Source organism: Paenibacillus sp. J22R56 (assembly GCF_056269375.1).
Genome location: NZ_JBWDNV010000004.1, coordinates 1 through 230,686 on the forward strand (window position 1 = coordinate 1; position 230,686 = coordinate 230,686).

Annotated in this window: 191 protein-coding genes, 13 tRNA genes, 4 pseudogenes and 2 riboswitches (1 of these 210 cut by a window edge); of the genes and pseudogenes, 145 read left to right on the forward strand and 63 right to left on the reverse strand. The window is 48.3% G+C overall.

Annotated elements, in window-relative coordinates; all coding sequences use genetic code 11:
• Window positions 1-19: 19 nt before the first annotated feature.
• From AC0YNT_RS10730 to AC0YNT_RS10825, 20 genes are all read left to right on the forward strand, one after another.
• Window positions 20-110, forward strand: a tRNA-Ser gene (locus AC0YNT_RS10730).
• 42 nt (window positions 111-152) lie between these two features.
• Window positions 153-227, forward strand: a tRNA-Glu gene (locus tag AC0YNT_RS10735).
• A gap of 75 nt (window positions 228-302) precedes the next feature.
• Window positions 303-378, forward strand: a tRNA-Val gene (locus tag AC0YNT_RS10740).
• Window positions 379-398: 20 nt separating this feature from the next.
• Window positions 399-475, forward strand: a tRNA-Met gene (locus AC0YNT_RS10745).
• A 36-nt stretch (window positions 476-511) separates the two neighbouring features.
• Window positions 512-588, forward strand: a tRNA-Asp gene (locus AC0YNT_RS10750).
• A 15-nt stretch (window positions 589-603) separates the two neighbouring features.
• Window positions 604-679: transfer RNA gene (locus tag AC0YNT_RS10755), tRNA-Phe, on the forward strand.
• A 26-nt stretch (window positions 680-705) separates the two neighbouring features.
• Window positions 706-781: transfer RNA gene (locus AC0YNT_RS10760), tRNA-Thr, on the forward strand.
• 8 nt (window positions 782-789) lie between these two features.
• Window positions 790-873: transfer RNA gene (locus AC0YNT_RS10765), tRNA-Tyr, on the forward strand.
• A gap of 11 nt (window positions 874-884) precedes the next feature.
• Window positions 885-957: transfer RNA gene (locus tag AC0YNT_RS10770), tRNA-Lys, on the forward strand.
• A 19-nt stretch (window positions 958-976) separates the two neighbouring features.
• Window positions 977-1,059: transfer RNA gene (locus tag AC0YNT_RS10775), tRNA-Leu, on the forward strand.
• A gap of 9 nt (window positions 1,060-1,068) precedes the next feature.
• Window positions 1,069-1,155, forward strand: a tRNA-Leu gene (locus tag AC0YNT_RS10780).
• A 3-nt stretch (window positions 1,156-1,158) separates the two neighbouring features.
• Window positions 1,159-1,233: transfer RNA gene (locus tag AC0YNT_RS10785), tRNA-Gly, on the forward strand.
• A 5-nt stretch (window positions 1,234-1,238) separates the two neighbouring features.
• A tRNA-Pro gene (locus AC0YNT_RS10790) sits at window positions 1,239-1,315 on the forward strand.
• Between the two features lie 190 nt (window positions 1,316-1,505).
• Complete coding sequence (locus AC0YNT_RS10795; RefSeq protein ID WP_475804939.1) at window positions 1,506-3,272, forward strand: sensor histidine kinase; 1,767 nt, start codon at window positions 1,506-1,508, stop codon at window positions 3,270-3,272.
• Window positions 3,269-4,342, forward strand: a complete 1,074-nt coding sequence (locus tag AC0YNT_RS10800; RefSeq protein WP_475804563.1) for a helix-turn-helix domain-containing protein — start codon at window positions 3,269-3,271, stop codon at window positions 4,340-4,342. The genes AC0YNT_RS10795 and AC0YNT_RS10800 overlap by 4 nt, the downstream gene beginning before the upstream one ends.
• 205 nt (window positions 4,343-4,547) lie before the next feature.
• Window positions 4,548-6,269 (forward strand): extracellular solute-binding protein, encoded by a 1,722-nt coding sequence (locus AC0YNT_RS10805; protein WP_475804564.1) that lies wholly within the window; start codon window positions 4,548-4,550, stop codon window positions 6,267-6,269.
• 88 nt (window positions 6,270-6,357) lie between these two features.
• A complete protein-coding gene (locus AC0YNT_RS10810) occupies window positions 6,358-7,248 on the forward strand; it encodes an ABC transporter permease (RefSeq protein ID WP_475804565.1) in 891 nt (296 codons plus the stop codon).
• A gap of 15 nt (window positions 7,249-7,263) precedes the next feature.
• Window positions 7,264-8,151, forward strand: coding sequence for a carbohydrate ABC transporter permease (locus AC0YNT_RS10815; protein WP_475804566.1), 888 nt, complete (start codon window positions 7,264-7,266; stop codon window positions 8,149-8,151).
• Window positions 8,152-8,524: 373 nt separating this feature from the next.
• Window positions 8,525-10,609, forward strand: coding sequence for a pectate lyase family protein (locus AC0YNT_RS10820; protein ID WP_475804940.1), 2,085 nt, complete (start codon window positions 8,525-8,527; stop codon window positions 10,607-10,609).
• Between the two features lie 132 nt (window positions 10,610-10,741).
• Window positions 10,742-11,011 (forward strand): hypothetical protein, encoded by a 270-nt coding sequence (locus AC0YNT_RS10825; RefSeq protein WP_475804567.1) that lies wholly within the window; start codon window positions 10,742-10,744, stop codon window positions 11,009-11,011.
• Between the two features lie 36 nt (window positions 11,012-11,047).
• Here AC0YNT_RS10825 and AC0YNT_RS10830 read toward each other — a convergent pair whose 3' ends face one another.
• From AC0YNT_RS10830 to AC0YNT_RS10840, 3 genes are all read right to left on the reverse strand, one after another.
• Window positions 11,048-11,365: a hypothetical protein gene (locus AC0YNT_RS10830; protein ID WP_475804568.1), complete on the reverse strand. Its 318-nt coding sequence runs from the start codon at window positions 11,363-11,365 to the stop codon at window positions 11,048-11,050.
• A 91-nt stretch (window positions 11,366-11,456) separates the two neighbouring features.
• A complete protein-coding gene (aguB, locus tag AC0YNT_RS10835; RefSeq protein WP_475804569.1) occupies window positions 11,457-12,335 on the reverse strand; it encodes an N-carbamoylputrescine amidase in 879 nt (292 codons plus the stop codon).
• Window positions 12,336-12,392: 57 nt separating this feature from the next.
• Window positions 12,393-13,427, reverse strand: coding sequence for an agmatine deiminase family protein (locus AC0YNT_RS10840; RefSeq protein ID WP_475804570.1), 1,035 nt, complete (start codon window positions 13,425-13,427; stop codon window positions 12,393-12,395).
• 266 nt (window positions 13,428-13,693) lie between these two features.
• Between AC0YNT_RS10840 and AC0YNT_RS10845 the strand changes: the two genes are divergently transcribed.
• Together AC0YNT_RS10845 and AC0YNT_RS10850 are read left to right on the forward strand one after the other, a co-directional pair.
• Window positions 13,694-13,927: a DNA-binding protein gene (locus AC0YNT_RS10845; protein WP_441892590.1), complete on the forward strand. Its 234-nt coding sequence runs from the start codon at window positions 13,694-13,696 to the stop codon at window positions 13,925-13,927.
• 158 nt (window positions 13,928-14,085) lie between these two features.
• Window positions 14,086-14,400: a hypothetical protein gene (locus tag AC0YNT_RS10850; protein WP_475804571.1), complete on the forward strand. Its 315-nt coding sequence runs from the start codon at window positions 14,086-14,088 to the stop codon at window positions 14,398-14,400.
• 113 nt (window positions 14,401-14,513) lie between these two features.
• Here AC0YNT_RS10850 and AC0YNT_RS10855 read toward each other — a convergent pair whose 3' ends face one another.
• A complete protein-coding gene (locus AC0YNT_RS10855) occupies window positions 14,514-14,909 on the reverse strand; it encodes a VOC family protein (protein WP_475804572.1) in 396 nt (131 codons plus the stop codon).
• Between the two features lie 128 nt (window positions 14,910-15,037).
• On the opposite strand from AC0YNT_RS10855, the gene AC0YNT_RS10860 reads away from it, so the two are divergent.
• The 3 genes from AC0YNT_RS10860 to AC0YNT_RS10870 all read left to right on the forward strand — a co-directional run bounded on the left by AC0YNT_RS10860 (window position 15,038) and on the right by AC0YNT_RS10870 (window position 23,864).
• A complete protein-coding gene (locus tag AC0YNT_RS10860; protein WP_475804573.1) occupies window positions 15,038-15,682 on the forward strand; it encodes a peptide-methionine (S)-S-oxide reductase MsrA in 645 nt (214 codons plus the stop codon).
• Between the two features lie 186 nt (window positions 15,683-15,868).
• The gene (locus tag AC0YNT_RS10865) at window positions 15,869-19,126 is read left to right on the forward strand and encodes a carbohydrate-binding protein (protein WP_475804574.1); all 3,258 of its coding nucleotides are present in this window, start codon (window positions 15,869-15,871) and stop codon (window positions 19,124-19,126) included.
• Between the two features lie 751 nt (window positions 19,127-19,877).
• Window positions 19,878-23,864 (forward strand): endo-1,4-beta-xylanase, encoded by a 3,987-nt coding sequence (locus AC0YNT_RS10870; protein WP_475804575.1) that lies wholly within the window; start codon window positions 19,878-19,880, stop codon window positions 23,862-23,864.
• Window positions 23,865-23,946: 82 nt separating this feature from the next.
• Here the strand turns inward: AC0YNT_RS10870 and AC0YNT_RS10875 are convergent, their stop codons facing one another.
• The gene (locus AC0YNT_RS10875; protein WP_475804576.1) at window positions 23,947-25,188 is read right to left on the reverse strand and encodes an MFS transporter; all 1,242 of its coding nucleotides are present in this window, start codon (window positions 25,186-25,188) and stop codon (window positions 23,947-23,949) included.
• A gap of 189 nt (window positions 25,189-25,377) precedes the next feature.
• On the opposite strand from AC0YNT_RS10875, the gene AC0YNT_RS10880 reads away from it, so the two are divergent.
• Entirely contained in the window at window positions 25,378-25,740 is a 363-nt protein-coding gene (locus AC0YNT_RS10880) for a DUF423 domain-containing protein (protein ID WP_475804577.1), read from the forward strand.
• A gap of 93 nt (window positions 25,741-25,833) precedes the next feature.
• On the opposite strand, the gene AC0YNT_RS10885 is transcribed toward AC0YNT_RS10880, so the two are convergent.
• The 3 genes from AC0YNT_RS10885 to AC0YNT_RS10895 are packed head-to-tail and all read right to left on the reverse strand — an operon-like array spanning window position 25,834 to window position 29,560.
• Complete coding sequence (locus tag AC0YNT_RS10885; protein WP_475804578.1) at window positions 25,834-26,952, reverse strand: Ger(x)C family spore germination protein; 1,119 nt, start codon at window positions 26,950-26,952, stop codon at window positions 25,834-25,836.
• 3 nt (window positions 26,953-26,955) lie between these two features.
• Window positions 26,956-28,056 (reverse strand): GerAB/ArcD/ProY family transporter, encoded by a 1,101-nt coding sequence (locus tag AC0YNT_RS10890; RefSeq protein WP_475804579.1) that lies wholly within the window; start codon window positions 28,054-28,056, stop codon window positions 26,956-26,958.
• A complete protein-coding gene (locus AC0YNT_RS10895; RefSeq protein WP_475804580.1) occupies window positions 28,049-29,560 on the reverse strand; it encodes a spore germination protein in 1,512 nt (503 codons plus the stop codon). Before AC0YNT_RS10895 ends, AC0YNT_RS10890 begins: the two co-directional genes overlap by 8 nt.
• Window positions 29,561-29,767: 207 nt before the next feature.
• On the opposite strand from AC0YNT_RS10895, the gene AC0YNT_RS10900 reads away from it, so the two are divergent.
• The 3 genes from AC0YNT_RS10900 (at window position 29,768) to AC0YNT_RS10910 (ending at window position 33,317) form a co-directional block, all read left to right on the forward strand.
• Window positions 29,768-31,993: a hypothetical protein gene (locus tag AC0YNT_RS10900; RefSeq protein ID WP_475804581.1), complete on the forward strand. Its 2,226-nt coding sequence runs from the start codon at window positions 29,768-29,770 to the stop codon at window positions 31,991-31,993.
• A gap of 145 nt (window positions 31,994-32,138) precedes the next feature.
• Window positions 32,139-32,687: a TetR/AcrR family transcriptional regulator gene (locus AC0YNT_RS10905; RefSeq protein WP_475804582.1), complete on the forward strand. Its 549-nt coding sequence runs from the start codon at window positions 32,139-32,141 to the stop codon at window positions 32,685-32,687.
• Between the two features lie 141 nt (window positions 32,688-32,828).
• A complete protein-coding gene (locus AC0YNT_RS10910; protein ID WP_475804583.1) occupies window positions 32,829-33,317 on the forward strand; it encodes a nucleoside deaminase in 489 nt (162 codons plus the stop codon).
• 91 nt (window positions 33,318-33,408) lie between these two features.
• Here AC0YNT_RS10910 and AC0YNT_RS10915 read toward each other — a convergent pair whose 3' ends face one another.
• Window positions 33,409-34,038 (reverse strand): HD domain-containing protein, encoded by a 630-nt coding sequence (locus AC0YNT_RS10915; RefSeq protein ID WP_475804584.1) that lies wholly within the window; start codon window positions 34,036-34,038, stop codon window positions 33,409-33,411.
• A 187-nt stretch (window positions 34,039-34,225) separates the two neighbouring features.
• Here AC0YNT_RS10915 and AC0YNT_RS10920 point away from each other — a divergent pair, with 187 nt between their 5' ends.
• The 7 genes from AC0YNT_RS10920 (at window position 34,226) to AC0YNT_RS10950 (ending at window position 45,502) form a co-directional block, all read left to right on the forward strand.
• On the forward strand, window positions 34,226-35,473 hold the full coding sequence (locus tag AC0YNT_RS10920) for a saccharopine dehydrogenase NADP-binding domain-containing protein (protein WP_475804585.1): 1,248 nt from the start codon (window positions 34,226-34,228) through the stop codon (window positions 35,471-35,473).
• Window positions 35,474-35,492: 19 nt separating this feature from the next.
• A complete protein-coding gene (gene speE, locus AC0YNT_RS10925; protein ID WP_475804586.1) occupies window positions 35,493-36,365 on the forward strand; it encodes a polyamine aminopropyltransferase in 873 nt (290 codons plus the stop codon).
• A gap of 204 nt (window positions 36,366-36,569) precedes the next feature.
• Window positions 36,570-39,356, forward strand: a complete 2,787-nt coding sequence (locus AC0YNT_RS10930; protein ID WP_475804587.1) for a glycoside hydrolase family 3 C-terminal domain-containing protein — start codon at window positions 36,570-36,572, stop codon at window positions 39,354-39,356.
• Between the two features lie 155 nt (window positions 39,357-39,511).
• Window positions 39,512-40,636: a YecA family protein gene (locus tag AC0YNT_RS10935; RefSeq protein ID WP_475804588.1), complete on the forward strand. Its 1,125-nt coding sequence runs from the start codon at window positions 39,512-39,514 to the stop codon at window positions 40,634-40,636.
• 251 nt (window positions 40,637-40,887) lie between these two features.
• On the forward strand, window positions 40,888-41,646 hold the full coding sequence (locus AC0YNT_RS10940; RefSeq protein ID WP_475804589.1) for a hypothetical protein: 759 nt from the start codon (window positions 40,888-40,890) through the stop codon (window positions 41,644-41,646).
• A gap of 141 nt (window positions 41,647-41,787) precedes the next feature.
• The gene (locus AC0YNT_RS10945) at window positions 41,788-43,254 is read left to right on the forward strand and encodes a hypothetical protein (protein ID WP_475804590.1); all 1,467 of its coding nucleotides are present in this window, start codon (window positions 41,788-41,790) and stop codon (window positions 43,252-43,254) included.
• A gap of 493 nt (window positions 43,255-43,747) precedes the next feature.
• Window positions 43,748-45,502 carry a methyl-accepting chemotaxis protein gene (locus AC0YNT_RS10950; protein WP_475804591.1) on the forward strand — a complete coding sequence of 585 codons (1,755 nt, stop codon included), beginning with the start codon at window positions 43,748-43,750 and terminating at the stop codon, window positions 45,500-45,502.
• 42 nt (window positions 45,503-45,544) lie between these two features.
• Here the strand turns inward: AC0YNT_RS10950 and AC0YNT_RS10955 are convergent, their stop codons facing one another.
• The gene (locus tag AC0YNT_RS10955) at window positions 45,545-46,399 is read right to left on the reverse strand and encodes a chemotaxis protein (protein WP_475804592.1); all 855 of its coding nucleotides are present in this window, start codon (window positions 46,397-46,399) and stop codon (window positions 45,545-45,547) included.
• A 485-nt stretch (window positions 46,400-46,884) separates the two neighbouring features.
• Here AC0YNT_RS10955 and AC0YNT_RS10960 point away from each other — a divergent pair, with 485 nt between their 5' ends.
• Both AC0YNT_RS10960 and AC0YNT_RS10965 read left to right on the forward strand, forming a co-directional pair.
• A complete protein-coding gene (locus AC0YNT_RS10960) occupies window positions 46,885-47,214 on the forward strand; it encodes an ArsR/SmtB family transcription factor (RefSeq protein ID WP_475804593.1) in 330 nt (109 codons plus the stop codon).
• Entirely contained in the window at window positions 47,198-47,653 is a 456-nt protein-coding gene (locus tag AC0YNT_RS10965; RefSeq protein WP_475804594.1) for an SRPBCC family protein, read from the forward strand. Before AC0YNT_RS10960 ends, AC0YNT_RS10965 begins: the two co-directional genes overlap by 17 nt.
• Before the next feature lie 49 nt (window positions 47,654-47,702).
• On the opposite strand, the gene AC0YNT_RS10970 is transcribed toward AC0YNT_RS10965, so the two are convergent.
• The gene (locus AC0YNT_RS10970) at window positions 47,703-48,587 is read right to left on the reverse strand and encodes a LysR family transcriptional regulator (protein WP_475804595.1); all 885 of its coding nucleotides are present in this window, start codon (window positions 48,585-48,587) and stop codon (window positions 47,703-47,705) included.
• A 132-nt stretch (window positions 48,588-48,719) separates the two neighbouring features.
• Here AC0YNT_RS10970 and AC0YNT_RS10975 point away from each other — a divergent pair, with 132 nt between their 5' ends.
• Window positions 48,720-49,970, forward strand: a complete 1,251-nt coding sequence (locus AC0YNT_RS10975; RefSeq protein WP_475804596.1) for an MFS transporter — start codon at window positions 48,720-48,722, stop codon at window positions 49,968-49,970.
• Window positions 49,971-50,018: 48 nt separating this feature from the next.
• On the opposite strand, the gene AC0YNT_RS10980 is transcribed toward AC0YNT_RS10975, so the two are convergent.
• The gene (locus tag AC0YNT_RS10980) at window positions 50,019-50,384 is read right to left on the reverse strand and encodes a winged helix-turn-helix transcriptional regulator (RefSeq protein WP_475804597.1); all 366 of its coding nucleotides are present in this window, start codon (window positions 50,382-50,384) and stop codon (window positions 50,019-50,021) included.
• Between the two features lie 137 nt (window positions 50,385-50,521).
• On the opposite strand from AC0YNT_RS10980, the gene AC0YNT_RS10985 reads away from it, so the two are divergent.
• A complete protein-coding gene (locus AC0YNT_RS10985) occupies window positions 50,522-50,875 on the forward strand; it encodes a DoxX family protein (protein ID WP_475804598.1) in 354 nt (117 codons plus the stop codon).
• Window positions 50,876-51,166: 291 nt separating this feature from the next.
• Here AC0YNT_RS10985 and mraY read toward each other — a convergent pair whose 3' ends face one another.
• Window positions 51,167-52,117 (reverse strand): phospho-N-acetylmuramoyl-pentapeptide-transferase, encoded by a 951-nt coding sequence (mraY, locus tag AC0YNT_RS10990; RefSeq protein ID WP_475804599.1) that lies wholly within the window; start codon window positions 52,115-52,117, stop codon window positions 51,167-51,169.
• A 156-nt stretch (window positions 52,118-52,273) separates the two neighbouring features.
• Window positions 52,274-53,749 carry a sulfatase family protein gene (locus AC0YNT_RS10995; protein ID WP_475804600.1) on the reverse strand — a complete coding sequence of 492 codons (1,476 nt, stop codon included), beginning with the start codon at window positions 53,747-53,749 and terminating at the stop codon, window positions 52,274-52,276.
• A gap of 157 nt (window positions 53,750-53,906) precedes the next feature.
• On the opposite strand from AC0YNT_RS10995, the gene AC0YNT_RS11000 reads away from it, so the two are divergent.
• Window positions 53,907-54,707 carry a helix-turn-helix domain-containing protein gene (locus AC0YNT_RS11000; protein ID WP_475804601.1) on the forward strand — a complete coding sequence of 267 codons (801 nt, stop codon included), beginning with the start codon at window positions 53,907-53,909 and terminating at the stop codon, window positions 54,705-54,707.
• A 198-nt stretch (window positions 54,708-54,905) separates the two neighbouring features.
• On the opposite strand, the gene AC0YNT_RS11005 is transcribed toward AC0YNT_RS11000, so the two are convergent.
• Together AC0YNT_RS11005 and AC0YNT_RS11010 are read right to left on the reverse strand one after the other, a co-directional pair.
• Complete coding sequence (locus AC0YNT_RS11005; RefSeq protein WP_475804602.1) at window positions 54,906-55,409, reverse strand: DUF302 domain-containing protein; 504 nt, start codon at window positions 55,407-55,409, stop codon at window positions 54,906-54,908.
• Between the two features lie 82 nt (window positions 55,410-55,491).
• The gene (locus tag AC0YNT_RS11010) at window positions 55,492-56,346 is read right to left on the reverse strand and encodes a LysR family transcriptional regulator (protein WP_475804603.1); all 855 of its coding nucleotides are present in this window, start codon (window positions 56,344-56,346) and stop codon (window positions 55,492-55,494) included.
• A 130-nt stretch (window positions 56,347-56,476) separates the two neighbouring features.
• On the opposite strand from AC0YNT_RS11010, the gene AC0YNT_RS11015 reads away from it, so the two are divergent.
• Window positions 56,477-56,989 carry an N-acetyltransferase family protein gene (locus AC0YNT_RS11015; RefSeq protein WP_475804604.1) on the forward strand — a complete coding sequence of 171 codons (513 nt, stop codon included), beginning with the start codon at window positions 56,477-56,479 and terminating at the stop codon, window positions 56,987-56,989.
• 19 nt (window positions 56,990-57,008) lie between these two features.
• Here the strand turns inward: AC0YNT_RS11015 and AC0YNT_RS11020 are convergent, their stop codons facing one another.
• From AC0YNT_RS11020 to AC0YNT_RS11030, 3 genes are read right to left on the reverse strand one after another with little or no spacing between them, the layout of a single operon-like run.
• Window positions 57,009-57,488 (reverse strand): hypothetical protein, encoded by a 480-nt coding sequence (locus tag AC0YNT_RS11020; RefSeq protein WP_475804605.1) that lies wholly within the window; start codon window positions 57,486-57,488, stop codon window positions 57,009-57,011.
• A gap of 32 nt (window positions 57,489-57,520) precedes the next feature.
• On the reverse strand, window positions 57,521-58,213 hold the full coding sequence (locus tag AC0YNT_RS11025) for a response regulator transcription factor (RefSeq protein WP_475804941.1): 693 nt from the start codon (window positions 58,211-58,213) through the stop codon (window positions 57,521-57,523).
• On the reverse strand, window positions 58,213-59,709 hold the full coding sequence (locus AC0YNT_RS11030) for a sensor histidine kinase (RefSeq protein WP_475804606.1): 1,497 nt from the start codon (window positions 59,707-59,709) through the stop codon (window positions 58,213-58,215). The genes AC0YNT_RS11025 and AC0YNT_RS11030 overlap by 1 nt, the downstream gene beginning before the upstream one ends.
• 264 nt (window positions 59,710-59,973) lie before the next feature.
• Between AC0YNT_RS11030 and AC0YNT_RS11035 the strand changes: the two genes are divergently transcribed.
• Entirely contained in the window at window positions 59,974-62,508 is a 2,535-nt protein-coding gene (locus AC0YNT_RS11035; RefSeq protein WP_475804607.1) for a beta-mannosidase, read from the forward strand.
• A gap of 904 nt (window positions 62,509-63,412) precedes the next feature.
• Here AC0YNT_RS11035 and AC0YNT_RS11040 read toward each other — a convergent pair.
• On the reverse strand, window positions 63,413-64,666 hold the full coding sequence (locus tag AC0YNT_RS11040) for an amidohydrolase family protein (protein ID WP_475804608.1): 1,254 nt from the start codon (window positions 64,664-64,666) through the stop codon (window positions 63,413-63,415).
• Window positions 64,667-64,936: 270 nt separating this feature from the next.
• On the opposite strand from AC0YNT_RS11040, the gene AC0YNT_RS11045 reads away from it, so the two are divergent.
• From AC0YNT_RS11045 to AC0YNT_RS11115, 15 genes are all read left to right on the forward strand, one after another.
• Window positions 64,937-66,166, forward strand: a complete 1,230-nt coding sequence (locus AC0YNT_RS11045) for an amidohydrolase family protein (RefSeq protein ID WP_475804609.1) — start codon at window positions 64,937-64,939, stop codon at window positions 66,164-66,166.
• Entirely contained in the window at window positions 66,150-66,926 is a 777-nt protein-coding gene (locus tag AC0YNT_RS11050; protein WP_475804610.1) for an ABC transporter ATP-binding protein, read from the forward strand. The genes AC0YNT_RS11045 and AC0YNT_RS11050 overlap by 17 nt, the downstream gene beginning before the upstream one ends.
• A 24-nt stretch (window positions 66,927-66,950) precedes the next feature.
• Window positions 66,951-67,829, forward strand: coding sequence for an ABC transporter permease (locus AC0YNT_RS11055; RefSeq protein ID WP_475804611.1), 879 nt, complete (start codon window positions 66,951-66,953; stop codon window positions 67,827-67,829).
• A gap of 37 nt (window positions 67,830-67,866) precedes the next feature.
• Complete coding sequence (locus AC0YNT_RS11060) at window positions 67,867-68,862, forward strand: ABC transporter substrate-binding protein (protein WP_475804612.1); 996 nt, start codon at window positions 67,867-67,869, stop codon at window positions 68,860-68,862.
• Window positions 68,863-69,136: 274 nt separating this feature from the next.
• On the forward strand, window positions 69,137-70,699 hold the full coding sequence (locus AC0YNT_RS11065; protein WP_475804613.1) for a PucR family transcriptional regulator: 1,563 nt from the start codon (window positions 69,137-69,139) through the stop codon (window positions 70,697-70,699).
• 82 nt (window positions 70,700-70,781) lie between these two features.
• Window positions 70,782-71,462 carry a response regulator transcription factor gene (locus AC0YNT_RS11070; protein WP_475804614.1) on the forward strand — a complete coding sequence of 227 codons (681 nt, stop codon included), beginning with the start codon at window positions 70,782-70,784 and terminating at the stop codon, window positions 71,460-71,462.
• The gene (locus AC0YNT_RS11075) at window positions 71,459-72,775 is read left to right on the forward strand and encodes a sensor histidine kinase (protein WP_475804615.1); all 1,317 of its coding nucleotides are present in this window, start codon (window positions 71,459-71,461) and stop codon (window positions 72,773-72,775) included. Before AC0YNT_RS11070 ends, AC0YNT_RS11075 begins: the two co-directional genes overlap by 4 nt.
• Window positions 72,776-73,424: 649 nt before the next feature.
• Complete coding sequence (locus tag AC0YNT_RS11080) at window positions 73,425-74,933, forward strand: extracellular solute-binding protein (protein WP_475804616.1); 1,509 nt, start codon at window positions 73,425-73,427, stop codon at window positions 74,931-74,933.
• Entirely contained in the window at window positions 74,933-75,631 is a 699-nt protein-coding gene (locus tag AC0YNT_RS11085; RefSeq protein ID WP_475804617.1) for an ABC transporter ATP-binding protein, read from the forward strand. The genes AC0YNT_RS11080 and AC0YNT_RS11085 overlap by 1 nt, the downstream gene beginning before the upstream one ends.
• Window positions 75,588-76,664, forward strand: coding sequence for an efflux RND transporter periplasmic adaptor subunit (locus AC0YNT_RS11090; protein ID WP_475804618.1), 1,077 nt, complete (start codon window positions 75,588-75,590; stop codon window positions 76,662-76,664). Before AC0YNT_RS11085 ends, AC0YNT_RS11090 begins: the two co-directional genes overlap by 44 nt.
• The gene (locus tag AC0YNT_RS11095; protein WP_475804619.1) at window positions 76,664-79,450 is read left to right on the forward strand and encodes an ABC transporter permease; all 2,787 of its coding nucleotides are present in this window, start codon (window positions 76,664-76,666) and stop codon (window positions 79,448-79,450) included. The genes AC0YNT_RS11090 and AC0YNT_RS11095 overlap by 1 nt, the downstream gene beginning before the upstream one ends.
• 14 nt (window positions 79,451-79,464) lie before the next feature.
• Window positions 79,465-80,367, forward strand: a complete 903-nt coding sequence (locus AC0YNT_RS11100; protein ID WP_475804942.1) for an ABC transporter ATP-binding protein — start codon at window positions 79,465-79,467, stop codon at window positions 80,365-80,367.
• Window positions 80,368-80,455: 88 nt separating this feature from the next.
• On the forward strand, window positions 80,456-81,883 hold the full coding sequence (locus AC0YNT_RS11105) for a hypothetical protein (protein ID WP_475804620.1): 1,428 nt from the start codon (window positions 80,456-80,458) through the stop codon (window positions 81,881-81,883).
• A gap of 388 nt (window positions 81,884-82,271) precedes the next feature.
• Complete coding sequence (locus tag AC0YNT_RS11110; protein WP_475804621.1) at window positions 82,272-83,372, forward strand: glycosyltransferase family 2 protein; 1,101 nt, start codon at window positions 82,272-82,274, stop codon at window positions 83,370-83,372.
• Complete coding sequence (locus AC0YNT_RS11115; RefSeq protein ID WP_475804622.1) at window positions 83,369-83,971, forward strand: glycerol-3-phosphate acyltransferase; 603 nt, start codon at window positions 83,369-83,371, stop codon at window positions 83,969-83,971. Before AC0YNT_RS11110 ends, AC0YNT_RS11115 begins: the two co-directional genes overlap by 4 nt.
• An 84-nt stretch (window positions 83,972-84,055) precedes the next feature.
• Here the strand turns inward: AC0YNT_RS11115 and AC0YNT_RS11120 are convergent, their stop codons facing one another.
• The 3 genes from AC0YNT_RS11120 to AC0YNT_RS11130 all read right to left on the reverse strand — a co-directional run bounded on the left by AC0YNT_RS11120 (window position 84,056) and on the right by AC0YNT_RS11130 (window position 87,562).
• Window positions 84,056-85,348, reverse strand: a complete 1,293-nt coding sequence (locus AC0YNT_RS11120) for a WD40/YVTN/BNR-like repeat-containing protein (RefSeq protein WP_475804623.1) — start codon at window positions 85,346-85,348, stop codon at window positions 84,056-84,058.
• Window positions 85,349-85,588: 240 nt separating this feature from the next.
• Entirely contained in the window at window positions 85,589-86,497 is a 909-nt protein-coding gene (locus AC0YNT_RS11125; RefSeq protein ID WP_475804624.1) for a GyrI-like domain-containing protein, read from the reverse strand.
• 144 nt (window positions 86,498-86,641) lie between these two features.
• Complete coding sequence (locus AC0YNT_RS11130; RefSeq protein ID WP_475804625.1) at window positions 86,642-87,562, reverse strand: aldo/keto reductase; 921 nt, start codon at window positions 87,560-87,562, stop codon at window positions 86,642-86,644.
• Between the two features lie 337 nt (window positions 87,563-87,899).
• On the opposite strand from AC0YNT_RS11130, the gene AC0YNT_RS11135 reads away from it, so the two are divergent.
• The gene (locus AC0YNT_RS11135; protein ID WP_475804626.1) at window positions 87,900-88,760 is read left to right on the forward strand and encodes a patatin-like phospholipase family protein; all 861 of its coding nucleotides are present in this window, start codon (window positions 87,900-87,902) and stop codon (window positions 88,758-88,760) included.
• A gap of 237 nt (window positions 88,761-88,997) precedes the next feature.
• Entirely contained in the window at window positions 88,998-89,651 is a 654-nt protein-coding gene (locus AC0YNT_RS11140) for a FusB/FusC family EF-G-binding protein (RefSeq protein WP_475804627.1), read from the forward strand.
• A gap of 79 nt (window positions 89,652-89,730) precedes the next feature.
• On the opposite strand, the gene AC0YNT_RS11145 is transcribed toward AC0YNT_RS11140, so the two are convergent.
• Entirely contained in the window at window positions 89,731-90,177 is a 447-nt protein-coding gene (locus tag AC0YNT_RS11145) for a DUF4395 domain-containing protein (RefSeq protein ID WP_475804628.1), read from the reverse strand.
• 179 nt (window positions 90,178-90,356) lie between these two features.
• Between AC0YNT_RS11145 and AC0YNT_RS11150 the strand changes: the two genes are divergently transcribed.
• Both AC0YNT_RS11150 and AC0YNT_RS11155 read left to right on the forward strand, forming a co-directional pair.
• Entirely contained in the window at window positions 90,357-90,815 is a 459-nt protein-coding gene (locus AC0YNT_RS11150) for an HPP family protein (RefSeq protein ID WP_475804629.1), read from the forward strand.
• Between the two features lie 103 nt (window positions 90,816-90,918).
• Window positions 90,919-92,316, forward strand: a complete 1,398-nt coding sequence (locus AC0YNT_RS11155) for an MATE family efflux transporter (RefSeq protein ID WP_475804630.1) — start codon at window positions 90,919-90,921, stop codon at window positions 92,314-92,316.
• A gap of 73 nt (window positions 92,317-92,389) precedes the next feature.
• Here AC0YNT_RS11155 and AC0YNT_RS11160 read toward each other — a convergent pair whose 3' ends face one another.
• From AC0YNT_RS11160 to AC0YNT_RS11190, 7 genes are all read right to left on the reverse strand, one after another.
• Complete coding sequence (locus tag AC0YNT_RS11160; RefSeq protein WP_475804631.1) at window positions 92,390-92,629, reverse strand: DUF6953 family protein; 240 nt, start codon at window positions 92,627-92,629, stop codon at window positions 92,390-92,392.
• A 922-nt stretch (window positions 92,630-93,551) separates the two neighbouring features.
• On the reverse strand, window positions 93,552-93,986 hold the full coding sequence (locus AC0YNT_RS11165) for a hypothetical protein (protein ID WP_475804632.1): 435 nt from the start codon (window positions 93,984-93,986) through the stop codon (window positions 93,552-93,554).
• A 34-nt stretch (window positions 93,987-94,020) separates the two neighbouring features.
• Entirely contained in the window at window positions 94,021-94,926 is a 906-nt protein-coding gene (locus tag AC0YNT_RS11170; RefSeq protein WP_475804633.1) for an ABC transporter ATP-binding protein, read from the reverse strand.
• Window positions 94,913-95,944: an ABC transporter ATP-binding protein gene (locus AC0YNT_RS11175; protein ID WP_475804634.1), complete on the reverse strand. Its 1,032-nt coding sequence runs from the start codon at window positions 95,942-95,944 to the stop codon at window positions 94,913-94,915. The genes AC0YNT_RS11170 and AC0YNT_RS11175 overlap by 14 nt, the downstream gene beginning before the upstream one ends.
• Window positions 95,945-95,986: 42 nt before the next feature.
• On the reverse strand, window positions 95,987-96,832 hold the full coding sequence (locus AC0YNT_RS11180) for an ABC transporter permease (protein WP_441892702.1): 846 nt from the start codon (window positions 96,830-96,832) through the stop codon (window positions 95,987-95,989).
• Window positions 96,833-96,836: 4 nt separating this feature from the next.
• Window positions 96,837-97,787, reverse strand: a complete 951-nt coding sequence (locus AC0YNT_RS11185) for an ABC transporter permease (RefSeq protein ID WP_475804635.1) — start codon at window positions 97,785-97,787, stop codon at window positions 96,837-96,839.
• 108 nt (window positions 97,788-97,895) lie between these two features.
• Complete coding sequence (locus AC0YNT_RS11190; RefSeq protein WP_475804636.1) at window positions 97,896-99,509, reverse strand: ABC transporter substrate-binding protein; 1,614 nt, start codon at window positions 99,507-99,509, stop codon at window positions 97,896-97,898.
• Between the two features lie 326 nt (window positions 99,510-99,835).
• Here AC0YNT_RS11190 and AC0YNT_RS11195 point away from each other — a divergent pair, with 326 nt between their 5' ends.
• The 7 genes from AC0YNT_RS11195 to AC0YNT_RS11225 all read left to right on the forward strand — a co-directional run bounded on the left by AC0YNT_RS11195 (window position 99,836) and on the right by AC0YNT_RS11225 (window position 107,620).
• Complete coding sequence (locus AC0YNT_RS11195) at window positions 99,836-100,705, forward strand: hypothetical protein (protein WP_475804637.1); 870 nt, start codon at window positions 99,836-99,838, stop codon at window positions 100,703-100,705.
• 145 nt (window positions 100,706-100,850) lie between these two features.
• Window positions 100,851-101,759, forward strand: coding sequence for an ArsR/SmtB family transcription factor (locus AC0YNT_RS11200; RefSeq protein ID WP_475804638.1), 909 nt, complete (start codon window positions 100,851-100,853; stop codon window positions 101,757-101,759).
• A gap of 204 nt (window positions 101,760-101,963) precedes the next feature.
• Entirely contained in the window at window positions 101,964-103,703 is a 1,740-nt protein-coding gene (locus AC0YNT_RS11205; protein WP_475804639.1) for an ABC transporter substrate-binding protein, read from the forward strand.
• 59 nt (window positions 103,704-103,762) lie between these two features.
• A complete protein-coding gene (locus tag AC0YNT_RS11210; protein ID WP_167278284.1) occupies window positions 103,763-104,716 on the forward strand; it encodes an ABC transporter permease in 954 nt (317 codons plus the stop codon).
• A 37-nt stretch (window positions 104,717-104,753) separates the two neighbouring features.
• Window positions 104,754-105,665, forward strand: a complete 912-nt coding sequence (gene opp4C / locus AC0YNT_RS11215) for an oligopeptide ABC transporter permease (RefSeq protein ID WP_475804943.1) — start codon at window positions 104,754-104,756, stop codon at window positions 105,663-105,665.
• Between the two features lie 13 nt (window positions 105,666-105,678).
• On the forward strand, window positions 105,679-106,662 hold the full coding sequence (locus AC0YNT_RS11220) for an ABC transporter ATP-binding protein (RefSeq protein WP_475804640.1): 984 nt from the start codon (window positions 105,679-105,681) through the stop codon (window positions 106,660-106,662).
• Entirely contained in the window at window positions 106,655-107,620 is a 966-nt protein-coding gene (locus AC0YNT_RS11225; RefSeq protein WP_475804641.1) for an ABC transporter ATP-binding protein, read from the forward strand. Before AC0YNT_RS11220 ends, AC0YNT_RS11225 begins: the two co-directional genes overlap by 8 nt.
• Before the next feature lie 424 nt (window positions 107,621-108,044).
• Here the strand turns inward: AC0YNT_RS11225 and AC0YNT_RS11230 are convergent, their stop codons facing one another.
• Both AC0YNT_RS11230 and AC0YNT_RS11235 read right to left on the reverse strand, forming a co-directional pair.
• The gene (locus AC0YNT_RS11230; RefSeq protein ID WP_475804642.1) at window positions 108,045-109,556 is read right to left on the reverse strand and encodes a response regulator transcription factor; all 1,512 of its coding nucleotides are present in this window, start codon (window positions 109,554-109,556) and stop codon (window positions 108,045-108,047) included.
• Complete coding sequence (locus AC0YNT_RS11235) at window positions 109,553-111,334, reverse strand: cache domain-containing sensor histidine kinase (RefSeq protein ID WP_475804643.1); 1,782 nt, start codon at window positions 111,332-111,334, stop codon at window positions 109,553-109,555. Before AC0YNT_RS11235 ends, AC0YNT_RS11230 begins: the two co-directional genes overlap by 4 nt.
• A 134-nt stretch (window positions 111,335-111,468) precedes the next feature.
• Here AC0YNT_RS11235 and AC0YNT_RS11240 point away from each other — a divergent pair, with 134 nt between their 5' ends.
• The 3 genes from AC0YNT_RS11240 to AC0YNT_RS11250 are packed head-to-tail and all read left to right on the forward strand — an operon-like array spanning window position 111,469 to window position 114,969.
• Entirely contained in the window at window positions 111,469-112,368 is a 900-nt protein-coding gene (locus tag AC0YNT_RS11240; RefSeq protein WP_167278290.1) for an ABC transporter permease, read from the forward strand.
• A gap of 11 nt (window positions 112,369-112,379) precedes the next feature.
• Complete coding sequence (locus tag AC0YNT_RS11245) at window positions 112,380-113,252, forward strand: carbohydrate ABC transporter permease (RefSeq protein ID WP_441892715.1); 873 nt, start codon at window positions 112,380-112,382, stop codon at window positions 113,250-113,252.
• Window positions 113,253-113,283: 31 nt separating this feature from the next.
• Window positions 113,284-114,969: an extracellular solute-binding protein gene (locus tag AC0YNT_RS11250; RefSeq protein ID WP_475804644.1), complete on the forward strand. Its 1,686-nt coding sequence runs from the start codon at window positions 113,284-113,286 to the stop codon at window positions 114,967-114,969.
• 187 nt (window positions 114,970-115,156) lie between these two features.
• On the opposite strand, the gene AC0YNT_RS11255 is transcribed toward AC0YNT_RS11250, so the two are convergent.
• From AC0YNT_RS11255 to AC0YNT_RS11265, 3 genes are all read right to left on the reverse strand, one after another.
• The gene (locus AC0YNT_RS11255) at window positions 115,157-115,579 is read right to left on the reverse strand and encodes a DoxX family protein (protein ID WP_475804645.1); all 423 of its coding nucleotides are present in this window, start codon (window positions 115,577-115,579) and stop codon (window positions 115,157-115,159) included.
• A 407-nt stretch (window positions 115,580-115,986) separates the two neighbouring features.
• Window positions 115,987-117,615, reverse strand: coding sequence for an S-layer homology domain-containing protein (locus tag AC0YNT_RS11260; RefSeq protein ID WP_475804646.1), 1,629 nt, complete (start codon window positions 117,613-117,615; stop codon window positions 115,987-115,989).
• A 122-nt stretch (window positions 117,616-117,737) separates the two neighbouring features.
• Window positions 117,738-119,915 (reverse strand): amidase family protein, encoded by a 2,178-nt coding sequence (locus tag AC0YNT_RS11265; protein ID WP_475804647.1) that lies wholly within the window; start codon window positions 119,913-119,915, stop codon window positions 117,738-117,740.
• Between the two features lie 650 nt (window positions 119,916-120,565).
• On the opposite strand from AC0YNT_RS11265, the pseudogene AC0YNT_RS11270 reads away from it, so the two are divergent.
• The 3 genes and pseudogenes from AC0YNT_RS11270 to AC0YNT_RS11280 form a co-directional block, all read left to right on the forward strand.
• A pseudogene (locus AC0YNT_RS11270) lies at window positions 120,566-120,658 on the forward strand (beta-galactosidase); the annotation flags it as partial.
• Window positions 120,659-120,694: 36 nt separating this feature from the next.
• Entirely contained in the window at window positions 120,695-121,036 is a 342-nt protein-coding gene (locus tag AC0YNT_RS11275) for a hypothetical protein (protein WP_475804944.1), read from the forward strand.
• Window positions 121,033-121,320 (forward strand): hypothetical protein, encoded by a 288-nt coding sequence (locus AC0YNT_RS11280; protein WP_475804945.1) that lies wholly within the window; start codon window positions 121,033-121,035, stop codon window positions 121,318-121,320. The genes AC0YNT_RS11275 and AC0YNT_RS11280 overlap by 4 nt, the downstream gene beginning before the upstream one ends.
• A 136-nt stretch (window positions 121,321-121,456) precedes the next feature.
• On the opposite strand, the gene AC0YNT_RS11285 is transcribed toward AC0YNT_RS11280, so the two are convergent.
• Together AC0YNT_RS11285 and AC0YNT_RS11290 are read right to left on the reverse strand one after the other, a co-directional pair.
• A complete protein-coding gene (locus tag AC0YNT_RS11285; RefSeq protein ID WP_475804648.1) occupies window positions 121,457-122,095 on the reverse strand; it encodes an HD domain-containing protein in 639 nt (212 codons plus the stop codon).
• Window positions 122,096-122,127: 32 nt separating this feature from the next.
• Window positions 122,128-122,775 carry an FMN-dependent NADH-azoreductase gene (locus AC0YNT_RS11290; RefSeq protein ID WP_475804649.1) on the reverse strand — a complete coding sequence of 216 codons (648 nt, stop codon included), beginning with the start codon at window positions 122,773-122,775 and terminating at the stop codon, window positions 122,128-122,130.
• A gap of 190 nt (window positions 122,776-122,965) precedes the next feature.
• On the opposite strand from AC0YNT_RS11290, the gene AC0YNT_RS11295 reads away from it, so the two are divergent.
• On the forward strand, window positions 122,966-123,478 hold the full coding sequence (locus AC0YNT_RS11295) for an Rrf2 family transcriptional regulator (protein ID WP_475804650.1): 513 nt from the start codon (window positions 122,966-122,968) through the stop codon (window positions 123,476-123,478).
• A gap of 80 nt (window positions 123,479-123,558) precedes the next feature.
• Here the strand turns inward: AC0YNT_RS11295 and AC0YNT_RS11300 are convergent, their stop codons facing one another.
• Both AC0YNT_RS11300 and AC0YNT_RS11305 read right to left on the reverse strand, forming a co-directional pair.
• Window positions 123,559-124,098, reverse strand: a complete 540-nt coding sequence (locus tag AC0YNT_RS11300) for a DinB family protein (RefSeq protein WP_475804651.1) — start codon at window positions 124,096-124,098, stop codon at window positions 123,559-123,561.
• A 66-nt stretch (window positions 124,099-124,164) separates the two neighbouring features.
• The gene (locus tag AC0YNT_RS11305) at window positions 124,165-125,112 is read right to left on the reverse strand and encodes a helix-turn-helix transcriptional regulator (protein ID WP_475804652.1); all 948 of its coding nucleotides are present in this window, start codon (window positions 125,110-125,112) and stop codon (window positions 124,165-124,167) included.
• Window positions 125,113-125,377: 265 nt separating this feature from the next.
• Here AC0YNT_RS11305 and AC0YNT_RS11310 point away from each other — a divergent pair, with 265 nt between their 5' ends.
• From AC0YNT_RS11310 to AC0YNT_RS11330, 5 genes are read left to right on the forward strand one after another with little or no spacing between them, the layout of a single operon-like run.
• Window positions 125,378-126,598: an ABC transporter substrate-binding protein gene (locus AC0YNT_RS11310; protein WP_475804653.1), complete on the forward strand. Its 1,221-nt coding sequence runs from the start codon at window positions 125,378-125,380 to the stop codon at window positions 126,596-126,598.
• Between the two features lie 22 nt (window positions 126,599-126,620).
• Entirely contained in the window at window positions 126,621-128,426 is a 1,806-nt protein-coding gene (locus AC0YNT_RS11315) for an ABC transporter permease (RefSeq protein ID WP_475804654.1), read from the forward strand.
• A 2-nt stretch (window positions 128,427-128,428) separates the two neighbouring features.
• The gene (locus AC0YNT_RS11320; protein WP_475804655.1) at window positions 128,429-129,619 is read left to right on the forward strand and encodes an ABC transporter ATP-binding protein; all 1,191 of its coding nucleotides are present in this window, start codon (window positions 128,429-128,431) and stop codon (window positions 129,617-129,619) included.
• Window positions 129,591-130,355 carry a PHP-associated domain-containing protein gene (locus AC0YNT_RS11325; protein WP_475804656.1) on the forward strand — a complete coding sequence of 255 codons (765 nt, stop codon included), beginning with the start codon at window positions 129,591-129,593 and terminating at the stop codon, window positions 130,353-130,355. Before AC0YNT_RS11320 ends, AC0YNT_RS11325 begins: the two co-directional genes overlap by 29 nt.
• 32 nt (window positions 130,356-130,387) lie before the next feature.
• Window positions 130,388-131,221 carry a MurR/RpiR family transcriptional regulator gene (locus tag AC0YNT_RS11330; RefSeq protein ID WP_475804657.1) on the forward strand — a complete coding sequence of 278 codons (834 nt, stop codon included), beginning with the start codon at window positions 130,388-130,390 and terminating at the stop codon, window positions 131,219-131,221.
• 121 nt (window positions 131,222-131,342) lie between these two features.
• On the opposite strand, the gene AC0YNT_RS11335 is transcribed toward AC0YNT_RS11330, so the two are convergent.
• Window positions 131,343-132,926, reverse strand: a complete 1,584-nt coding sequence (locus AC0YNT_RS11335) for a protein kinase domain-containing protein (protein ID WP_475804659.1) — start codon at window positions 132,924-132,926, stop codon at window positions 131,343-131,345.
• Window positions 132,927-133,123: 197 nt separating this feature from the next.
• Here AC0YNT_RS11335 and AC0YNT_RS11340 point away from each other — a divergent pair, with 197 nt between their 5' ends.
• The 9 genes and pseudogenes from AC0YNT_RS11340 (at window position 133,124) to AC0YNT_RS11380 (ending at window position 147,296) form a co-directional block, all read left to right on the forward strand.
• The gene (locus tag AC0YNT_RS11340; protein ID WP_475804660.1) at window positions 133,124-136,285 is read left to right on the forward strand and encodes a DEAD/DEAH box helicase; all 3,162 of its coding nucleotides are present in this window, start codon (window positions 133,124-133,126) and stop codon (window positions 136,283-136,285) included.
• Window positions 136,286-136,297: 12 nt separating this feature from the next.
• Window positions 136,298-136,684, forward strand: a complete 387-nt coding sequence (mutT, locus tag AC0YNT_RS11345; protein ID WP_475804661.1) for an 8-oxo-dGTP diphosphatase MutT — start codon at window positions 136,298-136,300, stop codon at window positions 136,682-136,684.
• 1 nt (window position 136,685) lies between these two features.
• Window positions 136,686-137,552, forward strand: a complete 867-nt coding sequence (locus AC0YNT_RS11350) for a phosphorothioated DNA-binding restriction endonuclease (RefSeq protein ID WP_475804662.1) — start codon at window positions 136,686-136,688, stop codon at window positions 137,550-137,552.
• Window positions 137,553-137,692: 140 nt separating this feature from the next.
• Window positions 137,693-139,603 (forward strand): 3'-5' exonuclease, encoded by a 1,911-nt coding sequence (locus AC0YNT_RS11355; protein ID WP_475804663.1) that lies wholly within the window; start codon window positions 137,693-137,695, stop codon window positions 139,601-139,603.
• Between the two features lie 24 nt (window positions 139,604-139,627).
• Window positions 139,628-141,766 (forward strand): AAA family ATPase, encoded by a 2,139-nt coding sequence (locus AC0YNT_RS11360; protein ID WP_475804664.1) that lies wholly within the window; start codon window positions 139,628-139,630, stop codon window positions 141,764-141,766.
• Window positions 141,759-142,793 carry a 5-methylcytosine-specific restriction endonuclease system specificity protein McrC gene (gene mcrC, locus AC0YNT_RS11365; protein WP_475804665.1) on the forward strand — a complete coding sequence of 345 codons (1,035 nt, stop codon included), beginning with the start codon at window positions 141,759-141,761 and terminating at the stop codon, window positions 142,791-142,793. The genes AC0YNT_RS11360 and mcrC overlap by 8 nt, the downstream gene beginning before the upstream one ends.
• A 272-nt stretch (window positions 142,794-143,065) precedes the next feature.
• Entirely contained in the window at window positions 143,066-145,777 is a 2,712-nt protein-coding gene (locus AC0YNT_RS11370) for an alpha-L-rhamnosidase (protein WP_475804666.1), read from the forward strand.
• A 156-nt stretch (window positions 145,778-145,933) separates the two neighbouring features.
• Window positions 145,934-146,519 (forward strand): annotated as a pseudogene (locus AC0YNT_RS11375) (RNA 2'-phosphotransferase).
• Window positions 146,512-147,296: pseudogene (locus tag AC0YNT_RS11380) on the forward strand (TatD family hydrolase). The pseudogenes AC0YNT_RS11375 and AC0YNT_RS11380 overlap by 8 nt, the downstream one beginning before the upstream one ends.
• 44 nt (window positions 147,297-147,340) lie before the next feature.
• Here AC0YNT_RS11380 and AC0YNT_RS11385 read toward each other — a convergent pair.
• Complete coding sequence (locus AC0YNT_RS11385; protein ID WP_475804667.1) at window positions 147,341-147,628, reverse strand: hypothetical protein; 288 nt, start codon at window positions 147,626-147,628, stop codon at window positions 147,341-147,343.
• A 122-nt stretch (window positions 147,629-147,750) separates the two neighbouring features.
• Here AC0YNT_RS11385 and AC0YNT_RS11390 point away from each other — a divergent pair, with 122 nt between their 5' ends.
• The 12 genes from AC0YNT_RS11390 (at window position 147,751) to AC0YNT_RS11445 (ending at window position 159,373) form a co-directional block, all read left to right on the forward strand.
• Window positions 147,751-148,245 (forward strand): hypothetical protein, encoded by a 495-nt coding sequence (locus tag AC0YNT_RS11390; protein WP_475804668.1) that lies wholly within the window; start codon window positions 147,751-147,753, stop codon window positions 148,243-148,245.
• 54 nt (window positions 148,246-148,299) lie between these two features.
• On the forward strand, window positions 148,300-149,055 hold the full coding sequence (locus tag AC0YNT_RS11395; protein WP_475804669.1) for a helix-turn-helix transcriptional regulator: 756 nt from the start codon (window positions 148,300-148,302) through the stop codon (window positions 149,053-149,055).
• A 90-nt stretch (window positions 149,056-149,145) separates the two neighbouring features.
• Window positions 149,146-150,096 carry a nucleoside hydrolase gene (locus tag AC0YNT_RS11400; RefSeq protein WP_475804670.1) on the forward strand — a complete coding sequence of 317 codons (951 nt, stop codon included), beginning with the start codon at window positions 149,146-149,148 and terminating at the stop codon, window positions 150,094-150,096.
• Window positions 150,097-150,099: 3 nt separating this feature from the next.
• The gene (locus AC0YNT_RS11405; RefSeq protein WP_475804671.1) at window positions 150,100-151,191 is read left to right on the forward strand and encodes a Gfo/Idh/MocA family protein; all 1,092 of its coding nucleotides are present in this window, start codon (window positions 150,100-150,102) and stop codon (window positions 151,189-151,191) included.
• Between the two features lie 92 nt (window positions 151,192-151,283).
• Window positions 151,284-153,053 (forward strand): sensor histidine kinase, encoded by a 1,770-nt coding sequence (locus AC0YNT_RS11410; protein WP_475804672.1) that lies wholly within the window; start codon window positions 151,284-151,286, stop codon window positions 153,051-153,053.
• Window positions 153,028-153,804, forward strand: a complete 777-nt coding sequence (locus tag AC0YNT_RS11415) for a response regulator transcription factor (protein WP_475804673.1) — start codon at window positions 153,028-153,030, stop codon at window positions 153,802-153,804. The genes AC0YNT_RS11410 and AC0YNT_RS11415 overlap by 26 nt, the downstream gene beginning before the upstream one ends.
• Window positions 153,805-153,992: 188 nt before the next feature.
• Window positions 153,993-155,699 (forward strand): type 2 periplasmic-binding domain-containing protein, encoded by a 1,707-nt coding sequence (locus tag AC0YNT_RS11420; protein WP_475804674.1) that lies wholly within the window; start codon window positions 153,993-153,995, stop codon window positions 155,697-155,699.
• 76 nt (window positions 155,700-155,775) lie between these two features.
• Window positions 155,776-156,678: an ABC transporter permease gene (locus tag AC0YNT_RS11425; protein WP_475804675.1), complete on the forward strand. Its 903-nt coding sequence runs from the start codon at window positions 155,776-155,778 to the stop codon at window positions 156,676-156,678.
• A gap of 19 nt (window positions 156,679-156,697) precedes the next feature.
• Window positions 156,698-157,585 carry a carbohydrate ABC transporter permease gene (locus AC0YNT_RS11430; RefSeq protein ID WP_475804676.1) on the forward strand — a complete coding sequence of 296 codons (888 nt, stop codon included), beginning with the start codon at window positions 156,698-156,700 and terminating at the stop codon, window positions 157,583-157,585.
• Window positions 157,586-157,645: 60 nt separating this feature from the next.
• Window positions 157,646-158,575, forward strand: coding sequence for a hypothetical protein (locus AC0YNT_RS11435; RefSeq protein ID WP_475804677.1), 930 nt, complete (start codon window positions 157,646-157,648; stop codon window positions 158,573-158,575).
• A gap of 309 nt (window positions 158,576-158,884) precedes the next feature.
• Window positions 158,885-159,085 carry a cold-shock protein gene (locus AC0YNT_RS11440; RefSeq protein ID WP_012772304.1) on the forward strand — a complete coding sequence of 67 codons (201 nt, stop codon included), beginning with the start codon at window positions 158,885-158,887 and terminating at the stop codon, window positions 159,083-159,085.
• Between the two features lie 81 nt (window positions 159,086-159,166).
• Window positions 159,167-159,373, forward strand: coding sequence for a cold-shock protein (locus AC0YNT_RS11445; RefSeq protein ID WP_208420318.1), 207 nt, complete (start codon window positions 159,167-159,169; stop codon window positions 159,371-159,373).
• 61 nt (window positions 159,374-159,434) lie between these two features.
• On the opposite strand, the gene AC0YNT_RS11450 is transcribed toward AC0YNT_RS11445, so the two are convergent.
• A complete protein-coding gene (locus AC0YNT_RS11450; RefSeq protein ID WP_441892770.1) occupies window positions 159,435-159,731 on the reverse strand; it encodes a hypothetical protein in 297 nt (98 codons plus the stop codon).
• A gap of 168 nt (window positions 159,732-159,899) precedes the next feature.
• On the opposite strand from AC0YNT_RS11450, the gene AC0YNT_RS11455 reads away from it, so the two are divergent.
• Entirely contained in the window at window positions 159,900-160,700 is an 801-nt protein-coding gene (locus AC0YNT_RS11455; RefSeq protein ID WP_475804678.1) for a (2Fe-2S)-binding protein, read from the forward strand.
• A 41-nt stretch (window positions 160,701-160,741) separates the two neighbouring features.
• On the opposite strand, the gene AC0YNT_RS11460 is transcribed toward AC0YNT_RS11455, so the two are convergent.
• Both AC0YNT_RS11460 and AC0YNT_RS11465 read right to left on the reverse strand, forming a co-directional pair.
• Window positions 160,742-161,242: a substrate-binding domain-containing protein gene (locus AC0YNT_RS11460; protein ID WP_475804679.1), complete on the reverse strand. Its 501-nt coding sequence runs from the start codon at window positions 161,240-161,242 to the stop codon at window positions 160,742-160,744.
• The gene (locus AC0YNT_RS11465; RefSeq protein ID WP_475804680.1) at window positions 161,236-161,631 is read right to left on the reverse strand and encodes a LysR family transcriptional regulator; all 396 of its coding nucleotides are present in this window, start codon (window positions 161,629-161,631) and stop codon (window positions 161,236-161,238) included. Before AC0YNT_RS11465 ends, AC0YNT_RS11460 begins: the two co-directional genes overlap by 7 nt.
• Before the next feature lie 23 nt (window positions 161,632-161,654).
• On the opposite strand from AC0YNT_RS11465, the gene AC0YNT_RS11470 reads away from it, so the two are divergent.
• The 3 genes from AC0YNT_RS11470 (at window position 161,655) to AC0YNT_RS11480 (ending at window position 163,185) form a co-directional block, all read left to right on the forward strand.
• Window positions 161,655-162,050 carry an SDR family NAD(P)-dependent oxidoreductase gene (locus AC0YNT_RS11470; protein WP_475804946.1) on the forward strand — a complete coding sequence of 132 codons (396 nt, stop codon included), beginning with the start codon at window positions 161,655-161,657 and terminating at the stop codon, window positions 162,048-162,050.
• A gap of 37 nt (window positions 162,051-162,087) precedes the next feature.
• Window positions 162,088-162,831: an SDR family NAD(P)-dependent oxidoreductase gene (locus tag AC0YNT_RS11475; protein WP_475804681.1), complete on the forward strand. Its 744-nt coding sequence runs from the start codon at window positions 162,088-162,090 to the stop codon at window positions 162,829-162,831.
• 69 nt (window positions 162,832-162,900) lie between these two features.
• A complete protein-coding gene (locus tag AC0YNT_RS11480; protein WP_441892776.1) occupies window positions 162,901-163,185 on the forward strand; it encodes a hypothetical protein in 285 nt (94 codons plus the stop codon).
• 57 nt (window positions 163,186-163,242) lie between these two features.
• Here AC0YNT_RS11480 and AC0YNT_RS11485 read toward each other — a convergent pair whose 3' ends face one another.
• Complete coding sequence (locus AC0YNT_RS11485; RefSeq protein WP_475804682.1) at window positions 163,243-164,481, reverse strand: YibE/F family protein; 1,239 nt, start codon at window positions 164,479-164,481, stop codon at window positions 163,243-163,245.
• 166 nt (window positions 164,482-164,647) lie between these two features.
• Between AC0YNT_RS11485 and AC0YNT_RS11490 the strand changes: the two genes are divergently transcribed.
• From AC0YNT_RS11490 to AC0YNT_RS11500, 3 genes are all read left to right on the forward strand, one after another.
• Window positions 164,648-165,757 (forward strand): HupE/UreJ family protein, encoded by a 1,110-nt coding sequence (locus tag AC0YNT_RS11490; protein ID WP_475804683.1) that lies wholly within the window; start codon window positions 164,648-164,650, stop codon window positions 165,755-165,757.
• Window positions 165,758-165,927: 170 nt separating this feature from the next.
• Complete coding sequence (locus AC0YNT_RS11495) at window positions 165,928-168,120, forward strand: metallophosphoesterase (RefSeq protein WP_475804684.1); 2,193 nt, start codon at window positions 165,928-165,930, stop codon at window positions 168,118-168,120.
• A gap of 76 nt (window positions 168,121-168,196) precedes the next feature.
• Window positions 168,197-169,885, forward strand: a complete 1,689-nt coding sequence (locus AC0YNT_RS11500; protein WP_475804685.1) for an S-layer homology domain-containing protein — start codon at window positions 168,197-168,199, stop codon at window positions 169,883-169,885.
• A 310-nt stretch (window positions 169,886-170,195) separates the two neighbouring features.
• On the opposite strand, the gene AC0YNT_RS11505 is transcribed toward AC0YNT_RS11500, so the two are convergent.
• The 3 genes from AC0YNT_RS11505 to AC0YNT_RS11515 all read right to left on the reverse strand — a co-directional run bounded on the left by AC0YNT_RS11505 (window position 170,196) and on the right by AC0YNT_RS11515 (window position 173,708).
• A complete protein-coding gene (locus tag AC0YNT_RS11505) occupies window positions 170,196-171,311 on the reverse strand; it encodes a PdaC/SigV domain-containing protein (protein WP_475804686.1) in 1,116 nt (371 codons plus the stop codon).
• 84 nt (window positions 171,312-171,395) lie between these two features.
• Window positions 171,396-171,794 carry a VOC family protein gene (locus AC0YNT_RS11510; RefSeq protein WP_475804687.1) on the reverse strand — a complete coding sequence of 133 codons (399 nt, stop codon included), beginning with the start codon at window positions 171,792-171,794 and terminating at the stop codon, window positions 171,396-171,398.
• A gap of 762 nt (window positions 171,795-172,556) precedes the next feature.
• The gene (locus AC0YNT_RS11515; RefSeq protein WP_475804688.1) at window positions 172,557-173,708 is read right to left on the reverse strand and encodes an acyltransferase; all 1,152 of its coding nucleotides are present in this window, start codon (window positions 173,706-173,708) and stop codon (window positions 172,557-172,559) included.
• A gap of 156 nt (window positions 173,709-173,864) precedes the next feature.
• Between AC0YNT_RS11515 and AC0YNT_RS11520 the strand changes: the two genes are divergently transcribed.
• Both AC0YNT_RS11520 and AC0YNT_RS11525 read left to right on the forward strand, forming a co-directional pair.
• Window positions 173,865-176,054 carry a glycoside hydrolase family 3 N-terminal domain-containing protein gene (locus AC0YNT_RS11520; protein WP_475804947.1) on the forward strand — a complete coding sequence of 730 codons (2,190 nt, stop codon included), beginning with the start codon at window positions 173,865-173,867 and terminating at the stop codon, window positions 176,052-176,054.
• A gap of 297 nt (window positions 176,055-176,351) precedes the next feature.
• Window positions 176,352-176,530, forward strand: a riboswitch (cyclic di-AMP (ydaO/yuaA leader).
• A gap of 150 nt (window positions 176,531-176,680) precedes the next feature.
• On the forward strand, window positions 176,681-178,507 hold the full coding sequence (locus AC0YNT_RS11525) for an APC family permease (protein ID WP_475804689.1): 1,827 nt from the start codon (window positions 176,681-176,683) through the stop codon (window positions 178,505-178,507).
• A 71-nt stretch (window positions 178,508-178,578) separates the two neighbouring features.
• Here the strand turns inward: AC0YNT_RS11525 and AC0YNT_RS11530 are convergent, their stop codons facing one another.
• The 4 genes from AC0YNT_RS11530 to AC0YNT_RS11545 all read right to left on the reverse strand — a co-directional run bounded on the left by AC0YNT_RS11530 (window position 178,579) and on the right by AC0YNT_RS11545 (window position 184,343).
• Entirely contained in the window at window positions 178,579-180,783 is a 2,205-nt protein-coding gene (locus AC0YNT_RS11530; RefSeq protein WP_475804690.1) for an MMPL family transporter, read from the reverse strand.
• A gap of 27 nt (window positions 180,784-180,810) precedes the next feature.
• The gene (locus AC0YNT_RS11535; RefSeq protein ID WP_475804691.1) at window positions 180,811-181,458 is read right to left on the reverse strand and encodes a TetR/AcrR family transcriptional regulator; all 648 of its coding nucleotides are present in this window, start codon (window positions 181,456-181,458) and stop codon (window positions 180,811-180,813) included.
• Between the two features lie 659 nt (window positions 181,459-182,117).
• Window positions 182,118-182,966, reverse strand: a complete 849-nt coding sequence (locus AC0YNT_RS11540; RefSeq protein ID WP_475804692.1) for an aldo/keto reductase — start codon at window positions 182,964-182,966, stop codon at window positions 182,118-182,120.
• 162 nt (window positions 182,967-183,128) lie between these two features.
• Window positions 183,129-184,343, reverse strand: coding sequence for an MFS transporter (locus AC0YNT_RS11545; protein WP_475804693.1), 1,215 nt, complete (start codon window positions 184,341-184,343; stop codon window positions 183,129-183,131).
• Window positions 184,344-184,500: 157 nt separating this feature from the next.
• Between AC0YNT_RS11545 and AC0YNT_RS11550 the strand changes: the two genes are divergently transcribed.
• Window positions 184,501-184,872 (forward strand): winged helix-turn-helix transcriptional regulator, encoded by a 372-nt coding sequence (locus AC0YNT_RS11550; protein WP_475804694.1) that lies wholly within the window; start codon window positions 184,501-184,503, stop codon window positions 184,870-184,872.
• A gap of 57 nt (window positions 184,873-184,929) precedes the next feature.
• Here the strand turns inward: AC0YNT_RS11550 and AC0YNT_RS11555 are convergent, their stop codons facing one another.
• The 4 genes from AC0YNT_RS11555 to AC0YNT_RS11570 are packed head-to-tail and all read right to left on the reverse strand — an operon-like array spanning window position 184,930 to window position 188,687.
• Window positions 184,930-185,676: a hypothetical protein gene (locus AC0YNT_RS11555; RefSeq protein ID WP_475804695.1), complete on the reverse strand. Its 747-nt coding sequence runs from the start codon at window positions 185,674-185,676 to the stop codon at window positions 184,930-184,932.
• Window positions 185,624-187,231, reverse strand: a complete 1,608-nt coding sequence (locus AC0YNT_RS11560) for a DUF7507 domain-containing protein (RefSeq protein WP_475804696.1) — start codon at window positions 187,229-187,231, stop codon at window positions 185,624-185,626. Before AC0YNT_RS11560 ends, AC0YNT_RS11555 begins: the two co-directional genes overlap by 53 nt.
• 47 nt (window positions 187,232-187,278) lie before the next feature.
• The gene (locus AC0YNT_RS11565) at window positions 187,279-187,563 is read right to left on the reverse strand and encodes a hypothetical protein (protein ID WP_475804697.1); all 285 of its coding nucleotides are present in this window, start codon (window positions 187,561-187,563) and stop codon (window positions 187,279-187,281) included.
• Window positions 187,564-187,592: 29 nt separating this feature from the next.
• Window positions 187,593-188,687, reverse strand: coding sequence for a hypothetical protein (locus tag AC0YNT_RS11570; protein WP_475804698.1), 1,095 nt, complete (start codon window positions 188,685-188,687; stop codon window positions 187,593-187,595).
• 330 nt (window positions 188,688-189,017) lie between these two features.
• On the opposite strand from AC0YNT_RS11570, the gene AC0YNT_RS11575 reads away from it, so the two are divergent.
• The 3 genes from AC0YNT_RS11575 to AC0YNT_RS11585 all read left to right on the forward strand — a co-directional run bounded on the left by AC0YNT_RS11575 (window position 189,018) and on the right by AC0YNT_RS11585 (window position 192,198).
• Complete coding sequence (locus AC0YNT_RS11575) at window positions 189,018-189,500, forward strand: DUF6530 family protein (protein ID WP_167278335.1); 483 nt, start codon at window positions 189,018-189,020, stop codon at window positions 189,498-189,500.
• Window positions 189,501-189,623: 123 nt separating this feature from the next.
• On the forward strand, window positions 189,624-191,399 hold the full coding sequence (locus AC0YNT_RS11580) for an AAA family ATPase (protein WP_475804699.1): 1,776 nt from the start codon (window positions 189,624-189,626) through the stop codon (window positions 191,397-191,399).
• 88 nt (window positions 191,400-191,487) lie between these two features.
• The gene (locus AC0YNT_RS11585) at window positions 191,488-192,198 is read left to right on the forward strand and encodes an HAD family hydrolase (protein WP_475804700.1); all 711 of its coding nucleotides are present in this window, start codon (window positions 191,488-191,490) and stop codon (window positions 192,196-192,198) included.
• 37 nt (window positions 192,199-192,235) lie between these two features.
• On the opposite strand, the gene AC0YNT_RS11590 is transcribed toward AC0YNT_RS11585, so the two are convergent.
• Window positions 192,236-192,649 (reverse strand): hypothetical protein, encoded by a 414-nt coding sequence (locus tag AC0YNT_RS11590; RefSeq protein WP_475804701.1) that lies wholly within the window; start codon window positions 192,647-192,649, stop codon window positions 192,236-192,238.
• A 264-nt stretch (window positions 192,650-192,913) separates the two neighbouring features.
• Between AC0YNT_RS11590 and rbsK the strand changes: the two genes are divergently transcribed.
• From rbsK to AC0YNT_RS11635, 9 genes are all read left to right on the forward strand, one after another.
• Complete coding sequence (gene rbsK / locus AC0YNT_RS11595) at window positions 192,914-193,843, forward strand: ribokinase (RefSeq protein ID WP_475804702.1); 930 nt, start codon at window positions 192,914-192,916, stop codon at window positions 193,841-193,843.
• A gap of 93 nt (window positions 193,844-193,936) precedes the next feature.
• The gene (locus AC0YNT_RS11600; RefSeq protein ID WP_475804703.1) at window positions 193,937-194,668 is read left to right on the forward strand and encodes a polysaccharide deacetylase family protein; all 732 of its coding nucleotides are present in this window, start codon (window positions 193,937-193,939) and stop codon (window positions 194,666-194,668) included.
• A 138-nt stretch (window positions 194,669-194,806) separates the two neighbouring features.
• The gene (locus AC0YNT_RS11605) at window positions 194,807-195,298 is read left to right on the forward strand and encodes a hypothetical protein (RefSeq protein ID WP_475804704.1); all 492 of its coding nucleotides are present in this window, start codon (window positions 194,807-194,809) and stop codon (window positions 195,296-195,298) included.
• A 159-nt stretch (window positions 195,299-195,457) separates the two neighbouring features.
• The gene (locus AC0YNT_RS11610; protein ID WP_167278342.1) at window positions 195,458-195,718 is read left to right on the forward strand and encodes a hypothetical protein; all 261 of its coding nucleotides are present in this window, start codon (window positions 195,458-195,460) and stop codon (window positions 195,716-195,718) included.
• Between the two features lie 336 nt (window positions 195,719-196,054).
• Window positions 196,055-196,759 carry a GntR family transcriptional regulator gene (locus tag AC0YNT_RS11615; RefSeq protein ID WP_475804705.1) on the forward strand — a complete coding sequence of 235 codons (705 nt, stop codon included), beginning with the start codon at window positions 196,055-196,057 and terminating at the stop codon, window positions 196,757-196,759.
• A gap of 34 nt (window positions 196,760-196,793) precedes the next feature.
• The gene (uxuA, locus tag AC0YNT_RS11620) at window positions 196,794-197,867 is read left to right on the forward strand and encodes a mannonate dehydratase (RefSeq protein ID WP_475804706.1); all 1,074 of its coding nucleotides are present in this window, start codon (window positions 196,794-196,796) and stop codon (window positions 197,865-197,867) included.
• A 1-nt stretch (window position 197,868) separates the two neighbouring features.
• On the forward strand, window positions 197,869-198,717 hold the full coding sequence (locus tag AC0YNT_RS11625) for an SDR family oxidoreductase (protein ID WP_167278345.1): 849 nt from the start codon (window positions 197,869-197,871) through the stop codon (window positions 198,715-198,717).
• Window positions 198,718-198,766: 49 nt separating this feature from the next.
• Window positions 198,767-199,693, forward strand: a complete 927-nt coding sequence (locus tag AC0YNT_RS11630) for an aldo/keto reductase (RefSeq protein ID WP_475804707.1) — start codon at window positions 198,767-198,769, stop codon at window positions 199,691-199,693.
• Between the two features lie 115 nt (window positions 199,694-199,808).
• Window positions 199,809-200,213: a hypothetical protein gene (locus tag AC0YNT_RS11635; RefSeq protein WP_475804708.1), complete on the forward strand. Its 405-nt coding sequence runs from the start codon at window positions 199,809-199,811 to the stop codon at window positions 200,211-200,213.
• Between the two features lie 290 nt (window positions 200,214-200,503).
• Here the strand turns inward: AC0YNT_RS11635 and AC0YNT_RS11640 are convergent, their stop codons facing one another.
• Window positions 200,504-201,373, reverse strand: a complete 870-nt coding sequence (locus AC0YNT_RS11640; RefSeq protein WP_475804709.1) for a hypothetical protein — start codon at window positions 201,371-201,373, stop codon at window positions 200,504-200,506.
• A gap of 297 nt (window positions 201,374-201,670) precedes the next feature.
• Window positions 201,671-201,769: riboswitch (purine riboswitch) on the forward strand.
• Window positions 201,770-201,895: 126 nt separating this feature from the next.
• On the opposite strand from AC0YNT_RS11640, the gene AC0YNT_RS11645 reads away from it, so the two are divergent.
• Together AC0YNT_RS11645 and AC0YNT_RS11650 are read left to right on the forward strand one after the other, a co-directional pair.
• Window positions 201,896-203,194, forward strand: a complete 1,299-nt coding sequence (locus AC0YNT_RS11645; protein ID WP_475804710.1) for an NCS2 family permease — start codon at window positions 201,896-201,898, stop codon at window positions 203,192-203,194.
• An 80-nt stretch (window positions 203,195-203,274) separates the two neighbouring features.
• A complete protein-coding gene (locus AC0YNT_RS11650) occupies window positions 203,275-204,048 on the forward strand; it encodes a protein-glutamine gamma-glutamyltransferase (RefSeq protein ID WP_475804711.1) in 774 nt (257 codons plus the stop codon).
• 5 nt (window positions 204,049-204,053) lie between these two features.
• On the opposite strand, the gene AC0YNT_RS11655 is transcribed toward AC0YNT_RS11650, so the two are convergent.
• Window positions 204,054-204,920, reverse strand: coding sequence for a helix-turn-helix domain-containing protein (locus AC0YNT_RS11655; RefSeq protein WP_475804712.1), 867 nt, complete (start codon window positions 204,918-204,920; stop codon window positions 204,054-204,056).
• Window positions 204,921-205,010: 90 nt separating this feature from the next.
• On the opposite strand from AC0YNT_RS11655, the gene AC0YNT_RS11660 reads away from it, so the two are divergent.
• The gene (locus AC0YNT_RS11660; protein ID WP_475804713.1) at window positions 205,011-206,117 is read left to right on the forward strand and encodes a Gfo/Idh/MocA family protein; all 1,107 of its coding nucleotides are present in this window, start codon (window positions 205,011-205,013) and stop codon (window positions 206,115-206,117) included.
• 3 nt (window positions 206,118-206,120) lie between these two features.
• Entirely contained in the window at window positions 206,121-207,017 is an 897-nt protein-coding gene (locus tag AC0YNT_RS11665) for a sugar phosphate isomerase/epimerase family protein (protein ID WP_475804714.1), read from the forward strand.
• Between the two features lie 893 nt (window positions 207,018-207,910).
• Here AC0YNT_RS11665 and AC0YNT_RS11670 read toward each other — a convergent pair.
• The 3 genes from AC0YNT_RS11670 to AC0YNT_RS11680 form a co-directional block, all read right to left on the reverse strand.
• Complete coding sequence (locus AC0YNT_RS11670; protein ID WP_475804715.1) at window positions 207,911-208,753, reverse strand: 1,4-dihydroxy-6-naphthoate synthase; 843 nt, start codon at window positions 208,751-208,753, stop codon at window positions 207,911-207,913.
• Entirely contained in the window at window positions 208,750-209,412 is a 663-nt protein-coding gene (locus tag AC0YNT_RS11675) for a futalosine hydrolase (RefSeq protein ID WP_475804716.1), read from the reverse strand. Before AC0YNT_RS11675 ends, AC0YNT_RS11670 begins: the two co-directional genes overlap by 4 nt.
• A 180-nt stretch (window positions 209,413-209,592) precedes the next feature.
• Window positions 209,593-209,808, reverse strand: coding sequence for a hypothetical protein (locus AC0YNT_RS11680; protein ID WP_475804717.1), 216 nt, complete (start codon window positions 209,806-209,808; stop codon window positions 209,593-209,595).
• Window positions 209,809-209,961: 153 nt separating this feature from the next.
• Here AC0YNT_RS11680 and AC0YNT_RS11685 point away from each other — a divergent pair, with 153 nt between their 5' ends.
• The 17 genes and pseudogenes from AC0YNT_RS11685 to AC0YNT_RS11765 form a co-directional block, all read left to right on the forward strand.
• Window positions 209,962-211,032, forward strand: coding sequence for a lactonase family protein (locus tag AC0YNT_RS11685; RefSeq protein ID WP_475804718.1), 1,071 nt, complete (start codon window positions 209,962-209,964; stop codon window positions 211,030-211,032).
• A 22-nt stretch (window positions 211,033-211,054) separates the two neighbouring features.
• Window positions 211,055-211,984 (forward strand): aminoglycoside phosphotransferase family protein, encoded by a 930-nt coding sequence (locus tag AC0YNT_RS11690; protein ID WP_475804719.1) that lies wholly within the window; start codon window positions 211,055-211,057, stop codon window positions 211,982-211,984.
• 301 nt (window positions 211,985-212,285) lie between these two features.
• Complete coding sequence (locus tag AC0YNT_RS11695) at window positions 212,286-212,828, forward strand: TetR/AcrR family transcriptional regulator (protein ID WP_475804720.1); 543 nt, start codon at window positions 212,286-212,288, stop codon at window positions 212,826-212,828.
• Window positions 212,829-213,051: 223 nt separating this feature from the next.
• Entirely contained in the window at window positions 213,052-214,479 is a 1,428-nt protein-coding gene (locus tag AC0YNT_RS11700; protein WP_475804721.1) for an MFS transporter, read from the forward strand.
• A 1,517-nt stretch (window positions 214,480-215,996) separates the two neighbouring features.
• A complete protein-coding gene (locus tag AC0YNT_RS11705; protein ID WP_475804722.1) occupies window positions 215,997-216,761 on the forward strand; it encodes a YveK family protein in 765 nt (254 codons plus the stop codon).
• Window positions 216,748-217,434 (forward strand): CpsD/CapB family tyrosine-protein kinase, encoded by a 687-nt coding sequence (locus tag AC0YNT_RS11710; protein ID WP_167278361.1) that lies wholly within the window; start codon window positions 216,748-216,750, stop codon window positions 217,432-217,434. The genes AC0YNT_RS11705 and AC0YNT_RS11710 overlap by 14 nt, the downstream gene beginning before the upstream one ends.
• Window positions 217,435-217,646: 212 nt before the next feature.
• A complete protein-coding gene (locus tag AC0YNT_RS11715) occupies window positions 217,647-219,479 on the forward strand; it encodes a polysaccharide biosynthesis protein (protein WP_475804723.1) in 1,833 nt (610 codons plus the stop codon).
• A gap of 38 nt (window positions 219,480-219,517) precedes the next feature.
• A complete protein-coding gene (locus AC0YNT_RS11720; RefSeq protein WP_475804724.1) occupies window positions 219,518-220,909 on the forward strand; it encodes a flippase in 1,392 nt (463 codons plus the stop codon).
• Window positions 220,906-222,147, forward strand: coding sequence for a polysaccharide pyruvyl transferase family protein (locus tag AC0YNT_RS11725; RefSeq protein WP_475804725.1), 1,242 nt, complete (start codon window positions 220,906-220,908; stop codon window positions 222,145-222,147). Before AC0YNT_RS11720 ends, AC0YNT_RS11725 begins: the two co-directional genes overlap by 4 nt.
• Window positions 222,144-223,283, forward strand: a complete 1,140-nt coding sequence (locus AC0YNT_RS11730) for a glycosyltransferase family 1 protein (protein WP_475804726.1) — start codon at window positions 222,144-222,146, stop codon at window positions 223,281-223,283. Before AC0YNT_RS11725 ends, AC0YNT_RS11730 begins: the two co-directional genes overlap by 4 nt.
• Window positions 223,273-224,634 (forward strand): hypothetical protein, encoded by a 1,362-nt coding sequence (locus tag AC0YNT_RS11735; protein WP_475804727.1) that lies wholly within the window; start codon window positions 223,273-223,275, stop codon window positions 224,632-224,634. Before AC0YNT_RS11730 ends, AC0YNT_RS11735 begins: the two co-directional genes overlap by 11 nt.
• Window positions 224,612-225,301 (forward strand): acyltransferase, encoded by a 690-nt coding sequence (locus AC0YNT_RS11740; RefSeq protein WP_475804728.1) that lies wholly within the window; start codon window positions 224,612-224,614, stop codon window positions 225,299-225,301. The genes AC0YNT_RS11735 and AC0YNT_RS11740 overlap by 23 nt, the downstream gene beginning before the upstream one ends.
• A gap of 1,011 nt (window positions 225,302-226,312) precedes the next feature.
• A complete protein-coding gene (locus AC0YNT_RS11745) occupies window positions 226,313-227,596 on the forward strand; it encodes a glycosyltransferase family 4 protein (RefSeq protein WP_475804729.1) in 1,284 nt (427 codons plus the stop codon).
• The gene (locus tag AC0YNT_RS11750; protein WP_475804730.1) at window positions 227,593-228,642 is read left to right on the forward strand and encodes an NAD-dependent epimerase; all 1,050 of its coding nucleotides are present in this window, start codon (window positions 227,593-227,595) and stop codon (window positions 228,640-228,642) included. The genes AC0YNT_RS11745 and AC0YNT_RS11750 overlap by 4 nt, the downstream gene beginning before the upstream one ends.
• A 47-nt stretch (window positions 228,643-228,689) precedes the next feature.
• Window positions 228,690-229,751 (forward strand): annotated as a pseudogene (locus tag AC0YNT_RS11755) (glycosyltransferase family 4 protein); the annotation flags it as partial.
• A gap of 54 nt (window positions 229,752-229,805) precedes the next feature.
• The gene (locus AC0YNT_RS11760) at window positions 229,806-230,438 is read left to right on the forward strand and encodes a sugar transferase (RefSeq protein ID WP_475804948.1); all 633 of its coding nucleotides are present in this window, start codon (window positions 229,806-229,808) and stop codon (window positions 230,436-230,438) included.
• A 29-nt stretch (window positions 230,439-230,467) separates the two neighbouring features.
• Window positions 230,468-230,686, forward strand: the 5' portion of a protein-coding gene (locus AC0YNT_RS11765) for an acetyltransferase (protein WP_167278901.1). The gene runs 450 nt beyond the window's last position; 219 of the gene's 669 nt are visible here — the first part of the coding sequence; its start codon is at window positions 230,468-230,470; its stop codon lies beyond the right edge, outside the window.

Below are 230,686 nucleotides of genomic sequence, written 5' to 3' on the forward strand. Positions count from 1 at the left end.
CCTGTTCGGGGAGCCATATAGAGAGGTGTCCGAGTGGTCGAAGGAGCACGATTGGAAATCGTGTAGGCTCTAACCGGGTCTCGAGGGTTCGAATCCCTTCCTCTCTGCCATTAACTTTTCTTGCAAAGTAGATCTTGCTAGGCGAATTTTAAGGCCCGTTGGTCAAGTGGTTAAGACACCTCCCTTTCACGGAGGTAACAGGGGTTCGAGTCCCCTACGGGTCACCAAACTTTACCCCAAAAAGTGAAGTTATGCTTCGAAGGTTAATCCGATTACTTTTCGGGGACCCCGGAGTCAAATATGGAGGCTTAGCTCAGCTGGGAGAGCATCTGCCTTACAAGCAGAGGGTCGGGGGTTCGATCCCCTCAGCCTCCACCATATAAGATTTTTACAAATGACGCGGGGTGGAGCAGCCCGGTAGCTCGTCGGGCTCATAACCCGAAGGCCGCAGGTTCAAATCCTGCCCCCGCAACCAAAACTTTATCTTCGGTTTTTACCGAGAACGCGATGTGGAGCTGTGGTGTAGAGGCCTAACATGCCTGCCTGTCACGCAGGAGACCGCGGGTTCGAATCCCGTCAGCTCCGCCATTTCATCAAACATCAGGCTCGGTAGCTCAGTTGGTAGAGCAGAGGACTGAAAATCCTCGTGTCGGCGGTTCGATTCCGTCCCGAGCCACCATGTTAGATGGTTCAACATTTCAATATGCCGGTGTAGCTCAGTTGGTAGAGCAACTGACTTGTAATCAGTAGGTCGTGGGTTCGACTCCTATCGCCGGCACCATAGTTTTTGGAGGGCTAGTGAAGTGGCTAAACACGGCAGACTGTAAATCTGCTCCTTCGGGTTCGGTGGTTCGAATCCATCGCCCTCCACCATTTTTCTTTGTGAGCCATTAGCTCAGTTGGTAGAGCACCTGACTTTTAATCAGGGTGTCGAAGGTTCGAGTCCTTCATGGCTCACTTTTATAAGTTTTATCATGCGCGTATGGCGGAATTGGCAGACGCACCAGACTTAGGATCTGGCGGGCAACCGTGGGGGTTCAAGTCCCTCTACGCGCACCATATTTTTTTGCGGTCATGGCGGAATTGGCAGACGCGCTAGATTCAGGTTCTAGTGTCAGCAATGACGTGGAGGTTCGAGTCCTCTTGACCGCACCATAAGCGGAAGTGGCTCAGCGGTAGAGCATCGCCTTGCCAAGGCGAGGGTCGCGGGTTCGATTCCCGTCTTCCGCTCCATTTTTCGGGATGTAGCTCAGCTTGGTAGAGCACCTGGTTTGGGACCAGGGGGTCGCATGTTCAAATCGTGTCATCCCGACCATTTTTTAATATTGTGGGTGTATTCCCTTTTTCATGTCAGAAGCCTATTATCTATTCAGATAATAGGCTTCTTTTTTGTATGTAATACTTTCCTCCGTAGCTTTAGACCCCGCTAGAAGGATTAGCCTCTTTAACAGCGAATATTGTTCCATACTTGTTCTTTGGCGGTGGAGGTGCTCGGCATTCGCTTGATGAAGTCTACCAGTAGAAAATTTACCTTCTTGTCTATGCTTCGTAATCGATTTGTTTTTTCCTCTCTTCGCAAACGTATTATGGTGTTTTTAACCATTGGCCTTGTGGGGTGTGCCATCTTGATGGCCTCTGTCTCCTACAATGCGATTTACACGATGCAGCGCGATAAAATTAAGACCTCAATGGCTTTTGATCTATACCAGCAAACCTCGAAGTTAAATCAGATGTATAATAACTTGCTTCAAGTTACCCAGCAGATGACGCCGGAAGGCACAGTGGGTCACTTGATGGAGTCATATGTTTATGCTGAAGACACATACAGCCAGCGTCTTCTCTCACGCGATATTTCCTACAATATTGGATTAATTACTTTTTCGAACCCGGCTATGCAGCTGGTTATGTATTTTAATACTTCAAGTGGAGAAGCCTCTTATTCGAACTTGCCGCTGCGTGGTGACTTCAAGCTGCAATCTTTGCCGAATGTCGCCGGTATGGGTGAGCTGAAATACCAGTCCCCACATAAGTCGTTATGCCGGTTCAGCGATGATCAGGTGGTGTCAGTGACTAGGGAGGTTAGATTCTCAGACGGAACACAGCTGGTCGTATATGTTGAGGCTAAGTCCGATATTACGACAGATATGAATTCGCTTACAGAGAGATTGAACATGCCCTACACGCTTGTTTTTACGGATACGGCAGACATGGTGACTTATAGTAGTAACCCAACGGCTTTTACGGCTGGAGAGCATCTTATGCTTAGTGGACAGTCGGGTATGTCGGACGAATATGTATGGAACCGAATGAACGGCGATTACGGCTACGGCATTACGATGCTTCTTCCTGTCTCTTATTACAATCACGAGCTCTATACGTGGAAAAATCATATGTACTGGATTCTCGCCATTGCCCTTCTGATGATGTTTATGCTTACTCTGGTATTGCGGAGGCTCATTAACCGGCCATTCCGATTAATCGAGAAGGAAATGAGGACGTTTGGTAAGGGATATATGGGCACCAGCCAATATCATACGGGGATCGATGAATTTGACCGGATTTTCGATCAGTTTAATATTATGAAGCGCCAGATTCAACAGCTAATTTTGGACGTGGAGCAGAAGGAAAAGCGGCGGCATCAGCTGGAGATCGAAAAGCTGGCCTACCAGATCAACCCGCATTTTTTGATGAATACGCTCAATTCGGTACGCTGGCTAGCCGTCATGCACAAGCAGGAGGAAATTGAGAAATTTGTCTCCTCATTAATTATTTTGTTGAATTATAACTTGGGCAAATCAAAAGAATCAGCTACCTTCAGATCGGAAATAGAAATTATGCGAACATACCTGGAGCTGCAGCAGATGCGGCATGATTTTGAGGTGACATTGGATGTTGAAGAAGGTGCTTATCTGGATAGCGCAGTTGCAAGATTCATCCTTCAGCCAATCGTGGAAAATGCCGTCTGTCATGGTCTTGATGATAACGGCAATCTTGAAATTAGCATATCGTCCGATGAAAAGGCACAGATGGTGCGCATCGTAATCCGCGATGATGGTAAGGGGCTGAGTCAGGAGACACTTTCCTTACTACAGCGCGACACGCCGGATCAGCAGCAGACAGGCTGGGGAATTGGGCTTCGATATGTTCGATCCATGCTGGAATCATTTTATGGCTATACAGCTCGTATGGGTATAGAAAGCACGCCGAATCAAGGCACAACAGTTACGTTAGACCTTCCTTTTCTTCAGCATCGAAAGGAGAGAGCGATTTGATTCGTGTATTAATTGTTGACGATGATAAGCTGGCGCGTAAAGGCTTGATTTCGATCATGCCTTGGTCCAATCACGATATGATCGTGGTTGGAGAGGCAGCGAATGGCGCAAAGGCACTGGAGTTTATGGAAGGGAATGAGGTAGATCTCATGTTCGTGGATCTCTCTATGCCTGTCATGTCTGGAATGGAGCTGCTGCAAGTTACACGGCAAAGATTCCCGGGGCTTCGTTCCGTTATTTTGTCTTTCCATGAAGAGTTCGAGAATGTACAAACGGCTTACCGCATGGGTGTGCTCGATTATATTTCTAAGGTGCGTCTGGAATCGGAGGATGACGAGTTAATATTGAGACGAATCCAGCAGCAAATGACAGGCGAGATGATTCATCGTACAACCACTCCCCCTGAGATAACTACGCTTGCTCCTGTTGTTGAGAAAAATAACTGCTCACAGGAGGAGGAAGAGTGGTGCAGGCTGGAGCAGGAGTGGCGCGCTCATTATTGGCTCTATAATGAATCGGTTTTTCAGCGCCTATGCAAACAGACTATCGAAGCCAAGGTTTCTTTTCGTCGTCTGGAAGGGCTGTTTATGCGCGTGTTGTCCCAATTGGAATCTGTTATTGCATTGGACGCCGAGCTCCGGTCTGATGGGAGTGACCTCCGGTCGGCGATTGAATGGCTGCGCGATTACAGAAAACGTGTCTATGCACAGGTTGCGGCATCCTCTGATTTTACCAATACGACGACTAGCATTCTAAAGGCTGTGTTGTTTATTCGCGAGCAGGCTTCGAATACACTGCATGCCGAGGACGTCGCTGATCATGTGCACATGAGCCGAAGTTATTTTAGCCAATGTTTTAAAAAGCTGACAGGTTTGACGTTCAATGATTACTTAAGACAAGAGCGGATAAGAGCCGCTGAGCGGCTGCTATGCGAGACCAATCAGTCGATTGCGTGGGTTGCTCATGCCGTAGGTTACAACGACTCCAAGTATTTCTCACAGCTCTTCTATGAACAGACTCATCTCTTGCCCTCCGAATTCCGGGCTCAATTCCACAGGGGGGATGAATGATTGCAATCGATCGAACAAATACCTACCTTGGCTCATTTCCCATCACAAAACACGGCACATCCATCTGACTTTTTTTCTCCGCTTTCCATGTACAATGAGAAGGCAAGGAACAAGCAAGCGCTTACAAGGCAAGAATAGCTTCGCAATTCTTAAGCTCACGCTTACGAAGCAAGAATTGTTTTACAATTCTTTTAGGAGGGGTCAGATGAAAAGAAATATGGCAGCAATTCTTTCCGTCGCACTACTTGGAGTAAGTTTGGCAGCATGTTCTTCTAACGATTCATCGAACAATAATGTGAAAGCGTCTTCAACACCAGATTCAAATGCAGAAGCAAGCCCAGCCCTTTCGGGAGACGACCTGGCGTTCTCCAAATTTCCGAAACCTGTTGATGTTCACATCGGCATGGTGGTGGATCCAACAGACAAGACTCTTCCGGAAGGCGATAGTGTCAGCAACAACCAGTACACACGTTACCTTAAGGATAAGTACAACATCAACGTGATTGTGGATTGGACGGCAGCGACAGGCAACGATTTCAAGCAGAAGGTCAGCTTGACAATCGCATCAGGCAAACTGCCAGACGGTATGGTCGTTGATGACCGCTCCTTCATGACCAAAGCGGCAAGCTCGGGACTGCTGTACGATATTGGCGATCTTTTCGATCAGTATGCATCCCAGCAAGTGAAGGACATTATGGCAAGTACCGAAGGACGCGCTTTGGAAAACGCTAGCTACAAAGGCAAGATGGTGTCGCTCCCGAACATTACTGTAGATACCGATGGCGTTCACGTGATGTGGGTCCGCAAGGATTGGCTGGATAAGCTCAGTCTGCCGGTACCTAAGACGGTGGCGGATATCGAGAAGACAGCACAAGCGTTTATCGATAACAAGCTGGGCGGAGACAAAACGATTGGTATTGGCGGTCCATCCAAAAATACATTCCCTTATTCCACATTCCTCGTGTCCTCCAACAATATGGGCGGCTTTGACCCGATCTTTGGCGCAATGAATGCTTATCCGGGTTATTGGCTCGATAATGGCGATGGAACGGTGTCGTACGGAACAACGTCAGAGAATACAAAGAAAACATTGGCTTTGCTGGCTGACTGGTACAAGAAGGGGCTTATTGATCCAGAGGTAGGCACCCGCGATAACGTAGGAGACCCGGTAAATGCTAACCAAACAGGTATTTTCTCCGGACCATGGTGGAACGGCGGATACGGCAACGGTGACTCCTTCAAGAACGATCCAACAGCGAACTGGCAGGCTTATCCGATCTACACCGATGACGGAAAGTGGAATTCGCATATGAAAACAACAGGCAGCACGTATACCGTTATCAGCAAAAACGCTAAACCGGATGTTGTCAAAGCCATCCTCATTATGAACAACGCCCTTGTGCGTGATGAAGCGACCTTTGATCTGTCCGTTGCTGTAGGCTGGTATCCACTCCGTAACGTTATGGCTGCGGCTAATGAAACGGAATACGAGTATACCGAGCTCATGAAAGTTCTGAAGGGCGAAGCAGAGCCAGAGGATTATAACAAGCCAAACAGCTTGTATAAGCTGATGTATGCAGATGCGAAGAAGGTAAGAGATGTTGTTAAGCCTCCGTATGACGAGCTGGGTGTAAGCAACTTCAGTACGGCGAACTTCGGCGACTTCCAGCGTTTATACTCCCTCTTAGTTGGGGATCGTCCGTTTGCAACAACTCCAATCGACAATAAGGTTTACAGCGTCACTTATAACCAAACGCCAACAATGGAGACTAAGTGGGCGAACCTTAAGAAGATGGAAGACGAAACTGTTCTGAAGATCATTCTTGGCCAGGCGTCCATTGATTCCTTCGACAAATTCGTGAAGGACTGGAAATCGCAAGGCGGCGATGAAATTACGAAGGAAGTTGCGGAACTCTTGAGCAAATAAGAATGCTGAAAGCTTGCGGAGGCACTTGCTAGATGAGTGCCTTCTGCAAGCCTTAATAACCGGCCAGGATGATTGGAGGTTAGCTGTAATGAGAAAATTGGGCCATCAGAAGCACTATTATTTTATGCTGCTGCCGGGTATGGTCTGGCTCATAATGTTCAGTATTGTGCCTATGTTCGGAATTCTGATGGCATTTCAGAATTATAATCCGGGAATGGGGCTGTTGAAATCAGAGTGGGTTGGGCTCGAGAACTTCAAGTACATGTTTCAACTGAATGACAGCAAGACGGTTATTACAAACACCCTTATTATCTCCGTTGGTAAAATCTTCTTCAATCTCGTTGTTCCGCTTGTCTTTGCTATTCTGCTGAATGAGCTGCGCAATCTGCGCTACAAAAGGCTGGTTCAGACCGTCGTGTACCTGCCTCACTTTTTGTCGTGGGTTATTATGTCGACGATTGTCATTGGAATTTTCGGCTATTATGGCGTTGTAAATACAATCATTGGTTACTTCGGTGTTGATCCAAAATTGTTTATGGCCGATTCGAGTATATTCCGGCAGCTCATTATCGGCACCGATGTATGGAAAGAATTTGGCTATAACGCAATCATTTATCTTGCAGCGCTGACTGGCGTCAACCAAAGTCTATACGAGGCGGCTGCTATTGACGGTGCTAACCGATGGAAGCTGATCCGGAACGTTACACTGCCTGCTCTGACGACTACGGTTGTATTGCTAGGCGTCTTGAGTCTTGGCAATGTTCTGAACGCAGGCTTTGATCAAGTGTATAACCTGTACAACCCGCTCGTGTATTCAACCGGGGACGTGTTAGATACATGGGTATACAGGCTAGGCTTGCAAAACCTTCAGTTCTCGCTCGCGACCGCGGCTGGATTGTTCAAGTCGGTTATCAGCTTTGTGCTCATCTATGTATCCTATCGCTTGGCATACCGTTATGCCGACTACACGATTTTCTAAAAGGAGGACGCTGCATTGGTCAGAAATACAACGTTAGCCTCACGGACGTTTGATATTGCCAATATCGTCGTCCTCGCTCTTTTGGTCATCAGCTGTTTGTATCCGCTATGGTATACCTTCTGTGTATCGATCTCGGAGAAATCCGCTGCTAACGCAGGTCTCGTTACCATCTATCCGATTGGTTTCTCCTTGTCGCCGTATAAGGAAATCATTAATGATCACTTATTCTTTAACGCGTTCTGGATTTCCATCCAGCGTACTGTACTTGGTACCTCATTCACCTTGTTTATGACGGTATTAATGGCATATCCGTTATCTCGGCCTAACAAAGAATTCAAAACGCGCAATACGTTTATGTGGATTCTGGTCTTCTGTATGCTGTTTAGCGGCGGACTAATTCCGTGGTATCTGACGATTCAGAACTATCATCTGATTGATACGATCTGGGCGTTAGTGCTTGGCGGGGGAGTACCGGTATTTGACGTCATCCTGATCATGAACTTCTTCCGCAATTTACCGAAGGAGCTGAATGAGGCGGCTGTCGTCGATGGCGCAGGTCCTTGGGCGGTATTGTTTAAGGTTTATATTCCATGCTCCATTCCGGTGCTCGCAGCCGTGGCATTATTCATTGGTGTCTATCACTGGAACGAGTTCTTTAATGGCTTGGTGCTCAGTAACACAGCGGCTAGTTATCCGCTCCAAACGTATATTCAGCAGCTTGTCGTCAACATTCCGGTCGGCACTAGCTTGACCCCTGAGCAGTATAAGAAGCTGTCGGAGCTGTCCAACCGGACGCTAAACTCAGCTAAAGTATTTATCGCCATGATTCCGATGCTGATTGTCTATCCTTTCCTGCAAAGGTACTTCGTGTCTGGTATTATGCTGGGTGCGGTGAAGGAGTAAACCTAGGCTTTGGAGGGGGACGGTACCCCTCAACCACCATCAATCACTATCAACCACATCCAAATGAGGATGTGGTTTTTTATTTTGCCTCGATAAGTGTCTTCACCCCGTCCTATAATCATTAGCTCAGATAACGCTGTGGGAAGAGGGCGATATGAGCAAATGATTGTATCGGAACCGACTTCCAGGCTGATATGCTCTAGGTGCCTCAGATCAAGGATTATTTTATAAAGTTAAATAGGGGGAGGTGAAGGGTGACGCTTTACAGCTCTTTGCAAACGGATTCAGGAGATGTCCACTTACGATACAAATCATATTAGGAGGGACTGAATTGAAGAAAAGTATAGCAAGTGTAACAGGTTTAGTTTTGGCGATGGTTCTCACCCTATCCTTATTGGGAGTGTTTAATCCGACTTTGCATGCAGCTGGCCTAGCGGTAACGGGCAGTGGGGGCTGGAATGAAACGGCCTATGTAGAATGGTCTCCTGTAAGCAATGCTCAGGGATATAATGTTTATGTGAAGCCTGCAAGCGCATCAGATGCTGGATATCAACAATTAGACAATGAATTAATTCGGAAATATCCATCCAATTGGAGAGCGGATGCCTTAGGCTTGGCAGCTGGCAGTTATATTTTAAAGGTAGAGGCCCTATTGTCAGGCGGTTCAAAAGAAAGCGTGGTTACGAGTCCTTTAACTGTAACGGCATTCGACCGATCTGGCTTTGCTTTCTCGTCTAACTCGCAATATGGTACTGGATCAGGTGCTTATAACGATAATGGAACACTGAAGAACGGCGCTCAAGTGATCTATGTCACATCGAATACGGCGCAAACCGTCTCTCTTGATGTGAAGGTCAGCAGCTCCGGTACGCTACAAACCGCTGTGGGTCTAGGCGAAATTATGACACTTAGACAAAAAGGCTATGATACAACTCCACTGGCCATCCGATTGATCGGGAAGGTTACTGCGAATGACTTAAGCGGACAGCTTAACGGCAGCGGATATCTTGAAGTCAAAGGGAAAAGCAATTACGCCGAAATGAACATGACATTTGAAGGTATTGGTGAAGATGCTTACGCATATGGCTGGGGAATGCTTCTTCGCTACGTCGGTAACGTAGAGGTCAGAAATCTAGGGGTGATGTTATTCCCTGACGATGGCATTTCGATGGATACAGGCAATGTGAATGTATGGGTGCATAACAATGATATCTTCTATGGAACAGCTGGGGGAGATGCGGATCAGGCAAAAGGCGATGGCTCCACAGACCTCAAGAAGGGTTCAACGTATATTAACATCTCATACAATCACTATTGGGACTCCGGAAAAGCAGCTCTTGTTGGTTTGAGTGAGTCAACCGAGTTTTTTGTAACCTTCCACCACAACTGGTTTGATCATTCGGACTCTCGTCACCCTCGTATAAGAGTGGCATCTACCCATATTTATAATAACTTCTATGATGGTGTTTCCAAATATGGGGTTGGTGTTACAACAGGAGCATCCGCATTTGTTGAATCGAATTATTTTAGACATACGAAAGATCCAATGATGAGCTCTCTGCAAGGTACGGATGCGTTAGGGGAAGGCACGTTCTCTGGCGAGAACGGAGGGATGATTAAAGCATATAACAATATCATTGTTAATGCTGAAAGTCTGATCTATGCCAACTCCAATACCGGAACTGCTGCGGCTAATGCAACCTCGTTTGATGCATACTTAGCTTCGTCTAGAACGGAATCGGTTCCGAGCTCTTACAAAGCATTAGTTGGCGGGACTGCTTATAATAACTTTGATACAAGTGTCAATACGGGAGTTAATGTATCCAATATTGATAGCGCAAGCACGGTTGAGCAAGTGGTTACAGCAGAAGCGGGACGCCTGGGTAACGGAGATTTTACATGGGAGTTTAATGACTCTGTTGATGACACTTTGTATACGATTAATACAGCTCTGATGTCCAAAATAACCAGCTACACTACACAGCTTGTGTCGGTTGGAGGCAACTCCGTCTCGACAGAACCGACACCTACTCCTACTCCAACGCCAAGCCCAACAGCTACACCAACACCGACGCCTACCCCATCAGATACACCAACTCCAACCCCATCGGAAACTCCGACAACGGGAGGACAGGTTCATAACTTTACAACAAACGGAACGGCAAGCGACTTCTTCACTATTCAAGGCAATCTTTCTACCTCGAAGGGGACTGTGACCTATAACGGTCTAACCTTAACACAATGTTTGAAAATCGAGAGTGCAACCAGTATTTCGTTCACGGCGCCTGCAGCTTCAACTTTAACACTGGTGTTTAATACAGCAGACGGCACAAAAGTCAAGATTGATGGAACAAGCTATGCCATGACAAATGGCATTGTCCAGGTATCTCTTGCCGCCGGAGCACACACGATTACAAAAGACGGCGTTACAAATCTTTATTACATGAAGCTGGTGTAGAAGCTAAATCAGATGTAGGACCCCCAGGCAATCAGCCAGGGGGTTTTCTTTATGAAAGTGGAAAATGATTCATACTCGAAAACGCGATAGAATTGTATAATAGATAGGATTTTATCTAAAGGGGAAAATGATTTGATAGCTTCGTTATCGCTTGCCGTATATTTGCTCATTGGGTTACTTTATGCAGATCATGCATACAAAGAGATGATTTCTGATTTTGAAGAAGAAGTTGATGAAACGGATCCAGAACTGCAAGATTACATTAATAGCAAAAATGATTTGTATGACGCCTTACATAATCTCCATAAGCTTGTAGGGGAAAAAGGTTTGAAGATTACACTTTATTTGTTTTATATGATCCTTTGGCTGCCGATTATCCTTTATTCTAAAATTTCTCAATAGAGAAAATAAAAATGATATCAGCAGCTGTATTATTTCCTATGAGTCTGTTAACTGAAGAGCCTGTACTCTTCGTTTATTTATTGCACCGGTATCATTAATTCTTGCCCTGAATTTATCCTTATCTGATAGATATCCGTAAGCAACATTCTGTTCACTTCTGGCTAGTCCGAGAAAGAACATAAAAGTTAATTGCTCAACTGGGTAATAGAATGTTACGAGTTTATTCTCCATAATGCACTTGTCGATCAACCTCTCAAGGGCAGTATGGTCTTCTATAATTTCTAACGGAAGGGTGTAAGTAATAAATTCTTCATTAAAATGGGCAACATACCGGTTAATCGTATTACGCAGCATAGAATCGGCCTTTCCATATAAGTTACAAACCAATATGATAACAGAAAGACCCTCAAGCCATTTGGCTTGAGGGTCCTCTTGTTATTACGGATTATCTAACCCGAATCTCGCCGTCATACGAGGCGATTACGCCGTACAGATCGGGACGACGATCACGGAAGATGCCCCACTCGATACGCTGCGACTCGAGCTGATCCAGATCGAACTCAGCAACAAGCACGCCGTGCTCGTCGCGGCCAGCTTCCGCAATCATGTTGCCTTGCGGGCCAGCAATAAACGATGAACCGTAGAAATTAATCGACGAGTCTTCGTCGATCTCTTCGCCGATACGGTTAGATGCGATAACCGGCATCAGATTGCAGGCCGCATGGCCTCTCATACACATTTGCCAGTGATCCTTGGAATCAATAGAACCGTCCTGCGGTTCCGAGCCGATAGCCGTTGGGTAGAACAGCAGCTCTGCGCCCATAAGCGCCATGCTGCGTGCCGCTTCCGGATACCATTGGTCCCAGCATACGCCAACGCCGATTTTGGCATATTTTGTTTTCCATACTTTAAAGCCGGTATCGCCCGGATTAAAATAAAACTTCTCCTCGTACCCAGGGCCGTCCGGAATATGACTCTTGCGGTACTTGCCGAGTACTTCGCCGTCGGCGTCGATGACTGCAAGGGAGTTATAACGTGCGTAGTTCTTCTTCTCGTAGAAGCTGATCGGAAGTACAACACCAAGCTCTTTAGCGATGCCGCGGAAATGGTTAATTGCTTTGTTCTCCTCAAGCTCCGTTGCATAGACGTAGTAGTCGGCTTTTTCCTTCTGGCAGAAGTAAGGTGTCTCAAACAGCTCCTGCAGCAAAATAATTTGCGCGCCTTTCGCCGCCGCTTCGCGGACCAGCGCTTCCGCCTTGCGAATGTTTTCTTCTATATTAGTTGTACAGCTCATCTGTGTCGCTGCTACTTTAACGGTTCTCATGGGTATGTCCAGCCTCCTTGTTAGCCGAATCTTATTAATTTGTTGTTTAACTTATTGTTATGCGCGTCGAGCCGGCATCTGTTGTGTTGTGCAGTGCACGTTGCCGCCTTCGCGTATAACAGCCATGCCGTCGATTGGACGAATGCGGAGATCCGGGAACGCCGCTTGCAGCTTATCGATCGCTTTGCGATCGGCTTCTTCTGCTGCCCCGCCAAATACAGGCAAGATAATGCCGCCATTAACAAAATAGAAGTTCAGGTAGCTCAGCGTCAGACGAGTGTCCTCGTATTCTGCATAAGGCGGCTGTTCGAGCTCAATAATCTCGAGCTTACGACCTTTTGCATCAACTGCTTCACTTAAGATACGGCGATTTTCCTGCGTGATCGCGTAGTTGTCGTCAGATGGATCATCACATACCTGCAGGATCACCTTGCCAGGTGCTGCGAAGCAGGCGATGTTATCGACATGCCCGTCTGTCTCATCGCCGCTAAGACCACGCTTCAGCCATACGATGGTGTCTACGTTCACGAATTCTTTTACATACGCTTCGATTTGCTCACGGCTGAGCTCCGGATTACGGTTCACGTTCAGCAGGCATTCCTCAGTTGTGAGCAGTGTGCCTTCACCGTCCGTATGGATGGATCCGCCCTCCATGACAAGTGGAGCATCAAACTGTTTGACGTCAACATGCTTCAGAATCTGTGGAGCTACAGCATCGTCCAAATCCCATGGCGAGTATTTGCCGCCCCATGCATTAAACTTCCAGTTCACTCCGGCCAGCTCGCCGTCAGGACCCACGACAAACGTTGGGCCATTGTCGCGCAGCCACGCATCGTTATGCTCGATCGGCAGGCATTCCACCGCAGTATTATTTGCGAACAAGCTGCTCACTTTCTCCATATCTGCGGGATTAACAACAACCGTTACAGGTTCGAATTCTGCTATAGCATTGATCAGCTCGGCATAGCCAGCGCTCACCTGTTCGTAATGTTCCGGATACACCATGGAGTCTTGGATCGGCCAAGAGATAAAGGTACGCTCGTGCGGCGTCCATTCAGCTGGCATTGTATAATTCAATTGTTTTGGATTCATATAGGGTAGTATTCCTCTCTCATCGCATGAACAATGTGTCATAAGCTTATTAAATGGTCTAGCTTATCATATAACAAAAAGTATGTCATCTCAATTACGAAGCGGGGAAATATCCTATGTTTCGCGGTGTAGCGAAATTTGTCATCTATTTATTATCCCTCGTACGGTTGAAATCGATGTAAATACTTGCCTCAATAACTGCAATTGCATGAAGTCATGTTATAATGAGGTATCCGATCGATTAGGAATAAGAGAGGAACCGATACATGAAGGTATTTGAAGACTGGAACCAAAAACTAAAAAGAGATTTTAACGCAACGAGTATCGTAGATGTATTTACGGTCACGGAGGCAGGCAAGTTACTTGGTCTCACTAAAGACCAAATGAAGGTATTCGTGGATAAAAATAATCTCACTAAAGTTCCTATCATGAGAAATGTTCATAGATACTTGTTGCTAAAAAGTGAAATCGACCAGATCTTAGAGAACAGGGTCGTATAGTACGGAACCCCGACCCCCTGAGGTCGGTTTTTTTTTAGTCGTATAAAATAAAAAACAATTAGTTAATCTAATAATGGGATTCCAATGTTCTCGCTATAGTAAAGAGAAGTGTAGTAAAATGATAATAAGGCAAGATTATATTATTATGAGGTGTACGAATGGCACTTAGCTTCACTGCTCCTACGATTACTCGGTTAGAGAAAGAAATTGCTGACATACAGAAGCTTGTTCGCGAGAGTGAGACCAAACGCCAAAAGGCGTTGTCGACGATTAATAAGCTTCAGCGTGACCAGAAATTAAGTCGAAATGCTAATGACTTGAGCAATAAGATAACGCGTGAGAACAAGCTGAAAAAAGAAATTGAGGAGATCAACGGTTTCCTCAAACAATCTTCCAAACAACTTGCAGATAAGAACCAGTTGTTAGCCCAGCTTCGTATGAAGACGGATGCAACGAAAAACCCGACCAAGTGAGGTCGGGTTTTGTTCGAATATAAGAAAGTATATGTTTTCTCTATACTGTGCCTATATTTCAATCGCGAAACGTAGGCTGCTCCTCTTATGGACGGTGCAGCCGTTTACGCTAGTTATTTAGCATTAAGATCAGGTTGATGGATACCAATCACATTGCCTTCTGTGTCTGTGAAATATCCTTGCCACGCCATGCCTGGCAGAGCGTGCTTCGGCAAGGCTACCTCGCCGCCGAGGCTGAGGATTTTGGCAGCCGTCGTATCAAAGTCTTCGACGCCCATTGTACAGGCAAAGCCGTTCATCGCTTGACCTGGCTGTGGAGCAGGCCCCATGCGCTTCATCAAAGCACCATTGATCCCCATGGCATCCGCATCACCCGTTACGGCTCCGAAGTAAGGCATTCCGGCATAGTCGCTCCAATCCTCGAAGGTCCATCCAAATACCTCTCCATAAAACTTCTTTGCACGTTCCACATCATCGACATGAATCTCGAAATGAATTACTCTTCCCATGATACCCTCCCAGGTTTTGGCTTCCTAATCTTTTTCTCTAATTAGGCTTTCCTTCCCTGCTTGATCTAAACGGTTTACAGAAATATAGTTTAGTATGAGATGGTGATCATTCAATTGGAGGGCACTAGATGAACGCTAACCAGCAGGCGAATAACCTTCATATAATTACATTTGGCATGGGGTGCTATTGGAGCCCTGAAGCTTTATTTGGTGCGATGCCTGGTGTAATCAAGACACGTGTCGGCTTTGCCGGGGGGACATCACACGAGCCAACCTATCGTAATATGGGCGACCATACGGAGACGGTTGAGCTTGTTTTCAATCCTGCACTCGTCTCTTACGACACGCTATTAGAGACATTCTGGAACAACCATAATCCTTATAACATTAACGGATATAAGGACCGGCAATACCAATCGCTTCTTCTTTATCGTGACGAGGAGCAAGAGGAGACATTCCGGAAGATCAAGAGCAGGTTGGAGCGGGACAAGGGGAATCTGGATACAGAACTAGCGCCGTTCCAAGCCTTTTATCCGGCTGAAGCCAGGCATCAGAAATATTATTTAAAAAGATTCCCAGATGCAGTTGCGAAGTTGAGCACCCTCTACACATCCGACGAGGAGCTCGAGAACTCGACCTTAGCGGCCCGATTAAATGGAGTGGCGAAGGGTTTTCTCAGCTTGGAGCGTCTGCAGCATGAAATGGATCAATGGCCAATAAGCACAAACGAGAAAGTCGAGATAATCTCCTTGATTCGACAAATTCGTTGGTAAGGGTAGTTCTTTTAACTTATTTAATATAACATGATATATCATTAATCTATAGTCTAAAGGATTTAAATACTTATGATATATTGACATAATATTAACCAAACATTATATTATTGAATGACTGAAGCCGATCGTATACATGCATGCGAATCGGCTTTTATTTTTGCCCAATATAGAGGAGGGATGTTAGTGACTAGTAAAATTAGAAGGTCAAAGCTTATCGTGTTGCCAGTTGTTTTTGCACTCTCGATTAGTCCCTTATTTCCAAACGCAATACCTCAAGCCCATGCTTTTGATGCAGCAGATGCGAAGACAGCGATTGAAGCCTACAACAATACATTCTGGGATGCGAGCGCCAAGTATTTCTGGAAAAACTCCAATCATGACGGATATCAGGATTTTTGGGTGGAGGCTGAGCTGTGGGAGCTCGTAATGGATGCTTATCTCCAAGCTTCAGATCCGGCATTAAAAGCGAAGCTGCGAACCCAGATTGATGAGGTGTTCGATGGAGCTGTAGCAAAGTACGGCCAGGATTGGACCAATAATACGTTCAACGATGACATTATGTGGTGGGCGATGGCGAGTGCAAGAGCCTATACCATTACGAATGATGCGAAATACCTCGAGAGAGCGGAATATTATTTTAACTACGTCTATGATACGCAGTGGGACGATGAGTTTGCGAACGGCGGTATTTGGTGGAAGAGCGATGACCGTACGACGAAAAATGCCTGCATTAACTTCCCTGCTGCCGAAGCCGCGGTTTTCCTATATAACGCAACGCATAACGAACACTACCTGGATGCCGCCAAAACCATCTATCGTTGGAGTAAAACGATGCTGACGGATGGAAATGGCAAGGTATTCGACAGGATTGAAACAAAAAACGGATCTATTCAAGATGCGACTCATTATAATCAAGGCACGTTTATTGGAGCGGCAGTAGGTCTCTATCAGGTTATTGGAGACAAGGTATACTTGGATGATGCGCTCAAAGGGGCAACCTTTACGAAAGAGCGGATGGTTGATGTGAACAAGCTACTGCGCTATGAAGGTCCAAACGGCGACTTAAAGGGCGGCAAAACGATACTCGTTCGTAATCTAGGTTATCTTCAGAAGGCGGTAAATGAAAGAGCGGAGAGTCAGTACAAAACCTTTGCCGACAGCTATAATGAATGGCTTGCATTAAATACTGATATGGCTTGGAGTCATCGAAATGCCGATAATCTGGTTGACAGCAACTGGGCAGGTCAACAGCTGTCCGGGACCTTTGAATCGTGGAGCTCTGCTGCAGCCGTGGAAGCTTTGACTGTTCTTAAGCCGCAGAATGCGGGGGAACTGACCTATGCCGTTAAGAACCCATATAGCAGAATGGAAGCGGAAAACTTCAATATCGTAAATGGTCCTGGCCTGGAAGGCAGCATCGAAGGCTCGCTTCAGCTTGGAGGAATCCAAGACAGTAACTATGCCGCTTATAAAAATGTGGACTTTGGCTCGGGAGATGGTGCAAGCGGTTTCATTGCACGGGCATCAAGTGGAACCGGCGGTGGCAATATTGAGATCCGGCTGGATGCAGTAGACGGGCCAAAAGTGGGTACATTGAATGTCGAAGGTACCGGCAACTGGAATACTTTTATCGATGCGGTTACGCTGCTGAAGGATGATCAAGGACATGCCAGCAACGTAACAGGCGTCCACGATGTGTATCTGGTGTTCAAGAAAACAAATGATTCGTATTTGTTTAATCTGAACTGGTTTACTTTTACGAAGACAGATCCAACTAAGACGGATGCTTATGCCAAATTACAAGCAGAAGACTTTGTAAGCAGTGACGGATTGAGTATTAACTCAAGCGGAAAATATACAGATGGCATTCATCATAACGCTTATGCTTCTTATGAAGATATTGATTTTGGCTCCGGCGCTGCTGGAATTACGGCACATCTCACCAGTGGCAGTCAGGGCGGCTCGATTGAGGTGAAGCTGGACAGTCTGGACGGTCCGACGGCAGGAGTTATCGAGGTTCCTGCATTAGGCAGCTGGAATGATTGGGTCGACATTGCTTCCATCATCGATGATTCAAAGGCTGTTGGTGTTCATGATGTATATCTAATCTTCCACGGCGCAGACGGCAGCGATTACCCTTGTAATCTGGATTGGTTCACCTTCTCTACGATTAAAGGTAAATCAAGGGATGCTTACGGTAAGCTGGAAGCAGAAAATTATACAAACAGCATAAACGCAGGTACGGAAAATGGCGGTAATCAGACGTACCTCGCAGGTATTTACGGTCCGAATAAGCCTTACGCGATGTACAATTATATTGATTTTGGCGATGTGAGCCCTACTCAATTCAACATTCAGGCTGCAAGTGATACGGCAGGAGGAACAATTGAAGCTCGTATTGACGGTATCAATGGACCTGTCATTGCAACGGCCGAAGTTAGCGGCACAGGCGGCTGGCAGAAGTTCCAGGTATTCTCCGGTAATGTAACCGCTCCTGTAACGGGTAAACATCTCGTTTACCTCCTCTTTAAGGGGAATGACTGGTTATACAACTTCGACAAATTCACCTTTGGAGATCCATCTGTCTTTACCGCAGAACCTCCTGCACCTGAACCTGTCGAAGATCATGTTGCGCCGGGAGAGGTAGAGAACGTTCATGTTACCCGAGATAACAGCGAGCTGACGGTACAGTGGGATGGACCATATGCGGTGGATGGGGATGTTGTCCACCTTAAGCTGGTTCGTAATGGTCAACAGGTTGGCGCAGTTAAAGAAGTGAAGCGGGGCGTCCAGACGACCGTATTGACTGGGATTGAAGCCGATCTGAGCTATAGTCTCGTTATAAGCGCTGCAGATAAGTCCGGTAATGAATCTGCAGGAGTGACAGTTCCTGTCCCGGCAGCTCCCGTCTATTCTTTGACGGCTAATGGCTCCAAATTGGTGGAAGGGGCAGTACTTGAGGATGATTCGTATCTGCGCTTCCAAGCAGGTGATGGCAAGACCGCGATTCGATCGGCTAGTCTTACTTTTGACGGTAAGGAATATAGCCTATCTTCTCAGAATTCACGGGATCTAAACGTTGAACTCGCTGGTCATCTGGGAGAGAAGTCGGTTGTCATTGCGGTAGAAGATGAAGCGGGGAACAAGCTTCAGAAGACGATTCATGTCCAAGTGAAGACGAGTATCAGGAGCATGAACAATCTGCTTGATCGGTTCAAAGCTTCGAATGAGGTGAGTAAATCACTGGCATCACAGCTTTCGGCTAGTCTGAAGCAAGCCCAGCAGCACTTGGACAAAGGGAAGCGGGATCAGGCGATCAAGCAGATGGAGAACATTATGAAGCAGTTGAATAAGGCAGGTAAAAAGGACGCTTCGGAACATGCTAAAAGTGTATTAAATATCGATGCGAATACCCTTATTGCCAGCTGGAAAAAGAAATAGAATAAAATGAAGGAAAGACGCTCCCGCCACACGTAACATGTGGCGGGAGCGTCTTTTTTAAAAGATAAGAAAGTATAAATTCACTCGATACTGTGCTTATATTTCACCCGCGAAACGTATGCTACTCCTCCTGAGGACGGCACAAATACCAAGACTCGCTATTGGGGCTTGGCTTAGCCATTCCACGCAGGACCTCCACCTGCTAAACTCCACAACCAAGCTTGGTCGCACCGAAAGTTGAGCTATAAAATATAGTAGTTTCTTCTTTAATTTGTATACTGTAAAGCGCTTTCATGTGCCTTATCATTGAATTGACCTATCACGAAAGGAGGACATGTTCGTGATACTATGTAAAGATTTGAAAGGAGGCCTCCTTTTTTTATCATGTAAGTGTAAGCGCTTTACTGTGAGATGACCCTTATTTAAGGGGACACAACATGTCCAAAAGGATTTTGGCGCTGCTTTGCAGCCTATTACTGGTCGTTCGCGTCGATGCCCTTCGCCGCGTTGACAGTGGCGGCTGCTGACAGTTCCGGCAGAACGGTTATTTGGTAGCTGGACATGAACACCTTGGGCGTTCCGGGCACGACTAGCCAAAAACATTGTGAGTCCCGCTGTCATGAAAAGGAGCTACAGGATGTATGTGCTCTTTCCTCTCATAACAGGTTTGTTGGTAAAAGAAAACCCTTGTTCCGCAAGCCTCGGCGAACGCCGAGAGGCTTTATAATATTTTTGGAGGGGAAGTAACGCGATGAATAAACGGTTAAAGCAGATTTTGATGATAGTGTTTGCGGTTGCATTGTTGTTGCCGCAGTTTGGGATCAACCAGAAGGCGAGTGCGGCGGATAGTTCCGGCAGTACGAATGGAAATTATGCTTTAAAAGTTCAAACCACAGGCGGGCACCAGTGGGATGGCGCGCAAATAGACACAGGGGCAAGCGGCTTAAACCTCGTTGCCGGCACAACCTACACCTTCTCATATGACTTATACACCCCTGACCAAGATGTGGCGGGCATTGTTCTGCAGACCAACGGAAACTACAACTGGATTAAAAATACGGGAGCTTTAAGTGCGGCAAGCCCAGCTTGGACTTCATACACTGCGAATTATACTTACTTAGCCGCAAGCGGTGCACAGATTCAGTTTGTTAAAATCGGTGATAGCGGAGCTACGGATGCAAAGAATATAACTTACTACATCGACAACTTTGTTGTTAAAGACGCAAGCGATACTGTCGTTTACAAGGCTGACTTTGACGACCAAACGGCTGGCGGATTTATAAAAAGTGGCGATGCTACATTAACTACGGTAGTAACCGATTATTTCTTAAAGGTTCAAACCACAGGCGGGCACCAGTGGGATGGCGCGCAAATAGCCACGGGGGCAAGCGGCTTGAACCTAGAGGATGGCAAAACCTACACCTTCTCATATGACTTGTACACACCTGACCAAGATGTGGCAGGCATTCTTCTACAAACTAGCGGCTATAACTGGATTAAAAACTCAGGAGCTTTAAGCGCGGCAAGCCCAGCTTGGAATTCCTATTCAGCGACGTATACTTATACGGCCGCCACAAGTGGGTCCTATATTCAGTTTGTTAAAACCGGTGATAGCGGAGCTACGGATGCAAAGAATATAACTTACTACATCGATAACTTTATTGTTAAAGACGCAAGCGATACTGTCGTGTACAAGGCTGACTTTGACGACAAAGCGGCTGACGGATTTATAAAAAGTGCGGATGCTACATTAACTACTGTTAATAGTATGAGTGCTGTAACAACACCAACGATTAACCCAGATGTACTCTCCTTGACAAGCATTAAGAATACGTACCCAAATTATTTGATGGGCAACATCATCGGCCCATATTACATGCATGACCCAATCATGCCCGTCCTGAAAGCCCAGTTTGGCGTTGTGACGCCTGAAAATGCGATGAAGCCAGCTTCGCTGATCGGTTCCAGCGCCTCTACGCATGATGTTGCGGATCTGAACTTTACCGAAGCGGACACGGAGCTTCAGAGCGCGATCGACAATGGCCTGAAAGTACATGGGCATACGCTCGTCTGGGAAGGGCAGTCGATTCCGTGGCTGAACAACGCTAAGATCTCCGACTCTGATTCGACTCCGTCCAATCCAGGTCTGACCGCGGATGGGGCGTATGCGAACATGAACGCGTATATTAACACGGTTCTCAAGCATTTTGACGGCAAGTTCAACGCGAGCACGCAGAACATCATCTCGTGGGACGTCGTCAACGAAGCGATGGGGGGGAGCGTTCGTGACAGCTCTCTTAGTCCGACAGACTGGCACAGCTACCTGAAATCTACCCCGTGGCTGAAGGCAACGGACGCGAACTACGTCGAACAGGCGTTCAAGTACGCTCGTGCAGCGGAGCCGAATTACAACGTCCTGTTGTATTACAACGACTATAGCATGGACGACCAGAATAAGGCTGCGGCAGTTCACGACATGGTGAAAGACATCAATAGCCGTTGGGCTGCAGAACACCCTGGCAAGCAGCTTATTCAGGGTGTCGGCATGCAAGAACATAACGGCCTCGGCACCAACCCTAACAATACGCGCAAGACGATCCAGATGTTCAAGGATATTGGCGTCAAAATTTCGATCAGCGAGCTGGACATCTCCGCTGGCACGGACGGAACGCAGACTGCCGATCAGAAAACAGCCCAAGCCGCACAGTACGCGCGGTTGATGCAAGTTTATACCGATCCTTCCTTCAAGGACACAGTGCAGCGAATCACACTCTGGGGACTGACAGACACTAACAGCTGGTTGGCTTCCGGCAGCCCGTTGCTGTTCGACGGCAACCTGTACCCGAAAGAGGCGTTTAAAGCCGTGATTGACCCGGCCGGATATCTTGCAAATTACCACGCTCCGACAAAGCCTGCTGGGGGCAAAATCTCAACAGCTGCGAAGGGAACACCAACCATTGACGGCAATATGGACGGCATTTGGAATACGACAACGCCTCTCAATATCGATGTAACCCAGGCGGGCAACACGAAGGCGGATACGCATATGCCTGCCGCTACCGCTCGCATATTGTGGGACAACGCGAACCTGTACGTACTAGCGCAGGTGACCAAAGATCCGTCCGAACCGTTGGACAAGGGGAACGCAAACCCTTGGGAGCAGGATTCAGTTGAAGTGGTTGCTGACCTGACGAACGGCACCAGCGCCATGTACTTGAACGCTTCCGGGCATTACCGCGTACGGTATGACGGCTTTGCGTCGGTAGACGCAGCCATGACGGATAATCAGGGCGTTGCAACGAAGATGACATCCGCGACGACGTACGACGAGACGACGAACTCCTACACCGTCGAGATGAAGATTCCGTTTATCCAGATTACGCCTGAGATTGGCACTCAGATCGGCTTTGACGTTCAGGTGAATGATGCGAAGGCCGGTGCGCGCATTGGCGCGTTCGCTTGGAACGACGCTACCGGAACGGCTTATCAGGATCTATTCAAGATTGGCACGTTGAAATTTGCTGCAGCAGGGTCGGTCACTCCACCACCTAGCGGCGGTACGCCATCGCAGGGATCTAACATCACAGTTGATAAAAATCATATCACTGCAAAGGCTCAACCGGACAGCAACGGTACAGCTTCCGTAACCATCAGTTCGAGTGATCTCCATCAAGGAGTCAGTCAATCAACAGACAAATCCGTGACGATTCAAGTGCAACACGCTGCCGGCGTTAAAGAAGTTCAAGTAAACTTGCCGACAGATCAAGTTCTAGCCCTGTCGGATCAGATCAAATCGATCGCCATCGACACCGGTTTGGCCACTGTTTCAATCGATCCGAATTTGCTGAAGCACAGCGGTGCGAGCGGAACCGGTAACGTTCAATTATCCGTATCCGTCGTAGACCCGGCTTCGCTGCCCGACGCGGCAAGAAGCCAAGTAGGCGGAAATACGGTCTATAATTTCAACTTAAGCGTCAACGGCACAAAAATTACGAAATTTACCGGAAATGACGTTAAAGTCAGCATGGATTACACCTTGAAACCGGGTGAAAATCCAAACAATGTCGTCATCTATTACATCGATGATAACGGCAAGCTGGAAATCGTCAAAAACGGGAAGTACAACACGGCGACGGGCAAAATCGAATTTACTCCGAAGCACTTCAGCAAATACGTCGCTAAGGTCAATGGATCTACATTCAAAGACGTGAACGATATACCTTGGGCGTTGGAAAGCATCCAAGCTCTCGAAGCGCGGGGTATTGTTGCCGGAGTTAAAACAGGAACTTTCGCGCCAAACAATCAGGTGACCAGAGCAGAGTTCATCCAAATGTTGATGAATGCAATTGATCTGAACAGCGACAAGGCAACCAGCACATTTACAGATGTGAAGGAAGGCGCTTGGTATTATCAAGCAATTGCTTCCGCCCAACAGCTCGGTATCGTTAACGGGAAAGCGGATGGATCTTACGGCATCAACGATGCAATCAGCAGGCAGGAAATGGCCGCAATGCTGTATCGTGCCGTAGCGAAGGCAAATGTAAAACTTCCAAATACTATTAATGAACTCAAGTTTGCCGATGATTCAAGCATTTCGGACTATGCAGCACAAGCAATTAAAGCATTGCAGCAAGCAGGAATCGTGAACGGCATGGAGGATGGGAAGTTTGCCCCTGCCAGCAACGCAACGCGCGCTCAAGCAGCAGTTATTATTTACGGATTGTTTAAATTATTGTAAGTTCAGACATTCCAACAAAAAAGCCTTCCTCCGCATTACCGCGGGGGAAGGCTTCTTTTTTTAAAGTGATGTTTTCGACTGCTTATAATCGAACCTTCTTTTTCTCCCGAAACAATAGAAAGAACAGCATCGATGCGGTTACGTATAAGAACCCCGTGATGCTAAACGTAACTGCATATCCCCAGTAGTAGCCATAAGCCGTAATGAGATGGGAGTGGATTGGACCCATGGTGGCCCATCCCAGCATGAAGGCGGTCTGCATGCAGGAATTAGCTAAGCTTTGTTTCTTGGCAGAGACCCGGTCCATAAGAGTGGCGGATAGGAGTGGATTAGCTGCGTTCATAAGAGCCTGCCGGAATAAGAAGCTGATTGAGGCTACGATAAGCATATTGGTGAAGCCAGTTATAAGCAGGAACGGCAGCGACAGGGTCTGGAAAATAACAATCGCTTTCACCTGTCCAACCCGGTTAACCAGCTTGGGACCAATCAGCATGGAGAAGATCGTCATGACTTGTCCAAGCGCCAGCAGGAAGCTCATTCCGCTTAGCGAGGTCGAGAACCGATTCGTGAAGTACAAATTTAAATAAGGAATGACAAGTCCGGAACCAATTCCGATCAGCAGCTCAACAGCCGCAAACGCTGCGATAAAGCTAAATTCCCCTTTTGTCGGAGTAGATTGGTTTGTGGTTTCTGCTGCGATAGGTTTCTCGGGATGCTTCGTTTCCTTCATAGCCTGCAGCGGCAGGAAGGCTGCTATTGCTGCTATACTGCCCGCAAGCAACACAAGCTTGAACGAAAGCCTTTCACTTAATCCCGCAGCTTGCAAGACATCGGAGATAACACCTCCGCCAAGGCTTCCAGCCACTTGGGCAGCAAGGACAAAGGCAGAGTAGATGCTGAATATGCGCAGCCTGTCCGACTTCGCTACATTGGCAGCAAGGAAGGGGATCGCAAGTACTTGAAAGATGGTAGCAAATAAGCCAGTTAGGACGGCGGTGATCAGGAGGCTGCTCTCTGATTCGAAAAAAGAGCGTCCAACGAGTACGACTCCGCTGCATAAGGCGCCGATAACGAGTAGTCGCTTGCGACTGCCGCGATCACCAAATAAGCCAATCGGGATAAAACATAAAGCCGTGGCAAGAGACTGCATGCTGACTACGGTTCCGCTCATGGCATCTGGATAGCCAAGTTCATGGATATATAAGTTGTACAATACCGAGAAAAGCCCCGTTCCGAATTGATATAACATGTTCGCTAGGAAGAATAAACGAATGTTGCGGGACCAGCCGTTCCACTCTGCGGTGGTGGATTGAATGAATTTCATGATGTAAGTGCCTCCTGGTGCTATTCCAACCACCTACATTACTACCACGGCAGCTATAAAGCAATCGGAAATTATTACGGAACATGATATGCTAAAATGAATAATCACCCATAGAGTCCTGTTTGAGCTATATGTGATTATTCATACTTCGTAAGCATGATAGTAGATAATTGAGAAGAGGGAAAAGGGATGCAGACGTTTGTTGTAATGGGCAGTATTCTGATGGCTGTCGCGGTCGCGATTGGGGCGTTTGGCGCACATGCGCTGAAGAGCAGGCTGGAGCCGGACAAGCTCAAGGTATACGAGACAGGTGTGCAGTATCATATTATTCATGCATTAGGACTAATTGGGGTTGGCCTGCTGGCGGATCGTTATCCGGATGCGGGCATCATCGTTACGGGAGGCTGGTTCCTGGCAGGGGGGATCGTGCTGTTCTCCGGAAGCTTGTATGTATTAAGTATGAAAAGAGTGCGGGCTCTTGGTCCGGTTACGCCGCTTGGCGGGCTTTGCTTTATTATCGGCTGGGTGCTTATAGCTGTAGGTGTGCTGTAAGCTTGCAGCCCGTAGGCAAGAACAATTAAGGACCTTAACGATGCGCCACATCGTTAAGGTCCTTAATTATGAGAAAACAACCCCATGCAGAAGTTATTTAAACACGCCATGCTTCGTAATTTCTGCTGTTATGGTTGCCTTGAACGGGATATGAGAATATTCACTCGCCCAATCCATCTTATTCCATATGCCATAATGGTACGCACGGATGTAGCGGCCAATGCCAAGGGCGTCTGAGTTCGCTTTTTGCATCTTTTGAATAATACCGTTTGCTTGCTCGGTCAGAAGCCCTGATATTTTTTTATTCAGGTCGTTAATGGTTTCGTCACTGATTGCCCAGCTTTCCATAAACTCCATAAGCTCAATCTTCATATGGATATTTAGGTTAACAGAGATTGGCTGAGATTCATTGGAGCTTATGTTCAGATCCCTCTTTGTTTTAAGGACGTTAATCGTAACGTAATTTTTCATCCGGGGCTGTTTGTTCTCACTGACCTGAAGCTTAATCCAAGCAATACTTTGCTTTTGGTCAGCCATAAGCAAAAAGAGGGTGGAATCCTGAACGGGCAAATACTGCCCGCTATATCGGTGTCCGTTAAACATAGCCAGTCCGATGACAGCAGCTTCCTTCTCCCTCGGTTCAATTAAAGGCAGAACAAAATCCGCGCCAGGATCGAGCATATCCGAGATCAGCGGCCTGGACTGCAGCGGAATAACGGTTGCATCCTGCTCACTTTGCAACAGGTCGGCAAGATGCTCGCTCATAATTTTATTCTCCTGAATTTTAAGCTTTAGGACATCGCCTGCCCGCCCCTTCACTACCACGACTTCGGAGAGTAGAGAGCCTCTAGGATCTCTGTAGAAGACGTCAAGCCCCGGCAGGATATCCTGCTTCGCGTATTGTTCACCCAGCAGAATGATTTGCAGCTTGGAAGCATCCAGCTGTTCGGCGACTTTATGATTCATCTCGTTCCTTGAATTCCTTGGTGTATCACCTGTAGTCGTTACGACTTGGCTCCGGTTAATTTCCGTTCCGCTCGCACCGCCTCTGAATATCGGAATAGTTATCGTTTGTATGATTTTCCCGTCCTCTGCCAAGTCAAATCCGGTAGCCATTCCGAGCTTAACATCCTTTAATAGATGCTGATCCCAGCAGCCAGTTATGAGAACGATACAGATCGCGTACAGCAGGAAAAAAGTCAGCTTTTTCATACTTTACACCGTCCCTGGTGTTTCTTTCTTGCCTCTTAGGACGGCCAGAATAAGAAGGATAATGGGCAGGCCGCAGATGAAGAGGTAGCTTAAATAAACAATAAAGGTGTTAATCCTATGTATGACCTGATCATCTGTTGGAATGAAGCATACTAACACAAAGATAAACAAAGCTACGCTATACACGATTATGGAGTTGTACGATTTGTTGAGCAGATCGGACATACCGCTTGCAGTCAAATAAAGATAGGCCATTAAAGAAGTTCCGACACAGACAACCCATATGGAGAAGAAGAGCAGATCCGCCCTCTCCAAGATTGGAAAAGAACGATATTTCATGATGTAAAGAATGGGCTCGGGAATGAATTTCATTGCGTAAGGGCCAAGGTAGGCGATGCTGACAAAAGTTAAATAGGCATAAAAGAAAGTAGAAAGACCGTTGGCAAACAAAGCGGCCTTTAATTTAGCAGAACCCGTTCCTAAAGTGTGACGAAAGACAACAAGCAGGACTTCAAAACCCATGAACGCGATAATTGCTGGATTAATGCCCATAAGAATCGCGGAAGGTCTGCTTTTACCGATTGGCAGAACCGAGATAAAGCTGGCGTCTTTAAGAATGGACGTAAGTAAAATGAGCAGGACAACAAGCAAGAAGGATACGACTACAAAAAAACGAGCCATAACTCGCAAATTCTCTTTGACGCATAGAACACTTACGCCTATCAGCATCAAATGAATGATCCAGCCTGGTGTATTAGGAAGAATCCAAATGCTCACCAACCGGCCAAATAATAAAACGATAAAGGAGGCAATGGTGAAAAAATAAACGATATAGGCGATTCGGAGCAGAAAGCCGACATAGGCGCCAGTGATTTCAGTGATCATGCCAAAAATCGTCCGGGAAGGAAAACGCCGATGCAGCAGCCAGATCAGCCATATATTCAATTGAACGAGAAGACCCGCAGCAAGCACCGATATCCAAGCATCGTTATTCGAAAATACAACTTCATCAGAAGGCAATGTAAAGACAGCGATGCCGATCTGGGATAATAAGATAACAAAGAAAAGCTGCAAAGAAGTTATCGAATGCCTTGCGTTATTCATTTCTCTTCCACTTCCTTGATTCGGATTGCTGCTTCATTTTCTCGGGGTGCGGGTCAAGCGGCCTGTTCTTCAGTAACCAAATAGGCGCTCTTATAATCGAATCCTTCAAATCTCTCCACCGGAAGGGAGCAACCGGAGTAAAATAAGGAGTCCCGAACGATTCCAGTGTGCATAAGTGGATTAATAGTGCCATCAGGCAAAATACGATGCCTATGAATCCCATTGTTGCGGCGGCTATCATAATGGGAAACCGCAGCAGTCTTACCGCACCGCTCATTTCGTTCGAGGGAACGACATAGGAGGCAATGGCTGTTGTCGCTACGATTACAATCATTGTATTGGAGACCAAACCCGCTTTGACGATGGCATCTCCGATTACCAGACCGCCGACAATGCCGATGGTTGGGCCAATGGCGGAAGGCAGACGGATTCCTGCTTCACGGATTAATTCAATAGTCAGCTCCATAATTAAAGCTTCAATTAATGGTGGATAAGGTACCTTTTCCACAGCACCTTTCACTGTCAGAAGAAGAGACACCGGCAATACTTCAAAGTGGAAACCAATGACGGCGATATAAAAAGCAGGCAGCAATATAGCAAGAAGGAAGCTGCATAGCCGGATGACGCGGATAAAAGTAGCAATAAACGCGCGGCTGTTGTAATCATCAGGTGACTGGTAAAAGGCAAAAAAGGTCACAGGCACAACAAGAACCGTTGGTGTACCGTTAACAAAGATGGCTACTCTTCCTTCAACTAAATTGGCCTCTACCCGGTCCGGACGTTCAGTATTTAACATTTGCGGAAACGGAGAAAAGGTCGAGTCCTCAATAAATTCCTCGAAGTATCCCGGACTGAACACCATATCGGAGTCAATGCTATTAATCCTCGCTTGAACCTTCTGAACGAGTTCCTCATTAGCGATGCCTTTGATATAAGCAATGGCAATTTTGGTGCGGGTTACATTTCCGAGATTGCTATATTCCACAAGCAGATTAGGATCATTGATTCGTTTGCGAAGCAGGTTCAAGTTAATCGCAATGTTCTCGACAAACCCTTGGTGTGAGCCCCTGACTACCTTCTCATTGCCAGGTTCCTCTGCGCTCCTGTCAAAGCTTGACGCGGTATCGATGAGGAATGCTGTACCCTCACCATCGGCGAAGATCACCGAGAATCCTTCAAGCAGCTTTTGTGTGATATCTCCGATTTGGCTTGTCTTCTGAAAATACTCGAGAGAAAAGGATTTAAGGTCGCCTGAGCTTTCAGCCACCGGAGTAAATAGCTTCAGCTCCAGCTTGTTCCGGTCTATCAGGGTCTCGAAATAGATAGCTGTATAAGCTTTGTTGTTAATCGTAAAGGGATGATTTATTAAATCCTGTGAGTGATGGAATTGACGGAAGACCATGTTCACATTGTCACTCATGTTAGAAGACACCGGTATGGAAGCTGTCACGGAAGCTTGACTCGGATTGGTCTGGCGGGAAGGCCGCTTAGTAAAAATCATCATGCACATCCTTATTGCGGTGTTGTATTAATTAGAAGTATTTACCTTGTTGGGAGGGGATATACGAATACGGGCAGCTGGGAATTTTGTTAGGAGAGCTATATTGTACAGTGATTCGGTTATTTCACAATAGACCGTCTGACAGCAGCATGATAAGTTAACCTTCAATAAAGTGGCGGCAATGCCTATGGAGGAAGGGGAACTAGCGGTATGTTCAAGATGGAACCACGTCTATGTGTGACAAAATATAGAGGCAGTGAAGTACTTAAGTCCGTTGAGATCCCATTGGCTGAACAGGGAATGGATAACATAGCTTTAACCTCAGACTGGTCCGTGACGGTGAGAAGTGAGGGTTCTATCGACCATCCGAATGGACAGATACTGGAAGCCGATTTTCAGTCAGACAGCATCTCAAACGAATCAGCTGTTGCGTTGTCTTTTCATCTAAGTGGATGGTCCGCCGAGAATTACGTACTTGTACCTGGTGCCGTATATGCCGGTAATCGCTTTGAGGTCCGCGAATTACCCTATGCGCCCTGCTGGTCTCGAATCGATGATGCTGGACCTGATGTACCCAATCTGATTACGGATGTTCCTCGTCTATCGAATGAAGCTGGAGTACCTTCAGCGATTCATCTCTTAACGGGGGATGCTGCAACACCTGCGATTGGAATTATCGATCAGAAGTCAGCAATGGGCTGGCTGTTCGTAACCGAGCAAGGTACGGTAATTGGAAACAGCTCGATGCATGTGGTGGAAAATGAAGATCGAAGCTTGGTGCGGATTTCTTTCCAAGCCCCTGGGGTTAGGCCGTCCACGAAATATGAGATGACAACAACCAAGGTACCAAGCACCGATAGAGGATATGACTTCAAGCCTGGAGAGAAGGTCCAGCTGAGCTGCAGGGTCTACCGTTTTCCTTGCTCCAGCTTGCAGGATTTATTCGAACGGTTTGCGGCGGTGCGCAGGCAAGGACTGCCTGCAGTCAGCTTGGTAGCAAGTCTGCCGTTCTCCGCTGCATGGGAGATCCAAGAATCGAAGTATAATGCGATGAACTGGAATCATGAGCTTGGCTATTACGCGGTTGGCACCGTTGATATGAAGCATCAGGATTGGCAGGTTGGCTGGGTAGGAGGCGGCATGTCGAGCCTCGCCTTGCTTCTTGAAGGCAGCGAAGTCTCGGTGAGCCGGGCGCTAGATACGCTTCGATTCCTGTTCAGCAGTCAGACGGAAGCGGGCTTTTTCCATGGGGTCTGTCACAACGGGCAATGGTACGGCGACGAATTTAATGATGATCCTGATCGCAGGTATCCGGAGCAGTGGCATATTTTACGGAAAAGTGCAGATGCCTTGTATTTCATTATGAAGCATCTGCTTGCGCTTGAGCTGGTACGGCCGGATTTTGAAATCCTTGCAGAATGGCTGGACGGCACGAGACGGCTAGCTGACGCTTTCGTAAGACTATGGCACCGCTATGGCCAATTTGGCCAATGGATCCATACCGGAACAGGGGATATCATCATTGGCGGCTCGGCAGCCGGAGGTATTGCACCAGCAGGTCTTGCTCTATGCGGGGAATATTTCAATGAGAACAGCTATACGTTCGTAGCGGAACAATCTGCCAGACAATATTACCAGCAGTTCACCTCTCAAGGGATCACGACCGGCGGGCCAGGGGAAATCCTGCAATGCCCGGATAGTGAGTCTGCTTTTGCTTTACTCGAATCGTATATCGTTCTGTACGAGACAAGTGAGGATCACGAGTGGATTAAGAGAGCGGAAGAAGCGGCGCTTCAAGCCATGACATGGTGCGTTTCCTATGATTTCGATTTTCCGAAGGGCTCGACCTTCGAGCGGCTGGGCATGCGTACAACGGGCTCGGTTATTGCCAATGTTCAGAATAAGCATAGTGCACCGGGGATTTGTACGCTGTCAGGTGACTCGCTCTTTAAGCTGTATAGGGCTACCGGAAATAAACGTTATCTAGAGCTATTGCGGGAAATCGCCGGCAACCTGCCGCAATATTTGTCTAGGGAGGATCGACCGGTTAAAGGTTGGGATGGTTTAGATATGCCGCCGGGCTATATGAGTGAACGGGCCAATATGAGTGATTGGGAAGGCAAATCTTTTGTCGGCGAGGTCCTGCCTCTTTCCTGTTGGTGCGAGGTATCACTTATGCTTTCCTATGCGGAGCTTCCTGGCATTTATGTGAATAGAACCAGCGGAGAAATCACGGTGATCGACCAAGTGCAATGCAGGATGGAAGAGGGAGCAACCTCCACATTGGTAGTGACAAATCCAACAGCTTACCCGGCTGAAGTGAAGCTGCTTGCGGAAACAGAGGAAGAAGCGGCGATACCGCTTGGTTCATGCGGTCATGTAGAGTGGAGGCGGGTTCAAGTTGGACCTGGTGAGACCGTTCGAGTCGTGTTGTAGTTCATAGGAAACTTGGCCATTCATGGTCAGGTTTTCTTTTTTTGCGGTTTGATGAACGATACCATACTAAAGTATTAGTTGGGAATTAATTAACATATACTGGTCTATCTAGACGCTGTCGTACAGCAGAAAGAAGTGATGGACGATGCCACGTATAATTGTGACAGAAGAACAGTGGATTCATCTTGGAGCAGAGCGTTTTGCACAAGGGGGGATCGAAGCTTTAGTGATCGAGAAGATGGCATCAAAACTGAAATGCAGTAAAAGCAGCTTTTACTGGTATTTCTCCAATCGCAGTGAATTCGTTCGGAAGATCGTGGACTACTGGAATACGATTCTCACGCAGCAGGTGATGACGGCTTCATCAAAGGTGATGACAGCAGAAGAGAAGCTATCCGTGTTGATGCATCATATGTTCTCAACGACACAGAAGGGTGATTTTCTATTTTATCTCCGACAGTTGTCCTTGGAAGAGGCAGACTATCAGGAAGTGCTTGAACGGCTAGAGACATTCAGAATGAACTTCGCCAAAGAGTTGTTCGTACAGACCGGTATGCCTGAAGACCTCGCAGAGCATAAATCATGGCTGCTATATCATTATTTCATTGGCTGGTACGAACGGCATAAGTCGCAGCAGCTTGCTGAGGAAGATGTGCATCATCATGTGACAAGGCTTCATAAATCCTTGTTATAGGAGTTACTTGGTATGCAGCCTCCACAAGGAAACGGGAAGAATTTGTTCATTTCACTAATAAGCTGTCAGGCAAATTGACGGGAGTGAGCTGGAAAGCTATAGTGATGACAAATCTTTCAGAACCTGTTAGGAGGGGTCGTTGTGGAGACTAACCGTGCTGATCATGTTGCTTATTTGCAAAGATGTGTAGATCTGTCCTGGATGGCCAGAAGAGCAGGGAATACCCCGTTTGGAGCGCTGCTTGTTGGGCCAGAGGGTGACATTTTATTAGAACAGGGCAATATCGAAGTTACGGAATCGAACTGCACGGGACATGCAGAAACGACGTTAATGGAGGCCGCCTCCAAACGTTACAGCAAGGAGGAGCTCTGGAATTGCACCTTATATACGTCGACTGAGCCTTGTGCGATGTGTGCCGGAGCGATTTTTTGGGGGAATGTTGGACGCGTTGTATATGCCATAACCGAGAAACGTTTAATGGAGCTGACCGGTGATGCCGATCAGAACCCGATGCTGGATTTACCGTGCAGAGAAGTATTTAATAGAGGCGCTAAAGCGATTGAAGTGATGGGACCTTTCCCGGAGGTTGAAGCAGAGGCTGTAGCTGCCCATGAAGGGTATTGGAAATAGTCATTTGATATAAATAAAAGCCAGCCGTATGAGGCTGGCTTTTTGCTATGTGCTTGGATTAGAAAGTAGGGTAGGAAGGAACGAAGAGGATTTACGCAGCTAATGCTTCTTTGGTGATGGTTTCAATATCGATCGGGGATTTGGCCCCTGCGCTAACGAGGTCGGGGAGAATGTGCTCCAGGAAGTAATCGACGCAATGAAGTGGGATTTGTTTGATTTTGATAAGAGCGGACCGGTACATGACGATAAATTCCTTCTCGGTATTCCCGAGTTGCAGCTCAGTGAAAGCCTCGTATATTTGATCCAGCTTATCGGCTACTTCAAGGATTTGGCCTTCCACGGAATTGTCTTTACCTTCACGCAGCTGTCTGCGGAATATCGATTTGAACTCCTCAGGAATATTGTCATCGATAAAATGAGCGACCATTCCTTCCTCGACTTGCTGCAGCATCGAGCGCAGCTCCAAGGAATAATGCTTTACGGGCGTTTTAATATCCCCGATAAAAATTTCTCCGTAATCATGGCTGCTCGTAATTTCGTAAAGCTTCTTCCAATCAACAGTGACGCCATTCTTTTCTTCAATATCCGCTAAGGTCTTCGCATACTGAACGACCTTCCAGGAATGCTCCGAAACACTATGCTCCTGAAATTTAAATTTACCTGGGCAGCGGATAATTCTCTCCAGATCAGTCAGTGACTGAAAGTACGTATGAATTCCCATAAGTTATTGTCCTTTCTTGGATTTAGATTAGTCTGCTGCACAAGTTCAGTATAGATCCGAATTGTTAGGGGACCATTAACGCCCGGCTGGAAGTTTCAGGGCTGCAAAAATTGATAGAGTTCATAGTCGATAGACTAGTTCGGTTTCACTCACCTTGAATATCCTAAATAAAGGAGTTGAGGTAAAAGTGAATCAAAAGTTAGTTCTCACTATTTTGGGAAGTGGAGGAGGTGTAGCAAAATCGGTTCTCGCCATCTTGGACAAAGCGTTCCAGGATACGAATGATCCGATTCATTCGTACATCAGTCAGGTTGATCTTCATTTGGTGGACAAGAAGCAGAAGGACAAGTCTTATTACGAGCAATTTATTCCGCATGTCGGCTTTACGCTGCATCAAATGGATTTGGGTAACATGAACAGGTTCCGGCAGCATCTGAAGGATACTCACACAACCATGGTTATTGATGTGTCCTGGGCCGATACCGTGGAGATGCTGCAATGCTGCGATGAACTTGGGGTCCAGTATATCAATACGGCTCTGGAAAATACGATGGTGGATGAGAAGGAGGAGCTTGAAGGCTTTACGTTACTCGAACGATACCGGATTTTTGAGGAAAACAGAATGCGGTTTCGCGGTACGAAGGCGATCATTGGCTCTGGAATGAACCCGGGTGTCGTGCAATGGATGGCTCTTAAGATGATGCAGCAAGTGCCAGACGAGCTTCCTATCGGTTGTTATATTGTTGAGCATGACGATACTTTTTATGCCGATCTGTCGAAGGTTAAGAAGAAAACGGTGTATACGACATGGTCACCGGAATGTTTTCTTGATGAGGCGATCTTGAATTATCCGATGTTTATGAAGCAGCATATGGCGATGTTTCTGTATAACGATGTATATGAGCTTGAATTCAAAGTGGCGCTTGGGGACAAGCAGTTCTACGGCTGCCTGATGCCGCATGAAGAGGTTGTGACGCTGGGCAAAGCTTTCGATATGGAGTTTGGCTTTATTTATCGGGTCAATGATTATACAACAAATGTGATACTGGACAATCTTAGTAACGCGAATGATCTGTGGAACTGGAATCATCAAGTACTTGATCCGCTGGATGGCGAGTTGAATGGATCCGATTTGGTTGGTGTTCTGCTCGTGTACAAGGATAAGGAACGGTATATGTACAACGTGATGAGCAATAAGGAGATTTTCGCCGAGTATAAGACCAATGCGACATATTTTCAGGTGGCATGCGGTATTTATGGGGCATTATCGACACTTCTGCTTGATGACATTCCGGATGGTATTTATTATGTAGACGAAATGTTGCTTCAGACGGATTCCGGATATGGAAAGTATCTCACTTATTATATGAAGGATTTTGTGACTGGCGAGAATGACAAATCGGACGGGCTTCTGCTCGATCGCTTGCGCAAGTAAGGATTAGAAGGGGATGAATATGAAGAACAAAACAAATTTAACAGGTTACAATAAAGAAGAAAATGAGGAATTATGGCTGTGGGATGATCTTCCGGAGCTTGATATGGAAGTCGGCTATAAAGTGCAGGAGCTGCTTCACTACGAGAAATCTCCGTTTCAGGAGTTAAGTATTGTGGAGACGAAAGGCTTTGGCCGCATGCTTGTACTGGATGGAACTCCACAAGTGACTTCTCAGGATGGCTTCATTTATAACGAGATGATCACGCATATCGCGATGACTACTCATCCTGCGCCAAAGCAGGTTGCGATGATTGGTGGAGGCGATTGCGGGCCGGCCCGCGAAGCGCTGAAATATGAGAGTGTGCAGCACATTGACGTCGTAGAAATTGATGAAAGAGTGATCGAGGTATGCAAGACATGGCTGACGAAAGAAGCCGAATCGGACAAGGTACAAACGATTTATAAGGATGGTTATGCATGGATTCAGGGGCAAAAGAATAAATTCGACGTTCTCCTGGTTGACCGTTCAGACGCTTATGGACCTGCTGTCAGCCTGTACAAACCGCAGTTTTATCAATACGTGCATGACAGCTTATCGAGTAATGGTATCGCGGTGTTCCAGTCCGGTTCCCCCTATTATAATGCGGGCAGCTTAGGCAAAACGATTCGTCACTTGAAAAAGCATTTTCCCATCGTACGGACGTATTTATGCGCGATCCCATCGTTCCCCGGAGGAATATGGAGCTTTACGATTGCCTCGAAAAAGTGGGATCCTCTTACGGCCGATTTGAATAATCTGCAGTGGCAAACAACGAAGTATATAACCCCTGATGTATACCGGGCAAGTTTTGTATTACCGCCTTATATTAAGAACGCTATAGAAGGAAAGTAAAGCTGAAGGTCCCGCCTGCTGCCGCTTAACTGCCGAAAAATGAAGAAACACATAGGTATGTGTTTCTTCTTTTGCATGGAAGGATAAAGGATAATAATAATTGCATATTGAGTAAAAATAATTAAATGTTTATTCTATTTTCGAGATATAGAATTTGTTATGATTATACATAGTGCATATAGAAACTTAGGTAGGAGCAATCATATGAATACACATGGCATTCCATTAGAAGGTTTTGCTGCATTCAGCAGAAAAGTAGCAGCAGAAGGTGCTGTTCTATTAAAGAATGACGGTCAAGTGCTCCCTATTCAGACAGGCGACAATGTTGCGATTTTTGGCCGGACGCAGGTCAACTATTATCGCAGCGGTACAGGATCAGGCGGAAGCGTTAACGTCACTCATACGACGAATCTGCTGGAAGGTCTGCGAAGCAAGACAACGATTACTGTAAATGAAGAGCTGGCAGCTGTATATGAACAGTGGATTGCACAAAATCCATTCGATAACGGCGGAGGCGGCTGGGCGGCTGAACCTTGGCACCAGAAAGAAATGCCTTTAACCGCAGAATTAGTAGCACAGGCAAGAAGCCAATCGAGTAAGGCGATCGTGGTGATTGGGCGTACGGCTGGTGAAGATCAGGATAATGCCGATAAGCCAGGCAGCTATCAATTAACGGACGAAGAGCTCGATATGATTAAGGCAGTATCGGCCTATTTCGAGCAAACGGTTGTTGTACTGAATGTCTCTAACATCATTGATATGAGCTGGTTAAACGAAGCGGAAATGAAATCGATTCCAGCAGTTATTTATGCTTGGCAGGGCGGGATGGAAGGCGGTAATGCGATTGCCGATGTGCTAGCTGGGGAAGTAACGCCAAGCGGTAAACTAACGGACACGATTGCTTATTCGATCGAGGACTATCCGTCGACCCGTAACTATGGCAATGAACTGAACAACCTGTATGAAGAAGATATTTATGTTGGGTATCGTTATTTTGAGACGTTCGCACCGGAGAAGGTTCAATTCGAATTTGGCTATGGTCTATCTTATACCTCATTCACGAATGTGCTGGAACAAGCTACGCTGACGGTTAAAGAAGGACAACCATACATCGAGATCCGCGTAACCGTTACTAATACAGGCTCGGTCTATGCAGGTAAAGAAACGGTACAGGTCTACTATGAAGCTCCGCAGGGCGAGCTGGGCAAACCGGCTAAAGCGCTCGCAGCATTCGCGAAGACGAAAGAGCTTCAGCCTGGTGAATCGCAGCAGCTTATCCTTAGCTTCCCGGTTCACGCCATGGCTTCGTATGATGATACCGGTGTGACAGGACATCCATCTGCCTATGTCCTGGAAGCGGGTACGTACCGTCTCTATGTCGGGAACAGTGTGAAACAGGTATCAGCAGTAAGCGTTGAAGGAAAAGACGGCTACATGGTGGACGAGCTTCAAGTTGTGGAACAGCTGACAGAAGCAATGGCGCCAACGGTTGGTTTTACACGTATGAAGCCGGGGGCACAAAAGGAAGACGGCACGTATGAGCTGATCTCTGTTGAGGTGCCGGTACGCAAGGTTTCGCTGGCTGACCGGATCGAGAGCAATCTGCCTGAGACACTTGCGCAAACGGGCGACCAAGGCTACAAGCTGCAGGATGTTGCGGACGGCAAAGTGAGTATGGAAGCTTTCGTTGCTCAATTTAGCGATGAAGATCTCGCTGCTATTGTACGGGGCGAAGGCATGAGCAGTCCCAAAGTTACGCCTGGTACAGCTTCGGCTTTTGGCGGCGTAAGCGACAATCTTCTCAGCTACGGTATTCCGGTAGCTTGCACAGCAGACGGCCCGTCGGGCATTCGGATGGACAGCGGCCATAAGGCTACGCAGGTGGCGATTGGTACATTGCTTGCTGCAACGTGGAACACGGAGCTCATTGAAGAGCTGTATGTAATGGAAGGCCAAGAATTGCTGAGCAATGATATTGATGCTTTACTTGGACCTGGTCTCAACATTCGACGCAGTCCGCTGAACGGACGAAACTTCGAGTATTTCTCTGAGGATCCGCTTATTTCAGGGGCGTTTGCAGCAGCTTGTACACGTGGCATTATGAAGGGCGGCTCGAATGCGACACTGAAGCATTTTGCCTGCAATAATCAGGAGCAATACCGCCACCGCGTGAATGCAGTTGTATCAGAACGTGCTCTTCGGGAGATTTATTTGAAAGGATTCGAGATCGCCGTTAAAGAGGGTGGGGCGAATTCGATTATGACCTCCTATAACCCAGTCAACGGACATTGGGCAGCATCAAACTATGATCTGAACACGACGATTCTTCGTGGTGAGTGGGGCTTCAAGGGTATCGTGATGACAGACTGGTGGGCTGTGATGAATGATGTAGTTGAAGGAGGGCCGGCTGACCGCAAGTTTACAAACTGGATGGTCCGCTCTCAGAACGACCTGTATATGGTTGTCTCGAACTACGGGGCGGAGTCAAATGTGTGGGGAGATAATACACTGGAGTCATTGGAGAACTGCACGTTGACCCGCGGCGAACTGCAGCGCAGTGCAATGAATATCTGTGATTTCATTATGAAAGCCCCTGTATTCTCGAGAGCGCTGGTGACAGAGGAAAAGGCAGAGCGGTTTAATCCAAATGCTGCACTGTCTTCCGAGCATGTACAGTCGTTAGCAGCAGGTGTGCAGGTGAAATTCACTGCTGCTTCTGAGCCTGTTGTTATGAAAGTCGAGCAAAGTGGTGTTTATCGAATTACTGTTCATCTTATGTCGACAGAATTTGCGTGGGCGCAAAGCGCATGTAATGTATTAATCAACGGTGAGCTGATGACAACGGTTCAAACGAACGGTACCGAAAGCGCTTGGATTCGTCAGAAGCTGGTGAAGGTCGAGCTGCCGGAAGGGCTGTATGAGCTGAAGCTTGATTTTGTGAAGCCGGGCATGCAGATTGATTGGATTGAATTTGTTCAGGAAGAGCGGTAGTAACACGAAAGGGATGCCTTCAGGGCATCCCTTTTTGTCAGGCTGATTTGAAATTAGTCAGCTGTAAGTGTATGGTAGAAACAGCATAGGTATACTGAAATTATACGTAAAAGGAATGGTGTAAAGCTTTGGATTATGTAGCAGAACTGCAACAGATGAACATTCAGAACGCGATAAAAGGCGGGGTTATAACGAAATTAGCCGAGATTCTGCCGCTTCTTACGAAAGAGAAGTTGAATCTTCTGGCTGGCAACTATGAGATTAAGGGGCGCTCCAAGCTGAAAAAGCAGGAGCTGGCCGATACGCTGTATTCGTCCATACTGGACGTTAATGAGATGAGCATGGGTTTGCTCATTGCAACTGCAAAGGAATGGGACCTGGTGAAGGAGCTTCTTGCCGTTCCGGCCCTGCAGGATGATACGTTGTTCCCGGGAACCTACCTATTCTTGATGAATGCGGGACTGTTATACTCGTTCTACGATCAAGACAAGCTGTATTATGTCCTCCCCGAGGAAATCAAGGGAACGTATGCGAAAGTAGTCGTATCATCGTTCCTTAAAGAACGTGAGCGCTGCCAGTTGGTGCATCAATACATTCTTGCCGCGATGAATCTTTATGGGGTATGTCCGGTCGACACGTTCCTAGACATCTTTAATGCTCAGAACGAAGAGCCGTTAACTGAGGATGAGTTTAATCAGATTACGGATCTGCTCAGCAGACGGGAGCAAAGCTGGCATTATGATGGTGGACAACTGATCAGTGATTATTTTGACCCGGATAACGAAGAAGAGTTGGATGCACTGCTTGAGAGAATGAAAGACAAGCCGTATTATATTCCGGCTAAGTTGGAGTTCTTGAAATATGCTGACCCTGGCTACTTTGAACAAACGCCTCAATTGACCGGCCTGGAGCAATATATCCTGCAGTTTGTATGTAAGGATAAGGAGCTTGTTACACATTTGATGGATGACATTCAACTGGCCTGCTCAATGGAAGAGCCCGTTGAAGTCATTATGGCGGAGTTCGAGCGACGTGGAATTGAGTTCGAAACAAGAGATCAGCTGGAGATGACCATACAACTGATCATTAATGTTTATAACCATACAAGAGTGTGGTCGAATGGCGGGTATTCACCTGTCGAATTGCGCCAAATTACTTCAGGAGAGGCTCCTGTCGATAATGTTGTGCCTTTCAACCGGCCAGCTGCTTCGGGGAAAATCGGGCGAAACGAGCCTTGTCCTTGCGGAAGCGGGAAAAAATATAAGAAATGCTGCGGCTAATATCGCATGATATAGGCTCTGCTATTTAAAGACACCTCTTGGGGTGTCTTTTTTTTACTCAAAATCAGGATTCGTTTTACAGTTTTACCTTCGTTTCCTAGTCATTGGAATTCACTATAGATAATAATAAAAAATATTTCCAAATATTTCATTGTGTGTTGGTAATACATGGTCTACTATATTCGTAGCATAGTTCGAAGGCACTAATTATGTTTTTGAATTTATTATGATTTTATTAGAGGAGTGTTGGAATGAGTAAGGTAGGCAGAATAAGGAAGATTATGGTTCTGGCTAGTGTAATTTCACTTGCTGTACCGGCAATGGCAATGGCTAGCAGCAGTGGAGTGAATGTATCCGTGAATGGCAGAGCCGTTCAATCGGTAAGCAATTACACGACTTCTGACGGATACACTTATGTCGATGTCGCAGCTTTCAGTACAGTGGCTGGTGTGTCTTATGTCCCTAGTACGGATGGGAAGACAGCTACTGTAAATGGTACTAAAGTAAACGTGAAGAGCAAGAACGGGACTTCGGTTGCACTTGTCCGTGAATTAGCACAAGCTGCTGGTGCAAGTGTGAAGTGGAATGCAAAAACGAACAGCGTAGAAATAAATTACAAAGCCAAGCTTGTTGTATATGGTGACACGATCTCTCAAATTGGCGGTTGTATTATTCAGAACCGATTTGTAGTGGGGGATACGATTGTCTTCCGTATGAAGGCGCTTAACTCCGAGACTGGTCAGCTGGCAGAAAGTGCAAAGCTGCAAGTCCATCTGTCGACTGGTGATGTGCTGGATATGACTTTGGCTGAGCATCCACCGGGAACACCTGGTGCTGAAAAGTTCTGGACAGCTACATACAAAATTACAGACGCGACACCTAAAGGAACTCTGAACTATTTCGTCACGGCTGAGACGGCTACCCTTAAAGGGGAATATAAGCCTTTTAATGTAATGCCTTCGCTTATTACAATTGTAGCCGCAGATCAGACTACAGCAGCAGCGCAATAATAGTAAATTTTTTTGTATTCAGCTTCAGAATTCCTTGTTCCCCTCGGGTAACGTTTTGTCCGTTTGGAGGGGGTCATACAGGGCAGTTCTGAAGCTGTATTTATGTTGAACGATAGAATCAGAATGGAGAATGATTGAATCATGAGGAACTTTATTGTTTCTATTAAGTTACTATTTATAGCTAGTATTATGACAAGCGGTTTTCTATTTGTTTCTTCTTCACCAACATCAGCAGCAAGCACGGAAACCTCTTTTCCTGTCCAAGCCGGCAAGCTGACCTTGGAAGAAAGTCATGGTGAGGTTCGTTCGGAGATACACTTTACCGCTTCAGGACTTACACCTAACAAAGCGGTTAAAGTCATGTGGATGACGGTTGATGGCAGCTACAAGCTGGATGGTATTTATACGTTTGTTCAGCCGGAATATACAGAGAAGGAAGTAATCGCTTTGCAGGGCTGGGCAGATGCTAACGGGGAATGGAAAGGATCGTTCCAGGTTCCTGAAGGCTTTGGCGGTGACCATACGGTGTATATTAGGCAAAATTATAAGCATGTAGCGCAAAATAACTTCTTTGTCGATACGACGTTTAAGATGTCGCCTGAATCCGGCCCAATCGGAACGGAAATTACGATTCAAGCTGAAGGCATCGGATGGGTGCCAATGGAAAGCAATTGGCAGGTTACATACGACAACAAGCTGACGGGACTGATCTCGGCGGTTGCTACAAATGGTACTGCGACAGCCAAGTTCCGTGCTGCAGGTCCGGTTGGCAGCCATACTCTCACGGTTTGGCATGGCTATTTAGGAATTCCCTATCTCAATCATCAGCAAGCACCAAACTCCTATTTGCCAGTTCCGACTTTTTCGTTCGAAGTAACGAATGAAAAAGCCAGCCTGTCCAATGTAGTTGAAGAGGCACCGGCATCTGCTGCCAATGGCGGAGTTGTAATGCCGGAGCTGAAATTCAAGCCTGGAGTGACGGCTGTGCTCGATAAAGAGGCGGGTATTGTAGGCGAGGATGTAGCTCTTCATGCTGAAGGCTTGCCTGCTGGCAAAGAAGTAAAGCTGGTATGGAATACAATGGAAGGCAGCCGTGTATCGGGTTCAGGATTCGCTGAGAAGCAGGTACCGTTGGGTAATGCTTTAAGCGATGATCATGGGAAGCTGGACTATCCATTCCAAGTGCCTGATGATCTGGGAGGAATTCCACATCGCATAGATTTGATCGTTGATGGTGAAATTTATGGACAAGCTTATCTTCGAATTGACCCTTCCATCGTTAGTATGACACCGGCTTCTGGTCCTGCTGGAACGGAAGTGACACTGGAAATTAAAGGTGTAGGCTGGACGGAGTTTGATAACGCCTACTACATGACTTACGATAATCAATATGTAGGTTATATGTGCGGCTTTAACAGTCAGGGGACGGTCAAGTTCACCTTCATCGCCTCAGGGGAAAAGGGCCAGCATATAATCGATCTGTATCCAGGGATTTATAGAGGTGTAAAAAAAACACCGGATATTTATCTTGCACCTCAATTAACGTATGAGAAGGATCATCCGGGCTCTCGTATTCCAGCTATTCATCTCGCATTTGAGATTAAGTAAATTTTCAAGTGAAACACCTTGTTCTCTGCCGGAAGTAGCTGGCAAGGGCAAGGTGTTTTGTAATATAAACTATTTTGTTGCCGCTTTCATATGTCTCAGGTATGCTAGGGTTGGATTTTCACACTTTGGCGTGAAGGTGGAGTGAGATGCTGTTCTGGCAGTCTGTTCGGTTCAAGATCGTATTCGGCTTTCTCCTGATGACCGCACCGATGGTATAACATTTAATAAAATACATAATGACCTTTTAATTACAGTGTTTTCGTGGTAATTAATTCCTATGTAATTAAAATAATTAGAGTTTAAAATATCAGTAATTATTACTTGGTAACCAAAGATAATGTTGGATATTTAGTTGAAAACCCATTGCCTAATGGCTAAGGGTTTTGTTTTTGTTCGGATGGAGGAGATTGGAAGGGGGATGTCGAAATTTAAGGAAAATTAGGGAAATTTGTAGGAAGACATTTCAAAAAATAGTCGAAGGGGTAAAGACATCATGTTTGTTTTTCGGAGTCGGTTAGTATTAAAGTTATCCATTATTATATTGGCCATCCTGATCATCCTATCGTCTGCCTTAATCTACATCCAGGTTCAGAACACCAAGAAGGCTAGTGAAGAGGCGATAGGCAGCTTTAATATTCATATGGCGGAGGCTTTTGCTGGTCAGTTTGATGTAAGCGCTTATGCTGATTTTTTGAAGGATCAGAAGGAATCCGAACTTTATTGGAAGATTCGGGATCAGATGAATCAATATCGTGAGCGTATTGGAGCGATGTACGTCTATTCCGTGCAGATTAATGATAAAGGGGAGCCAATTCTACTGATCGACGGTCAGCCGAAGGATTCGGATTCCGCTTCTCCTATTGGTGAAGTGACGGATATACCAAAAAATGCGATAGAAGCGTTATTAGAAGGACAGTCAGCAAAGTCCGGCATTATACATAATGAAGATTACGGTGATTATATTTCGGCGTATGCGCCTTTACATGATTCTGGCGGTGCCGTTATTGGCGTGATTGGGATCGATACCGATGTATCGGTGTCCAAGACGATCTATAAGGAAGTCATTCAGGATAGCATGCCGCTCTTTATCATCATGGGGGTACTCACTCTTGTCGTCTTTCTGTTCATTGCCTTTTTCCTGGCACGGACATTGAGACCTCTAGGCGTTATTGTAAAAGGTGCCGAGGCGATAGCACTAGGGAATTTCGCGGAAGCAAAACAGCATCTTGGCGGAGCTAAAGTGAAGTCAAAGGATGAGATTGGACAAGCTTATTCAGCGATGATTCAGATGAGTGAACGTCTAGGTGTAACGCTGGAGGGTGTTGTCCGCGATATGGTTGTCACGACCCAAAGCATTGTGCACTCCACGGAGCAGTTTGGCACGGAAGCCGCTCAGATGGTTGCCCTAAATGAGCAGCTTGGGCATTCGGTATCTATAATGGCGGATGGTGCGAGGCATCAACGGCTTGGAGCAGAGGAAAGTGCAAGCTCCATGGAAGATATCACACAAGCTATACAGCGGGTATCGGAGGCTTCCATGCAAGTGTCCAGCGTTTCCCATGAAGCCTTGGAGTCTGCTGAGCAAGGAAGAGATTCGATTCATGGTTTGAGGGAGCAGGTATCACTTATGTCTTCGGTTGCCAAGCAAACCGCAGATTCGGTAGAAATGCTTCATACTTACATGCAGCAGATTGAGCCGGTCCTGCAGTCAATTACAAGCATCTCCGACCAAACGAAGCTGCTGGCACTAAATGCTTCTATAGAAGCAGCCCGCGCTGGCGAGCATGGAGCAGGGTTTGCTATTGTAGCGGGTGAAGTTCGTAAGCTAGCGGAAGCGTCGTCCATCTCGGCTTCACAGGTTACTTCACTGCTTGAACAGATTGGGCAGGAATCTATCCATATCGGGGAAAGAATGCAGGCAGGAAGCGTTGAGATGGAGAGGGGAACGGAGTTGTCCGGCAAAGTGGAAGCTTTGTTTAATCGGACAATGGATCAGTTTGTACTCGTGAACAGTCAGATTCGGGAGATTTCCGCGGCTGCGGAAGAGGTATTGGCCGGTTCCGAGGAGGTGGCTGCTTCGGTAGAGCAGATTGCTCAGATTTCTCGAACAACAGCAGACAGCTCGACTTCCCTTGAACAGATGTCTAGACATCAGCTGGAAGCAGCGAAGCGAATTGCCGATACAACGGATCAGCTGAAGAGCAGAAGCGTAGGCTTGGAAGCAGCAGTAGGTAAGTTTAAGCTTTAATAATAGAGGTAACATGCAGCATATAGAGAAAGCCCAGCCTTGTTAAGGTTGGGCTTTCTCTATATGCTGTAAAGCACTCAGCGCCATCACAATGCGGTCCCTTGCTGCTTTGGTTTGGAAATACTTGCGATGGGAGAATGGGGTCCAGCTGAGTAAGCCTGGGCATTTCACTTCCATATCCTCGGTCACGACTTTATCATATCGATTATTTAAGAGTTTGATCGGATAAGCAATAACATCGTCGGCATCATAGAAGTTAACCCACTCTCCTGCAACTCGGCCTTGGAGCTGCGGAGCGGGCACCGCAATAGGTACTCCAAGGTCCTTGAAGCGCAAAGCCCATACAGCAAGGGGGCTGCCCATCGTATAAAAGTGAGTTAGTGTTTCGCCTCGCACAAGTTTAGACTCACTGGCCTCCATAATGGGGAGAACGTTGGGTGTCAGCTTATCATTCTGCAGATCGTAGAAAAAGTTGCTGGCAATAACGGATCCCAGGCTGTGAGAAATAATACATAAGGGTGCGTCTTGTCCGGCTTGATCAGACAAACGCTTTAGACATTCAGCGAATCGCCCATGAATCTCATCGTAAATATAATCCTGGGGAGCAGGATCATTCTCCCGAGGGATGGCTTGATAGGCTATTGCCTCACCTGCTTGATTGATGAAAAAGGTGCGCAGTTTAATTAATCTCTTCCAACGAAGCTTGTTCCCTTGAATCCGGCTCCATAGCTTTGTTTCCAGCCGGTTCACAATATCTCCCCAGTAAATGCCCTCTATATACAGCTTTACGTGCGGATTGATCGCAGCCATTTGCGTTTGCAGGTCTTTCGCCAAATCAACATAGAAATCTTCACGGGTTTGACCGATTCCATGGATGACAGCAACTGCAATGTTCACGGGGACCGCCCCTTCCCTTGTGCATGGCATATACGATAATGTATTCGCTTACCTTCTAAACCGACTCTCCAATAAGCTGGTTTTTTGCTGTACAAGCGGTAATTTGGTTCCCAAAACTGCAAGCTTGCTCGAAAGAAGAGGTTGTCCCAAGCTAGGGCAGCCTCTTAGTTGTCTTCACGTAGTTGTGCCAAGCTTGCTGAGGGGAGCTGGCTCACTAATTTCGAGCTGTGTTGGATTTTGTACAGTAAAAGTGAAGCCGGTGGAGAGAATGATGAGCCTAGGTTGTATTCCATACAGTAGAATTCACTTCAAGACGATGTAGACGCTTAGAATGGGATTTTTCATTGCATCAAATCCAACGCAGCGTTCCTCTAATGCTCCTGTCCGCCTTTTCTACTGGATAGAATCCACTGTAATTACCGTGTTCTCATGCAGTTGTTATTACTTAAGTTGACACTTAATTAAGTGTATGCTAAATTAATGTCATGATAAATAAAGCCATTCAAGCCATTACGGAACCAAGGCGCCGAGATATTCTGAATCTCGTCCGTGACAAGGAGCTGACCTCCAGCGCCATAGCGTCGCAGTTTGACGTTTCAGCACCAGCTATATCGCAGCATCTTAAAGTTCTGGAAGAAGCGGGACTTGTCGTAGTTAGGCGTGCCGGCACCAAAAGATATTATGGCCTCAGGAGAGAAGGGTTCGCGGAGTTAATGCAATATTTGGAGAGCTTCTGGGATGACAGCTTGCTGCGCCTTAAAGAAGCAGCCGAAGAGGAAGAGAGGAGACAATATGAACGTGAACACGAGCAATAACACGATCAAGAAGGAAGTTTTTATTGAATGCCGCCCGGAGACGTTATTCACCTTTTTCACCGACCCTGCCAAATTAGTACGATGGATGGGACGCCAAGTATTACTCGATCCAAGTATTGGCGGCAAATTTCGGATTGATTTGAACGGCACTAACATTGCGATGGGGGAGTATAAGGAAATTATTCCGAATGAGAAAATCGTTATGTCATGGGGATGGGAGCAGTCGAAAATGGTTCCTCCCGGATCGAGTACGTTTGAATTTAAGCTCACTCCTCAAGATAATGGCACGCTGCTCGTGTTAACCCATTACGAACTGCCGGAAGATGAGGTTGCCCCACATGTCAAAGGCTGGACACATTATATGTCCCGCCTGCAAGCTGCAGCCCAAAGCGAAGATCCTGGAGTCGATCCGTTGTCTGTACAAGCTTCGCATGAATAAGTGATAAAGACCCTCGACCTCTATGAGATCGAGGGTCTTTATTGTTCGGCTACAGCTTCCCGAAAAACGCGACAGCGAATTCACGGAAACGAAGGGCAGCTTGGGAAAGGTAATGCTTCTTGTTCCAGGCGATGCCGAAGGTACGCCGGCAGACTGGATCCGTTATTTTCAGCTGGACGGTATCCGGATTGGAGGCTCGTTTGCCAAGTGAAAGGGGGAGGGCAAAGGTTAGACCAAGACCCATCTCGACAAGGGTCTGGACAGAACTTGCTTCCTCCAGCTCGAATGCAATATGTGGCTCGAAACCGGCCTTACGGCAGAACTCATCGGTAATCTTCCTAAAGTTAGACCGCGACGATAAAGCGATAAACGGCTCATTCGCTGCTTCGCTGAGGGCAATACTTTCTCTTGATGCGAAGCGATGTCCCTTCGGAACCGTCAGACATAGTTCTTCTTGGGCAAGGGTCTGCCACTCGATATCCGGTCCGGTTATGGCAGTGGAGGAGATGCAGAAATCGATATCGGCATTCTCCAGCTCGCTTCTAATCTCATGGGCGGAGCCCAACTGCCGCTGAATGATCCGGACATGGGGATGTGCAGTCAGAAATTCCTTCAGCAGAGTAGGCAGCACATAGGGCAGCGTAATCGAGATCGAGACGACGCCATGCTCCAGTCCGGCCATATCGATAATTTCCCGCTCACCTTCTTCTAATTCGAGAAAGGCACGTTCGATGCGGCGCAGATACGTTTTGCCAAAAGCATTCAGCTTCACATGTCTGCCATGCCGCTCGAAGAGTGGAACGCCAAGTCGCTTCTCGAGCCGAGAGATGGAGTTGCTGAGTGACGGTTGTGAAACGTTCAGCTCTTTGGCTGCTTGCGTGATATGTTCTAACCGTGCAACGGTTTGAAAGTATTTTAATTGAAGGAATTCCATAGAGCTCGTCCTCTCCTATATAACTTGAATGTGATGATTTCATTATAAAATTAGTATTATACTTTATAAGTTTCTAATTTTATAATGAGTCAACATATAGAAGGATACAATAGGGATTGGAGAGCGTTAATCTTGCTTAGAGAGAGAATCTGGACGAGAAACTTTATTGTCATTTGTGTGAGCAGTTTTTTCATGTTCCTGACCTTTTATGTCCTAACGACGGCTTTTCCGCTGTATATACGAGATAATTTAAATGGTAATCAGCAGCAGATGGGTCTCGTCATTACAATTTATGTTATTGGCGGTGTTCTGATTAGGCCGTTCTCAGGCCAGTGGGTTGACCGCTTCGGCAAAAGAAAAATGGCGATTATCGGGATGATTATCTTCCTGCTCGCTTGTATTTGTTATTTCGGGACAAAAGGCATTGTGCTATTCCTGGTTGTCCGCTTTATCCACGGTATGAGCTATGCGATTGCCTCGACAGCGATGAGCACGGTTGCGGCACAGATTGTTCCCAGCTCCCGGCAAGGGGAAGGGATGGGTTACTACACGATGTTTATGAGCATTGCGATGGTTGTAGGGCCCGCACTAGGGCTTTTCCTCTGGAAGGATAAGAACATTAACGTCCTGCTGATCGCGATTTGTATCATTGCCGCGTTGTCCTTGGTCTTTGCAATTGGACTGAGGATGCCGCGGGAGAAAGGCAAGAACCTGGCGGAAGCCGCTGCCATTCAAGCTGCACCAGCAGCAGAAACTGTATCGGAGCCTGCCAAGAAAGGCTGGAGCTGGAGCAACCTTGTTGAACCAGCAGCACTACCAATCTCGCTGGTTGGTTTTATTCTTTCTTTTGCCTATAGTTCTTTATCCAGCTTTATGGCTTCGTTCACCGATGAGATTCATCAGTCTCAAGTGACAGGTACCTTCTTTATGGTGTTTGCCGTCATGATTGTTGCCTTCCGTCCGGTCATCGGCAAAGTATTCGACCGGTACAAGGAGCATTACTTGTATTATCCGGGCATTGGGTTGTTTGCGGTCGGCATGTTCCTGCTCAGCCAGGCACATTCAGCAGCGATGGTACTGTTTGCAGGAGTTATTATGGGGATAGGTTATGGCGCGCTGCTGCCCTGCTTCCAGACGCTCGCGATTAAGCTGTCTCCCGAGCACCGGCGGGGCAGTGCGAACGGAACCTTTTTCCTGATGTTCGACCTTGGCTACGGGCTCGGCTCGTATTTCATGGGGATGATTGCTTCCTTCACGGACTACCGGATGATGTATTTGGTAGCGGGTTTCATCGCGGTCATCTGCGCGGTAGGCTACTATATGATGCATCATCGGCCGAGAGCTAGAAAAGTCTCCTGCAGCCAGAAGGCGAACGTTGCTTAAATAGGTTAAGGAATAAAGAAAATCCCCATACATGTGGGGATTTTTTATTTACACGTTTTTTGTTGTGGTTTGTGATGTATCGCGGTCATCCCCATACAACTCGTTCAAATGCTGTAAATGAGCGATACCCCAATCATTCATCGCTTGCAGGAGAGGGGTCATGTTCTTGCCATAATCCGTAATGGAATATTCGACCTTTGGAGGGATCTGCATATATATTTTCCGATGAACAATATCATGATACTCCAATTCCCGTAATTGGGACGTCAGCATTTTTTTCGTAATATCCGGCAGCGCCCTTTGAAGCTCGCTGAATCGCATCGTACCATTTGAGAAAAGTTGATATAAAATGACCGGCTTCCACTTTCCGACCAATAGCTCTAGTGCGGTCTCAACCTTGCAGTTATCAGCCACTCTAATTCCTCCAATCCCAGACAGGGCCTAAGGTATCTTTTTGGATACTAGGTTTATTTCATGTGCCTACTTCCATGATCTAACCCTTGGGCTTATTATAGCGCTATAACGAATAGGGAATCAAGGAGGGTAAACAGATGAATATAGCACTGTGGATCGTACAAGGACTACTCGCTTTCATGTTTATATTAGCTGGTATGATGAAGTCATTCCAGTATGAGAAAGTAAAAACAACCATGCCATGGGCAAAGGATGCGTCGAAGGGCTTTGTTTCTTTTGTTGGCGTATCGGAGCTGCTGGGTGGTCTTGGATTAATTCTGCCTTGGGCAACCGACATCGCACCCGTTCTTACACCAATCGCAGCGATTGGGATTGCGGTTATCATGCTGATGGCTGCGGTATTCCATGCCAGAAGAGCAGAATACAGCGGTATCGGTATCAATATTATTTTGCTGGCACTAGCCGTATTTGTGGCAATTGGCCGTTTCTAAAAGAGCGATCGGAAGCTTATAAGACAGGAGGATAAGGTACTGGCAAAAGACATTGAAGCGCTTAGCCATTACGAAACCTTGGCGCCACATGCGGCACGTGCGGTGCCGCGGGCAGAGCTTTGTACCACTGCTGATCGTTGTTGGAAGTAGTACACCAGGAAGTATTACTCGCGTCTTGTTCGATACGATTGAGTATGGAACTGGAAGCACACTTTCTTTTCAGTTGTAACGAATAGAAGGAGGGACTGCACATGATGCAGTTCCCTCCTTCTTTAGTTATATGACTTCCGATCATAGCACGAGTTTCCACAACAACCAGCAGATAAGAACAGATACCCATGAAATGAATCCAAATACCATGACGATTTTATTTTCGCTCCAGCCATATTTTAGACTGAAATGATAATGAATCGGAGCCATTTTGAATAGGCGTAATTTGGTGCGCTTATAGTACCAGACCTGCAGCATGACAGAAAATTGTTCAGCCAGATAGACGGAAAACAGGATGGGGATTAGAATCTCAACCTTTTCAATTACGGCTAGAATGGAAAGCGAGCCCCCGATGGCCAGCGATCCGGTATCGCCCATAAATGCCCTGGCGGGATAAATATTATAGAGAAATAAACCAAGTAGACAGCCAATCATAACAAGCGAAAAGGTTTGTACTTCAGGCTTGTCTGTAATCAGGAAGAAGAAAAAATAAGTGGGGATTGCAACGTTAATTAACAGCCCGTCCAGACCATCTGTGAAATTAATAGCGTTAGCTGAACCAACTACAAATAGGAGCATGATGACGATGTACACGTAAACGGGCAGGTGTAGTTGAAACCCTTGGAACAACGTAATATCACTCGTTAGGGAGAAAGAATGGAACAAGGTGAACAGCAGCACACCAGTAAAGGCGAATTGCAGCACCAGCTTGGTCCGACCGGAAATACCAGATGGATCCTGCCATGCTGCCTTTTTAAAATCATCCATAAAACCAATTGAGCTGAATAGCAGGAAGGTAACGCACAATAACGTCATTAATGGGGCGGGATGAAACTGTAGAGACGTTCCTACGCCGATAAGTAAGATCAGGCCAGCCATCAGCGGTGTGCCCCGTTTGGCTTGATGATCAGGAGGCAGCTCCGTGCGGATCGGTTGCGTTAGCTTAAGAACACGCAGCCCCCAAATGAGTAATGGTGTGAAGAACGTAACAAGTAAGAAGGATAGACCAGACACGCCAAATATTCCAGCCATGCTCATTACACCGCTTTCTTTCTGAATTACCTTTTTATTATTGTAATTCTATTTAGTGGACAAATATTCCTTTTACTTACCTCAGAACCACTAAGCTTGGGAAAACAAACAGGGATGCCGCCCGCGGCATCCCTGTTTAATATCTCAACAGCCAAGCTACGAACGTGTCTGCTTCGCCATTTCTCGGGGATGGCGGCGGATTAATTCCTCCACGGCATCTCCGCGTCCTGTTTCCTGAAGCCGCTTGGTGTACTGGGGCAGGAAGCCTTTGGCATGGTAAGGACCTCCTTCCTTAATGACTGTCCAGAGGGGATCGACGTCATGCGGCATCGTTGCCATCATGTTGTCATGCCACTCATTCAACAGGTAAACAGCCTCTCGGCAAAGGTCTGGCCGATCCTTCGCTAAGTTATTCTGCTCATGCGGATCTTCCGCCAAATGGAACAGCATCTCCTTATCAAACAAATGATATCCGTCGTGATAAGTGCGGATGTAAAGCCAGTCTCCGAAACGTACGCTGCGCTGGCAGACATGGGCACATTGTGAGACAACGAGATAATCCCTGCCGCTTTCTTCGCCGGTCTTCAGTACACTTGCGTAGCTGCTTCCGTCCCAGCTTGGCGCCGGAGCACGATCAAGCAGCTCAGCTATTGTAGGCGGAAGATCAAGATGATAATGCAGACCTTGGTCAACCGTTCCTTGCTGCATGCCCGGCCAACGAATAATCATCGGGATGCGACAGGTTCCCTGATCCGCCGTTCCATGCTCGCCATAGATGCCAAGCTCGCCCATGTTCTCGCCATGATCAGCCGTGATGATGATGACCAGATCCTCCATTACTCCTTTTTGCTCCAGGAGGTTAAAAATCGAGCCAATATTTTCGTCCATGTAACGAATACCGCAGTCGTATCCGTCGATCATGGTACGCAAGCCGTCCATCGATCGAATCTCCCCGGGATGGCGAGGATAGTCAGGCGATGTCTTGCTATCGTACATGTTGATTTCACTCGCGCTATGCGGTCCCACCTTGCGCATATGCCCGTCCAGCACTTCTTCGTTAATCCATGCTGGCAGCGGGTCATGCTCGAATGGATTGCCGAAGGACGCCGGTGCTCGATATGGCGTATGCGGATCCCAATAGTTGACGTAGAGCATCCAATTGTCTTCCGCTGCATTGCGCTCGATCCAATCCAGCACGACGGGGGTGACCATTTCAGCGGATTCTGACCCGCCTTGTCCGGTGTTGTGGATCTCGTTGAAGCCCGCATAGAACGTCCACGCAGAGTGTCGTTCGCCAAATGGACTGACGAGCGCTGTCTTCATGCCCGCCTGCCGGAAAAGCGCTGGGAAGCTCTCGGACGCCAGTCGGTCGCGGAACTGTCGCTCTGCTCCTTCATGACGAACGTCTGCTGCCGTTCCTCCATGTCCCACGACGCCGTTGTGAATGCCGAATCGGCCGGTCATCAGCGCCGTGCGGGACGGGAAGCAAGGTGCATCTGACGTGTAATAATTGTCGAAGCGCAAGCCTACGGCGGCAATTCGGTCGATGTTCGGAGAGGTGTTCCGGCCGTAGCCGTAGCAGCCCAAATGGTCGGGCCTCGTCGAATCCAAATCCAGCAATAACACTCTCATGTACTTATCCGCTCCTTTTTCAATCAAGATTAGGAATAGGGTAGATATTTAGCAATATTATAGGTTTCGATTGCGCGGAGCGTCATGTACAATTCAATTCAAGGATGTACATTTCTATTTTTGAATTTTTCATTGTGGGACGGAGGGGCATAGCAGGATGCAATTGGTCAATGTACATTTCGATGATCGGATTCCCGAGTGGGGTACACCGGAGGCCGTGCTTACGTATAACGTTCTTGTGCTTGTCATGGAAGGTAAGGTCAGGTATCGGATTAATGGGGAAGACCTGATCGCCGAGCAGGGGGACCTGCTGTACATCCCGGCATCGACTCTCCGCCGAGGCGGAAATGATGAAGGAAGCACGCATCGCAAATATACCGTCTTGTTCACATTCGACCATAACGTCGCAACAGGCATTCCACTTCTGGACCGCAGGCGGTTCACTCGTTTTCGGCTCGCAAACCTTGAATACGTCAAGCGGCGATTCGAGCGCCTTCATGAAGAGATGCGGAGCAGCGAACGTTTCCGCTCCTTCATCTGCCTTGGTATCGCGCAGGAGCTTATTGGCATTTTGTCGCGGGAGCTGGACAAGCCGGAAGTATTGCCGGGCAGAATGCAATTCGCGCAGATGCTGAGGCGTTATCTGCTTGAGCATTACCGTGAACCGATTGAGATTGACCAGCTGGCCGGACTCATTCATCGTTCGCCTAACTATACGACAGCCTTGTTCAAAGAAGTATTCGGGTATCCTCCGATCCAGTTCATGCACCAATTGCGAGTGCGTGAAGCTTGCAATCTGCTGTTAGAATCCGATATGACCATTGCGGGCATTTCACAATACTTGGGCTATTATGATTCTTCCTACTTCTTCCGGATGTTCAAGAAACATACCGACCTATCACCTGCAGAATTCATCGTCCGCGGACGCCAATCCCAGCTGTCGCAGCCATTCGGATGATAATAGCAGCATACAAAAGGAGGACACTGCATCATGCAGTGTCCTCCTTGTTCTTACCACATCGGAATGTTTAAGTTCTTTAAAGCGATAAAGCGTAAAGGAAATCATTCCGATTGGCGATAAAAACTTCCGCTTAAACGCGGTCGCTCATCTTCGAAGTACTCCGATAGGAGTTTTTCTCATGAAATGACCATATAGCTACATGAGGATCGAGCGTACGACGCTGTAGATCTTGGCATCCAGCAGGTGTCCATATGGCACAAGGTCTGGCTGATGGAGCGCTCCGAGGAAGGAAGAAGGCCGGTCGAACGAAATAATAGCACCATGAGGGCTGCCGTTATCGTACAGGGTGACGCGGAACGGAACATACAGGCTGGCTCTTCTGTCAATGGATAGGATGGGCTCTGCGATGATTGGATTGCCTACCAGATACAGCCGGCAGCGTTTTATGCCGCCATGAAGCGATAGAAGCTCACCCTGATTCACTTCTGACATAATCATCAGTCCATGAGGGCCTTCCAATTGTTTGACAGCAGCGTCTACCTGCTCCCAAGTGACCTGATTTCCGATTCCAAAATCAGGTTCCCATCTTCCCATCTGCCGCTCGAAGGCAGCAACAAGCGCGTCATAGCGAAGCCCCGTCGGGATATCTTCTCTTACAATCATGGCATAGCCAGCCGTTATCGGCTCCCCGTGTCTCACATCGCGATCCTCCTTTTAATATTCGGGTAAGGAGTCAGCAAATTAACTATATGAAGAAAGCAGCGAGGATATGACACTTGTGTCAAGAAAGTCCAAGCAGCTTGAGGCCAAGCTGGACGCTCTTGTGATCTTGCTGGTCCGTTAAGTAGAGGACGTATGCCTTGATGGACGGGATCTCGAACACACAAGACAGCTCGAATAAGGTCTGTGAGTCGAGATAAGACTGTGCGATAGAACGCGGCAGAAAACCAAAGCCTGCTCCCTGCAGAAGCATCGTCAGCATAATAGTCGAATGGTCGATTTCCAGCGAAGGGACATAGCCTGTACCTACAATATCCGCGAACCATTCCGGAAAAGGAGCACCCCATGCAAGATGGCAGTAATCTGGCGATAGAAAATCGGAGGTTGTAACGGGTGATGAGCGCTGCGTCTTTGATATAAGGAGGATATCATCCTCAAATAGCAGCTGTTTGGTCACCTTCGGTTGATCTGGCGGATCAAACTTGATGGATAGGTGGACAATTCCATCTAGCAGCAGATCACGAATCATATAACTGGGATCGATATTGCTTAGAAACTTGACCGCCACCTGTGGATAATCTCGTTTGAAGGCGAGAATATGAGGAAGGTAACGGTAATGCCAGACTGACCCTGGACCGCTTAAGACAAGCGAATGCTCAAAAATGTCGGACAACATCAGCTTGCTTTCCTCGGATAGCCGCAGCATCCGTTCGGCATAGGGATAGAAGGCAATACCCGCCTGCGTCAAGCTGACATTACGGTTGTCGCGCTCGAACAATTCTTTGCCGACAGAAGCCTCCAGGGCTTTGATTCGTGAAGTAATGGCCGATTGAGAAATATGAAGATGCTCGGCTGCTTTGGTGAAGTTGAGTATTTGAGCGATGGCGATAAATGATTCAAGTTGAGAAGAGTCCATTATTTAACGCCCTTTCATCATCGGAAATTTCGATTATAGTAACAGATATTATTCGTTATACAAATGATTCATATGCCTCTATTATAGGGCTATAAAGTTTGAAGCACACTTCAAGATGGAGGGAATCAACATGAATCAATCGGTTATCATCGAACAATTATCATTGATAGAAACCTATATAGAAGAGCTTTCGGAGCTGCTAATTGAAGTGGTGGAGGATGGAGCATCTATCGGTTTTTTGCCGCCATTAAGCAGGGGAGAGGCGGAGAATTACTGGAGAAATGTTCCGAGTTCTGATGTTGTGCTGTTAGTTGCAAAAGTTGACGGCCATATCGCGGGAACCGTTCAGCTCCAGCTATGCAGCAAAGCTAACGGCTCTCATCGTGCAGAAATAGCCAAGCTGATGACACATCCGAACTTTCGGCGCAGAGGAATTGGCCGAGTGTTGATGGAGAAGGCAGAAGGGATTGCCCGGAAGGAGAACCGGTCACTGCTGGTGCTGGATACAAGGGAAGGGGATCCATCGAACCTGCTCTATACTTCTGTTGGATACCTTTTAGCAGGTAAAATCCCTAATTTTGCGAGATCAGCGGACGGCGGCTTGGATGCCACGATGATCTATTATAAGAATATTGCTGAATAGTCAAAAAACCCGGTCTCCTTTATAAGGATGCCGGGTTTTTGCGTTTGCCACCGGGTTTCCAGACGGACAGAATATACATCACAATAAGCGAAATGGTCTGCAATGCGATGCCAATCAAGAGCCAGGTATGATGCACCGTTAAGGTGCCATGATCCAATCCGCGGAGAGTCCATTCGTACATTCCGATGAGGCCGATGCCGATGGCGAGCAGGGTAAGCACTTCCTTGGCAATAATCCAGTAATAGAGGAACAGCCCCCAGGAGGTCATCACCGACAGCATAATACCGGTTATGGTCGTCCCGATCGTTGAGGCTCGTATACTTGTATCCGCCAGCAGATGCATAATCGTGTAACAGGACTGCAGTACGTCAGCGTCATCTGTCATGGTTGCAGTCAAACCCAGAATAATAAAGGCAACTTGCACACCCAGCATAATCGCCGCAAAAATAATATGAAGGAGCAATAAAATCCGACGCTGCTGCAAAGTGATTTTTTTCAAAACAGGAGCCTCCTTACTTTGTAAGCATTGACTTAAATGTTAAAGCGGTATCCAACGCCCCAGATCGTCTCGACGTATTGAGGCTTGGACGGATCGCGTTCGATCTTCTCCCGCAGCTTGCTGATATGGACAGTTACTGTCGCATGGTCGCTGCCAATAGCGTCCATGCCCCAAATCCGCTCGAACAGATCTTCCTTGCGGAATACCCGGTTCGGATTGGTCACGAGAAAGAGAAGCAGATCAAATTCTTTTGCGGTAAAAGAAACCTCCTGCTCATTCACAAACACCCGCCGGGCCTGTTTGTCGATGCGGATTCCGCTTAGCTGCAGCTCGTCCTTACGCCATTTTCCTTGTCCGACTAACCGATCATACCTTGATAGATGGGCTTTCACGCGGGCTACCAATTCACCTAGTCCAAACGGTTTCAAAATATAATCATCGGCTCCAAGTCCAAAGCCTCGAATTTTATCAATCTCCTCTTTCTTGGCCGAGACGATCAGAATGGGGACATTACTTGCCTCTCGGATCCGCCGACATACTTCAAATCCGTCCATCGATGGGAGCATCAGATCAAGAAGGATAAGATTATACTCGCCCTGCAAGGCCATCTCGAGTCCCAGATCACCACGCTCTGCAATAGATATATCAAAACCATAAGCATGAAGATAATCCTTCTGTACCTCGGCAATAACCGGATCATCTTCAATGATTAAGATTCGTTTCATCATAAGCCTCCTTCTGTAGCAGGGGGGAATCGAAGCAGAATAGTCGTTCCTTCGCCGTTATGACTTGCCGCCTCTACTGTCCCGCCATGTGCTTCTATAATTTGCTTCACAATGGCTAAGCCAAGTCCGCTGTTGCCTTTGCCTGGGCTGCGAGAGGATTCCGCCCGGAAGAACCGGTCGAACACGCGGGGCAGAGCCTCTTCTGGAATGCCTTCGCCATTATCATGGAGTTCAAGAACAATCATGCCGCCAGCCTGTTGGCCGAGCACGAATTGAATGCTCTTAGGTTCAGTCTTCATATGCTGGAGGCTGTTATCTACCAGATTCATCAAGACCCGGTGCAGCTTCTGGCGGTCAGCTTGAATCATTATAGATTCAGCCTCGAATCCAAGGCTGCCAAGCGACAGCGATACCTGAACGCCACTTAGGCGAGGATCATGCCTTAATTCCTTGACCATCTGGTCGAGGTATAAGGTTAAATCAACCGTTTCCCAGTGGAAAGGCAGCTTGCCGGTATCGAGGGTCGAATAGAGCTGCAGCTCCTCAATCATCCGGTTCATCTCGGTTGTTTTGCCAGCAATCATCTGCACATACTTCTGCCGCTTCTCTTCTGTATCGGCAATGCCGTCGCGAAGACATTCCGTGCAGCCTTGGATAGCCGTTATGGGTGTCTTCAGATCATGAGAGATATTTGCCAGCAGCTCTTTACGATTCTGTTCGAGCTGAAGCTGGGCGCCAATGGATGACCGTAAACGTACGCGCATTTCTTCGAATGCGGAACCAAGCTGTCCAATCTCATCTTGTCTTCGCAGCTTGACGGCATGATCCAGATCTCCTTCGCGAATCCGGCCGGCTGCCTCTTGCAAGGCGTACAGCGGTTTAATGATGCTGCGGGAAACGAGATAAGTCAGTAGGCCATTGGTGACAGCAAGCGCCGCCAGAAGAGTGAGCAATACGAGTGGGAACAGCCGTTTGAAGAAAGTAGCAACCGGGTCCATATCAGTCACGATAATGAGCATACCGGTTGTTCCGTCAGGGCTTGTATAGGGAATCGTTTCCCATTCATCGCCATTCGGCGGTCCAGGATGATTAGTCTCCTGGCGGGTCGCGCCGCTGCGCACTTGGCTCAGAATAGCAGCTGCGGATAATCCGGGTGAGGTGTAGGTGGCTTCCTCATTATGAACAATGATGATACCTGACTCCACCTGTTCAAGCTTGGCTTCTGTGTTTTTAAGAAAAGAGGGGTCGGCGAGCAGCTTTGGATCATACTGCGCCACGAATTTTAGTCCGGATGACAGCTCGGTGCGACCCATGAACAGATCACGAATCGACGAGAATGGAAAAGTATGCTCGGACTTATTATCACCGCCGCCGGCTCCCGGCATGGCGTCTTTTATAATCAGATTTCCTAGCAGCGCGAACGTCAGGCCAAACAATAAGACCGGAACAGCGACCATCGCGGCATAGGACAGAATCAGTTTTTTTCGAATTGACATGTTCGTATAGCACCTCATTTCTCTTCCATTGTAGCGTGTGCATTCAAATATTCCGTAAACCAAATCTAAAAAAAGTATAAAACATGAAAAGTACACTATAGGATAAGCCCGAATTTCTATAAAATAAGCCTGAAAAAAGTATAAATAAGTGAGGTATCATTCGTGTATATACTCCGTTATACTACATTCAAATACACTATTTTCACGAAAAGCAAGAATCATAATAGGGAACTAGCTAATGGCCTTATATTTAGGAGGATTCTAATGAGTGAGTTGAAGTGGCAAATTTCGAACTGGACGTTTAAAAATAGGGAAGAGCAAGAGTGGCTCCCGGCATTTGTGCCTGGCTGTGTGCATACGGACCTGCTCAAGAATGAACTTATTCCTGATCCGTTTGTTGGGACAAACGAGAAAGACCTGCAATGGATAGATAAGAAAGTATGGGAATATGAGTCCATATTTGATGTATCGGCTGAACTGCTTGGTCATTCTAAGCTGGAGCTTGTGTTTGAGGGCCTCGACACGTATGCCGACGTTTATTTGAATGATGTATCGATCCTGTCAGCTGATAATATGTTCCGGACTTGGACAGTTGATGTTAAGCCTTATGTTCGGGAAGAAGGTAACCGTCTGTTTATTCGCTTCCGTTCCCCAATCGAAGAGGGATTAGCTAAGCTGGATGCGTATGGCCCGATTCTTCCGGCATCTAATGATGACTCTGTAACGGGTGGTTTAGAGGACAAAAAAGTAAGCGTATTCTCGCGCAAAGCACCTTATCATTATGGCTGGGACTGGGGTCCACGGTTTGTAACGAGTGGCATTAGCAAGCCTGTATATTTAAGAGGCTGGAGTGGGGCAAGAATCTCTGACTTGTATATTCGCCAGGATAAGATCTCGGCAGCAGAGGCTAAAGTGACAGCACTTCTGGAGATTGAATCAGAAGCAGGAGGCGACTTCGAGCTTCGTCTGAATGCGGCTGGCCAGGAGTGGACAAGCCAAGTTGTGTTAGAGCAAGGCGCGCAAGTTATTTCTGTGCCGCTTACCATTGAGCAGCCTAAGCTGTGGTGGTCACGTGGTCTTGGTGATCCTAATTTGTATACGTTTACTTCAGATCTCTCGCAAGGAGAGGCTGCAGTGGCGACTGCCTCGGTTACGACTGGCCTTCGTTCCATTAAACTCATTCGAAAGCCGGATGAGAAGGGGTCGACTTTTTATTTTGAAGTAAACGGTATCCCTGTATTTGCGAAGGGCGCTAACCATATTCCGAACGACAGCTTCTTCACCGAAGTAACACCTGAGCGTTACCGCCATGAGATTGCCAGCGCAATCGAATCCAACTTTAATATGCTTCGTATATGGGGCGGGGGAATTTACGAGCAGGATATTTTCTACGAGCTATGTAACGAGAACGGTATTCTTGTCTGGCAGGACTTTATGTTTGCCTGCAGTATGTATCCCGGAGATGAAGCTTTCTTAAGCAGCGTGCAGGCGGAAGCTGAGGATAACGTACGGCGTCTGCGCAATCATCCAAGTATCGCGTTGTGGTGCGGAAATAATGAGATTGATACAGCTTGGTCGCAATATGTGGAAGATGGCGGCTGGGGCTGGAAAAAGCTATATACGAGCGAGCAGCGGGAACGGATCTGGGCAGATTATGAGGCGGTGTTCCATCAGCTTCTGCCGGAGGTTGTAGAGGCAATGGCGCCGGACATCGCTTATTGGCCATCGTCCCCTATGCAGAGTGTAACAGGCAATGCCGATCAGCATGCGACGAACAATTCGTCTCACGGCGATATCCATTATTGGGCTGTGTGGCATGCGCAGGAGCCATTCGAGCAGTACAACCACAATATCGGACGCTTCATGAGCGAATACGGCTTCCAGTCGTTCCCGGAATATAAGACCGTTCGTGCATATGCGGAAGAAAAGGATATGGCGCTGGATTCTGAGGTAATGCTGCATCACCAGAAGAATGGCAGAGGCAACTTCCTGATCAAGGATTATGCGGACCGTTATATGAAGGATCCGAAGGATTTCCCTTCCTTCCTTTATATCAGCCAGGTGCTGCAGGCCGAAGCGATGAAGCAGGCTATCGAAGCTCACCGCCGTAGCATGGACTATTGTATGGGATCGTTATATTGGCAGCTTAATGACTGCTGGCCGGTTGCTTCCTGGGCAAGCATGGATTACTACGGCCGGTGGAAGGCAGCACAATACCTGATCAAGAATAGCTTCGAGGATCTATTGCTCTCGATCGACCAAGTGGACAATACGGTTAACTTCCACGTTGTTTCGGATCTTGGGGAGTCCGTGGAAGGTAAGCTTGAGTGGAGCTTGTATGCCTTTGACGGGGAGCTGCTGAAGCAGGATTCCGTTGCTCTTGCGGTGGCGCCTCGTACGGCTTTAGTCGCGTTATCGTTAACGACTGATGAGCTGGGCTCTTACGATCCGAGCCGCACCGTATTGATTGGACGCATTGTGAAGGCAGACCAGGAGCTGGCTCGTTCGGAGCATTATTTTGTCTATACAAGACAGCTTAACCTTATTGATCCTGAGATTACAGTTGAGGCCGTAGAAGGAAGTAGGGGAGCGGCATTTGTATTGACGGCAAAACATCTGGCTAAGCATGTATGGGTTCAAGCGGAGGAAGAAGGCATTTTCACAGATAACTTCTTCGATCTGATTCCAGGCATTCCGGTCACTGTTCAGTTCAAGCAGAGAACGGCGGATGACGTTCAATTTGTTCCGGCTGTACCAGGACGGATAACCGTTCAGTCGATGTTTAACTACGCGAAATAATAGATGAAGTTGATACTAGGAAAGCCCTTAAGGCCGTTGAGTCTTAGGGGCTTTTTTTGTTGGCATGGCGCGGGCGCACGCACAATCAATAAAACCCTCGCGGGGTCTTAAACGGCATTAATGGAGTAACTTGTGAGGTGATAATACCCTGCCTGCAGGTCTTATTTGCATGTGGGAATGGTGAGATTGGTGTGTTACGAACGATTATGACGTCTTAAGGTCCCTAAGGGACCTTAAGGTCGAGAAAAGAGCAGCTAGTTAGGCGATTAAGGGCCCTAAGGGATCTTAAAACAGGCGATGTGGCAGTTCTGGACAATGAAATGAGCATAAACGTGTGAGATACGTTCCCCGAGGGACCTTAAGTCTGAGAAAGTAGCAGCTAGTTAAGTGATTAAGGCCCCTTAGGGACCTTAAAACAGGCGGAGTGGTAGATTTGGTCGTTGAAATGAGCATGGACGTGTGAGATAAGGTCCCCAAGAGACCTTAAGTTTGAGAAAGTAGCAGCTAGTTAGGTGATTAAGGTCCCTTAGGGATCTTAAAGCGGGCGGAGTGGCAGATTTGGTCGATGAAATGAGCGTAGACGTGTGGGATAAGGTCCCCAAGGGACCTTAAGTTCGAGAAAAGAGCAGCTAGTTAGGCGATTAAGGCCCCTAAGGGACCTTAAAGTAGGCGGAGTGGCAGATTTGGTCGATGAAATGAGCGTAGACGTGTGGGATAAGGTCCCCAAGGGACCTTAAGTTCGAGAAAAGAGTAGCTAGTCAGGTGATTAAGGTCCCTATGGGACCTTAATGAGGCGGAGCGGCAGATTGTGGCGACGTAATGGACGATAATGTGGTGTGGGTGATACCGGTATTGACTATCCATTACGTTTCCGGGTGCTGGTTAGAACTCAGCATGGAGAGGGTCAACTGCTAATGGCCTCTAAACTTAGCCAGTTTTGCTGTATGACCTCCGTCTGCGAGACGAGGCGCCCTTGCTTGTAGACACGTTCTCTTTCGGGACGTTCATACAGAAGAGACCTCGCATCCTTCGCACTGCACACGGCTAGATCCGCATCTGCTCCAAGCTGAATACCGTAACCGGAAAGGCCGAGGGCCTCTGCTGCACCAGTTGTTGCCATATGAATGAGCTGACGGGCATCCCTTGCGCTGCCGAGATGAGAGGTCTGGGCAAGCAGCAGGCCAACATCCAGAGGATCTGTTGTTCCAAATGGTGTAAAGGCATTTTGTACATTGTTGCTTCCATAAATAACGTTAACGCCTTGTTCAAGCAGGATAGAGATAGGAGTTAGACCACGATAATCGCCTTTCCGATTCTCTCGTCCGTTCAAATATAGATCGGTCAGCGGCAGGCTAATAACATGAATGCCAGCTTCCGCCATATCTGCGGCGATCAGCTGAGCTTCTTCACGTCCCACTGCGCCAAGCGAGGTCAGATGTCCAACGCTCACCTTGCCTTGCATCCCATATTTCCGAGTTGCTTGTATAACGTCTTTAATAGCAAGCTGCTCGGGATTATCTGAAAAGTCGACATGCAGATCAACCGGCAGGCCATACTGCTGCGCCAAACGGAATACATGCTCCAGATGTTCATTTAAGTCTGTATCCATGTAGGTAATACCGCCAATCACATCCGCACCTAGCTCTACAGCCTGCTTCATAAGCATAGGCATCCTCTTGTCGTGAAATAAGCCGTCCTGTGGGAAGGCGACCACCTGAATATCAAGAACCCCTTTTAACTGCTGCCTTAAGGCGACCATTGCTTCCATGGAAGTTAATCCAATTACGGGATCAATCTCGGCATGGCATCGCATATGAGTAATCCCTTTACTTACCGCCTGCTCAATAATCCTCATAGCTCTTTCATATATATCCTCCGCCGTAAACGATTGTTTCAAATAAGAGGTGACTTCAATCGCTTGGTGAAGCTCGGTCACATCCTCGGCCATCCGATCCAGCAGCAGAGCTTTATCCAGATGAATATGCGGTTCGACAAACCCTGGCAGCAGCAGTTTTCCATCCAGCCTGCAGACCTCCTTGCTCTCGGGGGCAGCGCTGGAATGATTGGCGATATACGTGATCTTACCATCCTTAACGCCAATATCTCTTAACAAGCTTGAATGCAGGTCACCTGATTTCGTAAATAAAATATCGAGCATAGCAATCATCCTCTGTGTGAGTTTTTATTACATATAAATAGTTCTTGAATTCCATTATGCATAGGGACATTAGAGCTGAATAGGTTGATTCCGGCAGTTTTTAGCTATGCACAAATGGAAGTGCTTCCTTTATGTTATGTCATAAAACTTAACATGAATAATTGACGAATGATTGATATGCCCCCATAATTCGAATGAGACAAAGGATGGAAGCAAAATACCTAACACGTTAACAAGAGACGGATAACCTTGTAATAGGGGGATACATAAATGGCTAAACGACAACTCATTAAACAAGTAAACATGAACGGCCGTATATGTACGCTGGCCATTGAAGAAGGCCGCATTAAGGAAGTGGGAGCCCCAGATCTTGTTCCGGAGCCTGGAGATTCCGTCTGGAACGCACAGGGGCTGCTCTTGCTGCCGGCTTTCCGTGACGCTCATGTTCATCTCGATAAAGCATTCCCGTCTGACCGCTGGATAGCAAGACCGCAAGTCTCATCCCTCTTTGAGCAGTTCAAGCTGGAGAAGGAGCTGCTTGCCTGCTGCAAAGACAGGCGCAAGGAACTGGCGGTGAAGACGCTGGAGGTCATGCTGGCATCAGGCACCGTAGAGGCAAGGGTGCATGTAGATATTGATCCGGACATCGGATTATCTCATTTGGAGCTGATGCTTCAATTAAAAGAAGAATATGCTTCGCGAATTGCCATTGAGCTTGTGGCCTTTCCACAGCAAGGCCTGCTCCGCTCGCAATCAACATCTTATATCCGTGAAGCGCTCCGCATGGGTGCTGATCTGGTTGGCGGAGTAGATCCGGCTGGTGTTGACCGCCATATTGAACTCTCGCTTGAAACGATGTTCGAGCTTGCAGCGGAATTTGATAAGCGAGTGGATCTTCACTTGCATGACCCGGGTCATTTGGCGGTGTATACCATTGAGAAAATGCTGGATTATACCGTTGAAGCGGGAATGCAGGGCAAGGTAACCGTCAGTCATGCTTATGGTCTTGGTGAGGTAGACAGCGGGCTTGTTACGGAGCTTGGAAGCCGGATGGCCGGTGAAGACATGGACCTCGTGACGAGTGTCCCGTTCGATACGGCGATGCCGCCGGTGCCGCTGCTTGCTGCAAGCGGCGTGAAGATATCGCTTGCGACGGATCATACCGGCCTCGATGCATGGACACCGTACGGCCATCCAGATATATTAAAGCGCGGCAGACTCTTGGCAGAGAAGTACATCTGGAATGATGATCTGCGTATGGCCTCCGTGTTTCAATGGATGTCGCGAGGCTCGCTAGATCTTCAAACCGGAGATCCGGCTGATTTTGTCCTCGTCCAGGCACTAAATGTGCCACATGCTTTAGCAGCTCTGCCAAAAAGGCAGCTGGTCTGCAAAGCAGGGGTGCCGGTAGCAGGAAGCTTGTGGCAGGGTAACAGCAGTGCTTCCGCATGGAGGAACATTCCCGAGAGGAGCGAGTGGGCTAATGAATATGACCATTAAAGAGCAAGATGCTGTTCGAGGTGTGGAAGCTATTCGGATCCATGAAGTATCGAAGCAGTATGAGACCGGTACGTTAGCACTCGATAACATTGATTTATCTATAGAAGAAGGAGAGTTCGTTACCTTGGTTGGCCCATCCGGCTGTGGCAAATCCACGCTTTTGCGCATTATGGCCGGGCTGGATCAGGCTACCTCTGGACAGGTACACATTCAAATCGATGAAGGTCAGGGTAAGGATCAGGCCAGCTTTGTTTTTCAGGAAGCGAACCTCATGCCATGGCGTACGGTAATGGCCAACGTTGCACTTCCTTTGGAGATCAGCGGCGTAACTCAAGCGGAGCGTAAAGCGCGTGCTTTGGCTGCACTGGAGAAGGTTGGACTGACTGCCTACGCAGACAGTTACCCTCGTCAGTTGTCCGGCGGGATGAAGATGCGGGTATCCATCGCCCGGGCCCTTGTATCGGAACCAAAGCTGTTGTTCATGGACGAACCATTTGGCGCTCTTGATGAAATGACCCGTCACCGGCTTCATGAGGAGCTGCTGAACATCTGGATGGGTTCTAAGTTGACGATTGTTTTTGTTACACACAGCGTGTTCGAGGCCGTGTACTTATCCGGAAGAGTGGTGGCAATGGAAGCACGCCTCGGAAGAATTAAAGAAATTATCCCCATTGAAGAGTCTTATCCACGCACGAATGCTTTCATGACCTCTCCTCAATTTGGAGAGAAGGTTCGAGCGATTACCAATACGTTAACTTAACAGCCTGGAAAGAGGTGGATAGCGATGATGCAAGCAAACGGACAAGTCACACAAGCCGCCAGGACGGTGCGGGCAAAGGAAGGGACCTTAGTCAAAGCCGGTTTTTTGAATAAACACCGGCAGCTCATTTATAAGACGATAACGCCAATTGCTTTTATTGTTATTTTGCTTGCTGTATGGCAGTTCGGGGTTCGAATCTTTGATACGCCAAAATACCTGCTGCCGGCGCCAACCGATATATGGAAAGCTACTCGCAAGGAATTTCTTGATCTGATGCAGGCTGCAGGAAATACGTTTGTCGCTGCTCTGCTTGGTTTTCTGCTTAGTGTAGTAATTGGCACAGCCGTTGCTCTGCTGATGATGGTATCCAAATGGATCCGATGGGGCATTCAGCCCTATGCGGTTGTTCTTCAGACCATTCCGGTCGTGGCCATCGCTCCGTTAGTGGTTATCTGGCTTGGTCCGGGGATGAATTCCATTGTGTTTATCTCTCTCATCGTTGCGATCTTCCCGATTATCTCAAATACGAATCTGGGACTATCCTCGACTGACCGCAATCTGATTCAGCTCATGCAGATGTACAAATCCAGTACTTGGACTACAGTTTGGAAGCTCCGCTTCCCGTATGCACTGCCTTATATGCTTGGCGGTATGAAGATTTCAAGCGGTATGGCTGTCATTGGCGCTATTATTGGTGAATTCGTAGCAGGTATCGGCGGAGGAAAAGGGGGACTTGGCATGGCTATCACATCGGCAGCTGTGCAGATGCAAACCTCGTTCCTGTTTGCCTGTACGATCGCAGCATCCCTGCTTGGTATGGCCTTTTATTTGACCGTCGCATCCATTTCCCATTATACCTTGCGTCACTGGCATGAATCCGCGATTCGTTCAGACAGTAATTAATAGCATCAATGAAATGATGATATAGGGGGACAAGAAGATGAAGAAGTCGTCGCTTGTAATGAAAACCGGGATTATCGCTGCTCTTGCTGTTACCTTAACCGCTTGCTCAACCAACAACGCCAGCACCACTTTTTCACCAGATAAACCGGCAAAGGTCATTCAGCAAATGAGCTGGTTTGCACAGCCTGAAATGGGCGGGCATTTCGCAGCCATCTCCGGAGACATCTACAAGAACGCCGGTCTGGATGTCACGATTCAGCAAGGCGGTCCCCAAATCTCGAACGTACAGCTTGTTGCATCCGGCAAAGTCGACTTCGCCATGTCCCAAGCGGATGAGGTCATTTTGGCTAGACAGGAAGGTATACCGATTGTAGCGATCTACGCGGATCTGCAGACCAACCCTCAGAATCTGATTTTCCATAAAGGTTCCGGCATTAATAGCATTGAGGATCTAAACGGCCATAATGTCTATGTCGCAACGGGCTTCCCATATTGGCAGTATCTTGCCTACAAATACAAGCTGAACGATGTGAAGATCCAGGCTTATAACGGCTCCTTGGCCGGATTTGTAGCAGACGACAATGCCGTACAGCAAGGCTATGCTACAAACGAGCCGTTTGTTTTGAAGTCTCAAAATATCGATGTCGATTGGTTCCTGAATGCCGATCTCGGCTACAATCCTTACGGGAATGTGGTCATTACAACGGAGAAAATGGTTAAAGAAAAGCCGGAGCTGATCAAGGCCTATCTGAAAGCAACAACGGAAGGCTGGGATTATTACTACGAGCACGGGGATGAAGTGAACAAGGTCATCAACAGCTATAACAAAGATTACGCTCTTGATCATCTTGCTTATGCGCAAGGTGTGGCGAAGGACTTTGTATTCGGCGGGGATGCTGCTTCTCACGGTACGGGCTACATGTCCGAGGAACGCTGGTCAACACTGCTTGGTCAGATGAAGGAAGCGGGACTTGTCACGCAGGATCTGAAAGTAGATCAATTTTATACAAATGAGTTTTTGTCAGTCAAATAATAAGCAGGGTCTTGGGTTCCTCCAAATGGGGGAGCCCTTTAGCCGTATTTCTTTAAGCTAATGCTTTCGAAGCAAGAATTGCTTCGCAATTCTTTAAGTTAACGCTTTCGAAGCAAGAATTGCTTCGCAATTCTTTAAGCTGATGCTTACGAAGCAAGAATTGCTTCGCAATTCTTTAAGTTAACGCTTTCGAAGCAAGAATTGCTTCGCAATTCTTTAAGTTAACGCTTTCGAAGCAAGAATTGCTTCGCAATTCTTTTTAGGAGGGAAATCTATGTTACTCACCGTAGAAGATGCCATGCGTGTATTTCCGCTATCTGAAGGCAGGCTGATTGCTGGCAAAGCAGGAGGCACCCGCCCTCTTAAGGCCGTTAATATCATTGATGCTCCTGATTTTGTCCAATGGGCAAGAGAAGGGGATATGTTTTTTACAACTGCTTATGTGTTCAAGGACTCGGTAGATGAAGCTATTGCTACGATTCGCAGTCTACATCAGCGGCAATCCGCGGGCCTCGGAATCAAGCTTGGGCGGTTCTGGTCGGAAATGCCTGCCGCATTAATTGAAGAAGCAGACACGCTTGGCTTCCCATTGATTGAACTGCCGTATCCATTCGCCTTCTCGGATCAGATTAATGGCCTGCTGCAGGATGAAATCAATCGTAATACGCTTTGGCTGAAGAGAGTTGTTGAGAAACAAAAGAGGCTCATGAATGTCGCTCTTTATCAAAGTATGACCGATAATCCTTTCCAACGGATCTCTATGGTTATGGAGTATCCCATGGCCATTGTAGGAGGCAGAGGGCATATTTTATTCAATGACACAGCCTGCTCAGAAGGAGAGTTGATGAGTGAGTGGCCGTGGAAATCAGAGCCAAGACGGTTGACAAGAAACGATCGCCAGCTGTACCGGCTGCCATTTATACAGGGGGATGAAACGATAGGTTTTGCAATCTTTATACTGCCTGCTGATTATATGCCTAAGTCAGAGGAGGGCTTGTTCCATCAAGCTTCTGAGATGCTTGCTTATTATTTGTCCAAAATGATGGAGAATGGGTCGGATACGTTCTGGCATCAGGAGCTTAGTACCATGATTAATCATTACTTAGAGGCGGGGACTTCGCTTGATACGGTGCTGCATCAGGCTGAGAAAGCTGGTATTCATGTGCTGGAGAGCAGATTCGTATGTGTATTATGTGCGGCAGAGGAGAATGAGGACTACCTCTCAAAGCCTTCGCGTTTAAAGGCTGTCCGGCAGGAACTGGAGTTTAATCCGGCCATCCGGGATAAGAAAGGGTATCATGTTCTGACGGACGCTGGTTTATTATCCATCTATCCGGTCTCCGGTTCGGGTACCGTTCAGGCTGTGGCTTCAGCGCTTGAGGCGATCTGTCCAAAGGATGGGCATATCCGTTTTGCATTCAGTACGCCCAAGGAGTCTGCCGTACATTTTGCCGAAGCTTACAAAGAAAGCAAGGAAACGATCAAGCTAAGCCGGAAGCTGTTATCGCAAGAGCAGATTATCCATTTTGACACGATTCAAATGGCTCACTTATTCCAATATGTCCCGGCAGACAGCATGCGGCATTACTGCAGACAAGTACTAGGGCCGTTATTGGATTCAAATACCGTTCAGTCGCAGGATATGCTGCTAACGCTGGATGCCTATGTAACTAATGACGGCTTGCTTGGTGATACGGCTAGACAGCTGTATGTGCACCGGAATACGGTAAGCTACCGACTGGAGAAGCTGAGTGAGCTGCTTGGTCTGGATTTCAAAAAGCCTAATGATTTCATGAAGCTGCGTCTGGCCGTGTTATTCCTGCGAATGATGGATTAGGCAAGGTGATTCTAACCCTTTCTTAAGGTTCGTCCTGTACAATGGGGCGAGCTATCACGTTAGAAGAAGGGGCAGGGTTACCTTGCGGATATTAATTGTAGAAGATGAAAGATCACTTCGGGATGCCGTTACGACGGTCCTTAAGGAAGAAGCTTATCAGGTGGATGAAGCTGACAATGGCCTGGAAGGGCTGTATCTGGCAGAGCAGCGCATTCACGACCTTATTATATTGGATATTATGCTGCCGGGGATGGATGGGGTGGCCGTGCTTGGGGAGCTCCGGAAGAAAGGCGTGGCTGTGCCGATACTGTTACTGACCGCAAAGGATGGCGTGGAGGATCGAGTGCTGGGCCTAGATGCTGGTGCTGATGATTATATGGTAAAACCCTTTGCGATGCGGGAGCTCTTGGCGCGGCTGCGTGTACTAATGCGTCGCCAGCTTCGTGGTGCAAAGGATGGGGAGCTAAACTACGGAAGTCTCTCCGTCAGATGCCACTTTATGGAGGGGTATGCGAACGGTGAGCCGTTAAAGCTGACGGCCAAGGAGTTTGAGCTGATGGAGTTTCTGCTTCTGAACCGCGAGCAGATCTTAACGAAAGAGCAGCTGCTAGACCGCGTATGGGGAATAGATTCGGATGCCAGCCCCGGAGTGGTAGATGTGTACGTCCATTATTTGCGGAAAAAGCTTACGCCATCTGGCTGTGACCAATACATTCATACGATCCGCGGGGTCGGCTATATGCTGAAGGAGAGGGCGCAATGATCAAACGTACCCGCATCCAGCTGACCATTCGTAACGCCGCTGTCTTATCCATCATTCTTGTGTCACTGAATGCATTTGTCTTTTTTGTCATGAAGGATATGATGTTCTCGCAGATTGACCGTTCGTTGACGGGAGTTAGCAACCAACTGACAGTGACTAGTGTCAGCAACCTCAGCGCAAAGCTTACCATACCCGCATTGCCTTCTCTGGCCAATAAACAGACGGTCATTTTTCAGGTTGGTCAGATGAACCGCCCGGTATTCCAGTTGTTCTGGACAGAGGACAACAAGCCGATCCAGCTGCCGGCAGGAGGCATGTTTAGTGAGAACGATCTGGAGCGGCTTCAGCCGGACAACTTCGGAAAACATCCCGAAACGATAAAGATAGCAGATCAATATTATCGTGTCTTTAATGGCACTAATGAATCCGATACTCCCCTTCTTTACAGCAAGATTGGCGATTTGGTACAGGTAGGCATCAAGCAGCAGCTGCTGACGAATATTTCGGCGGAAGTCAGCATGCTTAATCGTCTTGAGATGATTCTGCTGGTAGGCGGACTCATTGGGCTGCTTGTCGCTGTTGCTGCCGGCTATTATCTGGCGAATCGCGCCTTGAAACCCATCCGGAACTCGATGGAAAAGCAGCAGCAGTTTGTATCGGATGCCTCGCATGAGCTCCGTACACCACTTGCCGTCATTCAAGCACATGCCGAGCTGCTGCTCCGGCATCCAGATCATACGATTGAGCAGGACAGCAAGCATATTTCGATGGTTCTGCAGGAGACGAGGCGGCTCGGCAAGCTGGTCAGCGGGCTGCTGACGCTGGCGCGGTCGGATTCGAATCAGCTGGAGCTCGATAAGAGGCCGATCTACTTGGAGCGAATTGTTCAGGATGGCATCAATAAGATGAATATGCTGGCAGAGGTAAAAGACATCATTTTGCGTGGTGAAGTAGAGTCTTCGATCCATATTCAAGCTGATGAAGAACGGCTGCATCAGCTCATTATGGTGTTATTAGATAATGCCATTAAATATACGCAGGAGGGTGGAGTGATCCGGGTCTCCTGTCATAGGCTCGCACATACCGTCTATCTGGAGGTGGAGGATACGGGCGTTGGTATTCCGTCAAAGGATTTGCCGCATATTTTTGACCGCTTCTACCGTGGGGACAAAGCGCGTACCCGGCAGGAAGGCGGAACGGGTCTAGGTCTTGCTATTGCAAAATGGATTGTGGAGCGCCATGGCGGAAAAATCCGCATTGAAAGCAAGCCGGCTGTTGGTACGCGCGTGCTTGTTACTTTGCCTGTGGTGTAAGAGCGTCTTAGTGACTGCTGCGTTGGATATCATCCAACCTAGGGTCAGCTCGATCGATGGCGGCAGCGAGCTATGTTGGATTCCATACAGTAACTTTCTCGAGAACGAGTTATCTGTCGCCTATTGAGCTTATTCTGCTGGATGATATCCAATGTAGCTTCAGTTACTTAGCTCAGATGCTCCATTCTGCTGTATGGAATCCAACGTAGGCGGAGGTGCTGCTTCAAATCATTCATTACTCGGCAGGTGCGGCTCCACGTTGGATTTCATCCAACGTAAGTCAGCTCGATCGATGGCGGTAGCGAGCTATGTTGGATTCCATACAGTAACTTTCACCGAAACGAGCTATCTGTCGCCTATTGAGCTCATTCTGTTGGATAATATCCAATGTAGCTTGAGTTACTCGGTCTGGATGCGCCATTATGCTGTATGGAATCCAACGTAGGCGGAGGGTGCTGCTTCAAACCATTCAATACTTGGCAGGTGCTGATTAAATACTATTTATAGGATTAGACCGTCTACCTAAGACGGTCTTTTTTTATATCCCTTTAAGTGTTATTTAAGCATGCTTTCAGCTTCTCTAACGCTTTTCTAAGAAAGGCTGATCATACTTACCGTTGAACCTATTAAAAGACGAAGGGTGATCGGTATGAATAGAAAGGCAAGCGGAATCACATCAAGCCTGCTGGCGCTGACAGTAACATTAACGGGATGTACCTCCTCGGGCGGAGGCAAGGATGAAGCAGCGTTTGGCAATCTGGACAGAGATGATAAGGGCACGCTGAAGGTTGGATATTTCGATGAGCAGGCTTTCTACCAGCAATACGGCAATGCTTTTCAAGCGATGTTCCCCAATGTGGAACTGGAGGTTGTACCAACCGAAGAGGCGATGTCCGCAGACGATCCCGTGGCAGCTATGGAGGATCTGATCGCAGAGCAGCAGCCAGATGCGGTGCTGCTTACCGAAGAGCAGTATGCAGATCTTGCGGCAAGCGGGCAGCTGTATGATCTCGATGCGGCGGTCAAACAGGATAACTTTGACCTCGATGCCTTCTTGCCTTCTGTTGTTGACTTGCTAAAAGCACGAGGTGGCGGCAAGCTATACGGTCTTAGCCCAAGCTTTTCTAATCAGGCACTTTACTACAACAAGGACTTGTTTGATAAATACGGCGTTCCATATCCAACAGATGGCATGAGCTGGGATGACGTGCTTAAGCTGGCTGCACGGTTCCCGGTTAAGAAAGGCAGCGCTAATGCATCCATGAAAGACGCAATGACTAATGATGCGTTATACGGGCTGGGGCTTCCAATACAAACGAAAGATTCATTCGAGCTGATCCGCGAGATTGGCGAGGCGAAAGGATTGCTATACGCAGACAGCGATGCGAAGACAGTATCTTTTGACACACAGGAATGGAAAGCGATTGTCCAAGCTGTTGTTGACGGCTATGAATCGGGAAGCGTTTCAACACCTGCTGTGGCTGGCGGAGGCGGCGGAAGTGGCATGCAAGGCAGCCTGATGATTAAAGGTTCGGGCGGCAGGACAAGCTTTTCCTTTGGTCCGGACTCGATGCGTTTTATGACGGGACAGGCTGCAATGACAATTGATGGACCAATGCTGATGAATATGATGGGAATCAGCGTTAGCGGCGGAATGGCGACGAAAGCACAAGCAGGCGGCGGTGGTGGAGCGATAAAAGCACCTGGCCAAGACGTCAATTGGGATCTCGTTATGATTCCGACAGACCCGTCACAGCCAGAGGTGACCGGTAGTATGAGTCTCGATAACGTATTTGCTATTAATGCATCATCTGAGAATGTATCTGCCGCTTGGGAGTTTCTGAAGTACGCGAACGGCGAGCAACTTGCGAAGACAAGCACTAAGGCATCCCCGGCATTGTCTGCAAGAACAGATTACAAGAATGAAGCTGACGGGAAGAACATTGATGCCTTCTATTCGGAGAAAATCAACGAGCAAGCCTTGCTGCAGGAAAGCACGCTGCCTGAGGGCTTTGCGGATTCGTTCGAGACGATGGCAGCCGCTCAGATTGATAAAGCGGCACAAGGCACACAATCCGTCGACGAAGCGATCAAAGCGATCCAGTCGCAGGGCCAGGATTTGCTGACGAAGGCACTGGCGGATGAGGCAGTGGAATAATGAGTGTTCAAATCCAATCAGCGACCCCGCTGCTTGAGGTGCGTGATGTACGCAAAAGTTTTATTAGTGGAGGCAGCCGTCTCGAAGTGCTGAAAGGGATTGGACTAACTATTGAATCCGGTCAGCTCACCATGCTGCGAGGGCGCTCAGGCTCAGGCAAGACAACTTTGCTTAATCTGCTTGGAGGACTGGATCAGCCCTCCGAGGGGCAGGTGTATTTTCGAGGCAGGTCGCTGCATGACCAGAGCGATAAGCAGCTTACGATGCTGCGGCGCAGGCAAATTGGCTTTATTTTTCAATCGTTTGCGCTGCTGCCGCTCTTCTCTGCCTGGGAAAATGTTGAGCTGTCGCTGCGAATGACTGGGATGCGCCGCTCGGAATGGAAGGAAAGAACAGCCAGATGCCTTGAGCTGGTTGGTCTTACGAAGCGTGCTCATCATCGTCCATTCGAGCTCTCTGGCGGTGAGCAGCAGCGGGTTGCGATTGCAAAGGCGATTGCCCATAAGCCTGCTTTGCTCCTTGCTGATGAGCCAACAGCAGAGCTGGACTCGCAAATGGCGGCCAAGATCATTGCGGTATTTCGAGACATTATTGAAGCGGAAGGGATCGCCATTTGTATGACGACTCACGATTCTATGTTATGGGAGGCTGCGGATGTTGTCTATCAAATGGCGGATGGCCGGCTTGAACCGGAATAAGGATAGGATGCGGCTGACAGCCTGGATGCTGATGGTCATAGCGGGTATTTTGCTGCTTGGAGGCTGTACGCTTTTGCCCCAGGAAGAAGAGCAGGAAGCACTGCCGCAGATTCGGGTACCGAAGATTTCGCAAAAACCGGAATATCCCGTGCAGAAAAAAACGCTGGAGCTTAAGGCAACCGGCTCAGGCAAGCTGCTGTCGGAGCAGGAGGAGAATCTGTTCTTCGAAACGGATAATCGGCGTATTACGGATGTTTATGTGCAGGCGGGGGATAAAGTTAAGCAAGGCCAATTGCTGGCGGAGCTTGATCCGGGAGATTTAGACAGTCAGATTAGGCGGAAAGAAATTGAGATCGAGAAGACCGAGCTGGATCTAAAGGATGCGATGCGCAGCGATGCAGCCAGTACCGATGACGTCATATTGCGGAAGCAGCAGCTTGATTATGAGCTTATGAAGGATGAACTAGCGGAGCTTAAGGAGGAGTTAAACAGCTTGAAGCTTGTTGCTCCTTACTCCGGCACGATCGTAAGCTTTACAGCTGAGAAGGGTGATCTGGCAAGAGCCTATGAAGCAATCGGCCGAATTGCGGATATGAGCTCACTTGTTGTGGCGGTTCAGTTCAATACAAATGATATGGACGGCATTGCGCCAGGCATGGAGACGATTGTTGATATTAATGCAGCCGGCAGTCAAACGGGTAAGGTAAGACGGCTTCCCGTGAGCGACGGACAATCCGGCAATGACAGCAATGAAGACTCACTTGATGCTTATACGCTTATTGATCTGCCTAAGCTGCCAGATGGTTTAGGCCGGGACACTCCGTTGTCTGCTTCTGTTATTGTACAGCGCAAAAAGGATGTGCTGACGATTCCACTTGCAGCACTGCGGACACAAAATGACAGGCATTACGTGCTTGTGGCAGATGCAAACGGCAGCAAGGGCGAGGTAGATGTCGAGATTGGCATTCAAACATCAACAGATGTAGAGATCATCAAAGGGCTGGAGGAAGGCCAGAAGGTTGTGGGCAAATAATGCGCATTCTCCAGTTTCTATTTCTGAAAATGTGGCAAAATCGCTGGTTTACGCTAAGCACGCTGCTGGGGCTTACCGTTGCTGCAGCGTTTGCAATGAGTATACCGATGTATGCAGATGGGACTTTGAAGCGGGTAGTTGCTAAATCACTTGAGGAAGAGACACAGGGCCTTCCGGCAGCCTCCCTCTATATGAAATACCAAGCGGATGGCGGCGATGATGCCGACTTGTCTGGCCTTGCAGAAGTGGATCGTTGGATTCGGGAGATTTTGCCGGATCGGATCGGCTTTCCGGTAGAGGCGTTCTCCAGCCGAATCAGTCTCCCAGCCTCGACGATCCGCAGTACTGAGCAAGGTAATGGTACACATAGCCGGCTGGTCCGGATGGAGCTTGCAACGCAAAGTGGTATTCCGAGCGAGGTGGATCTTGTTCAAGGGAAGCTTCCGAGAGACGGTGTCCAGAATGGCTTGCTTGAAGTGCTTGTCCTTAGCGATACGCTGGAACGTTATGACTGGAAGATTGGAGACACGTTTTATTACGACGCGAAGAATGAGGATGGCAAGACGAAACGGATGAAGGCTCGGATCTCCGGCTCTTATAAACTAAAGAACGACACCGATTTGAACTGGGCTATTGATGGCAAAGACAAGCTGGCGGATACGTTATGGGTTAGTGAAAAGACGATGACGGACACTTTGCTCCATAACAATCAGCTAATGCCTGGGGATGGCGGCTGGTATTATGCGTTTGACCTGCAAAATATCCGGATTCGTGATTTGGCACCTCTTATCTCTGAGCTTCAGAGGCTGGATATCTCCCTGCATGGCCTGTTAGAAAATACGAAGGTCAATCTAACCTTTATCGATATGCTGCATGAATTCCAAAGACAAAGCATACTTTTGCTCGCGATGTTGTTTGCGCTGGCAGCACCTGTGCTGGCAATGGTTCTTTATTTCATTACTTTAAATGCGCAGCAGGCATTGGAGAGACAGAAGAGTGATATTGCGGTGCTGCACAGCCGTGGATCAAGCCCAAGACAGATTATTACACTCTACGCGATCGAGTCGGCCATACTTGGGTTAATAGCACTGCTGCTTGGGGTAGGGCTTGCTTGGTTTATGGCGAAGGTCATTGGCTCATCCAGCGGCTTTCTATCTTTCGTTGGCCGCAAGTCGATTCCGGTTGGGGTCAGCGGAACCGCCCTGCTCTTTGGCGGCGCCGCGACTTTACTAGCCAATATTGCCTCAACAGCTCCAATCCGCAAATACGCGGAGGCTTCAATTGTCCAGCATGCGCAGCAGCGGGCGAGAGCGGCTGAACGCCCTTTATGGCAGCGGCTATATGTGGACGTTGCCTTGACTATTTTGTCTGCCGCAGGCTGGTATATTCTTCAGTCAGGGAGTTTGCCGCCTGCTGGTGGAGGAGGGGATACCACTCTTCAGACGGTTATCTTTGTTGTTCCGGCTCTGATGATCTTTGCGGTTGGGCTGCTTTGCTTAAGATTGTTTCCGCTGCTCTTGCGGTATTGGAATGCGCTTATGAAGAGCCGCATGCCGGTCACGATCTATATTACGCTGACGCAGCTGTCCCGTTCGGCAGCGACCTTTTACCCGCTTATGATTTTGCTCATTCTGACGATTGGGCTTGGCGTATACAACTCGTCTGCTGCGCGGACGATGGATCTGAATGCTTCTGATAGTACGCAGTATGAATACGGCAGTGATGTGGTGCTGGAGATGGCCTGGGAGGGTGCTCAGGACGAGAATGATGAGAATAAAATCTATTATTCCGAGCCTTCATTCGAGGCGTTTCGCAATCTAGAAGGGGTAGCAGCTGCAACCCGCGTATGGAAGGCCACCGGTAAGGTTGAGGTAAGCGGCAAGGCGGCAGGCAACGGACAAGTGGTCGGCATCGATAACTTGGATTTTTCGAAAACGGCGTGGTTCCGGGATGATTTGTTCAAGGTACATCCTTTTTATTATTTAGATGCGCTTGGAACGGCTGAGCAGGCTGTACTTGTATCCGAAGCCTTTGCGGCAAAACATGGTCTGAAGGAAGGTGATCCTGTCAGTATCCGGCTTGGCTACGACAACGTAACGGTTGATTTTGTCGTGGTTGGTATATTGTCGTATTGGCCGAGTTTGTATGAGGATGAATCGCCTTTCTTTATCGCGAACTTGGACTATGTGTATCAGCAGATGGAGAAAACACCTTATGAAGTATGGCTGAACATGGAGGACGGGGCAAAGCTGGCTCCGGTACTGGATACGCTGGCAGAACGGGGGATCGAAGTGAGTGCGGTTCACGACGCGCGTGGGGAACTGATCGATCGTCGCAATCATCCGGCGCAAGGCGGATTGTTCGGCATTCTTAGCCTTGGCTTTATTATCTCCTTGCTCATTTCACTGCTTGGCTATTTAATATTCTGGTTCTTCGCGTTGTCGCGAAGGGTTGTACAGCTTGGCATTCTGCGCGCGATGGGCTTATCCCGGTTGCAGCTTACGAGTATGCTGCTGCTGGAGCAACTGTTAACAATGGGCTTATCTGTTGCCGCAGGGATTGGCCTCGGCCAACTGGCGAGCCGATTGTTCCTGCCATTCCTGCAGGACAAAAGCCTGGACGAAGCGAGGCAGGTGCCGCCGTTCCGTATCGTATTTGAAGCGGAAGACACGCTAAAGCTCTACGCCGCGATTGGCGTTATGTTAGCAGCTGGTGCATGTCTCTTGTTGTGGCAGCTTCGCAGCCTCCGAATTACGCAGGCGGTTAAGCTCGGGGAGGAACGGTAATGGAAGTGAAGCCAATGATTCACTGCGAAGGTCTGGTTAAAATATATAAGTCAGATGACGTAGAAGTGGTTGCCCTTCATGGGCTTAACTTGACGGTCGAGCAGGGCGAGATGATGGCTATCATCGGCAACAGCGGGAGTGGAAAGTCGACTCTTCTGAACATTCTGGGCGGGCTGGATCGTCCGTCTGCTGGACAGGCCAACGTAGGGCCATGGAACTTGCTGAAAATGACCAAAGAACAGCTGATCACCTACAAACGGGAAACCGTTGGGTTCATCTGGCAAAATAACGGCCGCAATCTCGTGCCTTACCTTACGGCGCTGCAAAATGTCGAGCTTCCCATGCTTATCAAAGGCAAGCCGGATCGGGCATATGCGAAGCAGCTGCTTACCGCAGTAGGGCTTGAACGGCGGATGGGCAATCGCCTTACGCAGCTCAGCGGCGGCGAGCAGCAGCGTGTCGCTATCGCGATTGCGCTGGCGAACCGTCCGCAGCTGGTGCTGGCTGATGAGCCAACAGGCTCGGTCGACCGGGCGACGGGCGAGCAAATTTTTGATATTTTCCGCCGATTGAACCGCGAGATGGGGGTAACGATTGTTATCGTTACCCATGATCTGTCGGTCGCCGATCAAGTCGACCGCGTTGTCGCCATTCGCGACGGATTAACGAGTACGGAGTGGATTAAGCGGGAGGGGGAGAAGGCAGCTGTTGGTGATCCTCTTACCCCGTTGAACACAACCTCATTTGGCTCGCGTCACGAGCAGTTTGTTGTGATCGACCATGTCGGACGGCTGCAAATCCCGAAGGACTACCTCGAGCAAATGCAGGTGGAAGGCAAAGCTGTGCTTTCATTTGACGGGAAGCGGGTTTCTATTGGGCCTCCTGAACTGCAGGCGGAGGAGGAAGAAGTAGAGTGAACGTTGGTACAAGTTAATAGCTGAGTATAACCTGATTTCCTGCTAGTATGAGAGATAGATAATCAACGAGAGGAAAGCAGGAAAGCCAATGAAGAAAACTGAGACAAAAACAAAGTCTACAATGGGTAAAGCAGGTCTAGCGGATATACTGTCCAAGTTGACGAAAGATGAGCTGGTAGCGCTGTTGATTCATTTTTCGAGAGAAATAAAGGAAGTGGAGCAGGATCTCGTGTTGCGGTTCATGAGTATGGACACGAAAGCAAGTATGGCTTCATACAAGAAAATGATACGTTCTTCTATTAAGGACAATGCAGATCGTTATGGCTTTGTAGCTTATCGGCAAGTATCTGGTGCTATCGACGGTGCTGAGAAAGTAATGCGGAAAGCAGAGGAAGCCTTAGCTCAAGGACAGTATCTTCATGCTGCTGATATCGTCTTTTGTATATTGCATGAAATGGGAGATTTGCTTCAGTGCTCAGATGATTCCGACGGTATTGTTGGTGGAATGATTAGGGAGTGCTTGGATGTCATTCATCATATTGCTGTTAATCTCGATATTGAGCAGGATGTGACGAAGGATAAGGCAGCTTTATTCCGGTTGATTCTTAGGGAAGCTCTTCATCCTCTTTTGGATGGTTGGAGTGAATGGCAATTATCCCTTATGGAGAGTGCTATGTTATTTCTAAGAACTGAGGCAGAGAGGGCACTTTGGGAAAAGCAGTTGATCGTTTTAAAAGACAAGAACGGCAATTCTTCCTATTTTGAGGAGCATGCTGCTAATCTTCAGTATTTGGTGATACAGTCATATGACGGCGAACAGGAGGCTGAGCGTTATTTAGAAGAGCATCTCAGCTTAACTGTTTTCCGAGAGATGGCTATCAAGCATGCCATAAAGAATGCTAACTTTGAACGGGCACTGCAACTGGTTCAGGACGGAGAAGAGCAAGATGGCAAGAATGGTCTTCCAGGTCTTGTTACGAAATGGAAAGAGTATCGCTATGAGATATACAAAGCCACTAATCAACGGGATCAGCAACTGGCACTCGCGGAAGCGTTCGTCCTGTCAGGAGAGTATACCTATTACCTCGAGTTGAAGGAATTGTGCAATCCTGATGAATGGGAGTCTGTCTATCATCGGGTATTGAATAGTCTGGCTAATGGAGGCAAGGGGTACTGGTCCACGGAGAGATTGTACACTCGAATTCTCATTGAGGAGAAGGAAGTAACAAGGCTTCTCGAGTATGTCCAGAGCAGAAAAAGGCAAATCGTCGAATACTATCCTCACCTTATTAGCCAATATGCCGATGAAGTATATCAACTATTCCAGGAATGGATTACAGAATCCGCTGCAGAGGCTTCGAGTAGGAATCAATATAAAAAGGTCTACGGTACGATTAAGCATCTTATTAAGGCAGGCGGAACTTTAAAAGCGAAGGAAGTAATTGAACAGCTCATACTTGCTTATCCGTATCGTACAGCCCTCAAGGATGAACTAAGGAGTATTAAACTTGCATAGAGGTGCAGCTGTTCCAGTTGCTCCAACAACAATAAGACCCTGTGAGGGTCTTATTGTTGTTTGAATAGCTAAACTTGGCTGGGATAAGACCCTGTGGGGGTCTTATCCGTCAGTGAATGGCTGTAGAATAAGCCGAAATGGCTATTATGTGAAGCGATAAGACCCTGCCAGGGTCTTATCGCTTGTTAGGGCAGTTAGAATTGGCGGGATAAGACCCTGCGAGGGTCTTATCCGCTAGCTAACGGGAGACATTTTTCATTGAACGATCCCATTTCAAGCGATTGTCATAAAAAATCAACGGTCCAAGCCTGCTTCACGAACAGATAAACGTCCTAGAACAACAGCGGAAGCCATATATTTGTTATATATGCAAAATGGGGGTGTGGATATGGGGATGTTGATCACAGCATTGCTCGTATGCGCTTGTGCCATGGGGCTGGTGTTATTCCGCAAAAATACGATCCCCGTCTACCGTGAGGGTCCCATTCAGCAGGGGAAGCTGTCCGTCATTATTCCGGCAAGAAATGAAGAAGGCAACCTGCCTCACTTGCTGAGCTCACTTCAAGCTCAAACTTACACGGACTTGGAAATTATCGTCGTAGATGACCATTCAGAGGATCAGACCAGAGAAATCGCGGAGAGTTACGGAATCAAGGTGATTACGAATCCCGAGCTCCCTTTGGGATGGACAGGCAAGAATTGGGCGGTATGGAACGGTTACCTTCAGGCTACCGGTGATTTAATTGCTTTTCTGGATGCGGATGTCCGTCTTGCACCACATGCACTTCGCTCCCTTCTTACTTCAAGAGAACAAGAGGGCGGGGTTATTTCTGTCGTGCCGTTCCATATTGCTGAGAGTTTTTATGAGCGGTTAGCGTTGATCGTGAACGTATTAGGCTTATTTGCCTTCACGTCTCCAATGGAGCTGACAAACCCGAATAAAGGCTTGTATGGCTCCTGCATCCTCACCACAAGAGCGGATTATGAAAAGGCAAAAGGCCATGAAGGTGTAAAGGCTGAAGTGCTGGATGATCTCAACTTAGGGGCAAGGTTTATGGAAGCCGATGTAAAAGTGACCAATTACATCGGACGCGGCATGGTTTCCTTTCGGATGTATCCAGGCGGTATCAAGAGTGAGATTCAAGGCTTCAGTAAAGGAGCGGTGCTTAGCACCAGCAAGTTGAACATCCGAACATCGCTGCTTGTTGCCGTATGGCTGATCGGCCTAATTGCCGCGGAAGCCGCACCTTTTGTTATAGGTACCTCTTATCTCCTGCCTTTTGCTATTGGATATGTGCTGTACACGCTGCAAATTTATTACTTTGTCCGTTATACCGGAAGGTTCGGGATATGGCTGCCCATCGTCCATATGCTGAGCACGGTCTTTTTCCTCTATATCATGCTGTATTCTCTTTATCAGGTGGTGTTTCTACGGCAGGTTGCTTGGAAAGGCAGAAGCATTAAGGTTGGGGGGCGTGGCAATCCATGATTATTTTATGGACAGCGGCATCGTTTCTGGCAGGTTCCTTGATGTTCTCGTATTTGATTGGATTAGCGAAAAATCATAATCTCCAAGAATATGGTGATGGCAATCCCGGTGCAATCAACTTGTGGAAAGCAACGGGTTATACCTACGGCATTGCCGGGATTGCACTGGACTTCTTGAAAGGGTATTTACCGATGCTTTGGCTCCACCATGGCGGTGACGTAACGGGTTTTGCTCTTGTTTTTCCGGCTGCTGCGGCTATTCTTGGGCATATCTTTTCTCCGTTTACGGGCTGGAAAGGCGGCAAAGCCATTGCAGTGACGTTTGGCGTATGGAGCGGGCTGACGGGATTTGCGGTATCGCTTGCGTATGCGATTATACTTGCTGTACTGCTCTCGGTAACGAGACTGATCAACAAAGGCAGGTCAACCTCTTCAGAAACGGATGCCTTTCATGTTGTGCTTGGTATGCTCCTGCTGTCGATTTATTTGGTTCTGGATCATTACTCTTGGCCCATTGTTCTGCTTGGCGTTATTAACTTTATTCTGCTTTCTTATTCGCATCGGAAGGAGCTCATTGGCGTTAAGGATGTGAATAATTAACGTCATATAGCTTTATATAAAAAAGCCCTCCATCATACGCCGATTGATTATCGGGTATGAGGAGGGCTTTTCTGGCTACTCTGCTTATGGCTTCTTGAAGGTATACACCTTATGCAAGGTCTTGCCGCCATCCGTAGAGGTGTACAAGACAGATGGATCGGTATGATCTGTTGTGATGAACCAAATATGACTCGCGTCAGAAGCGCCAATAACTTGGGTGCCGTAACCGGTCAATTCCGCCTTGCTGATCGTCCAGCTCTTACCGCCGTCTTTGGTTTCCATCAAAGTGTTGGCTTTATCGCAAGCTTGGCATTGACCGCCCATAATCGCTGTTTGTGAATTGACAACATACAACGTGCCAGGGCTTGAGCTGGTCATGCCGCTTGGAACCTTCGGGTCGTCCATTGTAAACCCGGGAGCGGGACCAGATCCTGCGCCGTTCTTCACAATTGCCGGGAGCCAAGTTTTGCCACCGTCGGTTGTGTGGAAGAGCGAGTAGGAGGTTTGCGACATACCTGAGCCACCAATGAGCTCAATCCAAGCATCGTTTGCTGCCGTAGAGCGGATGATGACGTTATTAGGGGCTTCTTCTGTTGAGCGCGTCATAACAGTGTCCCAGGTTTTTCCGCCATTTGCTGTATGCATGAAGAGCATCTTGCCATTCACCATTTGTACAGCCCAGCCATTGTTGAGGTCATGGAAGTACACTTCGCCGATTTCTTTGCCAGGTGTTTGCAATGTTGTCCACGTCTTACCGCCATCCTTGGTCATGGCATCGTCGCTAAAGGCTGTTTTGTCATTGGTAAAATGGAGATAGCCGCGGTTAGGCACAGTGCCTGCTTTCGTCCATGTTTTGCCGCCGTTAGTAGATTGAATCAGTGTCAGGCTGCTTTCGCTCTCGTCGCCAATGGTTGCCCAAACTTTGCTGCTGCTCAGAGCGAAAATTTGGTTAACCGGTTTGTTGCCTGCGTATTGAAGCTTAAAGTGGGCGCCGCCGTCTTCTGTTCTTGCAATTTGGCCGTTGCCGGCAACCCAGCCAGTCTTGGAGTCAGCAAGGCGCAGGGCTGTAACGGTGCTGATTTGAACGGTTTTTTCACCAGTACTAACTGGAGTTGGATTCCCGGAGGTACCGCCGCCGGTATTGCCGGGCTGCTGTGAAGAGGTGTCTTCGTCAGGGCTGGTACTAGGCGTACTCGTACCCGTATCCGTGTCCGTATTTGTATTGCTAGAGTTCGATGAAGGAGCAGAGGAATTGTTCCCGGCTTCTTCCGATGCTGGCGTGTTATTCGAAGTATTGTCAGCTTTCGAGCAGCCTGCCAAGAGCAGGGATAAACTGAGCGTCACGAGGAGAAGCAGGGTGCTGATTTTCTTAATCATGATGTTCACCGCCTAAATGGTTTATAGATATAGCTTAACCTTCCTCCCCTTAGACGAACCATGTGGAGAGAGTGTTGCAGTAAATTTTAGTAATAAAGTATTTTGATCAGTTGATGGGGAAAGGAGTTGGGCGAACGGGTACGAAAAGCGAAATAAGAGGAAAAACCGTATTACAGGGGGCGTCGAAAGTACGATTGCAAAAAAAAAGCGCGAGAGCATAAGCCCTCGCGCTGTCCCAAACTATTCAGCTTTTTTCTTAATCGGGATATAGATATCCATCTGGATTTCAGACAGCTCATGGTTGCTGCGCTCATCATACAGCTCAAACTCCGGCTTGCCTGCATGCTCGTAGCCGGAATGAGGGAACCATTCCCCGAAGATTGTCATCCAGGTGCTTTGGATGGAGGAGGAGAACTGTTCACGCGGAACCTTTGGCGTGGTGAATACAGCGTACTCCGCGGCATCAAACTCGCTGCAGACGAGGCCTTCGCCCTTTACACCTTCAAAGCTTTCCGCTTCCATACCAATCAGATAAGAGAAGCTGTCGGAGTCCATATCGAATTTATGGCAGATGCCAAGCTCGACAGGGGAGTCCTTATGCACGCGGTTGGGGATGCTCTTATTAAGACCTTTTTGAATATATTCCTGCCAGAAGGCCGGGATCTCTCTATGATTGTCACCATTTGCTCTTGTGCGGATCTCGTAGCCGATCACTTTGAAAGCAGGCTTCGTTATAATTTTGTAATCCATTCGTATTCCTCCTAAATAGGGATTGTACTTGCGCTGCAGCACATTCAGCTTGGAGTATGACGGGGGCTTAATTTCCCGTTTACGGTAGTCACCCGGTGTCATTTCGAACATGCGCTTGAAAGCTCGGGTAAAGGTCTCATGATTCTGAAACCCCGTATCGAGCGCGATATCGATCAGTTTCGCATCCGAATAAGCAACCTGATAAGCGGATATCGCCAGACGACGTTTACGCACATATTCCATCACGGTCTCTCCTGCCATGGATTGAAAGACACGGTGAAAATGAAAGTCCGAAAGCCTCGCAACCTGCGCCAGCCGCGATAAAGAAAGCTCTTCGGCAATATGGGCTTCGATGTAATCAATCGTCTGTTGAATCTGCATCAAATAATCCTGCTTCATTCGGATGTCTAACCTCCTCGTTCTCGATGACCTCATTGTATACGAATGGATGCTCCCGTTCTTGATGATTCTTGCTCTAAGAGTATAAAACAGCAGCCTCTGGTCATCCAAGACCAGAGGCTGCTGCTATACTTTCGAAGAAGCTTATGGCAAAATATTGCCTGCTGCGCGGTAGATCGCGTACCATTCTTCGCGGGTAAGTGTAATGTCGGATGCTTTTACGCAGTCTACCAGACGTTCGATATTCATCGAACCGATAACCGGCTGCATTTTCGCAGGGTGACGGAGAATCCAAGCGATCGCAATCGTTGTGTTGCTCACGTCATATTTGCCAGCGATCTCATCGATCACTTGGTTCAGCTCAGGGAACTTGTCGCTTCCGAGGAATACACCCTCGAAGAAGCCGTATTGGAATGGCGACCAAGGCTGTACCGTAATGTCGTTCAGGCGGCAGTAGTCGAGAATGCTGCCGTCGCGGTTAATCGCGGAGCTGTTCTCCATATTCACATTAATGCCGTTGGAGATCATGTTCGCGTTTGTGATGCTCAGTTGAAGCTGGTTCGCAACGATTGGTTGTTTCACCGATTTCTTGAGCAGCTCGATTTGCATCGGGTTCTGGTTCGATACGCCGAAGTGACGTACTTTGCCGGAGCTTTGCAGACGGTCGAATGCTTCAGCAACTTCATCAGGCTCAACCAATGCATCTGGACGGTGCAGCAGCAGAATGTCGAGGTAGTCGGTGTTCAGGCGCTTCAGGATCGCATCCGTCGAAGCAAGGATATGCTCCTTCGAGAAGTCGAACATAACGCCGGGCTTAATGCCGCATTTGGATTGCAAAATGATGTTCTCACGAACACTGTCGTTCATATGAATGGCTTCTGCGAAGATTTCCTCGCATGTGCCGGCGCCGTAAATGTCTGCGTGGTCGAAGAAGTTTGCCCCTTGCTCAAGTGCCGTTTGGACAAAACGCTCTGCCCCTGCTTTATCCAAGGAATTAATACGCATACAGCCAACCGCAACTACCGGTACTTCGAGCGTGCTGTTTCCGAGTTGAATCGTTCTCATTTATAAGTCCTCCTAAAAAGAATTGTGAAGCAATTCTTGCTTCGTAAGCATTTAATTGTGAAGCAATTCTTGCTTCGAAAGCATGTGCTTAAAGAATTGTGAAGCAATTCTTGCTACGTAAGCATCCGCTATAAATCGCATATGTAACCTTTTTGATTGTGACATAGTTGGCAAGCGGTTTCAAGACAAGGACTTAGGGAAGTTTGTTAAGTTTTTTTAGCCATGCCTCTGCGCCTATCCATTTTAGGCCGGATGCCAAATTGACTAACGCGAACGGCGATGGCTACAATTACAGTAACGAATAGAGGCAGAGCCTCATATAGGGAGGCAAAAGGGCATGAGCCAAGCAGAATCGATCGGACTCATATTGGAAGGTGGAGGCATGCGCGGCGTTTATACGGCCGGGGTGCTGGAGTTTTTTTCAGAGCATAACATTTATTTTCCATATATGATCGGGGTGTCGGCGGGTGCCTGCATGGGGGCGAGTTATCTGTCGAGACAGCTTGGACGCAACCGGGTCGTAAATGTAGAGTGGGTGAGCGATCCGAGATATATCTCATGGAACAATCTTTGGAAAAAAGGACAGCTCTTCGGGATGGACTTTATCTTCGATGAAATCCCAAATAAACATGTTCCATTCGATTACGAAGCTTTCCGGAATAGTCCGGAGGAGTTCGTCATCGGCACGACTGACTGCGTAACGGGAGAGACCGTCTATTATCGGAAAAGCGATCCAGACTTCGACCTCTTGCAGCTGCTCAGGGCATCCAGCTCCCTTCCCTTTATTGCGCCAATAGTCGAATATGGCCGCCGTAAGCTGCTGGATGGCGGGATCTCCGATCCGATTCCACTGCGAAAAGCCGAGAGTGATGGCTGTAAGCGTAATGTTCTTATTCTGACAAGGAATGAGGATTACCGGAAGTCGCCGGGACGGTTTGGCTGGATTGTTCAGCGTGCCTACCGGAAATATCCGAAGCTGGTGGAGAAGATGTTCAAGCGGCATGAGCGTTACAATGAGACACTTGATTATATAGCGGAGCAGGAGCGCACGGGCCTGGCATTTGTGATTCGGCCGCAAGAGACGCTTGTGGTCGGGCGGATGGAGCGGGACCCAGTGAAACTAGACGCGCTTTACAGGCAGGGATATGAGGATGCGAAGCGGATGATGCCGCAGCTACGGGAATGGTTGGAACAATAAGAACGAGGATTGCGGACGGTGCAGCGTTTATTTTATAATCTTAGTAGTAAAGGGAGGCGGTAAAAATGGCAAATCAATTTGCCGGATTACGAATCAGCTTCATGCAGAGCCTGAATTAGGGGCGATACTTTGCATGGGGCGTACTTGAAAGAATGGTCGCCCGGCTATCGTTTCTAATAATGGGCTTTGCACCTTATTGATTTATGATTTTATACCAAATAAGGGGCTGACAAAGCAATGTATACACCATTTATTAGAAACCATCAATTGAATGTCATTAAAAAGCAAGCAGGTCAACTGCAGCAAGCCTGCAGTACCGTATCGGATCCGAAGGTGATTGAATCGGTTCGATCAAACACGTCATTTAAAGTCATGGAAGCTTTCCCTGGCGCGTCGGAGCAGGAGCAGCAGCTGCTTGGAAGCTTTGCGTCATTAAGTTCCCCGCAGGAATTCCAGGGCTATGTGCGCTCACTTGAAGAGTACGTTCTGCCATTCGAGAAGGTCGAAGAGAAGCAGCTGAAGAAGCTGTTCCCGAAGGTAAAGAAGCTGAAGGTTCCTGACCTCGCGGCGATGGATCTTCGCTATATCACTTATATGGGCTGGACGGATATTGGCACGAACAAGATGTATCTCGCTTATCATTTGAACGGTCGACTGGTAGGAGTAGAGGCTAGATTCACGCCTGTGCAGAAGAAAAGCGTATGCTTCCTATGTAACAAGCATGAAGAAGTGGCGTTAGTCTCGGCGATTACGAAGTCGAAGCCAGCGAATGCTTCGCCAGATTACTACAAGGCGATTGGCAACTATATGTGTGTGAACAGCGACACCTGCAACAAGAACATTACGGACGTGACCGTGCTAGAACGGTTTATCTCTGATATTGTTCTCTAAGCTTATATACAAAAGAGCCCGCCAAATTTGGCGGGCTTTTTCTTACCACATCGGATTCCGATTGGAGTTATTCTCATGGTTAATGTCTTTGCTGGCGCAGACGAAACTGTTTGTATTGGAAGTACATGAAGCAGCCAAGGCAAAAGCCGCTTAAGGCAGCCACAACGGCAGCTGTGAGCATGCCAAGGCTGATATAGGACAGTACGGTTAAGCCGAGAAAGTGTGCTGCGAGTGTAACGAAAAGGAACAGAATAGCGAGCAGATTGTTGAAACGCAGCAGCTCCCGTGCTTCAGTGCGTGGGCTTACCGGCAGTAACGGTGAGAACACGCGGACGAAAACGTTATATTTTACTCCATACGTACGACTGATTAATTGCACGACGAGGGGCAAGGCAAGAATCCACCATTGCTGAGTTAGGACGGTTGCGATCACGCTCAGTAGAATGCCAAGCTGATTGCCACGTACACGGTGTAAAGGCACTTCCTCTACACATTCATAACTTAAATTAACGACCGGCTGGGACATGAACATCCTCCGTTCAAGGTTCGATTTATAAAATCGGTTATATTCAGTATACACTAAATCATAGTTATCGGGTAGGAAATAAAGAGTATAATTTTAGAGATTGACGCTCTATCCAAAACTCTTTACAATGGAGCAGGCGCAAAATTGCACGGCCGCTACAGGAGGTAATCAAGAAGCTCATGAACTTGAAAACAATCGTGATTTGTCTCTACGTAGGGCTTATTTACTGGCTGTCTCTACATTTCTCCTTCCTGGATACACTGTTCTTCCCAACGCTTGGTGCGTTTAGTTTTCTCTTCTTATCCCGCTCGTCGACCATATCCGAAGTGGGAAAAGTCACCTTTGGTGCCGTCGTATCCTCCGGAATTGGGACGTTGCTCTATTACATTTATCCAAGCGCAATCTCGTTATTTGTTAACGTCATTATAACGATCTGGTTAATTAATAAATTCAAGTGGAATGCCCCGCCAATTGTGGCCGTGGCGCTTATTCCGTTCTTTTCACACTCGGCTCATCACTGGGCTATTCCGCTCTCTGTATGTGCGGCGCTGCTTGGCCTTATGCTGGTGCTCTATATCGCCGGGCTCGTCGAGAGCAGACGTGCGACTGCTTATGAATCGAAATCCACAGCCGCTTAGGCTGTGGATTTTATGTCTTTGGGAGCAATCCACAAAGGACAAATCTCTGCTATAGTAAGAGATAACTGAAGCTTTACCAATCCAACAAGAAGAATGTGATGATATGGGTATAGGACGACCCAGACAACTAGGAAGGCGTGAAGCTTTCCTGAATCGACACTTTACCGGAGTGTCCATTGATTACAGACAGATTATATCCTTGTTTATTCCGATTCTGATCGATCAGGCGTTCCTCGTTGGTCTGAACCTTGTGAATACCGCGATGATTAGTTCATCTGGTGTTGACGCGGTTAGTGCCGTTAATATGGTGGATTCGCTTAATATATTCCTGATCAGTGTCTTTATCGCGGTGTCGACCGGGGGAACGGTTGTTGTTGCCCAGTATAAAGGCAGCGGGAACGATCAGATGGTATCCAAATCAGCGGCAAGCTCCGTATCCTCGGTTACGTTAGTTGCCCTTGCGATCAGCTTAATTGTGGTGGCTTTCCATAATCCAATGCTGAATCTGCTGTTTGGTGCTGCAACACCGGAAGTATTCGCAGAAGGCAAGACGTATCTGATCGGCAGCGGCTTGTCCTATGTCGGGATTGCGATGATGGAGGCTGTATGCGGAGCATTGCGTGGTATCGGGCGAAGCCGGGCTTCTCTGATGTTGTCCCTCGTTATGAACCTGTCGTATGTACTGCTGAATATTGTCTTTATTAACCTTATGCATATGGGCGTGCTTGGACTGACGATTTCCGTGAATATCTCCCGCTATGCGGCTGCAATTCTCGCTATTATTTATCTGGTGAAGATTGATACGAGCCTGCGGCTGCGTATTCGGGATTTGCTGGCGTTCAATTTGACCATGCTGAAAAAGATTCTGTTCATCGGTATGCCGTTTGCAGCGGAGCAGATGTTCTTTAATGGCGGGAAAATCGTCACCCAAACGTTTGTCGTTGGTCTTGGCACCTATGCCATCGCGACAAATGCGATAAGCGGCTCGCTTGCCAATGTCCTTCAAATTCCTTCGAATGCTTTGGCGATCACGACAATTACGGTAATTGGTCAATGTATCGGGCAGCAAAATATTGAGGATGCCAGGAAGTTTACACGATCCTTCCTGTGGCTGTCGGCCGCGTGTCTGCTCTTCATGACGATTATTATGATTCCACTATTCTATCCGCTGGTAGGGCTGTTCCATCCCCCAGCAGAGATTGTAGATGATATCCTGATCATTTCGCTTATTAATGCCCTCATGCAAGTGGTGTTCTGGTCAATCAGCTTTATTATGCCGTCAGCTCTTCGCGCAGCAGGGGATTCGAAGTTTACATCTGTTGTATCGTTATTATCCATGTGGTTGTTCCGGATTGTACTTGGTTACTTGCTCGCAATCGTCTTCGACTTTGGAATCATCGGTGTCTGGGTTGCGATGAATCTGGAGTGGGGCGTGCGGGGAATGATCTTCCTCTGGCGCTTCCGCGGCAAGAAGTGGTACCGGCATAAGTTAATTGATTAATAGTTGTGTGTAAAAAAGCCTCCAATGCTGCATATACGCAGATTTGGAGGCTTTTTTTGCTATGAGGGGAGAGCTATGTCCAAGCCCAGAAGAAACCGTCCCGGTCCCAAGCAACTCTACCTTTATGCTGCTTACGGAAGGCCTTCTTCACTTCCTTCTCAAGCGAGATATTACCGTTCTCATTCACGAAGATGTATTGCTCGCCAAAATGCTGCTTCACATGCTCAATGGCCTCTTCCTGACGAAGGATGCCTCTAAACTTAATCTCGTTAATCATCCACTCAGCAATTTGGTTCTCGGTTGTTGTATCCACGTTATGTGTGACCTCCTATAAGGCAAGCTGCTGCCTAATTACGCTATTATACCACTGCCGTATTTCTGCTGGGCGCGTTCCTTACGTTGGATTTCGTCCAACGTAAGTCAGCTCAGCGCAAGCTGCTGCGAGCTGCATTGGATTCTATCCAGTAACTTCCGCCAAATTGAGCCACTCTCGTCTATATGAGCGCATTCTGCTGGAGAATATCCAATGTAGCTTCAGCTACTTGGCCTAGTGCACCATTACGCTGTATGAAATCCAACATAGGCAAGTGTGCGGGCATGAAGCCACCAGTTACTTCTTACTGGGCGCGTTCCTTACGTTGGATTTCGTCCAACGTAAGTCAGCTCAACGCAAGCTGCTGCGAGCTGCATTGGATTCTATCCAGTAACTTCCGCCAAATTAAGCCACTCTCGCCTATATGAGCGCATTCTGCTGGAGAATATCCAATGTAGCTTCAGCTACTTGGCCTAGTGCACCATTACGCTGTATGAAATCCAACATAGGCAAGTGTGCGGGCATGAAGCCACCAGTTACTTCTTACTGGGCGCGTTCCTTACGTTGGATTTCGTCCAACGTAAGTCAGCTCAACGCAAGCTGCTGCGAGCTGCATTGGATTCTATCCAGTAACTTCCGCCAAATTAAGCCACTCTCGCCTATATGAGCGCATTCTGCTGGAGAATATCCAATGTAGCTTCAGCTACTTGGCCTAGTGCACCATTACGCTGTATGAAATCCAACATAGGCAAGTGTGCGGGCACGAAGCCACCAGTTACTCTTGCTAGGCGCGTTCCTTACGTTAGATTTCGTCTGATTCCATCGATGAAATCCCAAGTATAAGGAGAAGAAACAGGGGCAGTCCGAAAAGTCATGAAAGAATGATGACTTTTCGACTGCCCCTAATTAAACACATGAATTCTTAACGCTGAATGGGTTCGATACGGTACGAACCCGCCTTGCCGTTAATCGGCTCGATCGACCAGCCAAACGACAGCGCCATTTTCACGCGCTCCAGTTGTTCTGGAGTTAGCTGAGCCGTTACGGCTTCTTGTCCGGCTTCGAGCTCAAGCTGAGGCTCTTCGCCAAAGGCAACCCAGATCCAGCTGCGGATACCGCGCACGGTATTGTATTTAATCTGGTAGCCGTTACGTACCGCAGATTCGAACGTCTCCGGTTCTTTCTGAGCAAAAGCAGCCAAATCGCTGTAGTTAAATTGGAAGATACTATCGTCCGTTGGGAGATCAACTCCACTTGTAACTCTTGCAATAATCTCGTCGTTGGACCAGCCATGTCCCTTACGGAGCGACTCCACGAGTAATGCATCCCATTGTGACAGCTTCACGATATTCGTCATTAGGTTTCAGCCTCCCTTAGCTAGCTCGTCTGCCTTACGGCAGTGCTACAAAATGTCCCGGACTAACTTCTCTAAGCACCGCAGCTTCTTCAGCTGCAGCATTCGGTGTATAAATAACCCGTTCGACTACTGCACGTGGATCCGGTACTGGAATTGCAGACAGCAGCGCTTTTGTATACGGATGAAGGGGGTTCTCGTACAGCTCATCGCTGTCCGCTACTTCCACAAGACGTCCGTGATACATCACGCCGATCCGGTCCGAGATATGCCGAACCATCGAAAGGTCATGGGCGATAAACAAATACGTAAGACCAAATTCAGCCTGTAAATCTTCAAGCATGTTAACAACCTGTGCCTGTACGGATACGTCCAGCGCTGAGATCGGTTCATCACAGACAACAAAGTCGGGACGTACGGATAAAGCGCGGGCAATCGAGATCCGCTGGCGTTGACCACCGCTGAACTCATGAGGGAAACGGGTCAGATGCTCACGCTTCAGACCAACCTTTTCGAGTAATGCGCCAACGGCTTCTTTCCGCTCATCCAAATTTTTATATAGACCGTGAATATTCATCGGCTCGCCGATCAGGTCCAGCACGCTCATGCCGGGGTTCAGCGAGGAATAGGGATCTTGGAAAATCGACTGGATACGCCGGCGGAACGGCTTTAGCTGTTTCTCACCAAGCTTAGCTAGATCATGTCCGTCGAACTTAACCGTTCCATCCGTGTAATCGTACAGACGCAGAGTGCATCGGCCAACCGTTGATTTACCGCTGCCCGACTCGCCAACAAGACCAAATGTCTCGCCCTGGCGGATCTGGAAGCTGACACCGTCAACAGCCTTCAATACTTCCGAAGTACGGCCCCAAGCATCACGGCTCTTTACAAAATGTTTCTTAAGCTGCTGGACGTCCACCAGCACTTTTTTATCCTCTGACATGTGCAGCGCTCCCTTCAAGCTCCGGATGGCGCGCGATTTCGGCTTGAACTTCAGCATCGTTCAACCAGCAGAGGGCACGATGGCCTTCGCTGATTTCAAAATGCGGAGGAAGCTCCGCACATTTTGGCATCGCATGCGGACAGCGCTCCATGAACGGGCATCCCGAAGGTGGATCAAGCAGATCCGGCGGAGTGCCTTCAATCGGCACAAGCCGCTCACGCGAGCCGCCTTGACGCTGCGGAACCGAGCGAAGCAGGCCTTGGGTATACGGATGCTTGGAACGATAGAAGATGTCTTCCACCGTGCCTTCTTCCATCACCATGCCGCCATACATGACGATGACGCGGCTGCATACCTGCGCGACAACACCAAGATCATGGGTGATCAGCGCGATGGACGCGCTAGTCTTATCTTTTAATTCTTTGAGCAGATCGAGGATCTGCGCTTGAATCGTTACGTCAAGAGCCGTCGTTGGCTCATCGGCGATAAGCAGCTCCGGCTGGCAGGATAATGCCATCGCGATCATGACGCGCTGGCGCATGCCGCCGCTGAATTCATGCGGATACTGCTGAACGCGGCGTTCCGGCTCAGTAATGCCAACCTGCCGAAGCATTTCGACCGCTTCTTTCAAAGCGGCATCCTTGCTAAGACCACGATGCCGGCGAATGACTTCGATCATCTGATGACCGATCTTTTTGACTGGATTAAGCGAGGTCATCGGATCTTGGAACACCATTGCGATCCGGTTGCCGCGTATCTGACGCCATTTGCGCTCGGATAAACCGCTCAAGTTCTCTCCGGCAAATGTAATTTCGCCGCTGACAATTTGGCCTGGAGGCGGAATCATCGCCATGATAGCTTTGGCGGTAACACTTTTGCCGCTGCCTGATTCACCAACGATGCCGATCGTTTCGCCTTGATCAATATGAAGGCTGACGCCGCGAACCGCTTTATTTTCTCCGCTGCGGGTATGGAATGATACTTGTAGGTTATTGACGGTTAGCAGCCTGTCTGCCATCTAACGTTCACTCCTTTCGGACGCGCACGGGGCAAGAAAATCTTAACGCTTGCCCAGCTTTGGCTCGAAGCCAACGCGCAGTATATCACCTAGAATATTAAAGCTGAGCACCGTCAGCAGAATGAATAAACCTGGGAACAACGCAAGGTAAGGCGCTTGTGCGATATAGCCCTGCGCATTGTTCAGCATACTTCCCCAAGTTGCATTAGGAGCTTGTACCCCAAATCCGAGGAAGCTTAGGGATGATTCCATCATAATCGCGGATGCGACGTTGTTCGTGGCGCCAACGATAATGACCGGCACAAGGCTAGGGAAGATATGACGGAAAATAATACCCCAGTGGTTTTGACCGGAGGCTTTTGCATACAGTACATATTCGCGCTCCAGAATTGTCATCGTCTCTGCTCGTATGATACGTGCCATGTTCATCCACATCAGGAGTCCAATAATGAGGACGATACTAGTCAGGTTCGGCTTCAGGAATACACTGAGCAGGAGCATAACCAGGAACGATGGGATGGACAAAATGACTTCCAGGAAACGCATCAGCAGATTGTCGATCCAACCGCCGAAGTAGCCGCTGACAACGCCAACGATCACTCCGATTGAAGTCGCCAGAATCATAGCCGAGAAACCAACCATGAGGGATACTCGTCCGCCGTACAACGCACGGGCGAAGTAGTCGCGGCCGTAGTCATCTGTGCCGAACCAATGCTCGGAGCTTGGCGACTTCAGTCGCTGCAAGGCGTCCAGAGCATTCGGATCATGAGAGGAGAGGAAAGCAAAGACCGCTCCTAGTATAAAAATAACGAGAATCGCGATAGACACGATCCCCATTTTGCTGCGTACGAGCTCGAGGCCCGCATTTCGCCATTTGGTCCGATTCATGAGCTCACCTCGTTGATTTGATTCTCGGATCGGCGAATCCGTATAAAATATCCGCAAGCAAGTTGCCGATGATCAGGAACAAGGCGGAGAAGAGCGTAATACCCATAATAACGGGATAATCCATCCCTTTTACAGCTGTCATGCCAAGCGAGCCAATGCCCGGCCAGGAAAAGACCGTTTCCGTCACAATCGCGCCGGTAACAAGGTCCGCCATCGACATCCCAAGCAGCGTAATAACCGGCAGCAGGACATGCTTCATCACATGCCGGAACAGCACTTGCCGGCGAGTTGCGCCAAAGGCGTATTGAATTTGAACGTAGTCTTCCTTCAGCTGGCCAATCGTGCTGGAACGGATGTACCGTACATAGACCGACAAGAAGCCAAAGGCGAGAACTGTACAAGGCAGAATGCCGTGCTTAATGACATCCCAAGAAGAGTGGACACCGATCGTCCGCATACCCATAATCGGGAGCCAGTGCAGTTCAATTGCGAATAAATAGATAAGTAAAATAGCGAGATAGAACAGCGGTACCGAAATGCCGACGTAAGAGATCATATTGATCAGCTTATCCTGCCAGCGGTCACGGTTCGCGCCAGCTGTGAGTCCAAGCGGAATAGCTAGCAGAACAGCAAGGGCAAGGGCGCAGCCCATCAGTCCTGCAGTTGCCGGCAAACGGTCTAGAATTTGATCCATAACAGGCTGATGATTCACAAGCGAATAACCAAGATTACCTTGGAACAGCTCTTTGATCCATAACAAATATTGCATATAAGCAGGCTTATCGAGCCCTAAGTTATGACGAATACGTTCAATATCTTCGGGATGCATGTTAGGCGTCACGAAGGAAAGAACAGGATCCCCGGGAGCCAGCTTAATTAAGGCAAAGCAGGCGATCGAGACGAAGAGCAGCAATGGAATCGTCTGCAGTAAGCGTCTAGCGATGAGTTGTCTCATACGATTGTCTCCTATGCTGTTTACGGCAAAAAATAACTGAGAAAACTCAGCTATTTTTTGCCTGTATCGATATTCGATTTATTTCTAAAGCCGAGAGCAGAGGTTTTATTACTTCATGTACAGCTTGGACGGATCTTCGAAAATAACGACTGGTTTCAGAACCGCTTGATCGAGGCCGCCGAAACGTTTGTCGATAGCTACGATTGTTTTCGTGTAGCCTACAGGGTATACAACAGCATCATCAGCGATGATTTGTTGCAGCTTTTGGTAAGCCTCGCCGCGTTTAGTTGCATCTGCTTCACCAGCACCTTGGTTGAACAGAGTGTCTACTTCTGGGTTCGAGTAACGAGCGTAGTTGGAGTTGGAGCCGCTTGTGAACAGAATGCGGTAAGCATCTGGGTCGTAACCCATGATGTAGCCTGCATAGGACAGTTCATAATCTTTGGATTTCAGGTCCGTAAATTTCTGACCGTAAGCCGAAGCGTCCATGCTTTGCAGTTCAACTGTGATGCCAACAGCTTTCAGCTTTTGTTGAATGTACAGGGCAGCTGCTTCTTGTGCTTTGTTGCCGCTTGATACGATGAAGCGAAGCTTCAGGTTGCTTTCGCCAGCGGAAGCCAGCAGTTCTTTTGCTTTATCTACATCATTATCGTAAGAAGTAACGTCGTTCGTGTGGAACAGGCCGTCCGGTGTTACGAACGATTTGGCTTGGTCGGCATAGTCGCTCGAGCCATATACCGTTTGGATCAGCTCTTCACGGTTCAGGGCGTAAGAGATCGCTTGACGAACTTCTTTTTTCTTCAGAGCGCCAGTGTCGCTGTCTTCATTAAAGAGCAGGTAAGCAAGGCGGCCTTCGCTGTAAGCCTGAATATCGAAGTTGCCAGTGCTTTCGATTGTCGATACGTCTTGCGGATCAAGGTATTTCACGTTGATTTCGCCATTTTGAAGAGCTAGGTTCGCTGCATTCGCATCTTTTGCTACACGGTAAGTGATCGAATCCAGATGCGGTTTGCCTGCGAAGTAGTTATCGAAACGTTCAAGAGTTACATACTCGCCTGTTTTGTATTCTTTGAACTTGAAGGCACCAGAACCTACTGGTGTGTTGTTCTTTGTGCTTTTCTCAATATTCGCTTCGCCTTCGAAAATATGCTTAGGAATCGGAGTCAATTGCACAAGTGTTGCTTCGAACGCCGGGTTAACTTGCGGCAGTTGGAATTCAACTGTTGTATCGTCAACTTTCACTGCTTTGACCGGCTTGCCGCCGATGATCAGGTTCTCGCGGAAGAAGCTGTTTTGCTTCTCGTCAAGAATGGAATCGAAAGTGAAGACAACATCGTCTGCTGTGAGCGGCTGGCCATCATGCCAAGTAAGACCACTTTTCAGCTTCAAAGTATAAGTCAGGTTGTCAGCCGAAGGCTCAAGGCTGTCAGCCAGGTAGAATGTTTTCTCGCCGTTGTTCACTTGGAACAGTGGAGCGTAAAGGGCTTGGTCAATTGTCAGGCTGACACGGTCGCCTGCATAGATTGGGTTAAGAATGACAGGGTCGGCTTGTACACCAAGGATCAGGCTGCCACCGTCTTTTGGTTGATCGGCCGCTGCCGTATTCGAAGGCGATGCTTCGGAGTTGTTGCCTGCATTATTGCCATTGTTGTTGCCGCTGCAAGCACTGATTACTACTGCTAGAATAATGAGGGTAAGTAAAGCGGGAATGCTTTTGCGCATGATTCCATCCTCCAGTTTTGTCTGAGCTGTTCTGATGAAATTTATATTACATCGGATTACTCGGAATTACAACCTTTAAATTATATTTCTCTCATTATGCTCCAAAATAGTAGTGCTGTCGATGCAAGGAACCCCCTCTTATGGCGAGATATTACAAGGTTTCCCTTATCTTGGGGGATGTTATTCATAAATTTAATGTAACCTTCAGAGAGGTGTATTCGTTTGTAATAGTGAGCATTGCTTACGAAGCAAGAATTGCGTTGCAATTCTTTAGCTAATGCTTACGAAGTAAGAATTGCGTTGCAATTCTTTATAGGAGGTAACAAATGAAAAACAAGAACATCACGACAAAATGGACTATTCTGCTTAGCAGTACTGTCCTGGCGGCTTTTCTACTGTCCGCTTGCAACGGTAACAACAATAATAATGCGGCTCCTACGACGAGTCCAACGGAATCGGCAACACCGGCGCCTACGGAATCACCAAATGCAGAAACCAAACAAGGTCATGGCGTGTTTGTCGGCTTGGCCGACTCCCATACGGTTGAAATTACAGTGGATGGCGAGGCAGCTGCCTATCAGCTTGGAGAAGGAACGGATGAAGTGGTTGCTTCGTTGAAGGATGGCGATGCCGTAACGTTCGAGTATACGGAGGCTGCAATTGAAGGTGATGCAACAGCTAAGCTGCTGACGATTACGAAGATTGAGAAGTCTGCCGAAGATACGCCTGCTTTAGAGCTTCCAGCTACGAAGGACTTCAAGTTCCAACTGGAAGGAAATGAAGAGACCCGTACGGGTACGCTCGCAAAGGGTGACGGTTATGCTCTGTATATCTTCGAACAATTCAAATTCGATGCTGCAGCAGGCAAATTGATTATGAATGTCGACAACAACTATTATGTAGAGATCAGCAAGCTTCCGGAGGGCTTCAAGCTGGAGGATATTAAGGCAGATGCGGAGAAAGAGCTTGCAGCTACAGGTGATGTGCAGACGATTGATCCAAAGGACTCTAATTCGATGATTGGCGATTTCGACCTGATGCTTAAAGCTTCCGGCGATAAGCTGACGAAGGAAGTTATCGTGAAGACGGTTGACGGCGCAAGCTTCCTGTTCAAAGTGAATCAGCCGGTAGGCGAGCCAACCGAAGGCTTCGGACCGTTAGCATCTGCGTCGATGGGCTCCATTGTTAGTCAATAATTAGAATCTACTATTATAGAAGAGCAGCATTCGGGGAGCATTATGCTCTTTGGGTGCTGCTCTTCATGTTGCAATCGTATTCATTTCCGTGTAGAATACGCCCAAGTCAAGGTATTTCGACCTAGAAGGCGAAGGGTGGGTGTGGATGGATTACCATATAGACATCGAATTTAAACCGCTGAACGAAGCGATCAGTAGTTTGCATACCTATATTTGCCGAAAATCGCATAAGAAGCTCGATCTTTCACCTAGCTGGGCACAGGAAACCCGCATCAAGCTGACTCCGGATTTGGCGGAATGGCTGGATCAACTATCTATTGATCAGGAATGGAAATATGCGTTTCTGCTTGTTCATTTGTGTCCGGAAACGGATGTTCCGGCCTTTGTGAATTGGCTGTCCAAGCAGAGTGTGGGTGAACTGTATGAAAGGATGTCACCGTACAGCAGCAGTTTCCCGGTAGATATGAGCGCATTCAAAGAGAAGATCCTCAAGCTGTTCACCATGTGGCAGGAGCAATATTTCGAGCATATCAGCCCGCGAATATTGAGCAGCCTGGAGGAGGTTGCAGCGGAGAGAAAGAACGCCAAGTCAGCCACGCCAGCCTGGCAATTCATAGATGAGACGACAAACGGACTTATTTTTGAGCCTATAGCGAGTTTAAGTAAGCTTGTGATGATTCCGCAGTATCACTTTCAGCCCATTAATGTGATATCGCACTTTAATCAGCTAACGCTTTGCTACTACTCCGCGAGAGTGGACCTTAGCGAAGGGGATTTTTTATCCGCCCATGATTATCGCATCTTAAGAAGCTTGGGGGAGAAGAGCAGACTGAAGATCCTGCGTTATCTGCATCAAGGACCAAGAACCTTTATAGAGATTCACCGCCATTTAAAGCTGTCCAAAGGAATTACGCATGATCATATTACTAAACTTCGGAGCGCGGGACTGATTCATGCCCATTTTGAAGGGGAGAACCTGACGGTTTACAGCTTGCGTGCCGGAACGCTTGATCGTTTGCAGCATGCCATTATGGATTATATAACCGGAAAATAGCAACATTGAAAATGCCGCTTGCCCCAATTAGGGGAAAGCGGCATTTTTGTCATTCCCTTTATTTCTCTGTAAAAAGAAATATTTTTTAGTTCTCTCTTTACAGAACTGTATCTAGTTTCTATAATAGGGACTAAAGATTCCAATTCATAGTCTTTTAATCGGAATTGATGGGATATCAGTATTGTACATTATGGGAGGGTATTTATGAAAAAGTTAACTTTAGCCACAACATCGGTTGTGCTTGTCGGCACCTTGCTCCTTGCTGCTTGCTCCAATAATGGCAACGAGGCGCCCGCGAATTCACCGGCATCTAGCAATACCAATGTTCAAGCCGGTAGCAGCAATAACTCGGGCTCTGCTTCGCAAGGATTAACGGACACGATTCTAGCCAGTGACATCAGCAAATTGCCTGATCAAGCAAAGAAGCGGACGGATATGATTATTGTCGGACTCACCGACCCAAGCGGTGCATTTACTCCTTATTTCCAGCAAAGCGGATATGATGGCAACGTCTCTTCGCTTCTCTATACCCCACTTGTTACTGTGGATGACGAGGGCGTTCCTCAGCCAGGACTGGCGGAGAAATGGGAAGTATCGCCTGACAGCTTGACCTATACGTTCCACCTGCGCAAGGATCTGAAATTCAGCGACGGCTCTCCGCTTACAAGCGAGGATGTAGCGTTCACATGGACGATCCTGAATGACAAGTCGTATGACGGTGATTCGCAGGTCAATACGCTGGGTGTTAAAGGAAGCGCGGCTTACAAAGACGGAAGCGCGACCTCTATTGAGGGAATTAAGGTGACTGATCCGCAGACCATCTCCGTCACTTTGGATAAGCCCAATGCGGCTGCCCTGGTGCTGCTTGGTTCCGATGTTCTGTCCAAGGCTTACTACGGCAAGGACTACAAGCAAGGCAATCTGGATTATATGAAACAGCTTAGCTCGAAGCCGCTTGGCACCGGCCCGTACAAGCTGGAGAAATTCATTCCTGGCCAAGAGGTTCGTTTTACGGCTAATGAGAACTACTACGGCGAGAAGCCGAAAACCAAAGACTTCATCTATAAAACATCCGAAGGCGATACGTGGCAATACCTGGAGACAGGTGAAGTTGACTATGCCTCATTCAGCGCCACTACCGAAAATATAGACAAGCTGAAGTCGCTCGGCTTCGTTAATATCGTTCCGTATACACCAAGCACTTACAGCTACCTGCAGCTTAATTTCGAGCACAAGGCGCTTGACGATAAGAAGGTACGCCAGGCTTTAACCTACGGTCTTGACCGTCAAAGCATCTACGTGGATGCCAACCAAGGGGCAGGCGTTGTGGCTAACATTCCGTCTTCGCCAATCTCTTGGGCCTATACGGAAGATAACATTAATCCCTACAAATTCGACACGGAAAAAGCGAAGTCGCTTCTCGATGAAGCAGGTTGGACCGTTGGGGCAGGCGGCATTCGCGAGAAAGACGGCGAGAAGCTGAAAATCCATTATCTCGGCACAAAGAGTAAGAACACGGATATCTTCATCGCGGTTGCGAAAGAAAACTTTGCGGCGCTGGGCGTCGAGTTTGAGCCTGAAGTATTCGCGGATTTCAATGCGCTGGTCTCCAAGGTAGAAGGCGGAGATTATGACATGGTATCCTTCTCGACTCCGCTTTTGACCGATCCGGCTGACGGTTTGCTGCAATTCGTAGACGGCGAGATTAAAGGCTACGATAATCCGAAGTTCAAGGAGCTGTACGAGAAAGGACTTGCTACAACCGACATGGAAGAACGCAAGGCGATCTATAAAGAAATCTTCCAGCTGCTTAATGATGACTTGCCGGTAATCTTTACAAACTATAAGAAGAGTGTCTTTGCTTATAACGCAAGAATCGAGAATTTGTCGATCAGTCCATTCTACGGGCTGGCGTTAAGCCTGCCGAATTGGAACCTGAAGTAAAAATAATGTCCCCTGCCCGGGCCTAAGCCGTGCAGGGGGTGTGAGATTAAGGAGCCGATATGAGCACTTATTTCGTGAAGAGATTTACCTACATGGCTATTATATTGCTCGCCGCTTCCTTTCTGATCTTTAGTTTGTACGCCTTGACGCCGGGCGATTTCATCACCGGCAATATTAAATTAACCCCGGAACGCAAGGCAGAGCTGCGGGAAATTTACGGGCTTAACAAGCCATTGATCGAGCGGTATCTCACTTGGATGAAGAATGCTATACATGGAGACTTCGGCTATTCGCTTGCCCAGCAGAAGCCGGTACTCACCTTGTTCAATCAATACATCTGGAACTCATTCCTTCTTGCGGCTATCTCCACCTTCTTTACCTGGCTGATTGCCGTCGTGATTGGGGTCATTGCGGCGTATAAACAATATTCCTGGTTTGATACGCTGGTGATGGTGCTTATTTTTGCCGCGATGTCTATCCCATCCTTCTTCATCGGGCTGTTCCTGATTAAGGTGCTTGCCGTTGATTTGAAGTGGCTGCCTCCAGGAGGAATGATTACGACGGGCAGCAACGCCCAAGGATTTGCCTATGTGAAGGAAGTGATTCATCATATGACGCTTCCGGTAATTGTTATGACGCTGCTGGGCGTTGGTTCGCTGACGCGTTACTTCCGCAGCAACATGATTGACGTCATTAAACAGGACTATATACGAACTGCCCGGGCGAAAGGGTTGACGGAACGCAAGGTATTGTTCACCCATGCGCTTCGCAATGCCTTGCTGCCTGCCATCACGCTGGTTGGCTTCGAGCTTCCGGCCTTGTTCGGAGGATCTCTTATTATTGAGAAGATTTTTAACTGGCCGGGTATCGGACAACTGTATATGCAGTCCTTCGGACTGCGCGATTATCCGCTGCTCATGGGCTTTACGATGTTTATCGCCGTGCTGACGGTAATCGGTACGCTTATGTCCGACATTCTGTATCATCTCGCGGATCCGCGGGTGAAGCTGTAGGAAGGGGGGCTTATAGATGACGATTGCCAGTGGTGAAATGGCTCAGGGAGTAAAGGTCAATAAGAATCAATCGCATGCCCGTTCTTCGTTATGGCAGCAATCCTTCCGGAGACTTGTACGCAACAAATTGGCGGTAACGGGTTTTGCCGTTGTCATTATTATGTTTTTGTCTTGTTTTATCGGACCGTTCTTCTCGCCTTACGCCGATAACAAAATCAATATGGCGTTAATGAATCACGCGCCGAATGCCAAGCACTGGCTTGGTACAGACACGCTTGGACGGGATGTGCTGACCCGCGTGCTTCAGGCGGGGAGAATCTCGCTTACGGTCGGACTCGCTTCGATGGTATTGTCCGTCTTCATCGGTACTTTGCTTGGCATTATTGCCGGTTATTATCGCGGTGTTGCCGATCAGCTCATTATGAGGCTGGCGGACTTGCTGCTGACGATACCTAGCCTTCCGCTCCTGTTTATTATCGGTGCGCTGCTATCGGAGTGGAAAGTGCCTCCGGACTACCGGATGTATATTGTAATGCTGATGCTTAGCATCGTCAGCTGGCCGGGATTAGCCCGGATGATTAGGGGGCAGATGTTGTCCTTGCGCGAGCGGGAGTTCATGCAGGCGACGATCGTGCTTGGCCTCAGCGATAGACGCAAACTGTTCCGGCATCTGCTTCCGAATCTTGTGCCGCTTATTATCGTTATTGCAACGCTGAATATCGGCGGCGCGATACTGAGCGAATCGGTGCTTAGCTTCTTCGGATTGGGCGTTATGCCTCCGACGCCGACATGGGGAAATATGATTGATGCCGCGAATAACATGATTGATTTCCAGGAGCGGCCATGGCTGTGGATTCCGCCGGGCTTGTCCATTTTTGCGACTGTCATTGCCATCAATATATTTGGCGACGGTCTGCGCGATGTGCTGGATCCGAAACAGAAAAGGTAGGTGAGCTTCTATCATGAAGGATTTGCTAACAATTGATCATCTCCAGACCTTCTTCAAGACGGAAGCCGGAACTGTCCGTGCCGTGGACGATGTCAGCCTGCGGATCAAGCCGGGCGAAACGGTCTGTATCGTAGGGGAATCCGGCAGCGGAAAAAGCATCACCGCCATGTCGGTAATGGGGCTTATTGGAAATGCGGGCGGCAAGGTAGAGGGCGGCAGTATCCAGTTTCAGGACCGCGATCTGCTCAAGCTGTCCCGTAACGAGCTTCGTACGATACGCGGCCATGAAATCGCGATGATCTTCCAAGAGCCGATGTCTTCGCTTAATCCCGTTCTGAAGATCGGCGAGCAAGTGATAGAACCGCTGATGGAACATCTGAAGCTGAGCAGGAAGGCGGCGCGCAAGCGTGCAATCGAGCTCATTAAGCAAGTGGGCATTTCCAGGGCGGAACAGATTGTCGATGCGTATCCGCATGAATTAAGCGGCGGCATGCTGCAGCGGGTTATGATCGCAATGGCCATCTCTTGCGGGCCTAAGCTCCTTATTGCCGACGAACCAACTACAGCGCTCGACGTGACCATTCAAGCGCAAATTCTCGATCTGCTGCGCAGCCTGAAGGAAGAGAGCGGGATGTCGATTCTGCTCATTACCCATGATCTTGGCGTAGTGGCGGAAATGGCCGATTATGTAGCCGTCATGTACGCCGGTAAAATCGTGGAGCAGGGGGAAGTGGAGGCGATCTTTGCGAATCCGAAGCATCCTTATACAAAGGGACTGCTGCGTTCGAAGCCGATCATGAATCAACTGCAGGATGAGCTTTATTCCATTCCCGGACAAGTACCAAATCCGCTTGAGCTCACGGAGTCGTGCTACTTCCATGACCGTTGCGAGCAATGTATGGCCATCTGCCGGACCAAGCAGCCCGAGCTCACCCCGGTAGGCGATCTGCAGCAAGCGGCTTGCTGGCTGTATGAGGAGGAGAAACGGTATGCCTGAAGCGTTGCTGGAAGTGCGCAATCTGAAAAAATATTTCCCCATCCAGTCGGGACTTCTGAATCGGACGGTTGGTCATGTGAAGGCCGTTGATGACCTTAGCTTCACGATCCGCAAAGGCGAAACCTTTGGTCTCGTGGGCGAGTCGGGCAGCGGCAAAAGCACCGTCGGCCGTTCGATTGCCCGCTTGACCGAGAAGACATCGGGCGACGTTCTGTTCAAAGGAACGGATATCTATTCGCTTCCGAAGGATGAGCTTCGGCAATTGCGGCCTGCTCTGCAGCTGATCTTCCAGGATCCGTACAGCTCTTTGAATCCGCGGGTGCGTGTGGGCGATGCGATAGGAGAGGCGCTGCTTGATCATCAATTGGCCGACAAGTCGGAGATTCGCAGCAAGGTGCTGGAGGTGCTGGAGTTATGCGGTTTGTCTGACTATCATATTGACCGTCTTCCGCATGAATTCTCGGGCGGCCAGCGTCAGCGGATTGGCATAGCACGGGCGCTTGCGCTTAATCCCGAGCTTATCATTGCCGATGAGCCGATGTCCGCGCTGGATGTATCGATTCAAGCACAGATCATCAATCTATTCCGTAAGCTGCAGGAAACAAACGGATTATCTTATTTGTTCATCTCTCATGATCTAAGCGTTGTGGAGCACCTGTGCAACCGGATCGGCGTTATGTATCTCGGCTCCATGGTGGAGACGGGTTCGAGGGAGGACTTGTTCCTGCGTCCGCAGCATCCTTATACGAAGGCACTGCTGTCAGCCGTTCCGATCCCGATTCCCAAGCTGAAGCGGGAACGAATTGTATTGAGCGGCGATATCCCTAGCCCGGCTAATCCGCCATCCGGTTGCAAGTTCCATACCCGCTGTCCCTATGCGACAGAGCGCTGTAAGGAAGAGGTGCCGGCTCTTCGGACCATTGGCACCGATCATCTGGTTGCTTGCCATCTGGTTTAATAGAAAATATAAAAGGACTCTCTCGACCGTTATTGACGTTGAGAGGGTCCTTTTCCATATCGAAGAAGACTGCCAGTGAATCGCTCAAACGAAGCGTACTGCCGGCTACGTTACGTTGGATTTCGTCCAGCATAATAGTGCATGAAAGCAGCTACCGGCTGCTACGTTGGATTTCGTCCAGCATAATTCTCGAAATAAGTCTTGGCAGCTAGAAATTCGGCGAAAATACTGGATAAATTCCAATCTAGTCAAGGGAAGCGGCCTATCCACGAGAAATGCACTGGATCAAATCCAACGTAGGGGTGCGCCGTCGGAATCCCGGAGTAGCATCATTTGATCCGAGGCAACTGGAAAGGCTTTATCTAAGCTCCGTTCGATTGCAGCAGCCTCCTAGGGGCACACTGCTCTTTACGCCTTTGCGTTCTTAATGATTTTGCCGGAATTCGCTCGGCGAGACTTGGAAGTGCTTTTTAAACACGCTCGAGAAATAGGTCGAGTCGTCGAAGCCGACGGTCTGGCAAATCTCTGATATTTTCATATCGGTATTACGCAGCAGCACCTGTGCCTTCTGAAGCTTCAGCTTGGTGACATAACCCGTGAACGTCTCGCCGGTTTCTTTCTTGAACAACGTACTTAAGTAACTAGGGTTCAGATGGATACATTCGGCTACCTGCTTAATCGACAGGTCGCTGTCTAAATAATGCTCTTCAATATAGTCAATCGCTTGCTGAATGCTGTTCACATAAGGATTGGCCTGCTGCTTCCACCGCTCGAGCCGGACTGTGAAATCGCGACAGGTATCCTTGAACCAGCAGCGCAGCTCATTGTTATTATGAAGCTGATCGATCATCTGAAGCAGAACTTCCACCGGTTTACTTTGATTCGAGAATAGCCCGAGTACCTCAGAGATTTGATCTAGCGCTAGGGTATGGTTAATCACGTTAAGTTTACCTTCAGTAAGCTGAAGTACACCTACGTGCTGGCCCACTTTCTCAAAGTAATCCTGCAGCGCAAGATGATCGCCGGAGATGATTAATGACATTACTTCATTTTTCACAGCTTCAACGGCTTGATGTTTGCTGCTCTTACCCTCAGGCTGCGGAATCCCTGCCGGTTGTGTGCGATGCTCGCAATAGTCCGTGTACGCAGACATCAATTGAGGGATATCCGAGCTTGGTCCAAGCAGAGTACTATCGATCTCAATTCCGAGATACTCGCGAACAGCAATCGCTGCATTTTCACGCCAAGATTCGGTTGTATGCTCTGAGGACGGCAGCGACAGGATAAACTGATCCTCCTTCAAAATGAGCAGCTTGGCATCCGCATCCTCGCTCAATGCCAGTTCCAAAATGATATTATAGATCCCGTATTGCAGCACATACAGATCGTCGGCCCGGTAGTTTTTCGCTGAAGGGAAGTAATCCGTTATCGTAATCAGCCACAACTGGCTGCTCTGGAACAGATGGATGAAATGAGATGCCAGCTCCTGATTCCTCTGATACTTGAGCAAGATGGAACGAAGCAGATGCTCCTTGGTGGCCTGCTGCTCCTTGCGTTTCACTCTCAACCTCTTGAATGCACTGTCCAGAATGCCCGAAATATCTTCATCTGAGCAGGGTTTTAACAAGAAGTCCATTGCACCGTAGCGAATAGCAGACTGCGCATATTGAAAGTCTTGAAAGCCAGTGATGATAATGAACAGAATATCGAGGTTATGTTTGTGAATACGCTCCGCGAGCTCAATTCCGTTCATAACCGGCATATGAATATCCATCAGAATAAGGTCAGGCTTTAGCTCCACGGCTTTATTCCAGCCTTCTTCTCCGGTCTCGGCTTCTCCAATCACGGTCCAGTTCGCCATACTTTGGCTGATAAAAAACTTCAGTCCCTCACGAAAATTAGGCTGATCCTCGACGATTAAGACAGTTCCCTTCATATGAATCCCCCCTTACTACTGATCGGTAAAATGTAACTAACAGTTGTTCCGCTATCCACCTTACTTATGAACTGCAAGCCGTAAGGTGCCCCGTACACAAGCAGAATCCGCCGCACCGCGTTATGAATGCCGAGATGATTGCCGAGGATGTCCCGTTCACTGGCCGATAATTTGCGCAGCATCTCGGGTTCAATACCTCTGCCGTTATCCGTTATATCTACTCTCAGATGATCCTGCTCCTGATAAGCATGGATTCGCAGCAGCTTCTTGTCCGCTTTTGTCTTATTGGCAAAAGCGTGGACAAAGACATTTTCTACCGCTGGCTGCAGAACCAGTCTTTGAATTTCCGTCGACAGCAGATGCTCGTCCGTCTGAATATCCAGCTCCAGCTCGGGATGGAACAGCTCCATCTGAATCTTTATATAGCTCCGAAGCTGCTCGAGCTCTTCCCTTAATGTGCTTGTCTGCTCGATAGGCTTCAAGGAATATTGCAGGATTTTGGACAGCGACTGGATGATGGCAGCTGTGTCCTTCACATTCTGGAGATAAAGCTTCCAGTAGATTTCGTTCAATATATTATATAGAAAATGCGGATTCAACTGCGCCTGAATTGCCCTCAGCTCAGCTTCCTTCTCCCGCAGCTGCTTCAGCAGCACCTCATCAATCAGCTTCTGAATATGGTCGGCCATATCGTTAAACGACTCTCCGAGAAAGGCGAGTTCATCCTTGGAGCGAACTTCGACACGGGCATTCATGTGACCCGAACGGAGCCGCCTCATCCCGGATACCAGGTTGCCCAGAGGCCGAAGCAGTCTAGTGCTGGTGAGCGTTAGAAGCAGACCCGTCAGCAGGATACTGGACAGGCCGGATATAGCGATTGTCTTCAATATATCTGCGTTCCGCTTGTCCAGCGCATCGAGCCCTAAGCCGCTGATCAGCTTGAAGATACCGGAATCGGAAATGTTTTTTACAAACAGATAGTTGCCCTGCTCGGTAGCTTGGACAACAGACGCCTGCTCATCCTCGTCGTGCTGCAGCGGAATGACTTCGGGCTTCGGCTCGGCGTCAGTATCGTCCTGATTCTGCTCGCTAAACAAAAGGCGGTCCTTGCGGTCAAGCAGATAGACAATGCTGTCATCTTGTCCAATATCGTCGATCACCTCCGAGAAAAAGCCTTCATCCAGCACCAGCACAAGTGTTCCGTACGTTTGCTGGAAGGTGCTCTTCATTTGGCGTGCCGCTATAATCATGTTCCTGTAACCGCTTGGATCCGCTGTGCTCGGAAGCTTCAACCTGAACCAGGTCAACGCCCCGTTCGTCCCAGCCAGCTCTTGATTAATGAGGCTGCGAGTAGGCTGATCCAGCATCGAGACAGCTCCGAAATTCGCATTATAATAGCTTTCGCCGCGCAGATTGTAGATGAACATTGCCTTGACATGAGGGGCATCCAGCTTGGCCTGCGAGACCATCTCATACATAAGCTGAAGCTGTTCGACTTTATCTTCGTTTTTCAAGGAATTCGTCAGGATGGACACAACAGTAGGGTGGAAGACGATGGACTGCGAGACACGCTCCACCTCGTGAATATTCTGATTGATCCGCTGAAGCGCCTGCTTGTTATTTTGCAGAAATTGGCTTCGGATTTCCTCGCGGAACATCTTCTGATTGGACCGGTACACGATAATCCCGGTAATAGAGGAAGTGAGAATAACGATGAGCGACAAGCTGAGAATAAGCTTTACGACAAGACTTCGGGTTTGAAAGGGTAAGTTGAACATAGCTGCCGTCCTCCGTTAACACAAGATCTAATTTAAACAAAGGTTCCTCTAACTAAAGTTAAAGAAGTACATTTTGTAACCGGATACACTAGTTACAGGTCAAAGGTTAACAGAAACTCGAAAGGAGGGAAAACATGAAATCAGCATCTAAGTTCAAAAAAAATGTGCCTCTTCTGTTGATGTTCGCTCCGGCACTTGCATATTACTTGATTTTTAGATACTTGCCAATAGGAGGGCTGATCATCTCCTTTGAGAACTACAACTTCTTTGATGGGGTGTTCCACAGTCCCTGGGTAGGCTTTAAAAACTTCGAAATGCTATTCAGCAATGATAAAACGCTTCGGATTATATGGAATACACTTTGGCTGAGCGTGCTCAATCTGGTGGTAGGGTTTCCGGTACCGATTGTCCTGGCACTCATGATTAATAGCGTTAGACGTACATGGTATAAAAAATTCGTCCAGACAGTCGTTTATCTGCCCCATTTCTTCTCCTGGGTTATCGTAGGCGGCATGGTCATCACACTGTTCTCGATGGAATCCAGCTTCCTGAACCATTGGATTGAAGACAAATACGGCGAACCGTATCCGTTCCTGTACAAAACCCTCTCCTGGGTCACGATCTTTGTAGGCTCCGGCGTGTGGAAGGAGATGGGCTTCAGCACCATTATTTATCTGGCAGCTCTTACATCAATTTCTCCAGCACTTTATGAAGCGGCTTCGATTGACGGGGCAAGCAAATGGAAACAAACCTGGAATGTTACGCTGCCAGGAATTAGAGGCACAATCATCTTAGTGCTAATTCTCTCCATGGGACGAGTCTTAGAGGTTGGTTTCGATCAAATCTACAACCTTCGTAACGCAATGGTATCCGATATTTCGGAGGTTATTAGTACTTATATTTATACACTTGGTATTCAGGGTGGACAATTCAGCCTGACAACGGCGCTAGGTCTGTTCGAATCTGTTGTAGCCTTTATTCTTATTCTGGCCGCAAATCTGTTGGCTAAGAAGTTCGATAACAATTTGTTCTGAGGTGAGCGAGGATGAGAGAATCTACTGGAGATAAAATAACAAGAATAGGGATTTCGGTTCTCCTGCTGCTCATTTCGATCTCGTGTCTAGCACCGGTGATCAACATTCTGTCCATTTCCTTCAGCGGCAAGCAGGCCGTTGAGTCAGGCAAAGTATTACTCTGGCCCATCGATGTCACGTTGCAGAGCTATTCAGCTCTATTTGAAGGAACGCGGGTGCTGGCCTCACTTTGGAACGGGGTTGTTATGACAGTAGGCGGCGTAATCATATCGATGGTCTTTACCATCTGTGCGGCTTATCCGCTGTCGAAGGGCTATTTCTACGGCAGAAGAACCTTTACGCTGATGTTACTATTCACGATGGTCTTCACCGGCGGATTAATTCCTACTTATCTGGTTGTGAAGAGCCTGGGTCTGATAGACTCGTATTGGTCGATTTGGATGCCAGGGGCGGTCAGCACGTATAATATGCTCATTATGCGTTCTTACTTTGAAGGCATTGAACCGGAGATTGAAGAGGCGGCACGAATTGATGGCTGCAAGGAAATGACTTTGCTGTTCAGGATTATTCTTCCTTTATCCATGCCGGTCATTGCAACACTAGTCCTGTTCTATGGCGTAGGCTATTGGAACAATTTCATGAACGTACTCATTTATATCAACTCGACCGAAAAATATACAATTACCGTTCTTATTCAGCAGATGATTGCAAGTCAGTCTTTGCTGACTGAATCGCTTGCGAATGATACGACTGCTCTGGAACTTGTGCCTGAAGGAATCAAGTCGGCCGGTATCATTGTACTGATTCTGCCAATGGTTCTAATCTATCCGTTCTTGCAGAAGTATTTTGTCAAAGGTGTCATGCTTGGGTCTGTGAAAGGTTAACTTTACATTATGGCGATGGGGGAATAGATATATGGTAAAGATGACGAAGAGAAATGCTTTAATAGCAGGTGCATCGTTAACACTGCTTGCAGTTCTGGCGGCTTGCGGAAATAATGACAATGCGAATAACAGTGCACAGTCCGGCGACAGTGGCAGCGGTAAAAAGTCGACGATCAGCGCGACGGTATACGACCGTGGATTGATTGCAGCTTCCGAAGGCACGATGGAGAAAAACCGTTGGACTAAGTGGATTAACGAGAACGGTCCAACGAATGTGAAATTTACGGCTGTTCCACGGACAGAGTCAAAGCAAAAGCTGAATACGCTGTTCGCATCCGGCAGTGCGCCGGATCTGATCTTCGAATTCGACCCAAATATCAAGAACCCGCTATATGATCAGAAGCAGCTGATGCCGCTGGACGATATGATCAACCAATACAGCACGACTTACAAGAAGCTTCTAAAGGACAATCCGGCTCTGAAATCAGCAGCTACCAAGGCGGACGGGAAGATGTATGAGTTCGGCAAGTTAAACGAAGCGATTCCGCAGAATGTTATCGTTATTCGCCAGGACTGGCTGGACAAGCTCAAATTAACAACTCCGAAAACAACCGAGGAGCTGTATCAGGTGGCGAAGGCATTCGCCGAGCAGGACCCGGATGGCAATGGTAAGAAGGATACCTATGGATTAAATATCGGCCCAGGTATTACGGATATTTTCGGCGGAACCGGCTTGAATAACTCCTATGTGGATGAAAACGGTAAGCTGGTGCGTACATGGGATAACTTCGAGCAATACATTGCTTTCGCTAAACAACTGTATGATGAAGGAATTATTGATAAAGACTTTATTACCGACAACAACGGAGCAAAGGCTCGTCAGGACTTCCTGAACGGGAAGACAGGCATCTATTTCGTACAGGCAAACACGAATATGTGGAACCGTCTGTGGATTACGGATTATGCGACGTTGAAGGCAAATGTACCAGGAGCAGATCTTGAGATTGTACCAAATCCAAAATCTCCGCTTGGCCAGTACACAGTCTGGATTAACAATCCGGTGCAGCTGACAGCGGTTGTGAACCGCAATGCCAAGGATCCAAAAGCGATTATGGAATATGTAGACTTCCTGTCAACACCAGAGACTGGCAGAACACTGACAAACGGTATTGAGGGTGAGCATTGGCAAGCAGGGGCAACCGGCTGTCCGAATCCAATTGATCAAGAGAAGAACAAGACGGAGCTGGGCTACCTAGGTCAAGACTATAATATGATCTTCTCGGTTGTAAGCGGCGGCAAATGTTCGTTCATCGCAAGCAGCTTTAATCCGGATAAGCCGGATGAGAAGCTCGCGAAGGATAAGTTCAAGGAAAACATGGAAATTCTCTATAACATGATTGATCAAGGTGCCCAGTTCCCTGGCCTGACACACGTAGAGCATTTGCCTACTGTTCCGCAAGACCTGCTGGTGGACCAACAGAATGCGACTACTGAGATTGGCAACCTCACCACGAAAGCAATTGTAAGCGGCGCAAGCTATACACCTGAAAAGGCTATAACAGAGATGCAAGGCCTTTGGAAGAAGTATAATGGTGAGAAGATTGATGCGTTCTACCAAGAATGGTATACCGCGAACAAAGATACCGTGCTGATGCCGGATGATATTTTCCAGATCGTGAAGGATCAGAAGACAATTCAAGAGGATATTTTGAAATAGGAAAGTGTGAAAACAAACAGCCCCCGGGGAGCGTGATGCTCTCCGGGGGCTTATTTGGTTATGGTGTTGCCGGTCGAAAACTTACTGCACATAATCCAATGTAGCGGCATTGTGAAACCATTATAGCCTCGCAAGAAGCATGCGCTACTCTAAAAGCTGGTCTAACCGTAACCTCAATTGGTGTATCCTAGAACTTGCGGTTCTCCGGACGAAGCGCCCACGACGCGATATTCAGCAGAGTATAGAAGAGCGGAAGGATCACATTAAACCCGCCATCGCCATAATCGTGATCAAGCAGATGGGAGAATGCGGCGCCTGTCATCAAGAAGAAGATCCCGGCGTGGGTCCATTCCTTCAGCCGCGGAAATCGCGGTGCAAGAACGGCAATCACTCCAAGCAGCTTCCAAACCCCTAGAATTTGCATGATGTATAAGGGATACCCCAGATTCGTGACGAGATCCACATTTCCGCCTAATTTCATTAGCTGTCCGAGACCGCTTAACGTAAGAGCTGCGGCAAGCAGTAACGTGACGGACCAATAGGCCACCTTTTTCCCTTGAAGCTTAGTTCCAGCTTTTGCGGTTGTTACCGCGCCGATTGTATTGTTCATTTTTATTTCCTCCTCGAAAATGGTTTTAATTTGTATGCCAGCTGCGGATTGGCTAGTGTGACTGATTGTTTTATTGGACACCTTTAGGTGTCGGTTTGTTGTGTTTAGTATAGGACACCTTTTGGTGTCCTGTCAACGATGTTTTAAATAAAATTTGTAAAAAATATTGGAGCTATTATTCAAAAGTCTCAGGATACTTGGTTTATCTAATGGATGGAAGCGGAGGAAAGGAGATTAGAAAGGGTGGGGGAGCCGCCGATTTGCGGTTTATGTGGGAGTGAATTTCGATTCTGGAACAGAAGACTGCTTGGCAGGCAAACAAGCGCAAAAACCGGAAGGGAATTAGTTCCCCTCCGGTTCCAATGAAGATCCGAATTGCTATTTGCTGTATTCCCGGCGGACCAGGCTTACAGCTTATTAATTACTCCATAAAGCATTTGAGCGGCTTCCGCACGGGTCGAGGTGCCAAGCGGTACGAATTCGCCCTTCGCCCGTCCTTGAACGATGCCAAGCGATGCGGCCTTCTTGACGTTATCCAGCGCCCAAGCGGAGATGGAGTCTTCATCCTTGAAAGGCTCGGCTGTCACAGACGCAGGCTTGCCTTTCATTAAATCGTAGCCTCGCATCGCAAGTGTAACCATCTCCTGGCGGGTAATGTTGGCGCCGGGGGAGAACGTTGTGCTGCTTACGCCTTGCACGATACCGGCTTTGTATGCGGTGGCAACGTCGGCAGCATACCAGGCGTCTGCGGGAATGTCCGTGAAGGCAGGCTTTCCTTCCGCCTTCAGTCCAAGCGCCCTGACGAGCAGCGCGGTAAATTCGGCGCGGGTAATGCTGCGGTTCGGCTCGAAGGTGGATGCTGTCGTGCCGGTCACGATTTGCTTCGCGAAAAGCTCCTTGATTACGCCGGATGCCCAATAGCTGTCAGGGACATCGGAGAAATGCTTGTCGATCTCAAGTACCGCGTAAGAGCTGAAATGCGAGAGCTGTGCAACATATACGCCATTCTCGTACGTCCCGCCTACGAATTCGGGCGCTCCGCTATCCGGAAGATAGAAGATGGACGCCAGCTTCGGGTTGGTCGAAGCGTCGACCGGCAGACGAAGTGTCACGGGCTCGCTGAATTGATGCAGATCGTACGAAGTTCCGTCCGCCGCAATCCATTGCAGCTTCAGTTCGTAGATATGCCCGCTGAGCTTGGCATCTGTTCCGAATGCGGGTTTAGCTGTTCCTTCCACCGGTTTGACGGTCAGGGCAATCGATCCGCCCTGCAGCTGCGCGGCGGTTAGCGTTTTCTTCAGTTCAGTGAACGCGCTAGATGGAATATCCAGCGAGGCTTTGCTGGAGGTAGTGATGCTCAGCACGCCTTTTCCAAGCAGCTCGTCCGTATTGGCCGGCAGCTTGATCAAGGTGACGGATGCCGGCACCTCAATTGGTTTGCCGTTCTTCAATTGATCGGTCGTTACAGTCAACGTGCCCTCCGGCTCGACTGGCAAACTGCCCGAGGATCCGCCTGAACCGCCTGAACCACCCGATGATCCGATTTGAACGGAGGTGCCATAATGATTGTCAATTGTACTTGCGGTCAGTCCCGAATCGATCAGCCGGATCTTTCTGACCTCGATGTCGGCCTTTCCGTTAGCGGCTGCCGTGAAGGTGAAGGATGCCAGATCTAGATCGCCGCTGTCGCCTGGCGAGCTTCCCGACTTCGTGTGGGCGAACACGAGATGAGATTCGCCAGCGCCGTCCGCGGTAACTTTGGCCGGCGTGCTGAAGCCAACCAAGGTCGTTTTTTCGCTGCCTGTCTTGAACGTCAGCAGATCGGAGTCATAATACACATGCAATTCGTAGGCATATACATCCTGCAATTGGCTTCCTTTTACCGTTACGGTGACTTCGTCGCCGCTGTTCAGGGAGCTTTTGTCGGATGTCATGGAAAAGGAGGTCGGATCGGCCGCCGCCATTGTATATTGGGGTACAAGCATGGCTATTGCCAAGCAAATCGTCGTAAGCAAGGATAATCGTTTACGCGCCATAAGAGGTTCGTCCTTTCTCGTATAGTCAAACGCCGGCGAAAATGTAAAGGGAGAAGGAGTGGAAGGGGGGCTTATCTTCTCCGCCCCTCCGCTCTCTGTTCTCCGGTTACGTTCCCTGGAACTTATTCGCCGGGCAAAGCTGGAACCGATTTCGGCGTTTCGCGATGATGTGTCGCTTGTTCGTAAGCATAACCAAGCTTGATCAGCTCGCCTTCCTCGTAAGGGCGGCCGAGCAGCTCGATGCCAACCGGCAAGCCGCTGGACACGTAACCCGCCGGAACGCTAATGGCAGGGAAGCCGGAGAATGGGCTTAGTCGGTTTGCATTCCCGGAGCTGGAGCCCGCAGGTCCCGAGGTCGAAGGATACAAGATGGCGTCAAGGTTATTGTCAGCCATCAAGCGAAGCAGCGACTGTTGGGTCGTACGCGGCCGGAACAACACGATGTCCTTGTACTCCTGCGTATCAAGCGACTCGACGCTGTTCCGCGTGGTCAACGTGCTTTTGAGTACTGAGAGGAAGTCGGTGCCCGAATTGATGATATCCTGCAATGAATGATAGCGAACCACGGCCGGATCGACCATCCGCGGGTTGGACAGGTAATCGTTCAGGTTAAATTTGAATTCATAACCGCTGAGGCTTGGGTATTTCAAAATATCGGCGACATTCGGAATATTAACACCTACTACCGTCGCACCTTGATCCCGCATATCTTGGGCAGCTTGATTCAGCAGAGCAAGCACTTCCTGATTGTTGCCTACAACGCTGCTGTCCAAGACGAGGCCGATACGGGCGCCTTTAAGTCCGTTCTTGTCCAAAAATTTTGTGTAGCTGACTGGCTTCCTGCCGAAGCTGCCGGCTGTGGCGATATCGTTCGGGTCGTAGCCGCTGACCGCGTCAAGCAGGATGGCCGCATCGGATACGTTTCTCGCCATTGGTCCGCCTACGTCCTGGGACAACGCGAGCGGAATGATGCCGTCGCGGCTTGTCAGGCCAATTGTTGGACGGATGCCGACAATGCTGTTCCATGACGAAGGGATGCGGATCGAACCGCCTGTATCGGTGCCGAGACCGGCTACGCCAAAGTTGGAAGCAAGCGATGCGCCTGTACCGCCGCTGGAGCCGCCCGGATTTTTGGTCAAATCGTAAGGATTCCACGTTTGTCCGCCCAACGAACTGTTCGTGTCCGTGTTAATCGCGAATTCGCTCAGGTTGGCCTTGGCCAGGATGATCGCTCCGGCATCCTTCAGCTTCTTGATCATGAAGGCATCGCTGACCGTCTGGTTATCCTTCAAGCAGGTACAACCGGCGCTCGTTGGCATGCCAAGGGTGTCGTAGTTATCCTTAACGATGATAGGGATGCCGTGCATGAGACCGCGCGGACCTTGCTCCTTGCGCTCTTCGTCCAGTGCCTTGGCGATCGTCAGCGCATCTGGATTGACCGTAATAAGCGAATTGATTTCATCGTCGTATTCATTGATCCGGTCCATGTACATCTGAACGAGCTGCTCAGACGTCAATTTACCGGCTGCCATAGCATTCTGAATGCTCATGATATCGGTCTCCATCAGTTGGAACGGCTGGCCGTTGTCGTAGAGCACCTTTTTGCCTAGGGAGGCGAGATCCTGGAGATCGATTGTGTTGCTCTTGTTGAAATCGCCGTTTACAACCTTCGTCCAGTTCGGGTCGTCTGAGGCAATACCGAAGTATTTGATCAAGACGGAGAGATCGCCAACATCGATTACATTGTTATTGTTCAGATCGCCCTCGGCTGCGCCTGTAATCTGGACGGCCAGCGATTCCTCAGGTGTTTGAACCGTACTGCCGTCGTCGATCCCAAGCTCAACCGTGCCGCTGATTCCGCTCAGGTCCGTAGCTGCGTTAGCTTTGAAGGTCAAAGTGAGGAGGGAGCCTGCCGTTGTAAGGCTGCCCGTTGTATCCATCGTTACGATAGTCACCTTGCCGGACTCGGCGTTTACGCCGGCAATGCTGACGGCTGAATTTGCTGACGTCGCGGATATGTACTCAAACTGAGTCGGGTCATATTCGAAAATGAATTTCCCCGCCGTCGCATCGCTGGTTGCGCCCGTTAACGATACGGTTACGGCGAAGGAATCGCCGACCGAAGTGAGGGTAGGGCCGGAGAGTTGAACCATGGCCTTCGGTGCCTGATCCTGGGACTGCTCCTGAGCGACAGATGTGCCCGAACCACTGGCGTAAGCGCTGGTGTCCAGGATAGGAGTGAAGAGAAGCGAGGTGCTCAGCATTACAAGGCTGGCTAGTTTATAAATCGGTTTAATCATGGCGTCCTCCTTGGGTTGGCCTAAGCCAGTCTATTAATGTCAAATATAATAACCTAGTAGACAAAAGTGACAGAGGAATTTCGGATATATCTGACGTATACATTACATAAAAGGCTCCTCCCTCGAATCTCTCTATCAGTCTATGGCTTATAATAGTTAAGTTAATTAAGTAAATCAAACAAGAAAAAAGTCGAAGAAACCGCTTAAATACCCTATTTTTTAAGTTTTAATCGCTATTTCGGGATGAATCTCTTTAGAGTGCAAAACCTGTAATATAAATGTTAAGTTTTATAACATTAATATTTAGGGGCTTCAATGAAATTAATAGAATGGGGCTGGAACGCTATTGATTGGGTTTTTACTAGGTGAAAGCCGACGTAAGGTGGGGAAGAGGTCAAACTGGACTTAAACTAAAAAGTAGACACTTCGTTATTGGAAACTTGTATACGCAAGTACAACTAGCAATCGATGAGGTGTAGATATGGAGCAAAAACGTAAACGCTAGAGTGAGGAATTCCGCCGTAAAACGATCGAGCATCTAGTAGAACCCTATTATCACGCGAATTAGATATTGGGGTAACTACACTAAGTAACTGGAAGCAAGCCTACAGTGAACAGAAGAAAGATAAGAGTACGCAGCCGCTAATTATGAGAAGCTGGCGCCAGATGTGACCAGCTATTATTATGATGCCTTGCTGACAGAGTGGGGAGACATTACTCCAAAGTACGAATTATTCAAGCAAGTCATTAGCCAGCATACGGATATTCCTAATTTTCCATTGTCAACGGAGATCAAAAAAGCAGCTAATGGTGAGCTAAAGGTTACGGAAAGAGTGTCTTTGTTCAGCACGTTAAATACCATAAGTACAGGAGTTCATTCTGCTTACCCTCTAACGATGGAGGAGCTGAATCAGGGCACGGGCTACATTTATTATCGCAGTAACATTGGTCCAGCTCGTAAGATTGAGGACTTCCGTCTAATTACGTGTATGGACCGGGCTCATATCTTCATTAACAATGAGCAGAAGATGATCCAGTATGATCATGAAATTGGTGTTAAGCAAGAGATGGAGCTTACAGCACCTGAGAATGAGCTTGGGATTCTTGTGAGTGGGATATAGTTGATTTCTCGAAGGATTACCACGAAGGACAGCTAAGCTTCTCCAGCTTTACATTTGAGGTAGAGGAAGCTGTAGATACATTTGTTGATGTGACTGGCCGGGGGAAAGGCTTCGTAGTTATTAATGGCTTTAATATTGGACGTTTCTGGGACATTGGACCACAACAACGTTTGTATGTGCCAGCTCCGATCTTAAAGGCAGGCAGGAATGAAATCATCGTGTTCGAAGCAGATGGCAAAGCTGCGGATTCGATCATCCTCACGGATGAGCCGAAGCTCGGTTAAATCATTAAGATCGTGAAGCCCCCGGGGAGCGTGATGCTCTCCGAGGGCTTTTTGTTTCACAGCAATGTCATCGCCTCTTTAAATCTTGCGGTTTGACAGACGCAGCGCCCAACCCTAGAATCTGCATGATGTTCTACTACTCATTCCATGGGGAATGAAGAACGCTATGACAGAAGTTAGGGCGTTTAAATCCCGGAAGCAGCATCTCGCACACGTCGGCGTTAATCGTGCCGAAAGTGGTTTCCGGTTTGTGCTTGAAGCCTTCCAAGAAGGCATGCAGGATCCCATGTTTGAAATTGTCGCGAGGAAAATGTTTGACAACTTGCTCCCGTGCTTCTGTTGAGATGAGATCGAAGTTCTTCCCTACGACATCGTATCCAACGCCAAAATTCATAAGCGCAACTTCGGCTTCCTTATATTCGACTATCCCTATTGTGCTATGAAGAGCTACAGCATCCCATGCCAGCCGAATAAACTCTCCCGGAACACCGCGGCTTTTAAGAAAATCACGGACAGCATTAGCTCCATCGACCTCAAAGCGTTTGTCATCGCTCCGGAATTTAGGGGTAAGTCCGATATCATGAAAAAGCGAACTAATATAAAGCAACTCAGGATCATATTTGATTTGATTAAGATTACCCTTCATAGCCGCAAACAAAAATACCCGATTCGAATGGTTCCACAATAGATCGTCGCCATGCTCCCGCAATAACTCAGCTGCTTCAACGGCTAGCTTACTGTCGGGAATCTTGATATCTGCAATAAAATTGGACATGGATTATTCCCCTCTCTTCCAAATCATTCACTTCAAGCAACTACTTTATTTGCTAGACGTACTGCTGCTTCATGGGCCTCTTTTTTTGCTTTATCCAGAACTTCCGTTTTGTTCAGCACGTTTGTACCTTGCGCGCGGATAATCTGGTAATCCTCGACGCCGAGGAAGTTAAACATCGATTTAAGGTACTTGTGCGAGAATTCGATTTCCGTGTACCAGTCGTTATTCGTGTAGATGCCGCCGCTTCCTTGAATCACGAGTAAACTCCGGCCGTCAGTCAATAAGCCTACGCTGCCGTTTTCCGTATATTTGAAGGTCTCGCGAGCGATTAAGATGTTATCCATGTAATTCTTCAGACGGGAAGGGATATTGAAGTTGTGAAGCGGCATGATAATGACATATTTCTTTGCACTTTTGAACTGCTGCAAAATGTCATTCATCTTGCCGGTGACGCGTTTCTCTTCGTCCGTTAACTCTCTGCCGGAGGCTAATTTATCCCAAGCGCTTAACACGGTACTGTTTAATTCCGGGATTTCTTCACTATAGAGATCGATTTGCTCGATCGAATCGTTGGGATTCATCTTGCGGTAATTCTCAATAAAATGATTGCCGACTTGAAGGCTGACAGAAGCAGGGGAATCCACAGCAGGATGTGCATTGATAACAAGCAGCTTTTCCATTATGCCACTCCTAAACGATATATATTATCAAATTGGCGATAATATTAATCGCCGATTAGATTTGACTATAATATACGACCTCATGTCCGCGAAGTCAAATCCATTTTTATGGCAATCCAAAGGTTGACAATGGGCGCGGTTATCATTAAATTTATAGTATTTGACCCATGCAATAATGGGAGGAGTTATTATGCAGTATAGCGTCGGAGTAGAATATGCCTTGCATTGCCTAGTTTACTTAATTCCAAACGAATCAACGATTGGCATCAAGGAGCTTGCCTTTTTTCAAGGTATTCCAGAGACTTACCTGTCCAAAATTTTTACAAAACTTACCAAGGTGGGCATTGTTTCGTCGGTGCCTGGCGTCAAGGGCGGATTTAAGCTTGCGCGCGATCCGGACGACATTTCCTTCTGGGATGTAGTCGAAGCCGTGGAAGGAAAGAAGCCGATTTTCCAGTGCCAGAACATAAAGGATAAGGGCTATCTCTATCGCGACCGCGATTGTTCGGACTGTGCAGTACCCACGAGTTTCTGCTCGATAAATTTAGTCATGCTCGAAGCCGAAGAGACCATGCAGAATTACCTGCGAAGCAAGAAGTTGTCTTGGCTGGAGGAAGAGTTGGATCGAGTTTTGCCTGCGCAGACACGCAAGGATACGCGGGCTTTCTTTGCGAAGGACACTTCCATAAACGCAAGCGAATAGAGGATCATGCAAGCGGACTAAATATAAAAACAAAAATCAGCGTTGCCATATTAGAATGGCAACGCTGATTTTTGTTGTTTTCATATATTCTCAAGAGAATTTTTCAGCCGCTCCAGCTGCAAGAAGTGATGCCTGTAGTGCATCTCGACTAGCAAAAACCACTCAACAGCGTTTAATGCTCCGAAATTAGGATGGGGGACTGTATTTTCTAGAGGTGCTCGGATCAAGGTTGGTTCCGTACGTTTCATTCGTTCCACAACGTCTTGAAGTCCTTCGATCAGCTGTTCCTTATTGTCCGGCTGCTGAGGCGAGTAATGCGGGGAGGCCGGGACCCGAATCCGAATGGGTGGAAAATTTCCAAGCTCAAAGACTTTCTTGCCGTTCTCCGTTTTTTCTCCTGTACCCTCCGATACCGCACCGCTTCCCGCGATACATTGATCTACGTTGCGCAGATGCATGTTTTGAGCAGATCGGATCAAATGGACAACCATTTGGCCGATCGACCAATCTTCTTCATTCGGTTTTGTAAGTAATTGTTCCATACTGAAGTTACTCAGTTCATCTATATAGCGTCCAACCGCTTTTTCAAACGCCTGCAAGGTCTCCGTTGTGTTTCTCATCTTAACAACACTCCTTCTATAATCGGGTTACTCCCAATATAAAAGAACGCTACTGACAACAGTCTGTCAGTAGCGTTTTAAAATTTTTTCGGCTACTTCCCGAATCCGGTGGCGTAGAGATTCCGGTTCCAACACTTCAACATCTCCGCCCCAGCTAAGGATAAGGTGAAGAATTTCTTCCGGTGCCCGAACGCGTAAATGTACCCAGAGACCATCGCTGCGCTCCTCGGCTGATTCGATATAAAAGTTGCCGATCTCGGCGATTTTGTCGGCAATCTCAAGGTTGGCCCGAATCCATACATGCTCATTGCGGTCATCCTGCGGACGGTAAAGGCTTAGGTTGAACCCATGCGGCATGGCAAACGTCGTGTCGAGCACGACAAGCTCCGTCATTCGCGACAACCGGAAATGGCGAATATCCTTGCGCATCTCGCAATACCCAATCAGCATCCAGTTACCCTGAGCAAAGACCAATCCGTACGGGGCCACCTCACGGGTACTCTTTCGGTTTCCATCCGCTTCCGGCGTCTTTTTCTTATAGGAAAAGCTTATTTTACGACGCTCCAGAATGGCTCGCCGCACAGTTCCGAGAATGTCTTTTTCCTTTAAGCCGGTTCTTGGCTCTCCGGCATTCAGAAGCCGCATCGTTTCCCGGACGCGTGCCGACTCATCCCGCACGGTCTCCGGCAGGATCGCTTCAATCTTGCTTTTCGCAGCCTTTGCTACTTTTCTGTAATCCCCATCCAGCCTTTGCTCGATAAAGTCAGCGCCCATCAGCAGGGCTACCGCTTCTTCAGCCGAAAACCCGATTGGCGGTAGAAAATAGCCTTCCATTAAGGAATAGCCGTGACCCGGAGCGCCAAAGACAGGAACGCCCATCTCGCTCAGGGCTTGAATATCTCGGTAGATGGTCCGTACGCTTGTCTCAAACAGAGAGGCCAAATCTTCCGCTCTTATTATTTTGCTCCGCTGTAGTTCAAGCATGATAGCGAGCTGCCGATCGGTTTTGTTCATTTTGATTTCCCCCGGACATCCATCATTGAAGTCTATTATATCTAATATTCAAGCTGGACGTCAGCACGCATAAGGTATTCCAGTGATTCACTCAAAATGAAGAAAAACTTTCATAACGTGAAAAATAATAGTTTTTTACTAAAAATCCACATAGCCGTAACATGCCTCTTACAATCGGGCTCTATTATCTTCCTTGAGAGAACAAACATACGAGGATGAGGCCATAACCATAGAGAGCCCATCTATCTAGGAGGAAGTTATCCTTATGTTCAAGTCGAAGAAGAAGCCAGCTCTGGTCCTGCTTACGGTCATATCCGCTATGACGATCATGTCCGCTTGTGGGGACAACAAAAGCTCGAACACGTTATCAAACGCAGTTCCAGCTAACACAGCAAACAGCACCAATGCGAATGCCTCGGCGGCACCAGCCCAGCAGTCCGCTGCTCCAGCAGCAGAATCGCTTGATGAACTATATGCGAAGGCGAAGGAAGAAGGCAAAGTAATTGTCTACTCCACCTCAGGTCGTGCGAACGACGCAGCCGAGACCTTCATAAAGCAATACCCCGAGATCAAAGTGGAAGTAAGTAAGGTTAAGTCCGACGAGATGATGGACAAGGTGACGAAGGAGCAGGACGCAGGGCAGTTTAACCCGGACGTTATTATCACGAAGGAAGTAAGCGGAGCGGTGGAAGAGGAGATGGTTATGCAAGGCCGCTACCTCAAATACCTGCCGGAAGAGATCGCACCAATGGTGGATGAGCCTTACCGCACACAAGCTGAAGCTTACGCCAACTATGTGGAATTCCGTACGCTTTTCTATAACGCATCTACATACTCGGCACCTCCTGTTACGAACTGGTGGGATCTGACGACGCCAGAGTTCAAAGGCAAAGTGTACACAGCTGATCCGCTCAGCTCCCCAGCTTTTATGGACCTGTTCACGACGATGGTCATCAACAGTGACGACATGGCAGCAGCTTACAAAGAGAAGTTCGGTAAAGACATTGTCCTGAATGGGACGGAAAATGCCGGCTATGAGTTCATCCAAGAGCTGTTCGATAACGGTCTGATCGTACTTAAAGGCAGTGACGATGTACTTGATGCGATTGGCAAAACAAAAAGTGATGCCCTCGGCCTTGCCGTATCCGGCGACGTATCAAAGAACGAAGAGAACGGCTGGACGATCGCGCCGATCTACGATATTAAGCCAAAGACTTCCGTTCCGGACTCCGGCTACTTCTTTATCGCGAACAAAGCACCGCATGAAGCGGCTGCGAAGCTGTTCATCCGCTGGATGATGGGCGAGAAGGATGGCACTGGTGCAGGCCTTGATCCGTTCAACGAAGTAGGCTCATGGGTTCCGCGTTCTGACGTAAAGACGAAGAATGATATCTCCTTCGAAGACTTGAACCTGTGGCTGTTCGACGGCGATAAGCTGTACAACACCGCTCCGAAAGTACGTGACTTCTGGATTAAACAAAAATAATGGCAGCAAGGTGGAGAGAGAATTGGCGCAGCGAACACGATTCCATAACCAAGCCCGAAACTGGCTGGCGAATCCCGTTCATCTGATCGGGATCGCCGCCCTCCTCTTTTTGGCGTATACGATCGTATGGCCTGTCCTGAAAATCATGTATACGACCTTCATATGGAGACAGCAGGATGTCCGTCTGACGGGAGAAGCGAATCCGGGGCATTTCACGTTGTATCATTGGGAACGCGTTCTGGCCAGTGATATGAGCATGAACTTGTTTTACAAGCCGATCTTGAATTCGCTTGCCGTTGGCTTCGCCGTCTCTGCGCTCTCCATGCTGATTGGATGCGGGCTTGCGTGGCTGGTGGTCAGAACGAATATCCCTTGGAAAAAGACGATCTCTTTCCTCGCGGTCATTCCGTATCTGCTGCCTTCGTGGATTATTTCGCAAGCGTGGCTCACCTTCTTCAAAAATGGCAAAATCGGCGGGACACCCGGTATTCTTGAAGCACTTGTCCATGTGTCTCCGCCGGATTGGTTGTCTTACGGCTTTGTACCGATTGTTGTTTCCCTGTCGATTCACGACAGCGTGTTCTTCTTCCTGATCGTTGGGGCGGCGTTAAGCTCGATGAACAGTCAGTTGGAGGAAGCGGCTAACGTGTCCGGGGCGAAAAGGATGACAATCCTGCGTCGAATTGTTTTCCCGCTTGTGATGCCGTCGATCTTGTCGGGGTTCATCCTTATTTTCACCAAGGCGATCAGCTCCTACGGGGTTCCGGCGCTGCTTGGCACGCCAGTGAACTTCTATATGATCTCGACGATGCTGTATTCCAGCATACGTTCCCAGCTGACGACTGAAGCCAATGTGCTCAGCCTGACGCTAATGATCATCTCGATTCTGACGATTTATTTGAATCAGAAGGTGATTGGAAGGCGGCGCAGCTTCGTAACGGTCACGGGCAAAGACAGCGCAAGAACATTAACGTCCCTTGGACGCTGGCGTTACCCGGCGGCGAGCGCGACGACAATAGGGATGATCATCATCTCTGTTGTCCCGCTGCTTGTGCTGCTGATTCAATCCTTCATGCTGAAGGAAGGCAATTATTCACTGAGTAACCTGACGATGCACTACTGGTGGGGCGGCTCCGATCCGGATATTAATACGGGGGAAAAGGGAGTCCTGCAAAATCCAATTTTCATGCTTGCGCTGAAAAACTCTCTAAAAATCGCAGGAATAGCATCCATTATTGCTGCAGTTATTGGACTAATCTTAGGCTACGTGGTAGCGCGAGGCAGACAGACCTGGCTTGGGCGGGCGGTGGATCAATTATCCTTCCTGCCATATCTCATTCCGGGCATCTCGCTTGCAGCAATCTATATCTCGATGTTTGCAAAGCCTACGTTTATTATTCCAGCCCTGTACGGAACAGTTACGCTGCTGATCTTAATTACCGTCGTGAAGGAGCTGCCATTCACCGTGAAGGCGGGCAGCGCCTCGATGATGCAGATCGGCAAGGAACTGGAGGAAGCAGCGCAGATCAGCGGAGCTTCCTGGTTCACACGGTTCAGAAGGATTCTGCTACCGCTTAATCGCAAGAGCTTAGTGTCGGCTTTCCTGCTCGTCTTCATCGGTGCGATGAAGGAGATGGAGCTGATCATCATGCTTATCACACCACGGACAGAGACGCTGACGACGATTACCTTTTACTATGCCGAGAAAGGCTATGAGCAGCTGACGAACGTTATTCTGATGATCATCATCGCGATTGTCATTACGGTATATTTCCTCGCCGTGAAGTTCGGCAAGGCCGACCTGACGCAAGGGATTGGAGGACAATGAACATGAATGCAATTAAGCTGCAAGGCATCCGCGTTGCGCTGGATGGAAAGCAGGTTCTTCAAGATATTGATCTTACCATTAAGCAAGGGGATTTCATGACCTTCCTTGGTCCTTCCGGCTGCGGCAAAACAACGCTGCTCCGCACCATCGCTGGGCTCCAGCATGCGGATTCCGGGACAATTACGATCAGCGGTCGAGAGGTTGCAAATGGGGAGAAACGGTTCCATATGGAGCCGTCGGCTAGAAGGCTAAGTCTTGTTTTCCAAAGCTATGCGTTATGGCCGCATATGACCGTATTCGAGAACGTCGCGTTTGGCCTGCAGGTACGGAAGCTGGCGAAAGCCGAGATTCGGAAGAGTGTTGAAGCGGCACTGGATAAAATGCGAATCGCCGAGCTTGCCGCGCGTTACCCAAGCGAGCTGTCCGGTGGACAGCAGCAGCGGGTTGCTATTGCGAGGGCGATCGTGACAGAGCCAGATATTTTGCTGCTCGATGAGCCGTTATCCAACCTCGATGCCAAGCTGCGCGTAGAGATGCGCGCCGAGCTGAAGCGGCTACATCAGGAGCTGAACACCACGGTGATCTACGTGACGCATGACCAGCATGAGGCGATGACATTGTCGACGCAAGTCGCGGTATTTTTCGGCGGACGGGTCGTGCAATTAGATAAGCCGCGTGAATTGTATAAACACCCGAAGACGCTGCAGGTTGCCGAGTTCATCGGTAATGGAGGCATGCAGATGAACCAGCTGGAAGGGGTCATCCGGGCAGGAGGCGGAGTCTGGGGACGACACCGGCTAGAGACACCAATCGCCGTTATGCCGCTGGCGGAAGGTGATGGCGTGAACGAAGGACTTGAAGAAGGACAGGAAGTTGTCCTGACGATAAGGCCCGAAGATATCAAGCTGCATGAGACGAACCAGCCCGGAAGCCTTGGTGTAAGTGTATCGGCTGTATTCCCATCCGGAGCAGAGACATTAGTGCAGCTGGATGCCGGAGGCTGGCAGCTTATGGCCCGCGTAATTGGGGAGACCGAATACGAACCGGGAGATACTTTGTTCGCGGTGCTGCGTGAGCAGCAGATGAATGTATATGACAAGAAGACAGGCGTTCTAATGGCATTAAGCTACGCAACTACCAACAACCAACTGGGGGAATTAAGTCATGAAGATCGACTTTCATATTCACGTTAAACTTTCGAAAAAAACCAATTTCGAGATCGAGCATTTTAACAGCATGATTAATGAAGCAAAAGCTCACGGCCTCGACGCTATTACACTCACCGAGCACTTCAACACGCACCGCTTCGAGGACGTATACGGCACACTCGATCAGCTCTACCCTTGCAATAACCACTATTATAATGTAGACGGGTTTAAGCTCTTCACCGGTATGGAAGTCGACGTAGCCGAAGGCGGCCATATCCTCGTCAGCGGACCAAAGGATAAGCTGCTCGAAGTACATGCGGTTTTGAAGGAGCATCATCTGACAGCTGATCATTTTATCGGGCTGGAGCAATTGTTCGACCTTTGCCATCCTCGTGGCCTCATGGTCATCGGCGGCCATCCGTTCCGTGAATCGAACCACCTCTATCATATCGATAGAGAATTGTTGAAACGCTTCGATGCCTTCGACCTGAACGGCAAAGACCTTCATGAGATCGGCATCCAGGAAAATATAGCGAAAGTTCTGACACTCGGCGAAGAGCTTGGCGTACCTGTTATCGCGGGAAGTGACGCGCACCAAATGTTCCAAGTAGGCTGTGTGCATAACGAGTTTGCAGGAAACTTTGAGACGGTAGCAGAGCTGAAGGAAGCAATCCGTGCTGGCGGCTACAAGCGGGTAATCTCACCAAACCTCAATCTGCAAGTTCGCGCCGCGAACTATGTGAAGAAGCTTCTGAAGAAGAAAGTAGAAGTTGTAGTCTAACAGGGTGTGGATGGGGGAGAATTACATTGGCTATGATGCTATTTGATGAAACGAAGCTGACCCGCGGCCATCAACGGATCGCGGATTATATAAGTAAGAACATGGACGATGTGCCGTTCATGGTAGAAGAACATATCGCAGCAGCCTGCGGCGTAAGCATCTCCACCGTCTCTCGCTTCTGGGCAGAAGTAGGATCCAAGAACCTGAAAGAATTCAAGCAGCGCGTCAAGGACGAGGCGCTGCTTTCTCCTGCTCGGAAGCTGCAGTCTGCTTTTGATAAAGTAGGTGGAGAAAGTGGTGCGGCTGCTAATGTGCTGGGGGTTGCTGATTACCTCCAGCAGTCGGCAGACCGCCTCGATCAGGAGTCGTTCGATGCGGCCGTGGGATTATTGGCTGAAGCGGGAACTATTCATATTTATGGACCTGGTTCTGCGGAATGCTTAACTGCATTAATGGACTTTAGATTGTCTCGCTTCGGCGCTGATGTTCGCCGCTTAGATCGCGGTGGCCATGAGCTGTTCGAGAGCATGGTGCCAATCAAGCCGCAGGACGTCATCGTCATCTTCGGCTTCGTCTCCGAATCCCCGGAGATGGCGGTCCTTCTCGACTTCGCCCAAGACTGCGGCTGCCGCACCCTCCTCATCACCGACCTCGCAGTCAGCCCCATGCTCACCAAGGCTGATGTAACACTTTTCACCGCTCGCGGCCAGCTTTGGGAGTTCCACTCGATGGTGGCTCCGATCGCCGTAATTGAGGCGCTGATCGTCGCGGTGGGAAAAGAGAGGGAGCAAGCTGCGCTTGCTGGGAGTGAGGAGCTACATAGGTTGAGAAGGAAGTATGCGAAGGTTTTGCCGAAGCGGGTTTGAGGGGAATGGTTTTCAAAGCCTCTATTGCTAAGTTAAATCAATATTTAGAGCTTTATAATCAGGTTTTTTAAAAAATTCGATTTATTTTTCCTGTAGAGGAAAAATAAATCGAGTTTAGGTTCTAGTCTTCATTTAAGGCGCTATTAATCTCATCATCAGTTGCATTTTTTAGATACCATAAATTATTCATAACATCTTCATCGATGGGATTAAGGTTTGCTAGGCTATAAAAGTAATCTTTCAAAATATGATGATTGTATAAATATTGTAGTATGTCCATATATTCTCTAAATTGGTCTGTGTCTAGTCCGGAATGTCTACCATCATAAGTCATGTAAATCTTTTCATTATATACTGATGACTTATATACGATTAAAAAAACACCATTTAACCATCTGGTTACATGTCTGGTGTTACTTTCGGTGTATATCTCATAATTCCCATCATCGTTTACTCCCAAATCCTCGTAATATATCTCTGTGTCTTCTGTTAAATAAAATTCATCACCTGCTTCTCTTCGTTCTTCTTCCCAAGTTTTTATTGCATCAATTGCATCAGGGAAAATAGGATCCAGTTCATCAAACTCTAACCGGAAATAGCTAAATTCTGGGTCACTATTAGGACTCTCCCAAACTAGTCTCTTTAACTTAATAAGGTGGACTTGATTAAAGCCAAAGTCTAGTGCCAGTATGCCATTTTCGGTAATCCAATCTGGTTTATATATATCTAGTAAATCCATCCCACCGCCGTCGTGTATGAATGTATGGTTGAAGTTTAAAATAGCTAATTGTTTAACTATTCTTATGACTTCCTCCTCGTCTCTCCACATTACAGTACTTGGGTGATGTTGCTGAATAATCGATTCTTCGATGAAGGACCATAGACTTCTAGATGACTCATTTACGTTTTTTGTAATCATTTCCCATTCAATTAATCTCTCGATAAATTCATTTATTGAAGGTCTCTTAGAAGGATTCTCAAAGGTTGAGTCGTAGATTAATTTAAGTAGTTCCACAAAATGATGTTGTGGATATTTTAATTGAAGTTTATTATTCTCTACGTAATTAAACTGTCCGTCAAATGCAAATTCTTCTTTTGTAAGAACCATCCACAAGGTTTTTGCAAATGAATATACGTCGGCAGGGCGATGGTCTGTTATTTTTGTTGGAAGCCTCATTTCAGGTGCCATTGTCTTTCTATTACCTAGAGCTTCATCTGCTCTTGTCAATTCCACTTTTGTTGGAAAGTCAATTAAACCAAAATCTCCTAAACAGTACTCTCCGTTATAAAATAAAATATTATCAGGTTTAAGATCTCTATGTGAGATACCTTGATCATGAAGATCTATCAAAACCTTTCCTAGTTGTTTGAATATATCGATTAATGAATAAATATCTTCAATTTCTTTTATCTTTTCTTCTAAAGGTATAGCTAGGGGCATTACAAAAAAATACTTTCCAGATTTCTCACATGGTAAACGGAAGTCGAGAATAGGAATAATTCCTTTCTGATCGCTCTGTTGAAGCTCACTCACCTTAAGAACTTCAATTATAAACCTATCTAGCTTTTTGTCTTTGCTTTTTGGATTCATGTGTTTAGATACTTTTACAGCGACTTCTTCATTTAAGGGTGTTTTCATGAGGTACACCCAACCATTTCCTCCCTCGCCTAACTGTTTAACAAGTGTGAAGTCTTCATAATACATATAATTCTCCTTTACTAATTTGAAAAGTTAATATTTTGTATTTGTAATATTATAACAAATAAAATATTAATGCAAAGATGCTTTCTGTTCACTGTTACTGATAGGTTGATTAGTGATTATAGGGTATAATATTCCTGATTCTTGTTACTAAAGGGCTACTAAATTTTAAGTCTATCTATATAAAGGAGGTGCTCCCAATGAAACAAGGTCTCTACGAACAACTCATAAACAAAGTAACCTTACAGCAGCTAACTTCACTGGACACCTCGGCTTTTGACATAGGCAAAGAAGCCCTAGACCCTGAAGAAGCACGTAAGCTGCTTTCCAACTATATTGCTACCGTTACACGCCGAGCTTTGAAGGCCGTACGAGAGAGCTCCGACACCGACGAAGAAGCCGTACTCGCCCAGGTTCGTGCCTGTAATGGCATTATTTCCACTCTCAAAAATACACTAGACCAGCAAGACTATGAAGAGTTGCAGCTCGCTGAACAAGGAGAAGTATTGACCTATGTTTATGCGAAGCTCAACTCTATTCGTGCTGTTAAAGAAGAGAAGGTGCTCAGACCGACAACTCCGTTGTCCCAAAGTTCTCTCTTCACCGGTTCACATGCTGAACCAAACATGTTAAGCGAACTGAAGCATGAGATTCTAACTTCAGATCGCATTGATTTTCTAGTGTCCTTCATTAAGTGGAGTGGGCTCCGTTGTATGATCGAGCAACTCGAGCAGTTTACGTCTAGAGGAGGGAAGCTTCGGGTCATTACAACCACATATATGGAAGCGACAGATTATAAGGCAATTATGGAGCTGAGCAAACTACCGAATACGGAGATTAAAATCTCCTACGACTCAACTCGGACGAGGCTTCATGCAAAGGCTTATGCTTTCAAGCGGGATACCGGTTTTACAACGGCATATGTGGGTTCTTCGAATCTTTCCAACCCAGCTCTAACAAGTGGCCTGGAATGGAACTTGAAGGTGACGGAGAAGGATTCCTACGACGTTCTCAAAAAGATCGAAGCGACCTTCGAGAGTTATTGGAATGACCGAGAGTTTTCCGAATTCTCAGGAGACAACCCTGCCCATGAAGAAAAACTCAAACAGGCCCTCGGGAAAAATCACTCCAAAGACCAATCCCAAGACGCGATGTTCTTCAAGTTCAGCATCCAGCCTTATGATTATCAGAAGGAGATTCTTGAGAAGCTTGAGGCGGAGCGGACATTATATGGCAGACATAAAAACTTGCTTGTAGCAGCAACTGGCGTCGGAAAAACCGTCATTTCGGCTTTTGACTTTAGACGATTCGCGCAGCGTAACCCACAAAGTGCGCGACTCCTGTTCGTGGCTCATCGAGAGGAAATCCTAAAGCAGAGCTTGGACACATTCCGGTTTATCCTGAAGGATCTGAACTTTGGAGATCTGCATGTGGGCGGGAATCAAGCAAAGGCGCTTGATCATCTCTTTATAAGCATTCAGAGCTTAAACTCGATGAAGTTAACTGAGATTACGACACGGGATTACTACGATTTTATTATCGTCGATGAATTCCACCATGCGGCAGCACCTTCTTATCAGAAGCTTCTCGCGCATTATCAGCCTCAAATCCTATTAGGCTTAACGGCTACGCCGGAGCGGATGGATAACAAAGACATTCTACGCTATTTCGATGATACGATTGCTGCGGAGATCCGTCTGACGGATGCCATTGATCGGAAGCTGCTTTGTCCTTTTCAATATTTTGGCGTGAGTGATCATGTGGATCTCTCACAAGTGAAGTGGACGAGACGTGGGTATGACCAGGCGGAGCTTGAGAACCTGTTCACAAACAACAAAATCCGTGCGACCCAAATCCTTAACAGCTTGAAGAAGTATGTGACCGATCTGGATGAGGTAAAAGGGCTCGGTTTCTGCGTTGGCGTTGAGCACGCGCTTTATATGGCGAAGGTATTCAATGAAGCTGGTCTTCCTTCCATTGCTTTGCATGGTGGATCGAGTGATGAGGATCGGGATCAGGTAAAGGGCAGACTTGTTCGCGGCGAGATCAAAATGATCTTTGTCGTAGACCTCTACAACGAAGGGGTAGATATTCCGGAAGTGAACACCGTTCTGTTCCTTCGTCCTACGGAAAGCTTAACCGTATTCCTCCAGCAGCTAGGTCGGGGATTACGTCTAGCAGAAGGCAAAGAATGCTTAACGGTGTTGGATTTTATCGGACAAGCTCATAAGGAATATAACTTCAATGACAAGCTTCGAGCCTTACTCGGTAAGACGAAGCATTCTATTCAACACTATGTGGAGAATGGCTTCTCTAGCCTCCCAAGAGGCAGCTTTATTCAGTTGGAGAAGGTTGCTCGCGACTACATCCTGAAGAGCTTGAAGCAAGCGACTAATAACCGTCGAAGCTTGATTCATAAGATGAAGTATTTTGAAGGGGACACGGGGCAAAAGCTTTCTATCGCCAATTTCCTGCGTTATCACGGACTTAGCATTCAGGAGCTATACGGTGGCCGGTCAGGTAACCGTTCCTTCCGTGGTTTAATGATAGAAGCAGAGCTTATGGAGCCATTCGAATTCGAAAACAGTGAGTATTTAACGAAGCGAATTCCTGCCCTGTTAAGCTTGAATTCACGAGGATTATTGCGATTCCTCATTGCATATCTTTCTGGAGAAAAACAAACCGTTACCGAAGAAGAGCAGCTTATGTTGAACCTGTTCTATTATACGTTTTATCGCTCTGAGCCTAAGAAGCATGGCTTCGAGACAATAGAGCATGGTATTCGGTTCATTGTAGGCTGTCCGCAGTTCCGTGAGGAGATCATTGAGATTCTTCAATATAACGAATCGCATATTAGCTTCGTAGATGAGTCGAATGCTTTCCCATATGCTTGTCCGTTAGACGTGCATTGCAGCTATTCCACGGATCAGGTGCTGGCGGCGTTTGGTTATTGGAATGAGGAGAAGTCGCCAGCCTTTCGTGAGGGCGTTAAATATTTTGATGATAAAGAAACAGATATTTTCTTCATCACGTTAAATAAGTCGGATAAAGATTTTTCGCCGTCTACACTGTATGAGGACTATGCGATTAATGAGCGGTTGTTCCATTGGCAAACACAGAGCCGTACGTCTGAAGAGTCAAAAACCGCGCAAAGATATATTCATCATCGTCAGCTCGGGACTCGTATTGCTATGTTTGTTCGGGAATACAAGGAAGAGAATAACTATACTTCACCGTTTGTTTTCCTAGGCGAAGCGGAGTACGTTAGACATGAAGGCAATAAGCCAATGAGCTTCGTATGGAGGCTCAAGACAGAAATGCCGCCAGCCCTTGTGCCAGCGGCGAATAAAGCGATTGTTTAGGACGTGAAGGATATGATTGAGGTTGCTGCAGCGATTATAGAGAACGGACAAGGACAGATTTTGATCGCGAGAAGGAAGCAAGGGAAATCTCAAGCGGGCATGTGGGAATTCCCTGGCGGCAAGATTGAAGTGGGCGAAACGGCAGAAGAGTGTCTGAAGCGGGAGCTGCTTGAGGAGATGAACATCGAGATCAACCCTTACGCTTATTTCGGGGTCAATGATCATCACTATGGTTCAACGCATATCCGGCTCATTGCATATAAAGCGACCTTCGTTAGTGGTGAGATTGTGTTGATCGATCATGATGAGTACCGCTGGATCAATATCGCGGAGCTTAAGGAGTTTACTTTTGCCCCGGCAGATATTCCGTTCGTGGAGATGCTGGAAGAAGGGAAGTAGTATGGAGGTTAATGAGCTTAAGGACAAGATTGCGAACCTATCGATCTGGAGAAAGAACGGGCAGCGAGCTCCGCATAAGCCATTGTTAATCCTGTTAAGCTTAGCCCAGTTCCAACAGGAACATACAATTTTGCCTTATGAGATGGTTAGGGAGAAGCTGAAGAAGCTGCTTATCGAGTTTGGTCCGGCTAGAAAGTCTTATCATCCAGAAGAGCCTTTTGTCAGGCTTTCGACCGACGGGATATGGGAGCTTAGTCAGTCCGTAGATAAGAAGAGTTTTTCGGACAAGCTTCTGCTGTCTGAGCATGTATCTGGTGGTTTCAACAGCGAAGTGCTGAAGCTGCTTCACAATAATAGTACGCTTACCCAGGAGCTTGCGGAAATATTGTTAACGGAACATTTTCCGGATAGTATTCATCAGGATATTCTGGACGAGATAGGACTCGACTTCTCCATTAAGCGGAAAAGACCACGTGATCCGAACTTTAGAGATCGTATTCTGAGAGCTTACGAATATAGCTGCGCAGTGTGCGGGTTTAATGTGCGATTAGGTAATAACCTGGTCGCCATAGATGCTGCTCATATCCAATGGCATCAGGCCGGTGGGCCAGACATTGAGGATAATGGAATCGCGTTATGCTCTTTGCACCATAAGTTGTTCGACCGTGGCGTATTTACGATAACCGATGAGCGGGAGCTGCTCGTTGCGGAGCAGGCTCATGGAACCAATGGCTTTAATGAGTGGCTGATGAAATATCACGGTCACAAGGTTCGTGAACCAATTAACCCGGACTACAAGCCGAAGGATAACTTCGTTCATTGGCATTTTCGTGAGGTGTTTAGAGGTCCGGCGAGGTATAAAGTGTAGATAGTCTTACCCTATAAACAAGTTCAACCATTAGCTATTGACGGTTGAGCTTGTTTTCTTTTATGTCATATTCTTTATGTAAAATCTAGGTAATTAGTACTATAATAAGGTTAATAGTATAACTACGGGAGAGAGAAGCTATGGCCTTTACGGTACCTGAAGTGATCTCAAGGCGTGCAACCGCCGGGGAGAGATTGCTGTTCGAAACGCTCAGAGAGCATTTGCCAGATGATTATATCGTTTATTATGAGCCTGAAATCAGGGGGCGTAGACCGGATTTCGTCATTATTGGGCCTGACTTGGGGATCGTAATCCTGGAGGTTAAGGATTATACCAAGGGTACGTTGTATGAGCTTAACCATGATGAATGGACGCTACGCAATCAAGCGGGTGAGCTAGTAAAAACCAAGAATCCGTTCAAACAAGCCAGGGACAACGCACGTCTATTAACCGACCACTTGAAAAAGGACAAAAATCTAGTTCAAGAAGGAAGCTCGTTTTTAAAGTTTCCTTATGGCTTTGGAACAGTATTTACCCGATTGAAGCAAGAGGATTTTATTAAGAACAACCTTTATGAAATTATTGAGCCGCAGTTTGTATTATGCAGAGATGAGATTGATCCTGATGATGAGGGGTTTTCAGAAGAGATACTTCGAGAAAAGATTCAGGGGATGTTTACGGTATGGAGTCGGAGAAACACCATTCTGACTCATGAGGATATTCAAGCGATTCGGTTTCACCTATTCCCAGAGGTTCGAATCAGTGCTGAATTTAAGCCTCCTGTTCAACATCAGGATCAACTGCTGCTGTCCCTACATAATATTAAGACCATGGATCTCCATCAAGAAAACATGTCGAAGCAGCTAGGGGACAAGCATAGACTTATTCGAGGTGTCGCTGGTAGCGGGAAAACCTTAGTTTTGGCCAGTCGCGCCAAAATGCTTGCGAAAGAGCATCCGGAATGGAAAATACTCATCCTATGTTACGGGATTCCCTTGTCTAGAAGCCTAAAGCAAATGTTAGATCGAATGATGAGCGAGCCGGAGGATTTGTTTGATTTTATTCACGAGACTGATCATGTGCAGCAAAGGAATAGCAATGTGGAAGTGTACAACTTTCATGAATGGCTGCGTAACAGTCTTCGCATGAAAGATGAGGACATACCAGCGCTTCTCGGTAAAGTAGAACAGAAAGAAGCCATACTTCCTACCTACGATGCCCTTATGATTGATGAAGGGCAGGATTTCGAATCGGAATGGCTGAAGCTACTCAGCTATTGCTTGAATCCTGATACCCAATCCTTATTATTGGTTGAGGATCGGGCACAATCTATTTTCAAAAGAAAAGTCAGCCTTGCTCAAGACTTCGGACTGGATTTTCGTGGACGCTCTAAGATTTTATCAATTAATTATCGGAACACAGCTCAAATTGTGCAGTTCGCCTGGAATTTCTATCAGGAGCATTCTCAGCTGAAAAATAAAGTTAAGGATGCATCTGTTGATGGTGTGGAGATCATTCCGCCTCAATCTACGAAACGAAAAGGTCCAGAGCCTGAAATGAAAAGGTTTCATAGTATTCAAGAAGAGATGGACTTTGTCTCCAAGAATATGATCTCGTTGAACAGAGACAAGAAAATTCCATTACAAGATATGTGCATATTGTATCGGGTTAAGAGCAACTATCGGACATCCTACATTGATGAGATAAAGGAGAGCTTGAAAAAGCATAGTCTGCCTTACACTTGGATCACGGAGAATGCGGATTCGAAACGGAAATTTATTCGAGATGAAGATACCGTTAAGATCTCAACCATAGATAGTGCGAAGGGTCTTGATTTTCAGGTTGTATTTATTGTTAAAGTAGAAAACATGCCTTTTCCGTTAGAGGAAGTAGAGGAGCGTGAAGTCTCCTTGTTGTATATTGGCATGACAAGGGCTTTGGAATGGTTGTTCTTGACCTACAGCGGTGAATCTAAGTTTACGCAGTATTTAGATTCCGTGCAAAAGCAGAGTGAATCATCAAATTCTCAACAGATAAGTAGAACTTTTTAACATGCTAATGAATGGAGCGGGAAAATGGCTATGGATAAGTATATGAGGACTGCTTTTCAGGATTGGATGAAAAAACAAAAGAAATCTAATGGTGAACCGTATTCGCCAAACACAGTAACTGCATATGTTAACGCATTAAAAAATTCAACTGGCAAGCTTAAGTTGACTATACCAGTAAATAAAGATTTATTTCATTACAATAGTGTCGCGGCCTTTGAAGAAGCTCGTGACATCATTATAGCTGCTCCTAATTTTAATGAAGTGGATATCTCTGCCGGCAACAAGGCTTACTCGAATGGGATGGTTTTATTTGCTCGCTTCTTAAAAGAGGCAGAAGAACCCTCATGTTGGATATTCCAAGGGAACCCTAAATATTATGATGTTAAAAGCGCAGTTGATCAACTTAATGAAATCGTATGGGCAGTAAACCAATACGCCAAAAGAATTAAAAAAGGAGATAAGGCTTATATATGGATTTCGGGTTCTGGTGGAGGCATGGTTGCCAGCGGTACTATTATAGAAGATCCTGAAATGAAGGTGCCAGATTTTGATGATCCATATTCTAAAGAAACCCTGAAAGATGAGCTTTATTTAGGTGTTCTTATTCGGCTCGATTACAAATTTACGGAAAATCCAGTAAAGCGCACAATCTTGCTTTCTGATGAGCGGACAAGAAGGCTTGAGATCTTAACCTATCCAGGTGCTACAAACTTTAGCGTTACTAAAGAACAAGAAGAGGTCATTGAAAGTATTATTGCTGGAGAATATACTCATTTTCCTGCAGTAGTAAACCCTGAGACTGTTGAACCGAAAAGTAGAACAAAGTATTGGCTTTATGCTCCAGGAGAAGGCTCGTACAAATGGGATGAATTTTATGAAAGTAGCATCATGGGCATTGGTTGGGATGATATGGGGAACCTCAGAGAATATTTGTCTAAAGAAGCCATGAAGGAAAAAATGAAAGAATTATTTGGTGAGGATTTTTCATATAGAAATGATGCGCTTGCAACCTGGCAATTTACAAATGAAATGCAGGTTGGCGATATCGTTTATGCTAAGAAGGGTTTGACTAAGGTCATTGGTCGAGGTCTTGTTGAATCAGAGTATAAATACGATGAGGCTCGTAAGGAGTACAGGCATATTCGTAGAGTCCAGTGGACGCATTACGGTGAATGGACTCATCCAGGACAAGCTGCAATGAAAACTCTCACCGATATAACTTCTTACACGGATTATGTGCATAAGCTAGAAGCCCTATTTACTGATGGAGCATCTGGAATTGGGATAAAAGAAAAAGAAATTGATTATCCGGATTATACAGATAATGATTTTCTTGATGAAGTGTTTATGGACGCAGAACAATATAATTCTTTGGTGAATTTACTTAAAATCAAGAAAAACATCATTTTACAAGGTGCACCAGGTGTTGGTAAAACCTTTGCAGCTAAACGGTTGGCTTTCTCTATTATGGGTAAGAAAGATACCAGTCGAGTTATGATGGTGCAGTTCCATCAAAGCTACAGCTATGAGGATTTTATTATGGGTTATCGCCCTACTGAAACAGGCTTTGAGCTTAAAGTAGGCCCATTCTATGACTTTTGCAAAAAAGCGCAAGACGATAATGAAAGACCTTACTTCTTTATCATAGATGAAATAAATCGTGGTAATCTCAGCAAAATATTCGGTGAATTGTTTATGCTTGTGGAAAAAGACAAACGTGGTGAGGAATTGCAGCTTTTATATAATAATGAGTTGTTCTCTGTGCCTAATAACCTTCACATAATTGGAATGATGAATACCGCTGACCGCAGTCTCGCAATGATCGATTATGCGCTCCGCCGTCGGTTTGCGTTCTTCGAGCTAACACCGGCATTTGATTCAGAAGGATTTAATTCAATCTTGGATGAAGCTAGTAATTCCAAGTTTAATACGCTAATTGATCAAATCAAGCTACTCAACAGAGCAATTGGTAATGATGAAGCTTTGGGCGAGGGATTCAGAATTGGTCATAGTTACTTCTGTACAGATGAGGGTGTTACCGATGAGTGGTTAAATGTGGTCGTAAAATACGAGCTAATACCTATGCTTGCAGAATATTGGTTTGATGAACCCGCAAAAGTAACAGAATGGTCAAAAAAGCTACAGGGTGCTTTGCATGATTAGAATACAAAACATCTACTATATGCTTGCCTACGCATTTACAGTGCTCCATGAAGATGGCTACAAGAAGATCGCGACCGAGAAGTTTGAGCATTTAGCTGATTTACTAGCAGCAATTTTGGCAAAAGGCATTGCTGCTCAAATCAAACGAGGACTTGGCCGAGAGTATGTAAATGCTACCGAGGTGTTATCTTCACCAACAGGTAAGATAGATGTTACAGCTTCTATAAAACAATTAACTTATTTGAAAAAGCAACTTATTTGTAATTACGATGAATTTACAGAGAATATCTATTTAAATCAAATTCTTAAGACCACTATTAATGTGCTTGTTCGTTGTCCAGAAGTATCATCAGAGCAAAAAAGAGCTTTAAAGCGCGTGCGTATTTATTTTTCACATATGGATGATGTGAGCGCACATAGCATTAAATGGGATGCTGTCCGTTATCATCGAAATAATGCGACTTACAAGATGCTGATAAACATCTGTTATTTAGTAATAAGCGGAATGTTGATGACGGAGCAAGATGGTTCAAAGAAATTATCTAAATATATGGATGACAGTAAGATGCATAGGCTATTTGAGCAGTTCGTGTTGCGGTATTATCGCAAACATTACCCTGAAATCTCGGTATCCTCCGCAGAGATTAATTGGAATACAGATGATAATTACCTAGATCTTTTGCCAACAATGAAATCCGATATCACCATCGAATATGGTGGCAGAACACTCATAATAGACACAAAGTATTATTCGCGTACCATACAATCCCATAGTCTTTATAATAGCCAAACTATTCATTCGGGGAATTTATATCAGATTTTTACGTATGTGAAAAACAAGGATTTTAGCAACAAGGGAAATGTGAGTGGGGTATTGCTTTATGCAAAAACGGATGAGGATATAACACCGGATAATGATTACAATATGAGTGGCAATAGAATAAGTGTAAAAACACTTGATTTGAATAAACCATTTGTTGAAATTGAAAAACAACTTAACCATTTACTAAATTATTTTTTAAAGTAACCGACTTGGCTATGTAATGATGATTTATGCTTCAAAGACTTTTCGATTAGGGCATCTTTGTAAAGGATCAGTTATAAATGCTCAAGCCTCAGTTTCTTAACTGGTGTGCTTGAGTTTTTTTTGTTTTTGGTTTGTATGCGTTTCATGGTTTAATCATTAAAGTTAGTATGTTATTATGTGGATATTAATTGCATATCTGTATACTAACTAGCCACTTTTGAAAGCGAATACAATTCATACTTATCCTTAATCAGTAGAAGGGGACTACGATCATGGAAAAGATTATTCGATTGCGGTGCGAGTATAATCACAATCCTATTGGCGTGCAAACAAGCGAGCCTCGCTTTAGTTGGGAACTCGAAACCACCAAACGTTATCGAAGGCAGGCTGCCTATCAAATTTTCGTATCTGAGAACGAAAAGGATACACTCGCTGGGATCGGCGAGCTATGGGATTCCGGAAAAGTCGATTCTGCGGAGACCTTTCACATTGCATATGCGGGCAAGCCGCTGGTAAGCGGTCAACGCTGTTACTGGACGGTCAGATGTTGGGATCAGGATGGTGAGCTATTCGAGGCTGAAGCACCCGCCTTTTTTGAAATGGGTATCCTTAACCTGAATGAATGGAGTGCACAATGGATTGGGGCAGATGAGAAGATCGCAGCTCCTTTATTTAGGAGTTCCTTTCTCATTGAGAAGGCAGTTAAGCAGGCTACCGTGTTCGTGTCTGGTCTTGGTTACTTTGAGTTTTATATGAACGGCAAACAGATGGGGGATTACGTCCTTGTTCCGAACTGGACGGATTATGATGAGCGCCAAATCGAGGGATTGCTGTATCCTTTCGATGATCGTACTTCCAAGCGGGTCAATTATATGCAATATGCTGTGACCGGCAATATCCAGCAGGGAGAGAATGCGATTGGAGTTATGCTGGGGAACGGTTTCTACAATCAGACGGAGAGAACGGTAGAAGGAACGATGAGCTATGGCGCTCCTAGGCTGATTTTGCAACTGGTTGTTACGTATGAGGATGGTACGGTGGACTGCATTCGCAGCGATGACAGCTGGAAAAGCAGCCCTGGGCCGATTGTGTTCAATAACGTTTTCTACGGAGAAAAGTATGATGCGAGGCTTGAACAGAATGGCTGGACTGGAATTGGTTTTGATGATTCTTCTTGGGACAATGCTCGCATTGTCCGTGCCCCTCGAGGACAGCTAACAGCTCAAATGTCTCCCCCGGATAAAAAAATCAGCACCATCGTACCGGTCTCCCGTATCGAAGTACAGCCTCATGTCTATGTTTTTGATTTCGGTCAAAACTTCTCCGGCTGGGTACGCATTCGCATGCAGCAAGGAAATGCCGGGCAGCAGATCACGCTGAGATTTGCAGAGAATTGCAGCGATAATGGCGCACTTGATACGTTAAGCTGTGGAGGAGACGACCAAGTTCAGGCTGATACCTACATAATGAATGGGCTAGGAATAGAGCAATACGAGCCTCGATTCGTCTGGCATGGGTTTCGTTATGTGGAGATCACTGGGTATCCCGGCATACCGGAGCTGACGGATCTTGATGGCGTAGTTGTGCATACCTCTGTCGAACCCATTGGCGAATTCATCTGCTCTGAACCATTACTGAATCAGGTGCAGAACGCTTATCGTTGGTCGCAGCTTACCAATATGCATGGGGGCGTGCCAAGCGATTGTCCACATCGTGAGCGGCTCGGATATACAGGTGACGGGCATTTAACCGCTGAAGCGGCCGGTTATAACTTTGATATGGCTGCCTTTTATACGAAGTGGATTGGAGACATTAGTGATTCGCAGAACAAGGAGACAGGATTTGTCCCACACACAGCTCCGTTCAATGGGGGCGGAGGTGGCGTAGCTTGGGGGTCCGCTTATGTCATCATGCCTTGGATGATGTACCGCACGTACGGAGATGAGCGCCTGCTAGCTGAACATTATGTAGGCATGAAAAGCTGGATCGAGTACTTGAGTACGCGCAATCGCGGGGGCTATCTGGTCGAGTTTGAAGAGCCCGACAGCTGGTTTTTGGGTGATTGGTGTATCCCTGGGGATAATCAGCTTCCCCCAACACTCGTGAGTACTTTCTATTATGCCTATACGGTGAACATCATGTCCAAGATTGCTGGGGTGCTGGGTCAGGAAGAAGATCAAGAGCAGTACGCGGAGCTGTTTGGTCACATATGCGCATCGTTTAATGAGGCGTTCTTTAATCCCGAAACGGCTTGCTATTCCATTGGGCGGCAGGGCGCCGATTTGTTCCCGTTTGTTCTGGGCTGTGTTCCTGTAGGTTATGAAGATAAAGTGTGGCAGCGGTTATTGAAGCATTACCGTGAAGATCTGAACGGGCATTTGGATACGGGTATATTCGGCACTTCCTTCTTGTTCGACCTGCTGAGTGAACGAGGGGAGACGGATTTAGCATTGGGAATGGTGCTGACTAGGGATTATCCCGGATACGGATATATGATCGAAAATGGTGCCACCACCCTATGGGAATCTTGGGATGGACACGACTCCCATAATCACCCGATGTTCGGGAGTGTCAGCGCTTGGTTTTACAAGCATTTGGCCGGATTAGCTCCGCATCCCGAAGCCCTCGCTTTCGATCAAGCTGTCTTCAAGCCGTTTCGGGCGGAAGGGTTAAGTCATGCATCTGCTTCGATCCATACGATTCGCGGGCTATACGAGGTGCATTGGTCCACGGAAAACAGCGGCAGCTGGGAATGCGAGATTCAGATACCGCCTAATTGCTCCGCAGAGGTCTATTTTTCACTAAAAAGCCGTGATGCCCTTATATCTTCGATTTTCGAGCAAGGAAGTGAGCAGACCATTTGGCCTCGACCTGATGATTCGGACAATATGGCCGATTCAATCCAATTGAGGCTGGATACGAACGATGTGGTTGTCGTTCTTGGTTCAGGCAGCTATAAGTTTCAAGTTTCAAGTGACCGTTAAGCCTAATTAAATCGTGCCTGAACCATCCTTTGGTTCAGGCCTTTTTTTGTGCGAACATTCCGGTAAATACAATTAATCCCGCCTACTGCAGCATGGTAGAAGCTATAATCAAATTAATGGAAATTAAAGTGAATTGAAGAAGGTGAAATGAAAACCATGCTAATACAAGTGATGGAAGAAAGCTTAAGTAAACTAATGACTAAGATACTAAGGCATACACCGCAGGATTTTGGTATTGTGCTGGATCCTGAGGACGGTTCATGTTCAATACGTACTTTATTTAGAAGCTATACAGGCTCAGCCCAAATGGGCGAGCATTATAGTAGATGATATTGAGCAGGTAGTACGTAACTCGGAAAAGCAGCGTTTTGCAATTGAGGGTGAGCGCATAAGGGCAAGGTATGGTCATAGTCATGAAAGAGTGCAATATGCGACCGGAGAACCTCCTGCCATTCTATATCACGGTACGAATAAGAAAGCTCTTGCCTCTATATTAATGGAAGGGCTGAATCCGATACACCGGCAGTATGTTCATTTGTCGGAGAGCACAAATTTTGCTACGCTCGCGGGAAGCCGTAGGGGAGAGTTAGTCTTATTAAAGATCGATACATTAAATGCGAAGCGATTGGGTATCGATTTTTATTTTGCTGGCAACGAAGTATGGCTGGCTGATCGAGTACCGCCCGAGTGTTGCTCGGTTATGCTATCCAACGATGAAGAGGAGCATACAAATCATGAGTGATTCAATTATAGATATCGGCGTTAATTTGATGCATCGTTCCTTTCATCAGGATCGTGATCAAGTCGTTGTAAGAGCATTAGAGAACAACGTTACACCATTTATCATTACAGGGACGAGCCTCAGAAACAGCATAGACGCAGCCAGCTATGCTAGGCAGAATTCCAAAAAGCTATACTCCACAGCAGGAGTGTATCCCCATGATGCGAAGAACTGTAATGAAGAAACAATCACGAAGTTACAGGAATTAGCGATGCAGCCGCAGGTTGTTTCGATTGGGGAATGTGGCTGGACTATAACCGAGATTTCTCGCCGAGAGATGTGCAGCGGAAGTGGTTTGGCGAACAAATTCGTTTGGCGCAGGATCTTGGTATGCCATTGTTTCTCCATGAACGGGAAGCGTTTGGAGATTTTATAGGGATGCTTAAGGATCATGCCGTGCAAAAAGCAGTCGTTCATTGTTTTACCGGTACTCAGTCTGAGTTGAAAGCCTATCTGGAGATGGGATACCATATTGGAATTACAGGATGGATTTGTGACGAACGGAGAGGCAAGCATCTCCGAGAGCTCGTACAAATGATTCCACTTGATCGGCTTATGATTGAGACGGATGCACCGTTCCTGACTCCTCGGGATCTGAAAACAAAACCAGCGGATGGACGGAATGAGCCTGCAATTCTGCCGCATATTTTGCAAGCGGTAGCTCATTGCATAGGTAAACCGGAGGAAGAGGTAGCTAAAGCCACAACGCAGACGGCAAAAGAGTTTTTCCGTATCTAATGAAAAAACACAAGCGCCGGGCTTCCCTTGACCGACGCTTGTGCTTATTTTCTTCTATATTGCTTTGCCCAGTCGTTGATGACTTCGGCTCGAGTCATAGCTTGATCGCGTGGGCAGTCGGATGTCTCCCATTCGAGAATGGCTTGTTGCTTGGTTTTGTAAAAACGGTAATCGCAAATATTCCAGGAACAATACAGCTTTCGATACCACTTGCCATTCTGAACGTCATCGGTAAAGCGGCGTACTGCTTTGGCTGCTATTCGTTTAGCCCAGATTGAATTTGGTGTAGTCTGTTCGGTCCATGCTGGTGATTTTTTAAAACTTTTGCTCATTGCTCTCTAACCTCCTTGGGGGAAGCTAGAGCCCGTCTAATATTTTCATTGTTCACCTCAATCTGAAGTTAGCTGTGCATATATAAACGCTGTCGATCGAAAAAGGTTTCTTCTATAGAAAGGTGGTTAATCCTATAAAATATTTTAAATCCAGTTTGTGGTCAGCGATAAATTCATCCCATCCAGAAGAGCAAGAGAGAGCGGAAGCAGAGTGGAGGGAGAACGATAAACAATACTGGGCAGAGTACTTGAAGCTGGAAGACAGGCTGGACAAAGGACTCTTTGAGTTCTTCCGTACATTCAGTTTCCATGATTATCATCTGAAGGAATACAAGCTCATGCAATCTGAGGTTCATTACGAGAAGCTCGTGGATTTGTATATCACGGTGTCAGGCGGTGCCCAAGATGAATGGACACTGATATACAACAATATCAGTAGAGTTGGCATCACTATTGAGCCACCTGATCTGCTGGATCGCAGGGGCTTTGACGATTGGGGCTACGATGAGCTGCTAATTGTAGGCGAAAAGACGCTCTCACACGAGATCCTCTTTGCTTCGGGGGCCGAATTACTTGTGCATTTTCCGGACAAAGGATTAACGGTGAAGCAGAATTAATTCTCTCTTTTTTGCTATACTGTGACTAACTTCCGAATACAAGGAGGAACCCTCATGAACTGCTCCTTTGATTTTCTGTATCATTTTGTCCGGGAGGCGGACAGCTTTATCGACTTCCATACGCATGCCAGTTATGAGGTGGTTTATTACATCAGTGGCAGCGGCACGACGCAAATCGGTAAATCCGTCTATGAATATGCACCGGGAACGTTTACGATCATCCCCCCTCACACGAAGCATAATGAATACCGCCATACCGAAAGCGAAGTGTTATTCGCCTGCTTCTCCTACGATAACGCCATGTTTAACCTCATTAACGGACTGTATTCCGACCATGACTGCAAGCTGGAGCAGCTGCTTCGGGCGATGCAGGAGGAGCTTGGCAGCAAGCGCAATTATTATCATCTCACGCTGCATGGCCTTCTTTGCCAGGCAATTGCGGAGATTGGCCGGTTGGTGGAACCGACGGACAGTGCTGGAACAACTAACGATAAAGTTAACTATGCTAAAAACTTTCTGGAGCAGTATGCCTCTGAATCCATTGATCTACAGGCGATCGCTCGCAGCTTGGGGTACAGCTATGACCATTTCCGTCATTTCTTCAAAAGGGAGACCGGCTATTCGCCTAACCAGTTTGTGATACGGAAGCGGGTGGAAAATGCTAAGGCGTTACTCCTTCACTCTGAGAAGTCGATGATTGAGATTGCGCATGAATGCGGGTTTAGCAATGCCCCGCAGTTCAGTATGTTGTTCAGCAAGCATACGGGACTATCTCCGCGAGCTTTTCGAATGGATAGCCAATTCGTATAAGAAACTAGCCGAATTCGGCTAGTTTCAACTAGCGTCTCTATTTATGATGAGGATAGATATCCTATTCTTAAGCAAAATGGAGTGAATGCCATGAACTATCCTGTCATTTCTGATTCCCTGCGTTTAAGCCGACTTGCGCCTCCAACAGGCCAAGTACGTGCTGTACTTGATACTGATACATTTAACGAGATTGATGATCAATTCGCCCTTGTCTATGCACTGCTCTCGCCCGAACGAATCCAGCTTGAGGCAATCTATGCAGCGCCTTTCTGGAATGATCTGTCCGAAGGTCCGAAGGACGGCATGGAGAAGAGCTATGAAGAGATAGGTAGAATTCTGAATCGGCTTGGCCATGAGGAAGACGACTTTGTATTCCGGGGCTCGGACAGCTATTTACCGGGAGCAGCATCACCGGTAGACAGTCCGGCAGCCCGTGATCTTGTCCAAAAGGCGCTTGCTGCGCCTGATGATGAGCCGCTCTATGTGATTGCGATTGGTGCAATAACGAACATCGCATCGGCGATTCTGCTGGAACCTTCGATCATCAGCAAAATCGTTGTCGTCTGGCTAGGCGGTCATCAGCTGTCCTGGAGAGATACGAAGGAATTCAATCTGGCTCAAGATATTTATGCCTCGCGGGTGATGTTCGACAGCGGAGTGCCGCTTGTTCTTGTTCCGTGTCATGGTGTTGCTTCACATCTGATTACGACGCTGCCAGAGATTAAACATTTTGTACAAGGCCAAGGAGAGATTGGTGCTTTCCTGGCGGAACGGTACGAAGGCTGCAGTGATGATCATTACGGTTATTCCCGCGTCATCTGGGATTTATCTGCAGTCGCTTATCTTGTAGATCCATCCCTGGTTCCTGCTGATCTCGTTCACAGTCCTGTGTTGACTGACCAGGTAACGTGGAGCGTGGATTCACGCAGGCATCTGATCCGCTGCGCAAGCGCAGTACACCGCGATGGCATCTTCAAAGATCTTTTCCGTAAGCTGGAGCATGCCGCCGCTGAAACGAAGCTGCAGGAAACGGGTGCATAGACGATGGAGCAAAATCGTGTTCTGAATGTTGGAGTAATTGGACTTGGAGAGGTGGCCCAAGTCGTTCATCTGCCTGTGCTGCAGTCGCTGCCCAATCATTACCGGATTGCGGCTTTATGCGATGTTTCGCCGAAGCTGCTTCAGCATCTTGGGGAGCAGTACCGTGTAGAACATCTGTACACCGATATGAATGATCTGGTGCAGCAAGAGGATATAGACGTCGTATTTGTCCTGAACAGCGATGAGTATCATGCGGACTGCGCCATTGCTGCTGCTAATCAGAAGAAGCATGTGTTGATCGAGAAGCCGATGTGTCTGACGTTCCCTGAAGCGGATGCCATTATTAAAGCGCGGGACCGCAATGAGGTTCAAATCATGGTTGGCTACATGCGCCGTTATGCACCTGCTTTCGTCCAGGCCGTGAAGGAGATTGGCGGCATTGAACACATCGGTTATGCTCGAATAAGGGACATTATTGGACCGAACAGCTTTTTCGTCCGTCAGAGCAGTCATACGGTGATGTTTAATGACATTCCGGAGCCAAACAAAGCTGATCGCAAGCTGCGCGCAGAACGGTTGGGACAAGAAGCAACCGGGCTAACGCCGGATGATCCCTTATTTGGTTTTTACCGATTCCTTGCGGGGCTTGGCAGTCATGATTTGTCCGCGATGCGGGAAGCGATTGGCATGCCGAAATCGGTTATCGGGGCGAAGCTGGCGATGCAGCCGGAGAGCATGTTTTTGAATGTGATTTTCGACTATGGGACTTTCTCGGTAACTTATGAGACCGGGAGCGACCAGCAAGGCCGATTTGATGCACATGTAGAAGTGTACGGCAGCCACAAGTCAGTGAAGGTGCAATACGATACGCCTTATATCCGTCACCTGCCGACGAAGCTTTATATAGAAGAGACGGATGGCGAAGCCTTCAAGGAGACGGTCATCCGACCAACTTATACCGACCCTTATACGCATGAACTCAAAGCCTTGCATGAGGTAATCGTGCATAACGGTCAGCTTAAGACAACACCGGAGGATGCAAGAGAGGACCTCGTATTATTTCAAATGATTATGGAAGCGCTACAGCGAACATAGGTAGATAAGAAGGACCGGCATGTCACTTTCATAAAAGGACAATGCCGGTCCTTTTCTGTTTGCAGCGGAAGGAATAGACAGGAGGGAAAGACGTGCGCGCCAAAAAATCTTACTCGCTCAAGAAGCGGGCGTATTTTTTTCTTATCTTAAGCTCGTTAATACCACTTTCCCTGATTGGCTATATTTCGTACATCTCACTCTATTCCCTTCACAACGAGAATATCGACGACGGCATACGCAGCAATGTGAAGCAGCTCCAGATCAGCATGAATAATGTGTTCAACAATTTGGAGGATGCGGCGCTTCAGCTTGCCATGTATAACGGCAAAGTGGCTGATGATATCGAAACCTTCATGAATACGGATGACTTTATGACCAAGTATGAGATGAAAAAGGCGGTTATCGACAACATCTCTCCGATTAACGCAGCCAAGCCGGATCTTGGCCTTATTTTCTTCTATTATGCGAATAAGAACCAGGTGCTGTTCGAGAACCAGAGCGTCAAGGAATCATTTAGTCCGAAGATCCTTCCTGAACTAGGGAGCGGCATTAATGCTGCGTATTATGGGCCGCATGAGACGGGGCGTGCCGCGGGAGATTCGATGGTATTCTCGATTGCACGGAAGGTGAATTTGATCGATGGGGCGGACATGTACGTCTATATGGAGACGAGCCTGAAGCTGTTCGAGGACTTGCTTCAGTCGCAGCAGTACAAGCTATCGGTCTCCAGTGTGCTTCTTAATCAGGAAGGGCGCGTCGTGTACAGTCAGCTTCAGGATCAGTTCCCGATCGGGCAGCAGATAGCAGTGAACAAGCTGAATGCAATGGGCAAGTCGGCGACGATCAAGCAAGGCTATTATGTCTACTCCCAGCAAGGAGAGCAAGGCTGGTACATCTTAGCGGCTGTGAATAAACAAGAATACAGCGCCGATGTGTACCAATGGATGAGCAAGTTCGTGCTGCTGTCGCTGCTGTCTATCTTGATTAGCCTGCTGCTTGGGTTCTCAATCTGGCGGATTGTGTACAAGCCGCTCCGAATGATTAATAAGGAAATTCTGCTCGTGACGCGCAGCAAATTTAATACAAAAACAAAAACAACGGGTATCGTCGAGTTCGACGGCGTGCTCGAGCAATTTTATATGATGAGGGGCAGACTGTCTGAACTGTTCAAGGAACTGGAGGAGAAGGAACGGAAGAAAAGAATTGTGGAAGTCGAGAAGCTGATGCATCAGATCAACCCGCATTTTTTGCATAACACCTTGAACACGGTGCAATGGCTGGCGCGAATGAACGGACAGGATGAAATCGACCGGCTGGTCGCTTTGTTCACCCGTGTACTGCATTATAATCTCGGCAAGGAAGGCGGAATCGTCCAACTGAGCGAGGAGATTGCCGTCCTCCAGGATTATATCGATCTGCAGCGTATTCGGTACGCCTATCATTTTGATGTACAGCTTCAAGTTGACCGGGATCTCTCGGGTGTTCAAGTTCCGCGCTTTATTATGCAGCCAATCGTGGAGAATGCCATCTATCATGGGCTGAAGGATGAGAGCGGCTGTATTCGTATCGACGTGTATCAAGAGGACGGCTTCCTCATGATCGTGGTGAAGGATAACGGGGAGGGAATGAGTGAAGAGGATATTAGGCGATTGCTCGCGGAGCAGTCAGATGCGCATAAGAAAGTTGGAATGGGTATTGGACTGAGCTATGTCAAACATATGCTCGATGTCTACTACGGCGATGTGGCTTCGATGAACATTATTGGCATGAAAGGAAGCGGCACAACATTTGAGCTGCGAATTCCAATATACCGACCTTTAAAAAAGGAGGCGCCTAATGATCCATACGTTAATTTTGGATGACGAGATATACGCTAGAAAAGGCTTAATTTCCGTTCTGCCCTGGGAAAAGCATGGATTCAAAGTCATTGGTGAAGCAAGCAGCGGGGAAAAGGCATTGGAATTCCTTCGGAATCATGCAACGGATGTTGTCTTTACCGATCTGACCATGCCTGGCATGTCGGGCTTTGAATTCATGAAGGAGGCGCTGAAGGAGCATCGCGATTTGAAGGCGGTTGTATTGACCTGCCATCAGGATTTCGGCTGTATTCAAGATGCATTACGTCTTGGCGCGATTGATTATATTGTGAAGACTCAGCTCGAGAAGGAGAAGCTGGAAGAGGTCATGGAGCGGATTGCAGCAAGAGTGAAGCATGGCAGCCGTCTAAGTCATCTTGACAGGCTCCCCGATCAGAGCAACGAAGCTCGCAAGAAATATTCGGACGAAGTGGTCGGAAGTATCCGTCAGTCGGTGAAGTTCATTAACGATCATCTGCTGGAGGGTATCCATCAGGAGGAGGCGGCCCGGGCGGCCAATATGAGCAGAGGCTACTTCAGCATCTGCTTCAAGGATATTGTCGGTACGCCGTTTGTTGATTATGTCCGCAGTCTTAAGATTACGAAAGCAGAGGAGCTGCTTCTTCAGACGACCAAACCCGTCTATTGGGTGGCCGACCAGCTTGGCTTCCAGGATGAGAAATACTTCAGCAAATTATTCCGCGAGCAGATCGGCATAACGCCGACTGAATATCGAGAGCGCGGAGGCAGGCCATGAATGAAGCTGGCGTAGCGGCGGGCAGGGGAGAATTTTATTCTGACATAGTAGGATAATTGTCATCTGTCTGATCGTTTTCGGCTATATTTTCCCCCGCATCCAATGATCGTTGTCTATCTCTTGCTAGAAATGTAAGCGCTTATAATTAGGGTGTGAAACGCCATAATGGTTCCAAAAGGGGGATTAAGGTGAAACGGACATTCAAAGCAGGAGTATCAACTTCGCTGCTCGTGGCACTGATGTTGTCTGCGGCTGCATGCAGCAACTCGGACAATCAGGGAAGCGGAGAGTCGCCCAAGAACACGGCAGCCAATAATGCAGCCGCGACGGCAACACCAGCACCAGCTGAGCAGCCGGATCCTTACAGTAAGATGCCGGAATTGGTTGAGTTTACGACTGGTAATACGGTATCGACAGAGGCGAACATGCCGGCAGGAGAGAGCTTTGAGAACAATGATGTGCAAAAATGGTTCTTAGACAATCTGAATGTGAAGCCGAAGCTGGCATGGACAACAAGTGACCAGAACTTTGCATTTGAGCAAAAAGTTAATCTGCTGATCGCTGCCAATACCATCCCCGACGTTCTGACGATTAGCGTAGAGCCAAATGGCCTGAACATTCTCAGCAAGCTGGTGAAAGCGGGCATGGTGGAGGACCTGACACAGGTCTATAACGATTATGCTTCACCTTATTTGAAAGAAAGTATGAAGCTGGGCGGCGACGATGTGTTTGATCCGGTAACCTTCGACGGTAAGATGTACGCCATCCCTTCCTTATCGGATATCGAAACGGCAATTCCAGTCGTATGGACGCGCAAAGACTGGCTGGATCAAGCAGGGCTACAGGAGCCGCAGACACTTGACGATGTGGAGAATGCGTTAAAAGCTTTCAAAGCGATGGGCAAGTCGGGCCAACTTCCAACCCAGCAAAATATCTACAATTCAGATACGGCTTCGTTCGACTTTGTATTTGGTGCTTATAACTCCTATCCTGGTCAATGGATAAAAGGGGATGACGGCAGTATCGTATACGGCTCGACTCAGCCTCAAGTGAAGGAAGCGCTGGCCCGACTGGCCAAATGGTACAGCGAAGGTCTTGTTGCGAAAGACTTCATGATGAACGATAGCAATAAAGCGGTTGAAGCTGTTGCGAAAGGATCGGCGGGGATTTTTGACGGCTCCTGGTGGGCACCGTGGTATCCTCTGCCGGATTCGGTGAAGAACGATCATAATGCGGTGTGGCAGTCTACCGTCCTGAAGGGCCAAGACGGAATCGCGCATGCAAGAGGCTATGGCAAGATCCGTTCGTTTGTCGTCATTAAGAAGGGCTTCAAGCATCCCGAAGCGATTATGAAAGTGCTTAATGTCGCGCAGGACGCCAACGCGAAGAAGCTCGATTGGTACAACAAGCTTACCTTCGACGCAGGCGGCAAATATACCGATGCGAAGATGGCGCTGCTTCCGGTATCGATAAGTGCGAAAGACCCGCATGAAATTTCGAATCGCTACAAAGACATTATGGCTGTATTAAATGGAGAGAAGGACGTCAGTACAGCTGAGCCGGAGACACAAGCACAGGTTAAGACAATTCAGACGTATCAAGCGGCAGCAGATCCATTCGCTGATATGGCACTCTGGAGCGGGGCAAATAATTTCTATGTAGGTGCTGCCGGACTCGCCAAAAATCCGGTTCAACAGACGCTGCCAGCGTTTATCGGAACAACCGATTTGATGCAGAAAAAGAAGACGTCCCTCGATGATATGGAGAAGCAGACCTTCCTCGAGATTATTACCGGCAAGAAGTCGATTGATGACTTCGATAGCTTCGTTACGAAGTGGAAGAGCATGGGCGGCGATGAGATTACGGCTGAAGTGAACACAATCGCCAGCAAATAATAGTCATTCAAACAGGTGCTGGGCGAATCGCTCATCATGCTCAGCACTTGTTTGGTACGAATAGAGGTGGAACCAATTGCCAAAGCCAACGCGCAATAAAGAAGTGATCCACTATCATATCATGCTGTTTCCCGTCATTGTGTTTCTGGTCGTATTCAGTATCTATCCGACGCTAGGCTCGGTTATGGCGTTCAAGAGCTTTGATCCGATTAAAGGAATCTGGGGCTCACCTTGGGTTGGGCTGGACAATTTCAAAAGCTTGTTCGAGATTCCAGACTTCAAACGTATAACCGTCAATACGATTACGATTTCGGTCGTGAAGATCGTATTAAACGTTTCCTGTGCGCTTGCGTTTGCCTTGCTGCTGAATGAGACGAGAGTGAGATGGTTCAAGCGTTCGGTACAGACCGTTGTCTACTTGCCTTTCTTCCTGTCGTGGGTCATCATGGCCGGTATTTTCAAAGACTTCTTCTCCGTAGAGGGCTTAATCAATGGACTCATTGGGCGTTTATCCGACAACGAGCCGATATTGTTCTTCACGAGCAAGTCATGGTTCATGATTATTATTTATTTAACCGACGTATGGAAAGGCTTCGGATTTAACGCGATCGTCTTTCTAGCGGCATTAACAAGTATTAACCCAAGTCTTTATGAAGCGGCCGAGGTAGATGGGGCAACCAGATGGAGCAAATTGACGCACATCACGCTGCCAAGTATAAGACCAACCATCGTCCTGATCTTAATCTTGAGTCTGCAGGGCATATTGAGCGGCGGCTTTGACCAGATCTTTAACCTTTATAATCCGCTCGTTTATTCGGTTTCGGATATTTACGATACGTATATTTATCGGATGGGATTCCAGAACAACCAATATGAATTTGCTACTGCTGTTGGGCTGTTCAGATCAGCAGTTGCCTTTATATTTATATTCTTCTCGCAATGGCTGGCAGAGAAATACGGCGATTATAAGGTGTTCTAGAAGGACGGGGTGAACGTTCATGCTGACAATCAAAAAAACGAAGCAGGATTATATAACAGATACCGTCATTTACTTGATCTTGATTCTACTGGCTGTCACGACACTAATCCCGCTGTTAAATATTTTCGCCGTATCGCTCAGTGACAGCGCGAAGGCTACAGCAGGGCTTGTGACGGTCTATCCTTTAGGCCTTAATATGACGACGTACACGACAATATTCAAAGATCATGCGATCTTGACCGCGATAGGTGTGTCGTTCAAACGGGTTGTACTTGCATTAATTGTAGATATGGTTCTGGTTGTGCTTGCGGCATACCCGTTATCCAGAAGCAGCAAAGCATTTCCTTTCCGCGGTGTCTACATGTGGATTGTAGTTGGAACGATGCTGTTTGGGCCAAGTATGATTCCGATGTTTTTCACGGTAAAAGATCTGCATCTGCTGGGGACCATATGGGCGCTTGTCCTTCCAGGTGCTGTCGGTCAGTTCTATATCATTCTCACGATCAACTATTTCCGGTCCCTTCCTTCCGAATTGGATGAATCGGCGAGCATTGATGGGGCGAGCCCTTGGCGCAGACTTCTGCAAATTTATATTCCGTTATCTAAGCCGATTATCGCGACTATAGCGTTGTTCGTTGTTGTTAACAACTGGAATGCGTATTACGACGGTCTTATTTACTCTATTAATACGGACGATTATCCGCTGCAGACGTATATTCAACAGCTGGTCGTCAACCTGGATATGTCGATTCGTGATGTGGATCAGGTGAAAAGCCTGCTTTCCGTATCCAATCGTAGCTTAACGGCAGCGAAGCTTGTCATTACGATGGTGCCGATTCTGCTGATCTATCCGTTCATGCAGAAATACTTTATCAGCGGCATTATGATCGGTTCGGTGAAAGAGTAACAGCTTCTTCTTTATATAGAAGGAATGTATCAAACATAAATGAATAAGGGAGTGCTTAACATGCCGAAAGTACTGACGAACGAGCAGGTCCAACATTTTAAAGAAAAGGGCTGGGTTAAGGTCGAGCAGGCTTATCCGAGGGAAGAAGCGCTTAAGGTACAGGATTTTCTGTGGAATGAGCTGCTGGTGAAGCATGATGTGAAACGCGATGACCCTAGAACCTGGACACAGCCTGTCATTCGTCTTGGTGATTACTACGATTCGGTAACGGATGGTTGCAATACGGATCGGTTGACGGGGGCAATTGAGGATTTGCTTGGCGAAGACAGGTGGCAGCTTGGCCGTACGAAGCATAAGGCGATGTGGGGCGGCTTCATTATTAACTTCGGACCGGAGGTGCCGGGCGGCTGGCATTATGACGGCAGTCACTTCCGCCATTATCTGGACAGCTGGGAGCAAGGACTCCTTCTTGTCTGCTTGTTTTCGGATGTGCGAAAAGGCGGCTCGGGCACATTAGTGGCAGAAGGCTCGCATCATATTGTAGCGAAGATGCTGGAGCAGCATCCGAAAGGCCTTGGTCTTGGAGAAGCGATTGGGGAATGCAACAAGCACCCATGGCTGGAAAAGCTTGTAGCAAGTCATAAGGCATCTGAGAACAAAGCTGGCGCCAGCTTGCAGGAGAAGAAGGAATACCTCACAGCGTTTATGGATTCTGCTTACGAAGATCCAGAAGGGTATTCACTTCGTGTCGTAGAAACGACAGGTGGACCAGGGGATATTGTCATCTGCCATCCGTTTCTGTATCACGCTCCTTCCAATAATGAGCTTGGGGTGCCGCGCTTTATGTGCAACCGGGTAGCTCCGACCAAGGAGCGAATGAAGCTGAACCGCGAGAATCCAGCTGATTATTCGGTCGTAGAGCAGATGATCCGTTCATCCCTTGGACTTAATGATGACGATGAATGCACTTGGGCGAGAAGGGAATTATAAAGATAAGCCGGGAGGGAGAGCAGGAGAGGAGTCTTGCTCTTCCTTTAAGGCTTTGGAAAATGCAGCTCAGAATGGGGTTCCAAGTGGATGATGTTCGCCATAAAAAAATTTTTTCCTAATGGGACCCATTGGTATTAGCTATTTCCATTTGGATGTGGTACAATGTGTTTATAAACGTGACCTGAATTCACATCTCGTAGAGGGTTATTTTTACGAAATGAAATAATCTTGTACGATATGTGAATTTTTTATTTGTTAGTTCAAAGAATAAGAATGTCATGTAAATCATATATAAGGTGGTAATTACAAATGGAACAAGGTACAGTAAAATGGTTTAACGCAGAAAAAGGTTTTGGCTTTATCGAAGTTGAAGGCGGCAACGATGTATTCGTACATTTCAGCGCTATTCAAGGCGACGGTTTCAAATCGTTGGACGAAGGTCAACGCGTTGAATTCAACATCGTTCAAGGCAACCGTGGTCCACAAGCAGAAAACGTTGTAAAACTGTAGTATTGCTGAAGAATGCCCCGAACTTCCGGTTTGGGGCTTTTTTTCATTGCCATTACAGATTAGAAGAAAAGAGGGATTATATTGTATTCTCGGAAAAAAACGGTCGAAGAACTGCCTACTGAGCTAACAGTGGTATGGTCATGCTCGAGTGAGCAATGCAAGGGATGGATGAGAGATAATTTCTCACTGTCCGAAGCTCCCGTATGCTTCCTGTGCCAATCCCCTATGATCAAAGAAGAAAGAATGCTGGCTGTTGTTGATAATACAAGCTACAGTCAACGCAAATAGATGCCCATTAGCAGGCTGAACAAGAGGAAGCATCTCCTATGAGGTGCTTTTTTTTGCGTTCTCATGTTCTTGCCGCACTTCTCCCTACCCCCACAACTATCCGAGCTAATCCATAAATCATCAAGTATCCCGTACTGATGATAAAAGTTGGCGATTCCAGCACGGAATGAATCTCTGTCATATACACAGTGTTGTCCATAATCGTCCGAGTTGCTGCTGTTGCTATGACAGTGGAAGCGAGGAAAATCGCGATTGCGGCCAGGCTGCTGAGCAATTTCCTGCCCGTCTCACTCCGATAACTGATCCAGCCGACAAGGATGGCAGCTATTGCGAGCCCTGCTCCAATGATAATACTCATCTCATTCACCTCTTCCTTACAGCTTTAGGCAAAAGTGTCTATCTTATGCGGATTAAATTGACAGTGAGTATGAGAATCTTTATCATATTAGAGGACTAAATACATAGAATAAATAGGTGTAATACGGGCCTAAGGTCCATGCGATAAATGAAATGGAGGTCGGAGACGTTGTTCGATTGGACGATCGTGAAGATGTATTACCATATTTCGCCTGAAGGGGCAGAGCATCCGATGTATGAGATTCCGGCAACGAGCTTCTTTGATCCGGCCATCCTGCAAGAGGCGCTTCGAATAAGTGGAGAGACAGTACAGGCAAACTCGAAAGCGCTGCCAGCTTCTTTTATCGGAACATCGGTATGTAAAGTGAGTATCGTTCAGCTGTTATTCGTTTCGATGTACAATCGCTTACTGGATATGTACCCGGATAATATCAACTACCAGGTGGAAATGCATGATGATCATGCCCATCTTGGTTATAAAATAAAAGAACTCCGCTCTGTGGCGGTTCCAACCGAACCGGATGAGCACAAGGCTTTCCTGCTCCAGCATTGGGAGGAGTATTTCACTAATTTTGTTACACCTGCGGTGGAGCTGATCGCTGCAGCTGGCGATTTGAAACCGGATGCGATCTGGCAGCAGTTCAGCGGTCATCTGAAGATGACGCAGGACTTCATCGCCGAGCACATGAATATGCCTCAGCTCACGGAGCAATTCTTGGCAGACGGCAAGCTGCTGACGGAATTCCTGGACCCAGCCTTGTTCAACCGCAGACGGAATCCTTATGTCCTGCAGAATCCCCGTTATGTGGAGAATCCGTATAAGCCGGAGGAGAAGTGGCTGATGCATTCCTCCTGCTGCATGTATGACCGCCGTGAGAACGGGACGAAATGCTACACCTGCCCGCGTATGACAAGCGAAGAGCGGGAAGAGCGGAAATGCGAAATTCTTGCGACTGCCGCCGTGCACTAATTCTCCATATACCAAATTAGCACGAAGAAGGAGTATCTCGATCATGAGATGCTCTTTTTATTTGCCGCTATCCTAGTTGTATCTTGAGCCGATTTATTCTTTGCCCTAACCCAGCCAAGCGGCACTGGGGAGTCTCCCGGGTGACGGATATTTATTATTCTAAAATCCTCGAGGTAAGGCTCATCACGGTTCATGAAGGTGAAGTCTACGCCTAATGTGATGGCCATCTCTTCGCGTAAGGCTTGTCTAACGGCAGAAGTATTATTGGTTGTAAACATGATATTCATTGGGCCGTATTGGTTGGCGAGACGATCGACGTACCAACTGATGTAGTCCTCCTTATAGAGGGCAAGCGGATAGCGCTGCAGATCCTCAGGGGTAATATATTCCCGCAAGGCGAGCGAACTGCTTTGGCTCACGCAGCAGAGCATAGACGTATCGACGACCTTCGTGAAGACGAAGTCGTAAACACGGGTTTCCAAATCCTCGTATAAAATAATCAGTCCCAGATCAATTTTATCCTGATGAATGCTGTTCAGCATATCGAGTGATTGGTCTCCTCGATCACTACCCTCACATTCGGATAGTTCTGCTTGAATGCGGCAATCGTCTTGACCAGCAGAGACATTGGTCCGGGTATTGTAGCGATACGAAGCTCACCGCTGATCGTATTGGTGAAGCTTTGTGCTTCCTCTCTCAGCTCTTTCACCTTCTCGATAATTACACTTATTTTATCAATAAGAATATTGCCTTCAGCAGTCGGGAAGGTGCCATGCCGGGAACGGGTGAACAGCTTTACACCAAGCTCACTCTCCAAATGCGTAATGGATTGGCTGATGGCAGGCAGTGTGACATGCAGATTGTTCGAAGCTGCAGAGATCGATTTAACCTTAGCGACCTCCAGGATATATTCCAGCTGATCAATATTCATTAGTGTTGTTCCTTCATTATTATATGAAGCATGTCATTCCGGTGATGCTGAAGCAGCAGAGAGGCTCCGTTATTAACGCCTCGTCTATCGTTGGTATTGGTGGTTCGCCGAGCCATGTACTGTATGCTGCAAGCAAGGGTGCAGTGCGGACGATGAGCAAGGATGCAGCGATGGAATTTGCCACTCAAGGAGTTCGTGTCAATTCCATTCATCCGGGGTACATTAATACGGCTATGGTCGATTATGCAGCGGCAGCAACGCACCGCAACAAAGAAGCGCTCGGACAAGCCGTATCACCAATGGGTCGTGTGGGAACGGTAGATGAGGTATCAAATCTCGTCTTATTCCTTGCGTCTGATGAATCGGCTTATATGACGGGGACAGAAATGGTTATCGATGGCGGGGCAATGGCTAGATAAGGTCTTATCTTTTATTTTAATAAGAGGTGGTTATCCTATGCGTTTTCAAAATAAAGTAGCAATTGTAACCGGCGGGGCAAGTGGTATTGGGGAAGCAACTGTTCGGGAATTCGCAGCAGAAGGTGCGAAAATCGTCATCGCAGATTTTTCAGACCGCGGAGCTGCAGTATCGGAAGAGCTGAACAAACAAGGTCATGATACCTTCTTCGTAAAGACGAATGTTGCTGACGAAGCCAATGTGAAGGCAATGGTTGCAGCCACCATTAAGAAATACGGCAAGCTTGACATACTTTTCGCGAATGCAGGCATCGGCGGGCAAGGTGTTACACATGAGCTGTCCACGAAGGATTGGCAGCGGATGATTGATATTAACCTGACAGGTGTATTCCTTTGTGATAAGTATGCGATTGAGCAGATGCTGAAGCAGGGCTCAGGGGGAGCGATCGTGAACTGTGGCTCGATTCACAGCCATGTGGCTCGTGGTCCGATTCCAGCTTACTCGGCTGCCAAGGGCGGCGTGAAACTGCTGACACAAAGCACTGCGATTGCTTATGCGCAGAAGGGTATTCGTGTAAATGCTATCTGCCCGGGTTATATCGAGACGCCTCTGATTGCTGGTAGCAGTGAAGAGGCACATCAATACCTCGAAAGTCTGCATCCGATGGGCCGTCTTGGCAAGCCGGAGGAGATCGCGAAGTCGGTCCTTTTCCTCGCAAGTGATGATGCGTCCTTCGTTACTGGAACAACGCTGACTGTCGATGGCGGATATACAGCGCAATAAGCAATTTTTTTGAATCTGCTCCCTGGAATGGTACAATGGTACAAACAGGTAATGGAGGGGCATAAGCAGATGAGTGAGCAGCAATTAAATGAGCAGGAATTAGTGAAATATCTCGCAGAGCGTTCGAAGGTGTCTGCGGAAACAATCAGCCTCGTGCTGAAGCATGAGGCTGCCTTTATTGATAAAGCGCAAAGCTCGGCGAAAGGGCAAGTTGTTGATATCGACAGCGATGAGCTGGTTGATTATGTACTGAAGCAGCGCGATGTGAAGCTTGATGAGATTACAATTGAGACGATCCTCGATATGGAAATGGATTATCTCGTTGAGCATGGCTTCGCCGATCAAGAGGACTAATAGGTAAAAGACGAAAAGCCATCTGCTCTTTTAGAGCGGATGGCTTTTTATTATGGCTTACATGGCCTTCTCCACATGGGGATGAGGGCTTTTTTGTCCGATATCTACAGCAGTCGTCTGCTTACGGGCAGCCATACGATCATAATACGGCATGAGCCGTGAAGACACGAAGGCCACAATTGGCGCGGTTAGAATAACGCCGATACTGCCAGTCATCCCTTGCAGGACCTCGATTGTGACGAGGTTCATATTAACAAGCTGATTAAACGGCACTTTGTAGGCATATAGGACAAGCAGTGACATGAGGGAGGAACCAGTGAAGGCAAGGATCAGTGTTGTTGCCATTGTTCCCATCATATCGCGGCCAACGTTCATGCCTGCCATAAATAGAGCCTTTGGACTAAGCTTACGGTTAGTGATATACACTTCATGGACAGCGGAGGCAATTGAAATACCAATATCCATGATTGCACCCAGCGCCGCAATCAGAACGCCAGCGAATAAGAGGCCTTGCACATGAAGTCCGGTATTATCCGCTACTAATAAGAGCGTCTCCGAGTCATTCGTATTAAATCCGTTAATGTGAAGAAGATATCCCGCCAAGGTGGCTACGCCTCCCGCTAGGATCACGCCAATCATTGTGCCGATAATGGCAGACAGCGATTTGGAGCTCCATCCGTCAAGTAATAGCAGCGTAACGATAATCGTTGTGGTGACGACAATAATGGCGGCGAGCATAGGTGAATAGCCGCGGTAGAGCATCGGCAGGAAGAGAAAGAAGATGCTCCCGAAGGTGAAGAGCAGGGCGACTGCGGACTTCAGCCCTTTTTTACCCCCGATTGCCCATAGAATCGCTAGAAAGATAGCAATCATGCCATAGAGGTAGGGAGCCCTATAGTAGTTGTAGACGGTAACGTTGTAATTAGACTCATTCGCTGTTGCGATATTGACCGTCAGCATGGTTCCGACCTTGGCATGAACGTTAAACATCGTGCTGAGGTAGTTCGTAACGGGTACTACTTCGCCTTTATGCTCGCCTGACAGAATTTTAAGCGACAGCTCCTGCGTGCCGCGGTATAGTCCATCAATATTAGGATCCTTCTCGAGTTGTTCCTTCGTAATATCGACCACGCGTGCTTTTTCATAGCGCTCATAGGCACTGCCTGTCTGTTCATTAAACGTGAACTCGTCCATAAGATTGAAACGGTAGACCGATGCTGCAAACACGATAAGTAAAAGGATGAATACACCTGCCCTGAATTTCGGCTGTGCCATCCTGCTCCACAATACGTTCACTTAAGACTCCCTCCGTGTTCCAAACAATCCGATTTGTCCTTATCATAATCATCGTTTGTTAATTAGGGATTAATTTACAATTACTTCAAGAAAGGAATACAACTCCATTAACAATTGACCTTTACGATAGGACAAGATTAGATATGTACTGGAGGTTGTTTATTCAATGAACCGCAAGTGGATTCGCCAGCTATTTGCTGCAAGTATGCTTGGATTATTGATGCTCATCGCTATTTTTGGCAACGGCACTTCCGCATCAGCCCACAGCGGCGATAGTGTTGCTTACTCCGACATACAGATGGAAGACGGATCAATCGCTTATGATCTGCGAATTGATATGTATGATCTGCGCCTCGCTGTCGCACCAAATGATCCGGATGTAGGTGACTTTTCCACCCCGGTCTTGCAGAAGTTTGTCGCGGAGCATAAGGCAGATGTAGAGACGTATCTACTTGATAAAATCAACCTGTATGCGGACAGCTTGCCGCTTGATGGAGCACTTTTGACGCTTGAAGCAACGGAGGCGCGTGACCAGCCTTATGCGGAAGCGAAGCTTCAATTTGATGTATCCTCCAAACCGGAACATTTTGTCTTGGATTACCAGCCGATCTATGAAGATGTGGACCAATGGCATATCAACTATGTCACGATGGCTCTCAAGCAGGATGGCAGTGATAAGCAAAGCTATGCCCTGAACTTTGACAACCGGGAAGTGGAACTGGGCAAGATTAGTCTGTTCCGTGCCGTGAAGCAGTTTTTTGTTCTCGGGATCGAGCATCTGATTACAGGTTATGACCATATTCTATTCGTGCTTAGTCTCTTAATTGGTGCTCGTTCCATCAAGCAGATTCTTGCGGTAGTTACCGCTTTTACTGCTGCTCATACGGTAACGCTCCTGTTGGCTGGTTTTGGGGTTATCAACTTGCCAGGTAAGCTCGTTGAATCGGTTATTGCGTTAAGTATTATCTATGTTGCTCTGAACAGCATTTTGAACAAAAATGCGAGCAAGCATAATATGTTCCTTGCCTTTGGCTTTGGTCTTATTCATGGCTGCGGGTTTGCTGCTACATTGTCGGAGATGAGACTGGACGGCGGCCAAATGGCAGCGTCGCTTCTGACGTTTAACGTGGGTATTGAATTCGGACAATTGATGATCGTACTGCTCATGTATCCGGTTGTTCATTACGCCCGTCGTATAAGGTGGACAATGCCGGCGATGTCAGCGGCGATCTCGGTATTTGGCCTGATTTGGCTCATTCAAAGAGCTTTTCTTTAATGCCGTGAGTGAATGGGGAATATGTTATTTTCATTAATCCCTTACATAATTTTACAAATAATTCACTACCAAGATAATATTGCCATTACATAATACCATTAAGGTTTTGATGATGCCTCAATAGACAAGCTCTAGGGCTGAGGGCAATCACAAAGTGGGAGGGTATTACATTGTTTAACGTTTTGAAGCAACACAAAGGCGTGCGCAAAGGAATGTATTCCGTACTTGTGGCAACCGTTCTGGCAACTTCGCTGACAGCGACGCTGGTTAATGCAGCGGATGAACCGGGCACAGGGATGACTACACAAGCAGTAGATCCTTATTCGGTGAGCAACATTTTGCTTAATCCGGGGGCTGATGAGTCGCAGGTGAACCTGACTTGGTACTCGGCAGCATCGCTGCCAGTTGGTACGGTTGTTCAGATCGCGAAGCAGACAGATGTTGTAGACGGTGTATTCCCAGCGGCTACGGCAGCCTCGTTCAACGGAACGGCGCAAGCTGCGGTAGCAGGCTTTTATTCCAACAAAGTAACGGTAACAGGGCTGAATGAGTCGACGGATTATGTGTACCGTGTAGGCGACGGCTTGGACGAGCACTGGAGCCAGGCATATGAATTCAGTACAAAGGACTCCCATGATTTTAGCGTCATGTTCGTAGGTGACCCGCAGATTGGTGCAGGTGGTAATGCAGCGACAGATGGAGCTGGCTGGGCGAATACCTTGAACAAAGCGACTCAAATGTTCCCGGATATGAGCTACATTATGTCTGCCGGTGACCAAGTCAACACCGCTTCCAGCGAGACAGAGTATAGCAAATTCCTGGAGCCAACGGAGCTGCGCAATCTGCCGGTTGCAACGGTTGTCGGCAACCATGACGGTGCAGTAAACTACCAGTATCATTACAACCAGCCGAATGAATCGACGCAATACGGTACAACGGTTGCCGGCGGCGACTATTACTATACGTACGGAGAAACTTTGTTCATGGTGCTTAACACCAACTCTACGAACAGCGCATCGCATGAAACGTTTATGCAAGATGCGATTGCGGCGAACCCTGACGCAAGATGGAAAATCGTAACGTTCCACCACTCGATCTACAGCGCGGCGTCCCATGCGACGGATACGGCAATTTTGAACCTGCGTAAAGTGTTGTTCCCGGTATTCGATAAGCTGGACATTGACCTAGTATTCATGGGCCATGACCACTCTTACGTGAAGACGTACCAAATGGAAGGCGACCAAGCGCTTAAAGGCCAATCGATGGATAACGGTGTATTTGCTAACCCGAAAGGCATCATGTACCTGACGGCGAATTCCGCTTCCGGCAGTAAATATTACGATTTGAAAACAACACTTGATGATTACTATTCTGATGTGAAGAGCCAGTTGAAAGTTCCTACGTTCTCGATGATCAATATTGATCACAACACTATCTCTGTTGATACGTACCGCACAGACACGATGGAGAAAGTGGATACGTACACGATGGTGCATACGGATATGACAGGTCTTGATGTAACAGCTCCAACGAAAAAGAACTACGCATTAGGCGAACTGCTTGATACAACAGGGCTTGCTGTAAGCAAAATCAACCTCGACGGTTCGAAAACACCGCTGTCGCTGAATGATGTAACGATCACTGGTTTTGATTCCGTAACAGAAGGTACGAAGCATGTAACGGTAACATACACGGTTGTAGGGGTTCCTTACACTGCGCAATTTGATGTAAAAGTCGGTAAGATGGTGAAGATTTACGCGAAGACGGATACGGTTATCCGCGAAGAAAGCCCTCAGGTGAATTTCTATGTAGCGGCAGGCAAATTGAATAATGTGAATACAATTGACGTAACGTTCAAATACGATGCGACCAAGTTCACTTTCGATGCGAAAACCGGCGCACAACTTCTGGATGAAACCAACGGTTTCCTACAGGCGAACGAAACCGTGCCTGGTACCGTTAGGATTATCGCAGGTTTCCAAGAGCAGCCACTTACACTTACCGATTTCACGGATTTGATCAAGCTGACATTCATGCCGATTGATCCGAATGTCGATAACGTTCAAGCGGACGTTCAACTCGATAATGTGGTGGTAAACAGCAGCTCGGAGAACTATGATTTCTCGGCTATTTTCAGCAACGAGCCATCCTCGATCCTTATTCGCTCGTACAAAGATATTACTGACTTGTACAAAGATGGAAAACTGACTTCCGCAGACTTATCAGTAGCGATTGATCATTACCGTGCAGCCTCGACGGATACGGACTGGTCACAAGCAAAACTGGCCGACGTGAACTTCGACGGAAAAGTTGATTTGACGGACTTCACCGTTATCATTCTTCATATTTTCCAAGGCAAATAAGAATTTTGATCCACAGCAGGGAAAGGCGTGAAACCGCCTTTTCCTGTATTTTATAAACCATGAGGAGTTCATGATGATGAAAATGAAATTGTTAGCAGGTCTTCTAATCATCTGCTGCCTGATTCTCCCGATAAGCGCCTTTGCGGCTGAATCTTCTACCGCTCAATTCTCGAAGCAAGCCATTGAAGTCGGCAAGAATGCCTCCTCCTTCTCAGTCGATCTTGTGCTAGGCTCGCAATCTCCCTTCAGTAGTGCTGAATTTGGCATCAAGACGGATAGCCATGTGAAGCTGAAATCGGTTACCTATTCGCAGGCGATCGGCAACGCATCCAAAGTTTCCATTAAGGAAAAAGACGGCATCAGTTATTTTGGTTTCTTTGATACAACGAATCATTTCACAGGCAGCTTTACGGCATGTACGCTTACTTTTGAATACACGGACAGCACGGCTTCTACTGTTACACTGGCTGAGACAAGTCTCACCAGGCTGAATGGCACAGGAGGGGCGACAAGTGAAGCCCTCACTCCAAACCAAACCTTGCAAATTACGCGTTCGACAAGCGATTCGACACCTGGCGGCGGTACGCCTGGGCCGGGCAATACAGATAATCCGGATAATTCGGGAGACAATTCAACTGATCTGTACTCCCAAGTTATTGACAATGTAGCAGCCCTTGAAGCTTTGGAGAAGGCGACTACGAATAGCCAGAATGTAAAGACAATTAAGTTCGAGGTTACAAGCTCGGAGATTGGTAATGCCAAGGAAATTGCGTATCAACTGCCTTACTCGCTGCTCAATGTAGATGAGAAACGTCAAGTTGAGATTAGCACACCGTTTGGAACGGTGACCATTCCGAATCATGTCATTCCTGCCGGACAGCTTGGCTCGGCTCAAAGCTTGACCCTTCATATTAAGCAAGTTGATAGAGCTTCCCTTTCGGCTGCTGCTCAGCAGCAAGTGGGCAGTCGTCCGGTGCTTGAGCTGCATTTTGAGCTGGATGGCAAGGTAATCGAGTGGAACAATGAGCAGGCTCCTGTAGAGGTGAGCGTTCCGTTCACATTGTCTGCTACAGAGAAGGTTGCGGCTGATCTGCTTGTTGCTGCCTATATCGATGGCAGTGGACAGCTGCATATTGTACCAACGGGACGTTTCCACGCGGAGGATGGCGTGATGAACTTCTCTACAACGCATTTCAGTTTGTATACGATTGTGAACCAGAGCAAGACTTTCACGGATACGACATCTTCGTGGGCACGTCAGGATATTGAAGCGCTCGCGATTCGCGGTATCATTAACGGCACAACGGCAAATACGTTCTCGCCAAATGCTAATATAACGAGAGCGGACTTTACAAAGCTGCTTATTGGTGTACTTGGCAAGCATGCAGAGTCGGCAGGAGCTGGCTTCAAGGACGTATCGTCCAAAGCTTATTACTATGAGTCGGTGATGACTGCGCAGGCACTTGGTCTTGCGAGTGGTTCGGGCGACGGCAAGTTTAATCCAAGCGCGTCCATTTCGCGGCAGGATATGATGGTATTGCTGGACCGTGCCTTCACAGCTGCTGGTCATCCGCTTACGGAGTCCGCATCACTGTCTGGCTTCAAGGATGCAGGTAAGGTAGCGGGTTACGCACAGCCGAGCGTAGCGAAGCTGATTGCGTCGGGCATCATTAACGGCAGCAATGGTAACCTGACTCCACAGAACAACCTGACCCGCGCAGAAGCGGCAAAGGTGCTTCATTTGTTGTTTAACGAACTATATTAAACGCAAACCCAACTGAGTGTAGTTCTCGGTTGGGTTTGTCGTTGACCGACTGGGTTCATAGAAAATCGAGCAGGTACCGCTATATTTGAAAAGATAAGGTCCCCAAGGGGCCTTATCTTACTGTGCGAAGGCAAAAATAAAGCACTTAAGGTCCTCAAAGGGTCTTAAGTGCTTTTTGAACGTCGGGAAACCGAGCATATTTGGCTATATTCGAGAAGTTAAGGTCCCTAAGGGTCTTTAACTTGCTATATGAGAGGGAGAATGTGGTGTTTAAGGTCTCTTAAGGGTCTTAAACGATTTTGAATTTGAACTATCCGCGAATGACAACAGAGTCGTCTGCCGATTTTTCATTTACTTGAAGCTTAAGAATGTCGCCGAAGAATTCAACCGGCACGTACAAGGAGCCTTTGATCAGGCTTGGTGCTGTGCCTAATTTAATCGGAGCCATTTTATTAATAAAGTAGCTGTTCTTGCCGGCTGTAACGGATGTCCATTGTGCATCACGGGACACTTCTGCACTTTGCGACTTATTGCTCCAGGTTACTTTGTAGCCAAGGGCTTCAGCTGTTTTACGCAGTGGGACGAGTTGCGTGTTGTTCGGGCCAGTAGTCAGCTCTTTGTTGGACAAGGTAAGGGAAGGACCTGTCGTTGTTGTTTCGTCTACCGGAATGTTGATAATCCCTCCGGCATAAGGTGCGATTTCGTATTGTTGGAAGACCAGGTTAACGATCCCTTTACCATCCACGAAGAAAGAATGATCGGCATCAATTTTGAAGGTAGTAATTGCATCCCAGAAGAAGTTTTCTGGATTTTTGTTGATGGTATAACGGACCGCGTTGTTTGCAGCTGCGATACCGCCTTCGCCAAGCGCTTGCTCAAGCGTAAGCTCGGAAGCTTCCTTACCATTTAAGATATTGAAGCCTTCAACGGCAGTACCGCCATGAGCGCCGCCCGTAAACTCGTAGGTAGCAACGGTGAACGAAAGAATGCCATTAGCGGATGAGCTGCCATCGGCTTTCAACTCGTAGGATACGTTCAATTCATAAGCGTGAAAAGGGTAATCATTTTGTTCCGCATCCTTTTTATCTTCGGCAGCTAAAGCTTTCAGCCGGTCGAGTTCTTTGGTTGCGTTCTCTTTAATAGTTGTATTGAGTTTATCTTGATAGGCGGTATCCAGCATACCGCTTATAACAGGTACGGAAATTTTTACGGTAAGCAGATCGGAAGTTTCCTCAATAACATTGGATGTAACTTTAACGGCTTGTGTATCTGGAAGCGTTGCGCTGATTGGCACGGCTGTAACCGGTCCGGATGTAGCAACGATAGGTACGACAGTTGTTTCCTGCGCCATAGCAAGTGCAGGAGTGAAAGCGAGCAGGCAAGATCCTGCTACAGCAATTGTAAGCATTTTGAAAGGTTTTTTCATGGCGAGTGGCCTCCTAAGGTATGTTCGAAGAATGAAGACACCAAGTAGACGGGAGAGAAGCTGGAAAAGTTTCAAGGTTAATTATTATTCCGACTTTGTGCTTATACCGCCGCCAAAAGCAATACGGTAACCGTCAGCATCTTTAATCGTAAACTCGCTCCACTGATCCGAATAATGGGGCCCATTAACGATTTCTACGGCTTTGGTTCGGCACTCTTCCACGAGCAGATCGACGGCGTCTGTATACGCAAATACATCAAAGTATAAGCCGCCAGCTGCTGCAGATGAGGGTCTTACATCCTCTTTGTTTAGGGAAGGGTGCAAAATAAAAGTAACGTTACCTCTTGATACATGGACATGTCCGCCAATCTCTTCATAAGTAAATCCCAAATTCTTGTAGAACTCAGAAGCCGTATGTATATCTTTAACCAATAAAACGATAGATGAACCCGATAAATTGGCTATTACTGCAGCATCACTCATAAACACATCTCCTCTAGAAATTGGCATATTAATACAATAACAACCAAGATCATACAATAGAGCGGTTGTTTCAGCAATAAGACGATTCTGGTTGAAGTGAAGTGGATAGTGGACATGCTGGTGGGAGTGAAAATAGGGAGCTTAATTGTTAATACGATGTAGGATTCAGTTGATGAGGTAAGCAGTAGAGTGTGGAGAAAGAAACCAGGTCGGAAGGTGGTCAACTGTAGGGCGGAGCAATCTATGTTGTATTTTGTGCAGTGTATTTACCTGAAGGACTGCTATGTCAGAGCTATGTTGTATTCCATCCAGCAAAATGGATGCGTGAATGCTCAAATGGAGCTGCTACCAGCAAATATCCTGTATAAAATACAGTCTAGCTCGCGCGAACAACGTGATAGAGGGATTTATGTTGTACAAATTCCAGTGTAGATGGGTCTCCATTGTAGGTGCAGGGAGAGTGTGGATATAGGGTATTGTTGGTTTGCAGCGGAGCAAGGTTATGTTCAGCTCGAGCGGATCAGGCGAAAGCGATATTTTACTGTATTAATTACAGGCTTTTCGTTTTGGTTTTTGCAGCGGTGCTTGTGTGGCTGCGAGGGGGATCGAAGCGGAGCAAGAGACATGCTCTTGAGAAGCGGAGCGCTCGCCTTTGTGCTCTGGATTTCTACCGCCGAAGCGGTATAGTTCAAAGAAATCCGGGGCACAACAGCGATCGAAAGAGTATGTCTCTTGCGCAGCAGAGCTATCCCCGAGCAAACCCTATCGCCCGGTCCTCCGCGGCAACTCCCCAAACAACAAAGCCGCCCCCGGCATGAAACGAGCAGCCCCCGCTACAATCAGCCAACTAACGCCAAGCGCTAGGCAAAAGCCTGCCGCATACCACAGATGATAATACACGGAGATGCCGCTCTCAGGCGGGAACTTCCGATAGTAGAACAGCAGCAACGGATGAATCAGATAGATGCCAAACGAAAATACCGCGATTGAATCGAAGATACGGAGCTCCTTTTTCGGCAGGAATCGATGCAAGCTTGGCGCGATATGCAGCAGCATAATGGCGCTGGTAATCGAATAGAACATTTTCAGCACATCAAGCATGAGTGGCGAATAGACAGTCCCGTTCATCCGGATATCGTAGAAGACGATGAGCATCGCGATCAAGCTGCCGAGCCATACGCCAAAAGAGGCCAGCCACGCGGATACACGCTTAGGCGTCGCTCCTTCCTTCGACCATTGAAGCCATCCCCGCAGCTGCGGATAGTAGATGCCGAGTATAGCCCCGAGCAAATATTGCATGGCATACGAAGGTGCCCAGCTCATCAGATTAGTTAGATGCAGAAATTGCTCATTCCATGTAAAGAAGGCAAGTTGGATAACGAGCCCCAAGGGGACAGCCCACTTAATCAGCTTAGGGAAACGCCGGAACACAACTAACAGCAGCGGGAACAATACATACAGCTGAGCCATAATAAAGACGTAATAAAGATGCGTATATGCCTTGCCGGTTGCCAGCTTGATCAAGAAGCTTCGGAAGGTCTCGTCTGCAGGCATATTTGGCGTGTAAGTATTGTAATACAAAATAAAATAAATGATCGAAAACAGCACATAGGGAATGATGACGTAAGTGATTCGTTTTCGATAAAAACTGCTGATCAGCGCACCGTTAAGCGGACGCGGATAGTAGCTGTAGAACAGAACAAAGCTGCTTAAAAATACGAATGCTGGTGTTGCAAACGACATTGATATATTCAAGAAATGATAAACGAAATAATAGTCCGATTCCTTCATCTTCAAAGTGGCGAAGGAGGTGGAGTGGATCATAATGACGGCGATAATGAGAAGCGCGCGGACAAGCTGAATTTCGGGCAAGCGGCTTCTTTTTTCATCCTCTTTTGTAACGGAATTAATCACAATATTACTCCAATCTGGTTGACTTTCTTGTAGGAGCAAGGCATTACCAAAGGTTAGTGGTAAGATGCCCTATTTGTCAATAGTTGTTGTATGCAGCCAGATTGTTGATGTTTTCGGCTACAATCGCTATGTTGCTCCATATTGGCAATCGATATAATGGTGAAAGAAGCAGAAAAGATCCTATTGGAGGCTATCCACGTGACCAAGATTACGGCATTACTCGAGCAAATGACGCTGGAAGAAAAGATTTTTCAACTGATGCAGCTGACCCCGAATTTCCTAAGTGAAGAGGATGCGAATCTGACTGGCCCGCTGGCTTGGATGGGTGTAACGGAGAGCATGGTGAATAATGTTGGCTCCGTGCTTAGCGCCGTTGGTGCCAAAGAAACGATTGCCCTGCAGAAAAAATATATGGAGAACAGCCGTCTTGGTATTCCACTTCTTTTAATGGCTGATATTATCCATGGCTATCGCACGATTTTTCCGGTTACACTGGCGATTGCTAGTACTTGGGATATGGAGCTGGCTGAACGAAGCGCTGCTATCGCTGCAAAAGAATCAGCTGTTACCGGCATTCATGTGACGTTCGCGCCAATGGTGGACTTGGTCCGCGATCCGCGTTGGGGCCGCGTGATGGAGTCGACTGGTGAAGATCCGTTCCTCAACAGCGAATATGCACGGGCATTTGTCCGCGGCTTCCAAGGTGAGGATCTCGCTGGTGATATGGACCGGGTTGCTGCTTGCGTGAAGCACTTTGCAGCCTACGGTGCTGCCGAAGGCGGACGTGATTACAACACAGTAAACATGTCGGAAAGACAGCTTCGCGAGTCCTATCTTCCAGCCTATAAGGCGGCTCTTGATGAAGGCTGCGAGATGTTTATGACAGCTTTTAATACGGTGGATGGCATTCCGGCGACCGGCAACAAATGGCTGATGCGCAGCTTGCTTCGTGATGAGTGGGGCTTTGACGGCATGCTGATCTCCGACTGGGGCGCAGTGAGCGAGATGATCCCACATGGTGTTGCTGCGGATGGTGCGGAAGCTGCACAGAAGGCGATTGAAGCTGGCGTTGATATGGAAATGATGACGTCTAACTACGCAAATCATCTGAAAGAGCTCGTGGAAGCGGGAAAAGTAGACATCTCGCAAATCGACGAATGTGTCCTTCGTGTCTTGAAGCTGAAGGACAAGTTGGGTCTATTCGAAAACCCTTACCGCGCAGCTAGCGAAGAACGGGAAAAAGAAGTGCTGCTCTGCGATGAGCATCGTGCTGCTGCACGTGAGATTGCGGCGAAATCCTGTGTCCTGCTGAAGAATGAGCGGGCTCTGCCACTCCACAGCGGGCAAAAACTCGCGCTCATTGGACCTTTCGCAGAGAGTGGCGATATTCTTGGACCTTGGTCGATTTGGGGTAAGCAAGAGGAAGTGGTTCAGCTTCATGCTGGTATATCCGCACGTACCGATCTAATTGCTACAGCCAAAGGCTGCGACATCGACTCGGGTTCGGAAGAGCAGCTGCAGGAAGCAGTCAACGCTGCATCAGATGCAGACATTATCGTTCTGGCACTTGGTGAAAGCTCTGAGATGAGCGGCGAAGCGGGAAGCCGCGGAGATATTCGTTTGCCGCAGGCCCAGCTCAAGCTAATCCAGAAGCTGAAGCTGCTTGGTAAGCCAATCGTTGTTGTGTTGTTCAACGGCAGACCGCTGGACCTTCATGGTGTTATCGAGGAGGCGGATGCGCTTCTTGAAGCTTGGTTCCCAGGTACAGAAGGCGGCAATGCCATTGCCGATGTGCTGTTTGGAGACGTGAATCCATCCGGACGCCTGACGATGTCATTTCCGTACTCGGTTGGTCAAGTTCCTGTCTACTACAACAACTACAATACGGGTCGGCCACTCACACCGCAGAACGCGAATGAGCGATATGTTTCCAAGTATCTGGACATGCCAAATGCGCCGCTTCTGTCATTTGGTTACGGCCTCAGTTACACAAGCTTCTCGTACGGCGAAGTGAGTCTGTCGACAGATGAAATGCATGCTGAAGACACGCTTGAAGTATCGGTTGAAGTGACTAATACTGGCGTGGTTGCTGGGGAAGAGGTTGTCCAGCTGTACGTGCGTGATATTGCTGGAGAAGTCGTTCGCCCACTTAAGGAGCTGAAGGGCTTCCGTAAGCTGCAGCTGCAGCCTGGTGAGACGGAGAAGGTAACGTTCTCAATTACCGAAGAGCAGCTTCGTTATTACCACATGGATCTGCAGTTTAAGAGCGATGCTGGCGAGTTCCATGTCTTTGTTGGTCCTAACAGCCGTGACCTAGAAGCAAAGCCTTTCCGTCTCGTGAAATAAAAGATTTTCGAAAAAACAACGAATCAGCCGGACGGCTGGTTCGTTGTTTTTTGCGGCTTAATGACCTTATAGGATCATGTCATCTGTATAATAGCTGATCTCCTCCCTTATTTAGGGAATTATCTCCTTGGAACAGGGTAAAAGACAGCATGGCTGGCTTTTTAGGACATTCTGCAAGCGATTCAAGAATGTATACGCATTCATGGCGGTTAAACCCTGATTTCTGCGTTTATTTGAATTATTATCACGGTTTACAGATAAGGGAGAGAGGACTATGATCAATTAGCAAACTTCATATGTTCATATTCGCTGAGTTTCCGAAAGTCGGAAAGCAGGGGAACCAATTGCGATAACTGCCATTATAGTTACCGCCGGGGTGAATCAGCATAACTGCCGTTCAGGCAGAGAGCTGTAGGGCGATTCTCTAGACGCCCGAATCCGTCAGCTAACCTTGTAAGCGTTGATAGAGAGGGTGAACTTCGGTTTTTTATGACCGCGGGAGGATACTCTGCGGTCTTTTTTTCGTGTAAAAAAAAGCAAACATGGTTACATTACCACTGATAAGTGATGAGTAGCCCAAGTATCCAAGCGTATGTTGTTTAACTTCATTGTTGGCGGTGACCTGTGTGTTTACTCTTATCAAAAGATTACTGATCGGGCGTCCCTTAAAGTCCGCGGAATTAGGGGAACAGAAACTCATTAAGACAAAGGCCCTTGCGATCCTGTCTTCGGATGCTTTATCGTCCGTTGCTTATGGTCCTGAGCAAATCTTGTTAGTCTTGATGACCGTGAGCGCTGCGGCGTTTTGGTATTCCATTCCGATTGGTATCGGGGTGCTTGTCTTATTAACGGCACTTATTTTGTCTTACCGGCAAATTATATTTGCCTATCCGCATGGCGGCGGAGCTTATGTGGTATCGAAGGAAAATCTCGGGATATTCCCAGGACTTGTATCTGGCGGCGCCTTGCTGGTCGATTATATTCTGACGGTAGCGGTAAGTGTATCGGCGGGTACGGATGCGATTACTTCAGCTTTTCCAAGCCTGCATACCCATACCGTGTTGATTGCCGTATTTTTCGTCCTTTGTATCACCATATTAAATCTGCGAGGCGTAACCGAGTCAGCATCGATCCTCGCCTATCCTGTTTATTTATTCGTGCTGGCGGTATTCATTATGATTGGCGTCGGTGTATATAAAATCGCTACAGGCGATGTATCGCCTGCACTGCATACGTCGCTTGGCACACCGGTAGCGGGCATCAGCTTGTTCCTGCTGCTTCGGGCCTTCGCTTCGGGCAGCTCGGCTTTGACCGGGGTGGAAGCGATCTCGAATGCGATTCCTAACTTCAAGGATCCAGCGCCAAACAACGCTGCGAAAACCTTGATGGCTATGGGCGCACTGCTGTCGGTTCTGTTTGCGGGGATCGTCTTCCTTGCTTACTACTACGGTGTTGCACCAAGGGAAGACGTAACGGTTACTTCGCAAATTGCAGAGAGTATTTTTGGACGTAACTTTATGTATTATTTTATCCAGGGCACAACGGCCTTGATCTTGATTCTGGCAGCGAATACCGGCTATTCGGCATTCCCGCTGCTTGCGGTTAACCTCGCGAAGGATAAGTTCATTCCAAGAATGTTTACGGTCCGCGGTGACCGTCTTGGTTACTCGAACGGCATTATCAGCCTTGGTATCTTGTCCATCATTCTGATTATAGCTTTCCAAGGAAAGACGGAGCACTTGATTCCGCTGTATGCGGTTGGTGTATTCGTACCGTTCACTTTGTCGCAGACGGGCATGCTTGTAAAATGGATCCGTCAGCGGCCAAAGGGCTGGGTTCCCAAGTTTATTATTAACTCGATTGGCGCACTGATTAGCTTTATCGTATCGATGATGTTCTTCTTGACCAAGTTCGAGCAGGTATGGTCGATTCTGATTTTCCTGCCGCTGATTATCTTCGTCTTCCACCGGATTAAGAAGCATTACGAGGCTGTTGGAGAACAGCTGCGATTGGCGACCTGCGAGCCTGTAGTCCCAATTGAAGGTAATGTGATGATATTGCCGGTGGCTGGCATCACGCATGTCGTAGAGCATTCGATTCTATATGCGAAGTCCTTGAAGGCCGAGCAGATTATTGCCGTATACGTCCCGTTCGAGAAAGAGGATGAGACGATCTTCGAGGAGAAGTGGAAGAAGTTCCAGCCGGACGTCAGACTGGTGACGCTGCATTCGCCGTATCGTTCGATTACGAGTCCACTCTTTAAGTTTATTGATACGGTGCAGCGTAAGGCGAGCGAGAACAATTACCAGGTAACGGTCATTATTCCGCAGTTTATTCCGAAGAAGGGCTGGCAGAACATTTTGCATAACCAAACAAGCTTAATGCTCCGCACTCAGCTTCTTTACCGCAAGGATGTCGTGATCACGACCGTGCCGTACCATTTGAAAAAATAACAAAAAGCCTTAGCTTCCGGATTTCCGGAGCTAAGGCTTTTTTCATGCTACTAGTAATAAAGCTGGCCGGGTTAATTCTTTTCCTTAACCTTTCCAGCTGTTCCTTGTTTCGAAGGCCAGAATACCCATTTGCCGATCCACACCGTCAAGGCTGGTACGAGGAAGGAGCGGACGATAAAGGTATCAAGCAGCACGCCGATTGCGGTTACTGTGCCGAACTGAACGAGTACTTGAATCGGCAGAGTGGCAAGGACGGCGAAGGTGCCTGCCAGAATGAGTCCAGCTGAAGTGATAACGCTGCCTGTCTGTGCAACACCTTCAGTAATCGCTTGGTTAAGCGGCATCGACTTGCTCTTTTTCCAGATGCTCGACACCATAAAGATGTTGTAGTCCTCACCAAGCGCGACAAGGAAGACGAAGGCATACAACGGAATGAGACCTTGAATGGCATCTGCGCCAAAGAAATAATGAAGAACGAGCCAGCCAATTCCAAGTGCACTGAAGTAGGAGAGAAGCACCGTTCCCATCAGGTACAGCATCGCTACAAATGAACGTAGGTAGACGAGCAGGAGCAGAGCGATCATCCCGATAATAACAGGAATAATTCGGTAAGCATCATCGCCAGTCACCTGACGTGTATCATACTGCTCAGCCGTTGCACCTGCGATCCACACTTTATCGGATGCATCCGTGATGCCTGCCTCTTCAAGGGTTTGTTCAGCAGCAACGCGGATCGTTGGAATCATATCCAGCGCTTCAATAGAGTATGGGTTCATCGCAAGCTCAACATTATAGGAAACGATATTAGCATCACGCGTATTCTGAACAGGTTCAGATACATTGCTGATATTCGCCAGTTTCCCAAGCTTCTGATTAAGCGGCAGCTCCTTGCCGTCTGCTTGAACGAGTACTTGAACCTTCGCAAGGCTGCCCTCCGAGAAATGATCACCAATCAACGTAAACCCTTCACGTGATGGCATATCTTCTGGGAAAGTGGATAACGTATCGTACGTAAATTTAATTTGAGTCGAAAAAGCTGCCGTTATTCCGAGTACGATTAGCGTGGAGATTGCGATCGTTTTTGGCCGCTTCACAATGGCTTCGCCTAAGCGCATACCAAAGCTGGATTTTGTTTTGGCCGCAGGAAGCGGCTTGTGTTTCTGTGCGGCACGGGCAGCCTGCATCTCCGGTGTACGTGGTACAAACGGGTAGAAGGAGGCACGGCCAAGAATAGCAAGCAGAGCCGGAACAAGCGTAACGCTTGCGATCATCATGATCAGAATCGACAAGCTGAATGGCACAGCAAAGCGGTGAATTGCACCGTATTGCGCCAACAGTAGAGCAAGCAGGGACATTACAACCGTCAGACCACTCATCGTAATCGCGCCGCCGGAATCGCTAAGTGCTTTGAGCAATGCTTTCTTTTTATCAGACTCTGTTGTTAATACGCTGCGGAAGCGGGCAATAAGGAAGAGGCAGTAGTCTGTTCCTGCGCCGAAGAGCAGCACGGTCATAATGGATAAGCCTTGTGAGTCATAAGATATCCAGCCTTCATCGGCCATCCAGCCGAGAATAGGTCCAGTTAAACCATAAGCGAAGCCAACGGCCACAAGAGGGATAAGAGCAAGAATAGGAGAACGGTAGATCAATAATAGAATGATTAGGACAAGTAAAGTTGTTGCGATCAACAGGGATACGTCAGCACCTTTGAACAAAGAGGTCGCGTCTACGCCAATCCCGGCAGGTCCGGTGATGCGGCCGACAAGTCCTTCTTCCTCCAAGTCCGTATCAAACGGTTTGGTCGTAAAAAGGGTGTTCGCGTCAGCCTCAAGCTGCTCCAAGCTGATCTTTAAGTCATCGGATGAAGCATTTTTGTCGAAAACAACCGTTTGAAGCATCGTTGTACCATCTTCAGACACCATCGCTTTCAGAGCAGGCCGCGGCATCTCATGAAGAGGTGGGAGCTCCGTCTGATAAGGCAGCGGTTCATCAGCAAGCTTCTTCGATAAAGCCTGAATCTGCGAGATATCTTCATCAGTCAGGCCTGCAGCTCGGTGCCAGGCTATAATAGCCGGAATTCCGTTATGTTCATTCAGGGCATCAGCCTGAACGGATGGGACGCTGCTCTCCAGATTGGGTGCAGCATCGTTCTTGTGATCACTTGATGACGGCAGGAAAGCATTCGCGAGACCCACGATTACGATCCATAATACGAGCGTAATCCATCGTCCGCGTTTGCCGCTGACACCGTCAGCGATACGTTTTAATCCATTCATCGTTTCTCATCTCCCTATAGCTATAAATTAGTTTCTCTCTTGTCTTCCTTCTTCTGAAGCGAGCCCGAATAGTAGAATATCGACCGTCTTTGCAGCCAATGCCTCTATCGGAACAGGACTGACGCTGCCTTTTGGAACAGGATTGTTGCTGCCTCCCGGTTTGCGTTGAATGACGCTAAGCAGGAAGAAAGCAGATGGAATCGGGTCGAGTCCAAAACTCTTGCTGCCCCGGAGACTACCGTTTTTTTGTCCTTCTTCAAACAAAGCAGCAATCGGCAGCAGATAGCTTTCCTGCCACCACTTTGTAATAAGCTGCTGCGTTTCCGGACGAAGCTCATTGCGGATATCTCTTTCCATCTGGCTTAGATCATCAGGCATGTATTGCAGAATGTAGGCAACAATCTTGATTAATCGATCCCGCACGGTCCCTTCTCCGGTAATGATTTCATTCATTGCTGCTTTCGTTTCTTCCGTAACGGTACGCAATACTTCGGTATAAAGCGCTTCTTTGTCCGCAAAATAATGGTACATCGCTGGTTGTGTTAAGCCGCAGGCTTCGGCGATCTGGCGGGTCGTTACCGATCGGTAGCCATGCTCCATAAACAGGTCATGTGCTGTCTTGATGATCATGGAGCGGGTTGCTTCATCAAGCGGCTGTTTTTTTCTTCGTGCCATAACAGGATTCCCTTCTGTCAGAAATACTTTAGTAGTTAATTTATCGTTTGATAAATTAAAGTTGTTGAATAGATCTTATCAATTGATAAATTAAAAAGCAAGCAAATAGCGGCGAGTTCAAGTATTAGCCACATATAGCTTCTAAATCGTAATGGGATTCCATTCTAACGAACCGTAGAATGCTTATTTCATTTAAATAAAGCCTCGCGGAATTCTAACGAACCGTAGACACGCTATTCCTTGATAGTGTGAACCAAAACAGCCTGATCTGGCCAAATAACGATACTGTGGTTCGTTAGATTTTAGAAGCAGCCTTAATGAGGCAAATAAGCATACTACGATTCGTTAGCGTGTAGAGGACTGGCAATCTGGCGGGAAGGGAACATAGTCGGTGAGACTATGCGAGGTGCAGAGGGGCGATAAGTGTGCCGGGGATATTTGCACGGCGAGAGGTGCGAGGTACAGGGGAAGGGGGAGGGCAATCTGGCAGGGAGGGGGAGATAATCGGCGAGAGGTGCGAAGTGGAGAAAACGAGCAAATGGTGAATAAGACAAAATGCAGGTATGTAGAGCAGGAAATGCGGAGGACTTACGCTGGCGCATGAAAAAAGGGGTTGTCCCCAAAGCCATTGGCTTGGGACAACCCCTACTTCTCAAATATTAGAAATCAAAGTTGTCCGGATCCGGACCAACACGTTTGTCTTCGTTCAATGCGTCGATCTGAGCGATCTCGTCAGCCGACAGCTCGAAATCAAATACGCTGCCGTTCTCGATGATACGAGCTTCTTTGATCGACTTCGGAATCGTAACGACACCGTTCTGCAGATCCCAGCGCAGAATCACTTGTGCAACGGACTTGCCGTGGCGATCAGCGATTTCCGTCAATACGGGATGGTCAAGCAAACCACCCTGCATCAGCGGAGACCATGCTTCAAGCTGAATGTTGTTCTCACGAGTGAAGGCACGGAGGTCATTTTGCGCCAGCAGCGGATGATATTCCACTTGGTCGACCATCGGTACAATCTCAGCGTCCTTCATCAGATCCTGCAGGTGATGGACATGGAAGTTGCTGACGCCAATCGCTTTAACGCGGCCTTGCTTGTAGAGAGTCTCAAGTGCACGCCATGCTTCTTTGTATTTACCTACAACTGGCCAGTGGATGAGGTATAGATCCAGATAATTCAGACCAAGCTTGTTCAGGCTTGTCTCAAAAGCAGCCAGCGTTGACTCGTAGCCCAGATCGGCGTTCCATACCTTCGATGTAACGAACAGATCTTCACGAGCCACTCCGTACTCGGCCATTGCCTCGCTGATGCCTTGACCTACGCCTGTTTCATTATCATAAATAGCAGCTGTATCGATGCTGCGGTATCCGTTCTTGATCGCATCTTTAACGGAGTTAACAACTACGCTGCCATCCTCTACTTTGAATACGCCAAGACCAAGCCAAGGCATAGCTACACCGTTGTGAAGAACTACTTTATCGTTTAAATGTTGTGCTGTTGTCATGAGAGATCCTCCTAAAATGAATTGTTATACTAATGGCCTGAATAATGGCCAGGGTAACGATTCATACTTCGTAAGCTAAAATGAATTATCACACCAATGGCCGTGTTTAGGCCACTTGAGATGATTCATACTTCGAAAGCATAATTGTTGTGCTTCACCTCATTAAGAAGCGGAAGCTTGAAGCTGTTGTTCACCTTCTGTTTCTTTCTTTTCCATCGAACGGCTCCAGGCCGTCAGAATAACGGCGCCGAGCACCATGATTGCGCCGATCCAAGGAGTATGGATAAGGCCAAGCTCATCGGTAATGATACCTCCGATATAAGCTCCGATGGCAATACCAGCGTTGAAGGCCGAGATGTTAAGGGCAGAGACGACATCAATGGATTTTGGCATATAGCGTTCTGCGAGCAGAACGACATACATTTGAAGACCAGGGACATTCATGAAGGCTAGTAAGCCCATCAGTGTAATCGTTACTAATGCAGCAGCGGCATACGGTGCAGTGAACGTTAGAATGAGCAGGATAACAGCCTGCAGGGCAAACATAATAAGCAGTGCCGTAAGGGGCTTGCGATTGGCTGCCTTGCCGCCGATCAGATTGCCAATGGCAATCGCAATACCGTACAGGACCAGAATACCCGCAATCGTACTATCTTTAAACCCAGTGACATCATGGAGCAGCGGTGACAGATAAGTAAATACAACAAATGTGCCGCCGTATCCAAGCATAGTAATGGCAAAGGCCAGCAGCAGCCTGCCATTCTTCAGCACCTTAAACGGCTCGCTTAGCTTCGTCCGGTTTCCTTTGCGCAAATTGGATGGGACAAGCAGCATATTCGATATTAAGGCGATTACGCCAATTGCCGCAATAGCGATAAAAGCAGTCCGCCATCCCATATGCTGGCCAAGCAGTGTGCCAAGCGGTACCCCGGTAACGGTAGCGACCGTCAGACCCGAGAACATCATCGCAATAGCGCTCGCCCGGCGATCCTCCGAGACCAGCTCGGCGGCAATGGTAGAACCAATTGACATAAACACACCATGCGAGAAGGAAGAGATAACGCGGGCAATAAGCAGCAACGTAATGCTATTCGCGCTGGCCGCTAGTCCATTACCAAGGATGAAGACGATCATTATGGCGATTAGCAGCGTCTTGCGCGGTACCCTCGAAGTAAGGGCCGTAAGCAGCGGAGCCCCTACGGTTACGCCAACTGCATATAAAGTAACGGATAAACCCGCTGTTGTAACGGATATGTCCAGATCTTCCGAAATTAGTGGCAATAGACCAACACTGATAAACTCCGTTGTTCCAATTGCAAATGAGCTGATGGCAAGCGCGAGAAGCGCCAGCGCTGTGCGGCTCTGTGCGGTAACCATGTGTGCACTCTCCGTTTTCATATTGTTGTATTGACCGGCCGGTAAGTGCTATTATGGAGGCAATGCATCGGTATGACTAGTACGCACTATTTTGTAATATAGATACCAAAAAGTAATATAGGTACTTAAAAGTGCCTATTGAATAGGAGAGACAGCAATGGGAGAGAAAAAATACAATATCTCTGTAGAAGCCACGCTTGATGTCATCGGAGGTAAGTGGAAATGTGTGATCCTGTGCCATCTGACACATGGGAAGAAGAGAACCAGTGATTTCAAACGACTGATGCCTTCCATTACACAAAAGATGCTGACACAGCAATTACGAGAGCTGGAGCAGGACGGCATCGTGAATCGGATTGTCTATAATCAGGTTCCGCCAAAAGTGGAATACGAACTGACGGCATATGGAGATAGTCTTCGCCCGATTCTGGATTCCTTATGCAATTGGGGCGAGCATCATATTATTAAGGAATATGGCAGTAAGGCAGCTATGTTAGAAGATAATGTGCTTAATAATTTAAATGATTAATAATAAAAGGACGAAGCGGCATGTAACAGGCTGCTTCGTCCTTTTGCAGTATGAAAGTTATTCCTCGTGATCGAAGATCAGAACGGTAACCGGATCGGATTGGACCGTGCCTGGAATGAGCGCGCCGCTCGGTGAGACGTAATTGAAGGCAAGACTTGCTCTGTTCACCGTCAGCGGATTCTCTGGTTCAAATACCGCTTGAGCCGCAAAGGTAACGCGGATCGTCTGGAAGCCTCCGATTGATCCAAGCAGAATGCCTATTGCCGGATTAGCTGAAGGTGAGCCTACTCCATCAATGGTGACACTACCCGGGATGAAAGATAAGCCTACAGGCACGATATCCTGGAGCACCGCATTACTTAGCGTCGTAAATTCAGGGTTGTTAACGACAAGCGTGAAGATGACCGAATCACCAACAAATACTTCGCTGACATTGACGGATTTTGTAACGGTTGGCAGTCTCAACACGGTGACGGTAACGGGATTTGTGAGTATGGTTTGGTCCAGAAGCTGACCGTTCGGCAGTTCGAATTGCAATAAAATATCGCCTCGATTCACAAGCACGCCGGTTGGCGGATAAGACTCAACTTTCAGTATAAAAGTCACGATATTCGTTATCCCAGCGATCATTGTTCCGAGAAACAGCCCTTTATAATGGTCGGCTCCTGGTACGGAGAACCCGTTCACCGTTAAGCTGTTTGCTACGAAGGATGAGCCCGGTGGCAAAGTATCAAACCAAGTAGCCAGGGCATTATAGGAACCGGCATTTTCTAGTTCGATCGTATAGTTGATGGTTTCTCCCATAAAGGCGGTAGACTGAAGTGCGTTTTTTCCTAGCTGTAGTGACCGGCTGTGTAACCCCAATTGAAACCGTATTGGATACCGCTGGGGTGCCGTCGACATCATCTTCCTCAAATCGGACTATAGCGACATCGTCGATGCTTGGGAAAGGTACAGGAATCGAGGTGACCTGGGATTGGAAGGTAACCGTTGAAGTCGCTCCCGGTGCGAGCGTACCGATATTTACGCCTGCAGTAAGATCCCCAACGGCAGGGACACCGTTTACCCTAATGGATCCTGGAACTACTGACGTCCCCGAAGTAACACTGTCTGTCACAATAACATTGGTGGCGGGAATAGCTCCGTTATTCGTGACATCAATCTTGTAAAAAATAATTTGACCTACGATGGCTGTTGCGACATCGGCAGACTTCACTACATCAAGCGTATACAGTGGATTTTCTATGAGTACAACATTGGAAGTACCCGTTCCTGCGAGCGGTGTTCGGCCTGGCGGCGTATAGGTGAACGTCGCATTCGCTTGGTTGACATAAAATTGGGTTGGAGGCACGGCTATTAGAATGACGTTATAGGAGACAACAACAGCTTCGCCAGGTGCAACAGGTCCAACAGGGATACCCGTAATTGGGCTGACAGCCGGAAGCGAAATACCGTCAATCCATACTGACCCTGCTACAAAGGAGCTGAATGCGTTAAGTGGATCAAACAGGACCGGAACGATTTCAATATTGCCTGTATTCGTTACGGTGACCGAGTAATTGACGATATCTCCCACATTTGCTTCCGCGGCCCCTGCCCGCTTGACTAGTGAAATGCCAGGTAGAACGACCGGTTCCGTGACTTCATTGGAGTAGGAGGTGCCTATAAAGGAGCCTGCAGTGAAGTTTTCCACAGCCTGATTAACAAGAACGGGTGGATTAGGTAAGAAATCAACCCTCACTTGGAATGTCTGAACGATGCTTGTATTGGCAGGCAGAACAGCAACGGCAATACCGGTAATTGGACTGGCGTTAGGGAATGGTATACCATCAATTGTTACACTTCCCGGTATAAAGGAACTGCCAACAGGTATATTGTCCGTTAACATAACGTTGGTCAAAGGAGTCGCGTTATTGTTGGTCGCGGTAACCGTATACGTAAGGATATCACCAACTACAACACTGGGAAGATTGGCTGTTTTGACCGTCGTCAGCATTGGAGAACTGACCGGAATATTAACATGGTTTGATGGCTTTACACCACAGATCGTGCGGCCGTCAGGCAGGGTAACAAGATAGGCCGTCTCAAATAGATTGGAAATGAGGTTATTAGGCGGAATGGTATCCACAAGAAGCTGATACGTAATAGTAACGACTTGGATAATATCAAGGACGCCGATATCAATGCCGATATTCGGATTATCACTAGGCACATTTATACCGTCTACAAATACGCTGCCGCTTACAAAGCTAGTTCCTACGGGAAGTGGATCGGTGACAACACCGGCAAATGGAATATTGCCAACATTGGTGATCGTCAAGGTGTACGTAATAATATCGCCCACTAAAGCAGCTGCCAAGTCAGCTTCTTTTTCCAACAGAAGAAGGGGAAGGAAGACAGGGATATTTACGAAATCGGAAGGTACAACCGTCGAGATTGGGGGGCATCCGGCGTCGCTTGGAATGTATAAGCAACCGTTGCCTGATCCCTCAGAACCGGCGGAGTAGGCAAGGAGACAACCAGCACCTTGAACTTAACGGTAACGATTTGTCCTGCCGTAAGGGTACCAAGCGGTACACCAAGTACAGGATCTTCATCGACTACCATCCCATTTACCGTTACGCTTCCCGGTACTAGCTCCGTATTGGCAATCGCTGTATCAAACATGACGACTGCGGTCGTATTGACCATTCCAGCCTCCAAATCGATATTCAGCAGCCTCAGATTACCGTTGTTAAGACGGCGGATTCCATAGCTACTGTCGTTGGCGATGTCGTGGAGTATACCGTGGTTATCACGAATAGGCCGACAGAATCAACGAGATAACCGTCCCCACTTGTTGTTAGCCGAAATACGGCGGAGGTCTGGGCGTTTAGTAGTGTAGAGGACACCGTCACATTCGTAATATCCCAGCCTTGCCGCCCTCCTATAATATTGGAGCCTGGGGAGCCGTTCACCTGGTTACGTGTGCCGAAGGTTCCAGTCGTATCAAGCGTACCGTCGTTTTTATTGATTTGTGATGCGAAAAAGTTGTTGGCAAAGTTGTTTGGCCCGGATAGGACCACTAAACTGCCGGCTGTAGGTCCAAATAGCATTCGATCACCGGACTTGTTCGCATCTCCTTCTTGTGCCCCAACCAAAGCTCTGCCATTCAGAGCCCCTGCAAATGGAGTTGCAAAGCCGGTAATGACAGTATCGACCGGTCCTTGTGAAGCTTGAATGACGGTTGCTCCAACCCGTAAAGAGAGATTTCTCAGCGGCTGAGTCGCATCCTGATAGAAGACTGCTAAGGTCCATCCCGCATGGTTGGAAGTGGGATCAGGTATAACAATCGTTCCAACCACGCCACCTGTCGTATACGTTCCTGCGCCTCCAGCGGATACAAGCGATGTGACATCCGCTGAACGGACATAGGCATTTGTTCCCACACTAAGCACAACCTCTTGAGCTGTAGCCGGATCAGGGCTGATGCTGAACGTTCCGGCAGGGGTCGTCAAGCTGACGGCATTATTAATGAATGCACTCAGATCAACGCCGTTGTTCAGATACGTTCCGCCCCAGATCAGTTCGGCATACAGCACGGTTGACCCTGGTGGCAGGATCAATATGGCTGACGAACTGTCTAGTAGAAAGTTTCCCGTAGTCCCAGCAGGATAAGTACCGAAGGTGAGCCCCGTATTCGTCGTTACAAAAGCCCCTATACTATCCACCGTCCCCGGTGCTCCAACCGTCTCCGATCGGCTTAAACCTAAGGTGTTTCCTGTAAAAGTTGCGGCTCCTGTCCGATTAAGAAAAAAGCGATTCACAAAAGGCATCTTGGCTAGGCCTCCTTTATACCATGTACGCAATGTACGCAAATACTGATAACTATGATCAGTTAGACCAAATAGAATAGTTGCTGCTTGACCATGGTTGTACGTTTTTTTGTAAAAGAAAGTTCAACTCCATTTGCAGCTTATTCTTCCACTATATAGAAGGGTTTGAGTTTGCTTATAGATCTCACTGCGCTGAAAATGCATGCAGGTACAAGTCTCGTTCGAGATGTACATCATTTGACGATGGTAAGACGGGTACAGTATAATCAATTTACTAATTTAGTAATTCAGTAAATGACATAAATGAGAACAATAGATGGAGGAATAAAGATGAAGATCCCTACAACTTTAAAACATAAGCCAGTTATCGTATCCGAAAATTACGAGAAGGTCGATGGCAGGTATGCCGAAAATACCGATGCGAAGGGGCTGTCCCTTGGTCTTGCCCAGTGGAATGATAGAGGAAAGGTAGAGATCTCGGCCAAAGTATGGCGTTATACGGGGGAGAAATGGTCACGCCAATCCGAAGAACTGCCGCTTCATCGCGTCCTTGATCTTGCGATCCTCGTCACACGTTCGATGCAGCATTTCCGTGAGGACTCGTATCGGTACGAGAATCTATACGATCCGAACAACCCAACACTAGACCGGATTGGCCTGCAGGGAGACGCGATGACCGTAGAGGTATGTACGGATAATGAGAAAATTAATCAGGATATTAAGCTGTTCAGCCAGGCACTTAGTGATGATGATGAGTTGAACGGTGAGCGGCTGCGCACGTTGTCTCGCATTTTGAAAGAGCTTGGCTATTAACAGATGTTCGTCCTTCTGACGAAGGATGTTAATCTTCTTCCACTTAATGCTTCATGAGAATGTTAGTCATGGCGCGGAATGTCATTTCATAGAATATGGCATACCGTTAAAGGAAGTGAAGCCATGAGGAGTTATCAGTGGATCAAGTGGCGTAGATTCCTCCTCAGGCTCGTAGTCCTCGTCATCTTGGTTTCGCTTATTTGGGCTGGAGGACCGCCGGTTTGGGGAGTCACGCTTAGCATTGCAGGCTTTGTGCTCAGTATGCTGTATGCCGTTTTCTTCATGATCATCCAGTTCGTCGCTTTATTCTGGTTTCTTGCGAGAGGGCGGACATACTGGATCTTACCAGGGGAGACCGGCGCCACTTGGGATGATTACCGGGGCAACCCGGAGATCGTGGAGAATGCCAAGCGGATTGTCAGCCTGCTGAAAGGCGTGAAGGATTTCAAGAAGATGGGCGGCGAAGCCATTCGAGGCCTCTTGCTCTGCGGACCGCCAGGAACGGGGAAATCTTATTTGGCGCAAGTGATTGCCAACGAGGCACAGGTACCGTTCGCTTACGCTTCAGCTCCCAGCTTTCAGAACATGTTTTTTGGCGTCGGCAACATGAAGGTCATGCGCATCTACAAAAAAGCCCGTAAGCTTGCCACTATGTACGGGGCGTGTATTATTTTTATCGATGAAGTGGATGCCATTGGCATGAGCCGGCAAGGCGGCGGTGGCGGCGGTATGGGGATGCTTGGTATGGGCGGCGGAACAGGACTCCTCAACGAGCTGCTTCTTCAGATGGACCCTCCGAACCTCGACAGCTCGAAGTTCAAGAAATTTCTTCGGCAGCTCGGCTTGCTGCGGAAGAAGGCTGAACGCCCGCCTGTCCTTACTATTGCGGCAACAAACCTGCCCGATGTGCTCGATCAGGCTTTGCTGCGCCCGGGACGCTTCGACCGTCAGCTATGGGTGGACTCGCCGGATTATGATGGACGTGTAGACGTATTTGGCTACTATCTCAAGAAGGTGAAATGCGATCCGACGCTTACACCAGAAAAAGCCGCGCTTGATACGATCGGATACAGTCCGGCGCAGATCAAGCATATTGTTAATGAAGCAGTCGTTATTGCGCATCAGCGGGGTGCGCAGGAAGCGGGCTATGAAGATTTCCGTGCTGCGATGGAGACCTATGAATGGGGTCTCAAGCAGCCGCTTCGCTCGATGAAGGATGATGAGAAGCGGAACGTCGCTTATCATGAAGCGGGGCATGCCGTCGCCCAGTTTCTGCTTAAGCCTCATGACCGGGTATGGAAGGTTACCATCATCCGCCGGGGCGGATCGCTTGGGCTCGCGGCTACGAAGCCAATGCATGAGCGGTATAACCGGAGTGACAGTGAGATTCTTGCCCATATCCAGGTCTGTCTTGCTGCCCGTGCAGTAGAGGAAGAGTTTCTCGGGAAGAAGCTGAACGGAGTTACCTCCGATCTCAGGCAGGCAACGGAGAGTGCGGGGGCTTATCTTGGTATGGTCGGGATGGGCGATGAGCTGTACAGCTTCCTCGCAGCCGGATCAAGATTGGATGCGCTCAAGGCTCTCCGTCCTCAAATCAATGAGCTGCTCAAGGATCAGATGCAGCAGGTTAAGAAGCTGGTCAAGGATCACGCCGACTTTGTTCATCGCATTGCCGAGGATCTGCTGCGGTATGGTGATTTGACGGGGGAAGAGATCGAGCAGATCTATAAGGATTTGTACGGCAGAGCCCGTCCGGAGCCGTCGGAGGTCAAGTTGACCGTCACAGCTTCGGTCAAGGAAGCTCAACCATCACCTGCTCACCTGATTGAGGAAGAAGAAGCCGAAGAGGAGAAGGAAGCTCCAGATTCCGAGCCTGAACACCGGGAGCCTGAATCGTAAGTGATAAGAAGACCCAGCTCACGCGGCTGGGTCTTTTGCTGCTCCGATGTTACAATAAGGGACATAGCAAGAGAGGGGCGGTTGTAACTTGATAAAAGGTGTATTTTTTGATGTAGACGATACGTTGTACGATCATTTATCCCCCTTCCGTCAAGCCGTAATGGCGATTGTCGGCGAGCGGGAAGGATTCCCCTATGAAGAGGCTTATCATCGGATGCGCTATTACAGTGATATTCTGTCACTGGAGATGGGCGGAGCAGGCGTCATGGAGAGCGGAGCAAGCACGGAGCTGATGCGCCGCCGCAGATTCGAATTATCCCTTGCGGAATTTGGAATTACGCTGAGCGAAGAGCAAGCCTCTGCCATGCAGGCTGCTTATATCGCCTGTCAGTTTAACATTACGATGTTCGAAGGTGCCAAGGAGCTGATCGAACGGCTGGTGAAGGCCGGTTATGTAGTAGGTTTGCTGACTAATGGTGCAGAGAATCATCAGTTGAAGAAGATTCGAGCTATGGAGCTGGATCATCTTATCCCGCCGGAGCGGCAGTTCATCTCTGGCAAGGTTGGATGGGACAAGCCGGATAAGCGGGTATTTGACCATGTTAATGAAATGACGGGGACGAAGCCGGAGGACAGCATCTATATCGGTGATTCCTGGCGTAATGATGTTATCGGCGCATTGGAAGCGGGCTGGTCAGTCATCTGGTACAACCATCGCGGAGCAAATCCGGAATCGATGGAGCATGCTCCAACCCATACAGCGGTCAGTTACGAACAATTAGCCCAGCTGCTTCTATAGAAAGAAGACCCGGATCGGAGGTTCCGGGTCTCTTTGCTTACTTGTAGTGTTTTTTGTGAGCTTTTTTAACCGTTTTGTGCAGTTCAGCTTGTGTGAAGCGCTGAGCAGCCACCAGGTTGCCTTCAGCGTCCTTGCCCCAAGCGGATACAAGAACTTTTTTGCTGAACGTTACGAAACGAACTTCGTATTGTACAAGTTCGGCTACATCAAGAACGGCAAAGCCTGAAGAAAGAGGAGCAAGGCTTAATGTTCTTGTTGCAATAAGTTGTTTATGGCCGTTCAGACGATACAGACGAATGATGACTCTAGCGCGTTTGCAGTTGCTGTTGTTTAGCGCTTTAGCATACACCGTCTCAGAAGCGCCAGGTGTGGCGCCGCCGCCAATTGTGTTTTCAACTGGACCAGTAGAATATACATAGATGAATCCCATTATTTTATCACTACCTTTCATTTGAAGATTAATAGCCTCCATCATCCGCGAATAATCGAAAATCTGATTGCCGGCCTATCATTAATCCCCTTTATTAGACAGGAAAATGGATTCTACTATGCTATTAGGTTATGCTGAGCGGGGAAAAAGTTACTAGATTCGAGACCACTAATCTATGAAATGGACGTTTTACCCAGCCCGTTTATAAGGGAGAAGGGGTTCAATTGCTATTTTCCATATGCTGTGGTATAGTCGCCGCAATTAAGAAGAAGGAAGGGATCAGCTGTGAGCAGACCAAAGCTTGTCGTCATAGGCAGCTTGAATATGGATATTGTTGTGGAGACCAAGGCTTACCCACAGGTAGGCGAGACGATCACTGGAGAGCGTGTCCGCTTTATTCCGGGCGGCAAGGGAGCGAATCAGGCGGTTGCGGGAGCACGTCTCGGCGCTCATACGGCGATGATTGGAGCAGTAGGAGATGATGCTTTTGGTGATGAGCTGCTTGCGAGCCTTCAGAAGGACGGTGTAGATATTGCCGGTGTGCGGCGGATTCCCGGCACAGCGTCAGGTATTGCATCGATTTATGTGGCAGAGGGCGACAACAGTATTGTTGTGGTTCCTGGGGCAAATGGACTTGTGGAACCGGCAGATATCGACCGCTGTGAGGACAAGCTGAAGGAAGCGGATATCGTGCTGCTGCAGCTCGAAATTCCGGTGGAGACGGTGCTGTATGCAGCACGCAAAGCGAAGTCGCTTGGCAAGCTTGTTGTTCTTAATCCTGCACCTGCACAGGAGCTGCCGGAGGAGCTGTTTGGTCTGGTCGATTACTTTACGCCAAACCGGACGGAGCTTAGCGGATATACTGCAATGAGTGCGGATGGAGATTCGCTTGGGCCGGCCATTCATAAGATGATGGAGCTTGGCGCTGCACATGTCGTAACCACGCTTGGTGCTAGCGGCTCTGCTTACCTGGATGAAACCGAGGGGCAGCTTGTACGGGTTGAAGGCTATCGGATGCCGGTTGTCGATACAACTGGAGCAGGAGATTGCTATAATGCAGCATTAGCCGTAGCATTGGCTTCCGGCAGAACACTCATGGATGCTGTGGATTATGCATCTATGGCATCGGCGCTGGCGGTTACCAAATTCGGCGCGCAGACCGGTATGCCAACAGAGGACGAAGTTGCTCGCTTTGCAAAGGAACAAGGAAAATAATCGCGTGAAGTAGTTTCTCCGGATAGGGATATGGCGGCACAATTGCGGAATAATACCTGTGATGCCATCCTAAGGAGGAGTAACGCTATTGCTATGAAACGACTCGTATTGGGTGCGGCGTTAACGGCGCTGTTATGCGGTTTTACTGCCCCGGAAGTGACCAAGGACAGAGCTTACTATGAACGCCGCGGCGAGATTATTTGGGAAGTTCCAGGTGAGAATAAGAGGATCGCACTTACGTTTGATGACGGTCCATACCCGGAAACAACGGAGCCGATCCTGGATCTGCTGAAGGAATATCATGCGAAGGCTACTTTCTTCGTTGTGGGTACTCGGGTCGAAAGTTTCCCGGAGACCGTGAAGAGGGAAGTTGCTGAGGGGCATGAGGTCGCCAACCATACGTTTAACCATGTGTATTTCCTGCAGAAAAAGAACACCGAAACGATGCAAAGTGAAATCGTCAGGACAGAGCAGGCTTTAGAGCAGTTGACCGGCAAGAAGCCCTTATTGTTCCGCCCGCCGGGCGGTTTTTATAATGAGCAGATGATTGCCATCGCCAAGAAGTACGGCTATACCACAGTGTTATGGTCATGGCATCAGGATACGAATGACTGGCGCGCTCCCGGCGTGCAAAAAATCGTAAACAAAGTGCTGAACAATGCCCGTAACGGAGACATTATTCTGCTCCACGACTATGTTCCGCGCTCGATGCAGACCGTGGAAGCCTTGAAGCTGATTCTGCCGGAGCTGCAGAAGCGAGGGTTCGAGATGGTCACGGTGTCGGACCTGATTCATAATCGAGATAGTGTATTGAATCCTTATTAAACCGCAGGTAAAATGAAAGGGAAAGGTCGAACCTTTCCCTGCTTAGAGGCATAGTTTGAACGGGGAGCCATACAATATTGTAAGCGCTATCAGTTTTTGTGGAGGATGCCAAAATACTCGGGAAAAGGTGGTATTGCGATGGGAACTCGTCTTTGGTGGGAACAATCAGTTAGACAACGTTTTCCGCATATTCGATATGTCACCATTCGCAGCTGTGGTCATCATAAAGCGATCATTTACGCATGGGACGACCAGCTTGCGTTGTCCGAAGAAGATGCGGCTAAGCTGCACCGTTATGCAAGCGAGTGGATGTCGCCTGATATTTGCGTAATGGTAAAGCCCTATGACGAAGCGGCGAAGGATCAAGTGCCCAGCGATTCACCTGATGAGGATCTCCGAAAGACTGCGCTGCGGGGCAAATTGGACCAGTCGGCCGTGTTTAAGGTTTTGAACAATTTGTTCGCAGGGGTTGTTGTGTCCTTCAACCGGTATGATGTTCGTACAGGAACCGTGCATTTGGCAGCTTACAGCCACTCTCCTTTCACAGATAATGCGAAGAGCAAAATCCGTTATTATGCCGAAGAATTGATGCCGATTGGTTCAACAGTGGATGTAACCTATTACGGGTGATTAATAGGGGATGGCAGGCCGAAGTCCGGCTGACATTCCATTTGGAAGGGGACCGGCAGCGGTCCTTTTTTTCTGTCGCGGGAAGATTCCATATCCTGTATAATCTTTGGTACATGCTTGTGGAAGTGGAAACTTTGGCAAGGGGGATTTGATCGCGGGATGAGACTGAAACGGTGGCGGACCATCAAATACGCTGCAACAGCCGCATATCTTGTTTTGATCATATTAGGCGTAACGGGGAATATTCCGAGCCGTGTATCGACTAGTCTGGTTGTGATCTTGTTAGGCATTGTCCTGTTTATTCAAGGTTATGAGGACGCCAAGCGGGGAAGAGTTGGCAGCATGCTGTTTTCCATAATTGGCGGAATTATTTGTATATCGGCTCTCACACTTATCTTGATTCTGACGGAGTTTAGTTAGCGGCAGGCTGGATATGGGCGAAAAGCAGCAGGGCGGACGAGCTTTACGCTCTCGCGCATCGTTAAGGTAGCTAATTAGTGGGTTTGAGAGGGGCTTAACGATGCGCGGCATCGTTAAGGGGTGCTCGAACGGGTGGATATGGGCGAAAAGTAGCTGGTTGGCGGAGCTTAGCGCTCTGGCGTATCGTTAAGGGCTGCTCGAACTGGCGCAAGATCGCACCAAAGTGAGAACTCCCCTCCAGCCTCTCGAGAACCAAAAAAATTTAGGTCTTTACTTGTATACAAGAATACAAGTAAAGTAGAAGATAGGAAACATGCAGGAAAGGAGGCGGCATAGATGACGTTATTATCGCCGCTGCAGCCGCAGAAGCATCGCAAGACGCTAGGCGACCAGATCTATGAATCGATCCGGGAGAGCATCGTTTCGTTCCGGCTGGCACCGGGCACGATGATTTACGAGAATGAGCTGGCCGATTCGATGAAGGTAAGCCGCACACCGGTGCGGGAAGCCATCCGGCTGCTCGTCAGCGAACAGCTGCTGGAGGTGCTGCCGCAGCGGGGGACGCGAATCGCGCTTATCTCGGCGCGTAAGGTTAGCGAGGCCCGTTTTATCCGCGAACAACTTGAACTTGGAGCTTTCAAACTTGCAGCTGCCAAATGGGGCGAACGTGACCGAACCGTTGAAAGCGCTTCGATCGAAACGCTGATGAAGCAGCAGCAGGCTGCATCAGATGCGAAAGATATTGCACAGTTTCTGCAGCTGGACGAGGCTTTTCACCGCGCTATCCTTGAGATTGCCGGAAACGATACACTGCTGCAGATGATCTATTACATGCGTGGGCATCTCAATCGGGCAAGGTATCTGGCTATGGACCAATTTGGCCACACCGATCGTGTAATAGAAGAGCACCGTCTCTTGTTTGAGGCGATTCGCGAGGGAAGCGAGCAGCTAGTGGCTGAACGGCTTGCGCAGCATATCCGTAAGCTGGACAACGAGCTGCCGCAATTGCGGGAAGCTCATCCGGATTATTTTATGGACTAACAATAACGAACGATCTTGGGGAGGATGAATGGACATGAAAATGACATTTCGTTGGTATGGGGAAGGTAATGACTCCGTCTCACTTAAGCAAATTAAACAAATTCCAGGCGTTGAGGGCCTCGTATGGGCACTGCATGACGTTCCGGCAGGCGAAGAATGGCCAATGGACAAAATCATGGCATACAAGAAGCTTGCTGACGAGAATGGCTTCCATCTGGAAGTAGTCGAAAGCGTAAACGTACACGAGGACATTAAGCTTGGCCTGCCTACAAGAGACAAATATATTGAGAACTACAAACGTACGATTGAGAAGCTGGCGACAGTTGGCGTTAAAGTGATCTGTTACAACTTCATGCCGATCTTCGATTGGATGCGGACGGATCTGTTTAAAGAGATGGAGGACGGCTCTACTGCGCTCTTCTTCGACAAAGCCAAAGTTCTGAGCATGAGTGCAGAGGAGCTGGTTGAGAACATCGCTGGCAATTCCGCCTACTCGATGCCGGGCTGGGAGCCGGAGCGTCTGAAGCATCTGGCACCGCTGTTCGAAGCCTATAAAGACGTAACGGAAGAGGACCTATTCAACAACCTGCAATACTTCCTGGAGCAGGTCGTTCCTGTAGCCGAGAAGCATGATATCAAGATGGCCATCCACCCGGATGATCCTCCTTACTCGGTATTTGGTCTTCCGCGCATCGTGACGAACCGCGATAATCTGGCGAGACTGCTGAAGCTGGTGGACAGCCCTTCTAACGGCTTGACGCTGTGCAGCGGTTCGCTTGGCGCGAATCCTGATAATGATATTCCAGCGCTCGTACGTGAATTTGCGGACCGGATTCCTTTTGCCCATATTCGTAACGTACGTGTGTATGAGAATGGTGATTTTATCGAGACTTCCCACAAATCAAGCGACGGTACTGTCGATATTGCCGAAGTCGTAAGAGCGTACCACGAGAGCGGATTCCAAGGTTATGTGCGTCCTGACCACGGCCGTCATATTTGGGATGAAGAGTGCCGCCCAGGCTATGGTCTATATGACCGCGCGCTTGGCATCATGTATCTGTGGGGCGTATGGGATGGACTCGATCGGAATAGAAAGGGGAATGCCTAACATGGTACCTAATCATGAGAATTTAGCTGGAAAAGTTGCAGTCATTACTGGAGGAAGCGGCGTGCTCTGCGCGGAGATGGCTAAAGAGCTTGGACGCCAGGGCGTGAAGGTTGCGATCCTGAACCGTACCGCGGAAAAAGGCGAGGCCGTAGCACGTGATATTCGCGAAGCAGGCGGAACAGCGATTGCTGTTGCCTGTAACGTGGTGGATGCGGAGAGTGTGAAGCAGGCAAGTGCGATTGTACTTGAGTCTCTTGGCAGCTGCGATATTCTGATCAACGGTGCCGGCGGCAACCATCCGGACGGCATTACGACGAAGGAAACTTTCCATCCAGACGATCTGGAGAACCCGGATGTTACGACCTTTTTTGATCTGAAAAAAGAGGGCTTTGGTTTCGTATTCGACCTGAACCTTCTAGGCACACTTATTCCGACGCAAGTATTTGCGAAGCAAATGATCAATAAGCCAGGTGCAACGGTGATTAATATGTCCTCGATGAGCGCACCAAGCCCAATGACGAAGGTGCCTGCATACAGCGCAGCAAAAGCTGCTATCAATAACTTCACGCAATGGCTTGCCGTTCATATGGCGGATGTTGGCATTCGTGTGAACGCGATCGCTCCGGGCTTTTTCCTGACGGAACAAAACCGCAAGCTGCTCACCAATGAAGACGGCTCTTTGACAGATCGTTCGAATAAAATCATTACGCACACGCCGATGCGCCGTTTCGGCAAACCGGAAGATCTGCTTGGCACTTTGGTGTGGCTGGCTGATGACAGTGTATCCGGCTTTGTAACGGGTATTACGGTTCCGGTCGACGGCGGCTTTATGGCTTACTCTGGCGTGTAATGCTATGATAAAGGATGCAGTTTAGTGAAAATTGGAAGGAGTGGCGATTGTGAAATACCGGAGACTCGGAAGTACAGATCTTAACGTATCTGTCATTGGTATCGGAACATGGCAGTTCGGAGGAGAATGGGGACGTGAATATACGCAAGGTGAAGCGGATGCGATCCTCGACAAAGGGCATGAGCTTGGCATCAACCTGATTGACACAGCAGAATGTTACGGCGATCATCTCTCAGAATCTCTTATTGGCGACTATATCAGCCGCCGCAATCGTGAAGACTGGATACTTGCAACGAAGTTCGGTCATCACTTCCATGAACGGTTTACTCGTACGGATGTATTTGACCCGGCGGGTGTAATCGAGCAGCTGGATGCATCATTAAAGGCATTAAAAACAGACTACATTGATCTTTATCAGTTCCATTCCGGACCTGATCATCTCTTCGATAACGATGAATTGTGGACGACACTGGACAAGCAGGTGCAGGCGGGAAAAATCCGCTTCCTTGGTACCTCGATTGGCAGCAACGCGAACATTCATCAGACGGAAGCTTCTTCGAAAGTAGGCTCCCGTGCGATTCAAGTCGTGTACAACCGTCTTGACCGTGTGCCGGAAGAGCAGGTATTCCCTTCCTGTCAGCGTCAGGACCTTGGCGTACTTGCGCGTGTTCCGCTCGCCAGCGGTTACTTGAGCGGCAAGTACAAGCCGGGAGCGGTGTTCAGCAGTACCGACGTGCGTCATCGGCATGATGCCGAGAGTACGCAGGAGAAGCTGCGGGAGGTTGAGCGTATTCAGCGCGAAGAATTGCCGCAAGGCATGGATATGGCAAGCTGGGCTCTGGCTTGGTGCCTCAAGCATCCAGCCGTTACAGCAGTTATCCCAGGCTGCAAAGATCCGGAGCAGGTAGCGTCCAACGCGCTTGCTGCACAGCTTGCAAGTGAGCCGCATCCACAAGACGTGAAGCTGACGAAGTAATAAATAGGGCCGGCCCATCATTGGTGAACGGCGCCTCTTGTTAGATACCATCTGACAAGAGGCGCTGCTCGGGGGCTGGCTCTTTTCTATTTTTTGCTGAGGGAGAGATATACACATGGTTAAAGTGTGGATAGTCGCATGCTTAATGGTTGTGATGCTTGCAGGCTGCAGTCAGAGTAAGGAAGAGACTTCGGCAGCGCCGGATTATACGCCGTTTCTGACGGCAGATGAAGGGGAATTGCAGGTTGTCGTCTTAGTGAAGGAGAAAGTGCAGGAAGAAACAAAGGCCGTTAATGATATGGTGGCAGCCATGGCCGGTCGGTTCACGCCAGTAATCTACGATGTGCAGACGGAGGTAGGGGAAAAGGCTGTGCAGCAGCTGCAGACTGACATGAGTTATCCCGCTTATTATCTGTTCAATAATCAGCAGCTATTGGCACAGGGACATGACTTAGCGCAGATCGCCCAGGCTGCGATGGACTACTCTGATCGATTTTCGATTGGGGGAAGTGGCGGCTAACTGATTATACCTCTGTCGCTGTAAGGCCGGAATCAGTCTTACAGCCAAATAATAGCAGGGATTAGGCTTAATTGAGGCATTGTAAGACCGAAATTCGCCGTACAGAGGCAAAAAGTCACCGCGTGCTAAGCTGTAAGGCTGAAAACAGTCTTACAGCAGGCCATCGAGCAGAATGGACAAATAGAGAGGCCAAAAAGGACCTAACCGGGCTTCACTCGGCCTGACTTCCGCAGGATGGATGCGGAGAAACAGCGAGAGTGGAGGGAGTTAGGTCCTTTGTTTTACCCGTTTCAGAAGAAAAAGAACGAGCGGAAGCCGCGTTTTTTGCGTTTGCCCTCTGCCTCAGTGGATTGTGCAATCTCAAAGGCGGCACTCGGCTGCTCTGGGTTGCGGATCGCTTCGATACTAGCGGCCAGCTCAGTCAGTGACTTGCGAAGCTCCTCTAATTCTTTGCGATGATGGAGCAGCTGGACGGTAACGACTTCATCGGCCTTTTGGGACAAGGCGTTCTCTATGGCATTAAGACGCTCGAGCATCGGATCTGGTTCATCGAATAGGTGAGATGAGGGACGGTTAGGGGCAGTAGGGACGGTTACTTGCGAAGCTTCATGCGATTGAACAGTATCGCTTGCTTGTGGGGCAAGAGTCAAAAGGCTATTCCCTCCAGCACCTGCTGCAGCATGCTCAATACCTGTAGTAATCTCTGCTGTTGCTAGATCAACTTCACCAGGACCAGCATTACGAACGTTACCTGCACGATCAACGACGAGTACACTAGAGTTAGCATTACGACCTAAAGCAACGGCACGCTCAACAGTAGAACCAGCGTTACCACCGCCATTACTACCAGCACCATCAGCCATCGAGTTATCTCCATTTGCACCAGCTTGAACTGGAGCCCCACCTCCAACCACTTCTGCTGCTAATGCAGCCAATGCTTCTTCTTCCGCCAGCGTAGGGAGCTTAATGTCATATAACGCTGTGCCGGCATCGAGCTGGCCTTTTACCTGCCGAAGCTTGTTCATCGCGGGAGCATCAAAGATGTAGTGTCCGAACATGTCCTTCCGGAAGGATGCAGGGAAGGTGGACACCCAACGTCTAATGGTTGTTTCGCTGACGACGAGCTGCTGGGCAGCCTCTTTTGTTTTGAGTAACGTCATTTCATCACCTCATTCATTTGTCACTAGTGAGACTTATTCGTCCCCGCGAGCCAACTCCCTGCCAGCCTGACAAAGGTAGTGGTATATCGCTAAAAGAAGTGCTGATCCGATTGAATTCGCCTAAACGGGGACGATTCGTCAGCCGCTGAGGAGTGTGGAGCTGGAAGTTCGACGATTTGTCAGGAAGGCGAACATTTTCGACTCCACTAATCCAATAGTTCGTGAATAGACGACAAATTTCGCGAAAAAGGATTGACACCGTCTGCCCACTCCTTTAATCTTATGAAGGTTAATTGAACAACTCTAATCAGCTACATTCGTATATCCTCATCAATATGGCGTGAGGGTCTCTACAAGGAGCCAAAAATCCTAACTACGAATAAGGGATACGTGTATCTACTATCCTGAATTCGCGGCGTAGGATTTTTTTTGTTTTCCCATATTTACTAATTCGCCGCCAACAAGGAGACAATAGGTAAAAAGCGTACCCAGACATTACGAACAACTCGGAGGGAACAAGCAATGGAACGCCTGTTTAAATTGAAGGAGCGGGGCACGTCGGTAACGACGGAATTGCTCGCGGGAGTAACGACTTTTCTAACGATGGTCTATATCGTAATCGTCAATCCCGGCGTATTAAGTGAAGCGGGAATGGACTTCCACGGCGTCTTTATCGCAACGGTTCTTGCAAGTATCGTAGCAACGCTTATTATGGGACTTTTCTCGAACTATCCAATCGCACTGGCACCTGGTATGGGCCTTAACGCGTATTTTGCTTTTACCGTAGTAGGAGGAGAAGGTGTATCGTGGCAGACAGCGCTTGGCGCCGTGTTTGTTGCGGGGGTTATATTCATTCTGCTGTCGCTGACATCCTTCCGCTATATGCTGCTGGATGCCATCCCAACAAGCCTGAAGCATGCGATTACAGCGGGGATTGGCTTATTTATTACGTTTATTGGTCTTCAAAATGCAAAAATCGTTGTCGCTTCGCCAGCAACGCTCATTACGATGGGTGATCTGTCGCAGCCGATGACACTGCTTACGATTGTTGGCCTTATCATTTCGCTTGTCCTGATGGCCTACCGGGTCAAAGGCTTCCTGTTCATCGGCATGATCATTACCGCAATTATCGCGGCGATCACCGGTGAGATGCATCTGCCGGATACCTGGGCTTCACTTCCTACGGGACTTAATGCGACATTTTTCCAACTGGATATTGGAGGCGTGTTTGAAAATGGCCTTTATGCCGTTATCTTCACGTTCCTGCTTATTACCCTGTTTGACACGACAGGTACGATGCTTGGCGTAGCCGAGCAGGCTGGCCTGCTGAAAGATAATAAATTCCCGCGTTCGCGCGGTGCTTTGCTCGCTGATGCGATCGGAACAACAACAGGTGCCCTTCTGGGTACTAGCCCAACATCCGCTTATGTCGAGTCCAGCTCAGGTGTTGCCGTTGGCGGCAGAACGGGGCTTACAGCGATTACGGTCTGTGTACTGCTCGCGCTGACGCTCTTCTTCTCCCCTACGGTAGCCGTGTTGGCAGGCATTCCGGCTATCACCGCTCCGGCACTAATTATCGTAGGCTTCCTGATGATCAACGTGCTGCGCAAGATCGAGTGGAATGACATCGAAGAGGCATTCCCCGCGTTCCTGATCGTTGTTCTTATGCCACTTACGTATAGCATTGCAACGGGGATTGGCGTTGGCTTTATCGTGTATCCGATTCTAAAGCTGATCCGTGGCAAAGGCAAAGATGTTCATCCGATTTTTTACGTATTTGCGGTATTATTCTTCATCCAGCTAGCATTCTTTAGCCACTAAGCAGCAAGCGGCGGCAGAGCACCAATCTACCCCCTCACACGTACAATAACCCATGGCATGATCATGGGAGGGGTAATACAATGCTTCTGATTTCGGGCAGTGACGCCGGACAGATTAACCCGTTTGCGTTAACGCCGGTGGAGCGTGAAGTGCTGCAGGATAAGCAAAACAGTCCAGTTGTCTATCGCTATGCTTCAATGGATGAGCTTTATTTCGAGCTGCGCTTAAGGGATCGTATCGTGAATGCATCCAGAATGCTGCAGGACAGCCGGGCCGACTTTGCGGTATTCCGTAATTCGAGAAGTAATCCGCAATACTGGACGCGTACAGACAATGGCGGATTTCAGATGAATCCAGACGTTCGGCCGTCCGATGCGATTAATGATATTTTTCAAAATGGTGAGGAATATGGGTTCGAGTGCGCTACGGCAATCGTGATCATATTGTATAAAGGTGTGCTGGATACGATCGGGGAGCAGATGTTCAACTCGCTGTTCAACCCTTTATATTTGCGGGACTGGAATCACGACAGCGATCTGTGGTTCATTACAACACATAACAAGAATGAAGCATTGCCAGGTGATGTGATGTACTTCCGTAATCCGGACTTTGACCGAGATACACCGGAATGGCAAGGGGAAAATGTCGTAAAGCTGTCAGAAAATCTCTTCTTCGGCCATGGCATCGGGATCGAGTCGGGCGAGGAGATTATTGCTGCCCTTAATAAAATGCGTGAGCCAGGCAGCATGGAGTCTGCCTATCTGGAGGATATGGTCGTTCATCCAAACTTCAAGCATCTGCAGACCATTACGTCCCGTCAAAGCCGCTTTGCGCTGAGACTTGGTAATTTGTAAGGGAATCAGCGTACCGAGCGCATGTTTTTGCGGAAAAGCTGAGGCGCTTCACCGGTAATTTTCTTGAACAGCCGCGAAAAATAAAATACATCGCTGTAGCCAAGCGCTCCCGCGATTTCCTTAACCGTCTGCTCCGTATTGAGCAGGCGGTTTTTGGCTTCCGCCATCTTGAGGCGATGGACGTATTCATGCAGGGCGAAGCCCGTGTATTCGCTGACAGTACGGCGAAGTGTCGACAATGCCCAGTGATGGCGCTCTGCAAAAGCTGCAGCGTCGAATGGCTCATGCAGCGTAGCGGACAAGGCTTCTAACAGCGGGGCAAGCCTTGCTGATTTGCTCCCGGAAGGAGAAGCTTGGCAGAGCTGCACCCATTCATAGACGAGTGATTCAAGCAGCAGGGAAGCACGGTCAGCATTGGCGGGTGTACCACTTTCCATCAACGCGAAGATCCGGTCGATTCGGTTCTGCGACGAGGCATCCTCACCTGGATGCATGACCGTATTCGGCTGAATTGGCCAATGGTCCAGCCATTCCTGCAATCTTGTTCCTTCAATTGTAAAATAGTACTCATCCCAAAAACCGTCTGGGTCCGGACCATAATCATAGTGGACACCAGGCTGGAACAAGAAGAGGCTGCCCACTGTCACGCGCTGCGGTTCTCCATGGTTCACCCGATAGGTGCCAGATCCTCCTGCAATATAAACGATCGCCCAATGGGTGAAAACAGCCCCTTGCCGGTAATGAGTCCGGCCTGGCAGATAGCCTGCATTCCGAATGACGAGAGAACGAACGGACAGCTTGGCGGGATCAAGCGTCAAATCGACAACGCGGAGGGGCTTTGGACTGATCATATAATCCATGAATTGAGCCATGCTGTTCATTCCTCTCTTTTTAATCTCATGATAAATTGAACATAGATCTGATTGCAACTGATTATAGGAAACATGGAGGAGATGCTGGCAATGGCGAAATTAAAGGTTGGAGTTATTGGAGCAGGGTCAATATCGAGTTCACATTTGCATGCTTATTCGGTTCATTCTGAGGTGGAGCTTACAGCAATTGCTGATATGAACGGAGAACGTGCGCAGGAGAAGGCTGCAGCTTATGGCATCCCTCATGTTTATGATAACTATATAGAACTGCTGGCTAATCCGGATATTGATGCGGTAAGCATCTGCACCTGGAACAATAGTCATGCCGAAATTGCTGTTGCTGCTTTGCTCGCTGGCAAGCATGTGCTATGTGAAAAGCCGCTTGCTCAGACCGTGGAACAAGCACTAACTGTACAGGAAGCGGTGAAGCGTTCCGGTAAAATGCTGCTTGTCGGCTTTGTCCGCCGTTATGCTGATCAGGCACAGTTAGTGAAGCAGTATGCGGAGAGTGGACAGCTCGGCGAGATCTATTATGCCAAAGCATCCGCTATTCGCCGTCTTGGCAATCCTGGCGGGTGGTTCTCGGATGCCACGCGTTCGGGCGGCGGCCCGCTGATTGATATCGGAGTACATATGATTGATTTGTGCTGGTATCTGATGGGCAAGCCAAAGCCGGTCTCGGTGAGCGGGAATACGTACCGGAAGCTGGGCAACCGGTCGCATATTGAAGGTTTAAGCTTTTATAAAGCAGCGGATTACAATGCTTCGCTTAACGATGTAGAGGATATGGCCAATGCGCTGATCCGCTTCGAGAACGGTGCTTCGCTGTACGTGGATATCAGCTATACGCTGCATGCCGCGCAGAACGAGATGAGCAGCAAAATTTACGGAACCAAAGGCGGAGCGGAGCTTGATCCGAAGCTGGTGATCGTAACCGAGCAGTTCAACAAAATCGTGAATATCGAGCCGCAGCTGGATCATCTGGACTTCCAGTTCCAGGACAGCTTTAATCAGGAGATTGCGCATTTTGTAGATTGCTGCTTTGGGAAAGCAGAGCCAATCAGCCCGGTTGAGGATGGCGTTGAGCTGATGCGGATGCTGGAGGCGGTCTATCAGTCGGCGGCGCTTGGGGCAGAAGTTACATTGGAATCAGATGCAGTGGTTGAAGTGGCAGCTGCGACGAAGGAGGGTGTATAAACGATGACGGATCTGGTGAGAACAAAGATTAGCAATCCAATCGGCGTTATTGTCGAGAGCTTCGGAATTGGCCTGCAAGAAGGTTTAAAGAAGGCAGTGGAGGTTGGTGCAGAAGGCGTACAGATCTACGCGGTCAGCGGCGAGACCGATCCTGCAAACTTGTCGGCTTCGGCACGGCGTGAGCTGAAGGATCAGATTGATTCGCTCGGATTAACCATATCCGCCTTGTGCGGTGATCTTGGCGGCCATGGTTTTCAGGATGCAGCCGCTAATCCGGCTAAGATCGAGAAGTCGAAGCGTATTCTGGAGCTGGCGCTTGACCTTGGAACGAATATCGTGACTACACATATTGGCATTGTACCTGAGGATACAGAATCGGCGATTTATGCTGCGATGCAGAGCTCATGTGAAGAGCTGAGCAGCTATGCGAGCAGCATGGGGGCGTATTTTGCAATCGAAACAGGACCAGAGCCTGCTGCACGATTGAAGGCGTTCCTCGATTCTTTATCGACAAACGGCGTGTCGGTCAATTTTGACCCTGCGAATATGGTGATGGTAACGGGAGATGATCCGGTCCAAGGCGTGTATCTGCTGAAGGATTACATCGTGCATACCCATGCGAAGGATGGGCTGAAGCTGGCGGCTGAAGTGGATCCTCGTCAGGTGTACGGCTACTTGGGTTATAACAAGATGGACCATAATGTGATCGCCGATATGGTAACGGACGGGGCTTTGTTCCGTGAAGTGCCGCTTGGCGAAGGCAGTGTTCCTTTTGACCGTTACTTGAAGGCGCTTCAGGATATCGGGTTCAACGGCTATTTGACGATTGAGCGCGAGGTAGGGCAGCAGCCGGAAGAGGATATCCGTAAGGCTGTGCAGTTCCTGCGGGCTTTTCGCTAGAGACAAAGCGTGAGTGGTCACAAGGTAGCATGTCTTGATATGACGCTCACTATGCCCATAGTTGGCAGATTTCAGTGAAAACCGTTGCAAAATGTTAATATTTACGCCGCATACAACCCCCTATTGTCCGTTAATATAGAAGTAATAGCGAGAAGGGGGTAGTTACAGATGAACGTTCCTGTTGGAGTATGGATTTTTGCCGGCATCATCGTTGTTTTGCTCACCTGGATGACCCTTTGGGTCACAAAGAAAGCATATTCGAAAAAATGGGACGACTCCGACGTCTAGTCGGACCGCACTGTTATAAATAAGAGCTGCCTGAAGTGAACATAGTTCACTGGGGCGGCTCTTTTTCGTTGTAGAATGGAGAGCTTGGCGATGCGGCGTGGAAAAGGCAGATTGGGAGAGAGCTATACGATGCGGCACATCGTTAAGGTAGGCGGAAACGTGCGAAAGTGGCTTAAAAGTAGCTGGTTAGTTGGGTTAAACGATGTGCAGCATCGTTAGGCGTGGGAACGTTAAATTCATTTTAGAAATGACTGGAAGATGTTATGATATTTGAGCACTCACTAATTCTGGTTAAGCTGAGGTGATCCTTCTGACTCCGCTGTTACTCTATTTTTTCGCATTCATTATTTTTGTAATCCTTCTGCCCACCACTATTATGGCTTTATGGGACAAGAAAGACTGGATGGTTGGCCTTTTAGCCTTGCAAATAACCGCTGTAGGGATTGGTATTGTTCTCAAATACAATGCTACTACGGCATTAGTAATGGGCTATTTTCTCATGACGTTTGGCATAATGCTTACCATAAGCTTATTTTTCAGAAAAGAGAACTCAAACTAAAAGGGAGTCCCTGCGCCTTACGGCAATGAGGGACTCCCTTTCTTAGTTAACCCTTGAACTCAAGCAGAGCCGGGTCGAAGGCAGGAACAAGGCCTTCTTCGGCTGCACGGGTGAGCAGGGAAGTGATAGCGGCGTAACCGCTGCTGCCGAGGTTGCCGGTGAAGTCGTTCACATACAGGTTAATGTGCTGCTGGGCAACGGACGGGTCCATTTCCTGTGCATGCTGCATGACATAGTCCTTTGACGCTTCGGGATGCTTCCAGGCATACTCGACGGATTGCTCGATCCAGCTCGAGATGGATGCCAGATCCAACGATCGGCGGGCGATAATGGCACCAAGCGGGATCGGCAGTCCGGTATCGGACTCCCACCAGCTGCCGAGATCAACCAGCATGGACAAGTCATAGTTCTGGTAAGTGAAGCGTGCTTCATGAATCACAAGCCCCGCATCAATCTTGCCACCCTGTACAGCAGGCATAATCTCGTGGAACGGCATAACGATAATCTCGCCTACACCGCCAGGCACGTTTTGAGCGGCCCATAGACGGAACAGCAGATAAGCAGTCGAACGCTCACTTGGCACGGCAACCTTTTTACCGCTTAAAGTAGACGGATCTTCAAGCTTCTCCTTCGTCAGGACAAGTGGGCCGCAGCCTCGGCCAAGTGCACCGCCGCATGGCAAAAGCGCATAATCTTTGAGCACCCATGGCAATGCAGCGTAGGAGATTTTGAGTACATCCAGATCACTGTCGCCGCTGGCTGCCAGGTTGTTCGTAATGTCGATATCAGCATATGTCACTTCAAATTCCGGCGCGCCGGGAATCAGTCCATGCGTCAAGGCATGGAACACAAACGTGTCATTAGGACACGGGGAAAAAGCAATTTTCATTCGATAACCTCCCGTAATACGGAGCTTGCAGCTTCAAGAGACTGCAGAGCGTCCTTGATCCGCCAAGCGCTGCGGTCACGCGGGCCAACCGGATTCGAGATGGCGCGAAGCTCCAGCACTGGAAGACCAGCCCGGCGAGCAGCAGCGGCAACACCAAAGCCTTCCATCGCTTCCGCGGCAGCACCAGAAATACGCTCGGTGAGCGAAGCAGCCGTTTCGGCTGATCCTGTTACTGTAGATAAAGTAAGGACTGGGCCTAATGTTGTCTGTAACCCGGCAGCTTGAAGCGCCGAAGTTAAACGCTCAGCGAGTGTCACATCTACCTCAATAACTGCGGAGCCAAATCCAAGCTTGTCCACGCTGTGGAAGCCTTCTGGTGTTTCAGCACCAAGATCGGCAGCGATTATCGTATTCGAGACGACAAGCGAGCCAACCTCGGCACGCTCCTTGAATCCACCGGCAATACCTGCGGAAATAACAAGGCGATAAGCGCCAGTGCCTGCCAGTGCAAGCACCGTAGCAGTGCTGACGGCCGCTTCAACTGGGCCAACACCTGCTTCCATCACCTCAAAGCGGTTGTCCCCGTGAAGACCGCGCAGGACGGCATCTCGTTCAACCGCGACTGCGGTCATGACGAGTATTTTTCCATTTTCGCTCATGCTGCAAACTCCTTTGATAATGAACCGCGTCGCCAAAGTTCGGCGAAACATTTCACTTTGGCGATAAAATCTACCTTATAACGCGGTCGCTCATCTTCGATAAGCTTCAATAAAGATTTTCTCACTACTAAAGTAATTATAGACCTCTTAGAAGGCTGTTGTCATTTTTTCGAACGGCCGTTATCGCTTGCGAACCTCAAAAAACTCGCATTCCTGCCTGGTGTAGTAGACAAGATCGCTTACGCTGGACTGAATGACAACGATGTTGTCGTCGAATCGGACCACGGAGCCGCCGCTGTTCACAATATAATCATCCTTAAAGACGCGTACCGGATATTGCAGTTTAACGGCTTCTTCGAAGTCCGGATCGGTAAACAATTTACGGTTCATGGCCACTTTTCTTTTCTCCCCTTTCGCGATTAGTGAGTTCGTTAAAAACAGTGTAGGCTTAAATGAGCCCGTTGTCCATGCGGAGCACAAAGCTTGGTTTATGTATCTTAAGAGGGTACAATATAGAGAGCATTTTATAGAAGCAGGAGGAAATAATTCATGACCTTACATAATGAAAAACTTACTGTATTTATCGGATCTTACGCAGAGGCTTCGGCCAGCGGTGTGTACCGGTATGAATTTGATACGACGGAAGGGACACTTACGCTATTGGATCAAGCATCGGGGCTGAAAAACCCAACCTTCCTTAATGTAGACGTGACTAACCGCAGACTATACGCGATCGCAGAAGGCGTGGACGCGGAAGGGACGAAGGTTGGCGATGGTGTTTCTTTTTCGATCGAGGGAAGCGGACTTGCTGAATTAAACCGGAAGCTTGCGATTACAGCACCTTCCTGCCATATTCAGCGTGATGCAACCAGTGAATTTGTGCTGCTCTGCAGCTACCATGGAGGCCGGATCAGCCTAGTTTCCTTGACGGAAAATGGTGAGATCGGTGATCTTCTCGACATTCAGCAACATGAAGGAACTGGTCCGCATCCGAACCAAAATCAGCCGCATCCGCATAGCACGAATTTCAGCCCGGATGGTAAATATATTTTTGTGCCGGATCTTGGTATTGACCGAATTGTGGCTTACACCCTGGATAAAGAAAACCGCAAGCTGGTCCGCCATGGCGAGACTGTTGTGCATCCTGGCGCAGGCCCGCGTCATATGACGTTCCATCCGAACGGTCTGTTTGCTTTTGTCATTAACGAGCTGGACTCGACAATCATTGCTTACCGTTACGATGCGGAAAAGGGTGCCCTGGAAACGCTGCAGACGGTATCCACTTTGCCTGAGGGTTATACGGAAGCGAATGGCTGCGCAGAAATCGCGATTTCGGAGGATGGTCGTTTCTTGTACGGCTCTAACCGTGGTCACGACAGCCTTGTTGTTTTTGCAGTTGATGGGGACAGCGGTCAGCTTACACTGGTTGGACATGTGTCGACGGAAGGCAAACATCCACGGCATTTTGCGCTGGTACCAGGTGGTCAATTTGCGATTACGGTGAACAAGGATACGAATAATGCTGCGGTGTTCCGTATTGCGGAGTCAGGTATGCCGGTATATACGGGTTATTCGATCGAGATCGCTGGGCCGGTGTGCGTCATTCCAGTTCAGCTTTAATATTGGTGCGTAGGGGGTAGTTATGCAGATTCCTGAGCATTTGAGCGAGACGATTACATCCGTTCATGGCGAGAAAGGCGAGCTGTGGCTGGCGGATTTCGATCAGCTTTTGCTTCATTGTGAAGAGCAGTGGGGGATGACGGTAGAGCTGCCGTCTCCTTTTACGTTATCGTTTAATTTTGTAGCCCCGGCATTGCTCCCGGATGGGACAGCTGCAGTGCTGAAGCTTGGCGTGCCTTGCCGGGAGTTCCGTACGGAGCTTGCGGCGCTGCGATTATATGATGGCCGAGGCGCGGTGCGTGTGCTGGCCGCGGATGAGGAGCGGGGCGCGCTATTGATTGAGCGCGTGAGCCCGGGTATGATGCTCGCGGAGTCGGAGCTTGGTGACGACGACAGGACGTTGGCAGCCGCCGAGGTGATGCGGCGGATCTTTGTTTCCGCGCCGGACGGGGGAGAATTCCCTTCCGTAGCGGATTGGGCCGCGGGCCTTGGCCGGCTGCGTCAGCGGCATGGCGGCGGCACGGGGCCGTTGCCGGAGCGCGTGGTCAGCCGCGCGGAGGCAGTGTTTGATCGGCTGCTCGGAGAGCGCAGCCGGATGCAGTTGCTGCTCCATGGTGACTTGCACCATGGGAATATTTTGTCTTCGGGAGATGGGCAGCCGGGATGGCTGGCTATTGACCCGAAGGGTGTGGTTGGAGAGGCGGAATACGGAACGATTCCGCTGCTCTTGAACCAGCTGCCGCCGAAGGGGCAGCGGGATGTGATTCGGCGCCGCGTGGAGCTATTATGCGGCGCGCTTGGTCTTGACCACGCCAGGTTACTGGCGTGGGGGTTCGCCCATGCGGTGCTGTCAGCCGCATGGTGCGATGAAGACGGCGTCGGCGATATCGACAGCACGTTGAAAGTAGCATACTGGTTCGAAGAGCTGCTCGCTGAATTGCCAGCTAGCTAACCCCACGGCACACATCGAGCCAAATAAGTCGGAAAACCATTTAACAGGCGGGAAACGAGTGATCTAGTTAGCGCATCGAGCCTAATAAGTCGGAAAATCGTACTACAGGCGGGAACGAGCGGTCTAGAGGGCAAGTTGAGTCCAATAAGTCGGATAACCCGAGCAGTTTACATACAACGCGATACCCTAAAGCCGACCTCGCGTCGGCTTTTTTCAATCCAAATAAAAATCCGCGTGGAAGTAGTTGACATTTCCAGAAAAATGGATTAATTTATTGATAAATAAATAAACGAGGTAGCCTATGACGCCAAGAGAAAAAGACTTCACTGCTATATCGAACCGGAAAGATCAGATCCTGGATGCTGCCGCCTCGCTGTTTGCGAACAATGGATTTTATAAGACGACAACGGCTATGGTAGCTGCAGAGGTAGGGGTGACCCAGCCTTATGTGTTCCACTTCTTCAAGACGAAGGAAGGGTTATACCTCGCCGTACTCGAGAGAGCACAGAGCCGGCTTATGCATGCTTTTTCTTCGGTTGACGCTCCCCCGGAAAGATTGGCCTATCAGATGGGCAATGCATTTAATGAGCTGATGGTAACACACCGCGATGAGATTTTGTTGTGTATGCAGTCATTTGCGACACCTGAGCCGAATATTCGGGAGATCGTGAAAGACAAATTTGCTGAGATCCATACAGTTGTCGCCGAACGCTTCGAACGTGCCGGTCTGCCTAATCCGAGCGCGCAAGCTTCATCTTTTATCGCATGTGGAATGGTCATTACGATGTCCGAAGTCCTGCAGCTTCCGGTACTAGGACAGCTTGGGCAAACAGGAATGCAGTAACACGTTATGTACACAGATACTTACCTCTAGACGCGGTCGCATATTTACGATAGGCCACGGTAGAGGTTTTTTTATCTGATTTATTTATTTATCAATAAATAAAATTCAAATTAAAGGAAAGAGGTTATGTATAAACCAGATCCGCCATCCCGTTTAAAGCTTATATTTTTTAGCTAGTATTTATTTATCAATAAATAAGGTTCCAATAAAAGGAGAGATTCACATGCTATCTACTGGTTCACGGGTTAGGCTGCTTGTTGTCACTTGTATTGCCCTGTTTATGGCGATGCTCGATAATCTGGTTATTGGGGTGGCCCTGCCATCCATCCAGGAAGATTTCCACGCGGGTATGTCCGATCTGCAATGGTTTCTCAATGCCTACACCTTAGCTTTTGCCGTACTGCTCATTCCGTTTAGTGTGCTGGGAGATCGATTTGGCCGTAAAAAAATGTTCCTGCTCGGCGTCGTTCTATTCACCTTAGGCTCGCTTGCTTCCGCGCTTAGTACCAGCTCAATTGAGCTTTCGCTGTCACGGGCTTTGCAGGGTATTGGCAGTGCGGCGATCATCCCGCTTAGCCTGACGCTGGTGAATGCAGCTTTTCCTCCTGAAAAACGTGCCGCGGCTATCGGCCTTTGGTCTGGCATATCCGGACTAGGACTGTCTATTGGTCCTTTGGTCGGCGGTATTATTGTAAACGGAGCGCCTTGGCAGATGGTCTTCTGGATTAACGTGCCGATTGGGATTGTTGCGGTAATTTTCGGAGCATTTTGGTTGACCGAATCGAAGGGAGAGCGCAAGCCTTTGGACCTGCCGGGTATTGTACTGCTGGGCACTTCCATGTTTGGCATTGTATTTGGATTAATGCGCGGCAACTCGGAAGGCTGGGGAACATTTGATGTCTGGGGATCGATGGCAGGCGGGGCAGTCCTGTTGCTGGCGTTCTACCTATGGGAGCGCAGCCGGAAGCAGCCGTTCGTGCAATTCAAGTATTTCCGTAACCGGTCGTACAGTGCCTATTTGTCGGCTGGCTTTTGGATGAATGCGGGGATCTTTGGTGCGATCTTCCTACTGACGTTGTTCTTGCAGCAAGCTCAAGGTTATTCAGCCCTTGGAGCAGGTGTAAGGGAAATGGCATGGACCGTATGTACGATGATTTGTGCACCGGTTGCGGGTCTATTAGTCGGACGTTACGGTACCAAACGAATCCTACTCTTTGGACTATTGCTGCAGACAGCTGCGATGATCTATATTGCAGTACTTATTATCAATCAAGGCGCAGTCTTCCCGTTTGCCATTCTAGTCCCAGCAATGGTTGCGGCAGGCGCAGGTATGGGCTTCAGCTTTACGCCGCTTTCCCATGGTATTCTTACATCTGTTCCGGAAAATGCGGCAGGTGAAGCAAGTGGCTTAAGCAATGCGTCGCGTGAGCTTGGCGGTGTATTTGGCGTAGCGATCAGTGGTCTTGTCTTTGAGAGTGGTGGAGCTATCACTTCGCCGGAAGCTTTTGGTGACCATCTTGTTCCTGCACTATTCGTGCTGGCTGGTATGCTGGCTTTGGGCTTCTTGTCGGTTGCTATCCTCATTAGAGGGAAACATAAGTCCTCCTCAAAGGAATCTACGACTAACGTTCGAGTCGAAACTAGCAATTAATATTGTGTATTTAGGAATAAGCCTAGTTAGGTCCAATTGGATCTGACTAGGCTTCTTTCGTATGTTGGATTTCTTCAAGTAAAACAAAACCCAAACCGACCGTCTAACCCTCTAGACTGGATTTCCTCCACTATAATAGGTTCATTTTGACGTTTTCAAACGGATTTTCATTCGATTCTGATGGATGAAATCCAGTCTAGCTTCAGGAGAACGTCCCAGAGAGTAAATATAGTGTACAAAATCCAACGTGGCGCGCTAGTTAGGTGAATTGCGGGAGAAGTCGGTGAAAGGGCAGATAGTAGTAGTAGGGATATATGATGAGTTGGATTGGTGAGAGGGCAGATGCTTGGAGTGTGAATAGCGCTAGTTGGGTGAAATGCGAGAGAGGTCGGTGAATGGGCAGATAGTAGTTGAAATATATGACGGGTTTAATGAGTGAGTAGGCAGGTGTTTGAAATACGATTGAGGTCGGTGAAAGGGACAAATGAGAGTTGGGATAGATAACAGAATGGATGGGTAAAGAGGCAGGTATTTGGAATGTGAGAGAGGTAGGTGAAAAGGGCAGATAGTTTTGAATATAAGAACGTCTGGTGGTCGGAATTAACGCTCCCATGGAGTATAAGTCGGGGTTGATAACAGAGAAAAGAAAGCGGTTGAATGCTATGACAAATGGATCAAGTCACGCTAAAACAGCCGATGATTGAGTGAGAAAAGCATCCAAACGAGTGAGAATGAGCGCGAAAGCATGATGAATGTTATCACAAAACCCATCCTACAGGCGGCCTAGGGGACCAGCAAAATGGGTTGCTGCTGCGGTCAAACCAATTGTCCAATGTCCTACCGCTGGACTAGGTTATTTACAATTAGTTCAAAGGAGATGGCAAGCAACTAGCGTAATAACGGTATTTTTCAGCCACTAGTATCCTTTATGAAGAAAAACGACATCAAATGTTCATGAATTGCCATTGCTCAAGCCTTCATTTACTGCTTGATTCTGCCTAATCAGGGTCAATAGACTATAAAATAAGGACAAACCTAGGCCAACTGGCAGGAAATCGGGAGGGTTGTCCTTTATGAGAATACTCTTATCATTTTTGACCTACCGGGCAATATCCCGATTCTGCTACTGTCTGTGGCAAAAGTCCTTGCATTCTACTCGGCATTAACCTCCCCACACGTTTTTTCCTCCTGCTTCCATATTCCGCAGAGCCCGCTGTTATGCGGAAAATCACGGTTTTTGCAAAATCCTGACTCTATGCCAATGGATGTGTATTGGATACCTAGAAATACATCGATTTTGATCAAATAATACATGAATTTACTGGAAATAATTCTCTCTTTTACATTAATTCATGATGAGAAATATGAAAAGCTAGGAAATTCAGCATGCAATAATAATCAAAAAATGATAACAGCCGCCTAATTGAAAATATTACCTTCTTCCCTCATTGTCAGGGGGACCCTTGTGACATAATCAAAGTCGAATGTTGATGAAAGGGATGGAGGTTATTGTCGTTTTGAGCAGCCAATTGGATTTAAAGGAAATAGTGTGGCTCGTTCGGAAAAAGCTTTGGCTCGTCATTATCGTGACCATTATTGGTGCGACAGCGGCGGGAGCCTATAGTGCATGGGTGATGAAGCCTGTCTATCAAGCCTATACGAAACTGATCGTCAACTCGACAGCGGGTCAGGCGGGATCGTTCAAGCTGGATCTGAATATGATCAACACAAATTTAAGCTTAATTAATACGTACAAGGAAATTATTCGTACCCCGGCCATTATGGACCTGGTGGTACAGAAACATCCTGAGCTCGAGCTGACGACGGATCAGCTTATGCATAATATCCGGTTCAGCTCGGTAAATGGTACGCAGGTCGTTACCATTTCTTATTTGGACACGGACTACAAAAGAGCAGCACAAGTGGTTAACTCAGTCTCCTATGTATTTCAACAGCAAATTCCACTCATTATGAAGGTCGACAACGTGTACATCCTTCATACAGCAGACCTCGATGATCAGCCTGTTAAGGTAAAGCCGGATACGAAGCTGAACACGGCAATCGGTTTTGTCGCAGCATTCCTACTCTCGATTACACTTGTTCTGGCCCTTAACTATTTCGATGATACGATCCGCACGGAAGCGGATGTGGAACGGTATCTTGGCCTTCCTACGCTGGCAGCCATACCGAATATTAAGCAAGGCGATCTGAAGCCGAAGACACTCTCTATAAGTAAGGCGACGAGTACAGGGAAGGACGGTGAGAAGAATGTCACGCAGTGATCTTAAACTTCGCCCGGTTGTAGCCGATGCAAATCCGACTTCTCCGATCTCAGAAGCGTACCGAACCTTACGTACGAATCTGCAATATGCCGAGACGGACCGTCCGCTGCAGCTGCTTATGGTGACTTCGGCGGGACCAAAGGAAGGCAAATCAACAACGATCATGAATTTGGCGGTTACTTATGCTCAGATGGAAAAGCGGACGATTCTCGTTGACGCAGACCTTCGGAAGCCAACAGCCCATTTCACTTTTGGCTTAACTAATCGAACGGGATTGTCGCATGTCCTGTCCGGACAGGCAGATCTGAGAGAAGTGGTAAAGGAAAGTCGTATACCGGGACTTGATGTGATGACCTCCGGACCGATTCCGCCAAATCCTTCGGAGCTGCTAGGCTCATCTAGAATGGATGCGCTGCTTGATCAGCTTCGTGAGCAGTACGATATCGTCTTGATCGATACGCCGCCGGTGCTTGCAGTTGCGGATGCGCAGGTTGTGTCCTCCAAAAGTGACGGTGTGCTGCTAGTCGTGAATGCTCGTACTGGTAAAAGACAGCATGCAATTAAAGCACGGAATGCACTGCAATTCGTGCAGGCAAGAATCGTTGGTATTGCCCTTAATCAAACCGCTCACCGCGATGCGGGACCTTATTACGAATATGTAGATCGGACGTGAGACGACACCCCAATCTAAAGCGGTATTAGAACAAGTTGATGCTTACGAAGCAAGAATTGCTTCACAATTCTTTAAGTAGATGCTTATGAAGTAAAAATTGCTTCACAATTCTTTAAGCGGATGCTTACGAAGCAAGAATTGCTTCACAATTCTTTAAGTAGATGCTTACGAAGTAAGAATTGCTTCACAATTCTTTTAAGGAGGAATTCATTGTGCTGGCTCATTATCGGACAAAAGTCATTGTAGCGGGGGACTTGGCAGCTATGCTTGTCAGCTTCGCTATAGCGTATGCGCTTGAACCATCGGCTCCGCAAGGCGGGGCTATTGCCTGGCTGGCTTATGCAGCTTTAGCAGCAGTCGTCGGGTTCTGGAGGCTTCATCGGATGCGGCTTCACCGCCGGATCTGGCAGTATACCGGCATCTCCGACATGCTCTGCATGCTTCAGATCGCACTGGCTGCGGCTGGTATCCCGTTTGCTGCTTGGTGGGTGATGCAAGGTGAAGCACATACGCTCTTGATGCTGCATCACGCGGCAGGCATCTTCTTGCTTATGGCTGGCCCGCGCCTTACCTGGCGTATCTTCTGCGATAAATACAGCGTAAGAAAGCCCGCTGTTGATAGCCGCCGCGCCTTGATCATCGGTGCAGGCAGCTGCGGTACGCTGATCGCGAAGGAAATGCAGCAGAACGATGGCGTTAGCGTAACGCCGGTAGGTTTTATTGATGACGACCCTTATAAGCACCTGATGGATGTCCTTGGTCTACCTGTTCTAGGCAACCGCCGGGAGATTGCTTGCGTCGTAGAATCACACCATATAGACGAGATTATTATCGCGATGCCTTCGGTATCGAAGTCGCAAATCTCTGAGCTTGTTAACCTTTGCAAAACAACGAAAGCCAAGCTGAAGATCGTACCGGATCTGCAGGATATGATTGATAACCGTGGTGCGGCAGGCCGTATGCGTGATGTCAGCGTTGAAGACCTGCTCGGGCGTGATCCGATCCGTACGGATCTCGAGCATATTGCTGGTTATGTTCAGAATAAAGTGGTTCTCGTAACAGGCGCCGGTGGTTCAATCGGCTCCGAGCTTTGCCGCCAGATCGCGCCTTTCGCACCAAGCAAGCTGCTGCTTCTTGGTCACGGCGAGAACAGTATTTACACGATTGAGATGGAAATGCGCAGTCTTTTCCCTCACTTGCCGATCGAAACAGTGATTGCCGATGTGCAGGACCGGACGCGTATCGATAGCGTGTTTGCCAAATTCAAGCCGCAGGTTGTCTTCCATGCTGCAGCGCATAAGCATGTGCCGCTGATGGAGCGTAACCCTGCAGAAGCGATTAAGAACAACGTATTTGGTACCAAAAATGTAGCCGAATGCGCAGATGCATATGGAGCAGAGCGTTTCGTGCTCATCTCCACAGATAAAGCCGTTAACCCAACAAGCGTTATGGGAACAACGAAACGGATTGCCGAGATGTTCATTCAAAGTCTCGACATGCACAGTAATACGAAGTTTGTAGCGGTGCGATTCGGCAACGTGCTTGGCAGCCGCGGCAGCGTTATTCCGCGGTTCAAGGAGCAGATTGTGAAGGGTGGTCCGGTGACGGTTACGCATCCAGAGATGGTGCGGTATTTCATGACAATCCCGGAAGCCGTTCAGCTTGTTATCCAAGCAGGCTCGTTCGCCAAAGGCGGCGAGGTATTCATTCTCGATATGGGCAAGCCGGTTAAAATTTACGATCTGGCTGTTGACCTGATCCGTTTGTCCGGCTACGAGCCACATGTCGACATCGACATTACGTTCTCTGGTATGCGTGAAGGCGAGAAGTTGTACGAAGAGCTGCTGACAAATGAAGAAGGCCTTACTTCAACGATACACAATCGAATCTTCATCGGCAGACCTGTACAGCTCAACCGTAAAGATCTTGATTTCGAAATTCGCAAGATGGAAAAGGTGCTTGGACAGCATCCGGATGATATCCGTGCGGTTCTGCAGCATCTGGTGCCAACTTACAGGAACGGCGGCGCGACAGCTGCTGGTTAATGAATTCTTTTAAGCAATTCTTTTTAGGAGAGTGCAGCATGAAGGACGGCGAAAAATCGGGCGCTTCAGCCATCAAGTCTGTCCGAACGCTTATAACAACTCGGCTTAGCCGGGGAGGAGGCGCCAGCTTCCTAATCAATTCGATTGGCATGGGACTGGCGATGCTGCTGCAGATCGCACTGGCACGACTTCTTGGTGTAGCAGATTACGGTATTTATGCCTTCGTAACGACAGTTGTTACGTTTATGGTGTTCCCCGCGAAGCTTGGCTTTGATACGGCAACGGTTAAGCTTGTCTCTGCCTACCGGGTAAAGGGAGATTGGCCGCTGATTAAAGGCCTCTTGCGCCGCAGCAATCAGATAGGCTTCACCCTCTCCATTCTTACTGCGATCATTGGCATTGCGGTTGTGGCTTGGATGGACTGGGGCAGTGGGAAGCAAAGCGAAACCGCTGATCATGCGAAGACGATTGCTTATATCGCTGGTTTTGCTGCGATTCCGCTTCTGACGCTTGCAACCTTACGTCAAAGTGCACTGCAAGCGATGAAGGACGCGTTGTTCGCGCAGCTGCCGGAGAAGATTATCAGGCCGGTGCTGACAATCGGCTTTGTCGCTGCACTTGGGGCTTCGGGCGTGAAGCTTGGCGCTGCTCTAGCACTGCTTTGCTATTTGCTGGCAACAGCGGTCACCTACGTGATTGGTGCCGTTGTGCTGAAGAAACGGATCGGTACTCAGACTGCGTCAGTTGCTCCTAGCTTTGAGACACGAGGCTGGCTGCGATTATCATCGTCGTTAATGGTTAATGCCGGCATGTATTTAATACTTGGACAATTAAACGTGTTAATGATGGGGTTTATGCGGGGAGAGACGGAGTCAGGCTTATTCTCTGCAGCGGTTCGATTGGCTGTACTGGTATCGTTTATGCTGACGGCGGTTAATATGACGGCTTCGCCGCTTGTATCGGAAATGTACGCAAAAGGCGACATGAACGGACTGCAGCGGGTGTGCAGACGGACAGGCCGAATTGGTTTTGCATTCGCGGCTGTCGTTTTTGCCTACTTCGTCATCTTCGGACATTGGACGCTTGGATTGTTTGGCGCCGAGTTCACGAAGGCGTACCCGTCACTGCTCATTCTGGCCTTTGGTCAGCTGTTCAGTGCTTACTGCGGGCAGAACGGTACGGTAGCTACAATGACCGGACGCCAGAACTCATTGACTAAAATACTTATTGCCGCAGCGATTGTGAATGCAGCCCTTAATGCACTGCTTATTCCTCAGCTTGGCATGCTGGGCGGCGCACTTGCTGCTACTTTATCGCTTATCGTGTGGAACTCAGCGGCTGTGCTGCTCGTCAGTCGTAAGCCTGGTGTGCAGACGCTTGCCTGGGCGCCAAGATTATCACTTGTTAGAAAGAGGGGGAATTACTCGTGAAGAAAGTATTGCTGGCGGGGGTTCCGAAGTCGCCAAATTTAGGAGACGGCCTCATTGCCTATACGTTAAATCGCATTATCGCTATGCGCGGCAAACATCAGGTTATCCATTTTGATCTGCTGGATGGCCGCTGTGATCAATCGATGCCGATCTACTCGGCTCGTGGTGGTCTGCATTATGCAATTGCTGGTGCTCCAGCAGCAAAGGTGGCGCAAGCCGCTTCGGCACCAGCCCTTAAGCTGAACAGTGCCGGATCCAGCAAGAAGATGACGCCAGACGCCCTTCGCCGTTTGAAGGCTTATTGGCTGCATCGCAGCAAGAACGAGAAGCTGAACGGCGAACTGAGGAAAGCGGTTAGTGAGTCGGAAGCCGTATTTATCGGGGGCGGACATCTGCTGATCGATACGTACTGGACGTTCCCGCTGGCTGTCCGCCGTGTAGCGGAAGAGGCCAAACGTCAAGGCAAGCCGCTTCATATTTTGCTTGTTGGTGCACGTGGACCTTGGAGTACGCAAGCCAAACGCTGGCTGCTTGGGGTTTGCCGGTATGCCGCTTCAATTGCTGTGAGGGATGAGGACTCGCGGCGTTTTCTGCTTCAACTGGATCCAAGACTGGAGAGTAAGACAGTTACTTTAGCTGACCCAGCGTTGTTCACGCCAGAAGCCTTTGGTTTGACAGAGGCATCTGCTGGTGCTGAGAGACCAGGGAAACGGAAGATTGGCCTCGGTATTATGGATCCACATGAGATGAATCGTCACTGCGAGCTCCGCTGGGAACGTGAAGACTGTGCCGATTGGTGGGCTGCTGCAGCGAAGGAAGCTCTTGCAGCCGGTCATGAGGTAAGCTTGTTCACCAACGGTGCTGCATCAGATAACGCTTTTGTTGAGCATTTTGTGAAGCCTCGGTTGAAAGGTGTGATGGGTGTCGAGATGACGCCGTATCCAACAACCGTTGAGCAGCTTGTTGGCACGATAGCCGCCTGCCATACCGTTATTGCGCAGCGTCTTCATGCTTGCATCCCGTCGCTTGCGATGGGCAAGCCGACATACGGTCTTATCTGGGACCGGAAGCTTGAAAATATTTTCGCCGATCTCGGCATGTCCAGCCAGCTAATCGACTTCCGTGAAAGCAGGCAGCAGCTTGCTGCAGCAGTGGAAGGCAGGATGGCGGATTCGGCAGAAGCCATTAATGATAAAAAACTGCAGCTCTATGAACATATCGGGAGAATACTGCCATGAGCCATAACAAAATCAAAGTGCTGCACGTCGTTGGACGCATGCATCCAGGCGGCATCGAAACGCTGCTGATGAATGTGTATCGGAATATTGATCGAGACAAGTACGAATTCCATTTTGCCGTACAGTCGCCGGAGCCTTCTTTCTACGATGAGGAGATCCGGGAGCTTGGCGGGACAATCTTCGTTCAGCCGCCGCCGAAGGATGGTATTCGTTCCTTCCGCAAACAGCTGATGGATAACATGAACAAGTACGGGCCTTATGCTGCGGTTCATAGTCATGTATTTGGTTTCAGCGGCTATGTGCTCAAGCTGGCAGACAAGCTGGGTGTACCCGTTAGGATCAGCCATAGTCATAACACAAGCGATAGCAAGTCGTCCTCGCCGCTGCGCAATATCTACCGGTCGTATATGCGAGGATTGATCCGCCGTCACTCTACGGACATGCTGGGCTGCTCACGCGCTGCTTGTGAATCGCTCTTTGGCTCAAGCTGCTGGAAGGACGGACGGGTTGATGTATTCCCGAACGCGATAACGCTTGCTCCTTATGAGTCGCTCGTTCAGGAGAACCGTCAGGAACTTCGCCGTCGATTCGGGGCATCGGATGATGAATTGCTTATTGGTCATATCGGCCGGTTCAGCAAACAAAAGAATCATGCGCTGCTGCTTGATAGCTTTGCCTGCCTCGTGAAGCAGCGTCCGAAGTCGCGTCTCTTGCTTTGCGGAGATGGACCGCTAAGACCTGAGATGGAACGTAGGGCGAAGGAGCTTGGAGTAGCGGAAAAAGTCAGCTTCCTTGGTCTTCGTAAGGATGTGCCGGAGCTATTAGGTGCGCTGGACGCATTCGTGCTTCCATCCCTGTACGAAGGACTTGGCATTGTGCTCATTGAAGCTCAGGCGGCAGGAGTACCATGCTTGATCTCGGAAGGTGTACCACGTGAAGCGGATCTGCGGATTGGTCTAATCGAGAGGCTTGCGGTGAATGATTCACCGGAGAGATGGGCAGAAGCGATGGCTAGTCTAGCAGAACGCAAAGGCCAAGGCGGCGGGGAATGGCAGGCAAGAGCGGCAGCATTAGGAGAGCGCGGCTACGATATTCGCGTAAGCGCGGCAAAGCTGGAGCGATTGTATGCAGGCTGATCGTTTTATCGATTCGCGGAAGGTCATGCTGCTCGGCTACTCCGTCCTTCTGATACTGACGGCGAAGTGGGCTTTTGCCGCGGATGAAAGACTGTCGCTGATTCTATACTGTGGGCTGCTGCTTCCGTTCTTCGTGTTAATGCGCTGGCCTAATGCACCTGTGCTGCTGATGGTAAGCTTCACCGCCACGCTGGCGGGGAAAGCGATCTATGCAGCAACGGTTAATCCGCTAGCTGGACCGGATGAGATTCACTACTACGAGCAGGTAACGACCTTCGAGAAGCTGTCGCAATTTATGCCGTATGCGATCGAGCAGGTACAAAGCGGCTGGATGAACATTTCCGCCTATCCGGTATTCGGCATGCTCTATATGCCATTCTTCAAATGGCTGGAGCTGGATGATCCGCTTGCGATTATTTTGTTCAATACCGTCATATTGATCCTGATCGTGAATAACTCCTACAAGCTGAACGAAAGCCGTTTCGCTTACACGCTTCCTGATCCGGACAATGCGAGACAGCCATTTATTCTGATCTCGGTCATTGGTCTTATGCTTAGCCCGTCGCTGATGTACATGTCCTCTTTGTTTGCAAAAGACATTACCTGCGTATGGCTGGGGCTGCTAGGGGCGATGCTGCTGCTTCGTAAAAGGTGGCTGCTGTTCATCATCGTTGTTCTGTACTCTACGGGGCTTCGGGATTACGCGGTTATATACACACTTTGTTTTTATTTCTTATATACGCAGCGAATTCGTACTGCAATTGGCGTCATGCTTGCTGCGGCGGGGCTCTTGTTTATGCAGATTGGACCTCTTGGCATCATTAATGCCGGGATGCTGTCGGTCTTCCTGTTCATTAGTCCGAACCCGATTAATTTCAGCAACTGGGAGCCAGAGCTTTTGCTTCGGACGCTGGAAGCAGTGTTTATGGGGATTATCCTCATGATCTCGGTCTATCAGGCCATCGTGTACAAAGAAACACGGAAGTTTTACCTGATGGCGGCCGTGCTTATCTTCACTTATGCCTGTGCGCTGGTGCTGGTCGGCTACGTGACAATTACGGGTCGAGAACTCGACTACGGCGTAGGGACAATCGGGGATAACATGGTGCGCAAGAAGCTTCCTGTTCTGCCATTGATCTACACCATCAGCGGTTATGCGCTTGTATGGTGCCGCAAAATCTTTATTCTGAAACATCGGAAAATTCAGTTATTAGAAGCTGAACAAAAAGGTGAGCTGCAGCAGCTTAATACGGCTGGAATGCCGCTTGGAGGAGCAAAGTCTCCTGCTTGGCATGGACGGCTTGCAAGAGGAAAGGGGGGCGATGGACATGCAGGAACAAGAACAACATAGGGCAGGTGAATGGACGAGAAATCGCTTGGAACGCAGCAGCGTGCATAAGACGAAGAAACGGGGCCGTGATCAGTTCGGTAAGTTTCGGGGGATTCTTCGCTTGACGGAAAAGGTATTAAAGCCGCTGCCGAGGCCGCTGCTTCAGTGGATGTGGGTATTAAGTGATTGGCTGCCGGATCTGCCAGGTGTGGCCATGCGATACGTCTTGCTGAGACGACTCGCCAAACGCTGCGGCGATAACGTGTTGATTGGACGCTCTGTGGAGCTCCGCTATCCGGAGCGGCTTGTAATCGGCTCGAATGTGAGTATCCATAAGCAATGTTACATCGATGCTTATGGCGGACTTATTATCGAGGACGAAGTATCGATCGCGCATCAATCGTCGCTTGTCTCGTTCCAGCATACATGGAACGATCCATCGCTTCCGATCCGCGACAATCCCGTGCTGGGCTCGGCCATTCGAATTGGCCGAGACGTCTGGATCGGCTGCGGCGTCCGCATCCTCGCCGGCGTAGAGATCGGCGCGCGAGCGGTCGTTGCCGCAGGCGCGGTTGTCACCAAGCCGGTCGCAGCAGGCATGCTGGCGGCCGGTGTGCCAGCCCGCCCGGTGAAGAGTATCGGTGCGGCAGCGGGTTCCGCGCCGCATGGTGGCGCGGAAGGAAGTTAAGGCCAGGGCGCAGCTATCCGGCGGAGCGCCAAATGCTGAGATAGGTAGCGAGGGTCTGGGTTCGCGCAATCGTCGAAGGCAGCTATTGAAGATTAGGTGATGCGCCAACGTCAGAGGTAACTAGTGAGAGACTGGCTGGTGCACCAAAGTCAGAGGTAACTAGTAAGAGACAGGCTGGTACGCCAACGTTAGTGGTAGCTAGTGAAAGTCTAGCTGGTGCGTCAACGTCAGAGGTAGCTATGAGAGACTGGCTGGTGCGTCAACGTCGGGTAACTAGTTAGAGACTGAGTGGTGCGCCAATTTAGTGGTAGCTAGTGAGAGTCTGTCTGGTGCGTCAACGTCGAAGGTAACTAGCGAGAGACTGAGTGGTGCGCCAAGTTAGTGATAGCTAGTGAAAGCCAAAGTTCGCGTCAACGCCTAAGTGGTGCGCTAACACTTCAACTGTGGCGGAATTTAAGGTTCCTGAGGGACCTTAAATTCCAAATCGATAAGAGTTTTGGGTAGTTAAGGTCCCTGAAGGACCTTAACGCATGGGAAAAAGCGCAAAAGTCGTAGAAAAGCAGCTGTTTTTGGAGACTTAAGGTCCATCAGGGACCTTAAGTTCCAGAATGAGATGCTGTTTCGGATAGTTAAGGTCCTAAAGGGACCTTAACGAAACGTTAGGGCCAGCCCGAGGCGGCAAAACCGCCGCTGGGCAGGCCAATAAGACCCTGCGAGGGCGCTAATCGCCCCGCGCAGGGCAAGAACAGGGCCAATAAGACCCCGCCAGGGTCTTATCACGGCCCCAAAGCCAGCCCGAGGCGGCAAAACCGCCGCCGGGCTGACAAATAAGACCCTGCGAGGGCGTTATTCGCCCCGCGCAGGGCAAGAACAAGGCCGATTAGACCCCAACAGGGTCTTATCACGGCCCCAAAGCCAGCCCGAGGCGGCAATCCCGCCGCCGGGCTGACAAATAAGACCCTGCGAGGGCGCTATTCGCCCCGCGCAGGTCACTAGAAGGAGGGAACAGCAATGAACGTGCTTTGGGCACATGACCATACGTTTTATTTTAACGAATCGGGGAAATTTTTCTCCGGCGGTAAGCTGCCTTATGCAGTGTGGGAACGGTATCTTGGCGTATTCGACCAGATTACGGTCGCCTGTCGGGGTAAAAAGGCATCAACAGATGCCGATATGGCGGGCAAAACGTTATCAAGCGGACCAAACGTTGACTTCCTTGTACTCCCGTCACTCAGCAATCCAGTCAATAAAATGACGAAGCGGGGCTACATCGAGCAATTGCTGAAGGAAGCAATCGGCAAGGTCGACGCCGTTATTGCACGTGTACCAAGTGAGATTGGAGCTGAAGCGATTCGGGTTGCACGTCTAATGGGCAAGCCTTATGCGGTTGAGGTTGTTGCTTGCGCTTGGGACGGCTTGTGGAATTATGGCAACCTGCAAGGCAAATTGTATGCACCATTCTCGCTGAATCAGACACGGGCAATCGTCAAAGACGCACCTTACGCGCTCTATGTAACGGAGAAGTTCCTGCAGCAGCGTTACCCGAACAATGGTGGACAAACGGAATCCTGCTCGAACGTGGAAATTCCTGAGCCGGGTGATGAAGTGCTGACACGGAGACTGGAGCGTCTTCAGGCGATGAGCCCGGATGCACCACTTACGATTGGCTTGATCGGTTCGCTGAACGGCCGTACAAAAGGGATCGACATTGCCCTTCGTGCGATTGCCAAAGCGAAATCGCAGCTGCCGGAAACACGCTTCCGCGTCCTTGGCGACGGAGACCCGGCGCGCTGGCAAGCGATGGCGGACAAGCTTGGCATCGGCAGCCTTGTATCGTTTGAGGGTGTACTTCCAAGTGGTGGAGCCGTATTTGAATGGCTCGATGGCATCGACTTGTATGTACAACCGAGCTATCAGGAAGGGCTGCCGCGGGCAACGATTGAAGCGATGAGCAGAGGATGCCCAGTACTCGGATCTACAGCCGGCGGTATTCCTGAGCTGATTCATGAGAGCTGCCTGCATCGTCCAGGCCAAGTAGGTCAGCTGGCTGAGCAGATCAAGCGGGCAACATTTGACCGCAGATGGCTGAAAGAACAAGCGGAACGGAATTTTGGCCGGTCACGGCAGTTCACGAAGAAGCTTCTGGATGCGAAGCGACAGGCGTTTTGGCAGTCTTTTGGCGACGCGGTAAAGCAAGGTTCTATCAATGAAACCATTCCAGCGGAGCAAGTCCGCATTGAACGTGTAGAGCGTGCTGAACAAAGCGACAGCAGAGAAAGGGTGGAGGCGTTATGACGATTTTGGTAACGGGAGCGGCTGGTTTTATCGGCTTCCATTTGAGCGCGAGATTGCTGAAGGAAGGTAAGCGTGTCGTCGGATTAGATAATTTCAACGACTACTATGATGTGCAGTTGAAGCGGGATCGTTTTGCCCAGCTGCTCGCCTCACCTTCCTTTGTAGGAGCGGAGCAGGATCTGGCCGATTACGAAGGGCTGCTTAACCTAATCCGTGCAGAGGGAGTAACGACGATCGTTCACTTGGCTGCACAAGCGGGAGTGCGGTACAGCATTACGAATCCTTTTGCTTATCTGGAGACGAACCTGCAAGGCTTTGGTCATGTGTTGGAAGCATCGCGTCAAGCGGGCATCAAGCACCTGATCTACGCTTCCTCAAGCTCCGTCTACGGTGCGAATGTGAGCATGCCGTTCTCGGTGAACGACAATGTCGATCATCCTGTCAGCCTTTATGCAGCTACGAAAAAATCCAATGAGCTTATGGCACATGCCTATAGCCATCTCTATAACCTGCCGACGACGGGCCTTCGGTTCTTCACCGTTTATGGTCCATGGGGCCGCCCGGATATGGCGTACTTCAGCTTCACGCAGAAGATCATGGCCGGCCAGCCGATTCAAGTGTTTAACGACGGCAAGATGCAGCGTGATTTTACGTATATCGATGACATTGTGGAAGGCATTTACCGTTTGCTGGACCACGCGCCGCAGCCGAATCCCGAATGGGACCGTGTGCAGCCGGATCCGGCAACCAGCTATGCGCCTTACAAGGTATATAACATTGGCAACAACCAGCCGGTTGAGCTGATGAAGTTCATCAATACGATTGAGGACAAGCTGGGGCATAAGGCGGTTATGGAGTTTAAGCCGATGCAGCCAGGTGATGTAATGGCGACTTATGCGGATATTGACGGTCTTATGGCAGACGTGGACTTCCGTCCGGAGACGACGATTGAGGAAGGAATCGGGCGTTTTGCTGATTGGTACAAGTCGTACTATGGCGGCGAAGCGACAAGCCTGGAAACGGCGGTAAAGGCGGCGGGAAGATGACGCAAAAGATAGCCCATATATGCACGTCCGGCATCAGCCACAAAATTATGGGCGACAAGCTTCGGCTGCTTCAGCAGCAGGAAGGTGTTGAGGTAACGTTCATCACTTCCCCCGAAGGCGTGGATGAAGGGCTGATGAAAGAAAAAGCCTATCCATTCGAGTGGAAGCTCCTTCCGATGGCGCGTACCATTCAGCCTGCTGCAGACCTGCGTTCGATTATCGCGATGTACAAGCTGTTCCGCCGTGAGCGGTACGACATTGTACATACCCATACAGCGAAAGCGGGGCTGATCGGACGTATTGCAGCGAAGCTTGCCGGTGTTCCGGTTGTTATTCATACGAGTCACGGATTGCCTTTCTATGAAGGGCAGCCGAAGAAAACGTATTTTGTATATAAAATGCTCGAGAAGTTTGGCGCGTTATGCAGCCATGCACTCGCTTCGCAGAACGAGGAGGACGCAGGCGTGCTGCGGAAGCTGGCGCCTTGGCGGCCGGTGTTCGTAGAGGGCAACGGTGTTGACCTCGAGCGGCTCGATAAGCTTTCGAATGCGGTTACGGCAGAGCAGGTCGCAGAATTAAAGATGAGAAACGGCATCGATCGGGAGGAAAAGGTTCTGTTTATGGCGGCTCGTTTTGAGCCGGTGAAGGATCATTTTCTGCTGCTGGATGCTCTGATTGAATTGAAGTGTGCGAATGCGCTGAACTGGGTGACGGTGCTGGCGGGACAAGGTCCGCTGGAGCCGGCGATGAAGCGGTATGTGGAGGAAAGCGGGCTGTCTGATGATGTGATCTTTGTTGGGCAGCAGTCTTCTATTATTCCGTGGCTTGTGATGGCCGATGCGGTTACGCTGACTTCGGAAAAAGAAGGCATCCCTCGCTCCCTGATGGAAGCGATGGCGCTTGGCAAACCGATTGTTGCCACTGATGTGCTTGGCACAAGGGAGCTTGTGGCGCATGGCGAGACGGGGCTGCTTGTTCCTTATCGTGATCGGATGCAGCTTGGTGAAGCACTTGGGACCTTAATGAACTCCCCGGATCTTCGTCTCAAGATGGGTGAAGCTGGACGCCGCCGAGTGGAAGCGGCATTCACCGAAGCACGAGTAGTCGAGCGGCTGATGCAGCTCTACCGCAGCACGGAGCGGCGGCAAGAGCGTGCACATAAGATGTCTTTTAAACTGAACGCATTTGGCAAAAGGCTGTTTGACCTGGTAGCAAGTGTGCCAGCTGCATTGCTGCTTTCACCGGTTATTGCTGTAGTCGCCCTGCTCGTGAAGCTGAAGCTTGGCTCTCCTGTACTATTCAGGCAGCAGCGGCCGGGGCGGTATGGCAACCCGTTCTATGTAATGAAGTTCCGCACGATGCGGGACGCTTACGATCGGTCGGGTCAGCCGCTGCCGGATGAGGCAAGGCTGACGTCCTTCGGCAAGCTGCTTCGCAAGCTGAGCCTGGATGAGCTGCCACAGCTGTTTAATGTGATTCGCGGCGATATGAGCTTGGTAGGGCCGCGCCCTTTGTTGATGGAATATCTGCCGCTTTATACGGAAGAGCAGGCACACCGCCACGATGTTCGGCCGGGAATTACCGGCTGGGCGCAGGTGAACGGACGTAATACCGTCTCCTGGGAGGACAAGTTCAAGCTTGATCTGATGTATGTCGAGCGGCAAAGTATATGGTTTGATTTTCGCATATTGGTACGCACTGTGGGGAAGGTGCTGAAGCGTGATGGAATCTCAAGCGCGGGTCAGGCCACCGTTCAAAAATTTACAGGATCAAGGGAAATGGGGAATGCATCATGATTAGCGGTCATACGGAGCAATACCGGGTAATGGAGGAGCCTGCGAGGCGTCCACTTATCGTTGTGGGCATGGGCGGACATGGGCGAGTGCTGATGGATATTGCCCGCGTCTCACAAACCTACCGGCTGGCGGCCGTACTGGATGACCGCTTCTCAGGAGTGGAGCTGCGAGGCGGACTGCCTTATGGTCCGATCTCAACGCTGAAACATTTTCTAGCAGATGAGCCGGGCATGCATGTTGTGATCGGG

Bases quoted from the DNA above. Each gene is read 5' to 3' on its own strand.
- AC0YNT_RS10795 (WP_475804939.1), top strand. From the start codon at position 1,506: ATGAAGTCTACCAGTAGAAAATTTACCTTCTTGTCTATGCTTCGTAAT.
- AC0YNT_RS10805 (WP_475804564.1), top strand. From the start codon at position 4,548: ATGAAAAGAAATATGGCAGCAATTCTTTCCGTCGCACTACTTGGAGTA.
- AC0YNT_RS10810 (WP_475804565.1), top strand. From the start codon at position 6,358: ATGAGAAAATTGGGCCATCAGAAGCACTATTATTTTATGCTGCTGCCG.
- AC0YNT_RS10820 (WP_475804940.1), top strand. From the start codon at position 8,525: ATGGTTCTCACCCTATCCTTATTGGGAGTGTTTAATCCGACTTTGCAT.
- AC0YNT_RS10830 (WP_475804568.1), bottom strand. From the start codon at position 11,365: ATGCTGCGTAATACGATTAACCGGTATGTTGCCCATTTTAATGAAGAA.
- aguB (WP_475804569.1), bottom strand. From the start codon at position 12,335: ATGAGAACCGTTAAAGTAGCAGCGACACAGATGAGCTGTACAACTAAT.
- AC0YNT_RS10840 (WP_475804570.1), bottom strand. From the start codon at position 13,427: ATGAATCCAAAACAATTGAATTATACAATGCCAGCTGAATGGACGCCG.
- AC0YNT_RS10845 (WP_441892590.1), top strand. From the start codon at position 13,694: ATGAAGGTATTTGAAGACTGGAACCAAAAACTAAAAAGAGATTTTAAC.
- AC0YNT_RS10850 (WP_475804571.1), top strand. From the start codon at position 14,086: ATGGCACTTAGCTTCACTGCTCCTACGATTACTCGGTTAGAGAAAGAA.
- AC0YNT_RS10855 (WP_475804572.1), bottom strand. From the start codon at position 14,909: ATGGGAAGAGTAATTCATTTCGAGATTCATGTCGATGATGTGGAACGT.
- AC0YNT_RS10860 (WP_475804573.1), top strand. From the start codon at position 15,038: ATGAACGCTAACCAGCAGGCGAATAACCTTCATATAATTACATTTGGC.
- AC0YNT_RS10870 (WP_475804575.1), top strand. From the start codon at position 19,878: ATGAATAAACGGTTAAAGCAGATTTTGATGATAGTGTTTGCGGTTGCA.
- AC0YNT_RS10875 (WP_475804576.1), bottom strand. From the start codon at position 25,188: ATGAAATTCATTCAATCCACCACCGCAGAGTGGAACGGCTGGTCCCGC.
- AC0YNT_RS10880 (WP_475804577.1), top strand. From the start codon at position 25,378: ATGCAGACGTTTGTTGTAATGGGCAGTATTCTGATGGCTGTCGCGGTC.
- AC0YNT_RS10885 (WP_475804578.1), bottom strand. From the start codon at position 26,952: ATGAAAAAGCTGACTTTTTTCCTGCTGTACGCGATCTGTATCGTTCTC.
- AC0YNT_RS10890 (WP_475804579.1), bottom strand. From the start codon at position 28,056: ATGAATAACGCAAGGCATTCGATAACTTCTTTGCAGCTTTTCTTTGTT.
- AC0YNT_RS10895 (WP_475804580.1), bottom strand. From the start codon at position 29,560: ATGATGATTTTTACTAAGCGGCCTTCCCGCCAGACCAATCCGAGTCAA.
- AC0YNT_RS10900 (WP_475804581.1), top strand. From the start codon at position 29,768: ATGTTCAAGATGGAACCACGTCTATGTGTGACAAAATATAGAGGCAGT.
- AC0YNT_RS10905 (WP_475804582.1), top strand. From the start codon at position 32,139: ATGCCACGTATAATTGTGACAGAAGAACAGTGGATTCATCTTGGAGCA.
- AC0YNT_RS10915 (WP_475804584.1), bottom strand. From the start codon at position 34,038: ATGGGAATTCATACGTACTTTCAGTCACTGACTGATCTGGAGAGAATT.
- speE (WP_475804586.1), top strand. From the start codon at position 35,493: ATGAAGAACAAAACAAATTTAACAGGTTACAATAAAGAAGAAAATGAG.
- AC0YNT_RS10930 (WP_475804587.1), top strand. From the start codon at position 36,570: ATGAATACACATGGCATTCCATTAGAAGGTTTTGCTGCATTCAGCAGA.
- AC0YNT_RS10935 (WP_475804588.1), top strand. From the start codon at position 39,512: ATGAACATTCAGAACGCGATAAAAGGCGGGGTTATAACGAAATTAGCC.
- AC0YNT_RS10940 (WP_475804589.1), top strand. From the start codon at position 40,888: ATGAGTAAGGTAGGCAGAATAAGGAAGATTATGGTTCTGGCTAGTGTA.
- AC0YNT_RS10945 (WP_475804590.1), top strand. From the start codon at position 41,788: ATGAGGAACTTTATTGTTTCTATTAAGTTACTATTTATAGCTAGTATT.
- AC0YNT_RS10950 (WP_475804591.1), top strand. From the start codon at position 43,748: ATGTTTGTTTTTCGGAGTCGGTTAGTATTAAAGTTATCCATTATTATA.
- AC0YNT_RS10960 (WP_475804593.1), top strand. From the start codon at position 46,885: ATGATAAATAAAGCCATTCAAGCCATTACGGAACCAAGGCGCCGAGAT.
- AC0YNT_RS10970 (WP_475804595.1), bottom strand. From the start codon at position 48,587: ATGGAATTCCTTCAATTAAAATACTTTCAAACCGTTGCACGGTTAGAA.
- AC0YNT_RS10985 (WP_475804598.1), top strand. From the start codon at position 50,522: ATGAATATAGCACTGTGGATCGTACAAGGACTACTCGCTTTCATGTTT.
- mraY (WP_475804599.1), bottom strand. From the start codon at position 52,117: ATGGCTGGAATATTTGGCGTGTCTGGTCTATCCTTCTTACTTGTTACG.
- AC0YNT_RS10995 (WP_475804600.1), bottom strand. From the start codon at position 53,749: ATGAGAGTGTTATTGCTGGATTTGGATTCGACGAGGCCCGACCATTTG.
- AC0YNT_RS11000 (WP_475804601.1), top strand. From the start codon at position 53,907: ATGCAATTGGTCAATGTACATTTCGATGATCGGATTCCCGAGTGGGGT.
- AC0YNT_RS11010 (WP_475804603.1), bottom strand. From the start codon at position 56,346: ATGGACTCTTCTCAACTTGAATCATTTATCGCCATCGCTCAAATACTC.
- AC0YNT_RS11015 (WP_475804604.1), top strand. From the start codon at position 56,477: ATGAATCAATCGGTTATCATCGAACAATTATCATTGATAGAAACCTAT.
- AC0YNT_RS11025 (WP_475804941.1), bottom strand. From the start codon at position 58,213: ATGAAACGAATCTTAATCATTGAAGATGATCCGGTTATTGCCGAGGTA.
- AC0YNT_RS11030 (WP_475804606.1), bottom strand. From the start codon at position 59,709: ATGTCAATTCGAAAAAAACTGATTCTGTCCTATGCCGCGATGGTCGCT.
- AC0YNT_RS11035 (WP_475804607.1), top strand. From the start codon at position 59,974: ATGAGTGAGTTGAAGTGGCAAATTTCGAACTGGACGTTTAAAAATAGG.
- AC0YNT_RS11040 (WP_475804608.1), bottom strand. From the start codon at position 64,666: ATGCTCGATATTTTATTTACGAAATCAGGTGACCTGCATTCAAGCTTG.
- AC0YNT_RS11045 (WP_475804609.1), top strand. From the start codon at position 64,937: ATGGCTAAACGACAACTCATTAAACAAGTAAACATGAACGGCCGTATA.
- AC0YNT_RS11050 (WP_475804610.1), top strand. From the start codon at position 66,150: ATGAATATGACCATTAAAGAGCAAGATGCTGTTCGAGGTGTGGAAGCT.
- AC0YNT_RS11055 (WP_475804611.1), top strand. From the start codon at position 66,951: ATGATGCAAGCAAACGGACAAGTCACACAAGCCGCCAGGACGGTGCGG.
- AC0YNT_RS11060 (WP_475804612.1), top strand. From the start codon at position 67,867: ATGAAGAAGTCGTCGCTTGTAATGAAAACCGGGATTATCGCTGCTCTT.
- AC0YNT_RS11065 (WP_475804613.1), top strand. From the start codon at position 69,137: ATGTTACTCACCGTAGAAGATGCCATGCGTGTATTTCCGCTATCTGAA.
- AC0YNT_RS11075 (WP_475804615.1), top strand. From the start codon at position 71,459: ATGATCAAACGTACCCGCATCCAGCTGACCATTCGTAACGCCGCTGTC.
- AC0YNT_RS11080 (WP_475804616.1), top strand. From the start codon at position 73,425: ATGAATAGAAAGGCAAGCGGAATCACATCAAGCCTGCTGGCGCTGACA.
- AC0YNT_RS11085 (WP_475804617.1), top strand. From the start codon at position 74,933: ATGAGTGTTCAAATCCAATCAGCGACCCCGCTGCTTGAGGTGCGTGAT.
- AC0YNT_RS11090 (WP_475804618.1), top strand. From the start codon at position 75,588: ATGTTGTCTATCAAATGGCGGATGGCCGGCTTGAACCGGAATAAGGAT.
- AC0YNT_RS11095 (WP_475804619.1), top strand. From the start codon at position 76,664: ATGCGCATTCTCCAGTTTCTATTTCTGAAAATGTGGCAAAATCGCTGG.
- AC0YNT_RS11100 (WP_475804942.1), top strand. From the start codon at position 79,465: ATGATTCACTGCGAAGGTCTGGTTAAAATATATAAGTCAGATGACGTA.
- AC0YNT_RS11105 (WP_475804620.1), top strand. From the start codon at position 80,456: ATGAAGAAAACTGAGACAAAAACAAAGTCTACAATGGGTAAAGCAGGT.
- AC0YNT_RS11110 (WP_475804621.1), top strand. From the start codon at position 82,272: ATGGGGATGTTGATCACAGCATTGCTCGTATGCGCTTGTGCCATGGGG.
- AC0YNT_RS11115 (WP_475804622.1), top strand. From the start codon at position 83,369: ATGATTATTTTATGGACAGCGGCATCGTTTCTGGCAGGTTCCTTGATG.
- AC0YNT_RS11120 (WP_475804623.1), bottom strand. From the start codon at position 85,348: ATGATTAAGAAAATCAGCACCCTGCTTCTCCTCGTGACGCTCAGTTTA.
- AC0YNT_RS11125 (WP_475804624.1), bottom strand. From the start codon at position 86,497: ATGAAGCAGGATTATTTGATGCAGATTCAACAGACGATTGATTACATC.
- AC0YNT_RS11130 (WP_475804625.1), bottom strand. From the start codon at position 87,562: ATGAGAACGATTCAACTCGGAAACAGCACGCTCGAAGTACCGGTAGTT.
- AC0YNT_RS11135 (WP_475804626.1), top strand. From the start codon at position 87,900: ATGAGCCAAGCAGAATCGATCGGACTCATATTGGAAGGTGGAGGCATG.
- AC0YNT_RS11140 (WP_475804627.1), top strand. From the start codon at position 88,998: ATGTATACACCATTTATTAGAAACCATCAATTGAATGTCATTAAAAAG.
- AC0YNT_RS11145 (WP_475804628.1), bottom strand. From the start codon at position 90,177: ATGTCCCAGCCGGTCGTTAATTTAAGTTATGAATGTGTAGAGGAAGTG.
- AC0YNT_RS11150 (WP_475804629.1), top strand. From the start codon at position 90,357: ATGAACTTGAAAACAATCGTGATTTGTCTCTACGTAGGGCTTATTTAC.
- AC0YNT_RS11155 (WP_475804630.1), top strand. From the start codon at position 90,919: ATGGGTATAGGACGACCCAGACAACTAGGAAGGCGTGAAGCTTTCCTG.
- AC0YNT_RS11165 (WP_475804632.1), bottom strand. From the start codon at position 93,986: ATGACGAATATCGTGAAGCTGTCACAATGGGATGCATTACTCGTGGAG.
- AC0YNT_RS11170 (WP_475804633.1), bottom strand. From the start codon at position 94,926: ATGTCAGAGGATAAAAAAGTGCTGGTGGACGTCCAGCAGCTTAAGAAA.
- AC0YNT_RS11175 (WP_475804634.1), bottom strand. From the start codon at position 95,944: ATGGCAGACAGGCTGCTAACCGTCAATAACCTACAAGTATCATTCCAT.
- AC0YNT_RS11180 (WP_441892702.1), bottom strand. From the start codon at position 96,832: ATGAATCGGACCAAATGGCGAAATGCGGGCCTCGAGCTCGTACGCAGC.
- AC0YNT_RS11185 (WP_475804635.1), bottom strand. From the start codon at position 97,787: ATGAGACAACTCATCGCTAGACGCTTACTGCAGACGATTCCATTGCTG.
- AC0YNT_RS11190 (WP_475804636.1), bottom strand. From the start codon at position 99,509: ATGCGCAAAAGCATTCCCGCTTTACTTACCCTCATTATTCTAGCAGTA.
- AC0YNT_RS11195 (WP_475804637.1), top strand. From the start codon at position 99,836: ATGAAAAACAAGAACATCACGACAAAATGGACTATTCTGCTTAGCAGT.
- AC0YNT_RS11200 (WP_475804638.1), top strand. From the start codon at position 100,851: ATGGATTACCATATAGACATCGAATTTAAACCGCTGAACGAAGCGATC.
- AC0YNT_RS11205 (WP_475804639.1), top strand. From the start codon at position 101,964: ATGAAAAAGTTAACTTTAGCCACAACATCGGTTGTGCTTGTCGGCACC.
- AC0YNT_RS11210 (WP_167278284.1), top strand. From the start codon at position 103,763: ATGAGCACTTATTTCGTGAAGAGATTTACCTACATGGCTATTATATTG.
- opp4C (WP_475804943.1), top strand. From the start codon at position 104,754: ATGGCTCAGGGAGTAAAGGTCAATAAGAATCAATCGCATGCCCGTTCT.
- AC0YNT_RS11220 (WP_475804640.1), top strand. From the start codon at position 105,679: ATGAAGGATTTGCTAACAATTGATCATCTCCAGACCTTCTTCAAGACG.
- AC0YNT_RS11225 (WP_475804641.1), top strand. From the start codon at position 106,655: ATGCCTGAAGCGTTGCTGGAAGTGCGCAATCTGAAAAAATATTTCCCC.
- AC0YNT_RS11230 (WP_475804642.1), bottom strand. From the start codon at position 109,556: ATGAAGGGAACTGTCTTAATCGTCGAGGATCAGCCTAATTTTCGTGAG.
- AC0YNT_RS11235 (WP_475804643.1), bottom strand. From the start codon at position 111,334: ATGTTCAACTTACCCTTTCAAACCCGAAGTCTTGTCGTAAAGCTTATT.
- AC0YNT_RS11240 (WP_167278290.1), top strand. From the start codon at position 111,469: ATGAAATCAGCATCTAAGTTCAAAAAAAATGTGCCTCTTCTGTTGATG.
- AC0YNT_RS11245 (WP_441892715.1), top strand. From the start codon at position 112,380: ATGAGAGAATCTACTGGAGATAAAATAACAAGAATAGGGATTTCGGTT.
- AC0YNT_RS11250 (WP_475804644.1), top strand. From the start codon at position 113,284: ATGGTAAAGATGACGAAGAGAAATGCTTTAATAGCAGGTGCATCGTTA.
- AC0YNT_RS11255 (WP_475804645.1), bottom strand. From the start codon at position 115,579: ATGAACAATACAATCGGCGCGGTAACAACCGCAAAAGCTGGAACTAAG.
- AC0YNT_RS11260 (WP_475804646.1), bottom strand. From the start codon at position 117,615: ATGGCGCGTAAACGATTATCCTTGCTTACGACGATTTGCTTGGCAATA.
- AC0YNT_RS11265 (WP_475804647.1), bottom strand. From the start codon at position 119,915: ATGATTAAACCGATTTATAAACTAGCCAGCCTTGTAATGCTGAGCACC.
- AC0YNT_RS11285 (WP_475804648.1), bottom strand. From the start codon at position 122,095: ATGTCCAATTTTATTGCAGATATCAAGATTCCCGACAGTAAGCTAGCC.
- AC0YNT_RS11290 (WP_475804649.1), bottom strand. From the start codon at position 122,775: ATGGAAAAGCTGCTTGTTATCAATGCACATCCTGCTGTGGATTCCCCT.
- AC0YNT_RS11295 (WP_475804650.1), top strand. From the start codon at position 122,966: ATGCAGTATAGCGTCGGAGTAGAATATGCCTTGCATTGCCTAGTTTAC.
- AC0YNT_RS11300 (WP_475804651.1), bottom strand. From the start codon at position 124,098: ATGAGAAACACAACGGAGACCTTGCAGGCGTTTGAAAAAGCGGTTGGA.
- AC0YNT_RS11305 (WP_475804652.1), bottom strand. From the start codon at position 125,112: ATGAACAAAACCGATCGGCAGCTCGCTATCATGCTTGAACTACAGCGG.
- AC0YNT_RS11310 (WP_475804653.1), top strand. From the start codon at position 125,378: ATGTTCAAGTCGAAGAAGAAGCCAGCTCTGGTCCTGCTTACGGTCATA.
- AC0YNT_RS11320 (WP_475804655.1), top strand. From the start codon at position 128,429: ATGAATGCAATTAAGCTGCAAGGCATCCGCGTTGCGCTGGATGGAAAG.
- AC0YNT_RS11325 (WP_475804656.1), top strand. From the start codon at position 129,591: ATGAAGATCGACTTTCATATTCACGTTAAACTTTCGAAAAAAACCAAT.
- AC0YNT_RS11330 (WP_475804657.1), top strand. From the start codon at position 130,388: ATGATGCTATTTGATGAAACGAAGCTGACCCGCGGCCATCAACGGATC.
- AC0YNT_RS11335 (WP_475804659.1), bottom strand. From the start codon at position 132,926: ATGTATTATGAAGACTTCACACTTGTTAAACAGTTAGGCGAGGGAGGA.
- AC0YNT_RS11340 (WP_475804660.1), top strand. From the start codon at position 133,124: ATGAAACAAGGTCTCTACGAACAACTCATAAACAAAGTAACCTTACAG.
- mutT (WP_475804661.1), top strand. From the start codon at position 136,298: ATGATTGAGGTTGCTGCAGCGATTATAGAGAACGGACAAGGACAGATT.
- AC0YNT_RS11350 (WP_475804662.1), top strand. From the start codon at position 136,686: ATGGAGGTTAATGAGCTTAAGGACAAGATTGCGAACCTATCGATCTGG.
- AC0YNT_RS11355 (WP_475804663.1), top strand. From the start codon at position 137,693: ATGGCCTTTACGGTACCTGAAGTGATCTCAAGGCGTGCAACCGCCGGG.
- AC0YNT_RS11360 (WP_475804664.1), top strand. From the start codon at position 139,628: ATGGCTATGGATAAGTATATGAGGACTGCTTTTCAGGATTGGATGAAA.
- mcrC (WP_475804665.1), top strand. From the start codon at position 141,759: ATGATTAGAATACAAAACATCTACTATATGCTTGCCTACGCATTTACA.
- AC0YNT_RS11370 (WP_475804666.1), top strand. From the start codon at position 143,066: ATGGAAAAGATTATTCGATTGCGGTGCGAGTATAATCACAATCCTATT.
- AC0YNT_RS11385 (WP_475804667.1), bottom strand. From the start codon at position 147,628: ATGAGCAAAAGTTTTAAAAAATCACCAGCATGGACCGAACAGACTACA.
- AC0YNT_RS11395 (WP_475804669.1), top strand. From the start codon at position 148,300: ATGAACTGCTCCTTTGATTTTCTGTATCATTTTGTCCGGGAGGCGGAC.
- AC0YNT_RS11400 (WP_475804670.1), top strand. From the start codon at position 149,146: ATGAACTATCCTGTCATTTCTGATTCCCTGCGTTTAAGCCGACTTGCG.
- AC0YNT_RS11405 (WP_475804671.1), top strand. From the start codon at position 150,100: ATGGAGCAAAATCGTGTTCTGAATGTTGGAGTAATTGGACTTGGAGAG.
- AC0YNT_RS11415 (WP_475804673.1), top strand. From the start codon at position 153,028: ATGATCCATACGTTAATTTTGGATGACGAGATATACGCTAGAAAAGGC.
- AC0YNT_RS11430 (WP_475804676.1), top strand. From the start codon at position 156,698: ATGCTGACAATCAAAAAAACGAAGCAGGATTATATAACAGATACCGTC.
- AC0YNT_RS11435 (WP_475804677.1), top strand. From the start codon at position 157,646: ATGCCGAAAGTACTGACGAACGAGCAGGTCCAACATTTTAAAGAAAAG.
- AC0YNT_RS11440 (WP_012772304.1), top strand. From the start codon at position 158,885: ATGGAACAAGGTACAGTAAAATGGTTTAACGCAGAAAAAGGTTTTGGC.
- AC0YNT_RS11450 (WP_441892770.1), bottom strand. From the start codon at position 159,731: ATGAGTATTATCATTGGAGCAGGGCTCGCAATAGCTGCCATCCTTGTC.
- AC0YNT_RS11460 (WP_475804679.1), bottom strand. From the start codon at position 161,242: ATGCTGAACAGCATTCATCAGGATAAAATTGATCTGGGACTGATTATT.
- AC0YNT_RS11465 (WP_475804680.1), bottom strand. From the start codon at position 161,631: ATGAATATTGATCAGCTGGAATATATCCTGGAGGTCGCTAAGGTTAAA.
- AC0YNT_RS11470 (WP_475804946.1), top strand. From the start codon at position 161,655: ATGAAGCATGTCATTCCGGTGATGCTGAAGCAGCAGAGAGGCTCCGTT.
- AC0YNT_RS11475 (WP_475804681.1), top strand. From the start codon at position 162,088: ATGCGTTTTCAAAATAAAGTAGCAATTGTAACCGGCGGGGCAAGTGGT.
- AC0YNT_RS11480 (WP_441892776.1), top strand. From the start codon at position 162,901: ATGAGTGAGCAGCAATTAAATGAGCAGGAATTAGTGAAATATCTCGCA.
- AC0YNT_RS11490 (WP_475804683.1), top strand. From the start codon at position 164,648: ATGAACCGCAAGTGGATTCGCCAGCTATTTGCTGCAAGTATGCTTGGA.
- AC0YNT_RS11500 (WP_475804685.1), top strand. From the start codon at position 168,197: ATGAAAATGAAATTGTTAGCAGGTCTTCTAATCATCTGCTGCCTGATT.
- AC0YNT_RS11505 (WP_475804686.1), bottom strand. From the start codon at position 171,311: ATGAAAAAACCTTTCAAAATGCTTACAATTGCTGTAGCAGGATCTTGC.
- AC0YNT_RS11510 (WP_475804687.1), bottom strand. From the start codon at position 171,794: ATGAGTGATGCTGCAGTAATAGCCAATTTATCGGGTTCATCTATCGTT.
- AC0YNT_RS11520 (WP_475804947.1), top strand. From the start codon at position 173,865: ATGGTGAAAGAAGCAGAAAAGATCCTATTGGAGGCTATCCACGTGACC.
- AC0YNT_RS11530 (WP_475804690.1), bottom strand. From the start codon at position 180,783: ATGAATGGATTAAAACGTATCGCTGACGGTGTCAGCGGCAAACGCGGA.
- AC0YNT_RS11535 (WP_475804691.1), bottom strand. From the start codon at position 181,458: ATGGCACGAAGAAAAAAACAGCCGCTTGATGAAGCAACCCGCTCCATG.
- AC0YNT_RS11540 (WP_475804692.1), bottom strand. From the start codon at position 182,966: ATGACAACAGCACAACATTTAAACGATAAAGTAGTTCTTCACAACGGT.
- AC0YNT_RS11545 (WP_475804693.1), bottom strand. From the start codon at position 184,343: ATGGTTACCGCACAGAGCCGCACAGCGCTGGCGCTTCTCGCGCTTGCC.
- AC0YNT_RS11550 (WP_475804694.1), top strand. From the start codon at position 184,501: ATGGGAGAGAAAAAATACAATATCTCTGTAGAAGCCACGCTTGATGTC.
- AC0YNT_RS11555 (WP_475804695.1), bottom strand. From the start codon at position 185,676: ATGGGAGAAACCATCAACTATACGATCGAACTAGAAAATGCCGGTTCC.
- AC0YNT_RS11565 (WP_475804697.1), bottom strand. From the start codon at position 187,563: ATGGTCAATACGACCGCAGTCGTCATGTTTGATACAGCGATTGCCAAT.
- AC0YNT_RS11570 (WP_475804698.1), bottom strand. From the start codon at position 188,687: ATGCCTTTTGTGAATCGCTTTTTTCTTAATCGGACAGGAGCCGCAACT.
- AC0YNT_RS11575 (WP_167278335.1), top strand. From the start codon at position 189,018: ATGAAGATCCCTACAACTTTAAAACATAAGCCAGTTATCGTATCCGAA.
- AC0YNT_RS11580 (WP_475804699.1), top strand. From the start codon at position 189,624: ATGAGGAGTTATCAGTGGATCAAGTGGCGTAGATTCCTCCTCAGGCTC.
- AC0YNT_RS11590 (WP_475804701.1), bottom strand. From the start codon at position 192,649: ATGAAAGGTAGTGATAAAATAATGGGATTCATCTATGTATATTCTACT.
- AC0YNT_RS11600 (WP_475804703.1), top strand. From the start codon at position 193,937: ATGAAACGACTCGTATTGGGTGCGGCGTTAACGGCGCTGTTATGCGGT.
- AC0YNT_RS11605 (WP_475804704.1), top strand. From the start codon at position 194,807: ATGGGAACTCGTCTTTGGTGGGAACAATCAGTTAGACAACGTTTTCCG.
- AC0YNT_RS11610 (WP_167278342.1), top strand. From the start codon at position 195,458: ATGAGACTGAAACGGTGGCGGACCATCAAATACGCTGCAACAGCCGCA.
- AC0YNT_RS11615 (WP_475804705.1), top strand. From the start codon at position 196,055: ATGACGTTATTATCGCCGCTGCAGCCGCAGAAGCATCGCAAGACGCTA.
- uxuA (WP_475804706.1), top strand. From the start codon at position 196,794: ATGAAAATGACATTTCGTTGGTATGGGGAAGGTAATGACTCCGTCTCA.
- AC0YNT_RS11625 (WP_167278345.1), top strand. From the start codon at position 197,869: ATGGTACCTAATCATGAGAATTTAGCTGGAAAAGTTGCAGTCATTACT.
- AC0YNT_RS11635 (WP_475804708.1), top strand. From the start codon at position 199,809: ATGGTTAAAGTGTGGATAGTCGCATGCTTAATGGTTGTGATGCTTGCA.
- AC0YNT_RS11640 (WP_475804709.1), bottom strand. From the start codon at position 201,373: ATGACGTTACTCAAAACAAAAGAGGCTGCCCAGCAGCTCGTCGTCAGC.
- AC0YNT_RS11645 (WP_475804710.1), top strand. From the start codon at position 201,896: ATGGAACGCCTGTTTAAATTGAAGGAGCGGGGCACGTCGGTAACGACG.
- AC0YNT_RS11650 (WP_475804711.1), top strand. From the start codon at position 203,275: ATGCTTCTGATTTCGGGCAGTGACGCCGGACAGATTAACCCGTTTGCG.
- AC0YNT_RS11655 (WP_475804712.1), bottom strand. From the start codon at position 204,920: ATGGCTCAATTCATGGATTATATGATCAGTCCAAAGCCCCTCCGCGTT.
- AC0YNT_RS11660 (WP_475804713.1), top strand. From the start codon at position 205,011: ATGGCGAAATTAAAGGTTGGAGTTATTGGAGCAGGGTCAATATCGAGT.
- AC0YNT_RS11665 (WP_475804714.1), top strand. From the start codon at position 206,121: ATGACGGATCTGGTGAGAACAAAGATTAGCAATCCAATCGGCGTTATT.
- AC0YNT_RS11670 (WP_475804715.1), bottom strand. From the start codon at position 208,753: ATGAAAATTGCTTTTTCCCCGTGTCCTAATGACACGTTTGTGTTCCAT.
- AC0YNT_RS11675 (WP_475804716.1), bottom strand. From the start codon at position 209,412: ATGAGCGAAAATGGAAAAATACTCGTCATGACCGCAGTCGCGGTTGAA.
- AC0YNT_RS11685 (WP_475804718.1), top strand. From the start codon at position 209,962: ATGACCTTACATAATGAAAAACTTACTGTATTTATCGGATCTTACGCA.
- AC0YNT_RS11690 (WP_475804719.1), top strand. From the start codon at position 211,055: ATGCAGATTCCTGAGCATTTGAGCGAGACGATTACATCCGTTCATGGC.
- AC0YNT_RS11695 (WP_475804720.1), top strand. From the start codon at position 212,286: ATGACGCCAAGAGAAAAAGACTTCACTGCTATATCGAACCGGAAAGAT.
- AC0YNT_RS11700 (WP_475804721.1), top strand. From the start codon at position 213,052: ATGCTATCTACTGGTTCACGGGTTAGGCTGCTTGTTGTCACTTGTATT.
- AC0YNT_RS11710 (WP_167278361.1), top strand. From the start codon at position 216,748: ATGTCACGCAGTGATCTTAAACTTCGCCCGGTTGTAGCCGATGCAAAT.
- AC0YNT_RS11720 (WP_475804724.1), top strand. From the start codon at position 219,518: ATGAAGGACGGCGAAAAATCGGGCGCTTCAGCCATCAAGTCTGTCCGA.
- AC0YNT_RS11730 (WP_475804726.1), top strand. From the start codon at position 222,144: ATGAGCCATAACAAAATCAAAGTGCTGCACGTCGTTGGACGCATGCAT.
- AC0YNT_RS11735 (WP_475804727.1), top strand. From the start codon at position 223,273: ATGCAGGCTGATCGTTTTATCGATTCGCGGAAGGTCATGCTGCTCGGC.
- AC0YNT_RS11740 (WP_475804728.1), top strand. From the start codon at position 224,612: ATGCAGGAACAAGAACAACATAGGGCAGGTGAATGGACGAGAAATCGC.
- AC0YNT_RS11745 (WP_475804729.1), top strand. From the start codon at position 226,313: ATGAACGTGCTTTGGGCACATGACCATACGTTTTATTTTAACGAATCG.
- AC0YNT_RS11750 (WP_475804730.1), top strand. From the start codon at position 227,593: ATGACGATTTTGGTAACGGGAGCGGCTGGTTTTATCGGCTTCCATTTG.
- AC0YNT_RS11760 (WP_475804948.1), top strand. From the start codon at position 229,806: ATGTCTTTTAAACTGAACGCATTTGGCAAAAGGCTGTTTGACCTGGTA.